Genomic DNA, 230686 nt, shown 5'->3' on the forward strand with positions numbered 1-230686 from the left:
GCTACGCCTTGTTGCCCGTAGCTGGTTTTCGGCCGCTGCCGGTGGCTAACCCTGCCCTTCGGGTTGATATTAAAGCCGGCGATACCGTGGTGTACTACAGGCCATGGAACAAACCGGCTACAACCCTGGCTGATCGGGGAATCGATGTGGGTGGTAAGCGCAACTATTCGGTGATCAACGGCGATGAATGGGGTGGGGCTTACAACCTCGTGAACGGAATCGCCGTGAGCGGGTTTCCGGCCGGGGAGCCGCATATGTGGAAATTCTGGCAGCCGGGAATTGCCTACGGCGATGCGTTCGGTACGTTCAATGAGTGCGTATTCCGGGCGGCAGAGGCGTATTTGATTGCAGCCGAAGCCATTGTGAAAGGTGCTAAAAATGGTAAACTGGGTGGGGCCGACGTGTACTACAACCGGGTTCTAGACCGGGCGCTGGGCACCAAAAAAGCCGCCGACCCGAAAGCGGCGAAGTTTCCCGAAGATCGTAAATCGCTGGAAGCCGTTTCGTATCGGGCTACAGCCGCCAACATCTCTGTTGACCTGATTCTGGACGAACGGGCGCGGGAACTGCTGGGGGAATATGACCGCTGGTTCGACCTGAAACGGACAGGTAAGCTGGTTGAGCGGGTGAAGAAGTATAACCCCTGGGCGGCCAAGAGCAACACGATCAAAGACATCCATTATTTACGCCCCATTCCGCAAGCTGAAATTGACCTTTCGTTCCCAAAAATGTCGCAGAACGAAGGGTATTAAGCTCTGACAAATGGGCTTATAGAAGGGGGGAGGGCAGGTACGTTCCTTCCCCTTTTTGCTCCTGCTGTTGCCAAAAAGTGTGGAAACCACCGTTTTAGAAAACCAATCATGCTGAAAATTTCTCTTTCGTGTTGCCTGATGTTGCTGGGTACGTTCCAATCGTATGGTCAGGCTAACTGGAAAGACCTCTTCAACGGCTCCGACCTGAAGGGCTGGGTGAAGCGCAATGGCAATGCCGACTACAAACTGGCCAACAAGACCATCATTGGCGTGTCGCAACTCAATACGCCCAATACCTTTTTGTGTACCGAAGAAAACTACGGCGACTTTGTGCTGGAGATGGACGTAAAGGTAGAGCCCGGTCTTAACTCAGGCATTCAGATCAGAAGCTTCAGCGACCCTGCCGATAATAACGGACGTGTACGCGGCTATCAGATCGAGATCGATCCTGGTGACCGGGCCTGGAGTGGCGGCATTTACGACGAGGCCCGAAATGGCTGGCTCTATCCGCTGTCGATCAATCCGAAAGGGCAGAAAGCGTTCAGGAATGGGCAATGGAATACGTATCACATTGAAGCCATTGGCCCGCGCCTGAAGACCTGGATCAACGGCATTCCGTGCGCCAACGTGCTCGATCCCCAAACGCCCCGTGGCTTTATCGCCTTACAGGTTCATCAGATTAAACGGGAGGAACAGAACGGACTGACGGTTCAATGGCGCAACATTCGCATCGCGACGGAGAATCTAAAAGAGGCCGTTTGGCCCGGTGGCTATGAGATACAGGAGGTGAATTACCTGCCCAACCAGTTGTCTGACAGTGAAAAACGAAAAGGCTGGCGCTTGCTGTGGGATGGTAAGACATCGGCTGGTTGGCGCGTGGCCAATGGCGATCAGTTCCCGTCGGCGGGCTGGGCCATGCAGGACGGCGTGCTGAAAGTGCTGGGTTCTAAAAAAGACAGCGTTCGCAAAGGGGGCGATATTGAAACCGTGGAGACCTTTGCCAACTTCGAACTGGAGCTGGACTTTAAACTGACAACGGGCGGCAACAGTGGCGTAAAATACTTTGTGGTCGAAGACCGGACAAAAAAGCCCGGCACTGGCTTAGGTCCGGAGTTTCAGCTACTGGACGATAAACTACATCCCGATGCCAAAGCAGGTGTGAACGGTAACCGCACAACCGGCTCGCTCTATGACCTCATCACGGCCGAAAATCTATCGGAAGGCAGTACGGAGAAGCGCATGAATCTGCCGGGGAAGTGGAATAAAATGCGCATAGTGTCGAAAGATGGCCACGTGGAGCATTGGCTCAATAACCTGAAAGTGGTGGAGTACGACCGCCGTTCGCAGATTTTTCGCAACCTCGTTGCCAAGAGCAAATACAGTACGTACCCCAACTTCGCGCAGGCAGCATCCGGCCATATCCTGTTCCAGGACCACGGCGACGAAGTACATTTCCGAAGTATCAAAATTCGGGAGTTGTAGGGGGGGGCGTAGCTGGCGCGAGGATTCCCTCGTGCCTTTTATGCCGCAAGCCGGGACGCCGGACCGATTCGCTTGCACAGCGCGAAAGCGCAAGGGTAGAGGCTGAGTTTTTGCCCTACCGTATTGCCCCGTTGGGGCAGCAAGCAAACGCTTGCGACATAAAAGGCACGAGGGAATCCTCGCGCCAGCGAGACGAGTAATCAAACGAATTAACCAACTCATGAACCGTCGACAATTCGTAGCCCTGAGCGCTACATCCATAACCCTTATTCCAACGGTGGGCTTTAGTGAATGGACCAGAGTAGCCCCCACCAAACCCGCCTGGTTGCTGGACTGGATCAGGATCAATGATCAGCAGTTGCCCAACTACGCCCCACTGAAAGTGACGGATGCGGCCAACAGGTACGTTGGTGGGTACGTTAACGACGTCGATATGCCGAACCCGCACAGCACAAGTGGTTTTCTGCTAAAAGCCAGTATGTTGTTCGCCACGCCCGAATCGACACATTACCGGTCAGAAACGGTGCTGGCCGACATTGTTGCTGCGGCTCGGGCCATGCTCAAATTTCAGCACGCCGACGGAACGATCGATCTGCTGGACACCAATTTTCACTCGACGCCCGACACCGCTTTTGTGCTGGAGAACATGGTGCCGGCTTATAAATTTCTGAAAGAATCGGGCGTCAAAGGCACTGAGTCGGCGTATCAGGCGCTGCAAACGTTTCTGAAAAATGCCGGTGAAGGGTTGATTGTGGGCGGCATTCACACGCCCAATCACCGTTGGGTGGTGTCGGCGGCCCTGACAAAATTGAACGAGCTGTTTCCTGACCCCCGCTATATAGGGCGTATTGACCAATGGCTGGCCGAACACATCGATCTTGACCCCGATGGACAATTCAACGAGAAAAGCACCAACAGCTATTCGCCCATCGTTGACCGGTCGCTGCTTATCATGGCGCGTGGCCTGAAAAAAAACGACCTGTTCGAACCCGTACGCCGGAATCTGATGATGACACTATACTACGTGCATCCAAACGGCGAGGTGGTCACAGAAGCGTCGAATCGGCAGGATAAGGGCACCATTGGCACGATGGCCAAGTATTATTATTGCTACCGCTACATGGCATTACTCGATAAGAACGGTGAAATGGCTGCCATGTGCCAACTCATCGAAAAGACGTGCCCGAAAGAGCAACTGGCGGGTTATCTTGACTATTTTCTGGAAGATCCCACGCTTTGGAAAGACCTACCCAGCCCAACCGCTTTGCCAACCAACTATGTAAAAACCTTCCCGTATTCGGGCCTGGTGCGCATTCGGCGCGGCAACTGGGATGCTACGATGCTCTCGAATAATGCCGGTTGGCTCACTTTCCATAAGGGTAACGCCGTTTTACAGGGCATGCGGCTGGCGGCTTCGTTTTTCGGAAAAGGTCAATTTCAAAGCGAGAAAATAGAGCAGCGCGGTAACGCGTGGGTACTGCAAAAGTCGTTAGAAGGGCCGTATTACCAGCCAATTGCCAGCGCCAAAATTGCCGCCGATGGTGACTGGGATAAAATGCCCCGAAGTCAGCGTCAGCAGAGCGAAGTGCAGAAACTGACCACAACCGTAACCATCCGTGAAGCCAACAACGGCCTGCAAATCGAAATCGATTTATCGGGTACCGAAGGCGTTCCCGTGACGCTGGAGCTGATTTTTCGCGATGGGGGAACGCTGGCCGGTGTGACAAAGCATCCGAAAAAAGACAAAGCATACTTGCTTACGAGCAACGCAGGTACGTATACCGTTGGCAATGATACCATCCGGTTTGCGTTGGGCAGTACTATGCCGCCTGCTGCGAGCCATAAAAACGTACAACTCCGGGGAGCGCTGCCCGCTATGGATACGCCATCAGTTTACCTGACGGGCTACACGCCGTTTAAACACAGTATTTTTCTGGGGTAAGCGCCCTCTTCTATTTATAGAGCATTGTTGTTTGTTGGTATGATGAAGCTATTGAGTAGCTTGTTCGGCGTTTTGTTGTTACTCCCTATTACGTGTTCACTGGCCCAAACACCGGCAATGACGCTATGGTACGACAAACCAGCGACGGTTTGGTCGGAAGCCCTGCCGTTGGGTAATGGCTACATGGGGGCGATGGTCTTTGGCGATCCGGCAAAAGAGCATCTGCAACTCAACGAAGGTACCCTGTATTCCGGCGATCCGACAGGTACGTTTAAGGCCATCAATGTGCGGAAAGATTTCAGGCAGGTAAGTGAATTGCTGGCCGCCAAAAAGTACCAGGATGCACAGGCTATCATTGCGAAAGAATGGCTGGGTCGGAATCATCAGCTTTACCAGCCCATGGGCGATTGCTGGATTGAACTTGACCACAAAAACGGTGTAATTTCCAATTACAAACGTCAACTCGATCTGGCCACAGCCACGGCGACAACGCAATACAAAGTAGGCGCTACCACGTATACCCGAACGTATTTTGCCAGCTATCCCGACCATGTCATTGTGGTAAAATTATCGGCGAGCGGCCCCGGCAAAATCAACGGTACAGTGCATTTCACGACGCCCCACCAACCCACGGCCAGGTACGTTGCGCAGGGCAACACGCTGACGATGCGGGCGAAACTTCCCGGCTTTGCCCTGAGACGTACGTTTGAACAGGTCGAAAAACTGGGCGATCAGTACAAATATCCCGAACTCTACGACAAGAGCGGCCAACGCAAATCGGGCGTTGACAATATGCTCTACAATCAGCAGATAAACGGTCTGGGCATGGCGTTTGAAACGCGGGTAAAAGCCATCAATACTGGCGGAAGGATAAGTAGTAGCAACGGGAAAGTGACCATTCAGGATGCCTCGGAGGTCGTTTTTGTGCTGTCGGCGGCCACCAGTTTCAATGGCTTCGATAAAAGCCCCGCCACTCAGGGACTCGACCCGAAGCCGCTTCTCGATCAGCGATTTAACGCCATCGTAAAGAAGCCATACGCGGAGTTGTACAGGACGCATCTGACCGATTATAAACGGTTATTCGATCGGGTTGATTTGCAATTAGCCGCCGAAACGGATCAGTCAACGCTCCCCACCGATCAGCGTGTTATGCTCTTTGCGAACGGAAAAGACCCGTCGTTTCCCGCATTGTATTTCCAGTATGGGCGTTATTTGATGATTGCCGGGTCGAGGCCGGGTGGTCAGCCGCTCAATTTGCAGGGGATCTGGAACGACCAGATGACACCCCCCTGGAATGGCGGTTATACCATCAACATCAACGCTCAGATGAACTACTGGCCCGCCGAGTTGACCAACTTGTCGGAGTGTCAGGAGCCGTTTTTTAAGGCGATACAGGAGTTGGCGGTTAACGGTCGCGAAACAGCCCGCAATATGTACGGCAACGACGGTTGGGTAGCCCACCACAACATGGACATCTGGCGTCACGCCGAACCCATCGACAATTGCAACTGCGCGTTCTGGCCCATGGCGGCTGGTTGGCTGACGAGTCATTTCTGGGAGAATTACCTGTTCAACGGCGACAAAGCCTTTCTCAAAAAAGACGTTTTTCCACTACTGAAAGGGGCTGTTCAGTTCTATCAGGGCTGGCTTATCAAAAACGAACAGGGCTATCTGGTGACGCCGGTGGGCCATTCGCCCGAGCAGAATTTCCTGTATGACGGGAAGAAGCAAGGGACGTTCAGCCCTGGCCCGACGATGGATATGGCCATTATTCGGGAGTCGTTTTCTCGCTATCTGGAAGCGTCTACCCTGTTGGGTGTCGACGATACGTTCACCGCCGGAGTGAAGCAAAATCTAGCGCAGTTGCTGCCGTACCAAATTGGTAAATACGGTCAGTTGCAGGAGTGGCAGGACGATTTCGAGGATGCCGACGTGCAACACCGCCACTTCTCGCACCTCTACGCCATGCACCCCAGCAACCAGATCAACATGCGGTCGACGCCCGAGTTGGCGGCTGCGGCCAAACGCGTGATGGAACGCCGGGGCGATGGCGCAACGGGCTGGTCGATGGGCTGGAAAGTGAACGTCTGGGCTCGCCTGCACGATGGCGACCACGCCCTTAAACTGATCACCAACCTGTTTAAGCTAATTCGGACTGATTCAACGCACATGTCGGGCGGGGGAACGTACCCCAACCTGTTTTGTGCGCATCCGCCGTTTCAGATAGACGGGAATTTCGGGGCAACGGCAGGCATTGCCGAGATGCTGGTACAAAGCCACGCGGGCGAAATTCATCTGCTGCCTGCCTTGCCTGAGGCCTGGCATACCGGCCGGGTAAAAGGCCTGAAAGCGCGGGGCGGCTTCACCGTCGACATGGAATGGAAAGCCGGTAAACTGACCAAAGCCGTGGTTCATTCGGCTCTGGGCGGTGTCTGCCGAATTAGAACAAACGAAAATCTGAGCGTGCAACCTGTCAGTAGCGCTGCCAATGGTGAGGTGAACCCCTTGTTTAGCTTCATCGATGCTGGAAAGCCAATTATTAAAGACCAGACGAAACTGGGGCCAATGCCTGCGGTGAACGGATTTACAATTGATTTGAATACGGAGAAGGGGAAAGTGTATGAAATCCGATAGAGCGTTTTTTTGTCATTCCTCCTTAGTAGCCTTGATTTATAACTATGAATAAACGCTTAACGTACCTACTCGCGCTCATCGCCACGCTGAACGCAATACAAACCGCCATTGCCCAAAAGCAACCCGTGGACCTCGTCAACCCGTTGGTCGATGCGGCTAATTCTCGGTGGTTCTTTTTCAACTCGGCATCGCGTCCGTTTGGCATGGTTAACCTCAGCCCCGACAATGGCGTCAATGCCGATTGGGGTGCGGGTTACCGGTATCATCTCGATAGCATCAAGTGCTTTAGCCACGTTCACGGCTGGCAGTTGTCGGGCGTGCCGGTGATGCCAACGACCGGCGAATTCAAGGGCCATTTGGGGGCAGAGCAGTACGGTTCGCGGTTTTCTCATCAGAAAGAAGTGATCAAAGCGGGCTATCATAAAGTGGTGCTGGATGCCTACAACATCACCGCCGAACTGACGTCGACCACGCGCGTGGGCTTCCACAAATACACCTACCCAGCCTCGGCCCAAAGCCATATTCTGTTTGATTTTTCCACCTTTCTCGGCCCATCGGATACGCAGAAGGGCTACGTGAAGAAGGTCAGTAATGAGGAGATTGAAGGCTACGCTGTGATGGCCCCGACTATTCGCCGACCTAAAACGGTAACGGTATTTTTCGTGGCTGTCTTCGACAAACCGTTCGACTCGTTCAGGGGCTGGCGGAATGGGGAACTGGAAGTGACCAACGGCACGATTGACGGCGAACGCGTGGGAACGTACCTGAGTTTCAAGACCAAAACAGGGGAGGTGCGGAAGATGAAAGTGGCCATTTCGTATGTTAGCGAAGAACAGGCCCGCATCAACCTCAAAACCGAACTGCCGCACTGGGATTTTGAGAAAACCGTGCAGGAAAGCCGAACCGACTGGAATAACTGGCTGAGCCGGATTGAGGTGCAAGGCGGCAGTGACACCACGCGAAGCCGATTTTACACTGACCTCTGGCACGCGTTGCAGGGGCGACGCATCATCTCGGACGTGAATGGCAAGTATAGCGATATGACTGGCCCCGAGCGTAAAATCAAACAGATTCCGCTCGATGTCAGTGGCAAACCGAAGTTTAACCACCACAACTCCGACTCGTTCTGGGGCGCGCAGTGGACCCTCAACACGCTCTGGCATCTGGTATACCCAGAGATCACCGAATCGTTTGTGAACTCGATGGTGATGATGTATCAGGATGGCGGGCTTATTCCGCGCGGACCGGCGGGCGGCAATTATACCTATGTGATGACCGGTGCCGCTACCACGCCGTTTATCGTGAGTGCGTATCTGAAAGGCATTCGGGGGTTCGATCTTGACAAAGCCTACGAGGGCTTGCGCAAGAACCATTTTCCCGGCGGCATGATGAGCAAGGCGGGCTATGAACACAACACGTTCAAGGGTGGGGGCGTGGAGTACTACATCGAGCGTGGGTACGTGCCGCATCCGCTGACCAACATTAAGTACGGCTTCCATCAGGACGGGTCAACCCAAACGCTCGAATACGCCTATCAGGACTATACCCTGGCGCAGATGGCCAAAAAGCTGGGTAAAACGGATGATTATGCCCTGTTCATGAAGCGGGCGCAGCAGTATAAAAACATCTGGAACCCTGAACTGGGCTGGATGTGGAACCGGACGCTGGATGGCAAATGGGCTGAGCCGGTCGATATTCTGCGCTACGACAACGGTTGGGAAGAAGGTAACGCAGCCCAATACACCTGGTTTGTGCCACACGACGTACAGGGGCTGATCAACCTGATGGGCGGTCGCGAAAAATTTACCACCAAACTGAACGACTCCTTCGAGAAAGCCCGGAAACACGATTTCGTGTCTGGTAAATCGCACGATAAAGAGACGCTGGAAGAGAATCGGCGGGTATTTCTCAATTACGGCAATCAACCCAGTATTCAAACGGCGCACCTCTTCAACTATGCGGGAGCACCCTGGCTAACGCAATACTGGACCCGGCAGGTGGTCGAAAAAGTGTATAGCGGCCTATCCCCCGATTACGGCTACAGTGGCGACGAAGATCAGGGGCTGATGGGAAGCCTGTCGGTACTGCTTAAAACGGGCTTGTTCTCGACCAACGGCGGCACCACGCCCGAGCCATTCTACGAAATCAGCAGCCCTATTTTCGATAAAATCACCATCAAGCTGAACCCGAAGTACTACAAAGGCAATCAGTTCGTGATCGATGCGAAGAACAACTCCGCCCAAAATCTCTATATCCAATCGGCGCAGTTGAATGGCAAACCCCTCGACCGGCCGTGGATGCTCCACGAAACAGTGGTCAACGGTGGTACGCTGACCCTGCAAATGGGCGCTCAACCAAACAAAGCTTGGGGCAGCAAACCTGAACAGGCACCTATGTCGATGTCATCAACGCCGAAATAATCCTCCCCGACCCATGTTCGGCAACCTTTTTCGCAACCAACCCATACTGCTCTTTGCCGGGTGTTGTCTGGCGCTCATGTCGGCCAATGCCCAAACAACCACCCCACTCTGGCTGGATGATCTGCCCATAAAATCCTTTTCGGAAGGCATTCCGGCCGTGCTGCCCAAAACCACGGCCGCCGGGGATTCCATGCGGATGAAGGGCACGTATTTCGGCCGGGGCGTTGGCGTGGGCTCCACTAGTATTCTGGCATTTTTTCTGGATGGAAAAGCAACGGAATTTTCGGCTGTGGTGGGTGTGGATGATAAAGGGAACCGTGACCTGCCCCATACGTTTTACGTCGTCGCCGACGGCAAGGTGCTGTTCGATAGCGGAGAGATGCGGCTGGGGGACGTACCCAAAGAAGTCAACGTGAAGCTGACTGGTGTGAAACGGCTGGGTCTGTTGGTAAAGGTCAACGACGAAGGCCGCACGAAAGTCTATTCCAACTGGGCCAACGCCCGGCTGACGATGTTGGACAATTACCAACCTCGGAACATCCCAAATTCGGACGAGAAATATATCTTGACGCCCCCACCAGCCAAAACGCCTCGCATCAATTCGGCCGCTGTATTCGGGGCCACGCCCGGCAACCCGGTGCTGTACACCATTGCCGCCACTGGCGAACGCCCAATGACGTTCGCCGCGAAAGGGCTTCCGAAAGGCCTGATGCTGGATCAGAAAACGGGGATAATCACCGGTCGGGTAGCTCAACGGGGAACGTACCTGACCACCCTGACTGCGACCAATTCGTTAGGAAAAGCCACTAAAAAATTGACCCTCAAAATCTGCGATACCATTGCCCTGACGCCCCCCATTGGCTGGAATGGCTGGAACTCATGGGCGCGAAACATCGACCAGGAAAAAGTGATGGCCTCGGCCGATGCGATGGTGAGGATGGGCCTGAGCCAGCACGGCTGGACCTACATCAATATCGACGATGCCTGGCAGGGAAAACGGGGCGGTCAATTCAACGGTATTCAGCCCAACGACAAGTTTCCAACCTTCCAGAAAATGGTCGATTACGTGCATGGCCTGGGCCTGAAAGTCGGTGTGTATTCAACGCCCATGATCACGAGTTACGCGGGCTACATCGGTGGCTCGTCGGACTTTGAAGACGGCCATATTACCGATGCCATCGTCGCCAACAAACGATCGTTCAGGTACGTTGGCAAGCATCACTTCGACACCAACGACGCCAAACAGCTTGCCGAGTGGGGTGTCGATTACCTAAAATACGACTGGCGCATCGACGTTTCGTCGGCCGAGCGCATGTCGGTGGCGTTGAAACAATCGGGCCGCGATATTCACTACAGCATTTCCAATTCGGCTCCGTTTGCCAACGTCAAGGATTGGGTACGTCTGACCAACAGTTACCGCACCGGCCCCGACATTCGCGACAGCTGGAACAGCCTGTTCGTGTCGGCCTTTACGCTCGACAAATGGGCCCCTTTCGGCGGTCCCGGCCACTGGAACGACCCCGATATGATGATCGTAGGCAACGTAACTACGGGCACGCAACTACACCCCACCCGCCTGACGCCCGACGAGCAATACAGCCACGTCAGCTTGTTCAGCCTGCTGGCCGCGCCCATGCTTATTGGGTGTCCCATTGAACAACTCGATGCCTTCACGCTGAATCTGCTCACCAACGACGAGGTGATCGAAATCGATCAGGACCCGCTTGGGAAATCGGCCCGGTTGGTGGTGAACGAGAACGGAATGCAGATTTGGCTGAAACCGCTGGCCGACGGTTCCTATGCTGTGGGCCTGTTCAACGTCGGCGATTTCGGGAAAACACCGGCATCTTATTTTCGCTGGGGTGATGAGAAACCTAAATCATTTACGTTTGATTTTAAGAACGTTGGTTTAACCGGAAAGTACCGGCTGCGCGATGTGTGGCGTCAGCAGGATTTGGGCATCTTTACAGGTTCATTCAAAACAGACATTCGATATCACGGTGTCGTGATGCTCCGGGCATTTCCGGGGAAGTAAATGAATAATGGACGTTAGATATTGGATGCTGGACGTTTTTTGTCATCCAACATCCATCGTCCAGTATCCAACCTCCAATATCCTTTTACCAAACATGGCTACGACAAAACGCTTTACGTTCGCAATTGCCTCCTTACTAGTGCTTTCGATTTTTACAGTTGGCTTTCAGAAAATGGCCGGCATGAAGCCCGTTTTTTCGCTCGCCGATTACAGGGTGGCCGACGGGTTTGATCTGAAATTGATTGCCTCCGAGTCACTGCTGAAAGCCCCCGTCAGTATCGATTTCGACAACAAAGGTCGAATCTGGGTGGTGGAAATGATTGGCTACATGCCCAATCTGGAAGGCATCGGTGAAGAAGAACCCACCGGCCGGATTTCTATTCTGGAAGACCGGAATAAAGATGGCGTAGCTGACTATGCCAAGGTATTTCTGGACAAACTCGTGCTGCCCCGAGCCCTGGCCCACGTGTATGGCGGCCTGCTGTACGTCGACGGACCCAAGCTCTGGTTTGTCGAAATCGTTGGTGACAAGCCCGGCAAAAAAACGCTGGTCGACCCGGTCTATGCCGAAGGTGGCAACGTGGAGCACTCGTCGAACGGATTGATGATGAACATTGATAACTGGATTTACAACGCCAATTACAATTTCAGGTATCAGTTGAAAAATGGTAAATGGGTGAAAGAGCCCACGTCGAATCGGGGTCAGTGGGGTATCACGAGAGATAATTTCGGGCGGCTGTATTACAACAACAACTCGACTAATTTACAGGGCGATGTTGTGCTGCCTAACAAGGTAATCCGCAACAGATATTTCAAACCGACCATCGCCGAGCATCAGCGCCTGGCCAGTAACCGGGTGTTCCCTACGCATCAGACATCCGTCAATCGGGGATATCAACCCGGCGTTCTGGATGAAAAAGGATTGCTGAAAGAAGTCACGGCTGCCTGTGGACCGTTGGTGTATCGGGGAGGGGCTTTCCCGGACGGTTACAATCAGAATGCGTTCGTCTGCGTGCCAGAAGCCAATTTGATCAAACGAAACAGGTTGCAGTTTGATGGATTCCAGACAACGGTTAGTGAGGCTGTGGAGGGGAACGAGTTCATCGAATCGACCGACGAAGGGTTTCGGCCAGTAAACCTGTTCGATGGGCCCGACGGGGCGATCTATGTGGTCGACATGCACCGGGGAATCATTCAGCACAAAGCGTACATTTCGCAATACCTGACCGAACAATTGGCTGGCAAAAAGCTGGACACGCTCCAGAACGCGGGTCGTATTCTGAAAATCACGAGCAAGGCGAAAAAGCCCGGCCCGACCCCCGATTTTACGAAAGCCACGACGGGTCAGTTGGTTGCCTTGCTCAGCAATGCCAACGGTTGGGTGAGAGATCGCGCCCAGCAGTTGCTGATTCAGCGGAAAGACCGTACGGTGGTGAATCAACTGCTGGCGTTGGCCAAATCGGGGAATGAGCTGTCGACGGCGATTCATGCGCTGTACGTGCTGGAAGGGCTGAACGCCCTGACGTTCGACAACCTGAGTGGCATCATCAAACAGTCGAAACAACCCGAAACCATTGCCCATGCGCTAGGCCTTCTGGAGCGCTTTGCCGCCCCGCAACGGGTAGCTGGCATGAAGGCTATGAGCACGGAATTGCTGGCCCGCAACAACGAAACGATCGACCTCTATCTGTCGGTGGCGTTGAATCCCTGGCTGAAGCTATCGGAGGCTACCTTCCTGCCTATGCTGTCGGAAATAGACAAGAGATATGCGACGCAGAAAGTAGTTCAGGAGGCGTTGATCAGCGGACTGGACGGAAAAGAAAACGTGTATCTGGCGTCGATGAATCCAGGAGATCTGCTGAAAAGCAACCTGACCCTGACCATCAACAACCGCCAGAAAAAGCAGTTGAATTCAATTTATGTAGCCGAGGTAAACGCCGTCGACGCCCGCACAAAAGGCCTGAAACTCTATCGCAGCATCTGCGCAACCTGCCACGGTGCCGACGGGAAAGGCATTCAGGATCTGGCCCCGCCCCTGAAAGGGTCCGAATACATAGACGGATCGATGAAGCGGTTGGCGTCGATCATTCTGCACGGCGTAAGCGGTCCCATTCATGTAAACGGCAAACGATATGAGTTGAATAACGAGATGCCTGCCCTGCTCAACAACAAGGATATCAGCGATCAGGATATTGTCGACATTATCCGGTTCACGCAGAATGCCTTTGCCAAAGAAGGGAAAGGTATTTCGGCCGCCGACGTCAAAAAAATGCGCGATCGTAAACCCACCGGCACCGGCGTGTTGACCGAAAAGCAGTTGCTTGAAGACGATTTCGAGAAGTGATGGCGTAGCTAATGCTTGACTAATTGATTGCTATCGTAGACCTTCTTGTCATCTCTCAACGGTGGATGCTCCTGCCCTCGGGATGACAGGTCGCTATACACTGCGCGATGTTTGGCGGCAAAAGCGCTGCACATTAAATTCTCGATATTAAAGTAACGTACTACGAGTCTATGGAAAAGTCAGTTCTCGTCAGGCTCAGTGTTCGGGCAGGGCTAATCACCCTTGCTATGCTGGCGATCTGGTTTGGGCTGGATTCGTTTTTCAACGGCTCCGTCTGGGAGGGGATGTTGGTGAGCAAGTCGGCGCTGGTGGTGGAATACTGCGAATTCAACAACGTGGCGCGCTTCTTTCATCAGCGCATGAACACGTATTCTAATCTAGCCTATTTCTTTTTCGGCGTGCTGATTTTGCTGATCGCTAACTATGATCAGTCCCGCCTGTCGTCGATAAACAGGCAGAATCGGCTGGAGGCGTTTCCGGCCCTGTCGGCGTTGATGGGGCTTTGTTTTATTTACCTCAGCTTCGGTAGCGCCTTTTTTCATGCGTCGCTGACGTGGATAGGGCAACGGGTCGATATGAACGGAACTTACGGCATCACGCTGGTGCTGGTCACGATTGCGCTCTATCACGTGCTGCACGGCATTCGGCTGACATCGCTGGCAAAAACAGTCTGGGTAGTGTCGCTAGTGGCGCTGATTATCGTGTTTTTGAAGGTCGCCCTGCTGGTGTCGAGCGCCATTTTACTGCCGTCGCTCATTCTGTCGCTCCTGGTTCTGATAGCCATTAACTACATTCAGTTCAGGCAAAAACGGTCGGGAATAGTAGCTGTGGCGAGTCTTGTTCTTATGGTCGTAGCGGTTAAATTCCGAACCCTCGACGTACAGAAAATTGGCTGTGATCCGCATTCGCTCGTTCAGGGGCATTCGATCTGGCATCTGCTCACGGCGCTTAGTAGCGTATGCAGTTATTCGTTCTTCCGGTTTGCTAAACAATAGCCTAACGTATCGTGCAAAATGAAACGTAACCAATTGATTGTAGGCACCTTTGCCTTGTCTTCGTTTATCTATGCGTGCAAGGTTCAGATGGCAACCAACACGCCCGCTAACACCCCGGTGCCCGTGGCTGTGGCCGCAACAGCTCCGGTCGATAGCAGCGGTGTTCCCCCGTTAGCGCCGTTTTCGATTACGCCGCTCACGCCCGAACAAAGCCAACAGGCGTTTGTGCTGCCGGCGGGGTACCACATGGAACTGGTGGCGAGCGAACCCATGATTACCGAACCCGTAGCCATTGCCTGGGACGGTAACGCCCGGATGTATGTGGCCCAAATGGAAACCTACACGCAGGACGCCGACGGCACCGGAACCAAGGATAAGAAAAGCCGGGTGATGTTGCTGGAAGACACGAACGGCGACGGCAAAATGGACAAGAGTACGGTGTTCATTAAAGACATGCTGTTGCCGCGTATGTTGCTGTGTGTCAATCACGAACTGCTGGTTAATGAGACGGATACCTACGATATTTTTAGCTACAAAGACACGAACGGCGATGGTGTAGCCGACGAAAAACGAGCCGTGTATACGCTGGGTAAAGTAGCCCCCGGTAACCTCGAACATCAGCGCAGTGGACTGGTCTGGAACCTCGACAATTACATCTACCAAACGGTTGATCCCATCCGGTTCAGGTACGTTGGTGGCATGCTCAAACCCGATTCGCTGCATAGCGGCTCGAACGGGCAGTGGGGCCTGACACACGATAACTACGGCCGGTTATTCTACAGCCGGGGCGGGGGAGAAAACGCCGGTTCTGGTTTTCAGATCAACCCGAAATATGGCGCGCTGGAGTTTGCCGATGCGTATAGCGAAGACGATTTCAGCCCTGTTTGGTCGCGCATCTCGAACCCCGAAGTGCAGGGCGGTCCGGCCCGGTTGCGGCCCGATAGTACGTTGAACCACTTCACATCGGGCAACGGGCAGTCTATTTTCCGGGGCGACCGCCTCCCGGCCGATCTGGTAGGCGATTACCTCATCAACGAACCCGTGGCCCGAATTATACGGCGGGCGAAGGTTGTGAACCGTGAAGGGAAGACGTACCTGGAAAAGGTATACGACCGTAAAGAGTTCATTGCCAGCACCGATTTCTTCTTCCGCCCCGTTAACACCTACACCGGCCCCGATGGTTTGCTATACATTATCGATATGAACCGGGGCGTCATTCAGGAATCGAACTGGACGAAGAAAGGAACGTTTCTGCGGGGTAAAATCGATCAGTATGGATTAGACAAAGTGAATCAGCGCGGCCGTATCTGGCGGTTGGTACACGATGGCTACAAACCCGGCCCTAAGCCAGCCATGCTCGATGTACCCGCCGCCGATCTGGTCAAGCACCTCGACCACGCCAACGGCTGGTGGCGCGATAACGCCCAAAAGCAGCTCATTCTACTAGGCGATAAATCGGTTATTCCGGCTTTGCAACAGATAGTAACCGGTCGGAAAGGGGCATCGGCTCTGGGTAGACTACACGCCTTGTGGACGCTTGAAGGTCTGGATGCCGTTGACAAAGAGCTACTGACCGCCACCCTGAAAGACAGTGATGCGCAGGTGCGGCGGGCCGGTATCTGGATCAGTGAGCGGTATCTGAAGCAGAACGATACCGACATGATTGCCCGCGTTGGTAGCCTGGCGAATGACGAAAATTACGACGTAAAAACGCAGATACTGTTGTCGCTGGGAGCCAATAAAAACGAACGTGCCCAACAGATTGTGCAGGATATGCTGGCTAAAAACCCCAATAATCAGATGCTGGCCAAGACTAAAAATAGCATCGACCGGAACGAGGATGCCAAAGTATACGGGATGAAAATGGGCGGTTTTACGGCCGCCGAACGCAAGCTGATTGTCAGTGGCAGTGAAATCTACAAAGGCATGTGTTCGCCCTGCCACGGTGGCGATGGCAACGGGTTACCCACCAATGCCGCACCCGCCCTGCGCGGAGCCAAACACATGAACCACGACCGTGATTTCGCTGTCCGGATTCTGCTACACGGATTGAAAGGTCCGATTGAGGGAAAGACGTACCCAAGCGAAATGGCGTCGATGAAGGACAATACCGATGAGTGGATTGCGTCGGTGGTCAGCTACATCCGCTATGAATTTGTGGGTACGTCGTCGCGGGCTATCAAAGGCCGGCAATCGGCGGTGGTGACACCCGATTACATCAAAAAGGTACGGGAATCGTATGCCCCTTCGCGCGAAGCCTGGACCATCGATGAGCTGGAAAAAACGCTGTTGCCCGTATCGGCTTCCAGGTAATACTCGGCTAATTTGATTACTGCTACACTACGTAATCACCCAATTAAGGTAGTTGATGTGAATTATGGATGAGTATAACGCATTGCTGAGCGGAGTCGAAGGGCCACGCGTCAGCAATGCGTTGACTATACGTTATCTAGGGGTGTGATTGTTCATGGCTTACATTTAGTTAAGCAATAGTCTCACCGAGCCTGATAAGCGCGAACAGCCTGTTGGTTGGTGCCGATCAGTAAGGTGTTGCCTATCGATACCACGCTGCGCACATCGCCCGTTAGGCCAAAGCCAGCCCGTGCGGGATCAACGGCCACAAATCCGCCCCGGCCGTTGCCCCGTAATAACGTACCACTGTTGGCATCGGACCGGCCAAACCGAAGGCGTGCCTGCGTGGTGTTGCCGCAAAGCAGCAAGTCTTTACGGCCGTCGTGATCATAGTCAACTGAGGTGATAGTGAATGTGGGCGCCAACTGTGCGGCAGTTGGCAGGGGTACGGCCGTATGTTTTCCGGTAGCTGTGCTGATGAACGACAGGGAGCGTAGTTCATTAGCAGTCAGTCGTTTGGCATCGCGAAGTTCGTCGGGGGTAAACACGTCGGTGAGAGTGGCGTTGCTGTAGGTGTCGTAGCTGGTGAAGCGTTGCCGAAGCATGCTCATCTGGTCGAGGAGTTCGTCGCGGGTGGCGTGGGGGTAGCTTTTGCCCTGCACGTAGAGGCACAGCACCGGATCCATTTTGCCGTTGTTATCGAAATCTTTGTAGACCAGTTCGGCGGGTTCGCGGTCGCTGGCGCGGCATTGGGTATTCAGGCCCTGATTGCCCACCACCAAATCGGGCCGACCATCGCCATTAAGGTCATCGACCAATAGTTTGTTCCACCAGCCCCGGTATTCTTTACCCAAAAAAGCCGTGGTCTGATCGGTCAATTTTCCGCCGTTGGCTACACTCAGCACCATAACGGGCATCCATTCGCCCACCACTACTAACTCCGGTTTTTTGTCGCCGTTGAGGTCTGTCCAGGCAGCGTCGGTCACCATGCCTGGCTGCGTCAGCATAGGGGCTAGCTGTGCCGTTTGGTCTGTGAATTTGGGTTGGCCACCCGGTCCGGTGCCTGTGTTGATGAGCAAATAACTGCGCGGCGATTCAGGATAGCGCCCCGGAATAACCCGCCCGCCCACGAAGAGGTCAGGCCTACCATCGCCGTTTATGTCAGTTGCCCGCACACAACTGGTACTGGTGCGCATGGTGGGCAGGGCAGCGGCACTTTTCGTAAAATGACCCTTGCCATCGTTCAGATACAGCCGATCTTGCAGGCGCGGGTCGTCGGGCTGGAAATTGCCGTAACCGCCGCTGCACACGTAGAGGTCAGGGAAGCCATCACCGTTGGCGTCGAAAAACGCCGCGTCGGTATCCTCAGAAGCTGTATCGGCCACAAACGCCGGTTGGGGCAGGCGGCTGAACTGACCCGATGCCTGTTGCATATAGAGGCTACCCGGCTGTCCGCTACTTCCGCCCACAAACACATCCTCGCGACCATCGGCGTTGACATCAGCTTTCACGAGACAAGGCCCGCCAAACGATAACGCATTGACCAGTAACGGCTGCCGCTTGAAATCGTTGATTGTCGTGGTCGGGTGCGTATAGGCCAAGGGCGACTTCGTGGGGCGGAAGAGAGTAGGGGCAGGAGCTGGAGCGCGGTAGATCGATTTGGCATCGGTTTCCCGCAAGGTGAGCAACTGATTGGCTTTTACGTTGGTGAGCAGTTGCTGTTTGCCCGTTGGCCACACGATTATCAGCGAGTCAACGACGGTATCGGTGCCTAGCCCGAAGTGCAACCGGGGCGATACGCTCGATTGGTAGCCCTGCGTGGGCATCTGTTCGGCATACTGTCGGTTACCCTTTCGCGAAATCGTTACTTTAGCCCCAACTCCCTGCGTATTAGCCCCGCTGCCAACCAGCTTAAGGCTAATGAAGCTGCGTTTTTTATCGGTCTCGTTCCGAAAGATATAAGCGGGTTGGTTGGTGTTGTTGACAATCAGGTCGAGGTCACCGTCATTATCCAGATCGGCGTAAGCGGCTCCCGTGCTGTTGGATACCTGTGTAAGTCCCCAGGCTTGCCCGGCGTTTTCGAAGGTAACGTTTCCGTCTCGCTCGCCCCGGTTACGGAAGGCGTAGTTGGGTACGTTCGACGAGGGCATTCGGTGGACTAGTTCAAGAATATCCTCGCGTTGTGGGTTGGCGGGCCGGTTTTGCATGAAATCGGCCATGTACTTCAGGAAATCCTGGTTGGTATAATCGCGAACGTACCCATTGGTCACATACAAATCTTTCCAGCCATCGTTGTCGTAATCGGCCAGGAGGGGCGCCCAACTCCAGTCGGTGTTTGAAATGCCCGCCAGTTGCCCGGTTTCGCGGAAAGTACCGTCGCCGTTGCTGATCTGAAGCATGTTGCGCATGATCTGGTGATGGAAACCCGATTCAACGCCAAGCGCATATTTCTCGTAGTTGTCGGGGGCCATCAACAGTTTCTGCCGCCGGTTATCTTCGGGCAACATATCCAGCGTGAGAATATCGGGGCGGGCGTCGTTGTTCACGTCGGCCACGGCGTTGCCCATCGAGAAGTTGGACGTATGGCCAACGCTGGTTTTGAGGGCATCGCGAAACGTGCCGTCGTGGTTATTGATGTACAGGTAGTCGGGAACGGCGTAATCGTTGGAAATGTACAGATCGGGCCAACCGTCGGCGTTCAGATCCGAGACGCCCACGCCCAGTCCGTAGCTCAGTACCGAACTGCTCAGCCCCGACCGACTGGTTACGTCGTCGAACCGGTTTCCATTGTTCCGAAACAGGCGCATGCCAATCTCCGGGTTCGTCTGTTTACGCAACGCCGCCGTACTGGTTTTGTCGAGTACCGGTAATGATTTGGGGTTGTGATTCAGCAGAAAGAGGTCGAGGTCGCCATCGCGGTCGTAATCGAAAAAGGTGCCCTGCGTGCTTTGCGCCGGGTTGTTCAGGCCATATTTGACGGTCTGGTCGGTGAAGTGAGGGATACCCTGGGCGTCGGGACCGTCGTTGATGAAGAGTTGCGGCGTACGGTTTTCGGGGCGTACGCTGCCCGAGTAACACAAAAAGAGATCGAGTCGACCATCGCCGTTTACATCGGCCATCGACACGCCAGTGCGCCAGGGACCTTCGCGCCCGGCTACCCCTGCTGCCGTGGTGACGTCGGTAAATGCCATCGGTTCGCCGCCGCGATTTCCTTTGTTGAGGTACAACTGGTTGGGTACCATGTTGCCACTAAAATAAATGTCGTCAAATCCATCGCCGTTCAGATCGCCCACAGCTACCCCGCCGCCGTTGTAGAAGTATTCATACATCAGTACGTTAGTATTCAGGCCTTCGGTGAGGTTATTGGCGAAGGTAATACCGGTCTGATCGGGCGAGAGCAGCGTAAATAACGGCGGTCCGGTGGGAGTGGTTGCTTCTGTTGCGGTGGCCGACTCGTCGGTAGTAGAGGAGTTCTGGCAGCTCAGCCCGGAGAAACAGGCCGCCACCAGTAATAAACCGGATAAGCGTTGGAAAGAGACTATCATGAAACGGGGAAACGGGAAATACACGGCAAAATTGGTGGATTTAGAGCAGATTGCTACAGAATATAAGTAGCCGTTGCAATTGATCTCCCTGGTTAAAATCGACGGGGTTACTTTCCAGGTACGTGTCAATCTGTCGGCGATAGTCGCTGAACAGCTTGACCACGCCAGCCCGATTTGCCGGGTGGAACCGGTTGTTTTTATCCACCAGAAAAAAAGTGGTCTCTTTTCTGAATAGCAGGTCGCCTTTCGAGTCGAGTTTGCTGACACTCATGTTGCCGCCCGAGTAATACTGGTAGGTGGTGATGGCCCCCGCGCCCGTCGATTGGCCGTAGGCGCTCATCTTCTCGCGGTTTGTGGTTTTGAGCCCCTGTTTGGCGGCCAGTTTAACTCCGTTGTAATCGGCTACCACTTCGCTGTAGCCCCGTTTTTGATCATACAAAAACAGCACTTTCCCGGCCGGGCTAGGCGTATTAACCTCAACCTGTCTTACAATGGGGTCGTCGGCCAGGGCCATGGTGTCGCCGCGCGCGGTGATGAAGTGCATCTCGCTCAGTATGACCTGGTAATTAAACCGGGCGTCGACCGTTGTGCCGTTTAGAAACGATACGGTGCCGTTCCGGAACTGGTCATACTGGTAACGATCGCGGTACGGAATGGCTTTTTCGCCGCCCTTCACCCGAACGATACCCGACGATTGTGCCTGACAGGCGGTGTGGGCCATAAGCCCGATTACTCCAAGAAACAGGACTACGTTCATAACGGAAAAACGGACTTCCTTTAAAAGACTGATGCCAGCGTAACTCACGCTGGCATCAGTTGAAGATAAGGAGTAAATTAGACTTTTCAGCCGATTTCTTCCCGCATTATGCACTAATTAATAACCCGGGTTCTGCACCAGGTTTTTATTCCGGTTCATCTCATCGCGGCTGATGGGCAGGAAGTACATCTTGTCCAGCCAGGCACGGTTCTCTTTACCCGGATCAATATTGACTACCCGGTAGGCATAGTCGTAGCTGGTGGGGTCGTAACGGTACAGACTCACCGTCTTGCCCGGCTTCAACGTACCGGTGATACTGATCGTGTTGGCCTGACGGCCCAGCGTGGCGGGGGCAATCATCCAGCGGCGGGCATCGTGGTAGCGTTGCTCTTCAAACACCATTTCGATGCGCCGTTCGTTGCGGTAGCGTTGCCGAAGGGCGTCGCCGGTTTCGGTAAGGGCAGGCATCCCGGCCCGGAAACGAATCCGGTTCAGCCACGTTTTGGCTTCCGCATCCTCACCCAGTTCAATGCAGGCCTCGGCATAGTTGAAGGCCGCCTCCGTGACCCGGAAGAACGGCCAGGGAACTTGCTGATACGTGTTCTGATCCACAATCGCCGGGCTCGGATCGGTAAACTTGCGCATGTAATAGCCCGTGTAGCTACCGTTCCAGTCTTCTACCGTGCTCTTGCGGGTGTCCAGACCAGCCACCGTTACTTTACCGCTGCCGCTGGTTACTTCATACTGTCCGGTCTGGATCTGGTTGGCCGGATCTTTGGCGGCTACGTCGGCCGTACGTGGTTTCCAGGGGGCACCGTCATAGAGGATCGAGGCATAGAAGCGGGGGTCACGGTTGGCGTAGGGCGTTGTGGCCTTGGCCGGATCGCTCCAGCTAAACTTGGAGCCATCCATCATTTCGTAGTCGTCCACCAGCAGCGATACCGGCGTGTTGCCCGCCCAGTTGTGGTACCCGTTTGGCCCGTTGAACAAGCCTTGCTGACCACCCGCTTCGGGCTTCTGGTTGACGAACGAACGCGAGAAAAGCACGTCCTGCTCTCCGCCGTTGCGCGAGAGGGCGATGTTGGAGTAGTTGGTCGATCCGGCATCTTTGGAAACCGGGGCCGACAGGTTCAGTTGATAGCCACCCGTCAGGTCGAGCACCGCTTTGGAGGCGGCCTTGGCTTTCTGCCAGCGGTCGGCCCGGCTTCCGCCTACGTGCCCAAGCAATTGGGGTTGGGCAAAGGTGGCGTGCGTGGTTGACTTGGCTTTGGCGGTGGTGGCATCGTAGAGGTCACTGGCGGCATAGGTCAGTATCCGTGACTTCAGGGCCAGGGCGGCCAGTTCGGTTGCCCGGCCTTTGGCCAGCGACTTGCCTTTCAGCAGGGCTGCTGCTGCGTCGCAGTCTTTGACGATGAAGTTGACACACTCCTCAATTGAATTCCGGGTTACCGCGTAATCAGCTTCCCCCAGCGAGTAGGCCTTGTCAACGATCGGTACGCCGCCGTGATAACGCACCAACTGATGGTAGTAGTAAGCCCGCAGAAACAGGGCTTCCCCTTTCAGACGATCGGCGATGCTGTTGGTGTTGGGAAAACCCGGCGTGGCCAGATTCTGAAGCGCCAGGTTGGTGGCCCGAATCCGCAGGTACATCTGGTTCCAGTTGATAGTCTCATTGATCCAGCCCGGATCGGCGGGGTTGGTACGGGCCTCGGTGATGGTGGTGATACCCCGGCCCGGGTGCGTAAAGATGGTTTCGTCGGTCAGCGAAGCCAGTTGCTGCTCATTGAAGCCGCCCTGCCCCAGGCCGGCGTAAATACCGGTGACGAATGCTTCGGCCAGGGCTGCATCAGACCAAACGGCGGTGCCGGATACCTGATCCAGGGGTTGTGTATTGACGAAATCGTCATTACAGCCCGTCACGGCGAAGGCCGTGATAAGCAGGCTTAAACTGATGGTTTTAACTTGTCGTAACATAATGGTTAGTGATTAGAAACGAAGCGCCAGGCCTGTGTTGATGATGCGCGACTGTGGATAGTACTGACCCGTAGAGTTACCAGATTCGGGATCGAACGAACCCAGTTTGTTTACAAGATTTAACAGGTTTAGTCCGTTGGCGTAAACCCGCAGGCTGCTGATACCGATCTTTTTGACAAACGTCTCTGGAATGGTGTAGCCCACTTCAAAGTTTTTCAGGCGGATATAATCCGCTGACCGTAGCCAGTAGGTGTTGCCGCCTGAGTAGTACTGATCACTCCGGTTGGCAATCCGTGGGTGTACGCTGCTTGGGTTTTGTACCGTCCAGCGGTCGGTGTAGAACTCTTTCAGGTAGTTACCGATGTTACCCGACTCGCCCAGGCTGATGTACTGCTGTGCTCCGGCGGCTCCCTGGAACAGGATCGTCAGGTCGAAGTTTTTGTACGAAGCTGTCAGGTTCAAACCGCCCTGGAACAGAGGCAGGTTGGTGCGGTTGTTACGTACCTGATCGTCCGGCGTGATCTTGCCATCTGGACCCGAACCGTTCGGACCACCAATGTCTTTGTACTTCATGTCGCCGGGACGAAGCGTTTTCACGACAGCCGAATAGTCGATGGGGTTCGATGAAATCTCTTCCTGGGTAGCAAATACGCCATCATACTCATAGGCTTGATAAGAGTTGATGGGTTTGCCTGTTGTCCGCTGCCACTCAGGTGCGCCGGGGGCTTCGTCCCAGAACAGAATCTTGTTCTGCGCGTAGCCACCGTTGATGCCCACGTTGAACCGCAGGCCACCCACCTGGCTGTTGTAGCTGATCTGACCGTCGAAACCGCTGTTACGTACCTTGCCAATGTTCTCCGGAGGCAGCGTCAGACCCGTGGTGCGGGGCACTGAGGCGTTGCGGGGATACAGAATCGAGGTACGCAGGTTGTTGAAGTAATCGAACTCGAAGCTAAGCTTGCCGTTGAAAAATTGACCTTCCAGGCCGATATCGGCGTTGTTGGCCACCTCCCAGGTAATGTTGGGATTCGGAATCCGGGCCTCGCCCAGCGTTTGCTGCGCCGCGTTGTTGATAATGTAGGTGTTGAACCCGTAGGTGGCCAGGTACTGATACGTAGCCAGTGTACTGGTTCCAGGCAGATAAATCTGGTCGTTACCCAACTGCCCGTAAGAGGCCCGAATCTTGAAGTAGTTCATCACCGGCGCGGCCCCTTTCCAGAAGTTTTCTTCTGAAATAACCCATCCCGCCATTACGCCGGGGAAGAAACCGTAACGAGTCGCCTCCGGGAAGATATCCGATCCGTCGTAGCGGCCCAGAAACTCAAAGAGGTACTTGTCTTTGTAGTTGTAGGCAACCCGACTGAAGTAGTTCAGACGGGCCCGGTTGAAGGCGCCTCCGTTGTTGTTCTGCTCCAGCGCACCCCCCGCAAACAGTTGGTCAATCGCGGGTGAAATGAAGAAACGACGGTAAGCGTTGAAATTATCGCCTTCGATGGTTTCGCGGTTAATACCAGCCAGTACGGTCAGGCCGTGGTCGCCGAATTTGCGCTCATACGTACCGATCGCACCCAGCAGGATGTTCAGTTGCGTGTTGTTACCCAGGGTCAGACGTGGTTCTGCGGGGCCACGTACACTGGCCGTCAGGTTGGGGTTGCCATTGGCGTCCAGGCCTGTTCCACGCTCATAGAGCGTCCAGGGGGTTTCCCAGCGCCGGTTGTTCTGGTTCAGCTTATCCACGGCCGCCGTTCCCGAAAACTTAAGTCCTTCGATACCCGGAACCTTGAAGTCGAGCTGCCCATTGGTTTGGATGTAATCGCGCTTGTCGCGGTCGTAGCCCGTTGCGTTGGTGGTGATGACCACGGGGTTTTCACCGTTCTCGATGTCAGGCCCCGGGCGACCATCTGGCCAGAAAGCGGGCTGGTTTGGTTTACCGCGCATCTGCATGCGGAAGATGGCTCCGGCGCCGCGTGTTGGGTAGTAGCGGAATTCTTCGCGCCCCAGAATGCCCAGGGAGAGGTGCAGGTTTTTGCTGATGTTGGCGTCGATGTTGAGCCGCAGATCATACTGTTGATAGCCGGTGGCCGAATTCTTGTAAAACGCATCCTGGTTCTGGTAGCCTATAGAAGCCAAATACTTAAAGTCTTCTGTACCGCCGTTCAGTTGCATGTTGTGACGCGTCTGCGGCGACCATGTTTTCAGCGTAGAGGCGTACCAGTCGGTGTTCGGGAAATTCCAGGGATCAGATCCGTCGGCATATTTAGCGATACTTTCTGGCGTGTAAGGAGCCTTTCTAACCGAACCATCCGGGCGCGTATATGAACCCGTAGTCTGGTACGCTTTGGTAGCTGCAGCCCACTCGGCTACTGGCAACTCATACACGTTCAGGTCATTCAGCATACTGGTATACTCGGCTGCATTAGCCAGGCTGGGAACTACCGTTGGCTGAGCATAGCCCTGATTGAACGAATAAGACAACTGTGGCTTGCCACTTTTGCCCCGCTTGGTGGTAATCAGAATAACGCCGTTGGCGGCCCGTGACCCGTAAATGGCGGCCGAGGCATCTTTCAACACCGAAATGGTCTCGATATCGGCTGGGTTGATGCGGTCCAGTCCACCTGCCCGGTCAGGAATACCGTCTACCACCACCAGGGCGCTGTTGTTGCCCAGGGTGTTGGTGCCCCGAATCCGGATGGTTGAGCCATCGTAACCTGGCTCGCCGCTACGGTTTACGGCCGTTACACCCGGCAGCCGACCGGCCAGTGAGTTAGATAAGTTGGTGGTTGGTGATTTGACCAGATCACCACCTTTTACGGCCACTACCGAACCGGTGATGGTCTCTTTGCGCTGGGTGCCGTAACCTACCACAATCACTTCATTGAGGGCTTTTGTGTCGGCAGCCAACGTAACATTAATGCTCGACTGGTTGTTGATCGGTATCTCCTGCGATACAAATCCGATGTAAGAAAAAACCAGTGAACTGTTTTTGGTTGGCGCATTTATTGAGAAGTTACCTGCAGCGTCGGTTACAGATCCTTGCGTTGTGCCTTTCAGGACTACACTGACACCAGGTAGTCCGGCCTGTTGCTCGTCGAGTACACGTCCCGTGATTTTCGTTTGAGCAAATGTACTGGCCATACAAAGCAGTACAAAAGCCAAGGATGCGCACAGACGGTTTCTGGTGAACCAGCCTGGTGATGAGTGCTCCGGACTGATAAAGGCCCTGAGTTTCCTCGTAGAAGTTGATCGCATAATTAGGTTATGTTTTGGTATTAATCCTATACAAAAGATATTTATTCCCCTATCTACTAGCTGTTATTTGAGTAAATATTGATCGTTACTATGAGTATTATTGCAAATAATGACTCAAATTGTGGTATATATACTTGATGTTAAATATTCTATACATTGCTTTTTTTAAGCGCGCGAGCAATTCTATTGTTAGTAAACCAGTAGCCTTAGACGGCTTATTGTAGCTCTTGCTTTCTCTAAAAAAAGAAGCCTGAATCTGTCTAGATTCAGGCTTCTTTTTTTAGAGAAAGCAACTATTTTCAGGTACGTTGCTAACAGCTGATGATGAATGTCTTTAAATGACGAATGCCAGCGTAATCTACGCTGGCATTCGTCGGCTGGTAGGAGTGAGCAAGCTGGATTAACCAGCAGGGAACTCCCGCTATTATAACATATGCTACGGCTTAATAGCCCGGATTCTGCACCAGGTTTTTATTCCGGTTCATCTCATCGCGGCTGATGGGCAGGAAGTACATCTTGTCCAGCCAGGTGCGGTTCTCTTTGCCCGGATCAATATTGACTACCCGGTAAGCATAGTCGTAGCTGGTGGGGTCGTAACGGTACAGACTCACCGTCTTGCCCGGCTTCAACGTACCGGTGATGCTGATCGTGTTAGCCTGACGGCCCAGCGTGGCGGGGGCAATCATCCAGCGGCGGGCATCGTGGTAGCGTTGCTCTTCAAACACCATTTCGATGCGCCGTTCGTTGCGGTAGCGTTGCCGAAGGGCGTCGCCGGTTTCGGTAAGGGCAGGCATCCCGGCCCGGAAACGAATCCGGTTCAGCCACGTTTTGGCTTCCGCATCCTCACCCAGTTCAATGCAGGCCTCGGCGTAGTTGAAGGCCGCCTCCGTGACCCGGAAGAACGGCCAGGGAACTTGCTGATACGTGTTCTGATCCACAATCGCCGGGCTCGGATCGGTAAACTTGCGCATGTAATAGCCCGTGTAGCTACCGTTCCAGTCTTCTACCGTGCTCTTGCGGGTGTCCAGACCAGCCACCGTTACTTTACCGCTGCCACTTGTTACTTCATACTGTCCGGTCTGGATCTGGTTGGCCGGATCTTTGGCGGCTACGTCGGCCGTCCGTGGTTTCCAGGGGGCACCGTCATAGAGGATCGAGGCATAGAAGCGGGGGTCACGGTTGGCGTAAGGCGTTGTGGCTTTGGCCGGATCGCTCCAGCTAAACTTGGAGCCATCCATCATTTCGTAGTCGTCCACCAGCAGCGATACCGGCGTGTTGCCCGCCCAGTTGTGGTAGCCGTTTGGCCCGTTGAACAAGCCCTGCTGACCACCCGCTTCGGGCTTCTGGTTGACGAACGAACGCGAGAATAATACGTCCTGCTCACCCCCGTTGCGCGAGAGGGCGATGTTGGAGTAGTTGGTCGATCCGGCATCTTTGGAAACCGGGGCCGACAGGTTCAGCTGATAGCCACCTGTCAGGTCGAGCACCGCTTTGGAGGCGGCCTTGGCTTTCTGCCAGCGGTCGGCCCGGCTTCCGCCTACGTACCCAAGAAACTGGGGTTGGGCAAAGGTGGCGTGCGTGGTTGACTTGGCTTTGGCGGTGGTGGCATCGTAGAGGTCACTGGCTGCATAGGTCAGTATCCGTGACTTCAGGGCCAGGGCGGCCAGTTCGGTTGCCCGACCTTTGGCCAGCGACTTACCTTTCAGCAGCGCTGCCGCCGCGTCGCAGTCTTTGACGATGAAGTTGACACACTCCTCAATTGAATTCCGGGTTACTGCATAATCAGCTTCTCCCAGCGAGTAGGCCTTGTCAACGATCGGTACGCCGCCGTAGTAGCGCACCAACTGATGGTAGTAGTAAGCCCGCAGAAATGTGGCCTCCCCTTTCAGGCGATCGGCGATGCTGTTGGTGTTGGGAAAACCCGGCGTGGCCAGATTCTGAAGCGCCAGGTTGGTGGCCCGAATCCGCAGGTACATCTGGTTCCACTCGATAGTCCCGTTGATCCAGCCCGCATCGGCAGGGTTAGTACGCGCCTCGGTGATGGTGGTGATACCCCGGCCCGGGTGCGTGAAGATGGTTTCGTCGGTCAACGAAGCCAGTTGCTGCTCGTCGAAGCCGCCCTGCCCCAGGCCGCTGTAAATACCGGTGACGAATGCTTCGGCCAGGGCTGCATCAGACCAAACGGCGGTGCCGGATACCTGATCCAGGGGTTGTGTATTGACGAAATCGTCATTACAGCCCGTCACGGCGAAGGCCGTGATAAGCAGGCTTAAACTGATGGTTTTAACTTGTCGTAACATAATGGTTAGTGATTAGAAACGAAGCGCCAGGCCTGTGTTGATGATGCGCGACTGTGGATAGTACTGACCCGTGGCGTTGTCGGCCTCAGGGTCAAACGAACCTAGTTTGTTTACGATGTTGAACAAGTTCAGTCCGTTGGCGTAAACCCGCAGGCTGCTGATGCCGATCTTTTTGACAAACGTCTCTGGAATGGTGTAGCCCACTTCAAAGTTTTTCAGGCGGATATAATCCGCTGACCGTAGCCAGTAGGTGTTGCCGCCTGAGTAGTACTGATCACTCCGGTTGGCAATCCGTGGGTGTACGCTGCTTGGGTTTTGTACCGTCCAGCGGTCGGTGTAGAACTCTTTCAGGTAGTTACCGATGTTACCCGACTCGCCCAGGCTGATGTACTGCTGTGCTCCGGCGGCTCCCTGGAACAGGATCGTCAGGTCGAAGTTTTTGTACGAAGCTGTCAGGTTCAAACCGCCCTGGAACAGAGGCAGGTTGGTGCGGTTGTTACGTACCTGATCGTCCGGCGTGATCTTGCCATCGGGTACGTTGGTCAGGTTCCCGTTGGCATCGCGTCCGCCAATGTCTTTGTACTTCATGTCGCCGGGACGAAGCGTTTTCACGATAGCCGAATAGTCGATCGGGTTCGATGAAATCTCTTCCTGGGTAGCAAACACGCCATCGTACTGGTAAGTCTGATAGGCATTGATGGGTTTGCCTGTTGTCCGCTGCCACTCAGGTGCGCCGGGGGCTTCATCCCAGAACAGAATCTTGTTCTGCGCGTAGCCACCATTGATGCCCACGTTGAACCGCAGGCCACCCACCTGGCTGTTGTAGCTGATCTGACCGTCGAAACCGCTGTTACGTACCTTGCCAATGTTCTCCGGAGGCAGCGTCAAGCCCGTGGTGCGGGGCACTGAGGCGTTGCGGGGATACAGAATCGAGGTACGCAGGTTGTTGAAGTAATCGAACTCGAAGCTAAGCTTGCCGTTGAAAAACTGACCTTCCAGGCCGATATCGGCGTTGTTGGCCACCTCCCAAGTAATGTTGGGATTCGGAATGCGGGCCTCGCCCAGCGTTTGCTGCGCCGCGTTGTTGATAATGTAGGTGTTGAACCCGTAGGTGGCCAGGTACTGATACGTAGCCAGTGTACTGGTTCCAGGCAGATAAATCTGGTCGTTACCCAACTGCCCGTAAGAGGCCCGAATCTTGAAGTAGTTCATCACCGGCGCGGCCCCTTTCCAGAAGTTTTCTTCTGAAATAACCCATCCCGCCATCACGCCGGGGAAGAAACCGTAACGCGTCGCTTCGGGGAAGATATCCGATCCATCATAGCGGCTCAGGAACTCGAAGAGGTACTTGTCTTTGTAGTTGTAGGCAACCCGACTGAAGTAGTTCAGACGGGCCCGGTTGAAGGCGCCTCCGTTGTTGTTCTGCTCCAGTGCACCCCCCGCAAACAGTTGGTCAATCGCGGGCGAGATAAAGTAGCGTCTGAATGCGTTGAAGTTATCGCCGCTGATGGTTTCGCGGTTAATACCAGCCAGTACGGTCAGGCCGTGGTCGCCGAATTTGCGCTCATACGTACCGATCGCACCCAGCAGGATGTTCAGTTGCGTGTTGTTACCCAGGGTCAGGCGAGGTTCTGCGGGGCCCCGTACGCTGGCCGTCAGGTTGGGGTTGCCATTGGCGTCCAGGCCTGTTCCACGCTCATAGAGCGTCCAGGGGGTTTCCCAGCGCCGGTTGTTCTGGTTCAGCTTATCCACGGCCGCCGTTCCCGAAAACTTAAGTCCTTCGATACCCGGCACCTTGAAATCAAGCTGCCCATTGGTTTGGATGTAGTCCCGCTTGTCGCGGTCGTAGCCCGTTGCGTTGGTGGTGATGACCACGGGGTTTTCACCGTTCTCGATGTCAGGCCCCGGGCGACCATCTGGCCAGAAAGCGGGCTGGTTTGGTTTACCGCGCATCTGCATGCGGAAGATGGCTCCGGCGCCGCGTGTTGGGTAGTAGCGGAATTCTTCGCGCCCCAGAATGCCCAGGGAGAGGTGCAGGTTTTTGCTGATGTTGGCGTCGATGTTGAGCCGCAGATCATACTGCTGATAGCCCGTGGCCGAATTCTTGTAAAACGCATCCTGGTTCTGATAACCGAGCGAAGCCAGATACTTGAAATCGTCGGAGCCGCCGTTCAGTTGCAGGTTATGGCGCGTCTGCGGCGACCATGTTTTCAGCGTAGAGGCGTACCAGTCGGTGTTTGGAAAATTCCAGGGATCAGATCCATCAGCATATTTGGCAATGCTCGCGGGCGAATAAGGAGCCGTTCTAACCGAACCATCTGGACGGGTATAGGTGCCATTCGTTTGGTATGCGGTGGTTGCCGCTGCCCATTCAGCTACTGGTAATTCATAAATGTTCAGGTCGTTGAGCATACTGGTATACTCAGCTGCGTTAGCCAGCTTAGGTACTACGGTTGGCTGAGCGAAGCCCTGATTAAGTGAATAAGACAACTGTGGCTTGCCACTTTTGCCCCGCTTGGTGGTAATCAGAATAACGCCGTTGGCGGCCCGTGACCCGTAAATGGCGGCCGAGGCATCTTTCAACACCGAAATGGTCTCGATATCGGCTGGGTTGATGCGGTCCAGTCCACCCGCCCGGTCAGGAATACCGTCTACCACCACCAGGGCGCTGTTGTTGCCCAGGGTGTTGGTGCCCCGAATCCGGATGGTTGAGCCATCGTAACCTGGCTCGCCGCTACGGTTTACGGCCGTTACACCCGGCAGCCGACCGGCCAGTGAGTTAGATAAGTTGGTGGTTGGTGATTTGACCAGATCCCCACCTTTTACGGCCACTACCGAACCGGTGATGGTCTCTTTGCGCTGGGTGCCGTAACCTACCACAATCACTTCGTTCAGTGACTTGGTGTCCGAAGCCATGTTGATGTTGATGGCATTCTGCCCATTGATCGGCACTTCCTGCGACACATAGCCGATGTAGGAGAACACGAGTGCAACAGACTTATCGGGGGCGTTTACTGTGTACTGCCCATTGGCGTCAGTTACCGATCCAATAGTAGTACCCTTCACCACCACACTCACACCCGGTAGCCCTTGCTGCTGATCATCGAGTACACGACCTGTAATGCGGGTTTGCGCGAATGTGCTTACGGCACACAGGAGCACGAATGCCCATGACAGAAAAAGGCGGCTACTCGCCTGCCAGCCCGGTGATGAGTGACCCGGCCGTAGTTGGTCGGGGACTCCTCTTGTAGAAAATGTTAGCATTGCTTGTATAGGTATGATTGGTACTAATTCAGCACGAAAATGGCTTTAACCTAGCCATCTACTAGCCATTTGTTAAAATATTTTAATTTATTGTTTTAAGAATTTGAAAAACGAATATTACAATTAAGTATTTATAGCTAACGGCAAAAAATAGTACAACTACTTCACTGTGTAGGGTATATAGATGAGAGTATGGTTGTTTATACGTTATTATGGAACAGAAAACGGCTACGGAATTACTTGTTGACATTTTTAGATAAAAAAGGTCGCTGGCGATGGCTTAACGCTCTTTACGAACGTAACCAACTGGTCGCGTAACGTTGCTTTATTTCTTGAAGGGAAAGTCATTAGAAGTGAGGTGTTGAATGACTTTTCACGAATACCATTTGTACAAAAAACCACCGTTTCGCCCGCTAAAAGATGACCAACACCCTAACATTGAGAATTGCTTTGAGTAGCATCGGTTGTCTGATTGCCTGTGTGGCAATGGTGACCAAATCAACAAAGCCGCAGCCGCCCAACATTGTCTATATCCTGGCCGACGATCTGGGCTACGGCGATGTATCGGTCTATAACCCGGCCGGAAAAATTGCAACACCGAATATCGATAAGCTGGCTGCGCAGGGAATGCGCTTCACCGATGCCCATTCGCCCTCCTCTGTTTGCACACCCACGCGCTACTCCCTGTTGACGGGGCGTTATCCGTGGCGTAGCCGGCTTCCCGTGGGGGTGCTGCGTGGCTACAGCCGCACCTTGATCGAAGCCGATCGACCCACGGTAGCTTCGTTGCTGAAAAGCAATGGTTACCAAACGGCGGTGATTGGCAAATGGCACCTGGGATTGGATTGGGCTGTGCAAAAAGGGCAGGAATCGGTACTGGCCACAGCCGATTACGGCATTAAAACAGAAATGAACCCCGATGTGATCGATTTCGCCCAACAGGTCGCCCAGGGCCCCAACACGGTTGGGTTCGATTATTCGTACGTGCTGCCTGCCTCGCTCGATATGCCGCCTTACTGTTATCTCGAAAATCAGCGACTGATCGAGCAACCCACCGCCCACACTACGGGCAATAAACTACAGTCGGGGTATACCGGGCCTTTCTGGCGTGAAGGCAAAATGAGCCCATCGTTCGATTTTTACGGCGTTTTACCCACGTTTATCGATAAAGCGCTCAGTTTCCTCCAGAAACAATCGAGCGCTGCCCCTTTCTTTCTGTACCTCCCGCTGGCGGCTCCCCACACGCCCTGGGTACCATCGCCAGACTACAAAGGCAAATCGAAAGTGGGGGAGTATGGCGATTTTGTGCAACAGGTCGATGCGGCCGTTGGTGAGGTGTTGGCTACGCTGGAACGCTCGGGGCTGGCCAGCAATACCCTTGTCATTTTTGCGAGTGATAACGGCCCCTACTGGCGCGAAAACTTTGTGAAGCAGTTCGATCACGCCGCAGCGGGTTCGTTTCGGGGAATGAAAGGCGACGCGTTTGAAGGGGGCCACCGAATTCCATTTATTGCTCGATGGCCCGGAAAAGTGAAAGCCGGTACGGTGAGTGGGGCCACCACAACACTGGCTAACCTGTTGGCAACCTGCGCCGATATTGTGGGCGACAAACGGCCTGCTTATCAAGCCGAAGACAGTTACAGTATCTTGCCCGTGCTGACCGGAAAAACGAAACACGTACCCAGCCAGCCAGCCGTTGTCCATAGCTCGTCGATCGGTTATTTCGCCATTCGGAAAGGGGATTGGAAATTGATCGAAGGCCTTGGTTCGGGTGGTTTTACGGAACCCAGAGACGTTGCGCCCAAACCCGGCGAAAGCCAGGGTCAGTTGTATAACCTGGCTTCCGACCAGTTGGAACGCACGAATCTGTATGCACAAAACCCCGAAAAAGTAGCCGAATTAGCGGCTTTGCTCACTAAAATCAGGCAGGGTAAAACGCGGTGAGCCTTACCGTGCCACTCGTGGATAGGGCGTATTGCCTTTTGCCCAGAACCACAGAATCTTGTTGTTCAACTCATCTTCGCCGGTGTCTATGCCTTCTTCTGCTTCCTCGACCGATTCTTTGGCGTAGCGCAGGGCTTTACCGCGCAGGGCCGAAAGCGGTTTGTTCATCTCGTTGAGCGGAATCCGGTTGGGCAGGGTGTTGTGCGTGCTAAAGTCGGGTTTGTCGGTGAAACAATCGAACATGGGCATGGCCGTGGCGTCGATGACGTTCATGGGTGGCAGACCCAAAATTTGCTCGATAGTCCGCAGCATCGACGTTTGGTTATAATTGGTGGTCACCGTGCGTTGCAGTCGCGAATACGGGCTCACCACGAAACCGGTTGTGCGATACGCCGACACATGATCCCACCCCGATTGCGAATCGTCTTCGGTAATGAAAATGACCGTGTTGGCCGCGAACCGGCTTTTCTGAATCGCCTCGACAATGCGCCCAACGGCCAGGTCATTATCGGCCACCATAGCGCGGGGCGTCGGAAATTTGGGACTCATGCCGGATGTGTGGTCATTCGGTAGCGACATTACCATCAGATTGGGCCACTGATCACCGGGTTTGGCGGCGTACTCGTTCAGTTCCCGAATAAAGGCGTCGGCCCGCATCTGATCGTTGATTTTCTCATCATCGCAGCCCGGAAAATTGGCCGAAAGAATGGGACGTACCCGTGAAATGGTGGTGGTGTTGGTAAACGAAAAAGGCTGTCCTGTTTCCCGCATATTGTAAAGTTTTGTCCAGTCATAAGTCGATTCGTCGAACTGGCAGGTGCAGGCTTCGCCGTAGATTCTGACGGTTTTGCCGTGGTCGAGGGCGTTGTTCCAGATCATGCCTTTCTGGTTATACACCAGCGCGTCGTACAGCACATGCGGATACGACCGGAACCAGCCCCGTACGCTTTTCTCGGTATAATCGGTTACAATACCGGCGTCGACCCAGGAGTGTCCTTCGGCCGATGATTTTCCCGACGCATAGTAATTATCCAGCAGCACATAATTCCGCGCCAGTTGGTGTTGGTTGGGCGTAATGCTGTCGCCGAAGATACACAGTTCGGGTTTTCCGCGCCCCTCGGGCATATCACCCAACACCTGATCGTACGTACGGTTTTCTTTAATGATGTAGACCACGTGCTGAAACACCGACGGTTCGCCAATGCGCTCGGGAACGGGCCGGGGTTTAGCGTCGGGGCGGGGCAATTTTTCGGCCAGCGCCAACCGGAATTGCATACTCAATTTCCTGACCCGTTCCGTATACCCGGTCAACGTTTTCTGGTCGGGCAGCGGAATGATCGATACCGACGCCAGTTGTCGGTGCGAGTTGTAAGCGGGTTCTTCCGGTTGACCGGAGCGCGACCCGCCGCCCGATTCGGCCGGGGTAAGCGACCGTGCGCCAACTGCCTCCAGATTGGTCACGTAGAGTGTGTTATCGAGCAATAAAACGCCACCCGGATAGGCCTGCGTAGGTACATACCCCCGAACCGATGTTCCACGTACCTGGCCCGTACCTGCTGTGGTGGCAAGGTCAACCACAGCAATGGCGTTGTCATGCCCATTTGCCACGTAGAGGGTAGTGCCCGCCGAATCGAGGGCGAGTGCGTTTGGTGTACTGCCAATGTATGGATTATTGGTTCCGAACAAACCCACCGCAATGGAGTCGGTCACCTGCCGGGTTTGCGCATCGATGACCGATACGTAATCACTGTTTCCGTTGGCCACATACAGCCGTTTCTGGTCTGTACTGGCCAAAATCGCGTTTGGGTGCAGTCCAACCGGTATCTCTGCGTCGACACGGCCCGTTGCCAGATCGATAACCGACACGCTGCCTTTAGAAACAGCCCCTGTCCGGGGATCAATGTAGGCTTGTCCCCAGGGTACCCCGGCCGTTTCGAGTTTACTAGTCGGGTCAGGTACGTTATTGGGGACTGGACCGGCCCAGTTGGTCACAAACGCACGGTCATTGGCCAGGGCAATGCCATATGGAGCCACGCCGGTCGGGGCTGTCCAAACGGTTGACCGGTCGGCGAAACGAATTTTCACCAGTTGGTTATTGCCGTTCAAGGCTACATACAAAAAAGGCTCGCCGCCTTCCAGCCGCATGGCCACATCGTTGGGTAAGGCAAGGGGCGACGGAGATACGGGTGCAAAAGTGAGCAGTTCCACGTTACCCACTTTCCCGTTTCCCCAACTGGCAATCACTACACCCGATTTGCCTCTTTCCCGCGCTGAAACGCCCCAGGTCAGGTATGTTTGTCCGTTAACGCTAAACGCTTCGATACCCGAAAATGTGCTCATCAGGCCTTTCGTTACGGCGGCATCACTCAGGCTCCAGCGGTAAACAATTTGCTGACTTGCCCGGTCCAGCACAGCAACACCATAACGATCTTCCACCACAAACTGAGTGCCGCCCGGCATTAAGGCTAAATCGAGGGCATGGTTTTCGAGTTTGGGGTCGCCAAAGAACACCGCCGTTCCTGCGGCGTCGATCAGCCGGTTATAGGGCATGGCAGTAGGTTGGCCCGCCACGGGGTCGGTCAACGTTTGTTTATCCGATTGGTGGCGGTGTTTCCGCAGTTGGGCCGGGCCGGCGCACGATAGAGTCAGCAGGAAAAGAGCAGCAGGCAGGTATCGGTTGAGCATAGTTGGTTAAGAGGGTATTAAATTAATGAGCAACTAAACAAAAAAAGAGTCATTCATTGTCATCGAAACAAAGAATGACAATGAATGACTACTTAATGACAACAAATGACGACGTACCTAGTACCCTGGATTCTGCACCAGATAGCCCGGTAAGTTAGACGCCCCGTCGATGGCCGTTTGCGGAATCGGGAAGAGACGTTTCTGTGGGTTAGAATCCGTTTTCTCGGTCCAGGTGCTTTCGTATTTGCCGAACCGGATCAGGTCGGTGCGGCGCACCATTTCCCAATACAGTTCAAAACCGCGTTCGCGCAACAGCAAATCCAGGTTCATGCTGGTTAGGGCCGGGGGAGGGGTAGTGGCCGTGCGCGAAGCTCGTACCCTGTTCACATCGGCGAGGGCACCGGCTGCATCATTGCTCTTGCGGAGTTTAGCTTCCGCCCGCATCAGGTACACATCGGCCAACCGAACAATCGAGATATCGGCGTCACCGAAGTTACGGCCCGATACTGATTTACGGCTGAATTCGTATTTCAGGACCCGGTAACCAGTATTGTAATCGCTACCCGCTACGGTGAAGTTTACCTGTTCGGTGAAGGTAACCGGTAGAGTGGGCCGGTTGCGCGATATGTTGAAGAGACGACCCACGCGGTAGTTAGCACCACAACGCACAAAGGCTCCGTTTACCCGCACCAGACCAAATTGTTGACCGCGCAAAATACCCCGGTTCATATTGAAGTTGGCTTCGGTAATGCATGAATCGGCAGGCATGGTCCAGTTTTGTTTGAAGAAACGTGGATCTGCGTTAGCCGGATCAGTTGCATAGGCGTTCACCCAACTACGGTAAAAATCGGGCGTGATGGCCGGGCCGTCGGTGCCGTTGGCTCCCGCAAAGGCAGGCAGCGGATACTGGTCGCCCGACAGCGAGAAATACGCAAGGCGGTTATGTCCGTTTAATTCAGCCCGTTGGTCAACGGCAAAAACCAATTCCTTGTTGGTGTTATTGTTGGAATTGAAAATAGAGAAATAGTCGGTTGACAACTGATACTGACCTGAGTTGATGATCTTGTCGCAATACTCCGTCACCTTGTCCATGTCTTCGGGTTTGAACGAAAATTGGGTGGCATAGCGGTCGCGATACACAGCAGCGTTCAGGTGCAGTCGAGCCAGTAATCCCCAGGCACCTCCTTTGGTCAGGCGGCCGGGGCCAACGGTGGTGAGCAGATCGGGTTCGGCGGTAATCAACTCCGATTTCAGGTACTCTATGGCCTCTTCGCCCCGCAGAATGGTTGAAATATCTTGTGGACTTTCTTTCTTGAATACTACACCATACAGGTCGAGCAGTACCATGTTGTAGTAGGCCCGCATACCCCGTGCTTCGGCCAGGTAGACTTTCACGTTGGGGTCGTTGATGGTCGGCAGTGCGCTGAGGGCCGTAATCGAACGTGATATACCCTGGGTAAGTAAATTCCAGGTATTGCGCAGGTTAGGGTCAGTGCTGGCCGACGTGTGCTGATGCAGGGCAATGTAGATGCCGTTATCACCCCAGTCGGTACCACCCCGGTAGGGCAGAATAGCTTCATCGCTCGAGATTTCCTGAATGGCGAAGTAGTTGGTGTGCAGGAAAATATCAGGCAAACGGGCATATACCGGCGCCAGGTTACCATCAACGGCCTGCTTATCGGTAAGGCCAGATGCCGACGATTCGTCCAGCACGTTTTCGGTAAGATCCGTACATCCGTTCAGCACCACCAGGCTGAGACAGGTCAGTGTGAGAATTAATGTCTTTTTCATTGGTTATGTGGGTGACCCCTCACCCCCAGCCCCTCTCCCCCTACAGGAGAGGGGAGCCGCTTTACAGTAGCTTCGCTTGCTTAATAGCGGAGCATTGCTCCCCTCTCCCGCAGGGGGAGAGGGGCCGGGGGTGAGGGGTACTGTTAAAACGTTAAATTGAGACCAAACAGGAATGAGCGCGCTTTCGGGTAACTCAGGTAGTCGATGCCGTACGACGAAATGCCGTTGACTGTGCGGTCGGTGTTTACTTCAGGGTCGTAGCCGTTGTATTTCGTGATCACAAACAGGTTTTGCCCTGTTGCCGACAGCCGGATGCCCTTAACCCACTTGTTGATGCCCAATCGTTGTACATCTACGTTGTAGCTAAGCGACAGGTTGTTGAGGCGGGTAAAGGCGCCATCTTTTAGGAATCGGGTCGATACCGGGGCCGCGTTGTTGATCGACTCGGTGGGTTCGCCTATGGCTTCCGATGGGCCGTTTAGTCCTTTTACCAGTCGTGCTTTGTAGAAGAATGCGTTGGCCGTGTTGTCGTATAGTTTGTTGCCCGCCACGCCGTTGATGTTGGCTATCAGATCGAAGCCTTTGTAACCAACGCCGAAATTCAGGTTGTACTGCCGGGTGGGCAGGGCGCTACCCGCTGCAATGCGGTCTTTGTCGCTACCACCAATACCGTCGCCGTTCAGATCACTGTATCTGCTCACGCCTTTATCATCGATGCCGAGATACTCGCGCAGGAAGAACGTACCGATAGGCTGGCCGTTTACGTAGCCGTTAACCGTAGCCGAGGTTAAGCCGGCTCCTGATGCTGACCCGGACGTGATGACCGAATACGGCGAATTTTGAACGATGTTTTTGATGAACGTCACATTACCGCCCACATCGAACCGGAATCCGTTGGTGCTGGCGTAGCGGTAGTTGAGGTCCAGTTCAACGCCCTGATTGGTAATGGTCATGTCAGGTACGTTGGTCCAGTAGGTAGACGCTGGCTGAATGGGGTCGGCCGGAATGACTTCGAGCAGAATTTTGCCCGACACCTTCCGGAAGTAATCGACTGTACCCGTCAGCGCACCGTTGAACAGACCAAAGTCGAGGCCCAGATCGGTTTGGGTCGACAGTTCCCACTGAATATCCGGGTTGGCCAGGCGCGTATAGGTAGTACCGGCTGGGAAGACGGTGGTGCCGTCGAGCGGGTAACTGGTTGCTGCCGAGGTGCTGGACGTAAACAGTGCCTGCGTGATCTTCGACGGGATTTCCTGGTTACCGGTTTGTCCCCAGCCTGCGCGCAGTTTCAGATCAGAGAATGGCCCCGACTGCATAAATGCCTCTTCGGATATACGCCATCCGGCTGAGAATGACGGGAAAATACCGTACTTGTTGTTGGCACCGAATTTACTCGATCCGTCGGCCCGTACGGTTCCTGTGAGGAGATACCGGTTGTTATACTGGTAATTTACCCGCCCAAAAAACGATTGTAACTCGTTCTCGATCGCGTAGCCGCCTGGCCGGTTATTGGCCAGCGTCAGTTCCTGACCCAAACCGGGGTTATTGGCGGGCTCAATGGGCGAGAGCGGGAATTTGTTAATGCTCCAGTTACGGCCTGTCAGCGAAAATGTCTGGTACGAGTGACCCGCCAACGCCGACAAGTTGTGTTTGTCCAGGTTGAGCGTGTAGGTGAAGTAGTTCTCAATCAGTACGTTACGGTTATTCAGGTACGTTGCATCCAAACGACCATCCTGTTGCGGAATGGCGCTGGCAAAACTCTGCTGATCGCGGGTCGAACTGGAGTTATCGACACCCAGATTGAGTTTGTAGGTCAGGGCTTTGGTGATCTTGAACGAAGGCGATACACTGGCTACAACCCGGTTGATGGTGGTCACGTCTTTCTGCAAATCCAGCGATAGCAGCGGGTTGGTAAACGCCTGATAACGGGCAGGCGTACCGTCTGCATTGCGGGCCGGATACGTTGGGTTGGCCGACAGTGCCGCGCCGATAATGCCTTCGATGGGTGGCCGGGTATTCTGCGTTTGCGACGCCGTTAGGTTTACATCGATCGATAGCCGGTCTTCCATAAACTTCTGCGAGGCATTGAAACGCCCCGTGTAGCGGTTCATCTGGCTATTTTTCAGAATGCCCTCCTGATTTTGCACGCCTACCGAGCCGTAGTAGGTCAGCTTTTCGGCCCCGCCACTGAACGACAGATTATGGTCCTGCGTAATGGCCTGGCGGCTGATTTCCTTCTGCCAGTCAGTCGAGGCTCCCAAATCTTCAACAACGCCGCCCACTGCCGCCACCTGCCGTTTGTACTCATCGGTCGAGAACAGGGGTAGTGGGTTGGCCATGTTCGAGATGCCCACATTGGTAGACAGGGTTAGATTGCCCGCACCGGCTTTGCCTTTTTTAGTCGTGATCAGAATAACGCCGTTGGCGCCACGAGCTCCGTAAATAGCCGTTGCCGAGGCATCTTTCAAAACGTCGATGGCCTCGATATCCTGTGGATTCAGGAAGTTGAGCGGATTGGTTGCCCCGCCCGTGCTCGAATTGTCGAGCGGTATACCGTCGAGCACAAACAGGGGTGTACTACCAGTTCTGACACCACCGGGCCCCCGAACGGTAATGTTCTGCCGACCGCCAGGTTCGCCACTAGCCGCCGTAACGTTTACGCCCGCCACTTTACCCTGCAAGAGTTGTTCCGGCGAGTTGATGATACCCCGGTTGAAGTCGGTGCTTTTCAATGATTTAACCGAGCCGGTAGCGTCTTTTTTAGTGGCGGTACCATAGCCGATAACCACGACTTGCGTCAGATCAGAGGCCGATGATTTAAGGGATACGTTAATAACAGTCTGATTACCAACGCTTATTTCCTGCGAGTCAAATCCAATAAAACCGAATACGAGGGTTGCCGGGCCATTTGGTACCACAATCCGATACTCGCCATTGGCATCGGTGGTAGCGCCCTTCTGTGTGCCTTTAATGACAACGGTACAGCCTGCCAGTGCTTCGTTGGTAGTGGCATCAGTAACGCGACCGCTGATGGTGACGTCGGCTTTGAGTTGTGTAGTTTGCTGTGATGAAGGAGTCACCGGATTTTTCCCTGCAACAGGCGCTGCAACCGCGAGCAGCGAACAAAGTAATACCTTGCGAAAGGGCAGGTATCGGCATGTCGTGCGAAAACGATAGAGATGGGTCATAAAAGTGATAGATTTTGGGTGCAAAGGTCTGTGTATGCGCAATGCTGAAAACGGGCAAAAACGTATTTAAAAAAATGATAATGTACGTCTCCATACAGCCTGGTTTTTTATCACTTGTTTCCCTAAAAACAAGCGAGTAGGGTACCTGGAACAAGTTGTACAGATAGCTTGTGTAAACTAAGTATTATTTTTTAGGATAATAAAGCAAATTGAGTATTATCCATATATGAACAAGCACGAATTCATCGGCCACTTTTTCTAAAAAAAGAGCTCTACACGTTCCACCAGTAAGTGAATTTCATGACCAGCGCGCGGGTTTTAACGGCGAAACTGTCGGGGAGATAGTTGTCGGTGTAGACGAGAAACAAATCTGAGGCGGGTTTGTAACGCCATTGGAGCCGGGTATTTAGGTTCACGTTTTTGGCCTGTTCGTTGTATTGCATGAAGGCCGTTAGAAACAACGTGTTGGTCATCGTTACATCGAGTCGGGGGCCAACGAGCCAGAATTGGGTGAGTCCCGACAAGGCTGGCAGGTCAATGCGGTTATAACTGGCTGTAACGGCCAAACTGGCGTAGGGTTGAATGCGATAGCCAACATCGGTGGTCAGGTTCAGGCGGCTGCCGTTGTCGTAGAAACCACCGTACCGCGAGGTAAATCCGTAGGTGAGCAGGGCCTGCGGACGTGAAATAAATTCGGTACCCCATGCCTGCCAGTTATGCAAGGTACCTGCTGCCAGCCTCGCCTTACCCGAATTGGTAGGGTCAAGGTCGGTCAGGAGGCGTACAAAATTGGTGGCTACCCAGCTACTGAAGGTACTGCGGTTGCGGAACGCGATGCCGTAACTCAGGTAATGTTCGTTGTCGAGTTGCCGTGATAGACTGGTATTCATAAACGTGGTACTGCCTATTGTTGGCCCATGACTCAGGATAGACGTACCGGTGGGAAAGAACAGATAACCAGCTTGCAGGTTCAGCTTCTGATAGCCCCGGCGCGGTACGTACCCAACTTCGGGGTTGTAGTTTTCGCCCACGTATTCGTGTTGCGCTCCCACAAGCCACCGCCGGTTGTTGAATTGTAAATTGCCCGCCAATACGTTGTTGTTTGGTGCACTGCCCGGCGAAAACGAATGCAGGTAGAGTAGCTTGCCCGTCCATAAATTATTGGCCGACAGTAAATTGTATTCAGCGCCGATATTGCGATTGTAAGGCGAATAGGCTGGTTTCCCTTCCGCAGGTACGTAGTCGAGCGATTGCTTATTGACGAACAACAGACCGATGTTGGACCGGACACCGATGCGCCGTTGCAGGGCCCCCACCGTGAAATTCTGACGGGGCAGGCCGGTTTCAGGTACGTCGCCAGTCTGCATCTGCATCAGGCCAATTCGCCAGTCCTTATTAAGCTTGCCACTGATCCGGGCTCCGTAGCGGATGGGGACACCCAAACCGATGCGGCGGCTGAAAAACGGGCGAATGGTGGCGTAGCCGAAGTTGGCAAATAGGTCTCCGTTTTCGAGGAAAAACTGCCGACGTTCGGGAAAGAACAGCTCGAACCGGTCGAGGTTGGTCACCTGCCGGTCTACCTCTACTTGTGAAAAATCGGGGTTGACCGTCAGGTCCATGTTGATCGACGAACTCAGGGCTACTTTGGCATCGCCGCCGTAATTGATCTCGTTCACCGGTTTTTCGGCACCAGAAAAGTTACGGCTGGTACTGGCTAACGCATAGGGAATAATCGATACGTTGGCCCCGGCGGCTGGCGGTGGCTGATCCCAGACCAGCATACCCGTGTAGGCGAGCGAGGCCGTAGGAAATTGGCGCGGTATAGGTGTCCACGACGATTTTTCGGTGCTGGTCAAATCCTGCCGGCTGAAGTTGAGCCCCCACCGGCTAACGCCTTTTTTGTAGCGGATTGTCTTGAACGGAATGGCGGCTTCAAACACGTACCGGTCGTCGTAGTTTTTTACGGCCGAAGTCCATTTGTTGTCCCAGCTCAGGTTGATCTTGTTGCCGTCATACATCAGGCCATCCCACTGGGCACCGGCAGCATTGGCTCCGAAAGCAAACCCGTTGGTTTGGTCGTCGAAGGTGTCGAGGATCAAAAAGAAGTTGTCGTTTTTCCCGAAGTTCCAGTCGCGCCGGAGCGATTCTACGACGTAGGGCTGGTTTTTGGGATGATAGCAGATGGCGACGATGTAGAGATTCTGATCGTCATAGCTCAGGCGTACATCGGTGGGTACGTTGGCCCGGCTAGTATCCATAGGCAACACCATCCGAAAATCGTTGGCTAGCTGCGTTTGTTGCCAGGCGGCTTCATCGGCTACACCGTCGACCCTTATGGGTGAGGTAGTCCGGCGTATATTGTATTGAAATGATTCATTTTTTTTCTGAGTAAACCCCGGTAGGGCTATCAGACAGATGCTAAACAGGAGCAGTAAACGATTCACAGGAAAATACTCAGGTTGATATGTATCAACGAAAGTACGTCTAGGAAGCGGTCTACCGGTGGTGTACTTGCTGAGCGAACAGACAAATTGCCTTTTACGGGCAGAATTGCGTTAGTGTGTCTTCGGAGGTTTCTAGATGTGTCGCTTCTGGTAACGCCAAGCTAACCTACCGTACTATTTCTGAGAAATTTGTGCGGGAATGTGTAGAGACGCAAAATCTTGCGTCTCTACGCGTGCGTCAGCAATACGCTTAGTCAAAATCAAATTCTCAATATAGCACCCAGGTATCTTTTCCGCCGCCGCCTTGCGATGAGTTTACTACCAGCGAGCCTTTGCGGAGCGCTACGCGGGTGAGGCCACCGGGAATAACGTTGATCTGGTCGCCGTAGAGAATGTAGGGGCGCAGGTCAACGTGCCGTCCTTCGGCTTGCCCGTCAATGAGGCAAGGCACGCGCGAGAGGGAGATTGTTGGCTGGGCAATGTAATTCCGGGGGTTCTCCTGAATCTTTTTGCGGAACAGGTCGTGGTCTTTTTTCGTGGCTTTGGGGCCAATCAGCATACCGTAGCCACCGGCTTCATTGGCTTCCTTCACCACCAGATCGGCAATGTTGTCGAGCACATATTGGCGGTCTTCATCTTCACCACAGATATACGTTTTTACGTTTTGAATCAGTGGTTTCTCACCGAGGTAATACTCGATGATTCTGGGTACGTAGGCGTACACCACCTTGTCGTCGGCTACACCGGTACCAGGCGCATTCGCCAACGCTACACGTCCTTTCTTGAATACTTCGAAGATACCCGGCACACCGATCATTGAATCGGGGTTAAAGGTTTTTGGGTCGAGGAAGGTATCGTCGATGCGGCGGTAAATCACGTCCACGATCTGAAAGCCTTTGGTAGTCCGCATCTTAACGTACCCACCCGATACGACCAGATCACGGGCATCCACCAGTTCAACACCCATTTGCTGGGCCAGGTACGAATGCTCGAAGTAAGCCGAGTTATATACGCCCGGCGTCAGCACCACCACCGTTGGGTTGGGGCGGTCAGCAATGTGTTGCAGCATTTGCAACAGGCGCGTGGGGTAGTCAGAAACGGGCCGAACGCCGGTATTAGCCAGCACTTCAGGGAAGGTTTGCTTGGTGAGCTCGCGGTTTTCGAGCATGTACGATACACCCGAAGGGCAGCGCAGGTTGTCTTCCAGCACCATAAATTCGCCATCATCGCCGCGAATCAGGTCGGTGCCGGTGATGTGGCACCAAATATCTTTCGGCGGACGAACGCCCAGGCAGGGTTGCAGAAAACATTTGCTCGACTCAATCAGGTCGCGGGGTACCACGCCGTCGTTCAGCACACGCTGCTCATTGTAGATGTCGTGGATGAACATGTTCAGGGCTTTGATGCGCTGAATCAGGCCTTTTTCCATCTGATCCCACTCGGCGGCTTCGATAATGCGCGGAATAATGTCGATCGGCATGATTCGTTCGGTGCCTTCGCCTTCTGAGTAGACGTTGAACGTAATACCCATACTCATCAGCGCTTTATCGGCCGCCTGCTGTCGACTGGTCATGTCGTGGCGGGTCAGTTGCTCTACACGCTTCCGGAAGGGAACGTACCCATGTCGAACCTTCCCGTTGTTGCCAAACATTTCGTCGAAGAAATTCTCGGTCTGGTAATCGTTGAATGAGAAGCCGGCCGAAGCGTTGCTCTGGGTTTGCTTCATGCCATTGAGCGACTGACGTTGTTTCATAGTAGTGGGGGTCGATTCTGTTATCTGGCAAACAAGATAAGGATTCAAGGTTTAAAGTCTAAAGTTCAACGTCTAAAGTTCAACGTCTAAAATTCAAAGGGCTCTGCCCATTAACCAACTGGTTAGTAAGCAGAGCCCTTTGAACTTTATACCTTGGACGTTGAACTTTCAAACCCCTACCTCGGTCTACGGCTACCACCGGCTGGAGCAGAGGTTGCTGGCGCAGCTTGTTGCTGACCACCTCCCGCGTTATCACCGCCGCCACCATCTTTCACGTCATCGTTATTAATCGACTTGCGCCGACGTGGTGCGTCGTCGAAGCTCAGTTTACCGAAGCGATAGCTGAAGTTGGCCCGAACACCCGCGTTGAATGAGTTCTGAATACTGTTTTGAGAGAAAACAGCCGACCTTGATTCTGACCGGACAGTGAAAGGGTGGTTGAACACGTTTTCGCCCGAGATACCGAAGCTACCACGCTTGTCGTTGAACTCTTTCCGGGCACCGAAGCTATAGAACATGAATCCGCCCTGCGTTCCCTGAAGTTGTACCTGCCGGCCCCGTGCAAACAGGTTGGCTTGGATACCCCAGTTGTTTTTGAGCTTAAGACTGGCAAAAAGCCGCCCTGAGACCACAAAGCCTGAGTTACTTGCCTGAAGCGCTGCGTTGGGGCTGTTGTTTGAAATAATGGCGTAGTAGACGTCGCCACCACCGCCAAGCTGCAGTTTAGAGAACAGCGTAGCATTACCAAACAGGTTGATACCGTATGAGTTTTGCTGACCCAGGTTTTGGTAAGTCGTCTGTAAAACGCGCTGTAATACCGGATTGGTAGGGTCGCCAAAGGGTTGCTCTACCGTATCGCGCACACTCTCGATAGAATTATTGGTTAGGCGGGCAAACACCGATGTGTTTATGTATACCGTTTTGATGGTCGTGCTGGTACTAAACTCAAAATTGTCGGTTAGTTCAGGGCTCAGCAGGGGGTTACCAACCACAATGTTCTGCGGATTGGCTGCGTTGATGTTTGGGTTCAGAAACTGAATGCCCGGACGTTGCAACCGGCGGTTATAGGCCAGCTTTATAGTTTTTCCTCCTTTCAGGCTCTTCGACAAATTGACGCTCGGAACCAGATTGCCGTAGTTTGGTATATCGGCTACCTGTGAGGTCAACGCATCGCCGGTAGCCGCCCGGAAACTGGCGTCGATGAACGTATATTCATAACGAGTGCCAACTTTAACCGTCATTTTGCTTTTCGAACTGTAGGTATATGAGAGGTAACCGGCCGTAACGTTCTGGCTGTAGTCCAGGCCATTGGGAGGGCGGTTGGCGTTATTGGTGAACTCGCCGTTTTCGCCATCGGCAACTAGATAGGCGAAGTTGCTGGTTACCTGACGCAGAATACCCTTACCCCCCATTTCCAGCAGTTGGTTATTTTTGATGGGTGTCTGATAGTCAAGCTGGAAGGTAGCCTCCTGGTTGGTGCTGTTGTTATCGTTCCGCTCACGGCTCAGGATACTTAATGTGCTGGGGCCATCGAAAATGTTGGCTACGAAGTTATTCGTCCGATTGTTTTGGCTGTACAGTGCCAAAACGCTTAGTTCCTGTTGCGGTTTGTACGTTTTGGTGAAGTCGAGGTTTACGTCTACTGTTCCCGACAGGTCTTTCACATCTACATCGCGCACCCCGATTCGGGTGGTGGTGGGCAGAAAAGTGGTCGTTGTCAGTTTATCCTGAAAGTTCATCTGATTGCGGGCACCATAACGCACACTGGCCGTTATAGCCGTTGTTTTGTTGATGTCGTAATCCCAGCCTAGTTGGTATTGCCCGAAAATACCTTGATTCAGCGTACTGGCCGATTGGATTGTCCGGGTGCTTCCGGTTGTCTGCTGGTTCTCGAAACTACCTCTCACGTTGTAGCTGGACCGTCCGTAACCATTCAGTGAGAAGCCCATTTTGCCCGTGCGCAGGTTGCCCTGCAGGCCCAGGTTAGCTCCCCGATTACCAACCCCCGAATCGAGATTAAGGGTGAAGCCCTGGAGGTTGTTTTTCTTGGTGATGATGTTAATGATACCCGCCGAGCCTTCTGCATCGTATTTGGCCGATGGGCTTGTAATCACTTCCACGCTCTTGATCATATCGGCCGGAATCTGCTTTAAGGCATCGGCTACGCTGCTGGCCACAATGGTACTGGGCTTGTTGTTGATCAATACACGCACGTTGCTGCTACCCCGTAGGCTGACGTTACCATCCAGATCAACGGTAAGCAGGGGTACTTTGCGCATCACATCGGTAGCGTCACCTCCTTTCGAGGTCAGGTCGCGTTCGGCGTTATAGACCAGACGGTCTACCTTTTCTTCAACCATGGCTGCTTGTCCGGTAACCACTACTTCTTTGAGATTACGCACTTCTGGAGCCAGCAAAATAGACCCCAGGTTTATATCGGTTCCCCGACCTTCTACCACCACTTTGGGTACAATCTGATTGCGGTAACCCACAAACGAGACCAGTAGCCGGAACGTACCTGACACTACCCGATTCATAGTAAACCGGCCCTGCGCATCGCAGACTGCGCCGTCGATAGGGCGGTTTGTTTCAAGATTGACCAGCGCTACAGAGGCAAATTCAACCGGCTGGTTGGTCATTGAATCCAGAACAACGCCGTACACTTTGCCGTTGCCGCGTGGAGCATCTTCCGGGCTGGCTACACCTTGTGGTGCTGCCGTAGGCTGGGCCTGACCGTTGCCAAAAGCCGGGCGGTTCGGAGTAGCCTGTGGTGTTCCGGTGGTCGGCACATCGGTGGTACTGGTTGGGGCCGATGTGGTAGCCTGACGACGCAGACTATCTACTTTGGTGGTATCCATACCGGGCAGCCCCGAAACCGGAGTACCAACGGGAGGAAGACCAATAGCTGATGGTGCAACAGTCGGAATAACAGTAGTGCTAGCCGGCGTTGATGAAGTTGGTTGCTGCGCGCTACCCGGAGTTGAGGTAGTTTGCGCCAGCACAGGTTGTAGATGAAGGAGACTAAAACAGACGCCGAGTAATACAGGGAGTATTCGCTTTTTCATGAAAGTTGGTTGTATTGCCAGAATAGGTGCAACAGGCTAGTAATCTTATAACTGAATAGAAGAAGAACCGGTTTGTGTGTTGCGCGGAAATGGCCTAAACTGCAAAGGTAAACCGGGTTTGTGCCGACGAACAGCCTGGTTGACGAATCATGGCTATTTATTTTTTTGCACCATTTGCTACTTCCTTTGTTATGGTAATATGGGTTGTGAGCAGAAACGCTCTCTCTTGAACACCCGCCCTTTTTTCGCATGTCTGAACTCATTCGTGACCTTACACCCCGGCAGATCGTTGCCGAACTCGATCAATACATTATCGGCCAACATGAGGCCAAGCGCAATGTGGCCATTGCCCTGCGCAATCGCTGGCGCCGGATGAATGCCCCGGTCGATATGCAACGCGAGATTACGCCCAACAATATTTTGATGATTGGCGCAACCGGCGTAGGTAAGACCGAAATTGCCCGCCGCCTGGCCAAACTGGCCGATGCACCCTTCGTGAAAGTCGAGGCCTCGAAGTTTACCGAAGTTGGGTACGTTGGTCGCGATGTAGAAAGCATGGTGCGCGACCTGGTCGAGCAAGCGGTGAATATGGTTAGAACAGCCAAAAAAGAGGCGGTTCAGGTACGTGCCCAGCAAATTGTAGAAGATCTGATTCTCGATATTCTGATTCCGCCAGTGAAAGGAGCTAACGGTGCTAATCAGCTTGGCTTCGGCGACGAAAAATCGGCTCAGACCGGCGAAACCATGCCGGATTCTGACAGTGAACTTAACGAACGTACCCGTGAACGGTTCCGGAAGAAGATTCAGTCGGGCGAACTGGATGACCGCAAGATCGACATTGACGTACATCAGCAGTCGACGCCGAATATTGGTGTCATGGGTGGTTCGATCGATGAATTGTCGATGATGAACATTCAGGAGATGATTGGCGGTATGATGCCCAAAAAAGGCAAAAAGCGCAAAGTAACCATTGCCGAAGCCCGTAAAGTCATGCTCGATGAAGAAGCTGCCAAACTGATCGATATGGACGAGGTGAAGGAAGAAGCCATTCAGAAGGCGCAGAACTCAGGCATCATCTTTATCGATGAGATCGACAAGATTGCCGCCAGCCGATCGGGTGGGTCGGGTGGCCCGGATGTGAGCCGCGAAGGCGTTCAGCGCGATCTGCTGCCGATTGTCGAAGGGTCGTCGGTGAACACTAAATATGGCGTGGTACAAACCGACCATATTCTGTTTGTGGCGGCCGGCGCTTTCCACGTAGCCAAACCGTCGGATCTGATTCCTGAATTACAAGGCCGTTTCCCGATTCGGGTGGAGTTGCAGAGCCTGTCGGAAGATGATTTTTACCAGATTCTGCGCGAACCGAAGAATGCGTTAACCAAGCAATACGAAGCCATGCTGGAGGCCGAAGGTGTCACGCTGACATTCTCTGATGAGTCGCTGCGCGAGATGGCCCGGATCGCCTTCGAGGTAAATGCCGAGGTAGAAAACATTGGCGCGCGCCGCCTGCAAACGGTGCTGAGCCAGTTACTCAACGAGTTCATGTTCGACATTCCCGACAGTATTCCATCGGGGTCAACCGTCGAGGTCACGAAAGAGTTGGTTCAGGAACGGCTGTCTGGTTTGGTAAAGAACCGCGATTTAAGCCAGTATATTTTGTAAGGCAGGGGGCAGGGCTGTTAAGCGTCTGGCGCGAGTGTTTACTCGTGCCTATAATGTCGCAAGCATCTGCTTGTACAGCGCGAAAGCGCGATATAGTAGCTAAAAAAAATGACTTTAATGAGTGACAGCTGCAGTGTTGCGCTTTCGCGCTGTACAAGCAGATGCTTGCGACATTATAGGCACGAGTAAACACTCGCGCCAGACGCTTAACAGCCCTGCCCTACGCCCCCTGCCCCAAGCTCTACACGCTGGCAAAATCGACGGTGAAAGTGGCCCCTTTACCGGCAACGCTTTGAATGTGTAGTTTGCCGTGGTTGAGCTTCACAAACTCCTGACACAGGTCTAATCCCAGACCCGTTCCTTTCTCGCCGTCGGTGCCATGCTGACTTTCCCGTAGTCCGTCTTTGGGTGCGATCAGGTGGGTCGGCATGCCCACACCCGAGTCCTGAATGGTGAGCAACGCCCGGTTGTTTCGTGTATTTGTTGTAATTAGGATTGTTCCTCCCTGTGGCGTGAATTTAACGGCGTTGTTCAGCAGATTGCGGACAACGATACCGAGTTGATGTTCATCTACGACTGCCTCGGCTGGGTCGAGGTAGGTTTTCACCGTTAATCGTTTATGTTCTATATCGGCGAGGTAGAGGGTGAGTACCGATTGGGTTACTACCGATAAATCGAGTTTTGAAGGCGTAGCCTTGATTCGGTTTCGCTGGAGTAAAGCCCATTGCAGCAGGTTGTCGAGCGTGTAGTAAACGCCATCGATCGTCTGCACCAGTTGTTCCGTTCGTTGGCCGAACTGAACGGGCGATGTATAACCAGCCTGAAGAGCATTAATCTGCATCTTTAAGCCGGCAATGGGGCTCCGAAGGTCATGGCCAATAATAGAAAACAGTGTGTCTTTCACTGAGTTCAGTTCGGCAAGGTTCTTGTTCTGGGCTTCAATCGATTGCTGTATCCGTAATGATACATTCTTTATCGTGTAGCCGAAGTAAATCAGGGCAATGAATAGGGCTCCTCCGTTCAGAAGCTGCCCGATTTCTATGGGTTGCTGTAAGTAATGAAAAACGAGTAGCCGGGCCACGATGTAGTTTGCCGCCAGGAAGAGGATGATATACAGCGTTTCCCCGGCCTTCAGTAAAAAGATGCAGAATAGTCCGATTAGAATGAAATTCAGTTCCAAATGCCCATCAACGCAGTCTTTCAACCGCAATGCCATAGCCCAGACTGTGTTTACATAAAAAGTACCCAGTAATGTTAGCGCCGCCGGTCGAACCTGATAGTAATAGAGTAGCGGTAACATTGGTATATACAGAAGCATGACAATCAGCGTGTAAAAAGACTGATCATACTGTTCGTAGAGTCCGTAGATGACGGCAACAAGCAGCAGGATAAGTGCGCCGGACCACACAATACTCACCATCGTTATAAACCGCAGCCTGTCGAAGGTGGGCAGGCTATCGAGGCGATCTTTTGAGAACAGTGTTGTTATAATCCAGTCTGTTCCTTTCAGCGTGTTTTTACTTGTCATACGATAAAAGCCCATTTCGGCACGAGCAGTACTGACCCTACCCAAGGCCACTTCATCACAGGTACGTTTTGCTTAGACGTACAATAGAACCGGAGGTCGCAAAAGAAGATGGAAATTTAGGTTAGTAGCTATCCCATGCCCCTCTGGAGACTTAGCAAGTTAAAGGGGTGTTTTCCAGGAAAACCGTCACGGTTGTTCCCTTTCCGAGCGCACTCTGAATGCGCAACTCTCCGTTGTTGAGTTTTACAAATTCGCGGCAGATGGTCAGGCCCAGTCCGGTGCCGCTGTTGGCCGAGTGGGGGCGACTATGGAGGTCAGCCGTTTCCGCATAATCTCCGCTACTCATGCCGATGCCCGAATCCTGAATGATCAGTACAGAACACCCCTGCTCTTGCCCGGTGCTCAGATGAACGTGGCCCCCCTCGGGGGTGAACTTGATAGCATTATGGAGCAGGTTGCGGGCCACAATCTGTAACTGATTCTCGTCGGCGGTGACGGGGGCGGGGGAGTAGGCGGTGGTGAGGGTTAATTGCTTTTGTTGCAATTGGTAGCTGAAGAGTTGATGCGCCGACTCGCCAATCTCCGATAAATCGAATGTGGTAGGCCATTTGTGCATACCTCCGCGCTGAAGCAACGACCAACTGAGCAGGTTATCGGTGGTGTTGTAGACCTTATCGGTCAGTTTCAGCATGCGCAGGTAGTCGGGCTGAGTAGGGGTAAGTATCACCTGCTTGTCGGCCAGATCAACAAGCTTCACTTTTAGGGCGGCCAATGGGCTGCGCAGGTCATGGCCGATAATGCTGAAGAGGTTGTCTTTTAATGAATTGAGTTGCTGGAGTTGTTCGGCTTTTTCCTGAATTTCCTCTTTCTGGTCGGTCAGCAACTGGCTGGTGATCTGCTGTCGGCGGTAGCTGATGTAGAGGCCCGCCAATCCCAGTATTAGCAGTACGGTAAACAGGGTCAGAAAGATCTGTCGCTGATGCTGGTTTGCTAGTTCACTCTGGTTTTTGGCCAGGCTGAGTTTGCGCAAAGCGGCATCTTTCTGCAGCAGGTCAATGGTCTGCTCTTTTTGCAAAACCTGATACTGGGTCTCTACATCAGCAATGGCTTTGGCTTTATCGATGGTGAAGATACTGTCGTTGATGGTGTTTAGCTGACGCAGGTGAGCCAGGGCGGTGGGGTATAGTTTCTGGTCTTCTTCCATCCTGACCAACGTACCCAGCGTAGACTGAATCTGTTTAAGTTGCCCTTTTTTTAGGGCCAGTTGATGGGCTTTTCGAGCATACACTACGGCTGAATCGGGATGTCCTAGCTGTTGGTGGGCCAGCGCATAGATTTCGTGCGTATCCGAAACGGGGTAGGGAATAAGCTTTTTGCGCAACGACTCACTGATGTGCTTAATGGCGGCCAGCGGTTGTTTTTGGTTTATTAAGTTGTTGCCGAGGTGTACAGCCGCTTCTGCTATCTGTGGCTCGTCATGCTGGGCAATATAGTAAGCAAGGGATTGTTTCAGGTATGGGTACGCCCGGCTATAATGGCCAGTTCGTTCATACAACTCAGCCATTGTTTCTTCGCCCATCAGCACCAGTCCTTGTTGGTCTGGATGCGTTACGGCGAGTTGCCTGGTTAGTTGATTTAGTTTTTTGGCATACAGAAAAGCCGCCGTTGAATTGTGGACATCCATGTGGGCAGCCGACAATAGTTGCATCGCATGAGACATTCGTACACTATCCTTAAGTTGTTCGGCCATTTGCAGCGAAGCCAATGCCGTTTCGATGGTTTTCTGATACATCCCCTGATCGCCGTATACGGCTGCCAGGCGGTGTAACAGCTTGCATCGTATGGTGCTTATGCCTGTTTTTTCTCCGATTTGCAATCCGGTTTGGTAGGCGGCCTGGGCTTTAGGGTATTGCGATAGCCGTTTATAGTAATAGCCTAAATACAGGTAAAGCTCGCTTTCCTGATGAACTTTGCCTTGTTGCCGAGCCAGGGCAATGCCCTTCATAGCCAGGGTATACACGCTGTCGGATACAGGGTCCGATTTACTGTACAGGCTGGCTAATTGTACGCAAAGCCGTATACGCGTGGTATCGTGCCGGGCGTTGGCCAGTTGGGTACGTAGCTGCGGAATGGTTGGAGGCTGGCCAAAGGAGGCGGTATAGCCCCACAAAAAGAGGAGGGTACTACAGAGTTTTTTCATTGGGAAGAATAGCCTGTCTATTTACCGGTATGACAGCATTTCTGTTGGCCAACAAAACCGTGTGGTGCAGTAACGCACCCAGCCTGTACTACCATTAGTTAAGGCTTGCCGTGATACCCAATGACTGCATTTTCTTATGAACGATGGGGTGGTAGGTAATACCAATGGGCAGTTTAATTGATTTCACCCAGATCTGTTTCGACTCCAGTCGTTTCAGGTGTTCAACGTTGATGATGTATGATTTATGAATACGCATAAACCGCTCTTTAGGAAGCTCTTCGGCTAAAACGGAGATGCGTTTGTTGACCGCAAACATGCCATCGGATGTGAAAATCTTGGTATACAACCCATAGGCTTCCATGTACTGAATGTCAGTAAACGCAAACCGTTCGAGCCGACGACCCGATTTGAAGTAAATCTCCTCTTTTTCCCGGCTTGGTAGTTTTGGTTCAATCACTGCCGCCGTCGCCGTCTGTTGGGTACGTTGCATCACACGGCTTAGCCCACGCAGGAACCGATTAAAATCGTAGGGCTTGGGCAGAAAATCGATAATGTCCAGGTCGAAGCAATCGATAGCGCGTTCGTGCATGGCAGAGGTAACAATCACTTTCTGCTTACCAGGTAATGCCTTCAGCAAGTCGATACCGCTCATATCGGGTAGCGACAGGTCAAGAAACAGAATATCTACTGGTGTAGTTGCCAATAGCTGCAGGGCCTCTATACCGCTCGTACAAATTGTGGGCGGAACAAGGAATTTTACTTGAGCAGTATACTGTCTTAGCTGTTCAGCAAAGATGGGTTCATCTTCAACGATTAAACAGCGGTAGGTCTCTTTGGCGGTAGGCTCAGTCATGGCGCTAGTATTGTTACGGAATAAAGGAGGGTCACAAAAACCATGTCAATTTACCTATAGCTTACAACAATTATCTTTTCATAAACATATAGAAATAGCTAATACGAGTACAGTAATAGGTTATTGGGCTAATAAAACGCCAAATAAGGGTACAGATAATAAATTATTATCATCTGTATTTTCTTCTTCATCCATTGGAGTAAGCAACGGCTCCATTTGAGTAATGATATCAATCATACAGCGCATAAATCTACCATTATAGCTGGTAAGTAATTCTCTGCAACAGATTGGCAAACTAATGGATACGAATGGCTATGTGAGAAGAGGGGGTACGCAACTCGTATAACTACTCAGTGCGTATCCTGTATCGCCTCCTTCAGACAACAGGCGCTCTCCCGGCAATACTATTTTCAGACCGCAATGAAGATGTGATAAATACATAAGTAATCGCACTCTTGATTAATATAAAGTAAGAAAACCTTAGTTTTTAGTGACTTACGGGGATAGTAGCTACGCACAAGACACAGCAAGTTAGTTATTGCTGGTTTTGTCGATGGCGTATATACTATACCGTTAGTCACTGCATGGCCTACAGTCCTACTATCACCTGATGCTGCAAAGCAACAGCCCAAGTAATTCATTTAGATCGTAACAGAATGGAGCATTTTACCTTCACAGCATACAGCAACCCACAGGCACGGACAGTCAACCGTGCCCTTTCTGCGTTGTTGGGTTCGTCAGTACGACCTACATTGAAAATTATTTCTGTTCGTTTGCTTGTTTCTCTGCTCCTGCTTTCAGAAATAGGCCAGCCCACGCAGGCTAGTCCGGCTATAGGTAGTGGTAGCCTTGCTTACAAACCCAAGACTACCGTAAACGCCCCTATAAGTACGGGTTCGCTTACGGCAAGCAACAATCGACCGGCAGGCAAAAGCCTGAATCGCCCATTGATGGTAGCTATTGTTGGGGGGCATGCTGCTGTACCAGGTGATGCTGATGATGACGGAATCCTCGATAGTATCGATATCGACGATGATAACGACGGGGTGTTGGATACCGTAGAAGGTACTGCCGACACGGACGGCGATGGTATTATCAACAGCCTCGACCTGGATAGTGATAACGACGGTATCACCGACGTGATCGAAAATGGCGGGACCGATGCCAACTGCGATGGTATGCAGGACGGTGTCATCAACGGGCAGGGGCTGGTGGGCTCGATCATACGCGGGGGAATGGTAGGTGGCGTTAGCCGGGCCATCACCTATCCGACCATTGCCAGCCTGACACCTGATGGACAGTCTTCCAGCTTGGACTCTCCCTTCCCATATACCGGTGAAACTGGCTGGTTTAGCTACAACGGTAGTATTTATCGCATATTTAGCGGATCTACGCCTAACCGTCTGGTAGAATACAAGAGCTATGTAAACTTGGCCGCCGACATACAGGCATCAAACGTAGCGGTAGCCGGTGACTTCTCTGGCTTTATCGGCTTGTTTGTAAAGGGTAGTACTATTTACGCAGTTACTCCAACTAATCTGTTAGCCTTTTCGAGCATTGCTAACTTGATTTCGAATACTGCTGCTTCAATTACGCCGATTTTGCCAAATACCACGGCCAATACCTGGGACTATTTCGATACCGCTGATAAGATCTACCGGGTTACGGGGGCTCCCCAGACGCTGATCGCCTATAATAACTTGGCCGATTTTGCTAACGATACTCGTGCCAGTCAGGTGAATATAGCAGGCATTGACGCGACCAATGCGGCCTATACCATATTCGGCTCGCTGGGTACGCCCGATATAGATGGCGATGGCATACCGAATTATCAGGATCTGGATAGCGACGGTGATGGCTGCCCGGATTCGATAGAAGGGGGCGCGGCCTTTACATCGGCTAATACAAACACGAATGGAAGTTTGTCAGGAGCTGTCAATACCAGCACGGGTATTCCGACTAGTGCCGGTGCCTGCGGGCAGGCTGTTGGCTCCAGCCAAAATTCATTTGTTCAGGACGCCAGTTGCCCGATAAAAGATTGCGACGGTGATGGCAAAGCCAATGCCAATGACTTTGACGATGATAATGATGGCATTCTGGATGTTACCGAAGCGGCAGCAGATAGTTATGTGTATGATTATATTCTTTCGGGTACACAATCAGCCATACAATCAAGAGCTGCCCTTACTGCCACCACGCAAGCCTGGCTAGACAACCGCTTATTAGGCGTAGGCTATACGGGTGCATCCAATGCCAGTTTTTATGTTACCCCAGGCGGAGGAAGCATATCGTATCAGGTATTGCCTCCTACGGCCGGTGCAGGTAATACGGTTGTTATCCCTGTGGCAAACACAGTCAATACCCTGGCGGCTGTTAATGCCGGCACATTCTTAGGAGTAGCGTCAAATTCAACTACGTCATTCGGGTTCTTCAAAACCGGATCAACCATTCAAGCAGAAAACTTAGGTGCTGGGGGAATAGTAGCCACTTACTTAGCCACCAATGTGGTGAATACCCTGGCGGCAAAAGCTGCGGGTACGTTACTCGGCATCACGGTTGACCCGACTACTTCGTTTGCCTACAGTATCTATAAATCAGGGAACACGCTTGTCTCAGAGTGTTTGAACAATGGAGCCATAGGTACGTATTCGGCTGCCTTCTCGGCCAATACCATTGCCGCCTTTAACAACAAAACGCTGATCGGTGTCGATCATGGTGGTGCTCTGAACGTAGCCTCCATGATTTATACCGGCGCAGATATCGATAACGATGGCATTCCAAATACCTGTGATACAGACAGCGACGGAGACGGTTGCCCCGATGCCGTAGAAGGTGGAGCAGCCTTTACCATTCCCGGCGGTCAGGTTAATGGAACGACCGGTCAATTAACCGGCTCTATTTCGTCAGTCGCTGCCACTAATGGCGTACCTACTCTGGCCGGAACGGGCCAAACCACGGGATATAGCCAGAGTTCAGCCATTGTCGCCTGTACCGATAGTGACGGTGATGGCGTTGTTGACATTGATGACCTCGACGACGACAACGACGGCATTCTGGATACGGTGGAGATGGCTTGTAATAAAATCACGAATGGTGATTTTGCGACAACTGCCAATTGGAGCTATACGAATCCGGCAGTTAATATTCAATCGGGTTTACATCAATTATGGTCTGATACAGATGGTAGTTTTAATGCCGCCAATAAGATAATCTCTGTAAATACAGTTCCGTTGACTTTAACTTCAGGTCAGACGTATTACTTTTCATTCGATGCGTATAATCCAACTCCAACACTTACCACAAGAGGAGTTGACTTTGCCTTTGTTTTAATTGATGGGTCAAATAATATTGTTCAGACCATTGAAACCTATAAAACGAGGGCATCTGGTACCGGTAATATATTGGTTTCAAATACCACGCTTGCAAATTTTGCTAAACAGTTTAATTCTACTGTTACCGGTCCTTATCGATTAGCGATAACATGGGATGTCAATGAACTTCAAGCGGCACCGGCGGATGATATTAATTTAGATAATGTAGCAATAAAGTATTGCGACACCGACAATGACGGTATTCCAGATAGCCTCGATTTAGACTCTGACGGCGACGGTTGCGCCGATGCCATTGAAGGTAGAGGGGCCTTTACTACTAGCAATCTGGTGAGCAGCACCCTGGCCGGTGGCAGCACCAACGTGCAAACCAACCTGGGCAACACGGTGGGTAACACCACCGCTACGATGGGCGTACCCACAATTGCCGGAACCGGTCAAGGCATTGGTTTTAGCCAAAATGCAAGTGTGAATGCCTGCTTAGATTGTGATAATGACGGCATCACCAATGAAGTTGACCTGGACGATGATAACGATGGCATTCTGGATGTTACCGAAGCGGCAGCAGATAATTTTGTTTATGAAAATATTGGACTTGGTACCCAGACTATACAACCAAGAACCTTAATTAATGCCACAACCCAAGCATGGTTAGACAACAGATTATTAGGTTTAGGCTTAGCCGGTGCTGCTAATTATGCTGTTTATCTTACACCAGGCGGAGGTAGTTTATCCTTTCAGTCTATACCATACGGCAATGCGGCGCATGGTAATACCGGTGTATTTCCTGCTGCTACAACTGTCAATACGTTGGCGGCAGTCAATGACGGTAGTTTTCTCGGTGTAGCACCAAGTGCAGGTACGTTTTATGGCTTTTATCAAAAAGGTTCTACTATTCAAGTTGAAAACATTTCAACGCTCGGAACACCATCTAATTTTTTAGAAGCCAATGTAGATAACACGTTAGCGGCAAAAGCCTCTGGCAATTTTATATCAATATCTGTTGATACGGATGCCATAGTCTACGGTATATACAAATCTGGCAATACCATAGCTTATGAGAATTTAAACACTGGAGCTACAGGTAATCTCAGTGCTGCACTGTCAGCAAATACGTTGGCTGCTCTTAGCAATAAATCATTGCTTGGAGTTGATCATACAGTTGGTAATATGTACGCCATGATTTACAGTGGTGTAGACATTGATAACGATGGTATTACGAATACGTGTGATACTGACAGCGACGGCGACGGTTGCCCCGATGCCGTAGAAGGCGGAGCAGCCTTCACCATTCCCGGCGGTCAGGTGAACGGAACGACGGGTCAATTAACGGGCTCGATCTCTTCAGCCACCGCGACCAATGGCGTACCCACCCTGGCCGGTACGGGTCAAAGCGTAGGCATCAGCCAGACCTCAGCGGTGAATGGCTGTACCGATACCGACGGTGATGGCGTCGTTGATCTTGATGATCTGGACGATGACAACGACGGGATTCTGGATACGGCAGAAATGACTTGTAATCTAGTTGCCAATCCAAGTTTTCAGACTACTGCTACTCCTTGGTTGGCACAAGCTGGTGAAGGTGTTGATTTATCTTTATCAGCTCAATTTTTGTTCTTAGGAAGTGATAGTGATGCTACGTTAATTCCTGCAAATAAAATTTCAGTGATTAACAATGCCCCAATTAATTTTATTGCCGGCGAAACGTATTACTTCTCTTTCGATGCGTCAAGATCATATACATGTTGCACTTTAGCAGGAGCTAATTTTAATTTTGTTTTAATCAATTCGTCTAATGAAATTGTTCAAACGATTGAAACCTATAGAACAAGAAATAGTGTAGCGGGTAATGTGTTGGTATCAAGTGAGACGTGGACAAATTTTGCCAAAAGTTTTGTACCAACCATAACAGGACCATTCCGACTTGCGATTACCTGGGATGTAAATGAAGCTGAACCAACTCCACGTGACGATGTACGATTAGACAATATTTCAATCAACTATTGTGATACCGATGGCGATGGTATTCCCGATAATCGTGACCTCGATTCGGACGCCGACGGTTGTGCCGATGCCATAGAAGGCGGAGCCAACTTCACGCTGGCTAATCTGGTCAGCAGCACCCTAGCTGGTGGCAGCACGAATGTAAAATTGAACCTCCCCACACCGGTGGGCAGCGGCACGGCCACCAATGGCGTACCCACCCTGGCCGGTACCGGCCAAACTACGGGCTACAGCCAGAACTCGGCCCTCGTCGCCTGTACGGATACGGACGGCGACGGTGTCGTTGATCTTGATGATCTGGACGATGACAACGATGGTATTCTGGATACGGTAGAATGTGCCGCACTGGCCCCCTACAAAGTTTATACGTATAATAGAGTGGATGGAGCGAATGCAACAAACTTACCATTCACAGTAACCGGGCAAACGTCTCAAACAACGGTTGTCAATCAAAATGTAGCGGGTACCGACCTGACTTACGGCGGTTTTGGCTGGAAACTGCTCGCCAGCAATGTATTCCCCGATGCCACAGGCAAGATTTCGGTGGTGATGCAGCCAACTGCCGCTTCGGGTGGTTCCTACGCCTTTGCCGATGCCGTCCTGATTACCAATGGCGTCAGCACTACCAGCATTATTGATAATAACACGACGGGCTTTACACAGACGGGAACCACCTGGATTGCGCAGACATTGGCCGGTAACTACAATACTACCTTAACGTATGTGCAGGCTGCCAATTATGCCACCTCCAGCGCTACCTGGGCGTTTACGGGCCTACCGACTGCCTGCGATCTGGATAATGACGGCATACCGAACAACCTCGATTTAGACTCCGACGGTGACGGTTGCGCCGATGCCATTGAAGGTGGCGGGCCATTTACCACAGCCAACGTGGTGAGTAGCACCCTGGCCGGTGGCAGCACGAATGTGAAATTGAATCTGCCCACCCCCGTAGGCAGCGGTACGGCTACGAATGGCGTACCCACCCTGGCGGGAACGGGCCAAACTACGGGCTACAGCCAGAACGCAGCCGTGAACGGTTGTACCGATACCGACGGTGATGGCGTACTTGACATTGATGATCTCGATGATGATAACGATGGTATTCTGGATACGGTAGAATGTCCTGGCCAATTTGCATGGGAAACACTACCAACCACCGTTGTCGCTACAGGTAATGTGATTAATGCCACTATACCAGTAAGTAGTAGCACCTTAACCACAACCTATACATTCCCGACGTACGCAAGTAGCGCCAGTAATTTGGCGGTCATTGCTACTGGAACAGGGAATGCAGGAAGCTATACAACTACGGCCTACAACACCGTAAACGTTGTTAATTCTGGCAGAAACGGAACGTACACGCATTGTTTCGGCAAAACGGTAAGCAATCCAGTATTGATGCTGAATTCGATAGGAGGAGCTGGAAATGTACGACAAGTCAATTTCACGAATCCGTTTATTGTACTTGAGAAGTATGATGGAGATAATACGCTTCAGATTACCTCGAATTCTGTAACGGGTAATGAAGATGGAGTCATTATTCAATTCCTGGGTAATTACGATTGTATTTCATTTACAACCCAGGTAATAGTAGCTCCCAATAGTCCAACCGAGATTTTCTACAGCGTTTGGGGCGCTCCAGTTGTATGTGATACCGATGGCGATGGTATTCCGAATGGTCTCGACAAAGATTCGGATAACGATGGTTGCCCCGATGCCGTAGAAGGCGGTGCGGCCTTTACTATCCCAGGCGGTCAGGTGAACGGCACCACGGGTCAATTAACGGGCTCTGTTTCGTCGGCCACGGCTACCTACGGCGTACCCACGATTGCCGGCACAGGACAGACCATCCTCTACAGTCAGAACGCTTCGGCAAACGCCTGTACCGATACGGATGGCGACGGCGTGGTGGACATTGACGATCTGGACGACGACAACGACGGTATTCTCGACACGGTGGAAGGCTTGAACTGTGTGTCAAACGTGCTCACCGGCGAGTTCAACGGCACATTCGGCACCATTTCGGCGGTTACTAAATACCGTAACCTACAGAATCCAATACCAGGGCCTTACGCCTACACCGTTCCGAACAATAGTGATGCGGGGCAGTACGCCATTACCAGTAATGCCTATCAGTGGTTCCCGGCTGCCATCCCCGCGCTGAGGGGCCATACAACGGGCCTCGACGATGATGCGTATCTGATGGTGAACGGCGCGACCTCGGTGGGTACGTTCTACCAGGAGACGGTTGCTGTCTCGCAAAACACCAACTATACGGCCAGTGTCTGGACAAGAAACTGGACAGGAGCCGGTAGTCCGGCTGGTGACCCAACCATTGCGTTGCGGGTATTTGACGCCACCGGCACCACCCTGCTTGGACAAGCTATTGTATCGGGCTTTACGATTGGTCAGGGCTGGATTAATGCCGCGGCCACGATCAATACGGGGACAAACACCCAGGTCGTGGTGAAGCTGCAAAACGTATCGGTGCAGTCGGGTGGTAATGACTTTGCCATCGATGACTTCTCGTTCGGACGGGCCGACGGATCAAGCCTATCCTGCACGAGCATCGATACCGATGGCGATGGTATACCGGATCATCTGGACCTCGACTCAGACGCCGACGGTTGCCCCGATGCCGTAGAAGGTGGAGCGGCTTTCACCACGAGCAATCTGGTGAGCAGCACCCTGGCCGGTGGCAGCACCAACGTGAAACTGAACCTGCCAACGCCGGTAGGCAGCGGCACGGCTACAATGGGTGTTCCCACCATTGCCGGAACAGGCCAGGCTATTGGTCTGAGCACGACATCGGCGGTGAATGCCTGTACCGATACCGACAACGATGGCATTGTCGACATCGACGATCTGGACGATGACAACGACGGTATTCTGGATACGGTAGAGTGTGTGCCAACCAACCTGGTTACCAACGGTGATTTCTCATCTGGCTTAACCGGCTGGACCAACGGAGGAAGCTGGTTTGCCGCATCGGGTGGAGCAGCGATTCAAGCCGATAATGTCCCGGCAGTTAGTCTGAAACGTTCCGTTACCGGACTCAACACAACCAATACGGGCGGGACTGTCAAGCTGTCGTTATTTGTGGCTGCTGGCAACATTGCCTCGACGGATGCCTATTTAAATATTCTGTTAGGCAACACTACCTACGGGCAGTTCAGAATAGTAAGTGGTGTACTGAGCTTTATTAGCTTCAATGGAGCCTCGGCAAACATTACCCCGGTGAATGTGCCGCTAGGTACGTCAGGATTCATATCGAATGCTGTGATTACGATTCCCTGGGTTGGCAGACCCAACACGGCTGATCTGGACTTCCAGTTCACCGCCAACCAGAGCGACTTCTCGATTGATAACGTCAAAATCCAGAACAACCCGCTCTGTGATACCGACAACGACGGCATCCCGAACGGTCTGGATAAAGACTCAGACGGCGACGATTGCCCCGATGCAGTGGAAGGTGGAGCGGCCTTTAGCATTCCCGGTGGTCAGGTCAACGGCACAACCGGCCAGTTAACCGGCGCGGTGTCGACCTCGGCGGCTACCTACGGGGTCCCGGTGATTGCCGGAGCAGGCCAGACTGTTGACATCAGCCAGAACTCAGCCATAAACGGCTGTACGGATACGGACGGTGATGGCGTACTTGACAGTTTCGATCTGGACGATGATAATGATGGCATTCTGGATTCAGACGAATGCGAATCATATACGGTTTATGTTCGTGAACCCGTCTTCCCAAATTACTCTACCAATGTGCCCGTTGTGATTGCAGGTGGAAATGGGGAAACCAGTTATGCGTGGAATCAAACAATTGCACCGGCCGATTTAACCTACAATAGTTTAGGCTGGACAAGGGCGGCTTCGAATGTAATTCCTGATGCTTCCGGTAAAATCAAGATTTCAATTGATTTGACAGCATCAGTACCCGGCTCTTTTGTAGGGCTTGATGGAGCGCTTATTTATAACAATAAAACGGGTGTTTACACTTTACTGGATGCTACTGCGGTTGCTTCGGCAAGCTTTAGCACAATAGGAACGTGGGTTAACACAACGAGCATTCCGGCAACTTTCGGGTCCTTTGTCAATGCAGACCAGTTAAGAGCCGACTTACCATTTGCCGGAAAAAGTGCAGCATGGACATTTAGCGGCCTCTCAACAAGTTGCGATACAGATGGCGATGGTATTCCGAACCGTCTGGACCTCGATTCGGACGCCGACGGTTGTGCCGATGCCATTGAAGGCGGAGCCAACTTCACTACGACCAATCTGGTGAGTAGCACCTTAGCTGGTGGCAGCACCAACGTGAAAACCAACCTGGGTAACATAGTGGGCAGCACGACCGCTACCATGGGTATACCCACGATTGCCGGAACCGGACAAACCGTTGGCATTAGCCAGAACTCGGCGGTGAACGGCTGTACTGATACGGATGGTGATGGTGTTGCCGACGCTGACGATCTGGACGACGATAACGACGGTATTCTGGATACGGTAGAGTGTGCTAACGTACTGACCAGCACAACTGTTGCAGCAGCTAATGGTACACCAGCTACCTTCAGTTTACCGGCTACGGATCAGGGCTATCAGTTCGATATTACGAGTCTGGATAACTCGTTCCAGTTGACTCTGAACGGACAGCCTATCGCCAATCAGGAAATTCAGTTTATTCCTACAGGTACGTTCGTATCAGGAACCCCGTGGACGCAGAACATCCGGTTTGCCGATGGTGATACATATGGCAATCAGGTGGCAAACATCTGGGTGCTGGGTACGTCAAACGCGGCCACTCCGCTGGTTCGGGTCGTTATTAGCCCGAGCGGAACCGTGTCGATGTTTGGCAGCAAGGTGTTGAATGGCCCGCTGTTCCCGCTCGTCATGGTAAATGGAGGGGCGTTCAGGACGATTAACCTGAATTCGACAGGTACCAACTCCCTAACCATCACCCAGGCTGTAGAGACCACAACATACATCAATGGTACGTTCTACGGCGTACAAACCGGCACCTGTGATACCGATGGCGATGGCATTGTAAACCGTCTGGACCTCGATTCAGATGGCGACGGTTGTGCCGATGCTATTGAAGGCGGTGCAGCCTTTACCACGAGCAATCTGGTGAGCAGCACGATGGCCGGTGGCAACAGCGGTGCGGGTTACACAGGTACGTCGACATCGCCCATTACGCAGAACCTGGGTAATACGGTTGGTAGCACCACGGCCACGATGGGTGTGCCCACCATTGCCGGAACGGGTCAGACCATTGGCACCAGTCAGGATAAGCTGACGCAGGACCCTGCCTGCTGCCCGGTTAACGGTATTGCGCCTACGCTGTCGGCGACGAGCAAGGGTAACAGCTGCCCGGTTACGACGGTTGACCTGAGCACGATCACCGCCACGAGTACGCCAGTCAGCGCGTCGCTCACCTGGCACACGGGCACACCAGCAACGGCCGCCAACCGCATCACCAACGTGACGAGCGTGTCGGCCGGTACGTACTACGCGGCCTTCTTCGACGCCACCAACAACTGCTTCAGTGGCACGGCGGTAACACCGGTCACGGCCACCACCGTAGCCTGCTGTAAAGTAGGTTCGCTGGCACCGGCCTTGTCGACCCAGCAGATAACGAACGCCTGCCCGGCCACGACCATCGACCTGAGCACGATCACGTCGAGCAATACGCCGGTAGGTACGTCGCTGACCTGGCACACGGCTAGCCCGGCCACGGTCACTAACCGGATCACGACCATCACGAGCGTGACGGCCGGCATCTACTACGCTGCCTTCTTCGACGCTGCGGCCAACTGCTACAGCAACTTCGCGGTGACGCCAGTTCAGGCTACAACGGTGGTTTGCTGTACGCTGGGTACGTTGGCTCCGACTCTGTCGACGCAGACGAAGACGAACACCTGTCCGGCTACGACGATCGACCTGAGTACGATCACGGTGAGTAACCTGCCAGCAGGTACGTCGCTAACGTGGCACACGGCTAGCCCTGCTACAGCCGCTAACCGGATCACGACCATCACGAGCGTAACGGCCGGCATCTACTACGCTGCCTTCTACGACCCGGCCGCCAACTGTTACAGCAACTTCGCCACCACGGCGGTGTTTGCCACAACGGTTGCCTGCTGTCAGTCGGGTACATTAGCTCCGGCCCTGTCGGCTACGAGCAAGACCAACGCTTGCCCGGCTACGACGATCGACCTGAGCACCATCACGGCCAGCAACACGCCGGTGGGTGCTGTCTTAAGCTGGCACACGGGAACGCCAGCTACGGCGGCTAACCGGATCACGGCCATTACGGCAGTGGCACCGGGTACGTACTACGCGGCCTTCTTCGACGCCACCAACAACTGCTTCAGCGGAACGGGTACGGCCGTAACGCCGGTAACGGCGAGTACGGTGGCCTGCTGCCCCAACCCATCGGTGGGTGGCTCGCTGACGCTGGTAGGTACGTTGCCGCTCTGCTCGGTAAGTAACCAGGGTGTACTCATCGTAACGGGTCAAACCGGCGCGGTGGTGAAATGGCAAACCTCGACCAACGGTGGCCTCACCTTCACCGACATTCCGGGAACGGCGGGCCTGACGCAGTACAGCTTCTCGAACGCGCAGAATAACCAGCTCTTCCGGGTGGTGGTGAATGCGGGCGGCAGTTGCTCCGACGCAACCTCGACAGCGTTTGCCACGCCAACCAGTGCCTCGGCCTGTTCGGCAGATTGCGACGTGAAACCGGGAGGAATTATAAAATAGGGTTTACCCGGCCCCCTCGGCTTTTACCCCCTTTAGGGGGCATAGGGGCAAAGGCAGGGGGTGAAAGCGTACCTCGTGATGTGAACAAAGAAATTACAGCAGTGAACAGAGCAAATCACTAACAGTACAAGAAAAAAATGTATCAACAAGTCCAATTAACCACCATGAACCGTATCTGGTCGGGCCGAGTAGTCGGTCGGGCCGGGTATGTGATCATGCGCCGTATCCGGGTAACTGGATTGGCCTGGTTGGTTGGCTGTATTGGCCTGTGGCTGGGATATGTTCCATCGGCGCAGGCCCAAACGAATATCCGCTGTAGCGGGGCGAACCTCGTCAACTGGACAACCGTAACGGCGACCTCGGCCATTGGTTCACTGACAGCCCTGGACGGCACACCCATCAGCGTGACCGGTACGGGTAGTATGCTCAATCTGGGTGGCACGATGTCATCGAAAACCACCTACGATCCGTATACCAACAAGGCTAATTCGGTCAACCTGGACAATGCGGCCGAGCCACAAGTGACGGGCACCGGTCCATTTATCTATACCTGGACATTTTCGCAACCGGTCTCGAACCCATTCATGAATATCTTCAGCCTGGGTAATTCCGGGGTGAAAATCCGGTATACGTTTAAAGATGCGTCGGGGAATCCCATCAATTTCATCGTTCGTAAAACTGACAATTCGTCGACGTTTTATGCGTCGGCGGCCAACCAGTTGGAAGGGAATGAGGGCGATGGTACCATTCAGTTTCTAGGCGACGTCAGCACGCTGCGGATCGAGGTGACGTACCTGAGCGGCAGTACGTCGGAAGTATATACCGGTGTTACGTTTGGTGTACGCTGCCCCGATGTCTCGTTTACGTCTTGCCCGGTGCCGACCATCGTGGACTGGCAGTCAAACACGGCTGGGCAGGCGTTGGGAACCGTTACCGATAATGTATCGGGTAATCCGGTGAGTGTAACCCTGACCGGCAGTATTATCAATTCCGGTTTCCCCGGCGAGTTCAACAACACCAATAACTGGGACATCAACAGCTCGACTGGTGAGCGAGTGGCGATCGACAATGCGGCCGAACCACAGGTGACGGGCACGGGGCCGTTTCTGTACACCTGGTCATTGTCGGCACCAATCCGGCAACCCATCTTCAACATCAACAGCATGGGCAATTCGTCGGTGCGGATTCGCTATACGTTCTTCGATGAGAACAACGAGCCCCTGACCTTCATTGTCCGCAAAACCAATGACTGGGAGGCTTTTCGGCAGATTTCGGGCAACGTGCTCGAAGGTGCCGAAGGTAACGGGACCATTCAGTTCGACGGAAGTCCGTCGCAAATCAACATGCAGGTGACCTACGTCACCGGCTCAACGAGCGAAAACTCGACCACTATTCAACTGATCGCATCCTGCCCGGCTCCTGAGCCACAGGACGGCCTAAACGGTAAATGCAATGGTGCCAATTTCGCCAAATGGACCAACGTGTCGCCCAACTCGGTGGCCGGTACCATCATGGACGTTACCGGTACCGGCTCGTCCATTGTCGGCACGGGCAGTATGATAAACATCAACTACACCGGCTATTTCGACAACGGAAACGCCTACTACCTCAAGTCGCGCTACGCCGACCGGGTGGCTATCGATAATGCCGCCGAACCACAGACAAGCGGGACGGGGCCATTCCTGTATACCTGGACTATCTCGAACCCCATCAGTAACCTGCTGATGTACTTCTATAGTCTGGGGCAGGCTGGCAAACGGATTCGGTACACATTCAAGGATGCTTTGGGCAACCCGATTCCGTTTACAATTCTCAAAACCGACAACGCCACCAACTTCGCCAAAGTAGGCAGCAACCAGCTCGAAGGCGAAGAGGGCAACGGCACCATCCGATTCGATATGCCCGTAACGGTCATCAAGATGGAAGCCACCTACACAACCGGCAGTACGTCTGAGTTCTGGACCGGGATCACCTTTGGCGTGCTCTGCCCCGAAGCACAGGTACAGGCCTGCCCAACGCCCCGCTTCGCCGACTGGAGTTCGACCGTTACGGCCAGTCAGGCAACGGCTACCATGCTCGACGTAGCGGGCAATACCGTCAACGTGACGCTGAAAGGCAGCATCATCAACGGCGGCTATCCAAACGAATTTACGAACACGGCCATCTGGAACCCCACTCTGGCTAACAGCACCCGCGTCGCTATCGACAATGCAGCCGAGCCGCAGACGAGCGGTACGGGACCATTCAGCTACAGTATGGCGTTTTCGTCGACGGTGAAAGACCCCATTCTCAATGTCTACAGTATGGGTTCGTCGGGAACGAAGCTCAAATATACCTTCACCGACGGGGCCGGTAGCCCCCTCCAGTTCTGTGTCAGAAAGACCGATAACTGGGAGACTTTCCACCAGATTGATGGCAACGTGCTGATCGGGCAGGAAGGGAACGGCTCCATCCAGTTGCTGGGTACGGTGTCCGACATTCGGATTGGGGTAACGTACCTGACCGGCTCGACCTCGGAGTATTACACGACCATTCAACTGTGCAACAACTGCGCTACGCCGAGTATTCCGCCCAGTCTGACGATCAGCAGCCCGTATAATGTCGTGGTCAATACCACCAATCCGCCCATCAGCGGGACGGCCACGCCAGGGGCTTCGGTAACGGTGCTGGGGCCGGGCAACCAATCGTGCGTAACGACGGCCAGCGCGGCTGGTAGCTGGACCTGCACGAGCCTGACCTTCACGCCCGGTTCGCAGACGGTAACAGCCATAGCCAGCAATACCGTGGGTACGAGCAACGTAGCGGTAACCAGCTTTACGGTCGCGACTGTCTGCGCTACCCCATCGGTAGGCGGAACAGCGACCTATTCGGGTGGGCTGTTGTGCAGCAGCAGCAATGCCGGTACCATCCAGCTAACGGGCCAAACCGGCGCGGTGGTAACCTGGCAAACCTCGACCAACGGCGGCAGTTCCTGGACCGCTATTGCAGGTTCGTCCGGCAAGAATTCTTACAACTTCCTGAATGCCGCCAACGGGCAGCAGTACCGGGCGGTGGTGAATACGAGTGGTAGCTGTTCAGATGCGTTTTCCAATCCGGCTACCATCAGTACCAGCAGCAGCGTGTGCAGCATCACCACCTGCGACAACTCGTCGGGGAAGGTGGCTATTACGGTAGCATCATCGCTCACGGGCATCAACTACAGCCATCAGGTGGTGGCAACCAACACGAGCGGCCAGATCCTGTATGTATCCGGCACAAGCAGCCAGACCATCACGAACGTGGCCACGGGAAGCTATCTGGTGTATATGTTGAGCTATGATAACACCCAGCCGCCCCTCCCTAACCTAACCGTAGGCACGAACCTGACGGCGGTGGGCGGAGCCTGTGCGGCTATTTCAAACCAGTTGGTGTACGGCGTTTGTAACTGCCCAGTTCCATCGGTGGGTGGTTCGCTGGCTCTGGTCGGTTCGTTGCCGCTCTGCTCGGTGAGCAACCAGGGTATACTCACGCTGACAGGTCAGACCGGGGCGGTGAAGAACTGGCAAACCTCAACCGATGGCGGCAGTACCTGGATCGATATTCCGGGAACGGCGGGCCTGATGCAATACAGCTTTACGAATGCACAAAATAACCAGCAATACCGGGCGGTGGTGAATAACAGCGGCAGTTGTGCCGATGCGTTCTCGTCACCGTTCACGGCGCTCACAAGTGCATCGGCCTGCTCGGTCGATTGCCTGGTAACGCCGGGAGAGATTAAAAAATAGCGAAGGGCACAGGGCCTGGGGTAACTCTTCGCCCCAAGTGCCTGGCCGCTCAAAAGTGATTGTACGAAGTCCGTGAATAGTCATTATCCAAAGCGTATGTATAACGTGTACTCATCTTCTCAGAAAGGCATCCGGCAGGTCGAACCAGCCTGGACAACCCGTTCTCAGTCAGTACCCAGTTCGGTGAACCCGGCCTGGCATTGGCTTGGCAACAGCCAGAAACGGTCAGCTTCGCTGTTTGCCCTTTGGGTGCTGCTCGGCTTGTTGGTCGGCGTACCGATGGCAACTAGCCTGGCGGGTTCTCCCCTGAAGCCGAAGGCCGGTATGGTTGCTGTTTCCATCGGAGAGAACGCCCGACTACCAAAAGCAAGCGATACAAAGGCGATCGGTTCATCAGCCGTTCATCTTGGCTTGCAACGCCAGCGCGAATCAGCTTCGGTGAGTAAGTCGCCTAATCGGTTGCTTGCCAATTTGGGTACCCAGAAAGCACTAAACGGTGCTGACCAGTCGGCTGCACGCGTATCCGCAGCGGGTCCGGACACCGACGGTGATGGCGTAGATGACGACGTTGACCTCGACGACGACAACGACGGGATTCTGGATACGGCCGAGATGACCTGCGAACTGGTGACGAACGGGACTTTCACCGGAAATACGTCTGGCTGGACACTCTCTGGAAACGTAGTGCTGAATGCCAACAATTCGTTGTTCTTCAATACTGGTGGCACCGCCCCCAATGGAACTGTTACGCAAATCATCAGTACCACGGCAACAAAACAGTACACACTCACTTATTCATACAATATAAGTGTATTAAGTGCTTCTGGCTTACGTTTAGACATGATTGATGTGGTTACCAACCAGGTCATAGCCACGCAAACAATCATTAAGACGAGCACCACGCCAACGATGGAATCGTTGACGTTTAATGCGATTGGTGCCAATACACGAATCCTGTTTACCGACATCAGTACGACGGCGGCAGCGGCAGTGGCCGATGTGCAGCTAGACCTGGTCTCGATTAAATACTGCGACACTGATAAAGACGGTATCCCAGATAGCCTTGACCTAGATTCAGACGGTGATGGTTGCCCCGACGCTGTCGAAGGGGGCGCGGCCTTTACCATTCCCGGCGGTCAGGTTAATGGAACGACCGGTCAGTTAACAGGGACGGTGTCGACCTCGGCGGCCACGATAGGCGTGCCAACCATTGCCGGGTCTGGTCAGACAGTTTTATATAGTCAGAATGCTACAATAAATGCCTGTACTGATTCAGATGGAGATGGCATCCCTGACATTGATGACTTGGACGATGACAATGACGGGATTCTGGATAGCGCTGAATCTGGTACGACTCCACTTGGCTATACAAACTCAGCCTTTACCGGAAATGCAACTGGGTGGAGCTTAGACGGTTCTGGCGTTGCCTATTCTACTTACAATGGTGGTGGAATTGCTGGTGCGGCTCAATGTATTACTGGCATCTCAAGTTTCAGTCAGGCGTTGGGTTGTACAGAACCCATCATCAATTCCTTCTCATTCAAGTTTGGATGGAGTAATGGAATTCCTGTTCCTGGAACCTGTACAGGCGATGCCAGTACGAATAAAGATATAAGCATTAAGGTTGGAGGTATAACCTACGCAACCATCCGTACTCCATCGGATGGTGGTGCCAACACGGACGATGCAACCGATCAGGGGGGGGATGCACTGGTTACGGCTGTCAATGGGGCGACATTAGTAGGTGGCTCACCATTAGCCGTGAATTTTAGCCCATTCCTTAACTGGACACTGAGCACGATCACCTTAAATCTTCCGAAAGGGATTTCTAACGGTGCTGTTGAAGTCACGATCTCAAATTATGGTGCAGACGATGTCTTTTTCGATGATTTTGGCCTAAACGGGGGATGTGCCGCTGATACAGACAACGATGGTATTCCTAATTATCTTGACCTGGATTCGGATGGTGACGGTTGCCCGGATGCTATTGAAGGTGGAGCGGCTTTCACCACGGCTAACCTGAGCGGTAGTGCCCTGGCGGGGGCGGTCTCGTCGGCCACGGCTACCTATGGCGTACCCGTCACTGCGAGCACAGGCCAGACCATTGGATACAGCCAGACCTCAGCGGTGAACGGCTGTACCGATACCGACGGTGACGGCGTGCCTGATCTGGACGATCTGGACGATGACAACGACGGAATTCTGGATACGGCCGAGATGACCTGCGAAATCGTGACGAACGGAGGTTTTGCTGGCAACACGTCAAGCTGGACGTTGACGGGGAACGTGGCGCTGAATGCCAACAATTCATTGTTCTTCAATACTGGTGGCACCGCCCCCAACGGAGCAGTTACGCAAATCATCAGTACCACGGCATCAAAAACCTACACCCTCAACTATGCGTACGGTCTGAGTGTATTGAGTGCTTCTGGTCTTCGTTTAGACCTGATCGATGTGGCCACCAACCAGGTTATAGCCACTCAGACAATCATCAAGACGAGCACCACGCCAACGATCGAATCGCTGACGTTTAGGGCCATTGGTGCCAGTACACGAATCCTGTTTACCGACATCAGTACGACAGCGGCAGCGGCCGTGGCCGATGTGCAGCTAGACTTCGTCTCGATTAAATATTGCGACACCGACAAGGACGGCATCCCGGATAGTCTTGACCTGGATTCGGATGGTGACGGTTGCCCGGATGCTATTGAAGGTGGAGCGGCTTTCACCACGGCTAACCTGAGCGGTAGTGCCCTGACGGGTACGGTCTCGTCGGCTACGGCTACCTACGGCGTACCCACGATTGCCGGAGGGGGCCAATCGATTGGCGACAGTCAAAACGCTACCGTGAACGGCTGTACAGATACTGATAATGATGGTATTGCTGACACTGACGATCTGGACGATGACAACGACGGGATTCTGGACACGGCCGAGATGACCTGCGAAATCGTGACCAACGGAAGCTTCACTGGCAACACCTCAGGCTGGACGCTGACGGGGAACGTGGTACAGAATGCAAACAACTCGTTGTTCTTCAATACTGGTGGTACCGCCCCTAACGGTACACTTACGCAAGTCATCAGTACCACGGCATCAAAAACCTACACCCTCAACTATGCGTACGGTCTGAGTGTGTTGAGTGCTTCCGGTTTGCGTTTAGACCTGATTGACGTGGCCACTAACCAGGTTATAGCCACTCAGACAATCATTAAGACGAACACCACGCCATCGCTTGAATCGTTGACGTTCAGGGCCATTGGTGCCAGTACCCGAATTCTATTTACCGACATCAGTACGACGGCGGCAGCGGCAGTGGCCGATGTGCAGCTAGACCTGGTCTCGATTAAATACTGCGACACTGACAAGGACGGTATTCCAGATAGTCTTGATCTGGATTCAGACGCCGACGGTTGCCCGGATGCTATTGAAGGTGGAGCCGCTTTCACTCCGGCCAATATCTCCCCTGCTGGTTCTCTGACGGGTACGGTGTCGTCGGCCACGGCTACCTATGGCGTACCTACGATTGCCGGAACGGGCCAGACGATTGGTATGAGCCAGAGCGCAACGGTTCAGGATGCAGCCTGTGCTCCGCCAATGGTAGCGATCACCTCGCCCAACAACGTAACAACGACTAATACCAATCCGCCCGTCAGCGGTACGGCTACGGCACTGGCCTCAGTAACGGTCAACGCACCAAACGGGCAGCAATGCATCACCACCGCCAATGCCAGTGGTAACTGGACCTGTACGAGCCTGACCTTCACGGTGGGTTCGCAGACTGTAACCGCTGTAGCCAGCAATACGGCGGGTACCAGCACCGTAGCGACATCGAGCTTCACGGTGGTGAGCCTATGCGCCGTTCCGACCGTGGGTGGTACGGCTGCCTATGCGGGTGGCACGCTCTGCGATGTATCCAACGCCGGTACCGTAACGCTGACCGGCCAGACGGGCACGGTGGTGAAATGGCAGACCTCGACCAACGGCGGTGCTAACTGGACCGACATTGCGGGTACGTTCGGTAAAAACCTTTACAACTTCGTCAACGCCGCCAACGGACAACAGTTCCGGGCGGTACTCAACAACGGCGGGGCCTGCGTGGATGCGGTCTCCAATCCGGCCACGATCAGCACCAGCCCCACGGCCTGCTCATCGGCTACCTGCGACAAGTCGAGCGGCAACGTGGCCTTCACGGTAACGCCCGCTACCGTGGGCAGCAACTACAGCCATGTCATCATCATGACCAACGGGTCGGGTGTGATTCAATACGCATCGGCACCGGGCAGCAGCACGGTAACCAACGTAGCCGTGGGCAACTACCTGACGTACCTGGTGAGCTACGACAACACGCAATTGCCGCTACCCACCCTGACCGTCGGCACCAGCCTGTCGGCCATTGGTGGTGCCTGCGTGGTGTTCTCAAGTCAATTGCCGATCAAGGTATGTCCAAGCGTGGTGTTCGATTGCGCCAACATCAGCGTGGCGGGTTCGTTCATTGCCGGTACACCTTCGTCGGGCACCATGACGGTTCCCATCACGGGAGCGCAGGCCGGCCCATTCAGCCTGACGCTGACCGGTACCGGTTTTGCGTCGGTGCCATCGCCTTTCGTCACTACGCTGACCGCCAGCCAAACGGCCATCAGCATTCCGTTTACGTATGACGGCAGCGGTGTGGCCAGCGTTCGGAGCCTGTCGCTCAGTTCGAGCCAGGCCAACAACAGCTGTACGCCAACCGTGACGGTACTGCCCGTTACGCCTTGTATTGCCCTGACTCCGGGTCAGGTAATTCCGGGCAAGCCGTCGGTGCTGACGGGCCAGGCCACGTCATTTAGTTATGTCGGTGCCTCGGCCGGTAGCAGCGTGCGCTGGTACGTGGCTCCGTCGATCACAGCCTCGCCCAGCAGCGGAACCGGTACGGTAACCCCGGCTATCACGTTCCTGAACGCGGGCTATTACCAGATCATTTTCGAAGAAACGAACAGCAGCAACCCCGTTGGTTGTAACGTACCGAACACGGTGCAGTCGACGCTGGATTACCTCGTAAACGCGCCGGTCAACCCCTGCGCCAGCCCGGGATCGAGCACCGTGGTAACGTCGCCATCGACGGCGGCCATTGTGGTGGGTGGCACGGGCACCTTCACGCTGTTGGGTGGTCAGCCGTACAATAACGTACAGTGGCAGATCATTCCGGCCACGGGTGCTTCGCCAAACACCGGTTCGGGTGCCATTACCCCGGCTATTACGTTTAGCCAGGAAGGCCTCTACCGGGTTGTGTTCACCATGACCAACGCGGGCGACCTGACCTGTACGCCGGTTCAGAAAGTAAGCTCGGGCCTCATCTCGGTTGGTCTGAATCCCTGCGCCGCCCCCTCGCCGATCAGTGTGATCAATGCCACTGGTCTGACAAGCGCGACGGTGGGTACCACCACGACCTTCAACGCCATTGGCGGGGTACCGGGCCTGATGACCTGGAAAGTGTACCCAACCACGGGCGTATCGAGCGTGAGTGGCACGGGTAGCTCGGCTACGCTGACCTTCACACAGGCGGGTAACTATATCGTGACGTTCATTTCGTCGAACAGCACGTTGCCGCTGGGTTGTACCAAACCCGTAGCCACGGCCGGTAGCACGAACATTACAATATCGGCGGCACCAGCGGTCGTTCCGGTACCGATCAATGTAGATCCGGGCAAATCGACCACGGTGTGTATGCCGATCACCGATGCCGATGCCGTCGACAGCTTCACGGCCAGCATCTGCAGCCCACCGGGTGTGGGAACGGCCACCGTTGTGGCCAGCAACAACCCCCGTCAGGTGTGCGTGACCTACACCGCTCCGGCTACAGGTCCGGCCTCGACCTCGGTGTGTATCCAGGTCTGCGACAGCTATGGCAACTGCAAACAGAGCATCATTCCGATCATTGTCAACCCACCAAGCCAGACGGCCATTACGCCAGAGCCACCATCGATCATTGTGGTGCCGATTGTGACGCCGAAGGATACCCCGACTCAGGTGTGTATGCCGATTAAGGACCCCAACGTGGGCGATACCCACTCGGTGAGTGTGTGTGGCAACCCAACCAAAGGCACGGCTACGGCAACGGTCAACAACACCACGCATGAATTGTGCGTGACCTACACGCCAAACTCAGGCAGCGTGGGTCAGGATCAGATCTGTTTAGTGGTCTGTGACCAGACGGGCTTGTGCAAGCAGGTGATCGTGCCGATTACGATTGTGGACCCAACCCCACCGGGCACCACGCCGGTAGCGCCAAAGGTGACGCCAGTGCCGATCGTAACCCCGGTTGATAAGCCAGTGATCGTGTGCACGCCGATTGTGGACAACACGGGTGATACGCATACGGCCACCATCTGCGGTCAGCCATCGAGCGGTACAGCGCTGGTAGGTGTGGACAACACCACGCATACCTTGTGTGTGACTTACACAGCGGGTAGCACGCCGACCAACACGAGTCTGTGCGTGACGGTCTGCGACCAGGGTGGTCTGTGTACCGACGTCATCTTCCCGATCTCGGTACTGCCCACCAACAAGCCACCGGTATTGACGCCGGATATTGCCAATACGAACATCAACACGCCAGTATCGGGCAAGGTATTGACCAACGATACCGATCCGCAGGGCGGTCCGCTGACGGCCAGTCTGATTAGTCAACCCGCCAACGGTACGGTCGTGTTTAATTCCGACGGGTCGTACACGTACACGCCGCCAACGGGCTTCACGGGCACGACCAGCTTCTGCTACTCGGCCACCAACACGGCCGGTCTGAGCGCGAGCACCTGCGTAACGATCAACGTGAATCCAACGCCAGATCCGTCGCCAACCGGTAACGACCGGCCAATTCCGAACAACGATGCTACGCAGACAACGGTGGGTGTGCCGGTAACGATCAACATCGTGGCCAACGATACCGATCCGAATAACGCCACCACGATCAACGGTCAGCTGAACAACCCAACGCTGGTGTCACAGCCAAGCGTCGGTACGGCGGTGCTGAACGGCAACGGTACGGTAACGTATACGCCACCGGCCGGCTTCACGGGTGTGGTCACCTTCCCGTATCAGATCTGTGATAAGGCCACAACGCCGTTGTGTGCTACGGCCCTGGTAACGGTGACGATTCTGCCGACGCCACCGGCCAACACCACGCTGGCACCGGTAGCCATCGACGATGCGGTGATCACCAGAAAGGATACGCCAGCAACGGGCACGGTCGCCACCAACGACTCAGACCCACAAGGTTTACCGTTGAATTATACGAGTGGTCAGCCAACGAGTGGTACAGTGGTGATGAGTCCGAACGGTTCATACACCTACACGCCTGCTCCTGGGTACGTTGGTCCGGCCAGCTTCACCTATTCGGTCTGCAACACGGCTGGAAAGTGTGACGTAGCCACCGTGAATGTACTGGTACAGGCACCGGCCGGGTTGATCCTGCTGCCGAAAGCCTGGCTACAGGGATCGCTCTTCGGGGTAACGGCGGCCAATGGTATCATGCGCGACGACCTGCGGTCGAAAGGCTACCTGCCGCTGATCACGCCTTACATTGGGTTCAATGCTCTGACGCCAACGCCTGTACTGAGCAGCAGTGCGGTGTTTGCCACGACGGGTAACGACGCCATTGTGGACTGGGTATTTGTCGAACTGCGTAGCCCGTCGAGTTCATCGGTTATCGTCGACAGCCGGTCGGCGCTGATTCAGCGCGATGGCGACATTGTGGAACTGGACGGCGTATCGCCGATGGTGTTTAGCAAAGCCACGCCGGGTAATTACTACGTGAGCGTGAAACACCGCAATCACCTGGGCACGATGACGTCGACGGCCATTCCGTTGAGTGCTACCGGCACCGTGGTTGACTTCCGGATTCCTGATCCGACGCTTTACTACCGGGCTACCACCAGCGCCATCAACCAGGCGCAGGTGACAGTAGCGCAGGGGGTAGCCTTGTGGGCGGGTAACGTGCTCTACGACAAGACGGTCATCTACCAAAGTACCAATAACGACGTATCGGCTATTTCGGTCCAGGTCAAAACGGCCCGCAAGCCAGACGGTACGCTGTTCAACGTAACCGGATCAGCCCTCTACACGCTGAAGGGCTACTACACGGGCGATGTGAATATGGATGGCAACACCATCTACCAGGGAACAGGAAACGATGTGAACTATATCTTCCTGAACGTGACGAAGAACCATAAGGGTAATGTAACTGGCTCTAACATCTTCATTATCAGGGAGCAATTGCCATAAAAACAGATCGGGGGCGGGCCTACAGTCTGCTCCCGATACCCAGGCATTACACCGACGGACTTATAGTTTATCTGACAAAAGGCATGAAAATTACCTATACCATGAATCGTTACCTGACGCTGCTGCTAAGTGTTGTCATGTTGTTGATTAGTAGCCAACTGGTCGCCCAACAATCGCCAAACACGGTGAAGTTTAGAGTGACCTACAACGTGGCTACCCAGACCTACACGGCCTGGGCACTCCCCGACTATGCCACGCCCAACAGCAACGGGTACAATACAGGAACCACCGAGTCGGTCTCCACGTCTCAGTTTTCGCTGAAAGTACCCTTCGACTTTGTGATTCAGAACATCGTCGATGTGAACGGCACCTGGGACAAGGCCCCGGCCAAGTACGGCCCCGGACTGCCCCTAACTGACGGGAGCGGCACGGTCGTTATTCCGGCACAGGACTACAGCCCGGCAGCGCTCGACCCCGCCTATGCGTATTACGCCATCGGTAAATCACCCACAACGACCAACATGGGCGTGTTTGTGGTTGGTCAGCCCGTGGCGCTTTTCACGTTCCAGGGCAATGGCTGTTTTGGCCCTATTCAGCCCTTACCGCCGGGTGATCCGTTCATACAGGCCGCCGCTGATACCTATTCGTTCAACGTACCCAACAACTTCAACTCCGCGTCTGGTCAGCCATCGAGTGGCAACCAGGATCCGCTGGAGCAATACCTGAGCAACACGGGCGCCCCAGCCAACTGCTCCATATTTCCTCCCATTGTTACCCCTGACATTGCCAACACCAGTAAAGACAAGCCGGTATCGGGCAAGGTGCTTACCAACGATAGTGACCCGCAGAGTGGCACACTAACCGCGTCGGTGATCAGCCAGCCCTCCGCAGGTACGGTGGTGATGACGCCCGACGGTTCCTATACCTACACGCCGCCAACGGGCTTCACAGGCACGACCAGTTTCTGCTACTCAGCGACTAATTCAGTCGGCCTGAGCGCGAGCACTTGTGTAACGATCAACGTGCTGCCTGATCCTTCGCCATCGGGCAATAACCCGCCCGTGGCCAATAACGACGCCACCCAGACAACGGCCGGTACCAGCGTGACCATCGCCGTAGCCGCCAACGATACCGACCCCGACAGCGCCACCAGCCTGAACGGACAACTGAACACGCCCACCATCGTCAGCCAGCCCACCACGGGTACGGCCTCGGTGAATCCGGACGGCACCTTCAAGTACACCCCACCAGCGGGCTTTACGGGTGTGGTCACTTTCCCCTACCAAATCTGCGACAAGGCGACACCAGCCCTGTGTGCCACGGCGGTGGTGACGGTAGACGTGCAGCCAACGCAACCTGCCAATACGACCCTGGCTCCGGTGGCGGTCGACGATGCGGTGATCACTAAGAAGGATACGCCAGCCACGGGTACCGTAGCCACCAACGACAGCGACCCACAAGGCTTACCATTGAACTACACGAGTGGTCAGCCGACCTCAGGCACGGTGGTGATGAGCCCGAACGGTTCATATACCTATACGCCAGCACCCGGTTATTCTGGTCCGGCTACCTTTACCTACGCGGTCTGCAACAGCGCCGGTAAGTGCGACGTAGCCACGGTCACGGTGACGGTGCAAGACCCAGGCGGCAACCCACCAAACGTCGTACCCGTACCCATCGATGTGGATCCGGGCAAATCGACGACGGTGTGTATGCCGATTGCCGATGCTGACCCAGTCGACAGCTTCACGGCCAGCATCTGTAGCCCACCGGGCGTGGGTACCGCTACCGTTACGGCCAGCAACAACCCCCGTCAGGTGTGTGTGACCTACACCGCGCCGGCTACAGGTCCAGCCTCGACGTCGGTGTGTATCCAGGTCTGCGACAGCTACGGCAACTGCAAACAGAGCATCATTCCGATCATCGTCAACCCACCGAGCCAGACCAGCGTGACGCCGCAGCCACCATCGATCGTGGTAGTGCCCGTTGTGACGCCCAAGGATACCCCGGCCACGGTGTGTATGCCCATCAAGGACCCCAACGTGGGCGATACCCACTCGGTGAGTGTGTGTGCTGACCCCACCAAGGGTACGGCTACGGCCAGCGTCAACAACACCACGCATGAAGTATGCGTAACCTACACGCCCAACTCGGGCAGCGTGGGTCAGGATCAGATCTGTATAGTGGTCTGCGACCAGACGGGCTTGTGCAAGCAGGTGATCGTGCCGATTACGATTGTGGACCCAACCCCACCGGGCACCACGCCAGTGGCTCCGAAGGTGACGCCTGTTCCGATCGTAACCCCAATCGATACGCCAGTGATCGTGTGCACGCCGATTGTGGACAACATGGGCGACACGCATACGGCGACGATTTGCGGTCAGCCCTCGAGCGGCACGGCTGTAGTGGCTGTGAACAACGTGACGCACACGTTGTGTGTGACTTATACGCCGGGCAGCACGCCGACCAACACGAGTGTATGCGTACAGGTGTGCGACCAGGGTGGCCTGTGTACCGACGTCATCTTCCCGATCTCGGTACTGCCAGACAACAAGCCACCGGTGGTGAAACCGGATATTGCCAATACGAACATCAACACGCCGGTATCGGGCAATGTGCTGACCAACGATAAAGACCCTCAGGGAGGTACGTTGACGGCCAGCGTTATCAGCCAGCCAACAGCGGGCACGGTGACCATGTCGCCCGATGGAACGTATATCTACACGCCGCCAACGGATTTCACAGGAGTGGCAACCTTCTGTTATGCCACCACCAATACGGCGGGTTTAAGCGCGAGCACCTGCGTAACGATCAACGTCAATCCGACGCCAGTTTCCGGCAATAACCGGCCTATTGCTAATAACGACGCCACGAAGACCACCAATGGTGTACCTGTTGTGGTTGCCGTGCTGGGTAATGACACGGATCCCGATTCAGCCACAAGCCTGAACGGTCAACTAAATAACCCAACCCTGATTAGCCAGCCGAGTGTGGGCACGGCCGTAGTGAATGCCAACGGTACAGTGACTTATACACCACCAGTCGGCTTCACGGGCGTGGTTACCTTCCCGTATCAGGTCTGCGACAAAGCCACGCCAGCGCTGTGTACCACGGCGGTCGTGAGTGTGGATGTGCAGCCAACACCACCATCGGGCACGACGCTTGCACCCGTAGCCATCGACGATGCCCTGCTGACGCAAGTGAACGTACCTAAAGCGGGTACAGTAGCGACCAATGACAGCGACCCACAAGGCTTACCATTGACCTATACGAGTGGTCAACCGACAAGTGGTACGGTGGTGATGAGCCCCAACGGTTCATACACCTACACGCCAGCCCCTGGATACGTTGGTCCAGCCAGCTTCATTTACCTGGCCTGTAATTCAGCGGGTCAATGTGATCCAGCCACGGTAACGATCGACGTACAACCTGCGCCAGCCAACCTGCCGCCGGTGGTAACGCCGGATATTGCCAATACAACACCGGGCAAACCAGTGTCAGGCAATGTACTCACGAACGACAAAGACCCACAGGGAGGCCCGCTGACGGTCAGCCTGATCAGTCAGCCGACCAATGGTACGGTGGTGATGAACCCGGATGGTACGTATACCTACACGCCGCCAACGGGCTTCACGGGCACGACCAGTTTCTGCTACTCGGCTACCAACACGGCGGGTCTGAGCGCCAGCACCTGTGTGACCATCAACGTCATTCCTGATCCGTCACCAGCGATCAACAATCGCCCTGTGGCCAACAACGACGCCACCCAGACAACGGCCGGTACCAGCGTGACCATCGCCGTAGCCGCCAACGATACCGATCCTGACAGCGCCACCAGCCTGAACGGACAACTGAACACGCCGACCATCGTCAGCCAGCCCACCACGGGTACGGCCTCGGTGAATCCGGACGGCACCTTCAAGTACACCCCACCAGCGGGCTTTACGGGTGTGGTCACCTTCCCCTACCAGATCTGCGACAAGGCGACACCAGCCTTGTGTGCCACGGCGGTGGTGACGGTAGACGTGCAGCCAACGCAACCTGCCAATACGACCCTGGCCCCGGTGGCGGTTGATGATGCGGTGATCACCAAGAAGGATACCCCAGCCACGGGTACCGTAGCCACCAACGACAGCGACCCACAAGGCTTACCATTGAACTACACGAGTGGTCAGCCGACCTCAGGCACGGTGGTGATGTCGCCCAACGGCAGCTACACCTACACGCCAGCACCCGGTTATTCTGGTCCGGCTACCTTTACCTACGCGGTCTGCAACAGCGCCGGTAAGTGCGACGTAGCCACGGTCACCGTGACGGTGCAGGAGCCCGCTAGCAGTAACCCACCCGCCGTGGTTCCTGTACCGATCGACGTAGATCCGGGCAAATCGACGACGGTGTGTATGCCGATTGCCGATGCCGACGCGGTCGACAGCTTCACGGCCAGCATCTGTAGCCCACCGGGCGTGGGTACGGCTACCGTTACGGCCAGCAACAACCCCCGTCAGGTGTGTGTGACCTACACCGCGCCGGCTACAGGTCCAGCCTCGACGTCGGTGTGTATCCAGGTCTGCGACAGCTACGGCAACTGCAAACAGAGCATCATTCCCATCATCGTCAACCCACCGAGCCAGACCAGCGTGACGCCGCAGCCACCATCGATCGTGGTGGTGCCCGTTGTGACGCCCAAGGATACCCCGGCCACGGTGTGCATGCCCATCAAAGACCCCAACGTGGGCGACACCCACTCGGTGAGTGTGTGTGCTGACCCCACCAAGGGTACGGCTACGGCCAGTGTGAACAACACCACGCACGAGGTATGCGTAACCTACACGCCCAAATCGGGCAGCGTGGGTCAGGATCAGATCTGTATCGTGGTCTGCGACCAGACGGGCTTGTGCAAGCAGGTGATCGTGCCGATTACGATTGTGGATCCAACCCCACCGGGCACCACGCCGGTAGCGCCGAAAGTAACGCCAGTGCCGATCGTAACCCCGGTCGACACGCCGGTGATCGTTTGCACGCCGATTACAGACAACGTGGGCGACACCCACACGGCCACCATCTGCGGTCAGCCATCAAGTGGCACGGCGCTGGTGGCTGTGAATAACGTGACGAACACCTTGTGTGTGACCTACACGCCGGGCAGCACGCCAACCAACACAAGTCTGTGTGTAACGGTGTGTGACCAGGGTGGCCTGTGTACCGATGTGATCTTCCCGATCTCGGTACTGCCGGGCAATAAGCCACCGGTGGCAACGCCTGACATCGCCAATACGAATATCAACACGCCGGTATCGGGCAAGGTGCTTACCAACGACACCGATCCGCAGGGCAGTACGTTAACGGCTAGCGTGACGACTCAGCCAACAGCGGGCACGGTGACCATGTCGCCTGATGGTAGCTATACGTACACGCCACCGACTGGCTTTACGGGTGTGGCAACCTTCTGCTACGCGGTCACCAATACGGTGGGTCTGAGCGCCAGCACCTGTGTAACGATCAACGTCAACCCGACGCCAGATCCATCACCAGCGGGCAATGATCGGCCCATTCCAAACAACGATGCCACGCAGACCACGGTGGGTGTACCGGTAACGATCAACATCGTGGCCAACGATACCGATCCGAACAGCGCTTCGACGCTAAACGGTCAGCTGAACGCGCCAACGCTGGTGTCTCAGCCCTCGATTGGTACAGCGGTGCTGAACGGCGATGGTACGGTAACGTATACGCCACCGGCCGGCTTCACGGGTGTGGTTACCTTCCCATACCAGATCTGCGATAAGGCCACGACACCGTTGTGTGCTACGGCGCTGGTGACGGTCACGATTCTGCCCACGCCACCAGCCAACACGACACTGGCTCCCGTAGCCATCGACGATGCCCTACTAACGAAGAAAGACACGCCAGCAACGGGTACGGTAGCGACTAACGACAGTGACCCACAAGGTCTGCCGCTCAACTACACGACTGGCCAGCCGACGAGCGGTACAGTGGTGATGAGTCCGAACGGTTCATACACCTACACGCCAGCTCCTGGGTACGTTGGTCCGGCCAGCTTCACCTATGCCGTGTGCAACAGCGCCGGTAAATGCGACGTGGCCACGGTGAGTATCCTGGTGCAAAACGGTTGTGATTTGCCAGCGTTCACCTTCACGGATGTGAACGCCTTTGATCCGCTCACGTGCGGAGGCTCAGATGGCTACATCACGCTAACCAGTCTGCCACTGAGTACGAACGTGACCATCACCTACCAGAAAAATGGCATTGCTCAGAGCTATAGCGGTACCAGTGACGCCAACGGCACACTGACGATTCCGAACCTGGGCCTGGGTACGTATGGCTTGTTTAGCTATCAGGCAGGAGGCTGCGTGTCTAGCCCTTATGCGGGTACAGTAGCCATCGGTAGTGGTCCAACCCTGCCAGCGCTACCTGCCAGCAAACTGACCAAAACGAATCCGACGGCCTGTGGTACGGCAACGGGTAGCATCGTGGTGGGTGGATTGACCGCTAACCAGAGCTATACAATTAGCTACAGCAAAGACGGCGGTGCACTCCAGACGGTAGCGGCAGTGGCCAATGCCAGCGGTCAAATCACGCTCGCTGGTCTGACGGCCGGAGCCTACAGTGGCTTCACCTACCAACAGACTACAGGCTGCGTGTCGAAACCATCGACGGTAACGCTGGTGCTGAGCGATCCTGCGGCGCCGACATTGGCAGCCAACCAGGTGACAGGTGCTAATCCGACCAGCTGTGGAACCAACACAGGTAGCATTACCCTGAATGGTCTGACGCCATCGACCAGCTACACGATTGTGTACAGCAAAAACGGTGGTGCAGCTCAAACTGTCGTATTGACCAGCAGTGCCAGTGGGGTTGCCGTACTGACCAACCTTGGTCAGGGTAGCTACCAACTGCTGAGCATTGGCACCGGTAACTGTACGTCGGCGCTGAGCCTGCCTGCCGTTATCCTGGCAGATCCTGCTGGGCCAACGCTGGCGCAAAACCAGGTGTCGGGCACGAACCCAACGAGCTGTGGAACCAGCACTGGTAGTGTTAATATCAGCGGTTTAGTGCCGTCAACAGCCTACACGGTTGTGTATAGCAAAAACGGTGGCGCCGCGCAAACAGTAGTCCTGACGAGCAGTGCCAGCGGTATTGCCTCGCTGACAGGCCTGAGCCAGGGTAGCTACAGTATCAGTAACCTGGGTACGAACAGTTGTACGGCGGTTCAAAGCCTGTCGGCTGTTGTCTTGAGCGATCCGGCAGCGCCTGTGTTGACGTCGGCCATGTTGGTTCCGACCAATCCGGCTACTTGCGGCTCGGCAACGGGTAGCTTCAGCCTGACGGGTCTGGCCGCGAATACAGCCTACACGATCAGCTATCAGAAAGATGGTGCGTTCCCGCAGGTGGTCAGTCTGACAAGCAATGCCAGTGGCGTTGCCTCGCTGACGGGCCTGAGTGTGGGTAGCTACACCAACTTCATATTGACAAACAGTGCCGGATGCGCCTCGACGCTATTGGCCGGGCCGTTTACGCTGAGCAATCCAACGTTGCCGACGCCAACGGTGTCTACACTGCGTGGATTCGATGCGACCTGCGCAGGTAATGATGGCCGACTGGTACTCGATAACCTGGCACCCGGTCAGACGTTTGTCTTCCATTACCAACTGGGTAGCTTGTCAAAAGCCATTGTGGCGACGACCAACTCAAGCGGGGTACTGAGCGTAACTGGTCTGGCACCAGGTACGTATACCGACTTCTTCATTACGCAGGGCGTGTGTAAGTCAGGTACGTACCCAGGTCCGATTGTGCTGAAGGTGAACTGTCTGCCGCCTGTTGCGACGCCAGACATTGCCAACACGAACATGAACACGCCGGTATCGGGTAATGTGCTCACGAACGACACCGATCCGCAAGGTGAACCGTTGACAGCCTCGCTGATCAGCCAGCCAATCAATGGCACCGTAGTGCTGAACCCGGATGGTACGTATACCTACACGCCACCAACGGGCTTTACGGGAACGACCAGCTTCTGCTATCTGGCCACCAGCGATACAGGGTTGAGCACCAGTGCCTGCGTGACGATCAACGTGAACCCGGTTCCGTCTCCAACGCCAGGCGCTAACGATCGGCCGATTCCGAACAACGACGCCACGCAGACCACGATTGGTGTGCCAGTAACGATCAACATCGTGGCCAACGACACCGATCCGAACAATGCCACCACGATCAACGGGCAGTTGAACAACCCAACGCTGGTGTCACAGCCAAGCGTCGGTACAGCGGTGCTGAATGGCAACGGTACGGTAACGTATACGCCACCAGCCGGCTTCACGGGTGTGGTCACCTTCCCGTATCAGATCTGTGATAAGGCTACGACACCATTGTGTGCCACAGCCCTGGTGACGGTGACGATTCTGCCCACGCCGCCAGCCAATACCACGCTGGCACCGGTAGCCGTCGATGATGCGCTGCTGACCCAGAAGGACACACCGAAAGCGGGCACGGTGGCTACCAACGACAGCGACCCACAAGGCTTACCATTGAACTACACCAGTGGTCAGCCGACGAGTGGTACGGTGGTGATGAGCCCGAACGGTAGCTACACCTACACGCCAGCGCCAGGCTATACTGGTCCGGCCAGCTTCACCTATTCGGTCTGCAACACGGCTGGCAAGTGTGATGTGGCCACGGTGAGTATCCTGGTGCAGCCAACGACGCCATACCTGCCGCCAGTGGCTACGCCTGACATTGCCAACACAAACATCAATACACCTGTATCGGGCAACGTGTTGACCAATGACAGCGATCCACAGGGAGGTACGCTGGCCGTAAGTTTAATCAGTCAGCCAGCCAACGGTACGGCGGTGCTGAACCCGGATGGTACCTACACGTACACGCCTCCGACTGGTTTCACGGGTACCACAAGCTTCTGCTATTCGATGACGAACTCCGTCGGATTGAGCAGCAGTGCCTGTGTAACGATCAATGTGAATCCGACTCCTGATCCGTCACCAACCGGTAATGACCGGCCGATTCCGAACAATGATGCCTCGCAGACCACGATTGGTGTGCCGGTAACGATCGCTATCCTGGCCAACGACACCGATCCGAACAGCGCTTCGACGATCAACGGTCAGTTGAATACGCCAACCTTACTGGGTCAGCCTCAGTCAGGTACAGCGGTGCTGAATGCCAATGGTACGGTAACATTTACGCCACCGGCAGGCTTCACGGGTGTGGTCACCTTCCCGTACCAGATCTGTGATAAAGCCACGACGCCGTTGTGTGCCACGGCCCTGGTGACGGTGACGATTTTGCCAACCCCACCGGCCAACACCACGCTGGCACCGGTAGCCATCGACGATGCCTTGCTAACGCAGAAAGACACGCCGAAGGCCGGGACGGTGGCCACCAACGACTCTGATCCGCAGGGTCTGCCGCTGAACTACACAACGGGTCAGCCCACCTCAGGTACGGTGGTGATGAGTCCGAATGGGTCGTACACCTACACGCCTGCTCCTGGGTACGTTGGTCCGGCCAGCTTCACCTATGCCGTGTGCAACAGCGCTGGTAAGTGTGACGTGGCCACGGTGAGCATCCTGGTACAACAGCCAGTTACGCCGACGGTTGTGTTGCGTCTGAAAGTGATGCTGCAAGGTGCGCTGGTTGGTGGAACGGGAGGCCTAATGCGCGACGACTTGCGCAGTAAAGGATTCCTACCCCTGACTGAGCCTTACTCGGCGATTGGTGGTACCCGCTTCACCCATGTGAATGGTGGCGGCGGCGAAACTATGCCAGCCGCTGTCACCGCGCTCAATGCGGGCACCGGCGATGCCGTTGTGGACTGGGTATTTGTGGAACTGCGTGATCCAAGTAACCTCTCGCTAGTAGTAGCCACCCGGTCGGCTATGGTGCAACGGGATGGCGATGTAGTGCTGGCTAGTGATGGTGTTTCGCCGTTAAGCTTCACCGGTTTGAGTGGTAGTAGTTTCTACTTAAGCGTGAAACACCGAAATCATTTAGGTGCAATGACCTCAACAGCAATTCCGCTGTCTGTAACTGGCACAATTGTTGATTTTACTACCATGACTGGCGCTGCTACATGGAATAAAGTAGTAGGTGTTTATGACTATGAGGGCTGGGAGCAAACCACAGTGAGTGGGAAGCAGGCACTCTGGGCGGGCGACGCTAATCACAACGGTAAGGTCAAGTATCAGGGAACAGCCAATGACCTGATTGTGATCTTCTCGGAGGTGATTGCGGCTCAGGCCGGAAGTACGAATCCGTTGTATAACTATGACAACGCAAGAGGCTACTATTTTGGTGATGTGAACATGGACGGTAAGGTGAAGTATCAGGGTACCGGCAACGATACCTCGCTGATCTTTACAAACGTGATCACCAATTTCCAGACGAGTACGCAGATGAACAGTGCTCAGCTCTACAACTTCGACTGGATGCTGGAGCAATTACCATAACTAGTTTGACAAGCTCGGGAAACCTGACGGGTAGTGGGGTTTCCCAGCTTCTTTTTTCACTTGATAACACCTTTACACGTACCTGCAATAACAATTATGAAAAAGATGCTACTTATTATGGGCTTGCTGTTTACGGCTTTCGTCGGCATTGCCCAAACAACCCAGTCGGTTGAATTTACCCTGCGTTACAACCTGACGCTCAGTAGATATGAAGTGTATGCCCGCCCCACTACCTCGGCAACTCAGTATAACTGGGGAAGCTCGCAGGTCACCGTTGTAACGCCTTCATCGTTGACCAATGTGGCTTTTGCAATCAACAGCACGGCTGCCGGTGGCTGGACAGACAACTCGCAGGCGTATGATGTGCAAGGGCTGGATTTTCACGGCGTGGGTTCTACTGGCTTGAAAGTAGACCTGACGGCCAATACAGAAACGTTGCTGTTTTGGTTTGTATTACCCGGTGGTGCCTGTTTACCGGGCCTTCGGCTATTCATAAATGGTACAGACCCTGATTCTAGTATTGCGGGTATGAATGGAGGCGACTTTGCCAACACCATGTATTCTGCCAACGATATATTGGGAGATAGCAACCTTTATGTACGCAATTATGCCAACACAGGTACGGTTTGTACATCCTGTAATCTAATAGCTCCCACCTTAAGTAAATAAGCGCTCATGTACACGAAGCAACGTTGTGCCTGGCTACTGGGCTTGTTTATTAGTTTTTGGCTGATGGCAGGGCAGGGTTTGGCAACTCCCATTTTTACAGAATCGAGTGATCTGGTGATTGGCTGGCTGGCTGATTCCGATCTGGACGGTATCGACGATGCGGCTGACCTTTGCCCCGGTACACCGACAGGCACAGTCGTCAATGCGTATGGCTGCCCACTGGAACTCGCCACCTGCGATTACACGACCTCTACGGTTACCCTCATGAGCAGTGGAGGAACCAGCGGCACAGCCGTAAACACCCGTTATGTATTGGCATCTAGCACGGGCAATATCCTACAGATTAGTCCTACAGCTAGTTTTTCGGGTCTTAGCGGTACGGCTACTTATATGGCTGTGGCTATTGCCTATGAAGCGCCCATTACGGGTCTGTCGGTAGGCAATGCGTTGAGTGCGGTATCAGCTACCTGTTTTGATTGGTCGAACGCGTTGGTTTTCAAAGCCTGTGTGACCTCGCCAACGCCACCACCTGCCAACTGCGACTATCAGATTGGACAGCTTATCACAGTGCAGAGTGCCGGTGGTAGTACGGGAGCGGGCATAAAAACCAGCTATGCGCTGACCGATGCGTCGGGGAAACTAGTTCGGGTGTCGGCTACGCCGTCATTCGTCTCTACGGGTCTGTCGGCGGGTACATACATGGCCTACGCGTTGACGTATACCGACGACAGTACCATCATGAATCTGGTAGTCAATGGGAGCAACACAGTAAGCAGTGTTACGGCGAGTTGTTTGGCCGTTTCGACGGGCTTGTCCGTTACTCTCTGTGGCGATTGTGTGCCTACTTGCTTGCCACTGTCCGTAGTACGTATTCGATGATCATACTAATTTTTTACCGTGATGAACAATCGTTTTAGTTTTCTGGTCAGTCTCTGCCTGTTGATAGGCTCTGTTTGCCTGGGTCAAAATTCGCCTCAGATAAGCGTACGGATTTCGTTCAACACGGAAACAAACCGTTACGAAGTGGTAGCTCGGCCCAACTTCTCGTCGCGCAATTTTGCCTGGGGCCCGTCGCAAGTGTCTGTTGTGCTACCCGCCGAAATTGCTGATCAGACCTTGTCGATACGGAGTGTCAATGCCGGTTCATGGTCTGATAACTCGGTGGTCTATGGACCCGCCGCCGCCAAAGACCGGGACTTTCATGGCATCACCAGTCAGGGAGAAAAATTGGATCTGGTTGCTGAGCAGGATTATGTGTTGTTCGACTTTGGGCTTAAACCCGGCTATGTAGAACAGGTAAGACTATTTGACAACGTCCGGGACCCTGGCTCTGAACAGGTAGGTATGAAAGGCGGCGACTTTAAAAATTACATGTCTGATGGGCGCGGTACAGATTATCTGAAAGTTGATAATCGGGCTGCCCTGTTGCTGGTGCTATCGGTTGATCTGCTTGCACAGGGAGCGCCTGAGACAACAGTCGATACTCGATTGGTAGCCTATCCTAATCCCAGCGCGGGCGGTACGTTTCGTCTGTTTCTGAAAGGCTTCGATCCACACGAGATAGTAACGGTTCTGTTGCTGAATACGAACGGGGTAAAGTTGCGTTCATTTACCGAAAAGGTTGAAACACTCGCCGGCCGGGAGATTAACGCAGGTAGTATTGCCGACGGGTATCTGCTATTGAATCTGGAACGCCAGCGCAATCAGCAACGCTTTTCGCAAAAAATCTGGTTTCGGTAAGCAGATTGCCGTTGGTAGAGAACCTGCTTCACATAGGGGAAAGGCCTTATGTGAAGCAGGTTCTTTTTTAATAAAAGCGAGTGCTCTATTGCCTGATGCCGTTGGCTAAGTTTCGATGCCGACCCTAAGTGGCTGTAGTTTCGTATGAATCACCCAGCCATACATGAACACTACGAAAACGATCGGTAAGTCGCCCAAAATCAGTCTTTTTGATACCTTTTGGTGGGCTGGCTATGAATGTACTGACCAACAAAATGCTTTCGGAAATCGCGTCGACTTCTTACCCCTTACCGGCCACCTCGACCGTCTTGATGATGATTACCGCGACATTGCCCATTTGAACATAAGAACGGTGCGTGAAGGAATTCGCTGGAGTCAGGTAGAGAAAAGAGCCTATGTATATGACTGGACGGTGGTGCGACAAATGCTTCAGAGGGGTAGAGCCCTGGGTATTCAACAGATCTGGGATATTTGCCATTTCGGTTATCCCGACGATCTGACGCCGCTACACCCCATGTTTGCCCGTCGGTTCGCCGCCATTTGCCGGGCTTTCGTACCTGTTTATCGGGAAACGTACCCAGATGGGGCACTCATTGTCACGCCAATCAACGAAGTAAGCTTCATTTCCTGGCTGGGTGGCGACGTATGCGGTACGTCGCCATACTGCACCAAACAGGGGTTTGAGGTGAAGACTGGTCTAATTCGGGCGTATCTGGAAGGCATCACGGCGATGCGCGAAGTAGACCCAAATATCGTGGTAATGACTACCGAACCGTTGGTAAATATGGTGCCGCCCCTCAACGCAACCCGCTCTGAAATAGACAATGCAAAACGAGCGCACGACAACCAGTATCAGGCCGTTGATATGTTGTTGGGTCGGCTACACCCCGAATTAGGTGGTAGATCCGACATGGTTAATATCGTAGGCGTAAATTTTTACTATAACAATCAGTGGGAGTTGCCCAGCTACCAGTTATTGCCTTGGGGAAATGAAGGGAATGACCCACGTTTTAGACCCCTGCATCAGCTTTTTTGGGAAGTATACAAACGTTACCGCAAGCCCATCGTACTTAGCGAGACCAGTCACCCCGGCATAGATAGGCCAAACTGGATACGCATGATTGCCCGCGAAAGTGTAAAAGCCCGACAGGCGGGCATACCGCTGGAAGGCGTTTGTCTTTATCCCATTATTGACCGGCCCGATTGGGATCAACTGACGCCCTGGCACCGGTCGGGGCTGTGGGATGCCGCCCCGGAAGGTGTCGATTTACCGATGGGCGACGTACCCGGACGGTATCTGTCACAACCATACGCTGAGGCGTTACTGGAAGCACAAGCGATGATTCAATAACCACCAAAAAAGCCCATCTGCTCAGATGGGCTTTTTTGGTGGCAGCGTGGTGAAATGTTACGCCTGTTCGTTCTCGATTTGGGTAATGTAGGCATGTACCTGGCCAACTGGTAAATCTAAGGCCGTTGCAATGAGGTTGGTTGTCATATTCAGCTTTAACATCGCTTTTATAGCCTTCCTGTTCGTCTGTTCAATACCCTGTTCGATGCCCTGCTCAATGCCCTGCTCAATACCTTTTTCTACACCTTCCTGAATGAGTTGTTCGTATAGCGACATATTGTAGTTTTCTGCTTGTTTAGAAACGTCACGAAAAATAGTCACTATTTCAACCTTTGTCAAGGATGTTACCCAGCTTAGGTAGATAAGTGAGGTTCGGAAAAATTGTTCACCTTGTTCAGATGATAAGAGCCGGTTGATACTGTCTGCAAGGGTAAGCAGTGATTTCTCCAACACGCGCCTTTCCCGGCTGGTTTGAAGTAATACACCCGTGAGTTGAGCGTAGTCAGATCGAAATCCTGGCAACCGGTCAAGTATGGTTGACAGATCAATAAGCACATAATCGAAAGCAGGTACGTAGGGTAAAGCAATATCTGGTAATTGATTGAAATAAGTATGGACTTCTTGTTTCTTCCAACGCCGTCTACCATGATATACAATTATGGGGATGATGGGTAGAATTGGTTTTTTCTGAGCAAGGGCATCATCCCATACATTAAGCATATATCGGTTAAGCTGAAAATGAATGTGAGGCTCAGTATAACTCTTGTGTTCGAGCAATACTGCCACCCGAACTGGCTTGCCGCCTAGATTGGCCGTAAAAAGCAGATCAGCAAAATGCTCGCTCAACGCTTCGTCCGTATACGAGTCGAATTCCCTTTCCAACGATGAAAAATCGAGCTGCTCGCGGAGTTGGTCGGGCAGGTATACGTTTAGAAAGTCGGCCAGGATATCCAGTTGCGAGAACGTTTCCTTAAAATACCGATCGTGCGGATTATCAGTGCTGTTGGTCATTACTTCATCGCGGCTTTGAACAGCCGTTCCCCACCAACCCAAGTTTGGCGAACTTTGACGTCGCGTAATTTTTCGTTGGGAGCAGTCATGATATCGCTCTCAAGAATGACAAAGTCTGCCTGTTTACCGGGAGCAATGCTACCACGCAGGCTATCTTCAAAACAGGCGTAAGCGGCCCAACGGGTCATTGCCAGCAGTGCGTCTTTACGCGATACGGCATTCTCAGGCTGGTACCCGCCTTTGGGAAAGTTTTTGGCGTCTTGCCGGGCTACCGCTGAGTGAAAACCAAACAGCGGATTGACGTATTCAACGGGAAAATCGCTGCCAAAGGTGATATAGCCGTTTTGCTTCATTAGATCGTTGAAGGCATAAGCGCCTTTTTCCCGAACGACTCCCAGCCGCTCACCAGCCCAGTACATGTCTGAGGTAGCGTGAGTAGGCTGTACCGATGGAATGACCGAATAGCGACCAAACTTTGCCACATCTTCGGGCGACACGACCTGCGCGTGTTCGATACGCCAGCGACGATCATTCTTCGTTTTCAGGTACGTTCCGTAGAGGTTCAGCATCAGGTGATTGGCCGAGTCGCCAATGCAATGGGTGTTCGCCTGAAAACCACTGTTGGCAATCAGTCCGGTTACCCGATCCAGTTCGGAAGGGCTAAGCAAGAGAAAACCTGTTGTTTCGGGTCGGTCTGCATAGGGTTTCCGCAGACAGGCACCCCGCGAACCCAGCGCCCCGTCGGCATATAGTTTAAACGATTTTACCGTGAGGCGATCGGTCTGGTAAGGCCCTTTTTTAAGGTAATACTCCATGTTTGCCTCCCCAAGGCTAATCATGGCGTAATCGCGGATTTTTAGCTTTTTCTCCTGATGCAATTTGTCGATCAGCTCAATATCAGTACGGTTTAGGCCCGCGTCGGAAACGGTAGTGAGCCCCAACTCGAGGCATACTTTTTCGGCGGCCTGCAACATCCGGGTTTTCGCTTCCTCATCGGGTTGCGGAATAACACGGCGGATTACCTGCATGGCATTGTCGACCAGTACGCCGGTAGGTTGTGTACCCGCCAAAACGACCTCGCCACCGGGCATAGCCGTTGAGCCCGTTACCCGGGCCAGTCTCAGGGCTTTGTCATTAACCAGCAACGCATGCCCGTCAATGCGGGTAAGGGCCACCGGAATGTTGGGAAAGGCGTCGTTGAGCAATTTATTGGTCGGAAAGCCGCGCACCGGTGAATCGCTTCCCGGCCAATCGTTCTGATCCCAACCACGACCGATGATCCAGAGAACATCCGGGTGTTTGGCCTGGTAGGCTTTCAGCCGATCAATGACCTCCTGATACGAAGTGGCACCGACCAGGTCAGCCTGATCGAGCATCTGACCCAGGCCCAGAAAGTGGGCGTGAGGATCGTAAAAGCCGGGGTAAACGGGTTGCCCTTGTAAATCAATAATGCTGTCGGATTTGAATTGATCCAGCAGCTCAGTGGTAGAGCCAGTGGCTACGAATTTACCTTCGTCGACGGCAAAGGCCTGGGCTACGGTGAACGTTGAATCGGCGGTGTAAACGGTGGCGTTGGTGAAAATATAGTCGACCGAACGGCGGGTTGAACAGGCGGCCAGCAGGAGGGTGGCTAACAGATAGAGGTAAATAGAAGGTCTAGGCATAGAGAGTTTGTTGACAGAGTAGCAAACTTACCAGATTCAGGTACGTTAGCCAATGCATAGAACAGCGGCAATCAATGCTTTTTGCTCTACTTTTACAGTAATTGTCATTTGTGGTCATTAGGCTACGCTGTCATTAAATGGTCATTGGTTGTTATTCATCGTTTTTACGAATAGTACAACCAATGACGCCGAAGGCTAATGACAATCAATGACAGCGTAGCCCAATGACATTTTTTTTTACTTTAACCAGTACCGCTCAATGCGCCTCCTAGTTACTCTCTTCTTTTCAGTACTGATTACAGAGTCGATAGCCCAGCAGCAGCCATTCCAGAACCCTGTGCAGCGGGCGTTACGAAATGCCTACATTACTCAACAAGGGGAGCAGTTGTTGTTACCCGATGCCATTGCTACAGCTTTGGCGCAGAACTACCAGATAAAGGGGCTGCAAACGCAGGAACAGATTGCCCGTAACGAGCGTATTCCGGCCAACGCGGGCTTTTACCCGCTCATTACCGGCAACCTGAACACCAACGGAAACCGGCAAACTATCGATCAGACTTTTGTCGATAACATCCGTCCACCGCAGGTGCTAAACGGTATTTTTAACCGTACCTCGCAGGCCGGAGTAAATATGAACTGGACGGTGTTTAATGGTTTTGCCAATTTTGCTACCTACGAACGGTTTGGTGAACTGATTCGCCTTAGTCAGGCCAACACGCGGGCTAGTGTTGAGCAAACCATTGCCAACGTGGCTACAGCCTACTATGATGTAGTGCGCCAGTTGCAGCAATTGCTCTCATTTCGGCAGGCCCTCGACATCTCGCGCGACCGGCTCGAACTGGCTAAGGCGACCTACGAAGTGGGTACGCGGTCGAAAGTGGATTACTTGACTGCTCAGGTCGATTACAACGCGGATAGCGTCACCCTACTGACGCAGGAGCAAAATTTACGTTCAGCCAAAATATTGCTCAATACGCTGCTTGTACGTGACCCGCTCACTGATTTTGCCATTCGCGACACGATTCTGGTGAATCCGACTATGAATATCGATCAAATTCGGCAGGGAATGCAGGCAAACAACCCATTACTGGTAGCGGCAGTACTCAACAGGCGGGTAGCCGACATTGGTATTCGGCTGGCCCGGGCACAGCGGCAGCCTGTGGTCAATTTACAGACGGGCTACAACTTTACGTTTATCGATAATGAAGGCGGCTTTGGGGTGGCGCAGGGCCGTAACCGGGGGTTAACCTACGGAGTAACGGCCGTGGTTCCCATATTCAATGGTGGTAACCTGCGGAGGCTCGAAGCCAATGCCCGGGCCAACGCGCTTGCCGCCGAGTATCAGCAGGCGGACCAGAAAGTAGTACTCGATCAGGCAATTGCCCAAACGTTTACACAGTATCAAAATAGCCTGGCGTTGCTGAATGTGGAGGTTCAGAACTACAAAATCGCTCTTGAAAACATCGACATTGCCTATGACCGGTATCGGGTAGGTAACTCAACACCCGTTGAATTCCGGGATGTTCAGCGCAATTCCGTAGCCGCCCAAGCCCGCCTCTTCGATGCTGAGTTCAACGCCAAGGCCGCCGAAATCGAACTCCTCCGCCTAAGCAGCAACATTAGTCAGGTTTTTTTGGGAAGTAAGAATTAAGATGTGAGAGACAAGATGTGAGAAACAAGAGACAAGAATAGCTTCGCTTGTAGACGTATCGTGCTGAATTGAGGCTATTCTTGTCTCTTGTTTCTCACATCTTGTCTCTCACATCTTAATTCTCATTTCCCCTTCCAAAAACGCCAGCAGTAGCTTCTCGGTGCCGTCGAGGCCGTGGGGGCTGGTTTGGCGATAGCGATTGCGCTTGGCAATGTAGGGGTTCAGATCCTGACACTCGTATGCTTCCAAAATCTGGGGGTGAACGTAATGTTTACGGCAAACGGTACGTGTGTTACCCAGCCGATGGGCTACTTCATCGAGAATGGTATTGACGTTCTTTTTAGCGTCTTTCTCCGTCTCGCAAGGCTCCAATTCCACCAGCAAACGCAGAGCATTGGTGGTGCCTGCCCAGGTTCGGAAGTCTTTGGCCGAAAATTCGTCGCCCATCGTTTCCTGCAGGTACGTGTTTACCATGCCCGAATCGATGCCGTGGCGATTGCCGTCATCATCGAGATACTGAAACAACTCTTTTCCGGGAATATCACGGCACGCTTTTACCAGTTTGGCCAGTCGCTTGTCGCGTAGCGTAATATCGTGGTATATGCCTTTTTTGCCTTTGAAGCTAAACCGCACATCGCTGGTACTGGTGGTTACGTGGCGATTTTTGAGCGTGGTGAGGCCATACGAACCATATTCTTTTTCGTAAGCCGCATTGCCCACCCGAATCAATGTTTGCTCCATCACGCTCAAAGCAATGGCAATGACTTTGTCGTGGTCTAGCTGTCGGCGGTTCAGATCTTTGTGAATGCGCTCGCGGAGTAAGGGGAGTTTTTCGCCAAAAGCGATCATCCGGTAAAATTTTGTCTCGCTGCGAATGGCGTTCCAGTTGGCATGATAGCGGTACTGTTTCCGCCCTTTCACATCAATACCCGTAGCTTGCAGGTGACCATTTGGTTTGGGGCAGATCCAGACGTTCTGGTAAGCAGGAGGGAGGGCCATTTTCCGAATTCGCTCCAGCGTAGCTTCATCATCGACCGTATTACCTTTTGGGTCGGTATAGGCATACCGATCGCCATGTGTTTGCCGTTTGATACCGGGCATGGTATCGCTGACGTAAATTAGTTTTGCTGCCTTTGCCACGCTGGCCGGGTCCTGCGCTATTTCCAGAAGATTCATACCGTTTTGTTGAGTAGCCTTGACCTGCTTTCCATTCACTCATTTAACAGAAAGAGCCAGGTAGGTAACTAGTAACCCGAAAGCGTTTACTGTGGTTTTGGTAAGCTGCTCTATAGGCTACTCCGGCGGCTAATCACGCAACAGCAGGGGTAAATTCGGTTAGACTTGCCTTTGAATGGCAGAATAGTGTACAAAGGAGAACGTAATAAACAGACGTTATCTCACCTATTCACTTATTTTTGACCCTCCTTGTTCTACTTCTAATTGGATAATCTTCCGAAATAATTTCCATGAACCAACTTGTTACAATTGATTACGTTATTTTTCTCCTCTATTTCGTCGGCGTATCGGCCTACGGATACTGGATTTATAACCAGAAAAAAACGGACTCCCTAGACACGAAAGGCTTTTTCCTGGCCGAAGGGTCATTGACCTGGTGGGCCATCGGTGCCTCGCTGATCGCGTCTAATATTTCGGCCGAACAGTTTATTGGTATGTCGGGTAGTGGCTTTACCCTGGGTGTGGCTATTGCCGCCTACGAATGGCTGGCGGCCATTGCCCTGATTATTGTGGCCGTTTGGTTCATTCCCATTTACCTCAAGAACCACATCTTCACGATGCCGCAGTTCCTGAGTCAGCGCTACAACGAAACCGTTAGTATGATCATGGCCGTTTTCTGGCTGTTTCTCTACGTATTCGTTAACCTGACATCTATCCTGTTCCTCGGTGCGCTGGCCCTTTCTAATCTTGTGGGTGGCGAGTCGTTCCACATGATCATTGTCAGCCTCAGCATCTTTGCTATTGTGATTACGCTCGGTGGCATGAAAGTAATTGGCTATACCGACGTAATTCAGGTGTTGGTGCTGATCGTGGGTGGTCTGGTGACAACGTACCTGGCGCTTGATAAAGTAGCTGAGGTGCTGGGCGTAGGTAGTGGTGCTATCGACGGGTTCAAGGGAATGATGGCTAATGCGGATGATCACTTTCACATGATTTTCGAGAAACCGGGTCCAAACACCTCGCAGGTAGATGTGAATAAGTACCTGACTCTGCCCGGTATCTCGATGTATCTGGCTGGTCAGTGGATTGTGAACCTCAACTATTGGGGTTGTAACCAGTACATTACCCAACGCGCCCTTGGTGCCGACTTGAAAACAGCCCGTACCGGTATTCTCTTCGCCGCTATTCTGAAACTATTTATGCCGCTGGTTGTGATGGTGCCGGGTATTGCCGCCTACGTAATTTACAAAAACGGGGGCTTACAGGCAGAAATGACAACCAACGGAAAAGTAATGGCCGATAACGCCTACTCGGCCGTGCTGACCTTCTTGCCAAGTGGACTGAAAGGTCTGTCGGTAGCTGCACTGACGGCTGCTATTGTGGCCTCGCTGGCTGGTAAAGCAAACTCGATCTCGACCATCTTTACGCTCGATATCTTCCATAAGTATGTAGACAAAGACGCGTCGGAGAAGAAACTCGTTTGGGTTGGCCGACTCACCATTGTAGCCGCCATGCTGATCTCGATCATGCTGGCCTGGGGCGATGCGCTGGGAATTGGCGGCGAAGGCGGGTTTACCTTCATTCAGAAATACACCGGCTACGTAAGCCCAGGTATTTTCGCCTTGTTCATTCTGGGTTTCTTCTGGAAACGCACCACTGGCACTGCAGCGATCGTGGGCGTACTGCTTGGTTTCGCGCTGGCGGTATTGTTCAACAACTTCGCCCCAAGCCTGTTTGGCAACGAAACCATTCTGTACACGGCTTTCTACAACAGCGATTCGGGCAACATGGAAATTCCATTCCTGATTTGCATGGGTTGGTCGTTTGTGTTCACGGTGCTGGCTATGGTACTTATTAGCCTGGCTGGTCCGAAAATCAACCCAAGAGGTTTGGAAATCGATTCGTCGATGTTCAAACTGGAGCGGTCGAATATTGTACTCGTGGTCATTATTTTCATGCTCCTGTCAGTGCTGTATATCCGGTTCTGGTAAGAGAAAGAGAAAACAGTTTGTGGTTTGATGTTTGTAGTTTGACGTTGCTCTGCTGAGGTGTAGTACTTTACCTGGCAGAGCAACGTCAAACTACAAACATCAAACCACAAACTGTTTTTGGCTTAACTTGCCGCCCTAATTGCCTCTTTCCGTGAACGAAATACGTGTATTTGCGCCTGCCACCGTGGCCAATGTAGCCTGTGGCTTCGATATATTTGGTTTTGCCGTCGACCAGCCTGGCGACGAAGTATTGCTGCGGATGTCTGACGAGCCGGGTGTTCGTATCCTCGACATTATTGGCGATGACGGTCGCTTACCCCGCGAAGCATCCCGTAATACGGCGGGTATTGCTATTCAGTCTTTTCTGGCGAAACTAGGCCGTGCCGATGTTGGCTTCGAGATGGTACTGACCAAAAATATGCCCCTCGGCAGCGGATTGGGCTCAAGCGCGGCGAGTGCTGTGGCTGGTGTGTACGCCGCCAACGAGTTGCTGGGTCGCCCGATGACTACGATCGAACTCCTGCCGTTTGCCATGGAAGGCGAACGTATTGCCTGTGGCTCGGCCCACGCCGACAATGTTGGCCCGGCTCTGCTGGGTGGGTTTGTGGTGGTGCGCTGCTACTCGCCGCTCGATGTAATCAAGATCGAGACGCCCGCTAGTTTGTTTGCTACGCTGGTTCACCCCGATGTGGAAGTGAATACGAAAGATGCCCGCTTTATTCTGAAAAACGAGGTGTCGCTGAAAAACGCCATCACGCAGATGGGCAACGTGGCCGGTTTGATTGCTGGTCTGACTAAGCCCGATTATGACCTCATTGGCCGGTCGATGGTCGACGTGATCATTGAGCCGGTACGCTCCATTCTGATTCCTGAATTCAACGAAGTAAAACAAGCCGCGCTCGACAACGGGGCGTTGGGCTGTAGTATTTCAGGCTCAGGCCCGTCGATGTTTGCCCTTAGCCGCGATGTTGAAACAGCGCAACGCGTTGGTCAGGCTATGCAGCAGGCTTTCCTATCAGTGGGAATCACCGGTGAAGTATATGTATCGGCTATAAACACCGTTGGCCCAAGAATTTTAGAGAACTAGCCTATTACTCCTGGTTGACATTGGACGCTGGATATTGGACAAAAAAACGGGGCTGACCAGAGGAATTTTTTATCCAATATCCAGCGTCCAATCCAATATCCAGTAACTACCCTGTCGCCCCATTTCTGGTGGTTGGCAACGTACCTGCGTTACATTGTTTCGCCAGCCCGGAAGATGTCTTCCTGATCGGGAAGTGATGGATTCAGAAACACATCGGCTCCATTGAGCGAATAGCGTTGCGGTTCGTCTGCCGCCCGCAACCGGTGGTGTTTATAGGCACTGACCGACGAATAATGGCAAACGTATGACTTACGGGTCATTTCCGGATTGCGGATCGGATCACCACCGTGAGCCAGCGAGGCGTGCCAGATCAACACATCGCCTTTCTTGATAAGCAACGTTTCTCGCTTCATACCAGTATCCTGGCATGTTTTGTCGAGGTAACGGGCAAAGTCATTGGGATCGTAGGTCGATTCGCCGTTGAAGAAAATACCGTTGCCAAAATCGAATTTCTTGATCTTGTGCGAACCGGGGTAGTAGTAAAGCGGCCCGGCGTCGTAAGACACATCTTCCAGCGCAATCCAGGCGGCGGCCAGGTGGCTGGGTATTTCAGAAACTACATAGGCAAAATCCTGGTGGGTAGACTGCTGACTCCCGAATTTGAACAGCAGACTCTGCATGGCCACTACCCGCTCGCCGAATACGGCTTCCAGGAACGTAACGATGTTCCGGTGCAGCATGATCTTCTTGCCCATGATCGACGAATTATGAAAATCCATGAACTTGATGAATTTGCCCCCCAACACCGATTGAGGCAGTGCCCGCGCCTCCTGCACAGGTGCCGCCTGATACTCAGGTAAATCGACCCGTACGTTGAGTTTATACTGCTCGTTATGGGCAATCAGTTCTTCGGTTTCCCGCCAGAGTTGATCAGCCCATGCCGGGTCAATGGCTTGTTCGAGCACAACGTACCCATTCGTTTGCCAGAAGTGCAGTTTCTCGGCCATGTTATACGACAACCCCGTATGGCTACTGGCAAACTGTTGAGCAAACCCATCGATATCTGCATTGGGCCTATCGATCCAAGGCAGGGTTTTGGGGTCAAAGTCACGAATAATCTTGGGCGAAGGCTGAATAACCTTCTTGACAAATGATTTCAGAGTGGAGGAAAGGCTCATGCGTCAAATGGAGGGTTTGTTAGATATGTATCCACGTAAACAAGTTGCTACTGCTGATAATCAGTTCGTTAAGAGAATAGTTACGTAACCGCAAATTTTCAATATACAGCCCGAATTTCCAATACCTGATTGTACGTAAGGCGCTGGTACCTGTTGTCAGTTACGCGTAGTACATTAACCCGGTAGTTCCCCGGTTTCAGGCGGCTGGAGAGGAAAGAGACCGAAAAACCCGGCCTGAAGGGCCCTTTTCCCGTAACAAAATCACGAATGCTTCCCTTGTTGGGGCCCGCCGGAAACAGGTACGTCCGGTTATCTGCACTTTCTACCGCTAAATAAATACCCTGGTCGGTGCCATCGCTCAGGTGATGAGCTATAAGTTGATCGTCGACGGTTATGTAGCAGGGGTGCTCACCCAGAAACGAGTTTTGTACCAGATCATCCTGGTAACTGCTGATCAACAAAGAGTCGGCAGGCTGTGCAATCGACCAGGTTGCCGCTGATTGCAGCGCCTTTGGAAACAGATAAATACCTTGCCGGTGAACACTAGTGAGCAGGCTATCGGCATGTTGGCGCAGATAAGGAATATGAAGGGTAGTATTGTTTTGCTGGAAGTTGAAAACATCGGCTTGTCGCTGCTGAAAGTCGGCCACAATACGGGGAAGGCAGGCGTGAAAAGCACCCGCATTCATGATCGCAGCCAGCAACGTGCTGCCTATCACCCAAGTCGTTTTCAGGCGGGAACCCGTCACAGCCAGCACCAGCAGATAAACCAGACTAAGCATGAGGTGAGCGTAGAGTTTATACCGGTCGCGGAGAATTTCGTCGGGCAACCGATGCATGGCGAGTAACAGCGCTGTGGTCATAATGAATAAGCCAAAAGCCAGCCACTCGGCCGAAACCGGCAGTCGACGTAACCGGTGGCCCAATGCCCCAAACTGAGTTATCCAACTTAGAATAGCCAGCCCCATAACAACGGTCAGCACTACGCCACCCACCAAAGGCAGCGTGGTGCTTGTTTGGTTGGTAAACGCGCCACCCGTTGCCAGAAACAGGTTTGGAATCCAGGTGAGCAGCGGGGTACGTTCATGCGCTACCCCCGACAATCCCAGCATGATGAACAGGGTCACAGCACTGGTGCCCAGCCAGATCCAGACCGACCGGTCGCGGCGTTGTTGACTGATCAGTAACAGCGCCCCGATCAGAAAAGCCAACAGTCCGTTGCCGCTGGTGAGGGTAGCCGCCACGCTCAGAAGTAGTGGCCAGATAAGGGGCGTACGGCGATGTAACTGATGCAGCGCTTCCTGCACAAACCAGATAACGGTGAAGTTTTGCAGCGCGGCCATGCCCCAAAACATATTCTCGTGTGATTGAAGACTGAACAGCCAGAACGGAACAGGCAAAAAATACCAGACCGGTAACGCCAACTGCCTGAAGCCGCGCCACAATTGCCAGCCAATGCCCGCCAGCGCCAGATTACCCAGTGCAATCATAACGCTGAAGCGGAGTTGCCCGGTCAGATAGTACGTACCCAAACTAACCAACCGGTCATAGATGATGCGGTGCGTGTTGTGCAGGGCAACCAGATCGGTTAGGCGCGTTGCCCACGACTGTGCCGGATCGTGCCAGCGGGCAATGAAAATCAGCAACGCATAATCATCGTTATACACAATGTTGGTGGCGTACCGGATCAATACCCACAGCCAAACAGCAATGGGCACGAAGAGGAGCAAACCGGCAATCGATTGAAGACGAGCCGACGTGGTTTTAGTGAGCAGAGACAACAGCGAAGCAAAGCAGGATGAGCGGGCAAAGATAGGGGTTTGACCTGCTTGCCCGTTTGCTCTTATTTTAAGCGTATCGGCCAGCAGGGGTGTTGCCTAGCTATACGCCCACAACGATGCTTACGGACGAACACACTTCATTTACGCACTGGCAAGACCATCCTGATGCCCTCAACAGAGTACTTCAGTTAATTGCCGATTTGGCACCCGACACCGACGCCGAAGGCCAGTTTCCCGAACAGGCCTTTCTGGAATTGGGGAGCGCGGGCCTGTTGGCCGTTACCCTACCTGATCAACCGCTTGACGGGGAACAAGCTAATACGCCTGCTCTACTGAACCTGTTGAAGCAGATTGGTGCGGCTAACCTCGCTGTGGGTCGTGTTTATGAAGGGCATATTAACGCCCTGTTGCTGGCTCAGGTATATGGTACACCTCAACAACAGCAGCGCTGGTTTAGCGATGTGTTACGCCGACAAACGCTGTTCAGCGTCTGGAACACACAGGCAGCCGACGGGGTACAAATTCATGTACTCGGTGATGGACAATACGAACTGCGTGGCTGTAAAACGTTCTGCTCCGGTGCCAGTTGGATAGACCGTCCGCTCATAACGGGTGAATTGATGGTCGACAACCAGCCACGTGGGTGGCAGATGTGTATTTTGCCCACCGCCGCCGTTGATGAAACGACCATCGACGACCAGTTCTGGACCCCGTTGGGCATGCGCGCATCGGCCAGTTTCAAGATCGATTTCACCGGCCTGCGCATCACCGACGATGATTTGCTGGGCAAACCCGGCGATTATTTTCGACAGCCCTATTTTAGTGGTGGAGCCATTCGGTTTGCAGCCGTTCAACTGGGTGGGGCTGAAGCCATGCTCGATGCTACCCGGGACATGCTTCGTTCAATGGGGCGTACCGACGATGTTTTTCAGAAAACACGCCTGGCCGAGATGGCCATACGCGTGGAGACGGGCAATTTATGGCTGGCGCAGGCTGGGGCTAACAACGATGCCTGGATCCAAACGGGTATCAGACAACCCGAACTGGCTGCCAGCATGGCTACTAAAACGGTGGCTTATGCCAACATGACCCGAACAGCCATCGAAGCCATTTGCCTTGACGTGCTGCGGCTGGCCGAACGGTCGATAGGGGCAAGAGGACTGCTGCGGCCGCTGCCCTTTGAGCGTATTCACCGCGACTTAACCATGTACCTCCGTCAACCCGCTCCCGATGCTACTCAGGCCGATATTGGTCAGTACGTAAGTCAGCAAACAACCCGCACTAATGACCTCTGGATCTGAAACGCCACCTGTGGTAAATGGGATAGCAACCCTGCCACCAAGCCTGGCCAATGTATTGCGCGATGGCCCTGCGCCCATAGATGCCCGTTCGCTGGGCCGAACATTGGTGCTGGCACCGCACCCCGATGATGAATCGCTGGGGTGTGGCGGTACACTGGCCTTACTCCGGCGGGCGGGCTTTGCTGTGCATGTCGTGTTTGTCAGCGATGGAACGTTGTCGCATCCCAAATCGGCAACGTACCCAGCGCCCCGCCTGCGCGATTTGCGCGAAGTCGAAGCCCTGGAAGCTATGCGTGAACTGGGCATTGTGGAAAAAGAAGCTACGTTTTTTCGTTTGCCTGATCGGCACGTACCTGCTACCGGTGCGCCGGGCTTTGCAGAAGCGGTTGATCGGTTGCTGGATGTCATTGAGCAGTTTGCCCCTACAACTATACTAGTGCCCTTCGAGCGTGACCCGCATCCCGACCATCGGGCTACCTACCAAATGCTGGAGGCAACACTGTCTCATCTGGAAGAGCCCCCCCGCGTGCTCGAATACCTGATTTGGCTATGGGAACTGGGACGGCCCGACGATTTGCCGCGTGCCAACGAACGCCTGGCAGTAAGCGTGTCCATCAGCCCCGTGGTAGATGACAAGAAACGGGCCATTGCTGCTCATCGGTCGCAGGTGACCCGCCTGATTGATGATGATCCTACTGCCTTTTTTTTGTCGCCCGAACTGCTCCGCCATTTCGATACGCCTTATGAAATCTTTCTGGAAAAACCTCTGGCATGAACTCACCTAAAAACACCTTACCGCCTCGCTATTTTGACGATGTATATGGGGCCAACGAAGATCCCTGGCAATTCACAACCAGTCCTTACGAACGCGATAAGTACGCCGTTACGGTTGCGGCCCTTCCCCGGCCAATCTATGAATCGGCTTTCGAAATCGGCTGCTCTATTGGCGTATTGACCCATTTGCTCGCCACGCGTTGCCGCCGGTTATTGTCGGTCGATGTCAGTGAGGTAGCGCTAAGGCAGGCCCGCCAGCGATTGGCAGGTTCTCCGCAGGTACGTCTCGAAAACCGGGTGATCCCTGCCAACTTTCCAGACGAACAATTCGACCTGATCATCATGTCGGAAGTTGGGTATTACTGGTCGCTCGATGACCTGAAAAAGACCCGGCGACTGATGCTCGATCACCTTGAGCCAGGTGGGCAGTTACTCCTTGTTCACTGGACTCCTGTTGTGCCAGACTACCCGCTAACGGGCGATCAGGTACACGAGGCGTTTCTGGAAATAACCGGCGACAAAGAACCGCTTCGCCACCTGCATGGTCAGCGCGAAGAAAAATACCGGCTCGATCTGTTTGAAAAAGCGTAGGGTGTGGGGCAAGGGATGCTCTGCTAAGTGTAGAAACCGGTCCTTAGCAGAGCACCCCATGCCCTAAGCCCCTTGCCCTACGCCCCCCGCTCCCCAGGTACGTAGCCACGAAATGGCCTCGGTAATGGGAACATGAGCTGGTTCAGTGGCTTGCAGCATAGTCGTGAACTGATGGTCGATAGCTTCCCAACATGTACCGAAATACGCACTTCCTGTGAGCTGCACGAACAGCCAGTCTGTTGACGTACCCAACTGGCGGGCTAACGGACTAAGCCGGGCCATGTTGCCCGGTTCGTTACGCTGTAGCCAGGCCTGGCGTAATGCGTGGCGAAGCTGGAATCGAGCCAACGACACCGACGGGTCTTCTACTTGCTGACAGCATCCTTCCTGGCTTTGGTTGGCCCACTGTTGTAATTGCCACGATAGGCCCACCTCAACCCGACCCTGCAAACGCGCCGAAGTGTGCACCCGTACCGATGGACTCTTGCGCACGCGGGCATCAATACGTTGCAGGGCTTTCACAAACGCATCATCTTCCAAATACCGCACTACCGGCAACCGACCGGCCTGCAAATAAGCCTGACAGGTAACGGCCAAACTTGCCCCAAAATGCTGGTAATGATTTGGCCACGGATCGTGGGGGCGCGGATCGATCACCGACTCGGCCCGGGCCAGCAAATGACGGTACGTGGTATCGCGCAGGTGGGGCAGGCGGGCCGGACCAGGTTCCGGGTACGTTAAAATGCGACCGCCAACGGCATCATTCCCCGCATCTATTTCGCGCAAAATGTGACTAATCCAGTAAGGATCAACCAGGGTGTCGCCGTCGGTAGAAGCAATAATTCCCTGCGGGTGGCCCGATTCTTGAAGCCGTCGGCAGGCTTCGTCCATAAGCAGTCGCCGTACTGTGCCAATGTGAGCCGCTTCGGGAGACAACGTAATGTCGGCTACGCACAAGGCAAAAGACGGATGTTGCCGTTGGTAACGACGTACCTGATTGTAAGAGGTATCGGTGCAATTATTGGTCAGAACCAGTACCTCGTACAGGGTATGCGAAAGGTGTTTATCGCTGAGGGTAAGCTGATTGCGCAGGGCATCGAGTGTTTGCCAGATTCCATCGACTTCATTACGAACGGGAACAACTACGGATACACGCCGATCACGGGTGGGCGGACATTCTGTAAACAGGAAAGAAGTAGCTGGTAACTGGTCCGAAAAAGTCGGTAGCGCAACGGGCATAGTCGAAAAAATGCCGGCTGGTTGAGTAGGCATCCGGACAGTATAAACCGAACCGGGTGATTAGAGGAATGTTAGAAAAGATGAGGCTAAGGGTGAAGGGTGAAGGGTGAAGGGTGAAGGGTGAAGGGTGAAGGGTGAGGGGTGAAGGGTGAAGGGTGAGGAAAGAAGGGTGAGAGGCGAAGAAGGAAGGGCGGAGCTTTGACCCCACGCCTTTCTTTCCTCACCTCTCACCCTTCGCCTTTCACCCCTCACCCTTCACCTCTCACCCTACTGCGCGCGCATGGCGGCGAAATAGCGGATAGAATAGCTGAAGGTGAGCATGAAATACCGGCGCAATACCAGACTTTGCGTGTCTTCGATGTAAGTCTCCGTGGTGTTACGGACAATGCTCCGGTTCTGATTCAGCAGGTCATACCCCGTTAACCGCCACTCGCCTTGCTTCTGCTTGAAGAGAAACTGCCCGATGCTGCCATTCAACAACACAAACTGCTGGTTGAACCCCGCCGCCCGGCCGGTATAGGCGGTGTAGTCCACATCCGTCGATACAAAGAAGCGGCTGCCAAAACGATGATAGGCCCGTAGGTTAGCCTTATTGGTAAAAAAACGCGTATTCTGCTGTGGCTGAATAGAATACGTTGCCGTTGAATAAGTGATATTGCCCGACAGGTTCAGGTCTGTTTTCTCATTGATGTTCGTATTTAGGCTTAATCCCTGGCCAATATTCAGGTTCAATGATCTGTTTTCCTGACCATTTACAAAACCAATTCCGCGCGATCCATTTACACTGCTGGTCCAGTTCAGGTTTACCTTCTGCTCGCCCCAGTTGATGGTTTTCCCGAAGCTGGTAAAAGCAAAGAGCGAGTAGTAGCCATCTACGTTGATGGGCTGACTGATCTGCGCTCCGGCCGGGGTGATGGTCGTGGAATTGACAATGCGGTTAGCTGTACCGGTCAGGCCTAACCTGGCATCGAAGCTTCTGAACGTTGTCATATCGTAGGTTCGGTAATTGAGATTCACCGAGTGGCTGTATTCGGGCCGAAGGTTCGGATTTCCCGATTGGATATACAACGGATTACTGTTATCAATAACGGGCTGTAACTGCGTTACTGAAGGGGCATTGACCCGCGTCCGGTAGTCGGCAGTGAAAACACGGCCGCGCGCAATGGTGTACTGAAAACGGGCGTTGGGCAGAATGTTCTGAAACGTTTTGGCAATAGTGGTATCACGCGACAGGTTCTCAGACTCGAGGCTGGCATTCTGCATGTCGAAGCCCAGCGTATACTGGTATTTCAACCGACGATACTGATACGACGACCCCAGCCGGTTGGTGATGAAGGTGTTCAGAAAGTTGTTAGATAACAGTATATTGACACGATCATATTCACCGGTTTCAGGGTTAAAATCAGTGGTCCGGCGGTCTGACTCGTTATTCGACATGCTCAGGCTATACCGGAATTCAAGGGTCTTGGCCAGCGAGAGAGGTTCGGTATACGAAAGCGTCAGGTTATTGGTCAGGCCGTTGGTCAACTGGCGGTTTTGCTGATTGATATTGTTGGCAAAAACGCCGGTGTTGCTGCCAGTACCTGTTGCTGTGCCGCTGCCGGGCTGCGTGAGTGTGCTGCTGCCCGGCGCTGAAACCGAACGGAAGAACTGGTTCTGCGACTGGTTCAGGCTGTTGGTGGTGTTGTTATTCACCGACGTGAGCAGATTGGCCGAAAACGTACGGCCCCGACGCTTGAATTTATGCATCCAAAGCAGGTTGTTACTGCCCGATAAACTGTTTCCGTCGCTGTTAAACAGACTGACACTCGTATTCAGCGGTTGTCCAAGTCCATCTGTTGTACGAGAGTCACTGTTGGTATAGCTATTTCTGAGGCTATAGGTGAAATTGGGAATAACCCGAATTGAGTTCATCGAATCGAGGCGGTAATTCAGTTGCATATTGAAGCGGTGTGAGTTGTTCTCATTCATGCTTCCGTTGCTGCGATCAGTGAAGTTCTGAATACGCTCACCGCCCACGGTGCTGGAGGGTAAAGAGGTTTCCCGGCGGCTGGTCTGCTGGTTCAGCGCTCTGGTCTGGTTGAAAAAGTAGCTGCTGCTGAGGTCAATTTTGCTGCCCAAAGCATCGGAAAAGTTGAGTCCCGCTGCCCCTGCTCTGGTTATGCCGGTTGGTCCTGCCAGACTACCTGTCTGCTGCTGACCGCCACCGCCTCCCCGGTTTCCGCCGCCACCACCACCAATGCTGACGGCTCCTCCGCCTCCTTCACCGGTGAAGCCTTGCTGATTGATGTTGTTCAACTGACCAATAGCCGAGAGCTGTTGCCCGTTGTTGAACCGGTTCACGCTGATTCGGCCCTGATACCGATCGTCGGTACCGTATCCACCCGATTCCTGTCCGAAAACACCCCGCCGCCGATCACGTTTGGTCACCAGGTTGATGGTCCGGTCGCGTTCGCCATCATCGACCCCCGAAAATTGCGATTGATCAGACTGACGGTCGAATACCTGAACGCGCTCAATCATATCGGCGGGGAGGTTACGGGTTGCCATTTTGGGGTCGTTGCCAAAGAAAGGCTTTCCATCCAGCAGCACGCGTCGCACATCCTGACCCTGCGATTTCAGATTCCCGTCGCGGTCTACTTCCATACCGGGCAATTTCTTAATCAGGTCTTCAACCTGGGCGTTGGGCTGCGTTTTAAACGAACTGGCGTTAAATTCCACCGTATCGCCTTTTACCGTTACCGGCGGGCGTTCCTGCACAATCACCACCTCGCCCAGCGTTTGTGTTTGTGGCTGAACAAGCAACGTACCCAGCACTACTTCCGGACGTTCGGGCGTAATGGTCACGCGGACGGTTTTGGTCTGATAACCCACAAACGAAACCAAAAGCCGATATGTACCCGGCGCAATGTCGGTAAGCGTGAAATCACCCTCGCCGCCAGTCGATTGCACCTGTACAAAAGACGAATCTTTGGCGCTTAACAACGAGATGTTGGCTTCCAGCAGGGCTTTCTGCGTAGTAGAGTCGATGACCAGACCTTTAATAACACCAACTTTCGAGGGAGCGCGCTGAGCCAGCAGACTTATAGGAATCAGGAAAAAGAAAAGCAGTAAATATTTGAGCATGTAGCTGTGACGTGAACCGTGTTGAGAAGTGGACAGATGATGATAGTATAAAAAGCAGGTACGTTGCCACGGCCTGAGGAAGAGCAACGTACCTGAGAATCGGTTTAATTACGCATCTGCATTTGCATGCCGCTCTGTTGCCGGAACGTTGCCATTGCTTTCTTCCGAATCTCGGCTAGTTCTTCTTTCGTGACTGCTTTAGCCAGGGTATTAGGTTTTAGACTGGCTTCGTCAACGGCGCCGGCACTTACTTTGGTGGCCCGGTACAGCAGGTCGTCGCTTTCAATCAATAACACTACCCCTTTGTCGGGTGTGAAATTGGCCGCCGGCGAAAACGTGAAGGGCAGGTCGGTAGTGAACCAGATGGTGCAGGGCTGATCTTTCACCGTGCAGGTCGCTTTCTGACAGGTATAGCCCAGAATTTTCTTTGTTTTGTTGGTCACCTCCCAATCAGCAGGACGCGTTGCGGGTTGCTCTGATTGATAATATTCTTTTTTGGTCGAATCGGCGGTTAAGGCCGTGATGGTGTAGGCTTTGCCTGTAGCCAGGTCTGTGTGCACCGTTTCCTCCATCGGGAACCGCATATTTCGAAAGCGCTCCATCCGTTGACGTTGCTCGGTCGCCGAAGGCTGTTGGCCGCCATTTCCGCCTCCGCCGCCATTACCACCATTTCCGCCGCCCCCCATACCACCGCCGCCACCAGGTCCACCCTGAAAGCGCATCTGCATCATGTTGCGCCGGTCAATCGGTTCGCGCATGGCCCACTGACCGGCAAACCGGTAGCTTTCTGCACCTTCTACTGTTTCTGGTATATTCAGCGTTTGGCCATTGGGTAAGGTACCCCCCGGCCTGATTTCCTGACCATTTATATTGACCCGCATGGCCGACAGATCTACCCGGCGCATGGTTTCGTAAGTAATTGTACCCGATGTAGGGGCTGATGTTTGCGCAAAAGCGGCTACCGACAGGAGCGAAGCAGCGGTAACTGTGATGATGTGATGTAATTTCATAGTGTAAAGTAGTATATTCGGTAAGAACGTTGCACAACGAGGCGCAAATAGCTGGTTGTCTGTCGATGAGCAGTATGTATGTGTAGACGACCCATTTTATTTTAGACCATGCAACTTCCATTTGCTTCTTCACTGCGCATTGTTTCACTGGTTCCTTCGCAAACAGAGTTACTTTTTGATCTTGGTCTGACCGACGAGGTTGTGGGGCTGACCAGCTACTGCATTCACCCTGCCGGGAAGGTGGCAGGCAAAGCCATTGTTGGTGGCACCAAGAAGGTAAACATCAGTGCGGTTGCCACTCTGAAACCAACGCTGATTCTGGCGAATTATGAAGAGAATACCGAAGCCGACGTGGTGGCCCTGAGGGCGATTGCCCCTGTACATGTCACTGATATAAAAACGTTGCCCGATGCCCTGACTATGATTCGGGAGGTAGGGGAACTGGTTGGCCGCGAAGCTGAAGCCGAAGCATTAATCCGGCAGATCGCCGCGTCTTTTGCTGCGAACTGCCCGGTGGCTGGTTCAGACCGCCCGTCGGTAGCTTACCTCATCTGGCGAAAACCCTGGATGGTAGCAGCCCGCGACACATTCATCGATGCCATGCTGACCGAAGGTGGTTTTCGTAACGCCTTCGCCGATCCACGGTGGGTACGTTACCCCGTTGTTTCCGAGGCCGATTTGAGAGAGGTAGCCCCTAACTTCATTTTTCTGTCGTCGGAACCGTATCCGTTCCGGCAGAAACACGTGGCTGAACTGGCGTCTATATGCCCCGCCGCTCAGATAAGGTTAGTAGACGGAGAACTGTTCTGCTGGTATGGAAGTCGCCTCTGTTATTCAGCAACTTACCTAGCCGGGTTACGTCATGACCTGATTCGAGAATTAGGCCGTTGAAAAAATAGTAGTCAATTTAATCACCTGACTTACCAGATTAATCGAAGGTGTTTGTACTTTTCGATTATGATAAAATTAGTATTACCTTTTCTTGCGTTCTCGGCGCTTTTGCTGGGGCAGGGGTGCCAGTCGAAAGCTGACAAAAACACTGCCACTACAGACAGCACCGTCACTACCGAATCAACAGTATTGGATTCGGCTACTACCACCACCACACCCACGGCCACATCGGCGGCTCCCGACACATCTGTTGCCGCCGGGAAAGAGCTGTCACCCCTTGATTCACTGGCGCTGATTGGTCCAAAAATCACGGGTCCTATTTTGCCTGGTAAACGCATTCTGGCGTTCTATGGCAATCCGCACTCAAAAAAAATGGGTATTCTGGGCGAGTATCCTAAAGATGAAATGCTCCGTAAGCTCGATCAGCAGGCGATACCCTGGGTTGAGCAGGATTCGGCCAAAACACCCATCCAGAAAGCCCTTCACCTGGTAGCTATTTCGGCGCAGGGGGCTCCCGGTAAAAATGGTCATTACAGCATGCGTATGTCGGATAAGACCATTCGGAAAGTGATTCGGTGGGCAGCCGAGCACAACGCTATCTGCTTTCTGGATATTCAGGTTGGATTGGCGCCGCTTGGTCCCGAGATGGCGTTTTTGGAGCCGTACCTCAAATTGCCCTACGTTCATCTGGGTATCGATCCTGAGTTCTCGATGAAAACAGGGGCTCGTCCGGGCTCGAAAATCGGGACCTACGATGCCGCTGATATCAATCAGGCTGTGCAGTTGTTGAGCCGGGTGGTTCGCGAAAACAAGCTACCTCCTAAAGTACTGGTGGTACACCGCTTTACACGTCGGATGGTGACGAATTATAAAAACATCAAGCTCGATCCGAACGTGCAGATTGTGATGCACATGGACGGATGGGGCCCGCCTTCGCTCAAACGTGATACCTACCACGACTACATTCAGACCGAGCCGGTACAATACACAGGCTTTAAAATTTTCTACAAGAACGATTTGAAGAAAGTAGACTTACGGTCGAAACACAAAGTGCCGCACCTGATGACACCATCGGAAGTGTTGTCGCTGACTCCGAAACCAATGTACATTCAGTACCAGTAAGCGTACTGGCGGATAAACGTAAAAACGGGTTGGCTATTAAACCAACCCGTTTTTGAAAGCATAGGCTACCATGCCGGCGGTATTTTTAGTGCCGGTTTTTTCCAGAATCCGAAGGCGATGCCCTTCTACGGTACGGGGGCTCAGGAATATTTTGTCGCTGATTTCAGCAGTAGACATGCCTTCGCAGATGAGTTTAAGTACCTCCTTCTCCCGCTCAGACAAGAGAATTTTACTATTGTACAGAGCCGACTGTTTCACCACGGTTGTTTTGTTGGTCATTTTGCGCAACATGGCCCGCGACACAAATTCGTTGAGGTACACGCCTTCGTCCATCACTTTCCGAATAGCCCGTTCCACCTCGTCGGGGTCCGAATCTTTCAGCAGATAACCGCTCACCCCTTTTTCCAGCAAATGCAACACCATCCGGTCTTCGTCGTGCATGGTTAGCACAATGATCTTGATAAGAGGATGATGCTCGCGCAGGTAATCGGCCGTAGCGGTACCGTCGAGTACGGGCATTTGTAGGTCTAGCAACACTACATCGGGAACCCGCCGGGGAATTTTGTCGATAAATTCCTGCCCATTACTGGCTTCCAGCACTAACTCAAAATCGGCCACCTGACCAAGAATGGAGGCAATACCCCGCCGGAACAGGTTATGGTCGTCTACCAGTGCTAACTTAATCTTTGCCATGATTTTATGCAATTGCCGGAGCCGCGTCCTGCTGAGTGATTGTGTGAAGGCGAGTTTGAACGTGAATCCGGGAGCCGCGACCCGGTGCTACGTCAAAGGTAACATGCCCATCTACTACGGAGAGGCGACTTTCAATATTACGTAGCCCCAAGCCACTACGTCGGTCTTTTACGGCTTCATCATAATCAAACCCTTTGCCATTGTCGAGTACCGACATTCGCACCGAGTCATCGAGGTACACAAATTGAATCTCTACCTGTGTAGCGGCGGCATGTTTAATGGCGTTGTTGATCAATTCCTGCGCAATGCGGTAGTACATCAGTTCCTCCGCTGGCGTGATGCGTTCGAGCGAATTGGGTGATTCGAGCATCACTGCCACTTCCGGGCTTGTCGCTTTCTCGGTTAACTCTTCAATGGCGGCCAGTAAACCAAACCGTTCGAGGGTAGTGGGAACCAGATTACGGCTTATTCGTCGTACGTTACTCATCGTTTCGTCGAGCAAGGCGCGCGTTTTCTGAATCTGAAGGCTGTTCTCTGGTGCGTTGGTCAGTTTCCGCTCCAGTTGGTTAAGGCTGAGTTTGGTAACCGAGAGCATCGTGCCAATCTCGTCGTGCAAGTCTCGGGCAAGGCGGCGGCGCTCAACCTCCTGCCCGTTGAAGGTGGCCTCCATCAACTCTTTACGATACGCTTCGCGCAATTCATTCAGATCAAGCTGATGACGTACCTGACGATTTTGATAATACGCCACGAAGAGGATGATGAACATAGTCATCACCAACAACATCGCCGATCCCACGGCTATGTACAACGTCATCTGCGGATCCAAGACCGATCGAAAATAGTAGTAGGCTGCTAAAAATAAATGACCGCCCCTCGTATTACAACTTTAGGGCGGTCACTTCACGCATTCGGTATGAAAAACAGTGTAAACGGTCTGGTTTACACCGCAAAACTCTCGCCGCAGCCACAAGTGCGCGAGGCATTAGGGTTCTTGAACTGGAATCCCTTGCCGTTCAGGCCATCCGAGAAATCAAGCTCAGTACCAGCCAGATAGAGTAAACTTTTGCGGTCTACATAAATCTTGATGCCTTTATCTTCCACAATATGGTCGGTTGGCTGCTGAGCAGTGTCGAACTGAAGTTCGTACATTAGTCCCGAACAGCCGCCACCCTGCACCGCTACCCGGATGGCAAAGTCATCGGTAAGGCCGTCTTTCCGGCGCAATTCAACAATCTTATCTTTGGCTTGTTCCGTTACCGTTACCATGGCATCAATTGAGTAATGTATGAAAGTCGTGTGCGGAACAACCACATTGTATCGTTCCTTGCCACAAAAACGGTCTGGCGTTCGTGAAAAGTTCATAAAGCGGGACCGAATGCGTGATTCAATTAATCTCTTACGTTTCTTTCTCCCCCCGAAGATGTTTACCAACGTTGAACATATTGGCATTGCCGTTCGTGATCTGGCTGCCTCAAACCTGCTGTTTGCCAGCCTGCTTAACGCACAGCCCTATAAATCAGAAGAAGTAGCTTCGGAAGGGGTGTTGACCTCGTTTTTCAGAACGGGCCCGCCCCACGAAAAACAGACTAAGATTGAGTTGCTGGCACCTACCCGACCTGATAGCCCTATTGCCACGTACCTGGAAAAGAGGGGGGAAGGCATTCACCATCTGGCGTTCGAGGTTACCGATATTGTGGCCGAGATGGCCCGCCTAAAAGCAGAAGGTTTTACGCTGTTGAACGAAACACCGAAACGTGGCGCCGATAACAAGTTGGTGTGCTTCCTGCACCCCAAAACAACCAACGGTGTGTTGATTGAACTATGTCAGGAGCAGCCCTTGTGAGCGGTCTGATGAACGGGTAGTTACCCGACCCGTTTAGACACAAAAAAGCCAAGCGAGATTCCCCCTTGGCTTTCTGATTTACTCAACGTTATGAAAAACTTTTCTTTTCGCTACAAGTATAAAGCAGAAATCTCATTATTCGGTTAAAGATGTAATAAAAATTTTATATGCTTTGCGTAAATAGCTAGTTATCAAAGTAATACTCATAAAATAAATTTGAAAATTATCAGGCGCCAAATAGTTAATTACCCTTAACTTAAATTTCGTTAACTAAGCATAGCTACTTAACGGCTGTCAGAAAAGTACGGATAAGTAGGTATTCTTTACAAAACAACTTGCCCATCGCGCAGGGTAATGGTGCGATCAGCAAGGGCGGCGAGGGGTTCGTTGTGGGTGACAATGATGAATGTTTGTCCAAACTCATCGCGCAGGTCGAAGAAGAGTTGATGGAGCTCTTCGGCATTGCGCGAGTCTAAGTTGCCGCTTGGTTCATCGGCAAACACTACGGCGGGTTGGTTAATGAGCGCCCTGGCTACTGCTACGCGTTGTTGCTCGCCACCCGATAGCTGTGATGGGAAATGACCTTCCCGGCTGGATAATCCCAATTTGGCCAGTAGCTGCTGTGCCCGTTGCCGCACCTCACGCTCATCGCGGTTGGCAATGAAGCCGGGGATAGATACGTTTTCGAGGGCGGTGAACTCGGGCAGCAGGTTATGAAATTGGAAAATGAACCCTATTTTTTCATTCCGAAAACGAGCAAGTTGGGTATCATTCAGCGAAAACACGTCTTGCCCTGCCAGCATTACCGTACCTGAATCGGGCCGGTCGAGGGTGCCGAGAATATGGAGGAGCGTACTTTTTCCTGCTCCGGAAGCGCCCACAATAGAAACAACTTCACCAGCCGCCACCGACAGGCTCACTTCATTCAGTACAGGTAACGGCCCGTAGGCACGACGTAAATTGGAGGCAGTTAACAGCGACATCACTGCAAAAATAACACGGATTACATGGGTGCGCGGATTTTTGTAATGGATACGCGGATTGTGATGGATACGCGGATATATGGGTACGCTGATTAAAGGGATTTAAAAGAATCAACGCAGATTTTTTGATTTAAATGGATTTCGAGCCGAGGCAGAGCAAATCCGCTTAAATCAAAAAATCTGCGTCAATCCGTTTAATCCCTTAAATCCGCGTATCCATCACAATCCGCGTACCCATATCACTTAGCAAACCGGGCGGCTTCCTTGTTCAATGCTTCGTCTGATTGGGTAGATGGCGTGATGAGTAACCGGTGACGAAGGGTAACCGATTGGCCGGCTTTCAACGTGTAGTTCATTGGCGCTTCTTTCCCGCTCGACATTACACTCGGTGCCAGCGGATTGGCGGCGAAAAGGCCGTAGCCTCGGGCGTGCCAGTAGGTGGGGTAACCGGGATTCACAGGATGGTCGATGATGGTGACCGCAACGGCTTCGTTGTTGGGCAACGTACCTGTGAGGGTAACCCAGGGGGCGCGGGTACCCCAGACGGCATCGCCTTCAATGCCGGTTGCACTACGATATTTTCCGGTTACACCGCTATTATCCAACTTGGCTACGGCTGTTGCTTTGCCAGAAGCATCGGTAAATAGTTCTGCTTTGTTCGACGGGTGTTCCAGTTGACGGGCCAGACGCAAACCAAGCATACCTTCTTTATTGTCTTTAAAAACAACATCGTTTCCTGCGGCCTTGAGGGTCGTTTGCCGGTCGATACGGCGCGTATTTCCGTCTGCTTCAAACGTAAACAGCGTAGTTTCGTGCAACATGGTTTTGCCATCCCGATCTTGCCAATCGGCTTCAACGGTTAATTCCGCCTTGTTTCCTTTTTCGTTAAGCCGTGCAATGTTGGTGTTCACAATGGTGCCGTAGATGCCTTTCGGGTCAACCGACGACGAATTATTCCAAAGATCATACCCGTTTACATCGCCATAGTTGAACCACAGGCCAACGTGGTGCGGATGGTCGACCCGTTCGCCGGGACGAGGGTCCATTGGCCAGCCTCGGGTGATGGGGTTGCCTGTGGCGGTCAGAATGGGGTAAAGCACCGGTTTTTTCAGTACGTCGGGGCCGGGATATATATAGGCGGTGAAAAGTTGCCCATCGACCAGAACGGCTACCCGGCCGTTTTCGCGCTTCAGCGTAACACGTTGTTTTTTGGGAGGTGCGGCCGCTACGGAAACGATCAGCAGCGAAACAACAAAAAGACGTAACAGACGCATTGATTTTGGTTGGTTATTTGTGCCATAGAAACAGGAAACGATGTTTGTTCTACTTTTTAAGTTTAGCGTTTGACGTGCTTCGCTGATGAGATAGTTGTTGATCAGCGAAGCACGTCAAACACGAAACGTCAAACACGAAACCCAAACCTTATGCTTATAGAAGTCTGTGCTTATTCTGTTGATGATTGTTTGGCGGCGGAAGGGGCCGGGGCCAATCGGATTGAACTCTGTGCCGGTCGGGCAGAAGGCGGTATAACACCTGGTCTGGGACTGATTCGTCAGGCTCGGGCTGCTACATCGTTGCCGCTGTTCGTCATGATTCGGCCACGGGGCGGTGATTTTGTGTATTCAGCCTACGAACTGGCCGCAATGGAGGCCGATATTGAAGCAGCCCGCCTGGCCGGTGCCGATGGGGTTGTGCTGGGTACGTTGCTGCCCGATGGACGTGTAGACCGTGAAACAACCCGCCGGTTAGTGGCCTGTGCCAGTCCATTACCGGTCACCTTTCACCGTGCTTTTGACCTGACCGTTGATGCCCACACCGCCCTCGACGTGCTGATCGAACTGAGGATACAAACTGTGTTAACATCCGGTCAGCAACCCCGGGCTATCGACGCACTGCCTTTACTGGAAGCGCTTGCCAAACAGGCTAATGGGAAAATTTCTATTATGGCGGGGTCGGGTGTAAACGCGCAAAATGCGGTTCTACTAGCCCAAACGGGGGTATCTGCCCTACATATGAGTGGTAGTGTGACGACCGAAAGTCCCATGCAGTTTCGACGTAGTAACGTACCTATGGCTAGCAGTGTACCCGGCGAGTATGAGCGGTTTCAAGGCAGCGAAGCGGCGATTCGAGCGGTAAGAGAGTTAGTGTAGTGCTTCGGCGAGTGAGGTAGCCGAAGCTTTGCCGATACATCGAATGGTTAGTTTGTTGAGTTGCTGAATCAACATGCTGAATTCGGTGTCGGTCAGGTTGTTGAAAAACACCGCCGCCGCTACCCGATTGCCTTTGATCGTCTCGGCATAGAATGCATTGGTAAGAACAAACGCTGTTGAACCGCCTTTCATACCGATGTGCTTATACACTTCTTTGTTGCCTGGATTGACAGCCAACGGCCACTCCATAACAGCGTCGAGGATGGTTTGTACGGCAGGGGAGAAGTAGGTGCGCGCATTTATTTTCTGCATCACCGACGCATATTCCTGAACCGTTGAAGCTGGCAAACGATCTGACCATACTTTTTGCAGGGCCATGCTCGGGAAGATGAACGTTTGCTTTAGTGTACCGCTCTTGTCCTGCTTCAGCCGAGTATGGATGGTGTTGCATTGGGCCGCATACGCTTTCGCCGATAGCTGTTGTGTTTCCCGGCGCGTTTTGGCGGAATCGGATGGCGGGATAGAATATAGAAACAGGGCTGATACAATGGGATAAATCGGGTCGTGGTTGGGCAGGTTCAGCGTTTTTAAATTGGCGTTGATCGCATCTAGCCCTAAACGATCCATGAGGTATTCGGTGTTGGCGTTTGAACTGAACTGAATCATGCCTTTGGCCACTTCCAGCAGCGCCACGGTTTGGCCGCTGATGAGTTGCTGTGCGGTGAGCTGCTGTTTCCAGCCGGGATGGGCGCCCCCGTCGGTGTTGGGTAAGTAATACAGGTCGAGGTCGGCAAGCGGGATGCGCTCGGTAACATCTATTTTACCGGCGGCGGCCTGTTTAGCAAATTCAATGGCGATAATGGTCTTTACCGCACTCGCGAGCGGCATCTTCTGATTGGGCCGCTGGCTCACCAGTACCGTATCATTCCGAACAACATACAGAGCCGAACGGGTTGGGTTATTACGAATGAAGTCGACAACCGGGTCGGTGTTGGCGGTTTGAGCCTGAGTTGGGTACGTTACTGACAGAAGCAGACAGGCAAGCAGTAGTGATCGCATAAGTAGCGTAGTTGATGTTTCGAAGATCACTCGTGTAACTATAGCTTTCCGCTTTCTTTTGATAAATGGCGATACAGACCCATCAATGGGGTTAAGGTTTAACTTGAGAACGGAAAGTCGCTTGCCATCTATTACCCGCTACTATGCAATACCAACTAACGATAAAAAAGCCCCTTCATCAAAACCCGTACCCGTTCTTACCAACTCCATTTGCCGTTTAACCTCAACCCGGTACGTTTGACTCATTACTTCACCAGAAGATATCGACTACCATGGAAAAACGTTTGGAACGCCACCTCGACGAAGCACAGATCGGGGGCGTTGCGGCCGGACTGGCCCATTACTTCAACATAGATCGCACGCTGATCAGGGTACTATTTGTTGCGGGCATTTTTATTCCTTCGGCACCAGCACTCATTCTATACATTATCTTGTGGATTGTGCTGCCTGAGCGTCGGTTTGGGTTCTCACCGCAAACACAATCAACCGTTTTCTCAAATCCTGCTTTTTCTATGGCTTCTTCTGACCCAAAACGTGGCAACCTCATAGGCGGTGCCATCCTGATTATCATTGGCGTATTCGCGCTGCTCGAACGCTACACCGATATCGACATTAGCGACGTATGGCCGTTGGGGCTGATTGGCTTCGGTGCCTGGCTTATCCTGAAAGATCGTGACCGTAAGGCGATTGACAATTCGTCGACGAGCTACCTCGACAGTGATCCTACACCACCCACGCCCCCCACACCGCCAACCAACGATCCCTACGACCCTAACCGGCCTATTAATCAGGTTTAACGGTGAGGAGTGAAGGGTGAGGGGTGTTGCTTTCGCGACTGTATTACTCTTGCGAAAACAACACCCTTCACCCTTCACTCCTCACCCCTCACTCATGAATACACAACGCAACCTTTTCTGGGGCCTTACCTGCATCACGCTAGGCGTGCTGTTTCTGGCCCGAAACTGGAATCTGTTTCCAATGCCTGACTGGCACTTTGTTCGTACATTATGGCCAGTGTTGCTCATTTTGGGTGGTATTGCGCTCATTCTGAAAAACTCGACTCCAGTTATGTCAGTACTGGCAACGGGTGTTCTGGCCGTGGCGCTGCCTTTCTGGTTGTTCAGCTACCTGGGTCGAAATCGTCATTACAATAGAGACCGGGATATATCAATGCACTTCAATATGCCTGATCCTCCCAGTCCCCCTGGCCCGCCCAGTCCACCAGACGCGCCGAATCCTCCGTCTATGGATATGGATTTTGATGATGATGACGATAACGATGATGATAACGACCACTCATACAGCCGTAACCTGACTACAGGTTCGTTTTCTGAAGATATGGCACCTGCACCTGCCGAAGCGCGGTTTGTGCTGGAAGGTGGGGCCGCCAAATTCAAAATGAAGGAGACTACCTCGCGCCTTATCGATGCCCGCACCAAGGCCGTGAACGTCTACAGCATGAGCATCGACAAGGCGGGAAGCAAGCCGGGCGTGCAGGTGCCTACCATCCGTTTGTCGCCCGCCAAAGGCAGTGACAGCAACATAAACCTCTTCGACGATGACAATCACTCAAACTTCGGAGAAGTGGTTGTGAAGTTGAATGAAACGCCGCTCTGGGATATGCAAATGGACTTTGGTGCTGGTGCTGCTGATTTTGATCTGAGCCGTTACGCAGTGAAAACGCTCAAAATCGAAGCCGGTGCTGCTAGTCTCGATCTCAAACTAGGCGAAAAAGCGGCTCAGTCAGACGTTAGAATCTCATCGGGAATGGCCGCAGTTAAAATTCGGGTGCCAAAAGATGCGGGAGTCAAACTCACAACCGATGGTGGCCTGAACTCAACCGATATCGATGATGATTTCGAAAAAGTCGGCAACAGCACGTACCTGAGCCCTAACTATAATACGTCGACCAAAAAGATTACCATCCGTTACGACGGTGGTTTATCCAGCCTGAGAGTGTCGCGCTATTAACCAACCGTATTCCACCTTTCCTGCCAAGCCGCTCAGCCAACCAGCCGAGCGGCTTTTTTGTTGGCCCCCAACCCCCTGAAGGGGGCTAAAGCTCCGCTATTCAATCTTGCGGAGCTTTAGCCTGGGGGTTACGCCGAACACACACTTCAGCGCTTGCTTAGCAGGTGGTCGATTTTTTATAGTGAAATCGTTGTTTCTTTGGCGCGACCTGCAACACCACAGCTTGTTTGGTGTTTTTAGATCAATATACTACCAGCTGATGAAAGAGATTACCAATATCCTGACCGCTTATCAAAACATGAATCCGGCCACGACCAAAGCGGCACTAGCCACGGTTGTTCGGGTCGAAGGATCGTCGTACCGGCGAACGGGCGCTCGTATGCTTATTATGGACAACGGGGCGTGGGTAGGTGGTATTAGCGGAGGCTGTTTGGAAGGCGACGCTTTGAAACGCGCTCGCCTGGCTATGGCGCAGGCTAAACCTACGCTGGTCACCTACGATACTACTAACGACGATGCGTACCAAATTGGCGTAGGGCTGGGCTGTAACGGCATCATCGACGTGCTGATTTCGCCGATCGACCCGGCCCAGCCCGTTGCTATCGACCTGCTGAAAAGCTGTGTGGAGAGCGGCCGAAAAAAACATATACTGTTAACCATTACCCAGTTAGAAGGCCATTTCAATGCGTTGAGTATGGGTGATATGTACGCTTATACAGATGTTGAAAGTTTGTCTTTCGTTGGTGACGAAACCGGCAGCGCCACGCTGGATGAGGCTATTCGCAGGTACGTTGTCAAAGGGAAGTCGGCACCCGTACGTGTCGATCTGTCCGACGGTCGATTGATCGAAGTATTTGTGGAGGTTATACTGCCCGTACCGCATGTAGTGGTGATGGGGCAGCAGTACGACGTGTATCCGTTGGTTCGGCTGATCAACGAATTAGGCTGGCAGGCAACTGTGGTGGCCAATCCGCAGAAAGTAACGAAGGCCTTTTTCGCCCAGGCAAACGCACTGGTTCCACCCGCTGAGTTTGATCAGATTCCCGTTGATGACCAAACTGCTTTTGTGTTGATGGCTCACGATTTCAACACCGACCGCGCCAACCTACCCAAAGCCATGGCCACTGATGCCCCGTTTATCGGTGTGTTGGGCCCTCGCGTACGCACCGAACGAATGGTATCGGAACTGGCGGAGGAGGGTATTACGGTAAGCCTGAACGAACGCGTTCATGCGCCGATTGGCCTCGATATTGGTGCCACATCGCCTGAAGAGATTGCCCTTTCGATGCTGGCCGAAATCAAAGCCGTCCTGTCAGGTCGTGACGGTTCATCGCTTCGGCTACGGCAGGCTCCCATTCACGAACGCGACTAACCGGCACCGATGAACTACCCTATTTATCTGGATTATAATGCCACCACACCCGTTGATCAGCGTGTGCTGGAGTCCATGCTACCGTACCTGACCCAGCATTTTGGCAACGCCGCTTCGCGCACCCACGTGTATGGGTTGAAAGCCGAAGAAGCGGTCGACAAGGCGCGAAAACAGATAGCTGCGCTGATTGGTGCCCTGCCCAACGAACTCGTGTTTACGAGCGGAGCTACCGAATCGATCAATCTGGCGTTGAAAGGGGTATTTGAAGCCAATAGTCACCGGGGGAATCATATTATCACGGTAGCCACCGAGCACAAAGCCGGTCTGGATGCCTGCCTGCATTTAGAGCAACTTGGGGCCCAGGTAACATACCTGATTCCCGATGCCGATGGACTGGTATCGTCTGAGCAGGTAGATGCTGCTATCCAGCCAGGTACCTTGCTGGTGTCGGTGATGCTGGCCAACAACGAAACGGGCGTTATTCAGCCACTCGCTGATATTGCCGCGCTCGTTAAACGCCGTAACATACTTCTGCATACTGACGCGACGCAGGCAGTGGGGAAAATTCCCGTGAACATGGCCCAGTTGCCGGTTGATCTGCTCAGCTTTTCGGGTCATAAACTTTACGCGCCAAAGGGTGTAGGAGCCTTATTCGTTCGTCAGAAAACAGCACTTATTGCCCAGCAAGACGGTGGTCGGCACGAGCGGGGCCGCCGGTCGGGAACGCTGAACGTACCTGGCATTGTAGCGCTTGGGCAAGCTGCTGAACTGGCCCGCACCGACATGGCCGATGAAGCCGTTCGCCTTGCCTCCCTGCGCGATGCACTCGAAAAAGGCATTCGGGCACAACTGTCCGGTGTGAAGGTGAACGGCGCTATCGATCACCGGTTGCCCAATACAGCGAACCTCGCCTTTGCACACGTAGACGGAGAGGCGTTGCTGATGAGTTTGAGCGATATTGCCGTTTCCAATGGGTCTGCCTGTACGGCGGCGTCTACTGATCCGTCGCACGTACTAAAGGCTATGGGGTTGTCTGATGATCTGGCTTACAGTTCAGTACGTTTCAGCCTGGGCCGTTTTACTACCGAAGCCGATATTGACCAGGCCATTGACCATGTTGTGAAGGTAGTGAACCGGCTACGTGACACAGTTTTCGCTGCTGACTAATCGGCGTTATTGCAACCCGAGTAGGTTACGCCTGCTTTTACCGACCAACTACACAAAAGCCCAACTTGCCACTATGGCCGGTTGGGCTTTTTGCGTGGTTAGATCCCAGATGATTAATCGACATAGTATTAACTGACTATAGTATAAGAAAAATCCTATAATTTTTCTGTGATTCGTTCTAATGATGTACTAAATAAGTAGTGGTCAGAATTATAAGTTACCAAAAATAATATATTTCTATAAAATGCTATTTGACAAACAATTATTTTGAATTATCTAATAATTAACGAATTTAATAGATGTTAATTGAAACAATATAGTAGTTTTATCTGCGAACATTTTTAAGTGAGAGTTTGGGCAAATCATACCTGCACCGGTAAGTGACCTACTCTTAGCGTCTCTGAAACTGTCTTGCGGCTCTTTAAGATTTGAATTTTTATTGAAATAGTTATACTCTTTTTATCATCTCCAAATACAACCCCACATGAATAGAATACTATCTGCTATGTGCTGTTTAGCTATGCTAGTAGGCTACAGCTTCTCGGGCTACGCACAGGATCGGGCTTTATCTGGCCGGGTGCTCTCCAAATCAGACGGAACGGGTTTACCCGGTGCCAACGTAATTATTAAGGGTACTGATCGGGGCAGTACCACCAACGCCAACGGGGAATTTACTCTCAATGCGCCCCCTAATGCCACGCTGGTTGTGTCGTATATCGGCTATAAACCCACCGAATTGCCCGTTGGAAACAATACAACGCTTTCGGTAACGCTCGAAGAAGATGCCTCTATTTTGGGCGAAGTAGTAGTGACTGCTCTGGGTATTACCCGCGAGAAAAAGGCGCTGGGTTACTCGGTGCAGGAGGTCAGCGGTAAGCAATTGACACAGGCCCGCGAAACCAATCTGGCCAACTCCCTGTCGGGCCGGATTGCAGGTGTGCAGGTGACCGGCTCCAACGGCGCCCCCGGCGCATCGTCGCGGGTACTTATTCGGGGCTCTAACTCGATCGGGAGTAATAACCAGCCGTTGTTTGTGGTCGATGGTGTGCCGATCGATAATAGTAATATTGGCTCGGGCACGGCCGTCGATTATGGCAACGGAGCCGCGTCGATCAACCCCGATGATATCGAAAATATTAACGTACTAAAAGGCCCAAGTGCTGCCGCCCTATACGGCTCGCGGGGTGCCAACGGCGTTATCCTGATTACCCTGAAAAGTGGAAGAGGGTCGAAAGGCATCGGCGTAGCGGTTAACTCTAATACAACCTTCGACACCCCTTTTCGGCAGCCTGAGTGGCAAAATGAATACGGTCAAGGTGGAAAAGGAACCTTTAAGTTCGTAGATGGCAGAGGGGCTGGTATCAACGATGGGGTTGACGAAAGCTGGGGGCCTAAACTGGATGGTCGCCTGATCGAGCAGTTCGATTCACCCATTGTCAATGGTGTTCGGCAAGCCACACCCTGGATTGCTCATCCCGATAACGTGAATCAGTTTTATCAGACAGGTCGTACGCTGACCAACAACGTATCGTTGACGGGTGGGAGTGAAAAGGGCGATTTTCGGTTGTCGTATACCGAACTGAGTCAGAACGGAATTCTGCCCAATACTGATTACCGTCGCCGTACGGTTGCCCTCAACGCGGGTTGGAACCTGACCGACAAACTGAGCATTCGGGCCACCGGAAACTACGTTAAAGATGGCAGTGATAACCGCACTAACTGGGGCCTGTACTTCATCTGGTTTGGCCGTCAGGTCGATATGGAGAGCCTGAAAAACTACCAGGCTCCCGGCAGCATCTACCAGAACAACTGGAACTACAATTACTGGACAAACCCGTATTACCAGTTGAATGTAAGCGCCCGCGAAAATGCTAAAGACCGCTTGTTTGGCAACCTGGCCGCTACCTACAAATTCACGCCCTGGCTGACCTTAACGGCTCGTTCGGGCACTGATTTTTACCAGGATCGCCGCAAAACAAAAAATGCAGGCCGCACATCTAATTTGTTCGACAGCTACAACGAAGACCTGGTTTTTGTGCAGGAGTCTAACTCTGATTTCCTGCTGAATGCAACCCGTAAGTTTGGCGAGTTCGACGTAACGGCCAACGTAGGTGGTAACAACCGGACCAACTTCATTCAGCGTAACTACACCGGTGCTACTGAACTGGCTATTCCGCGCGTCTGGAACATTGGTAACTCCCGTCAGCGTCCGGTAACAGACGGCACCATGTACTCGCGCAAAGTGATCAACAGCCTGTATGCCTCATCGAACATCGGCTTCCGTAACTACTTGTTTCTCGATCTGACCGTTCGGAACGACTGGTCGAGCACATTGCCGGCCGATAACCTGTCGTACTTCTATCCGTCGGCGGCGGTAAGTGCTATCCTGACCGATATTTTCAAGGTAAATTCAGACGTTTTATCATTCGCGAAATTGCGCGCTGGCGTGGCCCGTGTTGGTAACGATACCGATCCATACAATCTGCTTCAAACGTACAACTACGCCAACGCATGGGGATCAACGCCTTCACTCGCCGAAAGCAACGCCATGCTAAACGCGGCTCTCAAGCCTGAGTTGACCGATTCGTATGAGATTGGAGCCGAACTGAAACTGTGGAACAACCGAGTGGGGGTCGATGTGACGTACTACGACAAGCAGTCGTACAACCAGATTCTGAACGTCAATATATCGAGTGCTACCGGCTTCAACTCAAAACTGCTCAACGCCGGTCGTCTGCAAAACAAAGGGCTTGAAATTCAACTGACGGGTTCTCCGGTGAAAACAGCCAATTTTCAGTGGGATATGGCCGTGAACTGGGCACGTAACCAGAACAAAGTTGTTTCACTGGCCGACGGGCTCGACACATACACCCTGGGCAGCGTTCGCGGCATGACTGTCGAAGCACGCATTGGTCAGCCATATGGCACGTTCTTCGGGCAAGGTTTCCTGCGCGACCCGTCGGGTAATATCGTGTACGACAACAGTGGCTATCCCCGCGTTGATCCGGTACGTCGGATACTGGGTAACTTCACCCCTCGCTGGATAGGTGGTTTCCAGAACACGTTTACCTACAAGACGCTGTCGCTCAGCACGCTGATCGATGCTAAAGCGGGCGGCGATATTTTCTCGCAATCGATCAACATTGGTCGGTATACGGGCGTGTTAGCCGAAACAACGCTCGGCCGCGAAACAGGTATCATTGGCGAAGGGGTCGTTAATACCGGTACCGCCGAGAACCCGACCTACGTACCCAACACCAAACTGATTTCGTCGGAAGAGTGGCACCACAAATACTACCTGCTGACCAATAACGAAAACACCATTTTCGACGGTAGCTACGTGAAACTGCGTGAAGTTCGGCTAACCTACCGCCTGCCGGGCAAAGTGTTCAGCCGCCTGCCCTTCCGCGATATTACGATTTCGGCCGTGGGTCGTAACCTGGCTTTGCTCTACAGCAACCTGCCGCACATCGACCCGGAAACCAGCTACTACAACGACGGTAACCTACAGGGTATTGAAAACGGGCAAACGCCATCAACGCGCTCCATCGGTTTCAACGTCAGCTTCAACCTATAAACCGGCTCAACCGTCGACGTCAGGCAATGCCTGTACAAGTTCAGACGTCGGCGGTATACCAACTTAAAATCATGAAACGAATCGTTTATTCGCTCCGCTATAAAGCCGCTCTGGCCAGCCTGTTTCTGGGTATGTCTGCCTGCACCGGCGATTTTGCCGACATCAACACCAACCCCAACACGCCGACTAACGCCACAGCCGATTTGTTTATGCCGCACGGCATACAAACCGCCGTTGATGCCTATTCTGGCGGCTCGCTGGGTATGGACGTGGGCGCGGGGTTCTCGCAGCAGTGGGCCCGCATTCAGTACACCGATATTGACCAGTATACCGTAACCAACGATGTGGCCAACACCGGTTGGCAAACGCTGTACATTGAGGCAATGGCCGATTATCAGCGTATTTACAAGATTGGGCAGCAAACGGGCAACACCAATTACCAGGCGGTGGCCGTCATCATGCGCTCATGGGCTTTCTCGGTACTTACTGATGTGTACGGTGATATTCCGTACAAACAGGCCATTCAGGGGTTGGAAGGGACATTGCAACCCAAATACGATGCTCAGAAAGAGGTGTATGCTGGTTTAGTTGCCGAGTTGAAAGCCGCTGGTGAACAGATCGACGTGGCCGATCGGAGTAAGGCGATTGGCGGTGATATTCTGCTCAACGGCGATCTAACGAAGTGGCGCAAGTTTGCCAATACGCTGAGCCTGCGTATTCTGAACCGGATGCTGGGCAAAGCCGATTCACCGATCGACGCTAAATCCGAGATTGAGCGAATCCTGAAAGACCCGGCGAAATACCCCACGTTGGCCTCTAACAGCGATAACATTCAACTCGTGTATCTGGCGGCAGCACCGAGCAACAACCCCATCAACGAAAACCGAAAAACCCGCGATGACCATCGTATCGGAGCTACACTGGTCAACAAGATGAAAACCCTGGGCGATAGCCGACTGGCTATTTACGCCAATGCTCCCGCTGATGGGGGCGATTACAAAGGCGTACCAAACGGACTGGCTGCCTCGGATGCCAACGCACTGGGCCTTTCAAAAACGTCTAAAGTGGGTAATTACTTCGTGGCCGCTACGGCACCGGGTGTACTGCTCAGCTACGCCGAATCGCTGTTTATCAAAGCCGAATTTGCGCATAAGGGAATTGTCGCCGCCGGTGATGCCGCCACTTTGTATACCGATGCCATCAAAGCGTCGCACGGTCAATACGGCCTGACGGCGTCGCCAACGTACCTGACCGCCAATGCGTATGCGGGTGGTACGGCAGGGTATACCCAACTGATGGAACAGAAATGGATTGCCTTGTACGGACAAGGTGTGGAAGCGTGGACCGAATTCCGCCGCACCGGAATCCCTGCGCTCGCGCCGCCCACACTAAACACGAACCTGAACGTGATTCCAACTCGCCTGCCTTATCCGGGTTCGGAAGAATCGCTGAACCGCGCTAATTATAACGAGGCATTGACTCGTCAGGGAGGTCAGAACACGATGCGGATGAAGTTGTGGTTCGCTAAATAATTGATAGATAGAGTTTTAAGTGTAATGTGTTGTATTGCTTCGCGCTACGTGCCCTTCGACAGGCTCAGGGTGACACGCCCACTCAAGATCGTCATGTACATGCTTGAGTGAGTTGTCACCCTGAGCCTGTCGAAGGGCACGTAGCGTGAAGTATCCAGCCATACAACCTCTACCCAACCCATACAACTATGAAAAACCAGTTATATACAGCCGCTTGTCTGGCGTTCCTATCCCTATCTGCCTCAGCGCAAAACGAGAAAGCGTTACTGAAGAAAGCGCACAAAATTCACGAGAAGGCGTTTACCGTTGATACCCACGCCGATACACCCATGCTTTTGTCGCGGGGTGGGTTCGACGTGACCAAAGACAACGACGCCCACAAAACGAACAGTAAAGTCGATTATCCCCGTATGAAGCGCGGTGGCCTCGACGCTATTTTCTGGGCCGTTTATCTGGGGCAGGGGCCTCGCACAACCGAAGGGCACGAAATCGCAAAATCGAAAGCGCTGGGCATTTTTGAAGCCGTACATACGACTTTGAAAAATACGTCATCGGAGGCGGCGCTTGCCACCACACCCGACGAGGCATACCAGATTGGCAAGACGGGCAAACGGGTTATTTTTATTGGCGTCGAAAACGGCTACCCGATGGGGCACGATATTACCATGCTGAAGCGCTTTTACGACCTCGGTGCCCGTTACATGACCCTCTGCCACTCCAGCAACAACGACATTTGCGACTCTTCGACTGACCCAAAAGGAGCCGAATACCAGGGCTTGAGCCTACTGGGCGAGCAGGTGGTGACAGAAATGAACCGCCTGGGCATGATGGTCGATGTGTCGCACGTGTCAGATTCAACGTTTTACGATGTCATACGCCTGTCGAACGTACCCATCATTGCGTCGCATTCGGGGGCCAAAGCGATCTGTGATCACCCGCGTAATCTGACCGATGATATGCTGCGGACACTGGCCAAAAATGGCGGTGTAGTTCAGCTTAATCTACTAAGTGATTATATCAAAACCATCCCGCCCAGCCCGGCGCGCGAGGCCGCTCTGAAAACGGTGCTCGACAAATGGGGGGCCAAAGATCGGCGTGGCTTGATGGGCGCAATGAGCAAACTGTCGGAAGACGATCAGAAAAAGGCCCGCGCGGAGTTGATGGCGGTCAACCAGAAATTTCCGGTACAGTTGGCCACCGTGAAAGATGCCGTAGATCACATCGACCACATCGTGAAAGTAATTGGTATTGACCATGTAGGTATGGGAGCCGACTTCGACGGCGGCGGTGCCTTGGCTGATTGTTTCGATGTTGGCGAGTACGAGAACATAACTATTGAACTGGTGCGGCGCGGTTATTCGAAGAAAGACATCGAAAAAATCTGGAGTGGTAACTTCTTCCGTGTCATGAAATCAGTGGAGAAGGGGAAGAGCAGCACGAAAGAATTAGCCAGTAAATAAGGTGACTCATGAGGGCAAGGCGCTGAGTCACACGTTAGAAATGCGCTAATAGCCCAAAGAGGAATATACATACAAAGGCCCCCGTTTCAGCGGATGAAACGGGGGCCTTTTTTATTGATTCAGTGCGTAACTAGTCCTGATTGCTGTTTAGCTTTTCCAGCAACATTCGGTTGAAGTTACGTTCGGCTTTATACAATTCCTGCAACTGAGTGGGACTTACAACCTTCAGAAAACGGGGCATGTACTCTTCGTCGAGATCGCCTAGTTTTTGCTTAGCTGCGTTCAACTCTTTTAGGTGCGACAATACAGCGGCATCGTTGGCGGTAATGCCCTGTCGTGAATTCTCGCCCGTTAGTTGCCGAATTTTACGGTTGAGGTCTTTTTTCTTGCCGTTGTACTCGTTATAAATAGCCCAGAACGGGGGAGCCTGTTCGGTAGTCAAGTTGAGGCGGTTGGTAATGTAACCAATCTTCTGCGACTCAATCTTCTGAATGTCACTCTGCGCCATCACGCGTCCCAGTGATACGGTAGTCAGCAGCAGAAGGGCCAATACTAGGTGTTTCATAGGTGTGTTCTATAGCGAATGGTTAAGAGTCGGGGTTCGTAAGTTCATCGCTGATATCCTGCGATTCGAGGTGTTGCCGAATGGCGTCGGATTTAATGTCGAGGTATTGAAGTGATGATGAGACGTCATCATCCGGGGCGTTGTCACGCTGAAGCGCGGTCACTTCGTCGGGGTTAAGGCCCTGTTCGTCGAAATAGGCAACAATAGCGGCATCACTAACGCCACTTAATGTTTCCTGACCGATCGAGTCCTGGCGTTGCGGCCATGTCAGCCACACCAGCGTGGCCACAAGTCCGGCACCTGCCAGTGAGGTCATCGTACGTCCCCACGACCAGCTGATGAGCGGGCCGGTTGTTTGTGGGCGTGTAAGGGCTGCCCGGGCTTGCACCCGCGAAGCCAGCGTGTCGAAATATCCGTCAGGAACCCCAGCACCTACCGCTTCAAACGGATGCTGGCGCAGGGGATGCCCCGCGTCGATCTCCTCAAGCCGTATTGGTTCTTTACTGTTCATACTCCTTTGATGCTCAGCCCGCGCCGGGGTTTAACGGTTGGTTAAAAAATCCTCAATCTTCTTTACGGCCAAATGGTAAGACGCTTTCAAAGCACCGACCGACGTACCTGTAATTTCCGAAATTTCTTCGTATTTCATGTCGTCGAAGTATTTCATGTTGAACACAAGTCGTTGTTTATCAGGTAGCTTAAGTAATGCCTTCTGTAAAGCTAACTGCACTTCTTCGCCACTAGGATCAAGGCCCGACGTCACGTAATCAGCGTTGCTTTCCAGTTTCTCCATCAATTCGCCTTCCACATCGCCAATGGGCAGAAAAAACCGGCGACGTTTCTTGTTTAGGAAGTTAAGGCATTCATTGGTAGCAATGCGGTAGATCCAGGTATATAACTGACTGTCGCCCCGAAACTGTTCCAGGCTGGCCCATACCTTCACAAACGTGTCCTGAACAAGATCGTCGGCGTCATCATGGTCGATTACCATCTTCCGTATATGCCAATAAATCTTCTGCTGGTATTTTTTTACCATCAGATTAAAGGCATAGTTCCGGCTCGACGGATCGCGGTATTTCTCGAGTAGTTCCTGGTCAGTCATTTGTAAGAATTAAGAATTGAGAATTAAGAATTAAGAGTGGCTCTGCTCAGGTACGTTATTCAGCAGAGCCATTCTTGATTCTTAATTCTCAATTCTTAATTATTTCCTTGCTATTGCCCGCTTAACGGCGTCGGCGATGTTGGCGGCTTTGAGACCGTATTTCTCTAACAGTTGGTCGGGCGTTCCGCTTTCACCAAAGGTATCTTTTGTACCAACAAACTCCTGAGGGCTTGGCAAGTTTTGAGACAATACGTGCGCGATGCTCTCGCCCAGACCACCCCAGATGTTGTGTTCTTCAACCGATACGGCACAACCAGTTTTCTTCACCGAATTTAAAATCGCTTCCTGGTCAAGTGGCTTGATCGTGTGAATATTGATCAGGTCGATCTCGATGCCCTCTGCCGATAGCATCTCGCCCGCCAGTACCGCTTCCCACACCAGGTTACCCGTTACAAACACCGAACAGGCGTCGCCTTCATTCATGTGCCATGCTTTGCCAATCACGAATTTCTCATCGGCAGGCGTAAACACGGGCAACACCGGACGGCCAAAACGCAGGTATACCGGCCCTTCGTGCTCGGCAATGGCGATAGTGGCGGCTTTTGTCTGGTTGTAATCGCAGGTGTTGATAACTGTCATGTTTGGCAGCATCTTCATCATGCCCAGATCTTCCAGAATCTGGTGCGTAGCGCCATCTTCGCCCAACGTCAGGCCCGAGTGCGACGCGCAGATTTTTACGTTCTTCTCCGAATACGCCACCGACTGCCGGATCTGGTCATATACGCGACCCGTAGCGAAGTTAGCAAACGTAGTAGCAAACGGAATGTGCCCACCGATGGTCAGACCAGCCGATACGCCGATCATGTTTGCTTCGGCAATGCCACACTGGATAAACCGATCCGGAAAATCCTTGATGAAGGCGTCGAGCTTGAGTGAGCCGGCCAAATCGGCGGTGAGGGCTACCACATTCGGGTTTGTTTTGCCCAGTTCGTAAATCCCCGCGCCGAAGCCAGACCGGGTGTCTTTTTTGTCTGTGTATTCGAATTTTTTCATGTTATTCTCAATTCGCCGAAGCGATCGTTTGCAATTTATTCAAAAAATACCGCGCCGACGGACAGTTCGGATGTTCAGCCGCGCGTTCAATAGAGAAGCCACAACGTTTCATATTGTTGGCCAACTTAGGTTTACTCTTCGGAAAGCGTTTGCCAAGCAGACGGATAATCTCATCTAGTGGCTCAACGTACCCTTCTGGTCTTTCGACCGGTTGATCACTACCTGTGAACGTACCTAGCGCTATTGTATCGGCGAGATACCAGTTCTCAAATTCTTTAACAGCTACTACCACAGTTTGGTCGTCAAACGACGGGACTGTTCGTTTAGTCAACGTGATACACTGATCGTCATCCAAGTCAACTAGTGCAATAACTCGCTCCACGCCTTTATCCAGCAGAATCTGTCGGTGCTTTGGCAGAAAGTCTGCCCGGTATTGCGTCTTACTACCTGCAACAACCACATCTACTAATTCTATTTGGTAGCTGTTCATCAATGCCTTGAAATCGGATGAATCGAAGATTATCTTCTCTGATTCACCCTCGCATATGATACCCAGCTTCACCACGGAATACCACCGCCAAGAGCGTTTGACAACCAGGCTTCGTCCATCGGTAACCCATGCAGATTCATTCCCGCTACCTGCTTCGTCTTTGTTGCACCATCCACTTTATCCACCAAAATAATCTCTTCAGGTGTCAGCACCGAAACCAACGATTGTGAATGCGTATTCAGCCAGATATAATGGCCATACTCTTCACAGGCAAACCGAAATAGGTGAACTAACTCCCGCGTTACTTTTGGGTTGAGACCATTTTCGGGTTCTTCGATACAAAGGAATTGTGGTTCTTCACTTTGAAAAACGGCTGTTAACAAAGCAAGAATATTATACGTACCGTCAGAGATCAGATCTTTAGTGAAATACTTTCTATGAGCAGTTTCAAACCAATGTAATTCGTCTCGATCATCTATTTCGACAGCTTTGAAGCTGGGCACAAAAATCTCAAGCCACTCAAAAATTTCACGTTTCAGTACATCGTTGCTCAGAATGCGCTTAAGAACCTTCTCAAGATTACTAGCCGCAAGAGATAGCCGCTTGTTATTATTAAGAGAAAGTTTTTGTAGTGGTGTGTTCTTGATAAAAAGGCGAGAAAAATTTTCTAGAAATTTGTCAAGTGCCTTGAAGTTACCAGAAAAGGTAGCGTTAGAATCAACCTTGCCGCCTATCTCAATCTCTTCGTTTTTAGTGTCATAAACAAATCGAGCTGTAACGCCGCCAAGATCAACACCTACTGCAACAGAATTACTTATACTTCTCCTGTTTAGAAAACCCTCCTGTCCGCCAAATAAATCTTCTACAAGATCATTAGTAGCGTTGGCTAAGTACATAAACTCCAGCGCCTCGAAAATATTGGATTTGCCGGAGCCGTTAGGGCCGACAAAGACCGTAAACGGGTTGGGCTCAATGAGCTCGATCCGTTCAATGGACTTGAAATTTTCGATGACGAGGCGTTTTATCTGCATTGGTGCTGTTTCAGATTTGCAATCTGGAACTGGCTAACAGCGCGTTTGCAACGCGCATTAATGAACACTTTTTTAGTAAATGCGCGTTGCAAACGCGCTGTTAGTCAGTTCCAGATTGCAAATCTGAAACAGCAAAGCAGCAAAGACTCTTTTTTAATAGTCTTCCATGCCCGCGTACACAGGCAGTTGGCCGAGGGCGTTGGCCATTTGTTCGGGGTTGAGGGCCGTGCCGTGCCACTTGTAGTTACCAGCCATGAAATCGACGCCGTAGCCCATCAGGGTGTGCATCAGAATCAGCGTGGGAACCTCGGGGTCGTGCTTGGCGTCTTTCAGGGTTTTGATGATATCACCCATGTCGTTGCCCTGCATTTCGGTCACGTTCCAGCCGAAGGCTTTGTATTTCGCCGCCAGGTCACGGTTGTCATTGACGCCCATCGTGGTGCCGTCGATCTGCGCCAGGTTGTAGTCGATGATCGCGGTGAGGTTGCCCAGCTTTTTGTTCGGCGCAAACTGAGCCGCTTCCCAAACCTGACCTTCCTGCTGTTCGCCGTCGCCCATCAGCACATACACGTGCTTGTCGTCTTTGTTTAGCTTCTTGGCAAAGGCTGCTCCGGCAGCTACCGACAGACCCTGTCCCAATGAACCAGAGGCTATACGCACGCCCGGTAGGTGCTCGGCCGTGGTAGGGTGCCCCTGCAACCGGCTGTCGAGCTTACGGAACGTAGCCAGTTCTGATACCGGGAAGTAACCCGTTCGGGCCAATACCGAATAGAATACCGGCGAAATGTGGCCATTCGAGAGGAAGAACAGATCTTCGTCTTTACCGTCCATGTCGAAAACCGGCTTGCCGTCGGCATCGAGCTTCTTGCGAAGCACGTCGAAATAAAGGGCCACAAACAGGTCGGTGCAGCCTAGTGAACCACCTGGGTGGCCTGAATTAACGGCAGATACCATCCGCAAAATGTCGCGACGTACCTGTGAAGCAATGTGCTCGAGTTGTTGTATTTCCATAGTCATAAGAATTAAGAATTAAGAGCGGTCCGCCGCTGCGGTTAAGAATTAAGAATTAAGAATTGCTAATGAGTGTAGACTGGCTCTGGCAGCGCAACTCTTAATTCTTAACCGCAGCGGCGGACCGCTCTTAATTCATTTCAAGATTTGCGTTGCGTGATTTTTTGTGTCTACTTTTTCAATGATGTCGGCGATTAGGCCGTTCTCGTCGATGATGAAGGTCTTGCGAACAGTGCCCATGTATGTTTTACCATACATCGACTTCTCTTGCCAGACACCATACGCTTCCACAACCGCCTTGTCAGTGTCGGCAATCAGTGAAAACGGAAGGTCGTACTTACTTATAAACCTATTATGCGCTTTTTGTGGATCGATACTCACTCCTAAAACTTCGTAACCGGCCTTTTTCAGTTCAGTATAGTTGTCGCGCAGGCTACAGGCCTGCGCGGTGCAGCCGGGGGTATCGTCTTTCGGATAAAAGTACAAAACTATTTTTCGGCCCCGGTAATCGGAGAGTGTCAGTGGGTTACCATGCTGATCAGTAGTGGTGAAATCGGGGGCTAAGTCGCCAATAGCTAGAGACATAATCAGGAATTTAGTACAAACATATTCACCCTAGCGTTTCCGTCCGCGTTTTTTTGCAGGAGCTTTCTTTACGGCTTTGGGTTTCGGAGCCGGAGCCGTTGCAATGCTGGTTACCACCTCGCCGATGTTACCCGCCCGGTCACGTACCTGAAGAATTACTTCTGAACCGGGTTCAAACGGAACGGTTGCGTCGAGCTTGTCCGACCAGATCAGGGCACGTTTGTAGTCATACTGCATCAGCGTCCATTCGCCATTGACAAACACCCGGAATTGATCAATTCCCGACAGGTCGTCGCTGATGCGGGCAATGATATTTTTACCGGTGGCGCTTACTACCCGAATGGCGGGCGGAGTCATATCGGTCAATAACCCAAACTTACCCAGTTCACGGGTTCGAAACTCAATACGGTTGTTCGTCCATTTACCACCAATAAAGCGTTGACGGCCCGCTGATAACGCATACATTTTCGTGCGCATGGTGTCGATGCTCATCGGCGTTACTGGCGTAAAACGGACGTCGATGAAGTCATTGAGTGGAGTTGTGTATTCATTGATCTCCAGTATGTTGCTTCGCGAGGTTCGGGTCGACAAATAAAGTGTGTCGAACAATGATTCGGCGTTGAAGCGGATATTGACGTTACCCGCGTCGATGACCTGGTTACGTCCCGGAAGAATGGCCTGGCGGAAGTTGAGCGGAAGACGTCCCCGGCCAATCTGCACCGAATCGGGTAGCGTTTTGCTGAGGTCGATCAGGTAAATGGCTTTGCTGTCGCGGGTGTAGGCAACGGGGAGTTCGGTGGTTTTTTTGCCGGAGAACAAAAGGGCATTGGGTGGTACACCGGGCAGTTCCCGTACCGACAGTTTCAGCACGTTATTATCTGAGGTCAGAGTTACGTTGGGCACCGAGAGCCTGATGGGCGAGGCATCTTCATCCAGATCGGTACTGTCGGTAACGAGCGTCTGAATTGGCTGTGCCAGAATAGGCGTGGTTACCGGTTCGGGCTGTACAATGAATCGGAGCGTGGTGGCGTGCTCATAATTATCGAACAGGGTAATGCTTACTTCATGCGGTTTTCCGTCGAGCAGGGGCAGTTTTCCCCGATAGGCGTTGGTACGGTACAAAGCCAGTTTATTGCCGTCGGCCAGGTAACCCCGGTGGTAACGCTGACCACTCAATTGCTCGGCCTCGTAGTTCATGTGTACGTTGATGAACCGCGTTTGCTCGTGCGGAAATGAGTTCATACTGTAGGCAAAGACCTCATTGCCGTCGAGCCGAATCTCCACGCAGTTCAGTCCGTTGCGATAGGGCGAGCCATTTGTTTTGTCGTAAGCCAGCAATTCCAGCCCCAGTAGCCCCGATCCCGAAATGGGTTGACTAATGGTGTAAGAACCGTCGGCCCGACGAACGGGCGTGAACGTTTGCCGCTGAAACTCGCCGTTCAGCCGCGAATCCGGGGTAAGCGTTCGGATAGCGATGCGCTCAAAATAGGGGGGTACATCGTCGGTCAGTTCCGAAAAACCATACAGCAATGGATTGATGAGGTTGTCGTTGGGGTCGCGCACCTCGAAATGCAAGTGGGGCCCACCCGATCCGCCGGTATTACCAGACAAGGCAATAACGTCGCCCTTTTTGACCGGAAACTCGTTAGGTTGGGGCCTCAGATCGATTTCAAACGTTTTTTTAGCGTACTGGTTTTCGCGCAGGTACGTACCCAGCGTGTCGTTCAACGTTTTCAGGTGGCCGTAAACGGTGGTAAGTCCGTTGGGATGTTTCAGGAAAATGACGTTTCCGTAGCCACCCGTAAACACGGCAATGCGGGAGACGTATCCATCGGCGGCGGCGTGTACCGGTACGCCTTCAACACCGCCCGTTCGGATGTCTAAACCAGCATGAAAGTGGTTGCCCCGTAAATCGCCCATCCCGCCCGACAGTGATCCTGCCTGACCGGGATTGATGGGAAACAACAGATAGCCGGGTTGCACCAGCGAAGGCAGTGGCTTGCGTGCCTGTCCAAACAGGAAAGCGGGCAGCAGGGTTAGCAGGAGAAAGCAGGGGTATTTCAAATCGTCAATCAATAATGGTATTTACAGGCAAGAACAACAATTGTCTGGTCGGTTACTTCATAGACCAGGCGATGCTCTTGCGTAATCCTCCTTGACCAGCAGCCACGAAGGTTATACTTAAGGGGTTCTGGCTTTCCGATACCGGTGAAAAGCGTTTCGGTAGCATCATCAATTAGCTCGATTATCTTCCTGACGATTTTCAGGTCAGCTCGTGCCCACTCTGTGAAGTCTTCCCAGGCTTCAGGCGTAAAAACAGGTTTACGCATCAGGATTCACTCCACGAAAGGCTGCTAGATCGGGCGAAACTAGATTCCCCTGACGCGCATTGTCCATAGAACGGAGGAGGCGTTCCCTATTGGCTGATGATTGAAGCAGGTAGTCTGTTTCGTCAGGCTCGTCATCAACAATGATAGTCACGCGTTTTTGGCGAGAGTTACTAAACATCTCTTTCAGATGCTGAATCAGTCCGCTGTTTAGTTCGTCTAATTCTAATGAGATCGTGTGTTTCATAACTAACCTGTTGTTGTTCTTATGAAGGTAACGTATTCAAAAAATATTCAGTTTTTACGCATTTACTTTACCCCGAAATTCAGCATTTCGCGGCCTTCAAGGGTCGCCACCAGCCGGTCGCCAATCTGTACGGGGCCAACGCCTTTAGGGGTTCCGGTAAATAGAATATCGCCTTTCTGAAGCAGGAAGTAGCGCGACACGTACGCGATCAGAAAATCGATTTTGAAGAGCATCAGACTGGTATTGCTTTCCTGCCGGGTTTCGCCGTTGATGGTCAGCCCGAAGTTCAGGTTTTGCAGATCGTCAAATTCTGTTTTCGGGATAAACTCCGATACGGGGGCCGAGCCATTAAACGCTTTAGCCAACTCCCAGGGTAAGCCTTTTGCTTTCAATTTACTCTGCACATCGCGGGCCGTAAAGTCGATGCCCAGCCCGATTTCGTCGTAATACTTGTGGGCAAAGCGTTCTTCGATGTTTTTACCCACGCGGTTGATCTTCACCAGCACCTCTACTTCGTGATGCACGTCGGTGGAAAAGTCGGGGTAAAAGAACGGTGCATTACGGTATAAAATGGCCGTTTCAGGTTTCAGGAAAATAACCGGATCGCCCGATTGTTCGTTGTTTAACTCCTGAATGTGCTCTACGTAATTGCGGCCGACGGCAATGATTTTCATGGTGATACGGGCGTTTCGAAATTGGACAGCCCCTGGTTCTTCAGGGCATTTTAAGGCAGGGAACGCTCACAAAACTAAACCATAACCCCGCCCGCTCGTCAAAACTGATAAACAAAAGGGCAAGCAGACGGGTACGTATACTCTAGGATGCAACGCCTTAGCGAATTGTCCAACGAACGTAATTCACGAACACGATGAAAAAGTTGATTATAGGAATGCTGGCCTTAGGGTTTCTGATTGGCTGTCAGACAGTACCACTATCGGGCCGTAAGCAACTGGTAGTGGTTTCTAATGCTGAGCTATTGCCAATGAGTTTTCAGAGCTATCAGGGCGTTTTAGACACGAGCCGGGTGGTTCGGAGTAGTAGTCAGGCCGAGATGGTACAGCGCGTGGGTAACAAACTGCGGCAGGCGATGGAAAGCTATATGAACAGCAATGGTTTTAGCGAACGCCTGGCAGGCTATCAGTGGGAGTTTGCACTCATTGAAAGTCCGCAGATTAATGCCTGGTGTATGCCGGGTGGTAAAGTGGCTTTCTATACGGGCATTTTACCCTACACACAAAATGAAGCGGGTGCGGCGGCCGTGATGGGCCACGAAATTTCGCACGCCATTGCCGAGCATGGCCGCGAGCGAATGAGCGAAGGATTACTGTCGAGTGGGCTTATTCAGGCGGGTCAGGCTTTTGCGGGTTCACGAGCTCAGCAAAACCCAAGTGCTACTAAAGCCATTTTATATCAGGCAGTTGGTGTTGCCCTGCCTGCGGCATATCAGGTAGGGCGTGAACTGCCTCACAGCCGAGCGCAGGAATCAGAAGCCGATAAACTTGGCCTAATTTTCATGGCTATGGCCGGTTATGACCCTGCTGAAGCGATCAATTTCTGGGGTCGCATGGCCAAAGCCGGTGGCGGTAACAAACCTCCCGAGTTTCTGTCAACGCACCCATCCGATTCCCGCCGCATTTCTGACCTGCAAAAGCTGCTTCCCGAAGCACGGAAGTATTACAAAGGATAAGAGTCAAGAATTGAGAGGCAAGAAATAAGAATGGCTCTGCCGGGGCACCAGACGGTACTCGAGCAGAGCCACTCTTGTTTCTTGCCTCTCAATTCTTTCTTCTAACCTATAACTTCCTTAAATCGCGTAGATTTCGTTCAACGATCTCCACAACGACAATGTCTGGCCTTTCCCGGTCAATGCGCTTCCAGTCGAGAGTTGGCTGATGTACGGCAGTCGATCGACTGAAGTAACTGGGTATGTAAGCTAACATGCCTTCGCTGAATGAGTCTCCAAAGAAAATCATCGACGGTTGACTTGGGTCTTTTCCCTGAAAATGTGACGCTTGTTTATCCGTTGCTTGCTGAGTGGCAACAGCTCTGACGGCGGGTTTAATGACTATGCTACAAAAGGTCTGATCTTTAACCTGTCCCTGAAGCATCATGAGCGCGGCTAAATCGCCACTGCCACCCCGCATGATCTGCATGTCGTACTCACTCCACCGTATTGGACGAATGGTTGGGAATTTCTGTCGAATTCGATTGACAAGCGAGGCAGTACCAATGAATGCTCCGTAGCTACTCCAATGGGTGTCTGTTTCCTTGTAAACATCTATTCTTTGTTTTGCCTTGCGTAAGGCATCTCGAATGTCGAGGAAAGGTACTGCCGGTTGTTTTTGCATTGCTCGACTAAGCACGTCATGGGGCGTTTCGGGCTCTTTGCAAAGGCCGTCTGCCTGAACTTGCGGACAAGGCGATAAGTGATCGGGCAGATATTCCGGATAGATCGAGTGCGAGTCAGGAGCGATCAGTATATATAACTGTATTCCCTTATTGGCCAATTTTTGATGAACATCTGCTATATATTGCGCAATAGCCTTCGCGGAATCAAGTGGTAAAGGCCATAATCCCTGATGCTGTTGCATTACCCGATTGTACTGATCACCAACGTATAGCCACCCCTTTTTGCCGAGGATAACCTGCTGAGGGACGGGAGAATCGTTTAAAACGTAGTAGTGTAGTGTACTGTGTAAGAATACCAGTCCGTTACGGCCACCAAAATTAGTTTTGTAGTAAGTATCAAATTTCCGAACGGCTTTTTTTAGTGACTGAATGGAGTGTAGAGAGCCCGCTTCTGGCAAAGAAGATGACTTCTTTTCCATTGTGCGAAAGGACGAAATACCCAATACCTGATCGATTACTGGCAGACAAATAAGTAAGAAAAAGCACGCAACCAGGCTTTTATTTTTAAGATTTTTCATCCGTTAAAATCGAAAATAAATAAACGGGTTGTACGTGCTCGCAGCCAAACTCATCATCGACAGAAAGAATAAACTGAGCAGGCCAACTACGTAGCCAATATTCCGAAACATACCGATCGGGACTTGATCTTGGTGGCGTTGAGCCATGAAATACACGGGTGTTGTGAAAATAACCCCAAGTATGAACGTGCCCACTATGGTCGTAGACGTGAAGCTGTTGATGGTATACGCATAGGACGTTTCGGAACCGTTGAGGCCTATCAACCGGCCCATGTAGGCACTGGCAGCGCTAAAATCGTTGGCTCGAAATAATACCCAGCCAATCATCACGACCAGCAACGTGTAAACATGACCAATTACGGCAGGCCACTGCTTTAGCCGATTAGCCAACCCGGCTCGCTCTACCAGTAAAAAAGCACCATGAAACAATCCCCAGATAATAAAATTCCAGCTAGCTCCGTGCCAAAGTCCGGTGATAAAAAAGACAATCAGCAAGTTTCGATATGTCTTTGCCTTCGATCCCTTGCTTCCGCCCAGAGGTATATACACATAGTCACGAAACCAGCTTGAGAGTGAGATGTGCCAGCGCCGCCAGAAATCCTGTATTGAACGAGCAGTGTAAGGGTAGTTGAAATTTTCTTTAAAATTGAACCCAATGAGACGACCCAAGCCGATAGCCATATCGGAGTAGCCTGAAAAATCGAAATAGATCTGTAACGTATAAGCTATTACGCCAAGCCAGGCTGCAGCCACCGAAATGCTGTTGACAGGTACGTTGAATAGCGTGTCGGCTACTTCGGCAAATGTATTGGCCAACAACATCTTCTTGGCCAATCCGAGAATAAATCGCTCAACACCAGCTGCCCGCATGTCTACAGAGGTTTCCCGTCCCGACAGTTCAGGGGCAATGTCTGCATAACGAACGATTGGACCGGCGATCTGATGGGGAAACATAGCCGTGTAGGTGCCGTAATCGATGAAATTCTTATTGACATTAATGCGGCCCCAGTACACATCAAGGGCGTATGATATGCCCTGGAACGTGTAAAAGCTAATACCAATAGGCAGTAATATAAGCCCTGGATTGACCCACGAGTTAGCATCTATGGTTGGCCAGCCTGTTAGTTGTTGTACAGTCTCTACCGCAAAATTGGCGTATTTGTAGTAAAAGAGTAATGACAAACTACCCGCTAGTGATAGGCCCAGTCCAAAACGGCGATGACCGCCGGCTATCAATATGCCGGCTACGTAATTGATCGTTATCGATACCAGCAGCACAATAACTATGGGCCCCTCGCCCCAGGCGTAGAAGAGGAGGCTCGTGGCAAAAAGCCAGGCATTGCGCCAATTTAAGGTAATAGGTATATTTTTATAATCTAATGGGATTAAATAGTATAATAATAAAAAAAAGGGCAGAAAGAGGAAAAGGAAAATAGGCGAGTTAAATAACATACATAAAGAAGAAGTGGGTGCCTCAAATATAGGTACCGTTTCCTTCTGTAAGTAATTACCTATGTTTAAATTATATACACAAGCATATGAAGATTTATAGATATTGCTTGATATGGTCATTTGCCTGAATGACAGGCGTGTGGGGCAAGCTACCCGCTTAATCTGGAAAAAGATCAATAAGCAAGTAGCAGAAACTAACTCGTTTACTTCTTTGTCATCCGGTTAGGAATGTGCTTCATGCACACGTTGGCTGTAATTATGAAAACAAAGTGGTTCTACTCAGTCTTTCTTGTGTCGTGTTTAGCCACTTGCGGATTTTCCTTAGTTGGCTTACAAAGTTGTAGTTCAAGCGGTCGGGCGGTAGTTTCTCCAGTGGTTCCCGGTACGGGCGGCCCGTCATCCACAACAACAATTGTTTCGTCGACTACTTGCTCCTGTTCTTCACCAGAGGTAACGACAGTAGTAAATCCAGTTACAAAAAATGACAGCTTATCTGTCCCTCTGCCAAGGTTCGATCCTGACAAGGGGACCTTGCCGATTGGAACACTTATTCGGCTGTCAGCCGACTCAATACCCAGCCAGGGTACGCTTGAATATTCAACAGATGGGGGTGCCCGTTGGATGGCGGCGACTCAGTTTGTGCTGAAAAACGGAGGGACGTACCTGACTCGTATACGAGCGGGTAATCGTGTGTCTCGTGCCACATCAACCACATTCAATCTGAGCTATAGTAATGTGGTCATTCTGGGTAATAGCATCATGAAGCTAGGCCCTGATCCGGCAGTGGGGTGGCCGTATAATCACGGCATGGCGGCGTCGGCTCCAGAAAAAGACTTTGTTCATATCCTGACTCGCCAGCTACAGCAGCGACTTCCTACCGTGAAGGTCACTTTGTCGGGAGGCTTTCTTTTCGAGAGCAGCTACTGGAAAATTGGTCTCAATGAATATGACCCCTCTTTTTCCGTAAAGCCTGATTTAACCGTTGTGCGGATTGCCGAAAACATTGATGATACACAGGCAAATACCCGCAATTTCGAATTGTATTATCGCCAACTGCTAGACTATATAGCTGATCATTCGGCCACTACGCACAAGATTGTCTGTACAACCAGTTTCTGGGACCAGCCCCATGTAGATGCCGTGATACGCAAGGTCGCGGCTGAAAAAGGGTACCCGTTGGCCTGTCTGTGTGATCTTGTCAACAAGCCTGAATACAGAGCTTTACAGTTTAAAGACCCCGGTGTAGCAGCGCACCCAAATGATAAGGGAATGGCCGAAATTGCCCGCCTGATCTGGGAAAAAGCGCAATAGGGCTTCCTCATTTCGCCACCATTGGTCCGATGATTTTCCAAACAGTTTCGGTAACGATGCGGTGGCCTTCCACATTGGGGTGAATGCCGTCGGGCTGATTGAGCTTAGGATCACCACCCACGGTTTCGAGCAAAAACGGAATAAGCACGGCCTTGTTCTTCGTGGCCAGTTCCTTAAAGATTTCCCGAAACTCGTTGGTATATGCCCGACCCAGATTGGGCGGAATCTGCATACCGGCAATGACGATTCGAGCCTCCGGGTTTTTCAACCGGACCGTATCGATAATCGCCTGCAAATTCTCGCGCGATGATTTCAGCGGAATTCCCCGAAGCCCATCATTACCACCCAACTCAAGCACGAAAATATCGGCCGGCTGACGTAGTACCCAACCTACGCGACTTCGTCCACCGGCGGTTGTTTCGCCACTTAGACCGGCATTGACCACGCGGTAGGGAAGGCCCAATGAATCGATGCGGGCACCGATCCGGTTCGGAAACGCATCGGCCGTATTCTCCAGACCGTAGCCGGCAGCCAGGCTATTTCCGAAGAAAACGATGACTTTCTTTTTCGATGTTGCAGCGGCCGTTGCTATTGAATCCGAACCTTTTTTTTCGGTAGTTGAGGTATCGGTTTTTGAATTGCAACTCAGGCAAATAATGAGTCCCAACAGGGGAGCAAAGCGGGCAATCGGATGCATAGTGAAGATGACTAATGGTCGTTGCTTTGTCAAACCCCGAAAGTGTGCTTAACGTTTACAACCTGATATTGGATGCTGGATATTGGACGTTGGACAAGCCTGTATTTGGTCTAACATCCAATATCCAACGTCCAATGTCTACAATACGTTGCCCCGTTCATTCTTACCGATAAGCCGCCCATTGCGACCGATCCCCCTAATTTCGCTCCACAACGTGACGAAAACCGGGCCGGCGTGGTTATGGCTAGGTACGTGACAACAGAGGCAACGTACCTGATACAACCTGATTTATGAGTTTACGCGTCGAAAACCTGACGAAGACATACCAAAGTGCCGGTCAGTCACTCACTGTACTCCACCATGTTTCGTTTGACCTGCAACCCGGCGATAGTTTCGCCATTGTTGGCCCGAGCGGCAGCGGTAAAACCACGCTGTTGGGCCTGTGTGCAGGCCTCGACCGGGCTTCGTCGGGCAGTGTGTGGCTCAACGGCGTACAACTCGACAATCTGAATGAAGATCAGCGGGCGGCGGTACGTAACCAGCATGTCGGCTTCATCTTCCAGAACTTCCAGCTATTGCCTACCCTTACCGCCCTTGAAAACGTGATGGTGCCGCTCGAATTGCGGGGCACCCGCGGGGCCGAGCGTATTGCCCGTGACTTGCTTGGCCGCGTTGGCCTGGCCGACCGGGGGCATCACTACCCCTTGCAACTGAGTGGTGGCGAACAGCAACGCGTTTCGTTGGCCCGGGCATTCTCGAACCGACCAGCCATTTTGTTTGCCGATGAACCAACCGGCAACCTCGACGAAGATACCAGCCAAACGGTTGAAAGTCTGCTGTTCGACCTGAACCGCGAAGCGGGCACTACGCTCGTCATTGTTACCCACGACCTCGAATTGGCCGCCAAAACCCAGCGCATGATCCGCATCCGAGGTGGGCATGTGGTGGAAGACACAGCCCAGACGCGAACTGTTTAATTGTTTGTAGTCTGTTGTTTGTGGTTGCGCTGCTACTCAACCAACTCTCAGGGCTGGCGCGAGTATGTACTCGTGCCTTTCATGTGGCAAGCATCTGCTTGCACAGCGCGAAAGCGCAATACGGTAATGCAAGAATGAATAGCTAGCTAGATGAGTCACCAGCTACAATTGCCCATTCGCGCTGTGCAAGCGAATGCTTGCGACATTATAGGCACGAGCACATGCTCGCGCTAGCCCTTCAGTCACTATTCTGTTAATGAGCAGCGCAACCATAAACCACAGACTACAAACCACAAACTTCTCCCTTCCTATGAACTTTATTCTAAATACCGCCTGGCGGGATAGTCGGCGGAGCCGGTCGCGGCTGTTGCTGTTTATGTCGGCCATTGTGCTGGGGATTGCCGCGTTGGTTGCCATTAATTCGTTTGGCGATAATCTGGCTCGCAGCATCGATGAACAGGCGCAGGAACTGTTGGGCGCCGACCTGACCGTGACGGCGTCGAAAGCCCCTTCACAGAAAACAAAAAATCTGCTCGAAGGCATTGGTAACGAACGTAGCAGCGAAACGGCCTTTGCGTCGATGGTGCTGTTTCCGCGCACAAGCGGCGTAAGATTGGCGCAGGTGAAAGCGCTGGAAGGGCGTTTTCCGTACTATGGCACGTGGGACGTTGAGCCCGCCTCGGCTATTGCTCAATTCAGGACAAACAACGTACCTGTGGCCCTCGTCGATGATGCGTTATTGGTGCAGTTTGGCGCTAATGTGGGTGATTCGGTGCGCGTTGGCGAAGTGACGTTTCTGGTGGCGGGGCGAGTGCTGAAAACGCCCGGCGCTACCGCTGCTACTGCCGCCGTGGCACCCACCGTATTTGTACCGGCAACGTACCTGAACCAAACGGGTCTGGTGCAAAAAGGAAGCCGCGTCAATTACAAATACTACTACAAATTTGCGAAGACAACCGACGTACCTGCGCTGATAAAACGCCTTGAACCCACGCTCGACAAAGCAGGTCTGAATTCAGATACCGTGGAGGAGCGAAAACGACAGACGGGCCGCGCCTTCGCCGACCTTACCCGTTTCCTGAATTTGGTTTCTTTTGTGGCGCTGCTGTTAGGATGCGTAGGCGTAGCTAGTGCTGTGCAACTGTATGTAAAGGAGAAAATTACGTCGGTGGCGGTGTTGCGCACGTTAGGGGCCAGCGGCTGGCAGGCATTCCTGATCTTCCTCGTCCAAACGGCTATTATGGGGCTGGGCGGTGCCATACTGGGTGCTGCCCTGGGGTCGGTATTACAATGGCTGATGCCGATCGTTTTTGGCTCATTTCTGCCTGTCGACGTCAGTGTCAATCTCTCGTGGCCCGCTATTGGTCAGGGTATCATCACGGGCCTGATTATTGCGTTACTGTTTGCCGCCCTGCCACTGTTACTCATCCGCAAAGTGTCGCCGCTGCGCACGTTACGAGCCTCGCTCGAAGATGACGTATCGGGCCGCGATCCGTTACGGTGGCTGGTTTTCGGGCTCATTGCCTTGTTCGTGTTTGGCTTTGCCTATTGGCAAACCCGCGACTGGAAACTGGCTGGTGGTTTCACCGCCGGTATGGCCGTCAGCTTTCTGGTGCTGACGAGTATGGGCTTGCTGCTCATGGCCGTAGTGCGCCGATTCTTCCCGCGCTCGTGGAGTTTTGTGTGGCGGCAAAGTCTGGCCAATCTGTATCGTCCCCAGAATCAGACGCTTATCCTATTAGTGTCAATCGGATTAGGTGCTTTTCTGATCACGACCCTGTACCTCACTCAAACGCTGCTGCTGGGCCGGGTGCAGTTCTCGGCCAGTGGTGAGCAACCCAACATGGTGCTGTTCGATATTCAGCGCGAGCAAACGACGGGCGTGCGCGACCTGGTTAAACAGTCAGGCCTGCCGGTGATGCAACAGGTGCCCATCGTGACTATGCGACTGGAAACCATTAACGGACGCGGGTTGGCGGCTATTCGTAAGGACACGTCGCTCCATATTCCCGAGTGGGCGTTGAACCGCGAATACCGGGTTACCTACCGCGACTCGCTTATCTCGTCGGAGAAACTCAGTTCAGGTAAAGCACAGGCAATGACCGACGGTCGGTCCGGCGATCCGGTGCCGGCAGTGACCTTTGAAGATGATTTTATGAAGCGTTTACACCTGAAACTCGGCGACAAACTGACGTTTAACGTGCAGGGTGCCCTTATTGAAACTACTGTTGGCGGCACCCGGACCGTGGACTGGAACCGCGTGCAAACCAACTTCCTGGTCGTTTTCCCGAATGGCGTGCTCGAACAGGCTCCGCAGTTTAGCGTGCTGATGACGCGTGTGCCTAATACTGAGAAATCGGCCACGTTTCAGCGGGCACTGGTCAATAAATTCCCAAACGTGTCGGCCATCGATCTGGGTCTGATCCTGAAAACGCTCGACGATATTCTGAGCAAAATCTCGTTCGTGATCCGGTTCATGGCTTTGTTCAGTATCCTGACGGGCTTGCTCGTGCTGAGCAGCTCGGTAGTTATCAGCAAGTACCAACGTATGCAGGAAAGCGTGTTGCTGCGTACGCTGGGGGCCAGTCGCCGTCAGATCCTGCGCATCACGCTGGTTGAATACAGTCTGTTGGGTTTGCTGGCATCGCTATCGGGTATTTTGTTATCCGTGCTGGGTACGTGGGTGCTGGCCCATTATGTATTCGAGATGCCCTACGCGCCGAGCGTGTGGCCGTTGCTGATTGTGATTGGCACCGTCACCGGATTAACCATGTTGATCGGCTTGCTCAATAGCCGCGACGTACTGAATCGCCCACCACTGGAGGTGTTACGTTCCGAGTGATTTATTTTGATGGAATTCCGGGATGAACAGCGTTTATTTAGGCAACTTAGCATTGCAAATCCTGTTCATCCCGTCATCTTCTCGACTTAATCATCTATGCCATCTCACTCATTTACCAACAAAAGGACAAACCTCTATATTTTCCTCAGTGCGGTCTTTCTGGTCAATGCGATCATTGCCGAAATTATTGGCGTTAAGATCTTTTCGGGCGAAGCTACGCTAGGGTTAAAACCCGCTCAGATTCACCTGTTTGGGGACTTTATCCTCGATTTTAACCTTACTGCCGGGGCCGTTATCTGGCCGTTTGTGTTCATTACATCCGACATTATCAACGAGTATTTTGGCAAGGCGGGCGTTCGGCGCATCTCGTTTCTGACCGCCGGCTTCGTGGCCTACAGCTTCATCATTATTTATGCCGTAACCACCCTGCCACCGGCTCAATTCTGGCTCGATGTGAACGCGCAGGACGGGGCCGGTAATCCAATCAATATCAACAATGCCTTCCAGATGATTTTCCGGCAGGGGTTGGGCATTATCATTGGGTCGCTCACCGCTTTTCTGATCGGGCAAATTCTGGATGCGTCGGTGTTTCAATACCTGCGGAGTATTACGGGCAGTCGTAAAATCTGGTTGCGGGCTACGGGCTCAACGCTGGTGTCGCAACTGATCGATTCGTTTGTGGTGTTGGGCATCGCCTTCTATGTTTTCGGCAACTGGTCTATCGGGCAGGTTATTGCTGTAGGCATTATCAATTACCTCTACAAAGCAACCACCGCCATTCTGCTGACGCCCGTGCTGTATCTGGCTCATAACCTGATCGACAAGTACTTAGGAAAAGAGCACGCCGAAGAACTGGCCAACGAATCGGCCATGAGTTCGTTTATGTAGGCAGGTTGTCGGCCTGCCATCCAATCGAATTTAACAACTTCGTAACGTACCTGAGTTTTGGTTTTTGTAGGTTTGAGCCCGATTGATCCTAACTCAATCGAGCAACCCTTTCCTACTATGAAACCATACCAGTTAGTTGTTTTCGACATGGCGGGCACCACCGTGACCGATCAGCATGAGGTGGAGCAATGCTTTGCTCAGGCCGCTGTCGAAACAGGTTTATCGGTTAGCGCCGAGCGTATTCTGGCCATGCAGGGCCTGTCGAAACGGTTTGTGTTTGAAACACTCTGGGGTGAACTATTGGGAGCCGATTCGCCCGAACTGACAGCCCACGTTGATACGTCGTACCAGCGTTTTACGGAGGTGCTGGAAAACCACTACCTGACGCACGACATCACGCCAACAGAAGGTTGTCTGGAAACCTTTGCTTTTCTTCGCGAGCAGGGAATTGCCATTGCGCTGACTACGGGTTTCTACCGAAAAGTAACCGACATTATTCTAGGCAAGCTTGGCTGGCTCGAAGGCCTGAACGCCGGGTATGTTGGCACACCGCAAACGATTATTCAGGCGTCAATCGCATCAGACGAAGTGCCCAAGGGCCGTCCTGAGCCGCTAATGATTCAAAAAGCCATGCAGTTGCTGGGCATCACCAATCTCGAAGCGGTCGTTAATGTGGGCGATACGCCCTCCGATCTGTTGAGCGGTCAGGCGGCAGGTGTGGGGCTCAATCTAGGCGTCACCAACGGCACTCATTCCCGCGACCAACTGATTACGTACCCCCACCACCAACTCATCGGCTCACTGGCTGAAATACGGGACGTTATGTAATGTAGCACCGAAGCTCCAGCTTCGGTAGTCAAATGAAGCTAACTATCCCCCACTACCGAAGCTGGAGCTTCGGTGCTACAGCATCATGCCTTTCTACGACCTCATCATTATTGGCTCCGGTGCGTTGGGTACGTTTCATGCGTATCATGCGGCGCGGACGGGCAAACGAGTATTATTGCTCGAAAAAGATAACCGGCCACAGAGTGCCACCGTCCGTAATTTCGGGCAAGTGGTGCCTTCCGGCCTGTCGGGCAGGTGGTTCGAATATGGCCGACGAAGCCTGGAACTGTACCGCGAAATTCAGGCGGAGCACGAGATTACGGTCCGGCAAAACGGATCGATTTATGTGGCGTCTGATGACGATGAATGGACGCTCGCTAACGAACTTTTTGACCGTCGACGGGCCGAAAACTATCCGTGTGAGTTGCTTACGAAAGCCCAAACGTTGGCCCGTTATCCGATGCTTCGGCCCGATTACGTGCGCGGCGCGTTGCTTTTTCACGACGAGGTCAGCGTGGAACCCGACCGGATGATTCACCAGCTTATCGGGTACGTTCAACAAAAGTATGGGGTAACGTACCTGGCCAACGCCGCCGTAGTCGATTGCCAGTCAAATTACAACGGGGCGATTGTTACGCTTGCCAACAAAACCCGGTTTCAGGCAGAACAGGTGTTTATTTGTAGTGGTAGCGAGTTTCGGATGCTGTATCCCGATATTTTCGCCGACAGTGGTTTGATCGTGAGTAAGCTACAGATGCTGCAAACCGCGCCTATGCCTGCCCTCTCGATGCCTGGCAACATCCTGACCGGCCTGACCATTCGGCGCTACGAAGCCTTCGCGGAGTGCCCGTCTTTTGCGGCTATTCAAACGCCCGACCATCTGGCCGAGCTGAAAAAGTGGGGTATTCACGTGCTGTTCAAGCAAGCCGCCGACGGTTCGATTATTATTGGTGATTCGCACGAATACGCCCCCGCCACGCAGGTCGACGATCTTGGTTTTGACACCCACGATGCCATCGATGATCTGATTCTGGCCGAAGCTCGCCGCATCGTTACGTTCCCCGTCGATAAAATCGATCGGCGCTGGGCTGGTTTTTACGCGCAAACGCCCGCCGATATTTTCGAGTATTCAGTCAGCGACTACATTCATATCATCACGGGTATCGGTGGAAAAGGCATGACATCCAGCGCGGGCTATGCTGAAGCATCTGTGCAAACGAAGTTAAACCTCTAAATCAGGTGTTTCTAAGTCTATAATTTCCTGACCAACGGTTCTGCGTTCGCCGATTTGTTGCCGCCACATAGCGTAGTACAGGCCTTTCTGCGCCACCAGTTCGTTGTGGTTTCCTGTTTCAACGATCTTACCTTTTTCGAGCACAAAAATGGTGTTGGCGTGCAGAATGGTCGACAGGCGGTGGGCGATAAGAACGGTAATTTGCTCATTCAACGCCGATACGCTCCGTACTGTACGGGTAATTTCTTCTTCGGTCAGCGAATCGAGCGCAGAAGTAGCCTCGTCGAAAATCAACAGCCGCGGGCGGCGTACCAGGGCACGGGCAATAGACAGGCGCTGTTTTTCGCCGCCCGACATTTTAAGCCCTCCCTCGCCAATCTGGGTGTCGATGCCTTTTTCGGAACGGTTAATCAGATTGGTGCAGGCGGCTTTGTTGAGGGCATCGTACAACTCGGCGTCGGTGGCATCGGGTTTCACCAGCAACAGATTTTCTCGGATCGTACCTGCGAACAGATGCGTATCCTGCGTAACGAAGCCTATCTGCCGACGCATGGGGTTGAACCGAAGATCCTGTGTCGAAATGTCGTTGTAGTAAATTTCGCCGCCAACCGGTCGGTACAGACCCACCAGCAGTTTCACCATTGTGGATTTACCCGAGCCCGACGGACCAACAAAAGCAATGGTGTCGCCCAGCGACGCTTCGAACGAAACGCCATCAATGGCATTTTGCCCCGCGCCTTTATGCCGAAAAACCACGTCGGTAAACCGTAAATGCTCGATCGGGCCAACTTCGACAGACGATTCCGGATTGCGTTCGATTGGCTTTTCCATCAGTTGCGCAAAGTTGTTTAGCCCGGCTTCGGCTTCGCGATAGGCCAGAATAATGTTACCCAACTCCTGCAACGGATTGAAAATAGCCACTGAAATAAACTGCATGGAAATCAGCTCGCCGGTACTGAGCACGTTGCGAAAAATCAGCCAGAGCAGCGTAAAAAGTACCGACTGTTTTAATAGGTTGAGCGTGGTACTTTGCCAGAACGTGAGCAGACGTACCCGCTTCACTTTAGTCATTTCGAGCTCAAAAATGCGCGCCGTTTGGGTCTTAAGCCTTCGGATTTCAGAGAACGTCAGGCCGAGGCTTTTGATGAGTTCAACATTACGGAGCGATTCGGTGATGACGCCCGATAAAAGGGCTGTTTCGCGGTTAATAAACCGCTGCGTTGTTTTAATCTGTTTGCTGAGCATGCCGGTGAGGCCACCCAACAGAAGCACACCGATCAGAAAAACGGGAATCAGTGCCCAGTGTTTGGTCACGGCATACCAGATCAGAAAACCCATACCCACCACCGACGAAAAAAGGACGTTGACAAACGAGTTGACAAACTTTTCGGTGTCGGTACGCACTTTCTGGAGTACAGACAGGGTAACGCCGCTGCTTTGATCGCCAAATTCCTGATACGATAGCCGAAGCGTTTGCCGGAGACCATCGTTGAAAATGTCGATGCCAAACCTCTGTACGACCAGTCTGGTAAAATACTCCTGAAATGCCTTCGTGATGTTGGACAAAATCGCCACGCCAACGGCCAGTCCCAGCAGCCATAATACGCCATTGATCTTGTCCGAATCTGTTTTCTGACCGGGGTTTGTGGCGTATTCATCAATGAGTTTGCCGAAGATAATCGGGTCTATCAGGGCCAAGATTTGGGCTATACCTGCCAACGAAAGGGCTAAAGCTGCCAGCCAGCGATAGGGGTAGAGGTATTTCCAGAGAATGGGCACAGGTATTAGAAAACAGTTAAGTGAGACCGGTAATTAACCGGGTATGCGAATATTGAAGGTTGCTCCTTCGCCGGGTTTACTGGTGGCCGTGATGGTGCCGCCGTGGCTATCCACAACGCGTTTGCAGATGGCCAGCCCAACACCCGTACCGGCATACGATTTTTTGCCGTGTAAGCGCTGGAAGACCTGAAAGATACGATCGGCATATTTGGGTTCGAATCCAATACCGTTATCACTTATAGAAATGTAGTACCACATCCGCCCGTCTATCAGTTCCTGCTGACAGTCGATCTGAACATGAGGTTTGTAATTGACTTCGTTGGTGGCTGCCTGAAATTTCAGGGCGTTACTGAGCAGGTTTTGAAAGAGTTGCCGAAGCAAGGTAGGGTCGCCTGCTATAACGGGTAGCGGCGTTCGGTCAATGATGGCCTGTGTTTCCTGAATGCGTACCTCCAAATCCCCAAGTACATCGGTGAGTATCTGGTCCAGATCGACCGGTTGAAAAGGCTTACGGTTGGTGCTGATGCGAGAATAGGTGAGTAAGTCAGTAATCAGCAACGACATCCGGGTAGCGGCCGACTGCATCCGGGAAACGGCATCCTGCCCGAACTGATCCAGTTGTGCGCCGTATTGTTCACCGAGCAGGTCGCCAAAAGCCTGAATTTTTCGCAGGGGTTCCTGAAGATCATGGCTGGCCACGTAGGCGAATTGTTGCAGGCTGTCGTTCGAACGAAGCAATTCCTGATTCATCGCTTCGAGTTGCTGGCGATATAGTCGACTTTCGGTTACATCGACAAAAGAGGCAATGAACCCCTCGTTGAATTTAACCACCGATATCTGATACCACTGATCTCCATGTTGCCGCTCAAACTGAGTGGGCTCACCGGTCTCATAAACCCGAACGTACTCGGCATACATCGGGCCATTCTTGATGGTCGGGGTGATGCTAGTCAGTCGTTTTCCTACTAATTCGCTGAGCGGAAAGCCTAAACTGTCGGCCGCTGCCTGATTAGCCTGAAGAACTTCAAAATCGATCAGTTCCTCATTCTGATCGCGTACGGCTGTGAACAGAACAAACATGACCGGTAAATTAGACAGTAGGCTGTCTACAAGGTCTTTTTGTTGTTGCCGGTCTAGTTCGGCTTTTTTAATAGGCGTTATGTCCAGAAAAGACAACACGATATGGTCGTTTTCCCGAACGCCCTGCACTTCATACCAAATATCGAAATTATGCAGTGTGTAATGGTTATGCAAACGCAGGGTTTCGCCCGTTTCGGCGAGGTGAAGGTATGCCTTCCAAATAGCGGTCTGATCAATTCCGGGAAAGGCTTGCCGCATGGTCTTGCCAATCAACTCGTCGGCGCTTTTATTGACCATTCGTTCAGCCATTCGGTTCACGAACTCGTACCGAAAGTCAACCACAGCATGAGAAACCGGGTCGCGAACAATCGAATATAAGGCGATGGCAGTGAGGGCGTTATCGGTCACAAAGCGTAGACGATCAGTTTGTAACTGACTACTTTTCTCGGCCTGATAACGGTCTGTAACGTCGTTGTACGATACCAGTACCAGATCGCCAATTAAGGTTAGTGCGGTATCAAACTGCCGTAGACCACCTACGCCGGGTGTTTTGAGGGGCAGGATGAACCGGTCAGGAATGCCCGTATCTAAAACCCGAACTACCCGATCGAAAAGAGGAGACGCAATCAGATTGGGTGATAACGCGGTCAAGGATTTTCCTACCAGATCAGACAGAGACCTTTGGGCGTCGTCGGCCGCTACCCGGTTCAGCAGCATCACCCGCAGATCAGTAATGACTCCATCGGTCCGAATAGCCCCGTAAGCGGCCATGCCATTTAGCGATGCATCTAATACGTTCTGAATCAATGCCAATGAGGAAGACACTGACTCGCCGATAGAGTCGGGTGGCAACGGGGCCAATGGGTTCATAACGTTGGTTAAAACGCGGGGCTACAGATTTGCGTAACTGTAAATATACAAATTAACATGCAATCATAGTAAGCGAGTGTCCTCCAGTGTGTAGTCGGCTGTTTTAACCCGACGGGTTGCCTGTCTGTACCCAACAGTAAGGCCCGGCCACAGCGTTGTATTTTTTCCCCGGCTGTTCATATACCAGCTTCTACATCCCGACGCCCAAACGGTGCCAGCCAACTGTTGCTGAAGTTCTTCGTTATGGGTACGTTGCCGGTCGGGCTTTACATCCAAAGAAAATGTTGGGCCCGCTTTTTCCAACTTCTTAAGGTAATCGAGCAGGTAGTTGATCTGCGATTCGATCATGTGCACCACCGAGTTATGCCCCAGTCCGGTATTGGGTCCAAGCATAAACAGCAGGTTCGGAAAACCCGACACGGTGAGTCCATATAGCGCCTCAGCTCCGGTTGCTGCCCATTCGTCGAGCAGGTTTCGCCCGTTTCGCCCCACAATAGACTGGTTGAGATATACATCGGCAACCAGAAAACCGGTACCAAAAATGAGCGCATCGAACGGGTGTTCAGTGTCTTCCCGGCTTGCCGAACGGGTCCGAATACCGGTAGGCGTTACCGCCTCGATGGGGTCGGTGACGAGTGCTACGTTGGGCCGGTTAAGGGCGGGGTAATACGCGTTGGAAACCAGAATGCGTTTGCAGCCCAGTTTATAATTCGGCCAGACTTTACGCCGTAGTTCGGGGTCTTTGATGTGGTATTTGAGGTTGCTGAGCGCTGCTTTTGTGGCTAGTTTATTCAGTGTTTCGTTGCCTAAAAAAGCCAGGCCAAACAGTTCGTTCAGCCAGTAGTAGGCCGTTCTATGCAGTCGTTGTAGCCCCGGAATAGCGGTGAAAAAACTACGTTGACGAGCCGAATACGTTCGATTTCGGCGGGGGGTGACATACGGCGCTGTACGCTGGAAAATCGTTAGTTGTGCAGTTATTTTGGCAAGTTGGGGCACAATCTGAATGGCCGATGCGCCCGTTCCGATTACGGCTACGCGCTTGTCCTGAAGGTCATACTTGTGGTTCCATCGGGCCGAGTGAAACGTGGTGCCAGCAAACCTATCAAGGCCCGGTAGCTTTGGTATACTGGGCCGACTAAGTGGGCCGGTGGCGGCCACCACCACGCGGGCGGTCAGGGTAGTTCCCTGCCGGTCGGTCAGTTGCCAGTGGGCGTCTGCCTCCATCCAGCGCATATCTACTACTTCTGTATTGAACCGAATGTGATTACGCAAGGCAAACTGGTCTACACATCGCTGCAGATACTGCTGAATTTCGGGCTGTGATGCATACGCTTTCGACCAGTCGGGATTAGGTGCAAACGAGTACGAATACAAGTGTGAAGGTATATCGCAGGCACAGCCCGGGTACGTGTTCTCCCGCCAGGTGCCGCCCACGTCACTCGCCCGTTCGTAAACCACAAACGAAGTCCGGCCACTCGTTTTCAGCCGGATAGCAGCGCCCAAACCAGCAAAACCAGCGCCAATAATGGCTACTTGAACATCAGGATTAGATGGATACACAGATTAAAGTGGATTCTTAACGGGTACGCGGATTGAATGGGTACGCGGATGATGATGCTACGCGGATTAAGGGGATTTAAAAGGATTGACACGGATTTTTGGATTTAAGCGGATTCGTAGATATAGCAGAGCCAATCCCTTTAAATCCAAAAATCCGTGTCAATCCTTTTAAATCCCTTTAATCTGCGTACCCAAAAGAATCCGCGTACCATCATTACTCGAACAGGCCGGATGACAGGTAGCGATCGCCCCGGTCGCAGATGATACAGACAACAACAGCACCGTCGGCTTGTCCGGTTTCTTCCAGTTCGTCGATCAGGCGCAAGGCAGCATGTACACCGCCGCCACTGCTCATACCAGCAAAAACACCTTCTACACGGGCGAGATCGCGGGTCATCTGCGTGGCCTGCTCCTGAGAGACCTCCATGGTCCGGTCAACGCGTTTCGGATCGAAAATTTTGGGCAGGTATTCCGTTGGCCATTTCCGAATGCCGGGAATCGAAGAGCCGTCGGTGGGTTGGCAACCAATGATCTGCACGTTTGGGTTTTGTTCCTTCAGGAAACGCGACGTACCCATAATGGTGCCTGTAGTCCCCATCGACGCTACGAAGTGGGTAATCGTTCCGGCCGTGTCGCGCCAGATTTCGGGACCAGTGGTACGGTAATGAGCCAAGTAGTTGTCGGGGTTGGCAAACTGGTTCACCAGCAAAAATTCACCAGTAGCCGCTTTTGCTTCCACGTAATCGCGGCCCGCTTCAATGGTTTCCGTCAGGGTTACTTTGGCACCAAACGCTTCCATTGTCTGCACCCGTTCTTTTGTTGAATTGGCCGGTAAAGCCAGTTCAATTTCGATGTCGAAGAGGCGGGCAATCATGGCCAGGGCAATGCCTGTGTTACCACTTGTGGCTTCAATCAGCTTCATCCCTGGCTTCCACTCGCCCCGATCAATGTAGCCCCGAATCATGCTGTAAGCCGCCCGATCTTTCACGCTACCCCCCGGATTATTGCCTTCGAGCTTTCCGTATAGTTTGACTTTGGTGCTGGTATTCAGTCGATTGAGTTCAACCAGTGGCGTATTGCCAACCAGTTCAAGAAGAGTTGCCATGATCAGTTGTCAGTTATCAGTAAACAGTTATCAGTGATCAATTATCAGCGTTGCTACTGAAAAGCTCTCCTTGCGGGCAGGCTATACTTAAGCAACGCTGATAACTGATCATTGATAACTGTTTACTGATAACTGACAACTGTCAATTGATAATTCCCTCCCACCAGCGGGTATTGGGCAAGGGTTGGTTTAAGATCACCGGTTCGCCGATGCGGGGCGTGGTCAGGGTGAAGGCGTCGGTGGGGGTGACAGACTGGGTTAGCTGCTGTATGGGTTCGCGCCAGGGATGGAAAGCGAGCGCGAATTTAGCCCAGTGAACAGGCAGCAATACCCTGGTTTTCAGGTCGCGGGCCGCCACAGCTACTTCGTTCGGAAACATATGAATCGTTGGCCAGTCGCGTCCGTACTGTCCACATTCGAGCATCGCCAGATCGAACGGGCCGTATTGTTCACCAATGGTTTTGAAGTGCGGGCCATACCCCGAATCGCCACCCAGGAAAATACGTTTTGCGTTGATATCCAGCACATAGGCACTCCAAAGTGAACCGCCCCGTTTAAGGCCCCGACCCGAAAAATGGCGGGCTGGAACGGCCGTCAGTGCTAGTCCTTCGGTAATGGTCACGTTCTCGCTCCAGTCGAGTTCGCTGATGCGGGTGGGATCGTAGCCCCAGCGCTCCAGATGGGCACCTACGCCCAGCGGAACCACCACACGCGTAACCCGGTCGCGTAGGGCGATTAGCGTGCTGTAGTCGAGGTGATCGTAGTGATCGTGGGTGATCACCAATACATCGATCCTGGGCATTTGAGCGGCGGTATAGACGTTGGAACCGGGAAATGATTTGCCGAAAAAAGAAACCGGCGACGCATAGCCGCTCAGCACCGGATCGACCAGGACGGTAATGCCATCCGATTTGATCAGGTACGACGAATGGCCGAACCAGACCACCGACGTACCTGTGGCAGGCAACGTGTTGAGGTCGGTTTGAACCGAAGGCAACGCATTGGTTGGTTCCACATCGGCGGGCTTGCTGAAATTATCTTTTAACATGACCAGATACGACGCGTCTCGGCGCATGACATCGGTTTGTTCAATGTTCTGAAAAGAACCATCCCGGTAATTTTTTGACTGCTGAATCCGGGCTAGTCGGTTACCTGATGCTGATGTGCCAAAGGGAGCCGTTTGCAGGAAAGCCCAGGCACCGGCTGCTATAAGAAGAAGTAGTATAACGAAGTAGAAGAACATTTTTTTCAGGCGTTTCATGAATGCGAAGGTAGGCAGGATTGGTTTGTGCACGGTGAGGTCTAATCCCCTCTAATTTTTGTGTAAATTTGTTTTTGCGCGCTTTGTCAGCCCTTCATCATCAATAATCAAACTATTCTATTGGAATAATTAAGTTTTACAAAATTATGTCACACGTCATCAACCGTCGTACCTGGATTCGGTCAGCAGGTTTGCTCAGTGCTGGTCTGGGTTTAAGCCGTTGGCAGGAAGCCCGCGCAGATTTTATACCTGAATCGGTAGCCGCCGAGCAACGTTTGTTTGGGGAATTTGCCCAGTTGAACAACTTGCCGCCCGATACCATGCCCACCCTGAAAGCGCGGTTGTTTGCCAACGAAAACCCTTACGGAATTTCGACCACAGCGAAGGAGGCGCTTAACAAAGCCACCGCGCTGGGTAATCGGTATGCCTGGATGGAGTTTGCGCAGCTGAAAGCGTTGATTGCCAAAGAAGAAGGCGTAGCGGCAAAAAACATTCTAATAACCCCCGGCTCGTCAGACGTGTTGATGGCAGGAGCTGCTTATTACTCGCAGAAAGGGCCCATTCTGACTTGCCGCCCCACCTATGATGATTTGCTGGAGCGCGCCACGGCCATGAAAGGGCAAATACTTACTGTACCCGCCACGGCTGGCATGGGCTATGACCTGGCCGCGCTGAAAGCGAAAGCCCTCAGCACGCCGGGCCTCTCGATGGTATACATCGTGAATCCCAATAACCCCACCGGAACCATTGTACCACCCGCCGAACTGGCACAGTTTTGCCGCGATGTGGCTCCCACCGTGCCCGTTTTTATCGATGAAGCGTATATCGATTTCCTGGAACCGGCCGACCGGCCCATGCTGGGTAAACTGATTGCCGATGGCCTCGATGTGATACTGGCGCGGACCTTCTCAAAAATTCATGGCTTTGCCGGGTTGCGCCTTGGGTACGTGATGGCCCAGCCCAAAACGCTGCAACTGCTGAAACCTTTTACCAATGGTGAATTTGCGGTCAGCATCACCACCCTCATGAGTGGTATTGCCAGTTACCAGGATCAGGCGTGGCAAACATACTGCCGGACCGAAAATACCAAAGCCCGTGACTATACCATGAAGGCGCTGAAAGGCCTTGGCTACGAGCCCATCCCGTCATTCGCCAACTTTATTCTGTTTCCGATAAAGATGAAAACCAAGGCGTTTGAAGGGCAAATGTTTGCGCAGGGAGTAGGGATACAAACGCGCGAAATAGACAAACAGCCCTATTGCCGCGTCAGCATCGGTACGCAGGCCGAAATGGAGATTTTCGTTGGTGCATTTAAAAAAGTTGTGGGATAAAGGAGGAAGGGGAGGAGGGAGGAAAGGGAGAAGGGGGGCGCTCTGCTTGACACGGTTGAACATCAGCGAAGCTCCCTTCTCCCTTTCCTCCCTTTCCTCCTTTATACTTTCCCCCACTCCTCTCTGATTCCTCTTCATTATGACCAGACGTGACTTCATCAATTCAACATCAGCCAGTTATGCATCGTTATTGGCCTGGGGCCTGTTGGCTCCCGCCCCGGCCGAATCCTTTAACCTACCCGCCAATGGTGCGCTAACCGACCCAGCCACCGGTAACGTGGCGGGGCGAAAAGTAGTGGTGCTGGGCGCTGGACTAGCCGGGCTGGCCACCGCCTGGGAATTGGGCAAACTTGGCTACGATTGCACGGTGCTCGAAGCCCGTAACCGGTCGGGTGGGCGTGTGTGGACCGTTCGCGGAGGTACGTCGGAGACCGAGATTGATGGAGCGCCCCAAACCTGCCGTTTCGACGATGGGTATTACTTCAACGGTGGTGCTGCCCGGATTCCGCACCATCATCAGCTCACGTTGCAGTATTGCCGGGAACTGGGTGTACCGCTCGAAATTTTCAACGGCAATAACGAAGCGGCTTACCTCTTCAACGACGGCGGTACGGGGCCCTTCGCCAACCGCCGCATCCGGATAAAGGAATATCACAACGACATGCGCGGCTACACAGCCGAACTGCTGGCCAAATCGCTCGATCAGGGCTCGTTAGATCAGCAGTTGACGAAAGAAGACATTGAGAAGCTGGTCGACTACCTGAAAAACGAAGGCGACCTCAACACGGCCCATTTGTATAAAGGCACTAACCGGCGCGGCTATAAGATGGAGCCCGGTGCGGGTACGATGGCCGGTACGGTGAACGACCCTTATGGATTAACCGATATACTTCGGTCGGGATTCATGCAACCCGTTTTTTATAACGTCGGCGATTACATCTATGAACAACAAACTACGCTGCTTCAGCCCGTTGGGGGCATGGATGCTATTCCAAAAGCGTTTGAAAAGAAACTGGCGGGCAAAATCCAGTTCAATGCCCCTGTGACCGAACTCCGCAAAACAGAGAATGGCGTACGGGTGGTGTACCAGAAAAACGGCAAGCCAACTGAATTGCTCGCCGAATTTTGTGTGTGTACGTTACCACTTCCGGTCCTAAAAAACATTCAGTCTGATCTGGCCGGATCTGTACAACGCGCGGCTGACTTTGTGCCCTACATCAAAACGGGTAAGATCGGGTTGCAATTCAAGCGGCGGTTTTGGGAAGAAGAAGACGGTATCTACGGGGGCATTTCGCGGACTAATCAGGATATCAACCAGATCTGGTATCCGTCGTTTGGTTTTCAGAAGCCTAAGGGGGTATTGATCGGTTACTATAATTTCTACAGTCGTGCTGAAGTGGTAGGTACGTTACCTGTTGCCGAACGGCAGAAACTGGCACTGGAGCAGGGTCGAAAAATACATCCGCAATACGATACCGAGTTCGAAAACTCGTTCTCGCTCGCCTGGCATCGTATTCCGTATTCGGGAGGTGGATGGGCAGTGTATGACGATGCTATCCGGCGCAAACAATATGCAGCCCTACTTGAACCTGATGGCCCTATTTACTTTGCCGGCGAACACACCACGTACCTGACAGCCTGGATGGCCGGGGCCCTCACCTCGGCCCGCCGCGCCGTAACCGCCATTCATGACCGCGTCGGAAAAGCGTAAACAGAAGACAAAATTTTCAACCAGAATAAACCAACTTTTATGAAACGTACATTGCCTTACTTATTCTTCCTGGCTTCGGCCTTCCTGACTAGTTTTTTTGCCCAGCGCGTGATGGCGCAAACAGCCGCTCCGGGCGTGCTGACCGCTGAACAGGCAACCGCGTTGAAGGCGCTGAAAATTAGTAATCTGGAGAAAGATACGTATGTGAAATCGGGCGGCTTCATTCTGGAGCGTTACGAAGACAAACCTGCTTACGTGTTTAATTACAGCGACGGCATTACCCGGAAAATTTACCTGTATAAAGTATACGCCGCTGCCGATACGAAAGACCTGGGCTTGCTCGCCATTTACCAGAACGCCAAAACCAATGACCTGAAATCGTTTGTGGTGCCCGGTGCCGCTGCCGACCGCAAAGCGTGGGACCTTTACCTGGACGATATGAAATACGTGGGCGAAAAAGAGCCGGGTCTGATGCCTGCGCTGACGTTTGTGTTGAGTCGTGAGATGGCTAATATCATGGCTGGCGGCGCCGGAAAAACCGAAGAGGGCGGGGAGAAAAAGAAAGAAGAATACAACTTCTGCTTTGGCCCTGAATCTCTGGTTACCATGCTCGACGGTAGTTCGAAAGCCATTGCCGAGGTGCGCGAAGGTGATCTGGTGATGAGTTATGACGCAATGGCACAAACGGTGGTTGCCAACGCGGTTACGGCGCTGATGGCCCATCCACTACCCGCCGAAACCACGTTGGTCGGCATCTGGACGGTGCCTACCCACGAACTGACCGCCAGCATATCGATGATGCCTGCTCCGGCTCAATTGCTTGAAGCCACCGCCAATCACCCCATTTTAACGGCCACCGGTCGAAAAGCACTGAGCGATGTGGCCGTTGGTGAGCTGGTATACCGCTGCGAAAACGGGGTAACGTACCCAGCCCGCGTGGTTCGTACGGGTAGCACCGGCCGCGCCGCAACGGTATATAGCCTGAATACCGAAAAAGGGAACTACGTCGTGGCTGGCACCGTAGTGCTCGATAAGTAACACGGGCTTCAGCCCGTACCCGACGCATAAAACCTCGCTGTTGACCCACTAGATTGGGCAAACAGCGGGGTTTTTGCGTTGAAAACGGGCTGAAGCCCGTGGTACGGTCAGCCGAGTCGGGTAGTTTTGGCTAACTTGCCGCCTCTTCCGCCACTTGTTCTTTCATGATCTGGACCCGTATTTCTCTCTACATACTTGCTAACCGGCGGCTGTTGCTGGGGCTTATTTTACTGGCAACCGTATTCATGGGCTATCAGGCCTCAAGAGTAAAACTCTCCTACGAATTTGCCAAAATTTTGCCCACCAGCGATCCTGACTATGCCACTTACGAGTCGTTTAAAGCCCGCTTTGGCGAAGATGGCAATGTCATGGTTATCGGGGCCGAAACCGATTCGATGTACCAACTCGCCTATTTCCGCGATTGGCAGGCACTCAACAAACAGATCAAACAGATTGATGGCATTCGGGATGTGGTGTCGAACGCGGGGCTCTATGCGATTAAGCTCAACGACAGTACCGACAAGTTTGCCTTTCAGCCACTCGTTGCGGGTACGGTTCAAACACAGTCGCAGGCAGATAGCCTGAAACTGGCCATTGGTCGCCTGCCTTTTTATCAGGGTTTGGTGACCGATTCATCGGGCCGCTCGCATTTAATGGCCGTTTCGTTCGACCAGAAAAAGCTGAACACCAGAGGGCGTATTGTTACTGTTCGCGAGATTGAGAAACTGGTGAATACGTTTGGCGAACAGCATAACACGGTGATGCACCTGTCGGGGTTGCCCTATATCCGTACGGCATTTACGGCGAAGGTTAGCAATGAAATGGCCTTGTTTATCGGGCTGGCCTTTGCAGTCACGGCACTGATTCTGCTTTTCTTTTTCCGTTCGCCAACGGTGGTGGGTATTGCTATGTCGGTGGTGATGGTGGGTGTGGTGTGGGCTGTGGGCTACATCTTCCTGTTTGGCTATACCATCACTATTCTGTCGGGACTGATTCCGCCGCTGATTATTGTGATTGGGGTGCCAAACGCTATTTTCCTGCTCAATCGCTACCACGATGAACTGAATAAACCCGGCCGATCGCAAAAAGAAGCATTGGCCGTGGCTACGGCTAAGGTGGGGGAGACCACGTTCTTTGCCAACGTGACTACGTCGATCGGCTTTTTCGTTTTTTACTTCACCAACAGCCCGCTCTTACTCGAATTTGGTTTGGTGGCGGCGTTGGGTGTCATGACCACCTACGCTACTTCGCTCATCCTGATTCCGATCGCGTTCAGCTACCTGCCTGTTCCGTCGGTGAAGCAGCGAGGTCACCTGGATAGTCCGTTGCTAACGCGTTTTCTGGCCTGGGTCGATCGACTGGTTCATACACGGCGAACGGCTATTTACACCTTCGTTGGGCTTTTTGCGCTGGCCGGCATTGTAGGCATGAGCCTGATCAAAGCAGTTGGGTACGTGGTAGATGATCTGCCCAAAAACGATCCGATCTACACCGATCTTAAGTATTTCGAGAAAGCATACCGGGGTGTGTTGCCCTTCGAGGTGAGCATCGATGCCGGTCGGCCGGGACGGGTATTATCTCCGCAAACACTGACCAAGATCCGGTTGTTGCAGCGAGAGTTTGCGCAATACCCGGAATTTGCCCGGCCCTTATCGGTGGTTGAGGCGGTGAAGTTTTTCTATCAGGCCTACCGGGGTGGCGAGCCGAGCTACTACATTCTGCCCCCTGCGCTCGAAATGGCCAAACTGCAACGCTATACCGGGCAAATGGGCAGTGGAACGTCGCGCAAAGGGTCAGTCAGTCTGGCCGCCTACGTCGATTCGACCCGTCAGTTTACGCGGGTGAGTTTTCAGGTGGCCGATGTAGGTACGGCCCGCCTCCGCGAACTAATCGGAACGCTGCAACCCCGCGCCGATTCGCTTTTTAATTTCGACCGTGAAAGTGGTCAATTCGTGCCCCCCGCCGATAGGTACGTGGTGAAGCTAACGGGCAACAGCGTGGTATTTACGCGCGGTAACGAGTACCTGCTCAGGAACCTGGCCGAGAGTACGTTGCTGGCGTTTGTGCTGGTGTCGGCTATCCTTATTCTGTTGCTTCGCGATGTCAGATTGAGTCTTGTTGCCATTCTGCCCAGCGCGGTGCCGCTGCTGGTTACGGCGGGGTTAATGGGCTATTTCGGCATCAACCTAAAACCGTCGACGATCCTGATTTTCAGCATTGCCTTTGGTATTTCGTCGGACGGGACCATCTATTTTGTCAGCAAATACCGGGATGAACTGCGGCACGGAGCAAGCGTATCTGAGGCCATTTCGCGCACCATTCGGCAAACGGGAGTCAGTATGGTGTATACGGCGTTTATTTTGTTTGCCGGTTTTGCCATTTTCGCAGCTTCCACGTTTCAGGGCACGGTTTCGCTCGGTATTCTGGTTTCCATCACGCTGCTGATGGGCATGACCTCTAATCTGGTGCTGCTCCCCGCCTTTCTGATGACCGTCTACGAGCGCCGTAAAAAGAAAGCAGTAGCCTAGCTCGCCTACTCGCCAACACTGTTATGGTATGTTTGGGGCAGTTCTACCTGAATAGAGGTGCCTTCACCGGGTTGACTTTCTACCGTGATGGTGGCGTTGAGCAGATTACACAACCGTTTGACGATGAACAGCCCGATGCCTTCACCTGACGAAGACGTTGAAGCGCCGTTCTGGTTGGTCAGTTGGTCAATGTCGGCGTCGGGAGTAGCAACAAGCATGGCCACTAATGGCATAGGTAGACCCGGCCCGGTGTCTTGCACACTAAAGATCCAGGAATTAGTCTCATTATGCTGTTTCCAGCTTACATTCACACCGCCCTCTCTGGTATACTTCAACGCATTCAAAAGCAGATTCTGGGCAATACGGCCAATCTTGACTACATCGCCCTGCACGGGTAATGTGTCTGGGCCAACGCCCCGTAGAAAAAGTTGTTTTTCGCCAGCCATTGGTTGCAGACCGGCTACTAGTTCGCGCAACAGATCGGAGGCATCGAACGCGCCGTCAATAAATTGCTCCTGACCAGACTCCAGCCGTGAATAATCGAGCAGTTGGGTCAGTATTTGGGTTACCTGCCGCAGGTTACGTTGAAGCATAGACAGCATTTCGGTCCGTTCTTCCTGCGTGTCCATCTCGTTGAGCAACGATGCTGCGCCTTCAATGACGCCGAAACTACCCCTTAGGTCGTGGGAGGTAGCTCGTAAAAATTCACCCCGCTGCTGAATATGTTCGCGCATACCTTCCAGCGATTGCAGCATCTTATCAGACCGTTCCAGCTCGCGTAGCCACGACACATGCTGTTGTTCTGCCTGTTTCAGGGCGGTAATATCCAGGCCGGTCACCACTACGCCGTCGTCATGTTTGCTGAGCGAGAGAGCTAGCCAATGATCGGTTCCGTTCTGAACGGTGTGGCGTTCTTCGTAGACGGTTTCTTTGGTTATCAGTACGTGCAGGAGATTGTTGAAGGTGTTGTTGAACCAGAAAAAATTGCTGACCAACGTGACCGAAGTGCCAATTAGTTCAGCCGATGAATGCCCTGTTAGCTCCACAAATTTCTGGTTGCAGGCCGATAGCGTGAAATCAACGACTTCGTTTTTCTCGTTCCGTCTTGCTTTCAACAAACCAATGGAGGCGGGAGAACTGTCGAGAACAGCTTGCAGACTGTCGACCGTTTTTCGTACCTGCTTTTCGGCATCTTTGCGGTCGGTGATATCCAGTACCGTCACCACGAGGCCGTTTGCGTCTATCTGCCGGGTTATAAAAAAGGCGTAGCATCCTGGCGAAGGGCGGTCGAGGTTCCGTTCCTGATAAACGGATTTACCGGTAGTAAGCACCTCCAGATACTGATCGAAAAGGCCACTGGTGAGCGACTCAGGATGAGCTTCCAGCAAGGTACGGTTGATAATATCGCCCGAGGTTTGCCCAGTCATGCTTAGCGCCGATGCATTGAAGACCGATGTGCTGAAATCGATTGGCTGACCGTCGGCGTTGCGAATCACATCCATCATGGTGATACTGGCCGGAATGCCATTGATCACGCTCTGAAGCCGATCGGCGGTTTGTTGTAGTTCCCGGTTGGCCTGTTCTAACCGGGCGTTGGCTTCGGCCCATTGCCGGGTACGTTGCTGCACCCGCAGGTCTAGTTCCTGGTTCAGGGTTTTTTGAAGGTGTACTTCCAGGCTGGTACCGATGTAGCCAACAAAATGGCCCTCGGTGCTGTATTGTGGCCGTGCGTTGACCAGCATCCAACGGTATTCGCCATCCTGCCGTTGCATGCGAAGTTCGGTACTAAACGGCTGTCGGCGCATGAAATGGGTGGCATACGTAGACAGGTACGTGTCTTTATCGTCGTCGTGTACGTTCACCGCAAGTGACTGACCAATCACAAATTCGGGCTGGTTGCCCGTGAACTCGAGCCAGGCACGGTTGACGAAGCTAAAGGTAGCATCGATTGTAGACACCCAAACGAGCGTGGGCGCATTGTCCATCAATTCGCGGAACCAGGCTTGTCGTTCTTCCAGCAGGCGCTGAGCCCGTCGGTGGTCGGTAATGTCTTCAATGGCCAGTAACACTACTTCGCGCTGATGTTGCACCACTTTGCGGGCATTGAGTCGCATTACCTTTTCGCCAATCTCCGGAAACGTATGCGTTACCTCATAGGCCTGTACATGGGCATTCTGCGTAATCACACTTTCCAGCAGTTGCCGTAGTTGTGGAATATTCCATTGCCGATTACCCAGTTCGTAAATAAGGCGGCTCTCGGTATCTTCCTGACGGACTCGAAAAATGGTGTAAAAAGCCTTATTCGCTGATTTAACGCTTAAATCCTTATCCAGAATAATAGTGGCTTCGCTGATGGTATCGAAAATGGCTTCGGCGTATCCGTAGGCTTCGGTCAGTTGATCATTGCGTTGCTGTAATTCCTGGTTGATCGTCAGCAGTTCTTCATTGGTCGATTCAATTTCTTCTTTGCTGGTTTCGAGCTCTTCATTAATGCTTTGCAGTTCTTCATTACTACTCACAATTTCTTCGTTGGCCGATTGTAGCTCTTCGTTCGAGGCTTCTTTCTCCTCAATGATCGAGTGCATGTCTTCGCGCAGGCTGGCCAGTTCCTCTTCCAGTTGCTGGATTCGGGCGTTGCGCATGGTCTCTGTTCCGCTTTCGGGTATAACGGTCGCTACTTCTTCTGAAAAAAGAATCAGAAAGAGTCTGGTTTCGCCTTCACCAGACAGCGGTACGGCCTCAATGGCAATCTGATGGGGCCTGCCGCTGACTGAGACCATTAACCCGCCTTTCTGTACAGTCAGGCCCGTTTTTTGGGCTTTGTGTACGGCATTACGCAACTCAAACGCCAGTGGCGGCCTGGCCATCTTGAGCAAATTAAGACTGGCTTTGCCCGGAGCTGGTTCCAGAAAAAGACCGGTCGACCCTCTGAACTGAAGTATTTCAAGGTCCTGATCAACCACCACAGAGGCCGGGACGTATTGGGTTAGCAATACGTTTTCAACGACTTTGTTTAAATCGTTACTAGTCGATTTTAGCGAATATCCTTTCTTTTCCATGTCGTCTATTCGCTCTGTCTGAAGGCGATGCGTACTGATCCGGCTGCCATGCCGATCAAATGAGTTTATACCAAAGGGAACACTATTATCATCATTTCTGCGAGCATATACCCGGTAGTTTTTATCTATTGCCGTAAATAGGGTTGGTGCGGCACTAACCGTCTCTGACTTTCCCAGCAGTAAAAACCCGTTAGGCTTCAGGGCATAATGGAAGGTAGAAAACGCTTTTCGCTGAAGAACACCATCCAGATAAATCAGCAGATTACGACAACTAATGAGGTCGAGCCGGGAAAAAGGCGGGTCTTTAAACAGGTTGTGGGGTGCAAATACGCACAGATCACGAATCGATTTATGAATGCGATACTGATCATCTATTTTGGTGAAGAAACGGTGAAGGCGCTTGGGTGACAGATCCAGTACCTCGCTTTTGGTATAGATACCCTGCCGGGCTTTGGTGATAGCTGGCTCGCTGAGGTCGGTAGCAAAGATATGAATAGGTGGATTTGCCGTGTTTTCGCCAATCAGTTCCAGCAGCATAATAGCCAATGTATAAGCCTCCTGTCCGGTAGAACAAGCCGGAATCCAGATTCGTAACGGTTCACGCGCCGACATGGCCTTCACCAGTTGCGGCAGCACTTCCTTGGCCATATATTTCATAGCCTCGGTATCCCGGAAAAAAGCCGTTACGTTGATCAGAAGGTCATTATACAGGATGTTGGCCTCGGTGGGGTGTTCCTGCAAATACCGGGTATACTCGGCCAGGGTAGCCAGTTTGTAGAGTAGCATACGCCGAATGATGCGCCGCCGTATGGTCGTAATTTTATACTGGGTAAAGTCAACGCCAACGGTTTTTCGTACAAACTGAATGATGGTTTGAATCTCCTTGTCTGTATCAGGGTCGTCGGGTTTAGAATCTGCCCTTGCCAGTGCTAACGCTAGTGCCAGTGCATCCTCGTCTTCATTTTCGTTGGCGGCTTCGGCGGTTTGCTTGAAAACATCGGTCCGCTGGCTTAAACGCAACAACTCATCGGCCATCTCTTTGGGCGACAGCACCAGATCAACTGCTCCTTCGGCAATGGCTGCCTTGGGCATTGTTTGAAACATGGCCGTTTCGTCCTGCGCAATGGCAATGCCTCCGGCTACTTTAATCGCTGTTAGTCCAAGCGTGCCGTCAGTGGCCATTCCCGACAGAAGAATAGCAATGGCACCCGCTTTCTGCCGTTCAGACAGGGATATGAAAAACCGGTCGATGGGCATATGAATAGCCCGTTGTCGTGGCATGAGCAGCAATTTCCCGTCCATGACCTCCATCTCCTGATTAGGTGGAATGATGTAGACATGGTTGGGCTCAATGGCCATCAGATTAGCCGCTCTGACTACGGTCATGCTGGTTGCTGTGCTCAGAATAGTGTCGAGCTTACTGTCATGATCGGGGTTTAGGTGTTGCACATACACGTAGGCAAAACCCGTTGTGGGCGATAGGTGCCCCAATAAATCAGTAATGGCTTCCTGCCCCCCGGCCGACCCGCCAATGGCTACAACAGGCGTGTAAGTGGATGGTGAAACGGTAACTTCAGACGGTAGACTAGGCGGCATTACACGAAATTATGAGGCTCAGACGGATTGTCATTTCAGTAAAAATAGTAACACGTATACTAAATTTTAATAATTGTTGGGCAACAGCACTCAAAAAGCGTTTAGCTATTGTTTAGTCTTTTGAAACTGTAGATTAAGTGCTTTCTACTAAAAGGTGTAACAATAAGGTATTTTAACTGTATGTCTAAACGAGATATAGTAGTTATTGGCTCATCGGCAGGCGGAGTTTATGCCCTTCAGGAGCTGGTTGGCCGATTGCCCGATACGTTTTCTGGTTCAATATTCATTGTACAGCACGTAGCTGCCTACGCGCGGAGTTTACTCCCTGCTATTCTGAGCCGGTGTGGCCCGCTCAATGTACGGCATCCGCACGATGGCGAGGCCATTCGGGCGGGTCACATCTACATTGCCCCGCCCGACCACCATTTGCTGATCGAACAATGCGGAACAAACGGAGATAACCATGTAGACGAAGAAGGGTGTATCGGCCATGTTCTGGTGCGTAAAGGACCGAAAGAGAACCGGTTCCGCCCTTCGATAGATGCCCTCTTCCGGTCGGCGGCCTACAGTTTTGGCCCACGCGTAATTGGTGTGGTACTAACGGGCCTGCTCAACGATGGCACCTCCGGCATGTGGACTATCAAGCGATTGGGGGGAATCGGAATTGTGCAGGAACCCGACGATGCGCTCTACGCCAGTATGCCCGAAAGTGTGCTTGAATATGTGGAGGTAGACCATGTGTTGCCGCTTGCCAAAATTCCCATGTTGATCAGTGAATTGACTCAGGAGGTATTGCCCGAAATAGTCATTGACAAGTTGACCAACGTACCTGACCCAACTGACGTGGATAATGAACTAAACCGGATAAAGACGGAGGTTGATGTGGCCGCTCAGGCCAGAGCCTTCGACCGGGGCATTCTCTCTGTGGGAGAGTTAACGCCCCTGACCTGCCCCGAGTGCAGTGGTACGCTCGTCAGTTTCCGGGAAGGGCAACTGATTCGGTACCGTTGCCATACAGGTCATTCATACACCGCCAGTACCCTTTTGGCCGATGTGACCAAAGCCATTGAAGACACGATGTGGCAATCGATAAGGGGGTTGGAAGAAAGTATTATGTTGCTGAATCAGGCGGCCGAGCAGTTGGCTGATGGCGGTCAAATCGAAGCGGCTCAACAGTACCGCATCCACTCTGCAAAGGCGCTGGAGCGTGCCCACCGCATCCGCGAACTCATCTACCAAAATGATCAGCTTTCGGGTGATGGGGGGACTAGGTAAATGGGTTGAATAGTCACACAGGGCTGTGCCCTGTGTGACTATTCAACCCATTTACCTAGTCTAGCAAGACGAGCACGTCTTCTTTGGTCAACGACTTCATAAAACCTTCTTCGGTGGTGACTAACTCATTAGCCAGGCGTTGCTTGTTGCGTTGTAGGGCCAGAATCTTCTCTTCTACGCTGTTTTTGGTGATGAACTTGTACGTAAATACGGGTTTCTGCTGACCGATCCGGTGGGCCCGGTCAACGGCCTGCGCTTCAATGGCGGGGTTCCACCAGGGGTCGAGCAAAAAGACGTAGTCGGCGGCGGTGAGGTTATGGCCAAGCCCGCCCGCTTTCAGCGAAATCAGGAAAAGCTGTACCGTGTCGTCGGTCTGGAAACGGGCCACCTGTTCGGGGCGGTCGGTGCTCGATCCGTCGAGGTACGCGTAGGTGATGTTTTTCTCTTTCAGATACTGCTTAATAACGGCCAGGTGCTTAATGAATTGGCTGAATATAAGGATTTTATGACCTTCCTGTAGCGCAATTTCCAGGCGCATCCGTACGTCGTCGAGCTTACCCGAATCGCCTTCATAGGTAGTATCTACAAGGCGGGGGTGATTGGCAATTTGCCGTAGCTTGGTCAGGCCCTGCAACACCACCATCTGCGATTTGGCCAAGCCATCTTTTTCAATGTGATCCAGAATCAGGTTGCGGTAATACGATTTGGCTTCCTCGTAGGTTTTGGCCTGTTCCGGGGTCATTTCGCAATACAGCACCGTCTCGGTTTTCTGGGGTAAATCGGTGGCTACCTGTTTCTTGTTACGCCTGAGCATAAAAGGCTTGATCAGGCTATACAGCTTCTGCATTTTCTGGTCATCGCCCCGCTTTTCAATCGGAATCTGGTAGGTACTCCTGAAAAACGACTGGCTACCCAGCAAACCGGGGTTAATAAACGTCATCTGCGTCCAGAGATCCATGGTGCTGTTTTCCAGCGGTGTACCGGTCAGCAGCAGCCGATGCGCCGAATTCAACTGCATCACCGCCCGTGTAATGTGCGAATTCGGATTCTTGATCGCCTGCGATTCGTCCATGATCACATAATCGAACCGGTAGTTTTTGAGCAGCTCAATGTCGATTCTGACAATGCCATACGACGTCAGAATCAGGTCATAATCATCAAATTGAGCCGTGTTTTTATCGCGATACGTACCTGTGTAAGTCATCACGCGCAGGTTGGGAGTGAAGCGCCGAGCCTCTAGTTCCCAGTTATAAATCAGCGAGGTAGGCATCACCAGCAGGCTGGGGCCGGGCCGCGATGGGCCGGGTATTTCGAGGTTGGCTTCCTTGCGTCCCTGCAAGAGGGCCAGGGTCATCACGGTTTTTCCCAGCCCCATATCATCGGCAAGGCAACCACCAAAATGATACTGCCGCAAGAAGTTCATCCAGTCGTAGCCCGCTTTCTGGTAGGGGCGTAACGTACCCACAAAACCGGTGGGCATCGGCACTTCGTCAATTTGTTCAAATTCACGCAGCCCTTCCAGTCGGCGGCTGATAACCGTTTCAACCAGCGATTCATGGTCTAGCTGTTGCACCAGCGCCAGATGATGCTTTTGCAATACCAGCCGTTTACCAGCCTCAACGTCTGTGTGTTCGTCCCCGTCAGATGGGTGTTCCATGAAGCCAACCAACTCGGCATATTTGACAAACCAGGCTTCAGGAATAACCGCGATCTCGCCGTTGGGAAGTGTAAATTCCCGCTTTTGGGCCAAAATCAGCGAGCGTAACCGAAGAAATGGAATCTCGAAGTCGCCAAAGCGCACCTTGGCGTGAATATCGAACCAGTCGCGGGTTTCGCGGATCGAGATGGCCAGGCTGGAATAGCCGAGAAAATAGCGCCGGGTATCACTGGCATTTTGCCGTATCTGAAAACCCGCTTTGTCGAGCGCAGTCCGATGGTCGTTGAGCCAGGTGAAGGCCTCTGCTTTCGTAAGGGTCAATCGTCCATTTCTCAAGTCGAGTCCCTCTTCGCGCAGTTGGGAAAAGTAATGACGTTCCGTTTTTAGCTCGCGCCTTACCTTATGAAACAGGTAGTCGTTGCCTATTTTCTGGAGGCTGACGTTGGCCGAATTGGCAAAGCTGTTGAACTGAAACGTGAAGTCGCCGTATTGAAACGACAGATCGAGTATTACCTCATTGCTACTCGTGGTATCGTCGTCGGCAACCAATGTATCACCAAACAGCGTTGGCGACGCAACCACCTGTTGCAGACTGTTGGTCTGTTCCGAGAGCGTCAGTACCGGAACGGGTTGAAGAGAGGTAGTTCGTATTTCAAATCCTTTGGCAAACACATCGTATTGGGCAATAAGCGGCACAATGAACCGCTCATAATACTGCGCCTCCATACTTTTGGGCACCACAATGTGTTGCTTGTTCAAAAACGGTCGTAGCTTTTTGCCGTCCACATCGATCCCCGCCGATAATTCGTTTTTCGAGAGTTTAGCAAAATGATATAACTTGTTTTTTACCAGTAGCCAGGCCGGATCATCGCACAGCAACATGGCGTTGCGGTGTTGAAATTCGACCCGTTCCGTGGCTGATCCGCCGGGTTGAATTTCTCGTTCGGCGAGTGGGTAACGAATGATGGGAAAGTAATGCGTTGCCTCTTCGTTGCGAACAAAATGAAAGTAAACCCGGGCCGGTTCGGGCATAAAGGTGACCGCTTCGCCCACGGGATCGCCGTCGTGGGTCATCAGAAAAATGGGTTTCTCTGCCAGCAGCGGCAAAATTTGCGCTTTCGTCTGTTCCACGTAGTCGGCAATAGCCTCCTGCATTACTTTGTCGCCTTTCTGTGGGTCGTACACGCGCAGAAAAAAATCGACTACCGACCATTTTTTGGTGTTGAATCGCCGCAACAGCGTATCCTGACAGATATAATCGGTGAGTTTAACCAGTTCAAAATCGCGCTCGTCGAGCCCGTCTGCAAACTCACGAACGTTTTGCGGCGACAGGCTTTGGGTTTGTAGTGTCAGTTCTCCTTTGGCGTTTAACCGAACAACAAAGGCTTCGATCAGATAGCCGAGGTATTCGTGTTGGAGTAGTGAGTAAACGACCTGAAATGGCTCTGACGGGGATACTTTCATGGGAAAAGAGGAGGGGCCTACGCATAACTAACAGCCTACTAAACAGTCGAGTAATGGTGTTATTTATGATAGACTAACTAACTGATAATTGGCTCATTGACTGGTTTTCAGGCAAACCGCCATTTATCGCATAATAACTAAAACAAAAACAGGGAATGCAAACATATCGAGGTAGTGGTCTCAAATATACAGTTTGCAGGCAGAGAGCCAAATCAAGAAACTGTTAAGCATATTTATAACCTGTTTATATATAGAAAAAATAGACTAATTGATTTTCAAAACTGCGGGAACGTACCTGAAATTTTGTTTTGTACTTACCTAATTGATCCGTCACCGATAAAGAACTATCCGCGATGGTTGCCAGTCGATTACTGCGGGGATTGTCACTCTGGTAGCAAAACGCCCTCTGATATTCGGAGGGCGTTTTTTGAGAATAGGATTGCCTATTGAGCGTAATCTAACGGGGTGACTGGTATTTTCAGAAGGAACTCGCCGTTACGGTCGCGGTAGTTATACACCATTGTAATGCTGTTATCACGAAGGTCGGCCATAGCTGTGTTGGTTTTGACCGATTCAATCAGCCCCGGTTTGGTAGTGGCTTCAAGCGCCGCTACATCGAAATCGGCCCGACTTGCCGTGAGTAGCGTATAATTGAACTGCAACTCTGTTCCTGAAAGTACCTGTGCGCTATCAAGCCGCGTGGCTGGATCAATCTGTACCGGGCAGGCGCTGTTAATCTCGCGGGCCGCATTGTTCAGCTGATTTATCACCGCCGCTGACTCTTCAGACACTTTTTCATACGTAACCGCTGGCTCATTGTCGGTTGTCTCTTCCGGCTTTTTCTCTCCCGAACAGGCAAGTACCACCAGGCAAAGGGCAACTAAAGCGATTTTCATAGGATGGGGGTTTGGGAAGGTTTAATGTCCAAAGTTCAACGTCTAATGTCTAAAGTTGCTCCGCTTTGCTTCAAACGCGGAGCAACTTTAGACATTAGACGTTGAACTTTAAACCTCTTTATTTCAAAGCATCGCCGCGCCGAAAACGCCTGCGCTGTCGCCGAGTTTAGGGCGGATGATGGGCGTTTTCACCACGCCGTTGTTGAAGATGTATTTCTTGATGCGTTCGTAGCCTTCGGTGTACAATTCATCGATGTTACCCACGCCGCCACCGAGCACGATCACGTCGGGATCGAGGACGTTGATGAGCGTTGAAATAGACCGACCATAGTATTCCAGCATCCGTTCTATCGTGAGTGAAGCGATTGGGTCAATGCCCGCCCGGTGGCGCTCGACGATCTCTTTCATGGTGCGTTTTTCGCCGCACTGCTCCAGATAGAACCGTTGCAGCGCCGGGCCGGCCAGTACTTGCTCATTGCAACCGCTCTTGCCGCAATAACAGGCATGTCCGTTCTCTTCCAGAATGTTATGACCCCACTCGCCGCCAATGCCGTGCATGCCGTTGATCACAAAAGGGCGCCCGTCGAGGCCGCGCACCACCACGCCGCCACCCACGCCGGTGCCCATGATGACGCCAAACATCATCTGAAAATTAGGCGCCACGCCGGGAACAGCCCCCAGTGTAGCCTCGGCCAGGGCAAAGCAATTGGCGTCATTGGCCAGCGACACCCGAACCCCAAGTTGCTCGGTCAGGGCCTGTTTCAGCGGTTTTCCGTTCAGGCAGGTCGTGTTGCAGTTCTTCATCGTCTGCGTTCCCGGATCGAGTGTACCGGGTGTGGCAAAACCGATGTGGTCAGGTACGTACCCGGTCTCGGTTTTTAGCTGATCGACCAGCAGTTTGATGCGGCTTACGATGTGTTCGTAGCCCAGATGCGCTTCGGTGTCGATCCGTTTGCGAATGACAACCGCCTCGGGCGAAGGCGAGGAGAGAATGACACCTTCTATTTTGGTGCCGCCAAGGTCAATGCCCCAATATGTTTGCATATCGACTAGTGGTGCTGCTGAATCAGCTTTTCAGATGTTCAGGAATAAGGGTACAAACATACACAACGTCAGTAGGCTTCTTTGCGCTTACCTTTGCGTAGTCAAACTAAACGTATCAACCGACACCCATCATGGCTTTAGAAGTTGGGCAATCTGCCCCCACATTCACGCTTTTTTCGTCAGAAAATCAACCTGTTTCGCTCACCGACTACTCGGGCAAGAACGTTGTGCTGTTATTTTTTCCGATGGCATTCACTAGTGTCTGCACCGCCGAACTGTGCGAAATGCGCGATAACCTGCACACTTACACCAACCTGAATGCCGAAATTCTGGCTGTTTCGGTCGATTCGCCGTTCACATTGGCCAAGTTTAAGGAAGAACAAAATTTGCCTTTTCCGTTGTTGTCAGACTTCAACAAGGAAGTGTCGGAAGCCTACGGTGCGCTGTACGAGAACTTTGTGATGAACATGAAGGGCGTCAGCAAGCGCGCCGCATTTGTGATCGACGAAGCCGGACATATCAAATACGCCGAAGTACTCGAAAACGCCGGCAACGTACCTGATTTCAACGCTGTTAAAGCTTCGTTGAATTAAGAATTAAGAATGCTGCGCTGCTATGGCCAGATACAATCCGTTAGCAGCGCCATTCTTAATTCTTAATTCTTAATTAATCATTCCCTTGTCCTGGTATTCTAACTTTTTTACCGGCCTTCCCCAAGAGGCGTGGAAGGCGGCGCAGACCGACGAACAGACGCAGCTCGAACTTGAGCGAATTGTGGAATCGCTCGAATTTGGGCCCGACGATCGGGTGCTCGATGTGTTCTGCGGCTACGGTCGTCATGCGTTACCGCTCGCGAAGATGGGCGCACAGGTCGTTGGCGTTGATATTTCAGACGAATCGGTGGCCGAGTTGAAAGCCGCCGTGGGTCGCAAGAAGCTGGCACTGACCGCCATTGCTGCCGATTTTATGACCATCGATACGGCCCTGTTGGGTGAGTCCGAATCGTTTCAAGCGGCGTATTGTCTGGGCAACAGCCTGTGCTTCTTCCCCCGTGCCGAGATGCAGACTTTCCTGCAACGAATTGCGGACTTGCTGGAACCGGGTGGCCGTTTTCTGGCGCAGTCGGGCATGGTGGCCGAAAGCTTTCTACCCGATTTTCAGGAACGTGCCTGGCTACCCGTTGGCGACGATATGCAGGTATTGGTCGAAAATCGCTATGATCCGCTTACGGCCTGTGTTGATCAGCAACTTACGTATTACCAACGTACCCAGTCTGGAGTCGATGTGGTTGACCGGCTGGCCCAGTACTATATCTACACCCTAGCCGATTTACTGACCTTGTTTAGTGAGGCAGGTCTGGAACCGATAGCCTGTTATGGTACTGTTGAGGGTGATCCGTATCAGGTGGGTGACGAAGGGGTATGGGTTTTGGCTATGAAAAGGACAAGTTAATGTTTTTATTGTCATATGATTGATATAAAATCATCATTGTCCACTTTACTTTATTGTGTATTTACCATAAAAAGTAGGTAAATAAATTTGAGTACTTAGATAAGTCGGCATAAACGGCTAACTTTCAGCCAGATTAACACCGTTAACAAATCTGACCTATCATGGAAGTAGTCGAGCGCAAACAGCGCACCCGCGAACAAACGCGGGCGGGTATTCTCCACACCGCCAAAGACATTGCCCGCCGGGAAGGCTGGCAGGCGGTCTCGATCCGAAAAATTGCCGACGCTATAGATTATAGTGCCCCCGTTGTTTACGATTATTTCGACAGCAAAGACAGCCTGCTCGATGAGATTCGTAACGAGGGTTTTCGTCACTTACGTACCGAGTACGAACGACTGGTAAAGCTTTATCGTGATCCGGAGAAATTACTCTACGAAATATCACTGGTACAGTGGCAGTTTGCTACCAAGCAGGTTGAACTGTATCAGGTTATGTATAATCTGGAAGGTGCCAATTGCACAGCTCCATTAGCCGATTCGGAAGAGATTAAGGCGGTGAACGAAATCGTTTGCCGCATCATTTTCTCGTTTATTCCGAAATCAGCCGAAGCCATTCGTCGCCTCTATTTCGAGTGGTGGGCCACCTCGCACGGTATTATTATGTTGGGTGCCCTGCTTCGGCACCAACAGCCGCTCGACGCTACCGAACAGATTTACCGCGAAACCATGCGGCGCTTTGTTAGAAACCTGCGGTAAGCCGGGTTGATTAGCAAACGCGCCTATCCGTTCTTCGACAAGCCGCACCAGTTCATCCTGCGTGCGGCTTTTTATTGATGGCTTTAGCCAACAGAACCGCAACGTACCTGACCTAACCCTTCTCCATAATGAACTCCTCGGTTACCCGGATTAGCTACGCTGGCTTCCTGCTGTTTTCCCTGGTTGTTGCCTGTCAACGGCCTGTTACAACCTCGTCGAAACCGTATTTTCCGCCAAAAGGAAATAACTGGACGCGAATAGCCCCTGACAAAGCAGACATGAACCCGGCCCTGCTCGACTCGGCGGTGGCGTGGGCCAAAAGGCAGGAAACGACGCAGATGAAACCCGATTTTTCGACGCAGGAAGAGATCTTTGGCAAACTGCTTGGTCCTATGCCCACGAGTCGGGCGGCCACCAACGGCATCATACTTCGTCATGGCTATATCGTGGCCGAATGGGGCGACACCCGTGCCGTTGACCCTACCTATAGCGTAGCCAAAAGTGTACTGTCGACGCTGGTGGGTATTACGCATGAACGCGGACTGATACCGGATATCAACGAGCCGGTGGCTAAACTGATTCAGGACGGTGGGTACGATTCGGAACAGAACCGGGCGGTAACCTGGGAGCAGCACTTGCGCCAGACTAGTGAATGGCAAGGCGAGTTATGGGGCAAAAACAGCGATTTTGTGGGTAAAGAAGCGTTTGGCCGCGGCGAACGCAAGCCGCGCACCCTGCAAAAGCCAGGTACGTTCTACGAGTATAACGACGTCAGAATCAACCGCATGGCACTTTCTCTACTTCGACTCTGGAAAAAGCCACTGCCCGACGTAGTGCGCGATGAACTGATGAACCCCATCGGCGCGTCGGATAGCTGGCAGTATATTCCGTACCCGAACGCACTGGCTGACGTTGACGGCAAAAAGATGCCTTCGGTAAGCGGCGGCACCCGGTGGGGGGGAGGCCTGCGCATCAGCGCCCGCGATCTGGCCCGGTTCGGCTACCTGATTGAACAGCAAGGGCGCTGGCAAAACAAACAGATCGTCTCGGCCGATTGGGTAAAACAGGCCACCACCGGTAATGCGGTTGGCCCCGATTATGGCTACCTGTGGTGGCTCAACACGGGTAACGCAGCAAACGGTAAAAAGCCCTGGCCCGATGCGCCATCGACCAGTTTTGCCGCTCTCGGTGCAGGGTCAAACACCGTCTGGATTGATCCTGAGCACGATATTGTCATTGTGTGGCGGTGGCACAATGGCAGCCCGAACGAACTGGCAAAACGAGTAGTAGCTGCGCTGAAACACTAGAGTAAACTGCCGAATACTACTTAACTCTTGTATATTGTCGTCATGATACGGCTACTCGCACTGCTTTGTTTTCTGGCTACGGCTACATTCTCTCACGGACAAACGGATACGTCGAATAAAGGCCTTCGGGTTACTCTATCAGTCAATGGCAGGGGAATGACTGTCGATAGTACCAAGGATGCGTATAACAAGCCGTTCCAGCTACGAGGTGATGCCAAAGCCAATAACGCCAACTGGCGGTTCAAAGCCGGCGATAGCATTCAGTGGGCCAATCCAGCGTACATAGATCGCCACTGGACGGATGAAATCACGCCGGATGGCGCTATCCGAACAAATAAAACACTCTGGGAAAAAGAGAAAGGCTGGTTTCGATTGTGGGTGAGATCGCCAACACCAATCGCCGATAAATCACTGACCCTGATTATCCGTCAGTTTGGACGCTCTGAGGTGTACCTCGATGGCCGTTTATTGACCCGCCTGGTGCCGCCGCTGATTGATTCAGGCGGGTCGCAGCGAATAGTGCAGTTTATACCGCTGCCGATTGCCGACACCAACCGGCACTTGCTGGCTATTCGGTATGCGTTCCGTAAAGACCCGACCTTTTTTGCCAACTTAGGGGAAAACCCATTGGATCTGGAGATTGAACGCAGCGATGAAGCGGGCAGCGATTATTACATGTCAGAATCAGCGGGCGTGGGCCTCGATTCTGTGCTGGGAGGCATTTTCGGTATACTCAGCTTACTCCATTTTTTATTTTTCCGGGCCAATAAAGCGCAGCGTATTAACCGAACGCTATGCTGGGCAATGCTGGCTTTTTCCGTTGCGTTTATTTTTGATTCGCTGAGTGGTATCACGCCTAATCTGACGCTCGACTCGTTTGTTGAGCTGAGCGAGAATATCAGCTCTCGTGTGGGCTGCATCTTGTTGCTGTGGGGGGTATATCAATATTTGGGTATCAGAGCGGGTTGGTTTTTTTACAGCATACTGGGTTTGTTAGCGTTTGATATGTTGTATCGGACTTTTCTCGGTCCCTCTCCTTATTATGCACGCGCTATCGCCTTCACACTTGTTTTTGTCGACTATATCCGGTTGAGTTGGATAGGTCGGAAACGAAAAGAGGCTGATTCACGCCTCCCCTGGAATTCGGTAAAAATGGCGTTTTTGTGTTTGGTGGGCATACTGTTGGTCATCATTATCGGCGCTATAGTCAGTAATTTGATCGGGATTAGGTTTGATTCTAATCTGATACTTGCTCCTGTTTTCGTATTGGTCCTGATCGCCTTGCTTAGTATACCGGTTGGCTTATCACTTTCGCTGGTACAGGATTACACACGTACCTACCGATCACTGGCCGCTAAACTGTATGAAGTGGAGCAACTTTCGGCGCAGACCGTAGCGCAGGAGCAGGAAAAACAGCAGATTCTGGCCCGCCAAAACGAAACGCTTGAACACCTGGTCACCGAACGAACCGCCGCCCTCGACCAATCACTGACCGAACTAAAGGCCACGCAGGATCAGCTGATTCAGCGCGAAAAACTGGCTTCGCTGGGTGAACTGACCGCCGGTGTGGCCCATGAAATTCAAAACCCGCTCAACTTCGTCAATAACTTCTCGGAAGTATCGGTCGATTTGCTGACCGAACTGGAAGAAGAACAAGCCCGGCCAACCGACGAGCGTGATTTAGGTCTTGAACAGGAAATTCTGAGCGACATTAAACAGAACATTGGTAAGATTAGCCATCACGGGCAACGGGCAGCCAGTATTGTGAAGGGCATGCTGCAACACAGCCGCGCCAGTACCGGCCAACGTGAACCCACCGACCTGAACGCCCTGACCGACGAGTACCTGCGGCTGGCTTACCACGGTATTCGAGCTAAAGAGAAGACGTTCGAGGTTAGCTTCGTTACCAATTTTGAGACCGATTTACCATTGGTGCCTACTGCGTCGCAGGATATTGGCCGGGTGCTGATGAACCTGTTTACCAATGCGTTCTACGCCGTTCAGGAACGTACGCAGCGGGATGCCGCCCAACTGTCTACTTCAGAATCGGGGACGTACAGGCCCACGGTAACTGTCACTACCGAACGGATAGGCGGCAAAGTACAGATTCGGGTGCGCGATAACGGCATGGGCATTCCCGACGAGATACGCGCTAAAATTTTCCAGCCCTTCTTCACTACTAAACCCACCGGTAAAGGCACCGGCCTCGGCCTCAGCCTCAGCTACGACATCATCACCAAAGGCCACGGCGGAACCATATCGGTGCAATCAGAGCCAGGTGCGTTCACTGAGTTTACTATATCCATTCCGATCGTATGACCATCGCCATCATCGGCGCTACCGGAATGTTGGGTCAACCGGTTACCCGTGAATTGCTGTCGGCCGGATATACCGTGCGCATTGTTGCCCGGAATCTAACAGCGGCTAAACGACTTTTCCCCGCCGCCGATGTCGTTTTTGGCGACCTTAGAAAGCCAGACTCGTTACCCGCTGCCTTGGCAGGATGCGAGGCAATGTACCTGAGCCTGTCCGTAAAACAAACCGAAAAATCCATAGATTTCCATACCGAAAGTGATGGCCTGCGAACCCTGCTGGCAGCCGCGAAAGTGGCAGGCGTGAAACGGATAGCCTATCTCTCATCAATCGTGATGCGCTATCAGGGTATGAACGGCTTCGACTGGTGGGTATTTCGAATTAAGCAGGAAGCGGTGTCGCTCATCAAGGTATCGGGTCTGGACTACAGCATTTTCTATCCCTCGAATTTTATGGAAACGATGCTGACCACGCAACGAGTGGGGCCACTGGTACTGGTATTGGGAAGTTCGAAGGTAAAACCGTGGTTCATTTCGGCACAGGACTATGGAAAGCAGGTAGCGCGTGCATTGCAGATTGCTCAGGTCGGTCAGCCGCAGGAATACGTCATTCAGGGTCCCGAACCTGTAAACCAGCTGGTAGCCGCCAAACGGCTGGCGGCGAACTACACCAACTCAAAACTTCGTGTGATGGAAATGCCGTTGGCAATGCTCCGTCTCGGTCGGTTATTCTCTCAACAGGCCGATTACGGTGTTCATATTGCTGAAGCGCTAAACAATTATCCCGAACAGTTTGAAGCCGAACGTACCTGGCTGGATTTGGGTAAACCTTACATTAGTATTGATAGATTTGCAACTGGAGTAGGGCAAGGCGGTTAGCCCTGTAGCGCCGAAGCTCCAGCTTCGGTAGTATAGAGATAGTTACTCTCACTACCGAAGCTGGAGCTTCGGCGCTACAGAGCCACTTGTGTAGCAATGGGAAAAGTAGTGCCTCCTCCTTCTTTACACCAGTAGTATACGCCTCGATAGGCCGTTTTTCGTTAGTATAATATGTCGTTACAATTCTGGAAACTCTGGACGAAGCCCGAACGCGCTGTGTACGTGATCGGGCTTGTTCTTGTTGGTATATCGCTTGGCTGGCTGGCGTTGGCCGGTTATCGCGGACTCGAAAACGTGGTACGCTGGGAGGTGCTCAACGAACTCGTTGGCTTCCCTACGACGCTCTATCAATTCACCGATGGTCTACTCACCTACCCGGTACAGGGGCAGGTGCAAACGGTGGCCGGGCAGTTCCTGGCCTCACCCATGCGGGTTTATCCGCTGGTGGCTACGGGCACAGTAGCGGGCTTGTGCGTAGCCCTGGCCTTCGCGCTGGCGGGCATCTGCCGACTGCCGACATTGCGGTATCGGCTGGCGATGGGCGCGTTTATTTTGCTGTTGGCCGTTTGCCGGTTCGAAACGCTGGGCCTGCCCGGTGGCTCGGGTAAGTGGCTGTTTCTGGGCGTGGCGGCTTTGTTTGGTGGCTTCAGTTTCTACTTCCACGCGTTCCGTACCGACGTTGGCTTTACACCACGCTTGCTGGTCTTTCTCGGTTTATTCGCCGGGTTGGCAGTAGCGGTTGCGCTGGGTAGCTCGGTGGTCAATCCGGCGATGGTTTTGCTTGGCTACACGCTGCCGGGTCTGGTGTTGTTGAGTGTTGGTACCATCGCCTTCGTCGCCATCGAAATTCCCGCCGCTATGGTCTGGCTCACTAGTGTTAGTCGTCCTTCGGCGCGGCCGTTGGGGATGATTAACTTCCTGTTCATCAGCCTACTGTACCTGCTGAACCTGTTGATTATCTGGCTTCGCAACACCAACGTCATTGACTGGGATGGGCTGACCATCAGCCCATTTCTGATTGTTGGTGTATCGCTTGTGCTGGGCGTTTGGGGCTTTCGTCGGTTGGTCGAGCAGCGGGAACTGCTGTCATTTCGCGAGGCGGGAGCGGGGCTTTACCTGGGTATGGCTTCGTTGGCGGCGCTGACCATGGCCTATGCGTTTGCCACCGCCAACGATCCGCTGGTCGAGCTGTTTGAAGACATTATCGTGTATAGCCATTTCGGAATGGGCGTGGCCTTTGTGCTGTATATCGGGCTCAACTTCTGGCCCATCTACCAGCAGCAACTGCCGGTACACAGGGTGATGTACAAAGCCCGTATTGCTGACTTGCCGTTGTTCCGGCTGGCGGGGTTAGTGGCCATGGTTGGTATGATTGCCGGGGGCAATTACTTCACCGTTAGGCAGGGGTACGCCGCTACGCTGTCGGCGCTGGGCGATGCGTACCTGGCCGAAAATCAGGTCGATCTGGCGCAGACGTACTACCAGGAATCAGTAGCTGAAGAACACCAGCAACACAAAGGCAATTATGCCCTGGCGTCGATCGCGCTTTCGCGAAACGATCAGGCCGCCGCCGCTTTGTTCTTTTCGAAAGCCTTGTTGAAACAGCCGTCGCCGCAGGCCTTTGCGGGCTTAAGCGATACGTACCGGCAAACGAACCTGTTTTTTGAGTCGATCAAGACGTTGCAGCGGGGTATTCAGACGTTTCCGAACAATGGTGAATTGCGCACGAATCTGGGTTATCTCTACGGCAAAACAGCCATCGCCGATTCGGCCTACTATTACTTACAGTCGGCTGTGGCCCACACCCAGCGCGATGAAGTACCGCTGGCGAATCTGCTTGGTTTGTATGCCCGCAACCCCAACATAATGGCGGCCGATTCGGCGCTTATCGATCAGGTAGAAACGCGCGATGACCCGGCGTTCGAAGCCAACCGAATGGCGCTGCATCTGGTGTCGCCCCGCGATACTACCGCACCTGTTGCCCCCGCCTGGCTGAGCAGAGCTGCTTCCGACCCCCTGCTCGATGCCGGTCGGTTTGCCTCGCTCTATAACTACGCTTTTGTGGCCGCTAATCCCGACAGCACGTTGCTGAATCGATTACAACGGGCCGCTCAAAACCCTGCCAATCAGGAACTGGTCGATGATCTGGTGTTGGCGCAGGCGTTAGGTCGGTACCGGGCCAATCAGCATCTGGAAGCCTTTGATCTGTTGACGCAACTGGCCGAAAACGACCCCAAACGAGCCAACTCTTACCGTACTACCCTCGGTTTGCTACAAGCCGATCAGGGGTTATACCGACAGGCGAACAAAACGCTGGCGCTTAATTCCGACACACTCTCCTCGTTCTACCGGGCCGTGCTGTTGACCAAACTCGGTGATCTGCCCGCAGCCCGTCCATTCTGGCTCACGGCCATGCGGCAGGATAGTTTGTTACAGGGTGTTCGGCAGGCGTTGTACAGCGAAAAACAACCCGCAACGGACCTTGAAAAAGCGTTCTATGTCAGTTATCGCCTCGACGATGCCAACCGGGGACGTACCTGGGAAACCATCCGCGACGTTAGCCTGAAAACCGTTTCCGGAGCCAGCCTTATCGATACGTACCTGGCTACCCGGCAATATTTCTACGCGCAGATGATTCTGAGTCAGATGGGCAAACCTGCCGAGCTAACGTCCTTTGCCCGATCAATGGAAAACCTGTCGGCGGTGAAAATTGCGTCGTTCCGCAAAAAAGCAACGGCTACTGATTCGCTGGCCAAAACGTTTTTCATTCCGCAACACCGGGCCCTGGTTGCCGCTTTGCGCGGAAGCGCGTTTGCCGCTTCGAAACAACCGGACAACGCCCGAAAAGCCTACGAACAGGTGTTACTGACTGGTTCGGCTCAGGGCCAACTGGTGGCCGAAGCCAGTTTGTTTCTACGAAGTCAGCGGCAAGTGAAACCAGCCTACGAAGCGGTGCGACGAGCCTTACCGTATAACGAGTCTGAGCCCTCTCTGTTGAAAAGTTACGTGCTACTTTGTCTCGATCAAAGCCTGTTCGATTATGCCGAAGAAGGAATGGTGCAATTGCAGGTGATTGCTCCACCCGCCGACTATCAGGCGTTTGCCGTAGCCTATCAGCAAAAAGTATCGGCTATCGAAAACGCCCGTAATGCGTTTGTACAGTGACGTACTTTAGCTTTGGTTCGTAAAATCAACGACACAGGCAACCCGGAATATGAATATCATTGAGACCAGCGAAGTAGCCAAACGGTATGTAATGGGCAGCGAAATCATCGACGCCCTTAAGTCGATCACTATTTCGGTGCACAAAGGCGAGTATGTCGCGTTTATGGGTCCGTCAGGGTCGGGTAAATCCACGCTTATGAACATTGTTGGCTGTCTGGATTCGCCGACTTCGGGGCAGTATATTCTGAACGGGCAGGATGTCAGTAACATGACCGAAAATGCGCTTGCTGAGGTTCGGAACAAAGAAATTGGCTTCGTTTTCCAGACGTTCAACCTGTTGCCCCGCCAAACATCGCTCGAAAACGTAGCCTTGCCTCTGATTTACGCGGGCTATAGCAAGGCCGACCGGACCGAAAAAGCGATGCTGGCGCTGAAAAACGTAGGTCTTGAAAATCGGGCCGGACACCGCCCCAACGAACTGTCGGGCGGTCAGCGGCAACGGGTGGCTGTAGCGCGTGCCCTCGTTAACGACCCTAGTATCTTGCTCGCCGATGAACCAACGGGTAACCTCGATTCCAAAACGTCGTACGAAATCATGGACCTCTTCGATCAGATTCACGCCAAAGGCAATACCGTGATTATGGTGACGCACGAAGAAGACATTGCCGAATACGCCCACCGCATCATCCGCCTCCGCGATGGCCTCATCGAAACTGACCGCGCCAACCAGAATATCCGGAAAGCCAAAGCGTTCATGCAGGCGTAGAGGGTGTTTTGCATTTGTAGTTTGGGGTTTGACGTTTACTACAGTCCAATTCTGATTCTACCAGCCGATTAGCCTATTTTCGGGTTTCGTAACGAATCCCACCGAATGGAGCAGGCCAATCTGGTTTTTTTAGTCACATTATGCATTGTTGGCCTTGGTTTCTCTCTGAAACACTGGGACATTGTTAGTGAGCAGAACGGAAAGGTGATATCGCGTCTGCTGATGCACACTACCTTTCCGGCGCTGATGGTTGTTTCGACCCTACGCGTACCGCTGACGTCGACCCTGCTGGCTATTCCTTTTGTAAGCATTGCACTCGGCGTTGTATTACTATGGCTAGCCTGGTTTGCATTTGCCCAACAACCCATTCGCGTGCGGGGGGTACTCACCATTGGCGTGGGAGCCTTCAATATTGGCCTATTCGGTTTTCCTATCATCGAAGGTATTTGGGGGCGCGATGCCCTGGTCTACGCCGTGCTGTACGACATTGGCAACACTGTCGTCATTTTTGGTATCGTTTACCCTATTGGGTATTACCTCGCCTCGGGTGGCGCGAAAAAGCCGCCTGTGGGGGCTATTCTTCGGCGTATGTTGCGTCTGCCGCCGTTGCTGGGTATGTTGTTAGGCCTCACGCTCAATGTGCTTTCCATTGACCTGCCTCCCATATTGTTCGATGCGCTGGATACGCTGGCAAAAGCCAACAAACCGTTAGTGCTGTTGTTGTTGGGGATCTACCTGAGTTTCCGCCTCGAAAAAACGCAGCAGTCCGCCATTTTTCGGCTTCTGTTCCTGCGCTACGCGTGTTGTCTGGGCGCCATTGCCCTGCTTCATGTGGTATTGCCCGATCCAACGTTGTTGCGTACCACGCTTATCGTGTGCATGCTGCTGCCGGTGGGAATGACTATTCTGCCTTTCTCCGACGAGTTCAACTTCGATTCGCGGGTGGCAGGTACGTTGGCTAACCTGTCGCTCGTGATCAGCTTTGGCTTGTTGTGGCTGTTGGTTTACTGCTTAGGCCTTGTCTAGGTAACGTACCTGAAAACGAAAATGCCCACCTGAACAAACAGGTGGGCATTTTCATGGAAAGTAAGTTCGGTTAAACTAGGGGCGCAGGGCCGACTGTGAATTGCCGGGAGCAGCAACAGGTGCGGCTGGAGCCTGCGCCGGAGCTGGACGATTCTGGGCTGGAGCCACCGCTGCACCTGGCAACGCTTTTGTAGCGGCCCGCTCAACGTTGGCACTGTTGATTACGCTGGCGCCTGTTTTGTCAACGAGGGCATACGTAGAGAGTACCAACACCATCACGCCGATGCCGAGGCCCCAGGTAATTTGCTCAACAACGTCGGTCGTTTTTTTTACGCCCATCAACTGATTGGAGCCAAGGCCACCGAGTTCGCCCGATAGGCCGCCGCCTTTTGAATTCTGAATCAATACGACCAGAATCAGAAGAACGGTCAGGATGCAAATAAGAACAATAATTGTGGTTACCATGAACTTGGTTAATTCGGTTAACTATAAGAGGGGTGATGTCTTTTTCAGCTATCGGCAATGGGTTGTGCCTCTTTAATTTCACTGATTTTGGCCGCAAAGTACGCTGATTTATCTGGGTTTTTCAAGGCCAGCTTCTCGTAAATCTCAATGGCCTTGCTATACTTGCCCTGTTTGCACAAAATCTTGGCAAAACTTTCGGTTACCAGCCCCCCGGCAATCGGTGCCGGCTGGCTTCGAAGGGCTAAATCCTCCTGCAAGGCGGGTTCGCCCAATCGGCCCCGTACGGGCGCAATACGCGGTTCGTTGCGAATAAAATTTTCGATGATTTCCAGTTGCCGTTTGCGCTCTTCGTCCATCACGCGCTGCCGGGCTTCCAGTGTATCCTCATCAGCAATGACTTGCTCTTCCAGCGCCAGCTCGGTACGAATGGCTTCTTCGGCTAGCGTTGGGTCGTCAACCGGCGGCGTCGACTCGGCTAAACCAAGCGAACCCGGGCTGTTGAAAGCCATTTTTGGAATCGATAATAACGACATCGGCATGCTGCCCGCTACGCCCGGTTTGGTACGGTACAGCGCATAACTTTCGTGCTGATAATCATCGGGAATCGGTACCTGCCGGGAAGCCAGTTCGTTTAACTTCAACAGCAAATTGTCTGACCACTGAAATTCATTATCGATCAGTTTGCGCAACGCATTACGACTCAATGCATGCGCCGCGGCTCGCCGAACGTGAGGAACCGTATTCCCTTTCTGGTGTATAGAGGCTGCTTTAGCCGTTAAGGTATACAGCGACTGGCAATACGGATAGTCTGCCAGACTATCCTGCAACTGTTGAAAGTCGGCAGCGGTCAGGTCGTTGGGATGGGTAACCCAATACGAAAAGGTTTCTTTATCAATTGGCGGCATGAACGAGGCTTGGTGTCACTGGGTTGGGCGAATCTACAAAGAAGTGGGCAGTTTTCACAGTTGCCAACCGGTTGGTTAGGCCAGGTTACCAATCGGCAGCGGTCTTATTGAAAACGTCGAGGACAAGCTGATCCAGAATCAGGGGAACCAACTGCCCTTCGTTTTGGCTCAGAGTCTGATTTTGCGGGAAATCTTTATAAAATGAGAACGCCTGATCAAAGCTTTTGGTGTCGTCTTTGGTGTTGGTGAAACGTACCTGAATCGTAATCTGTAGTCGGTTCAACCCAGCCTGATCATTGGCGCTCGGGGCCACCGCAATCAGGTCGTAACCCGTTACAGTCCCTTCCAGCGCCATATCACCCCCGGTAGGTAATACTTTCAAGTTTGTATACCGCTGATAATATTCTTTCAGCTTCTCGGTCAGCGTCAACGGCAAGTTCGCCGGCCCCCCCGCCGTTTGCAATGTGAAGTTGTTAATCGTCACCGTCTTGATATCCGGCGAGAGCGTAGTTCCCGAAAAGGAATAAACGCCACAGGAGACAGTTATCAGTGAACAGTAAACAGTTATCAGTAAGCCAATCCAACGATGTCTGACCATAAGGTGATCACTGATAACTGATAACTGTTTACTGATAACTGATAACTGCCTACTCTTCATCGATCTCATACTGCTTGATTTTACGGTACAATGTGCGTTCGGAGATGCCGAGGGCCTGAGCGGCGTATTTGCGTTTATTGTTGTTGCGGCGCAGGGCCTTCACAATCATCTCTTTCTCTTTCTTTTCCAGCGAGAGCGAATCGTCTTCCTCGGTTTCGTGGCTGACGTCTTCAACAGTAGCTTCGTTTAACTCGCCGTCGGTATCGTCATAAACCTCAACGGCTGGATGGCCATAATCTGCTTCGTAGGCGGGTTGAACCGGGCGTTGAGTTAGGTTATTGGGCCGACTGCCATCGGGTAGCATACGGGCGTAGTTGGGCTCGCGCGTAGCCGCTTCGGCGTAATCGTTGGTGCCTTCGCCACCTACCGACTCAAATAAATCGCGGTGATTGTTGAGTACCTGAGGGCCATACGCTTCGTTGTTCAGTACGTCGCGAACGAGTTTTTTCAGGTCATTCATGTCGCGCCGCATATCGAATAGCACTTTATAAAGCAGCTCACGCTCTGAAAACGAATCGGTTGGTCCCGAGCCAAGGGCGGTAAGCGCCATCGATACGCTGCCCGGTGCTTTGGGGCGGGGCAGGTACTTACCTAATACCTCGGCGTCAATCGGTCGGTTCTGTTCCGATTCGAGGATCGAGATTTGTTCGGCGAAATTCTTCAGCTGACGAATATTTCCCGGAAACGGATAAGCCAGCAGCACTCGCTTTGCATCGTCGGTCAACTGAATGGGTTTGATCCGGTAGCGCTCGGCAAAGTCGGTGGTGAATTTGCGGAAGAGCAGATCGATGTCGGTACCGCGCTCGCGGAGGGGCGGCACAAAAATAGGAACGGTGTTTAGCCGGTAATACAGATCTTCGCGAAAACGACCTTTTTCAACGGCAGCCAGTAAGTTCACGTTGGTAGCCGCCACTACGCGCACGTCGGTTTTCTGCACTTTCGATGAACCCACGCGGATAAACTCCCCGTTTTCGAGCACACGCAGTAGCCGTGCCTGGGTGCCGAGGGGCATTTCGCCAATTTCATCCAGAAAAATGGTACCGCCGCTGGTTGTCTCAAAATAGCCTTTCCGCTGATCGACAGCCCCGGTAAATGACCCTTTTTCGTGACCAAATAGCTCAGAATCAATGGTTCCCTCGGGGATGGCACCGCAGTTGATGGCGATGAACTGCCCGTGTTTGCGGGCGCTCAGGCTATGGATGATCTTGGAAAATGATTCTTTACCGCTGCCACTTTCGCCCGTAATCAGCACCGTCAGGTCAGTAGCCGCCACTTGCGTAGCCACACTGATGGCGTAGTTCAGCGCGGCCGCATTGCCGATGATGCCGAAACGATTCTTGGCAGCCTGAATTTCCTGTGTGTTCATAAAAAAATGTCATTGAGTGGTCATTTGTAGTCATTAGATGGTCATTAGTTGAACTAACTACAGATAGCTCTTAATGACTATAAATGACAATCAATGATCACTTAATGACCAATTACTGTTCCTAAAAGCGTGGCCGATGAGCATTCGGTGATGAGCACATTGACGTAATCACCTTTCTGAAATGTACCGCGTGGAAACACCACGACTTTGTTCTGATCATTACGACCCGAGAGGTCGGCATCCGAGCGTTTCGATGGTCCTTCAACCAACACGCGGTGTACTTGACCAATATGCCGCAGATTGCGTTCCAGCGATAATCGTTGCTGGAGGGCAATGATCTCGGCTAGTCGCCGTTTTTTTACGTCCTCAGGTACATCGTCTTTGTATTTCTTAGCTGCCAACGTACCTGGCCGTTCCGAGTAGGCAAACATGTAGCCGTAGTCGTAACGGGCATATTCCATCAGCGACAGCGTATCCTGATGTTCCTCTTCCGTTTCCGAGCAAAAGCCCGAAATCATGTCGTGCGAAATGCCACAATCGTCGCCCAGAATAGCCCGTATCCGGTCGATCTTTTCCATATACCACTCGCGGGTATAGGTCCGGTTCATCAACTCCAAAATCCGGGTGTTACCGCTTTGCGCAGGCAGGTGGATGTAACTGCAAATATTGTCGAACCGGGCAATGGTGTGCAACACATCATCGGTGATGTCCTTGGGGTGTGACGTCGAGAAACGTACCCGCAAATCGGGATGAATACTCGCCACGCGAGCCAGCAAATCAGCGAAGGTGACAGGGCTCGACCCCACCCCTAGCCCCTCCCCGTTAGGGAGGGGAGCATCCTCGGAGTATGCTGAAGCAGTTCCCCTCCCTAAAGGGGAGGGGCTAGGGGTGGGGTTCCACTTATATGAATCTACGTTCTGACCCAGCAGGGTTACCTCTTTGTAGCCATCGGCAAAAAGTTGCTCTGCTTCGCGAACAATGCTATCAGCGTCGCGGCTACGTTCGCGGCCACGGGTGAACGGTACCACGCAGAAGCTGCACATATTGTCGCAGCCCCGCATGATGGAGATGAAAGCGGTGATTCCGTTCGAGTTAAGGCGAATGGGAGCAATATCGGCGTAGGTTTCTTCGCGCGACAGAAACACGTTTACTGCTTTCTGTCCTGTTTCGGCTTCCTCGACGAGCCGGGGAATATCGCGGTAGGCATCGGGCCCTGCCACGATGTCAACAATTTGCTCTTCCTCCAGCAGGTTGGTTTTCAGGCGTTCGGCCATGCAGCCGAGCATACCTACCATCAGCGAGGGCTTTTTCTTTTTGTACGTATTAAGCTGCTTGAGCCGGTGCCGTACTTTCTGCTCGGCATTGTCGCGGATGGCGCAGGTATTGAGGAAGATGAGGTCGGCCTCCTCGACCAACGAGGTAGTGGCGAAACCGGCATTGCGCATCACGGCCGCCACAATTTCTGAATCCGCAAAGTTCATCTGGCAGCCGTAGCTCTCGATGTACAGCCTTTTTTTGCCTACTGCCAACTCATCAACGGAGGTACGTGGCAGGTCGGCCGCTTCTTTGTCGGTGGGTGAAAGTATCGTTAATTCAGCAATGCGTTCCATGGTATATAGTTAAGACAGCGGGTTTCTGTCTGCTTGTATTCGATAAGCAAAGGTAAGAAGATTCAAGAGACTTGTCTGACAGATTGTCAGGTAGGGCGGGGACTCAGTCCGTTAAAAAAATCAAATATTTTAAACCTATAGGTATAATGGTTATATATGCTTAGCTTTTTTATGTAAACTTTTTTAATAGTGTAAACTTGCAGGGCAACAGGAAGCCGCATAGATTTGAGAGCCTAACAAAATAAGTGTGAACTATTTAAACAGTCTCAATGAAAAAAATCTATGTATCTCTTTGTACAGTGAGCCTTGGTGTGCTCCTGTCAGCTACTGCTTTCGGGCAGCAAACCGCCGTTGACTTTTTCAACGAGGGTGTTCAGAAAAGCAACGCCAAAGATTTTACGGGTGCGCTACAAGCCTTTACAACGGCTATCATTATGAACCCTGAAAACGCGCCCAGTTATTATAACCGGGCGCTGGCAAAAAGTAGCCTGAACGATCTTCAGGGGGCTATTGCTGACCTTGACCAGACCATTGAACTAAACTCGCAGGACGCTAACGCCTACCTATACCGGGGTATCAGCCGGTCGAAACTCGAAGATTACCGGGGAGCGATGCAGGACTTTAACCGGTCGATCGAGCTAAGCCCCAACGATGCGTTTCTGTATTATAACCGGGGTTTGTGCCGCTCGCAAATGAACTACGTGGCCAGTGCCCTTACCGATTACAACAAGGCGGCCTCGCTGGCACCCAACGACGCCAATATTCTGACCGCCCGGGGCAACTGCAAAAACAGCCTTACCGATTATAAAGGGGCGCTGGCTGATTTCGGTCTGGCGTTGGAAAAAGCCCCGAACAGAACCAATGCGCTGTCGGGACGGGGGTATTCGCGGTTCAAGTTGGAAGATTATAAAGGGTCGCTGGCCGATTTTTCGCGGGCCATTGAGCTCAGCCCGCAGGATGCAGAACTGTTCTACAAGCGTGGCCTGGTAAAAACCCGGTTGGGCGAATACGACAACGCCATTGCCGATTACAACAAAACGCTGACGTTAAGCCCCAACCATTATCAGGCGTTTTTCAGCCGGGGATTTTGCCGGAGCCGCTCAGGCAATACCAAACTCGCCCTGAACGACCTTGACAAGTCGATCGAAATGGATAACCGGAGCCTTCAGACCAAGTCATATTACAGCGATTTTATCACCCAGAACGTGTTACCCCTATTTGCCACGGTGGTGCAGGAGCGCTATAAAGTAGCCGAATTAAGCGACGACCGGGCCGATGCGTACATGGTGCGAGGTATCCTGAAAAATTCGGCGGGCGATAGTAAACCAGCCTTGCTTGACCTGAACCGTGCCGTTGAACTAAATCCAACCAATTCAGAAGCCTATTTCATTCGGGGTATTGTCCGGTCATCATTGGGAGACCAGAAAGGCGCTGTCATTGACTGTAACAGTACCGTAAAACTGAATCCCCGCCATGCAGAGGCCTATTACCTGCGCGGTATCATCCGCTACGATGGGGGGGACGAAGTAGCCGGTTGCGCTGATCTGAGCCGCTCGGGTGAACTGGGTTACACGCAATCATACAAACTCATTACCGAACGCTGCAACAAAGTAGCTCGTCAGTAAATCGCCCTGTTTCTTATATAAAATGCCCTTCTTCGCATCTTGGCGGAGAAGGGCGTTTTGTGTTTCAGGTTGTATTTAACGCGAGTTATGGATAATTTCATTCTTAACCAGTTGACTATTAGCGTATTGCTGTCGAAGGGCTATGCGACAGCAATACGCTAAGACTTATCCATAATTCACGTTATCCTCTGTCTAGAACAACGAATCGGGCTGGAGTTGATCGGGGGAAATGCCCAGATCGGCGCAAAAGACCTGTTTGATGTTGTCGACAAGTTCGCGTTTGTTCACTGTACACGCCTCTCGCCGCACTTTGGTGTAGTGTTCGCGGGCTAGCTTTTCGGCAAGCTCACCGATGGTTTTCAGGGCAAACTGATTGCCTAGTTTCTGTGAAATGACTAGCGTGGCGATGGCAGCAATCAGTCCGATTGAGCCGTAAAAAACGCTGCTGAATAGGGTGAGTCCGGAAATTAGCAGGAGTATCACTACCGGAATGATGATGATTGGGCCGGGAGTCAGCACGTTAAAGCTAAACCCAAGGGCATTTTCCAGCTTCTGTACACTGGCTCTGCGGGTTCTTCCCGGAAACAGGGTAGCTAATTCAGTGGTGGGGCGGATGGTCTGTCGGTCGAGCTGTAATACGTCGACCATACCCTGCCGGAGCTTGTAAAAGGCCTGCTGCGATGTGCAGTCACCTACTTCGGCTAATTGAATCTTCTCTATGATCGCCTCACAAAGCTGACCGAATGTTTCAACCTGACGAAGGTCGTTGGTACCGAAGGTGATGGAGTAAGACTGTTCAATCTTCGTCAGTACATCATCTAACTCTCCGGGATCAATTCGCAGATACGTTGTTGTTTCCATTCAATTTATAACTCCTGCGATTGGGTGAAACGCAGTATGATTTTTGACGCAACAAGGCCAATCAAGACACCTATTCCGTCCACTATGAAATCAAGCCAATCGCCCGAACGGTTAAGGTTGGGAAACGATGCCTGTACTAATTCAATGGCCCCGGCATAGAGCAAACCTACTATCAGCGTACGGGTTGCCGACCAACCTACTAATCGCCACAAAATGGTGAAGAGAAAGAAGATAACAGCATGCAGGTATTTGTCGCGGTTTTGGCTCAGGTCGGGCAGGCCGCTACTGGGCCAGAAACAGCCGATGCTGATGGTAATTGTCCAGCCAATAGCGGCTAGCTTGAGCAAAGCGGGGTTGAGCAATAAACGGATCATGATTAGCTGGCTGACCGGGTTAGCGACGAGCGAGGCGTAGCGTGGTCAGGTACAGAAAAATAGCCGTGAGGCTGAGCAGATAAATCACGTTGCGGGAGTCGAGCAGGCCGCGGCCAAGGGCGCTGTATTGCTGGTCGAGGCTGAGGTAGTCGAGCCAGTAAGCGGCGTCGGACGTACCCAGCAAACTGCTCAGCGTACTTAGGCCTGCGTAGAGCACTAGACAGGTCAACGTACCCACCACAAACGCAACCACCTGATTGTCGTTGAGTGAAGAAGCCCAGATGCCAATGGCTACAAATACACCCGCCAGCAGTAACAGACCCACGTAAGACCCCGCCACCATAGCCGAGTCGATGTTGCCGGGAGGATTGCCCAGTTGGTATAGGCTGACGTAGTAAACGAGTGTGGGCAGCAGAGTTAGGGCCACGAGTAGCCACCCAGCGCCGAATTTGCCCAGCACCACCCCCCAACGGCCAACGGGTTTAGTCAGCAACCACTCCAGCGTGCCACCCCGTACTTCGTCGGCAATGGCGCGCATGGTGATGGCGGGGGCCAGAAACAGCAACACAAAGGGAGTCAGCGAAAAGAACTGCCCCATGTCGGCATAGCCATAATCAAGCAGGTTGGTGTTGGGGAATACCCACAGCAACAGCCCGATCACGGCCAGAAACACGCCCATGATGATGTAGGCGATGGGCGAGGAAAAAAACTGATTGAGTTCTTTACGAAAAATAGCCAGCACGAGGAGGATTTACGAATTACGAGTTACGATGTACGATTCGATCGGCTTCGCGCCTAGCCTGTCGAAGGGCTATGCGAAAGCAACACGCGAAACAATTAGTCAGGAGTCACTTCACGAAAACGGATTGTCTTTTTTACGACGCATGATAGCCGAGATAATCAGCGAAAAGAGAGCTCCCATCAGGATTGACCCTAGAACGCCGAAGATGAACAGCATGCCCGGCGACTGGAATTTTTGCATGATCTCCAACGATTGTTCAATCTGTTCGTCAGTCAAATTACCCTGTTCTTCCAGTTTTACCCGGGCCTGATTCTGCATTTGTTCCATAACGCCTGGGTCGATCAACGTGGTATAAATGGCATTGTAGGCCGATGATAGTATGCCAGAAACGGCCGTCATGAGCGCGCCCAGGCTTACTCCTTCACCAATTGCCAGATAGCCACCGTTGAGTGTCCGATACTCGCGGATGCCAAGAAATAGACCGGCAATAATAATGACATAAACAATTGCGCTAAGAGCCGCATTGGCCATGCCACCGAGGGTGTATAGCAACGTCGAGTAAACGATCAGGGCTATGCCGGTGATGCCGCCCCATTTAAGGGCCAGACTGGTGGTAGAGGGTCTTTCTTCCATGATATTGGTTTGATTAGGGGTTCATAATGCTGTAATCCTGCTTGCGAAAGAGCAGCGAAATAATCAGAATCGGAAGAATACCCAGCAATGTTTTCTTGCCCAACATACTCAGCGGCAACACATCGGGCGTGGTAGCGGCCGTTTTGGCCAATTGCGCATTGAACGCCTCTTCGCCGAATGTTTTCACGTAGTTGGCTTTGTCGCTGATCTGAAACCGTTGCAGGTCGCTGATGTAGCGGGTAAATTCGGTGGGGTCAACCAGCGTTACGAAGCCGTAGATGAGCCAACCGGCCAATAATGCCCCCATTGTGTTGACGATGTAACAGATGGTGAGGCCTTCCCACATGTGCAACAATCCGTTGCCCACTTTCCGCCGATAATACCAGACGGCAGCAACCATCAGAATGAGGTGAATGCCAAAATCGAACGGGTATTTTTCGTTCACATAAAGTGCCGAGATACCCAGTGCGTGCATGCCCAGAAAATAGAGAAAGACAGCTAGTCCCGCTGCAACGCCAAATAGGAGAGGAATCTTTAACAGGGGGTGATTAAAATAGGTCATGGTCGGCAGAGCTGCGCGCTGAAGTTACGCGGTATGGTGGAGTGTTGCTCCATGCAATAGAACAGTACCCAAGACTTTTCCGGTCAATGTTTTACCCAGAAAAGGTGAATTTTTAGCGGGCGATACCGAACGGGCAAAGGTCCATTGGGCAGTTGGCTCAAACAAGGTCAGGGCGGCAGGCTGTCCTTCGGCAACGGTCGCGACCGGCAACCGCAATACCCGACGCGGCCCCAGGGTAAGGCATTCGATCAGCGTGCTGAGCGGAAGCCGGTCGTTATTATGCGACATCACTGCCGAGAAGACGGTTTCGAGGGTGCTGATACCAAATTCAGCCACATCGAACTCCAGATTCTTGCTTTCTTCGTCGTGCGGGTGATGATCCGACACAATCATGTCGATGGTGCCGTCGGCCAGTCCGGCCCAGAGTGCGTCAACATCGGCCTGCGAACGGAACGGCGGATTCACTTTCAGGTACGTATCGAAACCAGCCAGATCGGTATCGGTGAAGACAAGCTGATGCGCGGCCACATCGCAGCTAACAGGCAGGCCCTTGGCTTTCGCTTCCCGGATCAGCGCCACTGATTCGGCCGCTGACAGACAGGCGAAGTGCAACACCGGTATGCTACTGTCTATATCGGTTTCCTGCTCCAGTACGTAGGCCAACAGCCTCAGGTCGCGCTCGATCATCATTACCTCGGCCATGGCGGGTATGCCTTTCAGACCGAGCATAGTACTTTGAACACCTTCGTGCATCTGCCCGAATTGAGTCAGCAATTGATCTTCGGCGCGGTTCACAAGCAGGCCGTTCATGGGCCGCAGATACTGTAATGTTTTTAGCAGTAAGTCAGGGTTTTGCAACGGATGATCGCCATCGGTGAAGGCAATGGCCCCCGCTCGGTGCAGGTCGATCATGTCAGTGAAATCAACGCCTTTAGCCCCTTTGGTGATGGCCGCCATCGGATGCAGGCGGGCGGGTTGCCCCTCGGCCATGCGGCGAACGTACCCAAGTGTGTCTTTGGCATCCACAACGGGGCTGGTATTGGGCAATAGGGCCACATCGGTAAACCCACCAGCCGCTGCCGTGCGAGCCAGATCGGTCAGGGTTTCGCGGTGTTCGTGGCCGGGGTCATTGGCCGAGGCGCGTCCATCTACCCACCCGGCCGATACGTGCAGGTTGTGTACGTCGATGACCTGTGCACCATCAGGAGCGGCAATATGAGTACCTATCTGACGGATGATTCCGTTTTCGATCAGCAGATCAACGATCTGATCATGATTGGAAGAAGCGCTATCGACCACACGGGCCGAACGAATCAGGAGATGCATAGGCATAAAAAAGGCTCCATAAACGGGATGTTCGCTGGAGCCTGAAGGAAGTTTGTGGTTTATGGTTTGAGGTTTGTGGTTGCGCTGCTCACCCAACCAATCGTTAACTGGCAGCGCAACCACAAACCTCAAACCATAAACCACAAACCTGTTAGTTATTGTCCAATCAATTCCTGGTAGGCGCTGGCAGAGAGGAGGTCGTCGGCTTCGTTGCCTTCGGTCAGTTTGATGCGAACGATCCAGCCACGGCCGTAAGGGTCGGTGTTGACTAGTTCAGGGCTTTTTTCGGCTTCGTCGTTCATTTCCAGAATTTCACCGGCAATAGGAATGAAAAGATCCGATACCGTTTTAACGGCTTCAACCGATCCGAAAATTTCGCCTTTCGCCAGCGTTTGGCCAATGGTGTTGATGTCTACATATACGATGTCGCCGAGTTCGTGCTGGGCAAAATCGGTGATGCCTACAACGGCCGTGCCGTCAGATTCAAAGCGAATCCATTCGTGATCGGGGGTGTACTGGAGTTCGTCGGGGAACGTCATTCGAGTTCGGAGTTAAGATGCACAAAATACGGTACACCGCCCCGCAATTGCAAATCGACAGTAGGCATTGAGCCATGACGAACAGCGTTGAATCTCGTACCTTTGCTGCTATGTACAAGCGTATTCTGCTACCCATTCTCTTTCGCTTCAACGCCGAGTCTGTCCACTATTTCGCCATGTCGGTGCTGCAAACGGCTCATCGTATTCCGGGAATGCCGGGATTATTGCGATGGCTATACACCTACAAACACCCCAGCCTTGAACGCACGGTGTTCGGGCTGCACTTTCCTAATCCCGTTGGATTGGCGGCGGGTTTCGACAAAAACGGCGAATGGGTGGCTGAACTGAGTAGTCTGGGCTTTGGCTTCATCGAAATTGGGACGGTCACGCCGCGTCCACAGGCAGGAAATGATAAACCCCGGCTGTTCAGACTCAAGGCCGATAGTGGCTTGATTAACCGAATGGGTTTCAACAACAAAGGCTCAGGACCAGCGGCGGGGCGGTTGGGGCATTACCGCACCAGCGCAGGTACAGCCGGCCCAGCTTCAGCGGGGTCGCGTATTCTGATTGGCGGCAACATCGGTAAGAATAAACTGACCGCCAACGAATCGGCACTCGACGATTACCTGCTGTGTTTCCGCGATCTGTTCAACGACGTTGATTATTTCGTGGTCAACGTGTCGTCGCCTAATACACCGGGCTTGCGCGATTTGCAGGAAAAGGGCCCACTGACGGCCATTCTGGGCCGATTGCAGGGAGAGAATGTGCTGAAAAACAAGCCAAAGCCCATCCTGCTGAAAATTGCCCCCGACCTCACTGACAGCCAACTCGATGACATCATAGATATTGTTCGGGAAACCGGCATCGCGGGAGTTATTGCCACTAACACTACAATTAGCCGCGACGGATTAGCTACGCCAGAAGCCGTTGTGACGGAGATGGGAGCGGGGGGCGTGAGTGGTAAACCAGTAAAGGCGCGGTCGACAGAGGTAATTCGCTATCTGCACACAAAATCGAACGGAGCATTTCCGATCATTGGGGTAGGGGGCATACAAACCGCCGCCGACGCGCAGGAAAAACTCGATGCCGGCGCCAGCCTTGTCCAGGTTTACACCGGTTTTATCTACGAAGGCCCTGCTCTGGCCAGTAAAATCTGCCGGGGACTGGTGAAGTAGGCGGCTCCGTTGGCTTCAGCCAACGGCCGAGCCAAAAATGAAGCCAGTTTACTCTGGTGCCTTACTAGCGCGAGCATGTGCTCGTGCTTTCTATGTAGCAAACATTCGCTTGCACAGCGCGGAAGCGCAAGGGTATAGGCTGACAATTGATAACGCTGGAAAACCTACCCTTAACCTGCCGTATTGCGCTTTCGCGCTGTGCAAGCGAAAGCTTGCTACATAGAAAGCACGAGCACATGCTCGCGCTAGAATCAGACAAAGCCAGTTTACTCTAATGACCACCATTCGACCCGCCACTACCGCCGATCACGATGCGATCTGGGGTATTATTGAACCTGTGATAAAAGCGGGCGATACGTACATGTATGCACCCGACGCAACGCGAGACGAGATGCTGGCCATCTGGTTTATGTCGGGCAAGTTTACGTACGTGGCCGAAATTAACGGGCAGGTGGTAGGTACGTTCTTCATGGTTGCCAATCAGCCAGGACTTGGTTCGCATGTGGCCAATGCGGGCTACATGGTGCACCCCGATTACAGGGGGCGAGGTATTGCACAGGAAATGTGTCGTTTTTCACTCGAAGAAGCCCGCCGGTTGGGTTTCAAGGCCATGCAGTTCAACGCCGTGGTTTCGACCAATACAGTGGCCGTGAAACTATGGGAGCGCCTGGGTTTTACCATCATCGGTACCGTTCCCAACGCATACCAACACCAAATGCTCGGCTTGGTGGATACGTATGTGATGTACCAATGGCTTGGAAATTAAGAGAGGTAAGAAATAAGAGTCAAGAGACAAGATTGGCGCTGCCTATTTACCATTCGGTTAATGAGCAGCGCCAGTCTTGTCTCTTGACTCTTATTTCTTACCTCTCTGACTTCACTTGATGTTCTTCCTCCGATTCCGCTGAAAATCTTCAAACATCATGTTGCCGAGGCCTTGCAGACCGCTGTAGTAGGCGCGGCCGTTGTTCACCTTCGTGAACTCCTGCACGAATTGCTTCAGGTACGTGTCGGTGGCAATCATGAAGGTCGTAACCGGAATGTCGAGGCGGCGGCATTGTGCGGCTAGTGTTAGGGTTTTACTAACCACCTTGCGGTCAAGGCCAAACGAATTTTTGTAATACCGGATGCCTTCCTTCAAACAGGTTGGTTTGCCATCGGTGATCATGAAAATCTGCTTGTTCTTGTTTTTTCGGCGTCGTAGCAAATCCATCGCCAGTTCCAGACCGGCTACAGTATTGGTGTGATAGGGTCCCACCTCCAGATAGGGCAGGTCTTTGGCCTGAATTTGCCAGGCGTCGTTGCCAAACACCACAATATCGAGCGTGTCTTTGGGGTACTTCTGCTTGATCAGCTCCACCAGAGCCAGCGCTACTTTTTTGGCGGGTGTAATCCGGTCTTCGCCGTACAGGATCATCGAGTGGCTGATGTCAATCATCAGGACCGTGCTCGTCTGCGTTTTCTGCTCTTTCTCGGTTACTTCCAGATCGCGTTCCATCAACTTGAAGTCATCGACTCCGCTGTTGATCTGCGCGTTCTTGATCGACTCGGTCATCGAAATCTGCTCGAGTGTGTCGCCAAACTGGTAGGTACGTAGGTCGCTACTCAACTCGTCGCCCGAACCGGTAAACGGCGTTTTATGATTGCCGCCCGACTTCGATCGTTTCAGTTTGCCAAAAATTTCGTCGAGGGCCGACCGGCGGATTGTTTGCTCGGTTTTGGGCGTGATCGAAATTTTTCCTTCCTGATTTTCTTCCGTCAGGTATCCTTTTTCTTTCAGCTCATCGAAGAAATTACCCATCCCGTACTTATCATCGGTGAGGCTATACTGGCGGTCGAGCTGGTTCATCCAGGCCATCGCCTGCTCTACATCGCCCGAGGTGATGAGCAGTAATTGCTGAAAGATGTTGAGCAGTTGGTCGAATTTATTGCCTCCATTCTGTTCTGGTGGCACAAATTCAGAGAAGTTAAAGCCTTTCATGAAGAGAGTTTGACGTTTGTAGTTTGACGTTTGTCGTTGCGCTGCTTTGCCTGACTTACGTGCCTTTGCAACGCAACGACAAACCACAAACGACAAACGTCAAACTGTAACTCGAAAACGCCCCCCTGTCTGAATTTGTTCGCCTTCGTCCTATTTGGCGAATTATTCGTAATTTCGCCATTCGTTTTTTGATCCGTCAACAGGGGGTTGCTCTGTTTTTTCAGTTAACGGCGCTTTGCTCCGTTAGACAATATGCATGATATTGAGGCCATTGGCGATTTGCTGCGGCACCCCCATCGTATTTTAATTACCACCCATCAAAACCCCGATGCCGACGCCATGGGCTCGTCGCTGGGGCTGGCGGGCTATTTAAAGCAAAAAGGCCATGCGGTTACGGTGGTTACGCCGACCGATTATCCGTTCAATCTGACCTGGATGCCCGGCAACGATACCGTTGTTGCCTATGATGGTAAAAACCGGACGCTGGTAGAAGGGCTGATGGCCGATGCCGACACTATTTTCTGCCTCGATTTTTCGGGCCTCGACCGCATCAAAGACCTCGGGCCAATGGTACGTGCCGCCAGAGGCTGCAAAGTGATGATTGACCATCATCTGGAGCCCGAATCGTTTGCTGATCTGGCTTACTGGGATCCTAAAGCGGCCTCGACCACACAACTCGTTTTCAAACTGATCGATAAACTCGGCGAAGGAAACCTGATCAATGCCGATGTGGCCGCCTGTCTGTATGCCGGGCTGATGACCGACACCGGTTCATTCCGCCACCCAAGCACCACGCCCGAAGTACATGAGATTGCGGCGAAACTGCTGGAGCGGGGTATTGACGTGAGCAGCATTCACCGTCGTATTTTTGATGGCGTTTCTATAGACAAGCTTCGGCTGCTTGGGTACGTTCTGAATGAAAAACTACGCGTGTTGCCCGACTTTAACTTTGCCTACATTACCCTGACTGCCGACGAATTGCGGCGGTACCGCTCAAAAACGGGCGATACCGAGGGGTTGGTCAACTACGCGCTTTCAGTGGAAGGCGTTCGGGCAGCGGCTATTCTTATTGATCGAGTCGACGAGATTCGGTTGTCATTCCGGTCTGTAGGCGATTTTTCGGTGCGCGATCTGGTGAATACGCATTTCAACGGTGGCGGCCATAAAAACGCGGCCGGTGGACGTATGAAGCTGTCGCTGGCCGAAACAGAGCAAAAACTGCTGGCTATTTTACCCGATTACCAGGAAAAACTCATGGCTGTCTGACCCAACGTCAACGGCTTAACCAAAAACATTCAACCGAATACATTTAACATGCAGATTAAGACGCTTACCAAAGCAACCCTGCTGGCAGCCGTGATGATGGCCTGCGGCAAAGACCGTGTGCAGACCACCGAGACGGGTCTGAAATACCAGATGCACGAGCAAAACAAAGACGCCCGTAAGGCGAAGATTGGCGATATTCTATCGTTGCATCTGACCCTGAAAAACGCCAAAGATTCTGTTATCCGCGATACCCACAAGGAAGGTACGCCCCTGAAACTGATGTTGCAGGTGCCACCGTTCAAAGGATCATTTGAAGAAGGTCTGGCTATGCTGGGCAAAGGGGATAGCGCCACATTCTATGTGAAAGCCGATTCGCTCTTCACGCGTGCTGGTCAGCCATTTCCTCCCGGTATCACGAAGGGATCTGACATTGTCTTCAACGTGAAACTGCTGAACACGCAGAACGAAGAAGAATATAACAAATCGCAACAGGAAGAATCAGCGAAGCAAAAGTCGGTCGACGAGAAAATTCTGACCGATTATCTGGCGAAGAACGGCCTGGCCGGTAAAGCGCAGAAAACAGCCAACGGTGTTTACTACGTGATTACTCAGCCGGGTACAGGTGTGAAGCCAAACAAAGGCGACAATGTACAAGTGCAGTACACCGGCAAACTGATGAACGGTAAAGTGTTCGACAGTTCGTTGACCAACCAGCAGAACGGTGGCAAGCCCATTCAGTTCCAGGTGGGTGTAGGTATGATTATTCCGGGTTGGGAAGAAGGCATTATGCAGTTTGCCAAAGGCACGAAAGGGACGTTATACATTCCATCGGGTATGGCTTATGGTCAGCAGGGTGCACCGCCAACTATTCCGGCCAACTCGCCGCTTATTTTCGATATTGAACTGGTGGATGTAACAAAAGGACAGCCACAACAAATGCCACAAATGCCGGGTCAGCCTCAGGCGGGTGGTCGTTAAGAAAATTTAACGGGTAAGCGGGTGGCATTCTAGCCGCCCGCTGTCGTTATATCAGGAGACTATTCAAACCTTTTGGTTTGCTTTGGGGTCATACCTGGTCTACTGGTTATTTTACAGCATTACAACCGACGGGTAACGTACTATGCGTAGCGTATTTCAACGATATTTTCTCTTGGCTACGGCCTTACTTTCCGGCTTTTGGCTGGTAAGTTGCCAGCAAACGGGCGAGGCTCTTTCTGACCGGAAACAGCGCGAAAACGCAGTGGAAATTCAGGAGTATATCACAGCCAACAACCTGCAGGCCACTCAGCTCGGAAACACAGGTACGTTCTACATAAAAACGGTATCGGCCCCAACCAGCCAATCGGCTCAGGTGGGCGACGAAATTCGGTTTTTCGTTACGTCGCGCCGTTTAGATGGTACTGTTCTTGATAGCACTGACGGCATTCATCCGGCTACCTATACGTACGGAACCACGCCCAACCGCACCGGTACGCTCGCTTATGGATCGTACTTGTACAATACGCTTACCAACGGTGTTTTTTTGGGGCTTACCGTAGCTCGGGAGGGGGAGCAACTGTCGGTTCTGGTGCCTTCATCGCTGGATGCCGGTCGTCAGGGTACGTTGCTACTGCCTCAGTACTCGCCTATTCGCTACGACATTCGGGTAATCTCTATTCGTACAGAACGGGAGCAGATCGATGAGTATATCGCGGCCAACAAAATTACGGTAACCGATACACTTGGGGGAGGGATTCGTATTGCCAAAACGTTAGCCAGGCCCGATTCTGCTTTGCTCAAAGTAGGCGAAACGGCCTCTATCCAATATACAGGCAAGTTGTTGAACGGTACCGTATTTGACACGAACGTACCTACGGCCTCAGCCATAGCTACAGACCCCACAAGTGCAACGGCAGCTTATGACGTAACTATCGGTCAAACGTCGGTTATCTCAGGCTGGACATTAGCGCTACAAAAGGTCCGGCGAGGAGAGCGCTTCCTGCTCTTAATCCCCTCAGCTCAGGCATACGGAGCTAGTAGCTCTGGGGCTGTTATAACGCCCTACTCTCCCTTACTTTTCGAAATGAATATTTTGCGGGTGAAGTAAGCCGGGTATTGACACTTATTTTTGTGAAGCCATTGGGTACGTACCCAATGGCTTTTTTATGTTTATGGAACTCTGCTTTGCCACCAATAACGCCCACAAACTGGAAGAAGTAGCCGCCGCCCTTGGCAATGCTTTCCCGTTGCGCACCTTGCAGGAAATCGGCTGCACCGACGAACTCCCCGAAACAACCGGCACCATTCCGGGCAATTCACACCAGAAAGCCAGGTACGTGTTCAATCATTTCGGCGTAGCCTGTTTCGCCGATGATACCGGTCTGGAAGTCGAAGCCCTGAACGGTGAACCCGGCGTTGATTCGGCCTATTACGCGGGCGAACCCCGTGACAACGAACGCAACAAGGCGTTACTGCTTAAGAATCTAGACGGTGAAACCGATCGCCGGGCGCAGTTCCGGTCGGTATTTACGCTGATTTATAAAGACGAGTCTGGGGAGGTCATCGAGCGTCAGTTCGAGGGCATTGTAACCGGGACTATGCTGACGGCCCCGCGCGGTGAAGGTGGTTTCGGCTATGACCCGCTGTTTTTGCCCGACGGCTACACGCAAACCTTCGGCGAGCTACCCTTATCCGAAAAAAACAAAATCAGCCACCGCGCCCGGGCGCTGGAGGGGTTGGTGGATTTTTTGAGGTCCAATGTTTAATGTCTAAGGTCTAACGTTGCTCCGCCATACAGCAGAGGCCCGAAATATAGCGGAGCAACTTTAGACGTTAGACATTAAACATTGGACCTCCACCTTAACAAAATGCATCTTCGATGTGCTTGATCTTGACTTCGCCTTTGGGTGAAATGCTCACGGCAACTACATCAAAGCGGATGTCGTGGTGCCAGTCGCGGGCGTAGATGTAGTGGTCGGCGGCGCGCATGACCAGGTTGGCTTTGGTGAAGGTGACGAACGTTTCAGGCTCGCCGAAACTTAAGTTCGTTCGTGTCTTTACCTCCACGAAAATGACCATCTTCCCTTTCTGCACAATCATGTCGATTTCGGCATGTTGGTAGCGGTAGTTGGTCTCCAGAATCTGGTAGCCCTGCCCTTGCAAATACTGCATCGCCGCCGCCTCACCCTGTTTACCGGTATCGTTGTGCTGAGCCATTTTTTAGGTTTTAGGTTTGTGGTTTGAAGTTTGTGGTTGCGCTGCTGAAGGACAGAATTTGTACGTTAGCAGCGCAACCACAAACCTCAAACCACAAACCCGTTAAAGTATAATCGTCCGGTTCTGATGAATGAATACCCGGTCGTTGAAGACTAGTTTGAGTGCTTGAGACAGCACAATCTTCTCTACGTCACGGCCCATCGTGCTCATGTCTGACGCCGTGTGGCGATGGTCGACTTCCTGGGTATTCTGCGCAATGATGGGTCCTTCGTCGAGGTCGTTGTTGACGAAGTGTGCGGTGGCACCAATAATTTTCACGCCCCGTTCGTAGGCCTGCCGGTAGGGGCTGGCCCCTACGAAAGCGGGCAAAAACGAGTGGTGAATATTGACGATCCGGTTGTTGTAGTGGCTGACAAAGCCGGGTGTGAGTACGCGCATGTATTTGGCTAGCACCAGGTAATCGGGCTGGTAAATGGTGAGTGTACGTAACACGGCTTCTTCGTGTTCTTCGCGCGTTTTGTTCTCGTGAGAGATGTAATGAAACGGAATACCGAACTTACTTACCAGCGGTTGCAGCGTGTTATAATTGCTCACCACCGCTAGAATATCGGCGTCGAGTTCATCGAATCCGTACCGGATCAGCAACTCACCGAGGCAATGATGTTCTTTGGTTACGAAAACGACAATGCTTTTCTTGGCTTTCGGATTCAGTCGTAGCGTTACATCGGCTGGCAGCAGAGCCCGAAGATCGGTTAATACGGCCTGTGCGTCGGGTTCGCCTTCAAATTCGGTACGCATGAAAAAGCGCCCATCCGGGCTGACATATTCATCATTTCGAATAATATTGAGTCCGTAGCGAAACAGAACGCTGGTCACGTGATAGATGAGTCCCGGCCCGTCGGGACCGTCCATCAGCAAAATATGTTTGGTCATGCTATAAATTGACCTAAGCGGTCTAACAGAATACATAAACTGCCAGTTAGTAGGTCAGTCAACGGCGGTAAGTTAACCAGTTTAGAGTAAATCTTACAGGCTGGTCCATTTTGATACCCGTAAACTGCTTACTTAGCGGTGATTTTAATTTACTGACAAAACCACATTAACCCTTGCCCGCCGTGGAACGATTAGGCTCAACGACAAAACGCAAGCTTTTGCTTGAAATCGCCTGGGAGGTCTGTAATCAGGTCGGCGGTATTTACACCGTCATCCGATCGAAAGTACCCGCGATGGTCGAAAAGTGGGACGATAATTACGTCTTGCTCGGCCCTTATTTTGCGCAGAAAGCTGCCGCTGAATATGAACCCATTACCGATTCTGATGAAACCGAGATAGGACAAACGGTGCGTAAGATGCGCCAGATGGGCTACGACGTTGAATACGGTTATTGGCTTGTAACAGGTCGGCCACGCGTGGTGATGTTCAATTTCCAGAGCATGATGGGGCAACTCAATCCGCTTAAAGCAGGGCTCTGGGAACGATACCAATTACCCACATTGGGGGTTGAAGAACTGGTAGACCAAACGCTTGCTTTCGGCGAAATGGTACGTGTGTTCATCAAGTTGCTCGCCGAAGACCACTCACGCCGCATTGATCTGGCTGCTCATTTTCACGAATGGATGGCCGCATCGGGTTTACCAGACCTGCGCCGCGAAAACGTACGGGTAGCCACCACGTTCACTACCCACGCCACGATGCTGGGGCGTTACCTGGCGCAGAACGAAGAAGGGTTTTATGCCCGACTGAATACGTTCGACTGGCAACGCGAAGCCCGTAAATATGGCATCGAAGCCCAAGCGACCATTGAACGCCTAGCCGCGCTACAAAGCCATGTGTTCACTACCGTCAGTGATGTTACAGCGCGTGAATGTGAGGTTTTTCTGGGTCGAAATCCTGATTTGGTGTTACCGAATGGTCTGAACGTGACTCGGTTTGCCGCAGCTCATGAGTTTCAGAACCTACACGTGAAGTTCAAAGAGCGCATTCACGAATTTGTGATGGGCCACTTCTTCCAGAACTACTCCTTCGACCTCGACAAGACGCTGTACTTCTTTACGTCAGGGCGTTTTGAATTCACCAACAAGGGGTATGATCTTACCCTGGAAGCCCTTGCCCGGCTGAACTGGCGGATGCGCGAAGCCAACATGGACACGACCGTGGTGATGTTCATGGTGACCAAGCAACCTTACCGGTCCATCAACCCCGAAGTGTTGCACACCCGCGCTTTGCTCGATGAGATTCGCGAAACGAGCGAAGCCATTGAAAAGCAGGTGGGTGAACGACTCTTTTTGGCTTCGGCGTCTGGAAAAAGCACCAACCTGCCCGATCTCAATAGCTTTGTCGATGAATATTGGCGGCTCCGGCTCCGGCGAACCATTCAAAGCTGGAAAACTAAGCAACTGCCCCGGTTCGTGACGCACGACCTGTTGCAGGAAGACGATATGACGCGGTTTATTCGGCAGGCAAATCTGGTGAATAACGAATATGACCGCGTGAAAATCGTATACCACCCCGATTTCATTGCCTCTACGAATCCGCTGTTCGGCCTCGATTACAGTCAGTTTGTGCGGGGTTGCCATCTGGGTGTGTTCCCGAGTTATTACGAACCCTGGGGTTATACGCCGCTGGAATGTGTAGTACGCGGTATTCCGACCGTGACAAGCGATCAGTCGGGTTTTGGCGATTTCATCATGCAGATTATGCGCGACTACGAAAACCGGGGTATTTACGTGGTGAACAGACGTACCCAGAATTTCAACGAAGCCGCCGACCAACTGGCCGATATCCTGTTCCGTTTCGTTCGTATGAGCATGCGTGACCGGATTCAGCAGCGTAACCGTGTTGAAAGCATCTCTGATGTGTTTGATTGGACAAACCTTCGTTCGTACTACGATACGGCTCACGACCTGTCGCTAAAGCGCTGGAAACCTGCGTGACCTCACCCTAACCCTCTCCTTAACAAGGAGAGGGAATAGCTTTTGCGTCGCTTGGCTACTCAGGCGCATTAGCGATCTCAACGTTTTTCTGGAATGTATTGATGACCAGTAAACTACGTTGATCTATGTTACCCGCTTATCCAATCGTTCAGGAAGAGTTTTTGTATTTCATCTGGCAGTTTCAGTACGCCGCTACTGAAACGTTGCGAACTACGGATGGAGAAACCGTAGAGATCATTCATCCTGGTTTCAGAAACCATAATGCGGGCCCTGATTTTCTGAATGCCCGTTTACTCATCGCAGGTGTAGAATGGGTAGGCACGGTTGAGGCACACACAAAGACCTCTGATTGGCTTGTTCACCAACATCAGGGCGACCGTGCTTACGATAACGTGATTCTGCACATTGTCTGGCAACACGACCGCCCTGTGCCCCGCCCCGACGGTTCTGTACTGCCCACGCTCGAACTAGCTCCGCTTACGCCGGGTACGTTGCTGACTAAATATCTGGCGCTCACGCAACGTGCAGATGGCATTCCGTGTGCCGGTCAGTTTAGAATGGTGAAGCCGCTCCGACAAACGGCTATGCTCGATACGGCGTTGATGCAGCGCCTCGAACGAAAAGCCGATCTGGTCAAATCACTGTACGAAGCCACCGGGCAGGATTGGGAAGAAACTGCTTACCGGCTATTGGCAACGTACCTGGGTTCGAAAGTAAACGCCGAACCGATGGAGCAATTGGCTCGCATGATTCCGCTGAAAGTGTTGCAAAAGCACCGAAATAGTCTGGTACAACTCGAAGCGTTATTACTCGGAACAGCAGGACTGATTCCGGATGAGGCCGACGAAAACGACGATTACACGGTTGTTCTTCGGCGCGAGTATCAGTTTTTAGCCGCCAAGTATGGCCTCAACGATAAGCAGTTGCCCAACCACAACTGGAAATGGGGTAAGCTTCGTCCGGCTGGTTTTCCAACCATGCGATTGGCTCAACTAGCCGCGCTTATTCAGGAACACGGGAGTTTGTTTTCGGTTTTTGTCAATACCAGCGAGGCCACCGTATTGCTAAAGGCGTTACAGATTTTGCCCGGAGCCTACTGGCAAACGCATTACCGGTTTGGAAAAGCGGGGGGCAAAGTATCGGCGTCGCTGGGCCAAACCACGGCCGAGGCACTCATTGTTAACACCGCTGCCCCGTTGTTGGCTGCCTACGCCAAACACAGAGACGTACCTGATTTGCTCGATCGCGCTATAGTCCTGCTTGAGCAACTCCCTGCCGAAGACAACCGCATCACCCGCCTCTGGGATGACATTGGCCTCTCGGTCAGAAACGCTTTCGATTCACAGGCAGCTATCGAACTCTACAATGAATTCTGCATCCCCAAACGCTGCCTAAACTGCCAGATCGGCATAGCTTTAGTCAGTTATCAATGAACAGTTATCAGTTATCAGCGCTGCTCAGGTACGTTCCCAAGCGGAGCCACTGATAACTGATAACTGATAACTGATAACTGATAACTGTTTACTTTTCTGTCAAATTCTGTTGGGTGACACGGACTTCGCTGATGCGTTTGTCGTCGGCGGCCAGAACGTAGAAGGTGAAATCGTCGAACGTGATTTCGTCACCTGTTTTGGGTAGTCGGTTGAAGAGTTCAAGCAGTAAACCACCAAGTGATTCGCTATCGCCCCGTACTTCATCGAAGGCCGTGGGATCAACATCGAGCACCCGGCAAACGTCGGGAAGCGGGGTACGTCCTTCGAAGATGACGGTTTGCTCATCAATGCGACGGTACCCGGTGGGCGTTTCTTCGTCGAACTCGTCGTTGATGTCTCCGAATATTTCCTCGATAATATCTTCCAGGGTTACCAGTCCGCGTGTTCCACCGTATTCATCGACAACGATGGCCATATGAACCCGTTTGCGCTGAAAATCCTGAAGCAGGTCGTCTACTTTCTTGGTTTCGGGAATGAAAAATACGGGTCGCAGTAAGGCAGTCCAGGCAAATGCATCATCGTTTGCCAGGTGAGGAAGCAAATCTTTCAGGTACAGAATTCCTTCAATTTGGTCGATCGTTTCGTTGTAGATCGGCACTCGTGAATAGCCTGCATCGTTGAGTTGTTCGAGCAATTCGGGAAAGGGAAGGTCGTTGGGAAACGCAGTAATATCCATCCGGGCCCGCATCACCTGACGAGCGGTGAGGTTACCAAAATTGACAATGCCTTTAAGTAATTCTTTCTCTTCGTTGCTCGACGACGTACCTGTGAGTTCAACGGCTTCGTTCAACTCTTCGGCCGATAGTTTATAGCCCCGTCGGTGAATTCGTTTATCGATCTGATTGCTCATGGATACCAGCAGGCTGGAAATAGGCATGAAAACAACCATGGCCGAACGAGCTACCCATAGCGTACGGTTGGCTACCGCCAAAGCGTATTGAGCGGCATAAATTTTGGGCACCATCTCGCCAAAAACCACGATCACAACCGTAGTGACCAAGGTTATTGCGGCTAATAACCAGCCCGATCCGTGTGAGATGCCCGTAACAACCCAGGCCACATAGGTGACGATGAGTACAATCGCGATATTCAGAAGATTGTTGAGGATGACCAGCGAAGCTAGCAGACGCCGTGGGCGCTCGAGTATCTCAGCGATTCGCTGATAGGCTAGGATGTCACTATCGCGGCATTGAGCTCGATCTTGAGGGGTGAGTGTAAAAAAAGCGGCTTCGGCGGCAGAGGCCAAAGCGGCAAGCAAGAGCAACAACAACACTACGGCCGCGTAGGGGCCGTAAAAACTAAGATAGGTGCTCCAGTCGTTGCCAACCGAAAGCACCTGTGTGGAAGACGGGTCGCCTGGATCCATAGGGGAAGGTAGTTTGTGGTTTGTAGTTTGTGGTTTGTGGTTGCGCTGCTAACGTACAAATTCTGTCCCTGAGCAGCGCAACCACAAACCACAAACTACAAACCACAAACCATGTTAAAACGGTAGATCGTCGTCGCCATTGTTATCGAATGCGGCCGGGGCGGGGGCTGCTTTTGGAGCAGCGGGGCGAGCGGGAGCTGCCTGCGGTGCGGGAGCGGCCTGTGCTTGCGGGCGTGGCGCAGGGGCAGCCTGTTGCTGGCGTGGTGCCGACTCGGGCTGACCTCCGTCTTCGGGGCGGTTGCTACCGATGAACTGGAACGTTTGAGCGCGAACGCCTAACGAAAAACGCTCTTTACCTTCTTTATCAGTGTAGGTTTCGGTGCGTAGACGGCCCTCTACATACAACTGATTTCCTTTCTTAAGGTACTTTTCAATGGTTTTGGCTTGCTCATTCCAGAACTCTACGCGGAACCATTCGGTCTGCTCAACGCGCTCATTATTCCGGTTGGTGTAGGTTTCGTTGGTAGCCAAGCTCACGCGAGCCACTACGCTACCACCGTCGAAATACTTTACTTCGGGGTCGTTTCCGACATTACCAATTAGAATGACTTTGTTTAAACTTGCCATGTTTTGCGATGCGTTAAAACTGTTTTTAGATGGGGTTTAGCGATACTAAAGATACTGAATAGTACCGACTTATCAAAACTGATTGTCTACATAAGAGGCGATCAGAACCGGCTTTGGCAACTGCCTGACTTGCTCGATAGAATACCAGTTTAATCCGTCGGGCAGCACTGTCTGGCTGCTTTCCGGTACACTGATCTGGTAGAAAACCGCCCTGATTCGCTGGTGCGATAGTAGCTGCTGCTCATTGATAGCCGGGCCAACAAAAACGCCCTCGTGCGTCAATTCGTTCACCTCGTCAGGTACGTTCACCATCTGCCATTCTGTGATGGGTTCGTCGGTTTCAAGACCGTAAAACTCGTACAGATTTTGCCAGACATCGCGGCCTGTTCGTTCGCGAAAAGCCAGTTTCAAGGTGCTTCCCGACCCCTTTCTGAACACGAAGTAGGTTAGATACCGGTCCCGTACAGGCGCTTTTTTCTTTTTTACAGGCAAAAATTGCTGACGTCCGGTCAGGTAAGCGCGGCATTGTTGCTGTAGCGGACAGAACAAACAATCGGGGGCTACGGGTGTGCACTGAATAGCCCCGAACTCCATAATCGATTGGTTATAGGTGGCCGGGTCATCGGCGTAAGCGATGAGGCGCGTGGCTAGCGCGGCAAAGGTTTTTTTTGCCCTTGTACTGGTGATATCTTCTTCAATTCCGAACACCCGTGCCAGCACCCGATATACGTTGCCATCAACTACCGGCACGCGTTCTCCGAAAGCGAAGGAAGCAATCGCTGCGGCCGTGTAGGTGCCAATTCCTTTCAGCGATAAGAGGTCGTAATAAGTAGCCGGAAAGTGCCCATCCAGCGTACTAACGATGAATTTCGCCGTTTGATGCAGATTTCGAGCCCGCGAATAATAACCGAGTCCCTGCCAGAGGCGGAGCAGTTCCCGTTCGTCGGCGCGGGCGAGTTCGGGCAGGGTTGGGTAGGTCTCCGTAAAGCGGTAATAATAGGGGAGTCCCTGAGCCACGCGGGTCTGTTGCAGAATCACTTCCGAGAGCCAGATTCGATACGGATCGGTGGTGTTTCGCCAGGGCAAATCGCGCCGGTGCTGGAGATACCAGGTATTGAGTAATGCGGGAAACGAGGTGACCTCAGGGCCGTCCAATTCGTCGTTGTAGTCTGATTGCCAGTTCAAAATAAAGAAGGAGATTTCACCGTTGAGAGGGAATAAAGAAGCAAGGGGTTTCATTATCAAGCGAAAAACCTTACCTTTGTACTCCTTTTTTCAGTGCCAGAAAATCAACATACAAGTAATCGCTAAAGTTTAGTAAAGTCGTGACGAAAGCAGACGTAATCGCTGAGATTTCAGATAAAACAGGAATCGAAAAAGCAGATGTAACGCATACCCTGGAGACATTCTTCTCGGTGATCAAGAATTCGCTGGCCGAAGGTGAAAATATTTACGTTCGCGGGTTTGGTAGCTTCATCAATAAGAAGCGTGCAAAGAAGGTGGCTCGTAACATTTCAAAGAATACGGCCATGGTAATCGACGAGCATTTTATCCCGAGCTTTAAGCCGGCTAAAATCTTCGTTGAGCAGGTAAAAACAAGCGACAAAGCCAAAGTATCGGCTGAGTAAGCACATCGATCCAGCCCTGCGTTTTGCCATCAGGCCAATCGCAGGGCTGTTTCTAAACATGGCTCGACCCGCCTTTGGGCATGAAAGCATCAACCGTACTTGTCATCGCATCAACCCTGGTTCTGAGCGCAGGCCTTTATAGTCTGCCCAGAGTAGTGGTACAAAATGCAACGAAACAACTGAGTAACGCCTCAGGAGGTCGGGTTTCCGATACACCTGTTGCCGATTCTCTTAATGTAGTTGCCAATACGGGAGAGAAAACGGAGGCTGACGTTCAGCATAACGAACCTCTCACGCCCGATCAGCAGAAACAGGCAGAAGGTTTGCAAAAGCGTTATGCCGAAGCCAAATCAACCGATCGTAAACAAGTGGCCGAGCAATTGATCACGTTTTTCCGTTCGGTAAGTCGGTTCGACAGTGCTGCCCATTACGCAGGAGAAATCGCCAAGATCGATCCTTCACCACAGGCAAATCTTCGGGCTGGCGATCAGTATTTTGAGGCGTATGGTTTTGCCATTGCCGAACAGAAAGCCGCTTATTTGGGCGAACAGACACGAGCTTACTACCAGAAAGCCCTGGCTAAAAATCCAAATCTGTTGGCCGCCAAAGCAAACATGGCAATGACGTATGTAAACACGCCAACGCCTATGAATGGGATTATGCTGCTGCGCGAAGTGCTTGAGCAAGATCCAACTAATGAATTGGCCCTCTTTAATTTGGGTATGTTGTCGATGCGGTCGGGGCAGTATAGTAAAGCTGTTGACCGGTTTAGGCAGATTTTAGTGAATGATCCTACTAACCGAAAGGTGCAGTTTTATCTGGGTGTGAGCCTGGTAGAGACTAATCAAAAGGAGGAGGCCAAAAAAGTTCTGGCAGAAGTAAAAGCCAACGAAACGGATCCGCAGGTTCAGGCCGCGATCAAGGAGTTGGAAGAACGTATTCAATGAACAGTTATCAGTGAACCGCGCGGCGGACCGCAATGATCATGTTTGAGTTGGAGTAATCTGATAATTGATCACTGTTCATTGATCATTGAGAAAATAGGATCTGTCGGATGGTAGATCGTCAGTTAGTGTAACACATCAAAAAAACCTTTGTACTATGCCTTGCGGTAAGAAACGGAAGCGGCACAAGATTGCCACCCATAAGCGGAAAAAACGGCTAAGAAAGAATCGGCACAAGAAAAAGTAGTTTGAGGTTTGTGGTTTGAAGTTTGTGGTTGCCCTGCCATGTAGCCAACTGGTTGGTCAGCAGCGCAACGACAAACTCCAAACCACAAACTGTAAACTTATTTTGAAGAAGCCCCGCCGTTTTCGCGTGCGTGGCTTCTTTGTTTTATATATGCCATTCTAACCGTGCCATCAGCTTGTGAGCAACGAAATTGTAATCAGCTCCACTCAGAAAGGGGATCGGATTGCTCTATTGCAGGACAAACGCCTGCTGGAGTACCACCTCGATGAGTCGGAAAGCAGCTTTACGGTTGGCGATCTCTATTTAGGTACTGTTAAGAAGTTGTCATCAGGTCTCAATGCGGCGTTTGTCGATGTAGGCCATGAGAAAGACGGATTCCTGCATTATCAGGATCTCGGTCAACACATCAACTCCCTAAACAAGTTAACTAAAGATGTAATCGCCAAGCGAGTCAACACGGGTCGATTGTCGGGTTTCGAACTCGAACCAGACATTGACAAGATCGGAAAGATCGATAAAGTGCTGACTAAAGGGCAGTCTATTTTGGTACAGGTGGTGAAAGAACCCATCTCAACCAAAGGGCCGCGCCTTTCATGTGATATTTCTATTGCGGGCCGCTATCTTGTGCTCGTACCCTTCTCAAACGGGGTTAATCTGTCGAAAAAAATTACGGATCGTGGCGAACGTAACCGGCTGATCCGGTTGATGTCGTCGATCAAACCTCAGAATTTTGGGGTCATTGTCAGAACCGTTGCTCAGGGAAAAGAGGTCGAAGAACTCGACCGCGATTTACAGGAATCGATCGATAAGTGGGACCGTACCATGCAAACTCTGCGTGATGCCAAACCCCGCGATCGGGTACTGAGCGAGATGAACCGGGCGTCGTCTATTCTGCGCGACATGCTCAACGAATCGTTCGATAGCATCACGGTTGATACCCAAGAGAGCTACGACGAAACCCGCCGTTTCATCCACACGATTGCTCCTGAGAAGGAGAAAATCGTGAAACTACACACCGGAAAAACGAAGATGTTTGAAGCCCTGGGGCTAGAAAAACAGATTAAATCGTTGTTTGGCCGGTCGGTGAGTTTACCCGGAGGCGGTTATCTGATCATCGAGCATACTGAAGCTCTGCACGTCATTGATGTAAACAGCGGTAATAAGTCTAATTCTGAAGAGGATCAGGAAGCTACGGCCATTAGCGTGAACCGTGAGGCCGCGCGCGAGATTGCCCGTCAGCTTCGTCTGCGCGACATGGGCGGCATTATTGTCATCGACTTCATCGATATGAAGAAGGCTGATAACAAGAAGCTGATCTTCGATATCATGCGCGAGGAGATGCAAACCGAACGCTCGAAGTACACCATTCTGCCGCTGACCAAGTTTGGACTGATGCAGATTACCCGGCAACGGGTACGTCCCGAAATGAATATTGTTACGCGGGAAGTGTGCCCCACCTGTAACGGTACGGGTAGCATTCAGGCGAGCGTATTGATTACCGATGTTATTGAGGGTAACCTGGAGTACATTCTGACCAAGCAAAATGAGCGTGGTATTCAGATTGTGTTGCATCCGTTTCTGCATGCTTTCTTCACAAAAGGAATTATGTCTAAACAGCGTCAGTGGTTCTTTAAGTATAAGTCTTGGGTTAATCTAGTGAAAGACAGCTCACTGGGAATTACTGAGTTCCGGTTCCTGAACAAACAGGGCGACGAAATTGAACTGACATCAGCAACCCTGCCATCATCAGCCGTGACAGCCACTCCGGTAGAGGCGTAGTGAGGGGTGAGAAATGAGAGACAAGAGGTAAGATAGACGGGTCAGATGCAAATCTTATCTCTTGTTTCTCACCTCTTGTCTCTCCCTTCACCTTTACCCGTTGTCTGGTTGGTGATCTCTTAACTATTTTTTACTTTTGTAAACAAGTTCGTGTAAACGGCTTGCAGGCTTGACTACAGTACATACGTTCGCGTGTGTTTGTAAATAGCTTCAACTTTCCCCACTTGTAAAGGAAAACCCTGGTATCTCCGATATCAGGGTTATTTTTTTGTCGCTATAGATAGGCTACTTTTGAGGTATGGAACAACAAAATTTCAACAACGACGGCTCGATCGACGTCGAGCTGAGTGAAGAAATCGCCGAAGGGATTTATGCCAATCTGGCTATGATCGCTCATTCAAACAGTGAGTTTATCGTCGACTTTATTCGCCTGATGCCTGGTGTGCCCAAAGCCAAAGTTAAATCGCGTATCATTCTGACGCCCGAACACGCCAAACGGTTGTTACAGGCTTTGAAAGAAAACATCCGTAAATACGAAGAAAATTTCGGTGCTATCAACCAGCCCGACGACACGTTCCGTTTTCCCAGTGGTGGTTTTGGCGGACCCGTGGGCGAAGCCTGAAAAACAATAAAGTGACAGGGGCGTTGAGTTAACAACCGCTTGGCCATGGGTTTTAATCCATAGGACTGGCAGTTGCTAACTCAACGTTTCTTTTATGCTGCAACTTCGTTCGAGCGGTTTACTGCTCCATATAACATCATTACCTTCAGCCCATGGCGTGGGTGACCTGGGACCCGCCGCCTACCAGTTTGCCGATTTTCTGGTTCGTTCCGGGCAAACATACTGGCAAATTCTGCCATTGACTCCCCTCGATCCGGGTGCCGGATTCTCTCCCTACAGCAGCCCGTCTGCTTTTGCCGGCAATACGTTGATGATCAGTTTAGATCGGCTGGCAGAACAGGGACTTTTACCTGCCAGCGACGTGGCCGTACTAGCCGCCGAATGGCAGGCCACAGACGCATCGATGTCTACGGCCTGGGTTAAAAAACAGCCCCTATTGCGCAAAGCAGCCGAAACGTTTATCGAGCAGGGACTCACTGTTGAAGGGCTTGGCTTCGATACATTCTGCTACCGTCAGACTGAATGGCTCGATGACTACGCGCTTTTTGTGGCTTTACAGCAAGATCTGAATATTCCAACCTGGACCAACTGGCCCGATGCGCTGGTGCGCCGGGATGCCGACGAACTGGCGCAGCAAACAGAACGCCTCGCCCACGATATTCTGGTGGTGAAAGTATTGCAGTACCTATTCTACCAGCAGTGGAGCGACCTAATCTCGTACTGTTATAGTCGGAAAATTCACCTCATCGGCGATATTCCGATTTATGTTCAGCAAAACAGTGCCGACGTTTGGGCTAACAAAGAGTTGTTTAAGCTCGATGAAAACGGTATGCCCAGGTACGTTGCCGGGTCACCACCCGATTATTTCTCGGCCGACGGTCAACGTTGGGGTAACCCCATTTACGATTGGCCCGAACATGAGCGCACTGAATTTGTCTGGTGGATTCGTCGCATGCGGCACCAGATGTCGCTCTATAGCCTAACCCGTCTGGATCACTTTTTAGGCTTCGACATGTACTGGGAGATTCCGGCCAGTGAGCCAACGGCCAAAGTAGGTACGTGGGTTCAGGCACCGACAGAAGCGTTTATTCACGCGATGTACCGCCAGTTTGTGCAGTTACCGCTTATCGCCGAAGATCTGGGTGCTCGTTCGGCCGAAATTCAGCCTTTTCTGCGGCACTACGCTATTCCGGGTATGCGCGTTATTCAATTCGGTTTTGGAGATGATCTGCCAACTTCGTCACATTGCCCACATAACCACACGCTGAATAACGTGGTGTATACAGGCACTCACGACAACAACACATCGCTTGGGTGGTTCAGGCAGGAGGAAGAGGCGCTTCACGAACGCCTGAGCGACTATGTTGGGGTACCGGTTACAGAAGACAATGTGGTGCCGCTCATGACACGCATGGCCATGCAATCGGTGGCTCGACTGGCTATTTTACCGGTGCAGGATCTGTTATCGCTTAACGAAGCACACCGCATGAATACCCCCGGAGCGGGCGGTTCCAGCTGGCAGTGGCGACTCCAGCCCGGCCAGTTGACTGACGAAGTAAGTGATCAGTTATTGGCTCTGACTAAAATGACAGGCCGCGTTTAGACCGTTGAGCGCATTTTTGACGGGTAAAGCAAAGGTTTGGCGGGCTTTTCCTGCCAAACCTTTTTCACTGTTTCACTATGACACACTTAGCCAGCCAGTCGCGCCGCCGTTTTCTGATGAATGCCGGCGTCTCGGCTCTTGCCATCCCTACGTTGACCGATGTATTCGGTAAACCTATCCAGTCTCAATTAACTGAGCCGGGACGCAAGCTGGGCATCGCTCTGGTAGGGCTGGGTTATTACAGCAAAAACTTACTGGCCCCGGCTTTGCAGCAAACCACCAATTGTCGACTGGCAGGGATTGTAACCGGTACACCCGCCAAAGCGGAAGAGTGGATGAAGAAATACAACCTTCCGAAAGAAAGCGTTTACGACTACAAGAATTTCGACCGAATCATCGACAATAAAGACATTGATGTGGTGTATGTAGTGCTGCCAAATTCCATGCACCGTGAATTTGTGGTGCGGGCGGCTAAGGCGGGTAAGCATGTCATCTGCGAAAAACCGATGGCCATTACGCCAGCCGACTGCCAGGCCATGATTGATGCCTGTAAAAAGGCCGATCGGCAATTGGCTATTGGTTATCGGTTGCATTACGAACCGTTTACACAGGAAGTAATGCGGTTAGGGCAGCAGAAGGTTTTTGGTCCGGTACGCTTCGTAGAGGCAAGCGACGCGTTCAAAATTGGTGATCCGACCCAGTGGCGGTTAAAGAAAGAAATGGCCGGTGGGGGAGCCTTGATGGACGTTGGGATTTACGCCATTCAGGGAGCCAGGTACGTCACGGGCGAAGAGCCGGTTTCGGTCACTGCGCAATTCTCGCCGAAAACAGACCCGAAAAAATTCAAGGATGTTGAAGAGACCTTGTTCTGGCAGTTTCAATTTCCGAGCGGGGCTGTATCGAACTCAACAACCAGCTACACGGCGGGTGTCGAACGGTTATATGCTTCTTGTCAGGACGGGTGGTTTGAACTGTCGCCCGCTTTTGGGTATGGTCCGTTGAAAGGCCGAACCAGCAAAGGGCCGATTGAGATGCCGGTTGTCAACCATCAGGCTGCGCACATGGATGGCGTCTGTAAAGATCTGATCGACGGTAAGAAACTGCCAGATCATGTTACCGGCGAGGAAGGTTTGCGGGATGTTAAACTGCTACAGGCTATTTACCGAGCCGCCGAAACGGGCCGCAAGATTGATCTGAAGGGGTAGTCGAAGGACATTGGAAAGTAGATGACTACTTAGTCCAATAGCTACTATGCAGCAAACTATACACCAAACTGCCGTAGGTGATGATCCAGGTGAATGGCGGTGAGCTTAAGCGCCTGTGATTTGGTCATGGTCCCGAAAACGGGATGAGTGGCTTTTAAATCATCTGGTGCAGTGATCAGTTTTGATAGAGCCGCCAGCAAGTTTTCGCGATCGAGCGTAAAATCGCCTGGCTTGGTCATGATGGATAGACTTGGATCGAGTTCGGGAAATGTTTTTATATTTTTGGGCAGTGGCAGAGGCATCAGCAGAACAAACCATTTGGTCAACCAGCGAGTGGCGGCAAAGCCGGTGCTCTTTGCAGGTTTTTCGCCCAAAACAATCCTTATTTGATCGGTACAATGAGTAAGCATTTGGCCCGCACTCATCTTTCCCCATAACCTGTTGCTAGTAGGGGTCAGGGCATTGATGCGAGGCTGGAGGGTAACCAAAGTCATAGATGGTTGCTGAATTAAGGTACAAACATAGTGAGGGGCTTGCCAACTGACATTTTAGTCGATCGGCAAGCCCCTCATTATGTGTTGGCTCTGTATGTCGTTTTAGTACAATTACGTCGCTCGATTAAGGCTGTAATACTTGATCGATCACGTGGATAACAGCATTCTTGCTAGCCACATCGGCGCCTTTTATGGTAGCTGGTGTGGTATTTCTGTTCCCCTTTACTGTGGGGCCTGAGGCTGGAACCGCAATGGTGAGTCTGTTGGTCGCCGATGAGTTGAGCGTAGCAACCTGACCAGCCTGTAGTTGGTTCGAAAACAGCCTGCCCTGTATGGCGTGGTAGCTGATCAGATTGGCAAGTGTAGGTAAAGAGGCATTGTTGATATCGGCAACCGTACGGAAGCCTGCTGCCGCAAATGCTGCATCGGATGGGGCAAACAGGGTAATTTGTTTTAGCGACTGATTGGTTGTGGTGCCATCCAGAATAGCTAACAAATCGGGGCGGAAGGTGGCAATTCGGGTGATAGCGGCTACCAATATGCTCACATCAGCCCGGCTTTTCAAAGCAGTCAATGCGTCGTTTGCCGGGGGCCAAAGCAGGTTGTCGATCGTATGCACAATACCATTGGCGGCAAGCTGATCGGATTTGGTCACTCTACTGCCGTTCACGAACAAGCCGGTTGAGGCATTAGTGAGGAATAAAGCCGATGCATTCGATGTCTCAACGGGCAGATTAACGGCTGATGCCAGTTCGGGCGTTTGTGTTGTAACCACACCACTGATCAGATGATAACGGAGTACGTTTCGTAACGTTTCGTCAGAGATATTTTTGAATGATTCAGGCGATGAAAACCCTCTGGCCTTGAAGGCATCGTCGGTTGGAGCAAAAACGGTCAGATTTGTTGCTTTAAGGGCATCGTTCAATCCGGCCTCCTGTAAGGCTGCTTTCAGGAGTGAGAACGTGGGTGTCTCGGCTACTAGATCGCTCACCGTTTTGGGTTGAGCATCAACGAGATCGTTTGTCTTCTTACAGCCAATGATCAGGGTAAGTAGAACCAGAAAAGAGAGGGCAATCCGTTTCATTACGTGTAGGCGATTCTGGATAAAGTTTACCAACGGCTGATTATATCCCGTTATCTGAACCCGTTTGTGTGTTAACGTTGGAGCGACTGAAAAATGGTATATCACCGTATGAATGAGGGCAAAGATAGGCTTTAGCGGGCTTTCTGGCTATCTTTCTACTGATTAAGTAGATTTTGAAACGGGTAACGGGTTGCGTACCTTCGCAGTCCGGTAAAAAGGGCTAGTCACAAACCTGCTTTACCTTTAAAAGTTGTTAAAAACCAATTGGTTGAATGAAAGACCATATTGATCCTGGCAATCTCCCCAAGCACATCGCCGTTATCATGGACGGGAACGGACGATGGGCTAAGCAGCAGGGAGCTGCCCGGGTATTCGGGCATCGAAGCGCGATCAAAGCCGTTCGGGAAGTAACCGAAGGATGTGCTGAGTTAGGTATTGACTACCTGACTCTTTATGCCTTTTCTACCGAGAACTGGAACCGGCCAAAGTTTGAAGTCGACGCGCTGATGACGCTTCTGGTACATACGATTCGCGGGGAAATTAAAACCCTGATGAAGAACAACGTACGCTTATCAACGATTGGCCACACCGAAAGTTTACCCGCCGACTGCCAACGTGAGTTGCATGAGGCAATGCGGGCTACCGAAGGCAACACCGGTCTGACGCTGATTCTGGCTTTGAGTTATAGTGGGCGTTGGGAAATACTGGAAGCGGTTCGGCAATTGACAGCCGATATTCAGGAAGGTAAATTCCAACCAAACGATATCAATGAGGGTCTGTTTAGCAGCTACCTGAATACGGGCGGAGTTCCGGATCCAGAACTGATGATCCGTACCAGTGGCGAAATGCGTATCAGCAATTTTATGCTGTGGCAATTAGCGTATTCTGAATTTTATATGCCCGATGTACTTTGGCCCGATTTCCGCAAACCGCACCTTTGGGAGGCTATCTTGACCTACCAGAAACGAGAACGCCGGTTCGGAAAAACATCTGAACAAGTTGTAAAATGAGTTTATCGTTTTCAGTTAGCCACGTTTCTCACGAGCTTTCTGAAAAGCAACGCAACAGTAAACGGTAAACAGTAAACTGAAAACACCTTCTTTGTGAAACAATTTCTTTTTGCCAGCCTGCTTATAACAGTCCTGATGGCCAACACCAAGGCTTGGGCGCAGGTACGTGTCGGCTACGGGGCTCCGCAGGCAGAAGCGCCTGCACCTGCTACCAATGCAATTACCGATTATGCTAACCCCAAAGAATATGTGATCGGAGGGTTGACACTAACGGGAACCCGCTTTCTGGATCCTAACTCGTTGATCTCGTTAACGGGCCTCAAAAAAGGTGATAAAATTCGGCTACCTGGCGAAGCTCAGGGGAGCGCCATTCGCAAACTGATGGACTCGGGACTCCTGTTCGATGTGGTCATGTCGGCCTCTAAAGTGGAGGGCTCCAGTGTTTGGCTGCTTTTCAAAGTCGTTGAACGGCCCCGCTTGTTCCAGATAACCTACACCGGCGTTCGTAAAGGTGAATCAGAGTCGCTAAAAGAAAAGGTGAAGCTGACCCGGGGTAAGATCATCACCAATACCGACATCAAAAATGCTCAGTTGGCGGTGCGGAAGTATTACGTGGAAAAAGGTTATCTGAACGCCAAAGTGAAGGTGACTACTATTCCCGACAGCACCCGGAACAACGCTACTATGCGTGTTCAGATTACCAAAGGTGAGAAGGTGAAAATCGATAACATCGAGTTTGCCGGGCGGGAAGAAGTGTCGGAAAGTGCCCTGCGAGGTAAAATGAAAGGTACTAAACAGATGCGCTTTGGGCGGGTGTTCTCTCCCTCGAAGTTCATTCCGAAGAAATTTGAGGAAGATCAGGGTAAGCTCGTTGAGTATTACAACAAACTTGGCTATCGCGATGCCGTTGTTGAAAAAGACAGCGTGATCAACAGCGGTGGAGCAACGGTTGGCCTTAAACTGACACTGGCCGAAGGCAAGAAATACTATTACAGAAATGTAAATTTCGAAGGCAACTACCTGCATACCAGCGACCAGCTGCGCGAGGTGCTGAACGTTCGGAAAGGTGATATCTACAGTCCTGAAGAGCTGGAGAAGAAAATGGTCGGTAACCCCGGTCAGGACCTAAGCTCACTCTATATGGACGATGGTTACCTGTATTACCGCGCCGAACCCGTTGAACGGGCCGTTGTGGGTGATAGTATCGATCTGGATATTCGGATTTTTGAAGGTAAACAAGCCACTATCAACCGGATTATTCTGAATGGAAATACCAAAACGTCCGACCACGTGGTGATGCGTCAGATACGTACGCTTCCCGGTCAGAAGTTCTCGAAGACAAACATCATACGTACCCAACGTGAGCTATCGACGCTCGGTTATTTCGACCCTGAGAAAATTGGCATCAATCCAGTGCCTCAGCCAGATGGTACGGTTGATATTGAATACAACGTTGAAGAAAAACCAAACGACCAGATCGAACTGTCGGGCGGTTGGGGTGGTTTCATCGGTTTTGTAGGTACGTTGGGCCTCACGTTCAATAACTTCTCGGCCCGCAACATCACCAACCTGAGCGCGTGGCGTCCGTTACCAGCCGGTGATGGCCAGCGGTTGTCGCTTCGTTTTCAGGCCAACGGTCGCCAGTACCAGACCTACTCGGCTACGTTCACAGAACCCTGGCTTGGCGGCCGTAAACCCAACGCGTTATCGGTTAGCCTAAGCCACACAGTATTCCGGCAGTTTGGTCTCGATTTTTATTCACGGGCTGGTGGTAGTGCACAACCGATTGGTGCGTACACCAACACGGGGGTTACGCTGGGTCTGGGTCGGCAGTTGAAAGTGCCCGATGACTATTTCTCGTTGAGCAACTCGATTTCGTATCAACAGTATGACCTGGATAACATTGCCATTTTTGGTAACGGCTATAATAACGGGGTATCGAACAACTTCACGTTCAATACAACGCTGTCGCGCAACAGCATTGATAACCCACAGTTTCCACGCTTAGGCTCATCGTTTACGCTGAGCGGTTCATTTACGCCTCCTTACTCGGTATTCCGCTCGAAAAACTACCGAATAGATCAGTCGAACCCGTTCAAGTGGGTAGAATATCACAAATGGATGTTCGACGCCAGCTGGTTCCAGACGGCGGTGGGCAAATTTGTCCTGAACGCGCGGGCGCACATGGGCTTTCTGGGCAGCTACAACTCCCGGACCGCGATTGGGCCATTTGAACGTTTCGTGTTAGGTGGTTCGGGCCTTGCCGGTCAGGGACAGTTCGCCTTGGCACAGGATATTGTTGGCCTGCGTGGTTATCCTGATCGCCGCGTAATTACGCTTGACAATAACCGGGTAGCGGTTGGTAACGAAACAAGTCAGGGTGGGGTAGTATACAGCAAGTATGTAGCTGAATTGCGTTACCCGGTTTCACTGAATCCGTCGGCAACCATCTTTGTTCTTGGCTTTGTTGAAGCAGGTAACAACTGGGCTAGCTACAAGCAGTACAACCCGTTTGATCTGCGCCGCTCGGCGGGTGCGGGTGCCCGTATCTTCATGCCTGCCTTCGGGTTGATCGGTATCGACTACGGTTGGGGCTTCGACACTATTCCAGGTGTTCAGAATGCCGGCACCGGTCAATTCCACTTCACCATCGGGCAACAGTTCAGATAGACACAGTTATCAATTATCAGTTAACAGTTATCAACGTATCCAGCTAGCTGATAACTGTTTCAGTCTCGGTAACTGGGTACGTTGATAACTGTTAACTGATAATTGTTTACTGAATTAAACGTTCTCTTTGTAAATACATCTAACCATCAGACAACCACCGGGGGACAGTATGAAAAGGGGTTTGTTATTAGTAGCTTTGTGGCTTTTAATCGGAAGCATTCCGGGATGGGCACAGAAGTTCGGGTACGTTGATAGTGACTTTATTTTCAGCAAGTTACCCGAATATAAA

Annotated in this window: 148 protein-coding genes (2 of these 148 cut by a window edge); 75 read left to right on the forward strand and 73 right to left on the reverse strand. The window is 52.4% G+C overall.

Features of this window, described 5'->3' with window-relative positions; genetic code table 11:
• The 9 genes from ACAW87_RS08830 to ACAW87_RS08870 all read left to right on the forward strand — a co-directional run.
• Nucleotides 1–752 carry the final stretch of a RagB/SusD family nutrient uptake outer membrane protein gene (locus tag ACAW87_RS08830; RefSeq protein ID WP_370723008.1) on the forward strand. 1120 nt of this gene lie to the left of the window's left edge, so only the last 752 of its 1872 coding nucleotides appear in the window; its start codon lies beyond the left edge, outside the window; the stop codon is at nt 750–752.
• A 108-nt stretch (nt 753–860) separates the two neighbouring features.
• A complete protein-coding gene (locus ACAW87_RS08835; RefSeq protein ID WP_370723009.1) occupies nt 861–2234 on the forward strand; it encodes a 3-keto-disaccharide hydrolase in 1374 nt (457 codons plus the stop codon).
• Between the two features lie 220 nt (nt 2235–2454).
• Nucleotides 2455–4176, forward strand: a complete 1722-nt coding sequence (locus tag ACAW87_RS08840; RefSeq protein WP_370723010.1) for a hypothetical protein — start codon at nt 2455–2457, stop codon at nt 4174–4176.
• A gap of 39 nt (nt 4177–4215) precedes the next feature.
• Complete coding sequence (locus ACAW87_RS08845; protein WP_370723011.1) at nt 4216–6810, forward strand: glycoside hydrolase family 95 protein; 2595 nt, start codon at nt 4216–4218, stop codon at nt 6808–6810.
• Nucleotides 6811–6854: 44 nt separating this feature from the next.
• Nucleotides 6855–9230 (forward strand): GH92 family glycosyl hydrolase, encoded by a 2376-nt coding sequence (locus tag ACAW87_RS08850; protein WP_370723012.1) that lies wholly within the window; start codon nt 6855–6857, stop codon nt 9228–9230.
• A 13-nt stretch (nt 9231–9243) separates the two neighbouring features.
• Nucleotides 9244–11265 (forward strand): NPCBM/NEW2 domain-containing protein, encoded by a 2022-nt coding sequence (locus ACAW87_RS08855; RefSeq protein ID WP_370723013.1) that lies wholly within the window; start codon nt 9244–9246, stop codon nt 11263–11265.
• A 94-nt stretch (nt 11266–11359) separates the two neighbouring features.
• A complete protein-coding gene (locus tag ACAW87_RS08860) occupies nt 11360–13609 on the forward strand; it encodes a DUF7133 domain-containing protein (protein ID WP_370723014.1) in 2250 nt (749 codons plus the stop codon).
• Between the two features lie 170 nt (nt 13610–13779).
• Nucleotides 13780–14604, forward strand: coding sequence for a ceramidase domain-containing protein (locus ACAW87_RS08865; RefSeq protein ID WP_370723015.1), 825 nt, complete (start codon nt 13780–13782; stop codon nt 14602–14604).
• Between the two features lie 18 nt (nt 14605–14622).
• Nucleotides 14623–16917: a DUF7133 domain-containing protein gene (locus ACAW87_RS08870; RefSeq protein WP_370723016.1), complete on the forward strand. Its 2295-nt coding sequence runs from the start codon at nt 14623–14625 to the stop codon at nt 16915–16917.
• A 182-nt stretch (nt 16918–17099) separates the two neighbouring features.
• Here ACAW87_RS08870 and ACAW87_RS08875 read toward each other — a convergent pair whose 3' ends face one another.
• The 6 genes from ACAW87_RS08875 to ACAW87_RS08900 form a co-directional block, all read right to left on the reverse strand.
• Nucleotides 17100–20501, reverse strand: a complete 3402-nt coding sequence (locus ACAW87_RS08875; protein WP_370723017.1) for a VCBS repeat-containing protein — start codon at nt 20499–20501, stop codon at nt 17100–17102.
• Nucleotides 20502–20541: 40 nt separating this feature from the next.
• A complete protein-coding gene (locus ACAW87_RS08880) occupies nt 20542–21258 on the reverse strand; it encodes a hypothetical protein (protein ID WP_370723018.1) in 717 nt (238 codons plus the stop codon).
• Between the two features lie 117 nt (nt 21259–21375).
• Nucleotides 21376–23232 (reverse strand): RagB/SusD family nutrient uptake outer membrane protein, encoded by a 1857-nt coding sequence (locus ACAW87_RS08885; RefSeq protein WP_370723019.1) that lies wholly within the window; start codon nt 23230–23232, stop codon nt 21376–21378.
• 12 nt (nt 23233–23244) lie between these two features.
• The gene (locus ACAW87_RS08890; RefSeq protein ID WP_370723020.1) at nt 23245–26367 is read right to left on the reverse strand and encodes a SusC/RagA family TonB-linked outer membrane protein; all 3123 of its coding nucleotides are present in this window, start codon (nt 26365–26367) and stop codon (nt 23245–23247) included.
• 557 nt (nt 26368–26924) lie between these two features.
• On the reverse strand, nt 26925–28781 hold the full coding sequence (locus ACAW87_RS08895; protein WP_370723021.1) for a RagB/SusD family nutrient uptake outer membrane protein: 1857 nt from the start codon (nt 28779–28781) through the stop codon (nt 26925–26927).
• A gap of 12 nt (nt 28782–28793) precedes the next feature.
• Complete coding sequence (locus tag ACAW87_RS08900) at nt 28794–32045, reverse strand: SusC/RagA family TonB-linked outer membrane protein (RefSeq protein WP_370723022.1); 3252 nt, start codon at nt 32043–32045, stop codon at nt 28794–28796.
• Between the two features lie 420 nt (nt 32046–32465).
• Here ACAW87_RS08900 and ACAW87_RS08905 point away from each other — a divergent pair, with 420 nt between their 5' ends.
• Nucleotides 32466–33989 carry a sulfatase family protein gene (locus tag ACAW87_RS08905; protein WP_370723023.1) on the forward strand — a complete coding sequence of 508 codons (1524 nt, stop codon included), beginning with the start codon at nt 32466–32468 and terminating at the stop codon, nt 33987–33989.
• Between the two features lie 3 nt (nt 33990–33992).
• On the opposite strand, the gene ACAW87_RS08910 is transcribed toward ACAW87_RS08905, so the two are convergent.
• From ACAW87_RS08910 to ACAW87_RS08935, 6 genes are all read right to left on the reverse strand, one after another.
• Nucleotides 33993–36674: a bifunctional YncE family protein/alkaline phosphatase family protein gene (locus ACAW87_RS08910; protein WP_370723024.1), complete on the reverse strand. Its 2682-nt coding sequence runs from the start codon at nt 36672–36674 to the stop codon at nt 33993–33995.
• Nucleotides 36675–36791: 117 nt separating this feature from the next.
• Nucleotides 36792–38465 (reverse strand): RagB/SusD family nutrient uptake outer membrane protein, encoded by a 1674-nt coding sequence (locus tag ACAW87_RS08915; protein WP_370723025.1) that lies wholly within the window; start codon nt 38463–38465, stop codon nt 36792–36794.
• A 143-nt stretch (nt 38466–38608) separates the two neighbouring features.
• Nucleotides 38609–41653, reverse strand: coding sequence for a SusC/RagA family TonB-linked outer membrane protein (locus tag ACAW87_RS08920; RefSeq protein WP_370723026.1), 3045 nt, complete (start codon nt 41651–41653; stop codon nt 38609–38611).
• A gap of 272 nt (nt 41654–41925) precedes the next feature.
• On the reverse strand, nt 41926–44097 hold the full coding sequence (locus ACAW87_RS08925; protein ID WP_370723027.1) for a carbohydrate binding family 9 domain-containing protein: 2172 nt from the start codon (nt 44095–44097) through the stop codon (nt 41926–41928).
• 268 nt (nt 44098–44365) lie between these two features.
• Nucleotides 44366–45850: a circularly permuted type 2 ATP-grasp protein gene (locus tag ACAW87_RS08930; RefSeq protein ID WP_370723028.1), complete on the reverse strand. Its 1485-nt coding sequence runs from the start codon at nt 45848–45850 to the stop codon at nt 44366–44368.
• A gap of 176 nt (nt 45851–46026) precedes the next feature.
• Nucleotides 46027–48915: a TonB-dependent receptor gene (locus ACAW87_RS08935; protein WP_370723029.1), complete on the reverse strand. Its 2889-nt coding sequence runs from the start codon at nt 48913–48915 to the stop codon at nt 46027–46029.
• A 249-nt stretch (nt 48916–49164) separates the two neighbouring features.
• Between ACAW87_RS08935 and hslU the strand changes: the two genes are divergently transcribed.
• The gene (gene hslU / locus ACAW87_RS08940; RefSeq protein ID WP_370723030.1) at nt 49165–50577 is read left to right on the forward strand and encodes an ATP-dependent protease ATPase subunit HslU; all 1413 of its coding nucleotides are present in this window, start codon (nt 49165–49167) and stop codon (nt 50575–50577) included.
• Between the two features lie 241 nt (nt 50578–50818).
• Here hslU and ACAW87_RS08945 read toward each other — a convergent pair whose 3' ends face one another.
• The 3 genes from ACAW87_RS08945 to ACAW87_RS08955 all read right to left on the reverse strand — a co-directional run bounded on the left by ACAW87_RS08945 (nt 50819) and on the right by ACAW87_RS08955 (nt 55158).
• A complete protein-coding gene (locus ACAW87_RS08945) occupies nt 50819–52105 on the reverse strand; it encodes a sensor histidine kinase (protein WP_370723031.1) in 1287 nt (428 codons plus the stop codon).
• Nucleotides 52106–52256: 151 nt separating this feature from the next.
• Nucleotides 52257–54305: an ATP-binding protein gene (locus tag ACAW87_RS08950; RefSeq protein ID WP_370723032.1), complete on the reverse strand. Its 2049-nt coding sequence runs from the start codon at nt 54303–54305 to the stop codon at nt 52257–52259.
• Between the two features lie 94 nt (nt 54306–54399).
• Nucleotides 54400–55158, reverse strand: a complete 759-nt coding sequence (locus tag ACAW87_RS08955; protein ID WP_370723033.1) for a LytR/AlgR family response regulator transcription factor — start codon at nt 55156–55158, stop codon at nt 54400–54402.
• Nucleotides 55159–55814: 656 nt separating this feature from the next.
• Here ACAW87_RS08955 and ACAW87_RS08960 point away from each other — a divergent pair.
• The 8 genes from ACAW87_RS08960 (at nt 55815) to ACAW87_RS08995 (ending at nt 93526) form a co-directional block, all read left to right on the forward strand.
• Nucleotides 55815–67253 (forward strand): hypothetical protein, encoded by an 11439-nt coding sequence (locus ACAW87_RS08960; RefSeq protein ID WP_370723034.1) that lies wholly within the window; start codon nt 55815–55817, stop codon nt 67251–67253.
• A gap of 164 nt (nt 67254–67417) precedes the next feature.
• Entirely contained in the window at nt 67418–71017 is a 3600-nt protein-coding gene (locus ACAW87_RS08965) for a hypothetical protein (RefSeq protein WP_370723035.1), read from the forward strand.
• 105 nt (nt 71018–71122) lie between these two features.
• A complete protein-coding gene (locus tag ACAW87_RS08970) occupies nt 71123–79282 on the forward strand; it encodes an Ig-like domain-containing protein (protein WP_370723036.1) in 8160 nt (2719 codons plus the stop codon).
• Between the two features lie 83 nt (nt 79283–79365).
• Nucleotides 79366–89766: an Ig-like domain-containing protein gene (locus tag ACAW87_RS08975; protein ID WP_370723037.1), complete on the forward strand. Its 10401-nt coding sequence runs from the start codon at nt 79366–79368 to the stop codon at nt 89764–89766.
• Between the two features lie 96 nt (nt 89767–89862).
• The gene (locus ACAW87_RS08980; RefSeq protein ID WP_370723038.1) at nt 89863–90435 is read left to right on the forward strand and encodes a hypothetical protein; all 573 of its coding nucleotides are present in this window, start codon (nt 89863–89865) and stop codon (nt 90433–90435) included.
• Between the two features lie 6 nt (nt 90436–90441).
• Nucleotides 90442–91314: a hypothetical protein gene (locus ACAW87_RS08985; RefSeq protein WP_370723039.1), complete on the forward strand. Its 873-nt coding sequence runs from the start codon at nt 90442–90444 to the stop codon at nt 91312–91314.
• 21 nt (nt 91315–91335) lie between these two features.
• Nucleotides 91336–92175, forward strand: a complete 840-nt coding sequence (locus ACAW87_RS08990; protein WP_370723040.1) for a hypothetical protein — start codon at nt 91336–91338, stop codon at nt 92173–92175.
• 163 nt (nt 92176–92338) lie between these two features.
• Nucleotides 92339–93526, forward strand: a complete 1188-nt coding sequence (locus ACAW87_RS08995; RefSeq protein ID WP_370723041.1) for an amine oxidase — start codon at nt 92339–92341, stop codon at nt 93524–93526.
• Between the two features lie 57 nt (nt 93527–93583).
• Here the strand turns inward: ACAW87_RS08995 and ACAW87_RS09000 are convergent, their stop codons facing one another.
• Nucleotides 93584–94537, reverse strand: a complete 954-nt coding sequence (locus ACAW87_RS09000) for an Rpn family recombination-promoting nuclease/putative transposase (protein ID WP_370723042.1) — start codon at nt 94535–94537, stop codon at nt 93584–93586.
• Nucleotides 94537–96201 carry an amidohydrolase gene (locus ACAW87_RS09005; protein WP_370723043.1) on the reverse strand — a complete coding sequence of 555 codons (1665 nt, stop codon included), beginning with the start codon at nt 96199–96201 and terminating at the stop codon, nt 94537–94539. The genes ACAW87_RS09000 and ACAW87_RS09005 overlap by 1 nt, the downstream gene beginning before the upstream one ends.
• A 259-nt stretch (nt 96202–96460) precedes the next feature.
• Between ACAW87_RS09005 and ACAW87_RS09010 the strand changes: the two genes are divergently transcribed.
• Nucleotides 96461–97852 carry a TolC family protein gene (locus ACAW87_RS09010; protein WP_370723044.1) on the forward strand — a complete coding sequence of 464 codons (1392 nt, stop codon included), beginning with the start codon at nt 96461–96463 and terminating at the stop codon, nt 97850–97852.
• Between the two features lie 108 nt (nt 97853–97960).
• Here the strand turns inward: ACAW87_RS09010 and ACAW87_RS09015 are convergent, their stop codons facing one another.
• Entirely contained in the window at nt 97961–99028 is a 1068-nt protein-coding gene (locus tag ACAW87_RS09015; protein ID WP_370723045.1) for a DNA topoisomerase IB, read from the reverse strand.
• Nucleotides 99029–99318: 290 nt separating this feature from the next.
• Between ACAW87_RS09015 and ACAW87_RS09020 the strand changes: the two genes are divergently transcribed.
• Both ACAW87_RS09020 and ACAW87_RS09025 read left to right on the forward strand, forming a co-directional pair.
• Nucleotides 99319–101019, forward strand: coding sequence for a sodium:solute symporter family transporter (locus ACAW87_RS09020; protein WP_370723046.1), 1701 nt, complete (start codon nt 99319–99321; stop codon nt 101017–101019).
• Nucleotides 101020–101170: 151 nt separating this feature from the next.
• Entirely contained in the window at nt 101171–102106 is a 936-nt protein-coding gene (locus ACAW87_RS09025; RefSeq protein WP_370723047.1) for a homoserine kinase, read from the forward strand.
• Nucleotides 102107–102255: 149 nt separating this feature from the next.
• On the opposite strand, the gene ACAW87_RS09030 is transcribed toward ACAW87_RS09025, so the two are convergent.
• Nucleotides 102256–103284: a phytanoyl-CoA dioxygenase family protein gene (locus tag ACAW87_RS09030; RefSeq protein WP_370723048.1), complete on the reverse strand. Its 1029-nt coding sequence runs from the start codon at nt 103282–103284 to the stop codon at nt 102256–102258.
• Nucleotides 103285–103382: 98 nt separating this feature from the next.
• Entirely contained in the window at nt 103383–105065 is a 1683-nt protein-coding gene (locus ACAW87_RS09035) for a hypothetical protein (RefSeq protein WP_370723049.1), read from the reverse strand.
• Between the two features lie 116 nt (nt 105066–105181).
• On the opposite strand from ACAW87_RS09035, the gene ACAW87_RS09040 reads away from it, so the two are divergent.
• The 3 genes from ACAW87_RS09040 to ACAW87_RS09050 are packed head-to-tail and all read left to right on the forward strand — an operon-like array spanning nt 105182 to nt 107731.
• Nucleotides 105182–106366: an acyl-CoA dehydrogenase family protein gene (locus ACAW87_RS09040; protein WP_370723050.1), complete on the forward strand. Its 1185-nt coding sequence runs from the start codon at nt 105182–105184 to the stop codon at nt 106364–106366.
• Nucleotides 106350–107141, forward strand: a complete 792-nt coding sequence (locus tag ACAW87_RS09045) for a PIG-L deacetylase family protein (RefSeq protein ID WP_370723051.1) — start codon at nt 106350–106352, stop codon at nt 107139–107141. The genes ACAW87_RS09040 and ACAW87_RS09045 overlap by 17 nt, the downstream gene beginning before the upstream one ends.
• On the forward strand, nt 107138–107731 hold the full coding sequence (locus ACAW87_RS09050) for a class I SAM-dependent methyltransferase (RefSeq protein WP_370723052.1): 594 nt from the start codon (nt 107138–107140) through the stop codon (nt 107729–107731). The genes ACAW87_RS09045 and ACAW87_RS09050 overlap by 4 nt, the downstream gene beginning before the upstream one ends.
• 63 nt (nt 107732–107794) lie before the next feature.
• On the opposite strand, the gene ACAW87_RS09055 is transcribed toward ACAW87_RS09050, so the two are convergent.
• The 3 genes from ACAW87_RS09055 to ACAW87_RS09065 form a co-directional block, all read right to left on the reverse strand.
• Entirely contained in the window at nt 107795–109003 is a 1209-nt protein-coding gene (locus ACAW87_RS09055; RefSeq protein WP_370723053.1) for a glycosyltransferase family A protein, read from the reverse strand.
• A 234-nt stretch (nt 109004–109237) separates the two neighbouring features.
• The gene (locus ACAW87_RS09060) at nt 109238–112096 is read right to left on the reverse strand and encodes an outer membrane beta-barrel protein (RefSeq protein ID WP_370723054.1); all 2859 of its coding nucleotides are present in this window, start codon (nt 112094–112096) and stop codon (nt 109238–109240) included.
• Nucleotides 112097–112200: 104 nt separating this feature from the next.
• A complete protein-coding gene (locus tag ACAW87_RS09065) occupies nt 112201–113106 on the reverse strand; it encodes a GLPGLI family protein (RefSeq protein ID WP_370723055.1) in 906 nt (301 codons plus the stop codon).
• Nucleotides 113107–113214: 108 nt separating this feature from the next.
• Between ACAW87_RS09065 and ACAW87_RS09070 the strand changes: the two genes are divergently transcribed.
• Nucleotides 113215–113997 (forward strand): ABC transporter substrate-binding protein, encoded by a 783-nt coding sequence (locus tag ACAW87_RS09070; protein ID WP_370723056.1) that lies wholly within the window; start codon nt 113215–113217, stop codon nt 113995–113997.
• A 66-nt stretch (nt 113998–114063) separates the two neighbouring features.
• On the forward strand, nt 114064–115119 hold the full coding sequence (locus ACAW87_RS09075; RefSeq protein ID WP_370723057.1) for a hypothetical protein: 1056 nt from the start codon (nt 114064–114066) through the stop codon (nt 115117–115119).
• 36 nt (nt 115120–115155) lie between these two features.
• On the opposite strand, the gene ACAW87_RS09080 is transcribed toward ACAW87_RS09075, so the two are convergent.
• From ACAW87_RS09080 to ACAW87_RS09090, 3 genes are all read right to left on the reverse strand, one after another.
• A complete protein-coding gene (locus ACAW87_RS09080; protein ID WP_370723058.1) occupies nt 115156–115812 on the reverse strand; it encodes a response regulator transcription factor in 657 nt (218 codons plus the stop codon).
• A 4-nt stretch (nt 115813–115816) separates the two neighbouring features.
• Complete coding sequence (locus ACAW87_RS09085; RefSeq protein WP_370723059.1) at nt 115817–116626, reverse strand: sensor histidine kinase; 810 nt, start codon at nt 116624–116626, stop codon at nt 115817–115819.
• Nucleotides 116627–116751: 125 nt separating this feature from the next.
• Nucleotides 116752–117078 carry a HesB/IscA family protein gene (locus ACAW87_RS09090; protein WP_207328484.1) on the reverse strand — a complete coding sequence of 109 codons (327 nt, stop codon included), beginning with the start codon at nt 117076–117078 and terminating at the stop codon, nt 116752–116754.
• A gap of 154 nt (nt 117079–117232) precedes the next feature.
• Here ACAW87_RS09090 and mce point away from each other — a divergent pair, with 154 nt between their 5' ends.
• Nucleotides 117233–117655 (forward strand): methylmalonyl-CoA epimerase, encoded by a 423-nt coding sequence (gene mce, locus ACAW87_RS09095; RefSeq protein WP_370723060.1) that lies wholly within the window; start codon nt 117233–117235, stop codon nt 117653–117655.
• Between the two features lie 323 nt (nt 117656–117978).
• Here mce and ACAW87_RS09100 read toward each other — a convergent pair whose 3' ends face one another.
• Complete coding sequence (locus ACAW87_RS09100) at nt 117979–118638, reverse strand: ABC transporter ATP-binding protein (protein WP_370723061.1); 660 nt, start codon at nt 118636–118638, stop codon at nt 117979–117981.
• Nucleotides 118639–118877: 239 nt separating this feature from the next.
• Nucleotides 118878–119912: a DUF6807 domain-containing protein gene (locus ACAW87_RS09105; protein WP_370723062.1), complete on the reverse strand. Its 1035-nt coding sequence runs from the start codon at nt 119910–119912 to the stop codon at nt 118878–118880.
• 150 nt (nt 119913–120062) lie between these two features.
• Here ACAW87_RS09105 and ACAW87_RS09110 point away from each other — a divergent pair, with 150 nt between their 5' ends.
• On the forward strand, nt 120063–120788 hold the full coding sequence (locus ACAW87_RS09110; RefSeq protein WP_370723063.1) for a copper homeostasis protein CutC: 726 nt from the start codon (nt 120063–120065) through the stop codon (nt 120786–120788).
• On the opposite strand, the gene ACAW87_RS09115 is transcribed toward ACAW87_RS09110, so the two are convergent.
• Entirely contained in the window at nt 120780–121847 is a 1068-nt protein-coding gene (locus ACAW87_RS09115; protein WP_370723064.1) for a serine hydrolase, read from the reverse strand. The two genes, ACAW87_RS09110 and ACAW87_RS09115, sit on opposite strands and share 9 nt — an antisense overlap.
• Nucleotides 121848–122119: 272 nt before the next feature.
• Between ACAW87_RS09115 and ACAW87_RS09120 the strand changes: the two genes are divergently transcribed.
• From ACAW87_RS09120 to ACAW87_RS09150, 7 genes are all read left to right on the forward strand, one after another.
• Nucleotides 122120–122644, forward strand: coding sequence for a PspC domain-containing protein (locus ACAW87_RS09120; protein WP_370723065.1), 525 nt, complete (start codon nt 122120–122122; stop codon nt 122642–122644).
• A 94-nt stretch (nt 122645–122738) separates the two neighbouring features.
• Complete coding sequence (locus ACAW87_RS09125; protein ID WP_370723066.1) at nt 122739–123818, forward strand: toast rack family protein; 1080 nt, start codon at nt 122739–122741, stop codon at nt 123816–123818.
• A gap of 259 nt (nt 123819–124077) precedes the next feature.
• Nucleotides 124078–125190 carry an XdhC family protein gene (locus ACAW87_RS09130; RefSeq protein WP_370723067.1) on the forward strand — a complete coding sequence of 371 codons (1113 nt, stop codon included), beginning with the start codon at nt 124078–124080 and terminating at the stop codon, nt 125188–125190.
• A 9-nt stretch (nt 125191–125199) separates the two neighbouring features.
• Nucleotides 125200–126357 carry a cysteine desulfurase family protein gene (locus tag ACAW87_RS09135; RefSeq protein WP_370723068.1) on the forward strand — a complete coding sequence of 386 codons (1158 nt, stop codon included), beginning with the start codon at nt 125200–125202 and terminating at the stop codon, nt 126355–126357.
• Nucleotides 126358–126841: 484 nt separating this feature from the next.
• Nucleotides 126842–129934, forward strand: coding sequence for a SusC/RagA family TonB-linked outer membrane protein (locus ACAW87_RS09140; RefSeq protein WP_370723069.1), 3093 nt, complete (start codon nt 126842–126844; stop codon nt 129932–129934).
• 71 nt (nt 129935–130005) lie between these two features.
• Complete coding sequence (locus tag ACAW87_RS09145; RefSeq protein ID WP_370723070.1) at nt 130006–131466, forward strand: SusD/RagB family nutrient-binding outer membrane lipoprotein; 1461 nt, start codon at nt 130006–130008, stop codon at nt 131464–131466.
• A 188-nt stretch (nt 131467–131654) separates the two neighbouring features.
• Complete coding sequence (locus ACAW87_RS09150) at nt 131655–132926, forward strand: dipeptidase (RefSeq protein ID WP_370723071.1); 1272 nt, start codon at nt 131655–131657, stop codon at nt 132924–132926.
• Nucleotides 132927–133056: 130 nt separating this feature from the next.
• Here ACAW87_RS09150 and ACAW87_RS09155 read toward each other — a convergent pair whose 3' ends face one another.
• From ACAW87_RS09155 to ACAW87_RS09210, 12 genes are all read right to left on the reverse strand, one after another.
• Nucleotides 133057–133491, reverse strand: coding sequence for a hypothetical protein (locus tag ACAW87_RS09155; protein ID WP_370723072.1), 435 nt, complete (start codon nt 133489–133491; stop codon nt 133057–133059).
• 22 nt (nt 133492–133513) lie between these two features.
• Complete coding sequence (locus tag ACAW87_RS09160; protein ID WP_370723073.1) at nt 133514–134002, reverse strand: hypothetical protein; 489 nt, start codon at nt 134000–134002, stop codon at nt 133514–133516.
• Nucleotides 134003–134032: 30 nt separating this feature from the next.
• A complete protein-coding gene (locus tag ACAW87_RS09165; protein ID WP_370723074.1) occupies nt 134033–134593 on the reverse strand; it encodes an RNA polymerase sigma factor in 561 nt (186 codons plus the stop codon).
• A 99-nt stretch (nt 134594–134692) separates the two neighbouring features.
• Nucleotides 134693–135646, reverse strand: a complete 954-nt coding sequence (locus tag ACAW87_RS09170; protein ID WP_370723075.1) for a transketolase family protein — start codon at nt 135644–135646, stop codon at nt 134693–134695.
• Nucleotides 135647–135653: 7 nt separating this feature from the next.
• Complete coding sequence (locus ACAW87_RS09175) at nt 135654–136136, reverse strand: hypothetical protein (protein WP_370723076.1); 483 nt, start codon at nt 136134–136136, stop codon at nt 135654–135656.
• A 68-nt stretch (nt 136137–136204) separates the two neighbouring features.
• Nucleotides 136205–137167 (reverse strand): AAA family ATPase, encoded by a 963-nt coding sequence (locus ACAW87_RS09180; protein ID WP_370723077.1) that lies wholly within the window; start codon nt 137165–137167, stop codon nt 136205–136207.
• A 153-nt stretch (nt 137168–137320) separates the two neighbouring features.
• Entirely contained in the window at nt 137321–138178 is an 858-nt protein-coding gene (locus ACAW87_RS09185; protein ID WP_370723078.1) for a transketolase, read from the reverse strand.
• Between the two features lie 135 nt (nt 138179–138313).
• A complete protein-coding gene (bcp, locus tag ACAW87_RS09190) occupies nt 138314–138763 on the reverse strand; it encodes a thioredoxin-dependent thiol peroxidase (protein ID WP_370723079.1) in 450 nt (149 codons plus the stop codon).
• 30 nt (nt 138764–138793) lie between these two features.
• Complete coding sequence (locus tag ACAW87_RS09195; RefSeq protein WP_370723414.1) at nt 138794–140683, reverse strand: M23 family metallopeptidase; 1890 nt, start codon at nt 140681–140683, stop codon at nt 138794–138796.
• Between the two features lie 152 nt (nt 140684–140835).
• The gene (locus tag ACAW87_RS09200) at nt 140836–141093 is read right to left on the reverse strand and encodes a Txe/YoeB family addiction module toxin (RefSeq protein WP_370723080.1); all 258 of its coding nucleotides are present in this window, start codon (nt 141091–141093) and stop codon (nt 140836–140838) included.
• Entirely contained in the window at nt 141086–141337 is a 252-nt protein-coding gene (locus ACAW87_RS09205; RefSeq protein ID WP_370723081.1) for a type II toxin-antitoxin system Phd/YefM family antitoxin, read from the reverse strand. The genes ACAW87_RS09200 and ACAW87_RS09205 overlap by 8 nt, the downstream gene beginning before the upstream one ends.
• 62 nt (nt 141338–141399) lie before the next feature.
• Nucleotides 141400–142011: a fumarylacetoacetate hydrolase family protein gene (locus ACAW87_RS09210; RefSeq protein WP_370723082.1), complete on the reverse strand. Its 612-nt coding sequence runs from the start codon at nt 142009–142011 to the stop codon at nt 141400–141402.
• Between the two features lie 194 nt (nt 142012–142205).
• Between ACAW87_RS09210 and ACAW87_RS09215 the strand changes: the two genes are divergently transcribed.
• Complete coding sequence (locus ACAW87_RS09215; protein WP_370723083.1) at nt 142206–143024, forward strand: M48 family metallopeptidase; 819 nt, start codon at nt 142206–142208, stop codon at nt 143022–143024.
• Between the two features lie 106 nt (nt 143025–143130).
• Here the strand turns inward: ACAW87_RS09215 and ACAW87_RS09220 are convergent, their stop codons facing one another.
• Nucleotides 143131–144264 (reverse strand): alginate O-acetyltransferase AlgX-related protein, encoded by a 1134-nt coding sequence (locus ACAW87_RS09220; RefSeq protein WP_370723084.1) that lies wholly within the window; start codon nt 144262–144264, stop codon nt 143131–143133.
• 3 nt (nt 144265–144267) lie between these two features.
• Nucleotides 144268–145542: an MBOAT family O-acyltransferase gene (locus ACAW87_RS09225; protein ID WP_370723085.1), complete on the reverse strand. Its 1275-nt coding sequence runs from the start codon at nt 145540–145542 to the stop codon at nt 144268–144270.
• Between the two features lie 705 nt (nt 145543–146247).
• Here ACAW87_RS09225 and ACAW87_RS09230 point away from each other — a divergent pair.
• Complete coding sequence (locus tag ACAW87_RS09230; protein ID WP_370723086.1) at nt 146248–147027, forward strand: SGNH/GDSL hydrolase family protein; 780 nt, start codon at nt 146248–146250, stop codon at nt 147025–147027.
• 7 nt (nt 147028–147034) lie between these two features.
• Here ACAW87_RS09230 and ACAW87_RS09235 read toward each other — a convergent pair whose 3' ends face one another.
• Nucleotides 147035–147724, reverse strand: coding sequence for an arylesterase (locus tag ACAW87_RS09235; protein WP_370723087.1), 690 nt, complete (start codon nt 147722–147724; stop codon nt 147035–147037).
• A 290-nt stretch (nt 147725–148014) separates the two neighbouring features.
• Between ACAW87_RS09235 and ACAW87_RS09240 the strand changes: the two genes are divergently transcribed.
• From ACAW87_RS09240 to ACAW87_RS09260, 5 genes are all read left to right on the forward strand, one after another.
• Entirely contained in the window at nt 148015–148701 is a 687-nt protein-coding gene (locus tag ACAW87_RS09240; RefSeq protein WP_370723088.1) for an ABC transporter ATP-binding protein, read from the forward strand.
• Nucleotides 148702–149011: 310 nt separating this feature from the next.
• Nucleotides 149012–151543, forward strand: a complete 2532-nt coding sequence (locus ACAW87_RS09245) for an ABC transporter permease (protein ID WP_370723089.1) — start codon at nt 149012–149014, stop codon at nt 151541–151543.
• A 96-nt stretch (nt 151544–151639) separates the two neighbouring features.
• Nucleotides 151640–152431, forward strand: coding sequence for a queuosine precursor transporter (locus tag ACAW87_RS09250; RefSeq protein ID WP_370723090.1), 792 nt, complete (start codon nt 151640–151642; stop codon nt 152429–152431).
• A gap of 117 nt (nt 152432–152548) precedes the next feature.
• Nucleotides 152549–153259, forward strand: a complete 711-nt coding sequence (locus ACAW87_RS09255; protein WP_370723091.1) for an HAD family hydrolase — start codon at nt 152549–152551, stop codon at nt 153257–153259.
• Between the two features lie 85 nt (nt 153260–153344).
• Nucleotides 153345–154493 carry a TIGR03364 family FAD-dependent oxidoreductase gene (locus ACAW87_RS09260; RefSeq protein ID WP_370723092.1) on the forward strand — a complete coding sequence of 383 codons (1149 nt, stop codon included), beginning with the start codon at nt 153345–153347 and terminating at the stop codon, nt 154491–154493.
• On the opposite strand, the gene ACAW87_RS09265 is transcribed toward ACAW87_RS09260, so the two are convergent.
• The 5 genes from ACAW87_RS09265 to ACAW87_RS09285 all read right to left on the reverse strand — a co-directional run bounded on the left by ACAW87_RS09265 (nt 154482) and on the right by ACAW87_RS09285 (nt 162148).
• Nucleotides 154482–156272 (reverse strand): ABC transporter ATP-binding protein, encoded by a 1791-nt coding sequence (locus tag ACAW87_RS09265; RefSeq protein WP_370723093.1) that lies wholly within the window; start codon nt 156270–156272, stop codon nt 154482–154484. The genes ACAW87_RS09260 and ACAW87_RS09265 overlap by 12 nt on opposite strands.
• 33 nt (nt 156273–156305) lie before the next feature.
• Nucleotides 156306–158222 carry a PAS domain-containing sensor histidine kinase gene (locus tag ACAW87_RS09270; protein ID WP_370723094.1) on the reverse strand — a complete coding sequence of 639 codons (1917 nt, stop codon included), beginning with the start codon at nt 158220–158222 and terminating at the stop codon, nt 156306–156308.
• A gap of 63 nt (nt 158223–158285) precedes the next feature.
• Complete coding sequence (locus ACAW87_RS09275) at nt 158286–159782, reverse strand: flavin-containing monooxygenase (protein WP_370723095.1); 1497 nt, start codon at nt 159780–159782, stop codon at nt 158286–158288.
• A gap of 214 nt (nt 159783–159996) precedes the next feature.
• The gene (gene cysM / locus ACAW87_RS09280) at nt 159997–160887 is read right to left on the reverse strand and encodes a cysteine synthase CysM (RefSeq protein WP_370723096.1); all 891 of its coding nucleotides are present in this window, start codon (nt 160885–160887) and stop codon (nt 159997–159999) included.
• Nucleotides 160888–161029: 142 nt separating this feature from the next.
• On the reverse strand, nt 161030–162148 hold the full coding sequence (locus tag ACAW87_RS09285) for an MBL fold metallo-hydrolase (RefSeq protein WP_370723097.1): 1119 nt from the start codon (nt 162146–162148) through the stop codon (nt 161030–161032).
• A gap of 146 nt (nt 162149–162294) precedes the next feature.
• Between ACAW87_RS09285 and ACAW87_RS09290 the strand changes: the two genes are divergently transcribed.
• The 4 genes from ACAW87_RS09290 to ACAW87_RS09305 all read left to right on the forward strand — a co-directional run bounded on the left by ACAW87_RS09290 (nt 162295) and on the right by ACAW87_RS09305 (nt 168756).
• Complete coding sequence (locus ACAW87_RS09290) at nt 162295–163479, forward strand: pyridoxal phosphate-dependent aminotransferase (protein ID WP_370723098.1); 1185 nt, start codon at nt 162295–162297, stop codon at nt 163477–163479.
• Between the two features lie 139 nt (nt 163480–163618).
• Nucleotides 163619–165190 (forward strand): flavin monoamine oxidase family protein, encoded by a 1572-nt coding sequence (locus ACAW87_RS09295; protein WP_370723099.1) that lies wholly within the window; start codon nt 163619–163621, stop codon nt 165188–165190.
• A gap of 39 nt (nt 165191–165229) precedes the next feature.
• Nucleotides 165230–166228 carry a Hint domain-containing protein gene (locus tag ACAW87_RS09300; RefSeq protein WP_370723100.1) on the forward strand — a complete coding sequence of 333 codons (999 nt, stop codon included), beginning with the start codon at nt 165230–165232 and terminating at the stop codon, nt 166226–166228.
• Between the two features lie 164 nt (nt 166229–166392).
• Entirely contained in the window at nt 166393–168756 is a 2364-nt protein-coding gene (locus ACAW87_RS09305; RefSeq protein WP_370723101.1) for an efflux RND transporter permease subunit, read from the forward strand.
• 5 nt (nt 168757–168761) lie between these two features.
• Here ACAW87_RS09305 and ACAW87_RS09310 read toward each other — a convergent pair whose 3' ends face one another.
• Complete coding sequence (locus tag ACAW87_RS09310) at nt 168762–173411, reverse strand: CheR family methyltransferase (protein ID WP_370723102.1); 4650 nt, start codon at nt 173409–173411, stop codon at nt 168762–168764.
• A 180-nt stretch (nt 173412–173591) separates the two neighbouring features.
• Between ACAW87_RS09310 and ACAW87_RS09315 the strand changes: the two genes are divergently transcribed.
• Entirely contained in the window at nt 173592–174686 is a 1095-nt protein-coding gene (locus ACAW87_RS09315) for a chemotaxis protein CheB (protein ID WP_370723103.1), read from the forward strand.
• A 55-nt stretch (nt 174687–174741) separates the two neighbouring features.
• Here ACAW87_RS09315 and ACAW87_RS09320 read toward each other — a convergent pair whose 3' ends face one another.
• The 3 genes from ACAW87_RS09320 to ACAW87_RS09330 form a co-directional block, all read right to left on the reverse strand.
• On the reverse strand, nt 174742–177807 hold the full coding sequence (locus ACAW87_RS09320) for a DEAD/DEAH box helicase (protein ID WP_370723104.1): 3066 nt from the start codon (nt 177805–177807) through the stop codon (nt 174742–174744).
• Between the two features lie 443 nt (nt 177808–178250).
• Entirely contained in the window at nt 178251–178703 is a 453-nt protein-coding gene (locus ACAW87_RS09325) for a DUF8479 domain-containing protein (RefSeq protein ID WP_370723105.1), read from the reverse strand.
• 123 nt (nt 178704–178826) lie between these two features.
• Nucleotides 178827–179747, reverse strand: coding sequence for an ROK family protein (locus tag ACAW87_RS09330; RefSeq protein ID WP_370723106.1), 921 nt, complete (start codon nt 179745–179747; stop codon nt 178827–178829).
• Between the two features lie 131 nt (nt 179748–179878).
• Here ACAW87_RS09330 and ACAW87_RS09335 point away from each other — a divergent pair, with 131 nt between their 5' ends.
• The 9 genes from ACAW87_RS09335 (at nt 179879) to ACAW87_RS09375 (ending at nt 191409) form a co-directional block, all read left to right on the forward strand.
• The gene (locus ACAW87_RS09335) at nt 179879–180340 is read left to right on the forward strand and encodes a redoxin domain-containing protein (protein ID WP_370723107.1); all 462 of its coding nucleotides are present in this window, start codon (nt 179879–179881) and stop codon (nt 180338–180340) included.
• An 85-nt stretch (nt 180341–180425) separates the two neighbouring features.
• On the forward strand, nt 180426–181199 hold the full coding sequence (locus tag ACAW87_RS09340; protein ID WP_370723108.1) for an SAM-dependent methyltransferase: 774 nt from the start codon (nt 180426–180428) through the stop codon (nt 181197–181199).
• 161 nt (nt 181200–181360) lie between these two features.
• Nucleotides 181361–181954 carry a TetR/AcrR family transcriptional regulator gene (locus tag ACAW87_RS09345; RefSeq protein ID WP_370723109.1) on the forward strand — a complete coding sequence of 198 codons (594 nt, stop codon included), beginning with the start codon at nt 181361–181363 and terminating at the stop codon, nt 181952–181954.
• A 128-nt stretch (nt 181955–182082) separates the two neighbouring features.
• Complete coding sequence (locus ACAW87_RS09350; protein ID WP_370723110.1) at nt 182083–183261, forward strand: serine hydrolase domain-containing protein; 1179 nt, start codon at nt 182083–182085, stop codon at nt 183259–183261.
• A gap of 42 nt (nt 183262–183303) precedes the next feature.
• A complete protein-coding gene (locus tag ACAW87_RS09355; protein WP_370723111.1) occupies nt 183304–185580 on the forward strand; it encodes a sensor histidine kinase in 2277 nt (758 codons plus the stop codon).
• Entirely contained in the window at nt 185577–186452 is an 876-nt protein-coding gene (locus ACAW87_RS09360; protein WP_370723112.1) for an SDR family oxidoreductase, read from the forward strand. Before ACAW87_RS09355 ends, ACAW87_RS09360 begins: the two co-directional genes overlap by 4 nt.
• Nucleotides 186453–186623: 171 nt before the next feature.
• Nucleotides 186624–189617, forward strand: coding sequence for a tetratricopeptide repeat protein (locus tag ACAW87_RS09365; protein WP_370723113.1), 2994 nt, complete (start codon nt 186624–186626; stop codon nt 189615–189617).
• Between the two features lie 49 nt (nt 189618–189666).
• Nucleotides 189667–190383, forward strand: coding sequence for an ABC transporter ATP-binding protein (locus tag ACAW87_RS09370; protein WP_370723114.1), 717 nt, complete (start codon nt 189667–189669; stop codon nt 190381–190383).
• Nucleotides 190384–190488: 105 nt separating this feature from the next.
• The gene (locus ACAW87_RS09375) at nt 190489–191409 is read left to right on the forward strand and encodes an AEC family transporter (RefSeq protein ID WP_370723115.1); all 921 of its coding nucleotides are present in this window, start codon (nt 190489–190491) and stop codon (nt 191407–191409) included.
• A 75-nt stretch (nt 191410–191484) separates the two neighbouring features.
• Here ACAW87_RS09375 and secG read toward each other — a convergent pair whose 3' ends face one another.
• The 5 genes from secG to ACAW87_RS09400 form a co-directional block, all read right to left on the reverse strand.
• Nucleotides 191485–191874, reverse strand: a complete 390-nt coding sequence (gene secG / locus ACAW87_RS09380; protein WP_370723116.1) for a preprotein translocase subunit SecG — start codon at nt 191872–191874, stop codon at nt 191485–191487.
• Nucleotides 191875–191918: 44 nt separating this feature from the next.
• Nucleotides 191919–192779 (reverse strand): DUF8458 domain-containing protein, encoded by an 861-nt coding sequence (locus ACAW87_RS09385; RefSeq protein WP_370723117.1) that lies wholly within the window; start codon nt 192777–192779, stop codon nt 191919–191921.
• A gap of 85 nt (nt 192780–192864) precedes the next feature.
• A complete protein-coding gene (gene lptE, locus ACAW87_RS09390; protein ID WP_370723118.1) occupies nt 192865–193377 on the reverse strand; it encodes an LPS assembly lipoprotein LptE in 513 nt (170 codons plus the stop codon).
• A gap of 49 nt (nt 193378–193426) precedes the next feature.
• Nucleotides 193427–194803, reverse strand: coding sequence for a sigma-54 interaction domain-containing protein (locus ACAW87_RS09395; protein ID WP_370723119.1), 1377 nt, complete (start codon nt 194801–194803; stop codon nt 193427–193429).
• Between the two features lie 101 nt (nt 194804–194904).
• Nucleotides 194905–196413: a MiaB/RimO family radical SAM methylthiotransferase gene (locus ACAW87_RS09400; protein ID WP_370723120.1), complete on the reverse strand. Its 1509-nt coding sequence runs from the start codon at nt 196411–196413 to the stop codon at nt 194905–194907.
• A gap of 269 nt (nt 196414–196682) precedes the next feature.
• On the opposite strand from ACAW87_RS09400, the gene ACAW87_RS09405 reads away from it, so the two are divergent.
• Nucleotides 196683–198038 carry a tetratricopeptide repeat protein gene (locus ACAW87_RS09405; protein ID WP_370723121.1) on the forward strand — a complete coding sequence of 452 codons (1356 nt, stop codon included), beginning with the start codon at nt 196683–196685 and terminating at the stop codon, nt 198036–198038.
• 192 nt (nt 198039–198230) lie between these two features.
• Here ACAW87_RS09405 and ACAW87_RS09410 read toward each other — a convergent pair whose 3' ends face one another.
• From ACAW87_RS09410 to gcvH, 7 genes are all read right to left on the reverse strand, one after another.
• Nucleotides 198231–198899 carry a hypothetical protein gene (locus ACAW87_RS09410; protein WP_370723122.1) on the reverse strand — a complete coding sequence of 223 codons (669 nt, stop codon included), beginning with the start codon at nt 198897–198899 and terminating at the stop codon, nt 198231–198233.
• A 5-nt stretch (nt 198900–198904) separates the two neighbouring features.
• A complete protein-coding gene (locus ACAW87_RS09415) occupies nt 198905–199273 on the reverse strand; it encodes a VanZ family protein (RefSeq protein ID WP_370723123.1) in 369 nt (122 codons plus the stop codon).
• A 19-nt stretch (nt 199274–199292) separates the two neighbouring features.
• Nucleotides 199293–200015 (reverse strand): gliding motility-associated ABC transporter permease subunit GldF, encoded by a 723-nt coding sequence (gene gldF / locus ACAW87_RS09420; protein WP_370723124.1) that lies wholly within the window; start codon nt 200013–200015, stop codon nt 199293–199295.
• Between the two features lie 111 nt (nt 200016–200126).
• Entirely contained in the window at nt 200127–200648 is a 522-nt protein-coding gene (locus ACAW87_RS09425) for a DUF4199 domain-containing protein (protein WP_370723125.1), read from the reverse strand.
• Nucleotides 200649–200661: 13 nt separating this feature from the next.
• Nucleotides 200662–201210, reverse strand: coding sequence for a DUF4199 domain-containing protein (locus ACAW87_RS09430; protein WP_370723126.1), 549 nt, complete (start codon nt 201208–201210; stop codon nt 200662–200664).
• Between the two features lie 24 nt (nt 201211–201234).
• Complete coding sequence (locus ACAW87_RS09435; RefSeq protein ID WP_370723415.1) at nt 201235–202536, reverse strand: dihydroorotase; 1302 nt, start codon at nt 202534–202536, stop codon at nt 201235–201237.
• 155 nt (nt 202537–202691) lie between these two features.
• Nucleotides 202692–203075 (reverse strand): glycine cleavage system protein GcvH, encoded by a 384-nt coding sequence (gene gcvH / locus ACAW87_RS09440; protein WP_370723127.1) that lies wholly within the window; start codon nt 203073–203075, stop codon nt 202692–202694.
• A 110-nt stretch (nt 203076–203185) separates the two neighbouring features.
• Here gcvH and ACAW87_RS09445 point away from each other — a divergent pair, with 110 nt between their 5' ends.
• Together ACAW87_RS09445 and ACAW87_RS09450 are read left to right on the forward strand one after the other, a co-directional pair.
• Nucleotides 203186–204250, forward strand: a complete 1065-nt coding sequence (locus ACAW87_RS09445) for a quinone-dependent dihydroorotate dehydrogenase (protein ID WP_370723128.1) — start codon at nt 203186–203188, stop codon at nt 204248–204250.
• 274 nt (nt 204251–204524) lie between these two features.
• A complete protein-coding gene (locus tag ACAW87_RS09450; protein ID WP_370723129.1) occupies nt 204525–205016 on the forward strand; it encodes a GNAT family N-acetyltransferase in 492 nt (163 codons plus the stop codon).
• Nucleotides 205017–205127: 111 nt separating this feature from the next.
• On the opposite strand, the gene ACAW87_RS09455 is transcribed toward ACAW87_RS09450, so the two are convergent.
• Nucleotides 205128–206231 (reverse strand): vWA domain-containing protein, encoded by a 1104-nt coding sequence (locus ACAW87_RS09455; protein WP_370723130.1) that lies wholly within the window; start codon nt 206229–206231, stop codon nt 205128–205130.
• Nucleotides 206232–206483: 252 nt separating this feature from the next.
• Here ACAW87_RS09455 and ACAW87_RS09460 point away from each other — a divergent pair, with 252 nt between their 5' ends.
• The 4 genes from ACAW87_RS09460 to rdgB all read left to right on the forward strand — a co-directional run bounded on the left by ACAW87_RS09460 (nt 206484) and on the right by rdgB (nt 210241).
• Nucleotides 206484–207497, forward strand: coding sequence for a DHH family phosphoesterase (locus ACAW87_RS09460; RefSeq protein ID WP_370723131.1), 1014 nt, complete (start codon nt 206484–206486; stop codon nt 207495–207497).
• A gap of 48 nt (nt 207498–207545) precedes the next feature.
• Nucleotides 207546–208475: an FKBP-type peptidyl-prolyl cis-trans isomerase gene (locus ACAW87_RS09465; protein ID WP_370723132.1), complete on the forward strand. Its 930-nt coding sequence runs from the start codon at nt 207546–207548 to the stop codon at nt 208473–208475.
• Nucleotides 208476–208617: 142 nt separating this feature from the next.
• Complete coding sequence (locus tag ACAW87_RS09470; RefSeq protein WP_370723133.1) at nt 208618–209583, forward strand: FKBP-type peptidyl-prolyl cis-trans isomerase; 966 nt, start codon at nt 208618–208620, stop codon at nt 209581–209583.
• Between the two features lie 64 nt (nt 209584–209647).
• Entirely contained in the window at nt 209648–210241 is a 594-nt protein-coding gene (gene rdgB / locus ACAW87_RS09475; protein ID WP_370723134.1) for an RdgB/HAM1 family non-canonical purine NTP pyrophosphatase, read from the forward strand.
• 94 nt (nt 210242–210335) lie between these two features.
• On the opposite strand, the gene ACAW87_RS09480 is transcribed toward rdgB, so the two are convergent.
• On the reverse strand, nt 210336–210692 hold the full coding sequence (locus ACAW87_RS09480; protein WP_370723135.1) for a YraN family protein: 357 nt from the start codon (nt 210690–210692) through the stop codon (nt 210336–210338).
• A 102-nt stretch (nt 210693–210794) separates the two neighbouring features.
• Nucleotides 210795–211625 carry a formyltetrahydrofolate deformylase gene (gene purU / locus ACAW87_RS09485; RefSeq protein WP_370723136.1) on the reverse strand — a complete coding sequence of 277 codons (831 nt, stop codon included), beginning with the start codon at nt 211623–211625 and terminating at the stop codon, nt 210795–210797.
• A gap of 182 nt (nt 211626–211807) precedes the next feature.
• Here purU and ACAW87_RS09490 point away from each other — a divergent pair, with 182 nt between their 5' ends.
• Nucleotides 211808–213625, forward strand: a complete 1818-nt coding sequence (locus ACAW87_RS09490; RefSeq protein WP_370723137.1) for a glycosyltransferase — start codon at nt 211808–211810, stop codon at nt 213623–213625.
• Nucleotides 213626–213750: 125 nt separating this feature from the next.
• A complete protein-coding gene (locus tag ACAW87_RS09495; protein WP_370723138.1) occupies nt 213751–215058 on the forward strand; it encodes a DUF2851 family protein in 1308 nt (435 codons plus the stop codon).
• A gap of 88 nt (nt 215059–215146) precedes the next feature.
• On the opposite strand, the gene gldE is transcribed toward ACAW87_RS09495, so the two are convergent.
• The 3 genes from gldE to mutY form a co-directional block, all read right to left on the reverse strand.
• Complete coding sequence (gldE, locus tag ACAW87_RS09500) at nt 215147–216484, reverse strand: gliding motility-associated protein GldE (protein ID WP_370723139.1); 1338 nt, start codon at nt 216482–216484, stop codon at nt 215147–215149.
• A 114-nt stretch (nt 216485–216598) separates the two neighbouring features.
• Nucleotides 216599–217111: a single-stranded DNA-binding protein gene (locus ACAW87_RS09505; RefSeq protein ID WP_370723140.1), complete on the reverse strand. Its 513-nt coding sequence runs from the start codon at nt 217109–217111 to the stop codon at nt 216599–216601.
• Nucleotides 217112–217183: 72 nt separating this feature from the next.
• Nucleotides 217184–218296: an A/G-specific adenine glycosylase gene (gene mutY / locus ACAW87_RS09510; protein WP_370723141.1), complete on the reverse strand. Its 1113-nt coding sequence runs from the start codon at nt 218294–218296 to the stop codon at nt 217184–217186.
• Nucleotides 218297–218436: 140 nt separating this feature from the next.
• Here mutY and ACAW87_RS09515 point away from each other — a divergent pair, with 140 nt between their 5' ends.
• The 6 genes from ACAW87_RS09515 to ACAW87_RS09540 all read left to right on the forward strand — a co-directional run bounded on the left by ACAW87_RS09515 (nt 218437) and on the right by ACAW87_RS09540 (nt 225139).
• Nucleotides 218437–218739, forward strand: coding sequence for an HU family DNA-binding protein (locus ACAW87_RS09515; protein ID WP_085412611.1), 303 nt, complete (start codon nt 218437–218439; stop codon nt 218737–218739).
• Between the two features lie 80 nt (nt 218740–218819).
• The gene (locus tag ACAW87_RS09520) at nt 218820–219686 is read left to right on the forward strand and encodes a tetratricopeptide repeat protein (RefSeq protein ID WP_370723142.1); all 867 of its coding nucleotides are present in this window, start codon (nt 218820–218822) and stop codon (nt 219684–219686) included.
• A 421-nt stretch (nt 219687–220107) separates the two neighbouring features.
• Entirely contained in the window at nt 220108–221709 is a 1602-nt protein-coding gene (locus ACAW87_RS09525; RefSeq protein WP_370723143.1) for an Rne/Rng family ribonuclease, read from the forward strand.
• A 298-nt stretch (nt 221710–222007) separates the two neighbouring features.
• On the forward strand, nt 222008–222331 hold the full coding sequence (locus ACAW87_RS09530) for a DUF3467 domain-containing protein (protein WP_370723144.1): 324 nt from the start codon (nt 222008–222010) through the stop codon (nt 222329–222331).
• A 94-nt stretch (nt 222332–222425) separates the two neighbouring features.
• The gene (malQ, locus tag ACAW87_RS09535) at nt 222426–223934 is read left to right on the forward strand and encodes a 4-alpha-glucanotransferase (RefSeq protein WP_370723145.1); all 1509 of its coding nucleotides are present in this window, start codon (nt 222426–222428) and stop codon (nt 223932–223934) included.
• Between the two features lie 77 nt (nt 223935–224011).
• Nucleotides 224012–225139 (forward strand): Gfo/Idh/MocA family protein, encoded by a 1128-nt coding sequence (locus ACAW87_RS09540; RefSeq protein WP_370723146.1) that lies wholly within the window; start codon nt 224012–224014, stop codon nt 225137–225139.
• A 56-nt stretch (nt 225140–225195) separates the two neighbouring features.
• Here the strand turns inward: ACAW87_RS09540 and ACAW87_RS09545 are convergent, their stop codons facing one another.
• Together ACAW87_RS09545 and ACAW87_RS09550 are read right to left on the reverse strand one after the other, a co-directional pair.
• Entirely contained in the window at nt 225196–225633 is a 438-nt protein-coding gene (locus tag ACAW87_RS09545; RefSeq protein WP_370723147.1) for a DUF1569 domain-containing protein, read from the reverse strand.
• A 124-nt stretch (nt 225634–225757) separates the two neighbouring features.
• On the reverse strand, nt 225758–226717 hold the full coding sequence (locus ACAW87_RS09550) for a fasciclin domain-containing protein (RefSeq protein ID WP_370723148.1): 960 nt from the start codon (nt 226715–226717) through the stop codon (nt 225758–225760).
• A gap of 272 nt (nt 226718–226989) precedes the next feature.
• Between ACAW87_RS09550 and uppS the strand changes: the two genes are divergently transcribed.
• From uppS to ACAW87_RS09565, 3 genes are all read left to right on the forward strand, one after another.
• Nucleotides 226990–227727, forward strand: a complete 738-nt coding sequence (gene uppS, locus ACAW87_RS09555; RefSeq protein ID WP_370723149.1) for an undecaprenyl pyrophosphate synthase — start codon at nt 226990–226992, stop codon at nt 227725–227727.
• A 135-nt stretch (nt 227728–227862) separates the two neighbouring features.
• Nucleotides 227863–230397: an outer membrane protein assembly factor BamA gene (gene bamA / locus ACAW87_RS09560; protein WP_370723416.1), complete on the forward strand. Its 2535-nt coding sequence runs from the start codon at nt 227863–227865 to the stop codon at nt 230395–230397.
• Nucleotides 230398–230566: 169 nt separating this feature from the next.
• A protein-coding gene (locus tag ACAW87_RS09565) for an OmpH/Skp family outer membrane protein (RefSeq protein ID WP_370723150.1) crosses the window boundary here: on the forward strand, nt 230567–230686 show its 5' end (the start). Its footprint extends 462 nt past the window's final position; the window shows 120 of its 582 coding nt (coding positions 1–120); its start codon is at nt 230567–230569; the stop codon falls past the right edge of the window.

The sequence above is a fragment of the Fibrella aquatica genome (assembly GCF_041321135.1).
Lineage (GTDB): Bacteria > Bacteroidota > Bacteroidia > Cytophagales > Spirosomataceae > Fibrella > Fibrella aquatica.

Excerpts from the sequence above, each read along its gene's own strand:
- ACAW87_RS08835 (WP_370723009.1), top strand. The coding sequence starts at position 861 with ATGCTGAAAATTTCTCTTTCGTGTTGCCTGATGTTGCTGGGTACGTTC.
- ACAW87_RS08840 (WP_370723010.1), top strand. The coding sequence starts at position 2,455 with ATGAACCGTCGACAATTCGTAGCCCTGAGCGCTACATCCATAACCCTT.
- ACAW87_RS08845 (WP_370723011.1), top strand. The coding sequence starts at position 4,216 with ATGATGAAGCTATTGAGTAGCTTGTTCGGCGTTTTGTTGTTACTCCCT.
- ACAW87_RS08850 (WP_370723012.1), top strand. The coding sequence starts at position 6,855 with ATGAATAAACGCTTAACGTACCTACTCGCGCTCATCGCCACGCTGAAC.
- ACAW87_RS08855 (WP_370723013.1), top strand. The coding sequence starts at position 9,244 with ATGTTCGGCAACCTTTTTCGCAACCAACCCATACTGCTCTTTGCCGGG.
- ACAW87_RS08860 (WP_370723014.1), top strand. The coding sequence starts at position 11,360 with ATGGCTACGACAAAACGCTTTACGTTCGCAATTGCCTCCTTACTAGTG.
- ACAW87_RS08865 (WP_370723015.1), top strand. The coding sequence starts at position 13,780 with ATGGAAAAGTCAGTTCTCGTCAGGCTCAGTGTTCGGGCAGGGCTAATC.
- ACAW87_RS08870 (WP_370723016.1), top strand. The coding sequence starts at position 14,623 with ATGAAACGTAACCAATTGATTGTAGGCACCTTTGCCTTGTCTTCGTTT.
- ACAW87_RS08875 (WP_370723017.1), bottom strand. The coding sequence starts at position 20,501 with ATGATAGTCTCTTTCCAACGCTTATCCGGTTTATTACTGGTGGCGGCC.
- ACAW87_RS08880 (WP_370723018.1), bottom strand. The coding sequence starts at position 21,258 with ATGAACGTAGTCCTGTTTCTTGGAGTAATCGGGCTTATGGCCCACACC.
- ACAW87_RS08885 (WP_370723019.1), bottom strand. The coding sequence starts at position 23,232 with ATGTTACGACAAGTTAAAACCATCAGTTTAAGCCTGCTTATCACGGCC.
- ACAW87_RS08890 (WP_370723020.1), bottom strand. The coding sequence starts at position 26,367 with ATGGCCAGTACATTTGCTCAAACGAAAATCACGGGACGTGTACTCGAC.
- ACAW87_RS08895 (WP_370723021.1), bottom strand. The coding sequence starts at position 28,781 with ATGTTACGACAAGTTAAAACCATCAGTTTAAGCCTGCTTATCACGGCC.
- ACAW87_RS08900 (WP_370723022.1), bottom strand. The coding sequence starts at position 32,045 with ATGCTAACATTTTCTACAAGAGGAGTCCCCGACCAACTACGGCCGGGT.
- ACAW87_RS08905 (WP_370723023.1), top strand. The coding sequence starts at position 32,466 with ATGACCAACACCCTAACATTGAGAATTGCTTTGAGTAGCATCGGTTGT.
- ACAW87_RS08910 (WP_370723024.1), bottom strand. The coding sequence starts at position 36,674 with ATGCTCAACCGATACCTGCCTGCTGCTCTTTTCCTGCTGACTCTATCG.
- ACAW87_RS08915 (WP_370723025.1), bottom strand. The coding sequence starts at position 38,465 with ATGAAAAAGACATTAATTCTCACACTGACCTGTCTCAGCCTGGTGGTG.
- ACAW87_RS08920 (WP_370723026.1), bottom strand. The coding sequence starts at position 41,653 with ATGACCCATCTCTATCGTTTTCGCACGACATGCCGATACCTGCCCTTT.
- ACAW87_RS08930 (WP_370723028.1), bottom strand. The coding sequence starts at position 45,850 with ATGAAACAACGTCAGTCGCTCAATGGCATGAAGCAAACCCAGAGCAAC.
- ACAW87_RS08935 (WP_370723029.1), bottom strand. The coding sequence starts at position 48,915 with ATGAAAAAGCGAATACTCCCTGTATTACTCGGCGTCTGTTTTAGTCTC.
- hslU (WP_370723030.1), top strand. The coding sequence starts at position 49,165 with ATGTCTGAACTCATTCGTGACCTTACACCCCGGCAGATCGTTGCCGAA.
- ACAW87_RS08945 (WP_370723031.1), bottom strand. The coding sequence starts at position 52,105 with ATGACAAGTAAAAACACGCTGAAAGGAACAGACTGGATTATAACAACA.
- ACAW87_RS08950 (WP_370723032.1), bottom strand. The coding sequence starts at position 54,305 with ATGAAAAAACTCTGTAGTACCCTCCTCTTTTTGTGGGGCTATACCGCC.
- ACAW87_RS08955 (WP_370723033.1), bottom strand. The coding sequence starts at position 55,158 with ATGACTGAGCCTACCGCCAAAGAGACCTACCGCTGTTTAATCGTTGAA.
- ACAW87_RS08960 (WP_370723034.1), top strand. The coding sequence starts at position 55,815 with ATGGAGCATTTTACCTTCACAGCATACAGCAACCCACAGGCACGGACA.
- ACAW87_RS08965 (WP_370723035.1), top strand. The coding sequence starts at position 67,418 with ATGAACCGTATCTGGTCGGGCCGAGTAGTCGGTCGGGCCGGGTATGTG.
- ACAW87_RS08975 (WP_370723037.1), top strand. The coding sequence starts at position 79,366 with ATGAAAATTACCTATACCATGAATCGTTACCTGACGCTGCTGCTAAGT.
- ACAW87_RS08980 (WP_370723038.1), top strand. The coding sequence starts at position 89,863 with ATGAAAAAGATGCTACTTATTATGGGCTTGCTGTTTACGGCTTTCGTC.
- ACAW87_RS08985 (WP_370723039.1), top strand. The coding sequence starts at position 90,442 with ATGTACACGAAGCAACGTTGTGCCTGGCTACTGGGCTTGTTTATTAGT.
- ACAW87_RS08990 (WP_370723040.1), top strand. The coding sequence starts at position 91,336 with ATGAACAATCGTTTTAGTTTTCTGGTCAGTCTCTGCCTGTTGATAGGC.
- ACAW87_RS08995 (WP_370723041.1), top strand. The coding sequence starts at position 92,339 with ATGAACACTACGAAAACGATCGGTAAGTCGCCCAAAATCAGTCTTTTT.
- ACAW87_RS09000 (WP_370723042.1), bottom strand. The coding sequence starts at position 94,537 with ATGACCAACAGCACTGATAATCCGCACGATCGGTATTTTAAGGAAACG.
- ACAW87_RS09005 (WP_370723043.1), bottom strand. The coding sequence starts at position 96,201 with ATGCCTAGACCTTCTATTTACCTCTATCTGTTAGCCACCCTCCTGCTG.
- ACAW87_RS09010 (WP_370723044.1), top strand. The coding sequence starts at position 96,461 with ATGCGCCTCCTAGTTACTCTCTTCTTTTCAGTACTGATTACAGAGTCG.
- ACAW87_RS09015 (WP_370723045.1), bottom strand. The coding sequence starts at position 99,028 with ATGAATCTTCTGGAAATAGCGCAGGACCCGGCCAGCGTGGCAAAGGCA.
- ACAW87_RS09020 (WP_370723046.1), top strand. The coding sequence starts at position 99,319 with ATGAACCAACTTGTTACAATTGATTACGTTATTTTTCTCCTCTATTTC.
- ACAW87_RS09030 (WP_370723048.1), bottom strand. The coding sequence starts at position 103,284 with ATGAGCCTTTCCTCCACTCTGAAATCATTTGTCAAGAAGGTTATTCAG.
- ACAW87_RS09040 (WP_370723050.1), top strand. The coding sequence starts at position 105,182 with ATGCTTACGGACGAACACACTTCATTTACGCACTGGCAAGACCATCCT.
- ACAW87_RS09045 (WP_370723051.1), top strand. The coding sequence starts at position 106,350 with ATGACCTCTGGATCTGAAACGCCACCTGTGGTAAATGGGATAGCAACC.
- ACAW87_RS09050 (WP_370723052.1), top strand. The coding sequence starts at position 107,138 with ATGAACTCACCTAAAAACACCTTACCGCCTCGCTATTTTGACGATGTA.
- ACAW87_RS09055 (WP_370723053.1), bottom strand. The coding sequence starts at position 109,003 with ATGCCTACTCAACCAGCCGGCATTTTTTCGACTATGCCCGTTGCGCTA.
- ACAW87_RS09060 (WP_370723054.1), bottom strand. The coding sequence starts at position 112,096 with ATGCTCAAATATTTACTGCTTTTCTTTTTCCTGATTCCTATAAGTCTG.
- ACAW87_RS09065 (WP_370723055.1), bottom strand. The coding sequence starts at position 113,106 with ATGAAATTACATCACATCATCACAGTTACCGCTGCTTCGCTCCTGTCG.
- ACAW87_RS09070 (WP_370723056.1), top strand. The coding sequence starts at position 113,215 with ATGCAACTTCCATTTGCTTCTTCACTGCGCATTGTTTCACTGGTTCCT.
- ACAW87_RS09075 (WP_370723057.1), top strand. The coding sequence starts at position 114,064 with ATGATAAAATTAGTATTACCTTTTCTTGCGTTCTCGGCGCTTTTGCTG.
- ACAW87_RS09080 (WP_370723058.1), bottom strand. The coding sequence starts at position 115,812 with ATGGCAAAGATTAAGTTAGCACTGGTAGACGACCATAACCTGTTCCGG.
- ACAW87_RS09085 (WP_370723059.1), bottom strand. The coding sequence starts at position 116,626 with ATGACGTTGTACATAGCCGTGGGATCGGCGATGTTGTTGGTGATGACT.
- ACAW87_RS09090 (WP_207328484.1), bottom strand. The coding sequence starts at position 117,078 with ATGGTAACGGTAACGGAACAAGCCAAAGATAAGATTGTTGAATTGCGC.
- mce (WP_370723060.1), top strand. The coding sequence starts at position 117,233 with ATGTTTACCAACGTTGAACATATTGGCATTGCCGTTCGTGATCTGGCT.
- ACAW87_RS09100 (WP_370723061.1), bottom strand. The coding sequence starts at position 118,638 with ATGTCGCTGTTAACTGCCTCCAATTTACGTCGTGCCTACGGGCCGTTA.
- ACAW87_RS09105 (WP_370723062.1), bottom strand. The coding sequence starts at position 119,912 with ATGCGTCTGTTACGTCTTTTTGTTGTTTCGCTGCTGATCGTTTCCGTA.
- ACAW87_RS09110 (WP_370723063.1), top strand. The coding sequence starts at position 120,063 with ATGCTTATAGAAGTCTGTGCTTATTCTGTTGATGATTGTTTGGCGGCG.
- ACAW87_RS09115 (WP_370723064.1), bottom strand. The coding sequence starts at position 121,847 with ATGCGATCACTACTGCTTGCCTGTCTGCTTCTGTCAGTAACGTACCCA.
- ACAW87_RS09120 (WP_370723065.1), top strand. The coding sequence starts at position 122,120 with ATGGAAAAACGTTTGGAACGCCACCTCGACGAAGCACAGATCGGGGGC.
- ACAW87_RS09125 (WP_370723066.1), top strand. The coding sequence starts at position 122,739 with ATGAATACACAACGCAACCTTTTCTGGGGCCTTACCTGCATCACGCTA.
- ACAW87_RS09130 (WP_370723067.1), top strand. The coding sequence starts at position 124,078 with ATGAAAGAGATTACCAATATCCTGACCGCTTATCAAAACATGAATCCG.
- ACAW87_RS09135 (WP_370723068.1), top strand. The coding sequence starts at position 125,200 with ATGAACTACCCTATTTATCTGGATTATAATGCCACCACACCCGTTGAT.
- ACAW87_RS09140 (WP_370723069.1), top strand. The coding sequence starts at position 126,842 with ATGAATAGAATACTATCTGCTATGTGCTGTTTAGCTATGCTAGTAGGC.
- ACAW87_RS09145 (WP_370723070.1), top strand. The coding sequence starts at position 130,006 with ATGAAACGAATCGTTTATTCGCTCCGCTATAAAGCCGCTCTGGCCAGC.
- ACAW87_RS09150 (WP_370723071.1), top strand. The coding sequence starts at position 131,655 with ATGAAAAACCAGTTATATACAGCCGCTTGTCTGGCGTTCCTATCCCTA.
- ACAW87_RS09155 (WP_370723072.1), bottom strand. The coding sequence starts at position 133,491 with ATGAAACACCTAGTATTGGCCCTTCTGCTGCTGACTACCGTATCACTG.
- ACAW87_RS09160 (WP_370723073.1), bottom strand. The coding sequence starts at position 134,002 with ATGAACAGTAAAGAACCAATACGGCTTGAGGAGATCGACGCGGGGCAT.
- ACAW87_RS09165 (WP_370723074.1), bottom strand. The coding sequence starts at position 134,593 with ATGACTGACCAGGAACTACTCGAGAAATACCGCGATCCGTCGAGCCGG.
- ACAW87_RS09170 (WP_370723075.1), bottom strand. The coding sequence starts at position 135,646 with ATGAAAAAATTCGAATACACAGACAAAAAAGACACCCGGTCTGGCTTC.
- ACAW87_RS09175 (WP_370723076.1), bottom strand. The coding sequence starts at position 136,136 with ATGAACAGCTACCAAATAGAATTAGTAGATGTGGTTGTTGCAGGTAGT.
- ACAW87_RS09180 (WP_370723077.1), bottom strand. The coding sequence starts at position 137,167 with ATGCAGATAAAACGCCTCGTCATCGAAAATTTCAAGTCCATTGAACGG.
- ACAW87_RS09185 (WP_370723078.1), bottom strand. The coding sequence starts at position 138,178 with ATGGAAATACAACAACTCGAGCACATTGCTTCACAGGTACGTCGCGAC.
- bcp (WP_370723079.1), bottom strand. The coding sequence starts at position 138,763 with ATGTCTCTAGCTATTGGCGACTTAGCCCCCGATTTCACCACTACTGAT.
- ACAW87_RS09195 (WP_370723414.1), bottom strand. The coding sequence starts at position 140,683 with ATGGGCGATTTACGGGGCAACCACTTTCATGCTGGTTTAGACATCCGA.
- ACAW87_RS09200 (WP_370723080.1), bottom strand. The coding sequence starts at position 141,093 with ATGCGTAAACCTGTTTTTACGCCTGAAGCCTGGGAAGACTTCACAGAG.
- ACAW87_RS09205 (WP_370723081.1), bottom strand. The coding sequence starts at position 141,337 with ATGAAACACACGATCTCATTAGAATTAGACGAACTAAACAGCGGACTG.
- ACAW87_RS09210 (WP_370723082.1), bottom strand. The coding sequence starts at position 142,011 with ATGAAAATCATTGCCGTCGGCCGCAATTACGTAGAGCACATTCAGGAG.
- ACAW87_RS09215 (WP_370723083.1), top strand. The coding sequence starts at position 142,206 with ATGAAAAAGTTGATTATAGGAATGCTGGCCTTAGGGTTTCTGATTGGC.
- ACAW87_RS09220 (WP_370723084.1), bottom strand. The coding sequence starts at position 144,264 with ATGAAAAATCTTAAAAATAAAAGCCTGGTTGCGTGCTTTTTCTTACTT.
- ACAW87_RS09235 (WP_370723087.1), bottom strand. The coding sequence starts at position 147,724 with ATGCATCCGATTGCCCGCTTTGCTCCCCTGTTGGGACTCATTATTTGC.
- ACAW87_RS09240 (WP_370723088.1), top strand. The coding sequence starts at position 148,015 with ATGAGTTTACGCGTCGAAAACCTGACGAAGACATACCAAAGTGCCGGT.
- ACAW87_RS09245 (WP_370723089.1), top strand. The coding sequence starts at position 149,012 with ATGAACTTTATTCTAAATACCGCCTGGCGGGATAGTCGGCGGAGCCGG.
- ACAW87_RS09250 (WP_370723090.1), top strand. The coding sequence starts at position 151,640 with ATGCCATCTCACTCATTTACCAACAAAAGGACAAACCTCTATATTTTC.
- ACAW87_RS09255 (WP_370723091.1), top strand. The coding sequence starts at position 152,549 with ATGAAACCATACCAGTTAGTTGTTTTCGACATGGCGGGCACCACCGTG.
- ACAW87_RS09260 (WP_370723092.1), top strand. The coding sequence starts at position 153,345 with ATGCCTTTCTACGACCTCATCATTATTGGCTCCGGTGCGTTGGGTACG.
- ACAW87_RS09270 (WP_370723094.1), bottom strand. The coding sequence starts at position 158,222 with ATGAACCCATTGGCCCCGTTGCCACCCGACTCTATCGGCGAGTCAGTG.
- cysM (WP_370723096.1), bottom strand. The coding sequence starts at position 160,887 with ATGGCAACTCTTCTTGAACTGGTTGGCAATACGCCACTGGTTGAACTC.
- ACAW87_RS09285 (WP_370723097.1), bottom strand. The coding sequence starts at position 162,148 with ATGAAACGCCTGAAAAAAATGTTCTTCTACTTCGTTATACTACTTCTT.
- ACAW87_RS09290 (WP_370723098.1), top strand. The coding sequence starts at position 162,295 with ATGTCACACGTCATCAACCGTCGTACCTGGATTCGGTCAGCAGGTTTG.
- ACAW87_RS09295 (WP_370723099.1), top strand. The coding sequence starts at position 163,619 with ATGACCAGACGTGACTTCATCAATTCAACATCAGCCAGTTATGCATCG.
- ACAW87_RS09300 (WP_370723100.1), top strand. The coding sequence starts at position 165,230 with ATGAAACGTACATTGCCTTACTTATTCTTCCTGGCTTCGGCCTTCCTG.
- ACAW87_RS09305 (WP_370723101.1), top strand. The coding sequence starts at position 166,393 with ATGATCTGGACCCGTATTTCTCTCTACATACTTGCTAACCGGCGGCTG.
- ACAW87_RS09310 (WP_370723102.1), bottom strand. The coding sequence starts at position 173,411 with ATGCCGCCTAGTCTACCGTCTGAAGTTACCGTTTCACCATCCACTTAC.
- ACAW87_RS09315 (WP_370723103.1), top strand. The coding sequence starts at position 173,592 with ATGTCTAAACGAGATATAGTAGTTATTGGCTCATCGGCAGGCGGAGTT.
- ACAW87_RS09320 (WP_370723104.1), bottom strand. The coding sequence starts at position 177,807 with ATGAAAGTATCCCCGTCAGAGCCATTTCAGGTCGTTTACTCACTACTC.
- ACAW87_RS09325 (WP_370723105.1), bottom strand. The coding sequence starts at position 178,703 with ATGAAAATCGCTTTAGTTGCCCTTTGCCTGGTGGTACTTGCCTGTTCG.
- ACAW87_RS09330 (WP_370723106.1), bottom strand. The coding sequence starts at position 179,747 with ATGCAAACATATTGGGGCATTGACCTTGGCGGCACCAAAATAGAAGGT.
- ACAW87_RS09335 (WP_370723107.1), top strand. The coding sequence starts at position 179,879 with ATGGCTTTAGAAGTTGGGCAATCTGCCCCCACATTCACGCTTTTTTCG.
- ACAW87_RS09345 (WP_370723109.1), top strand. The coding sequence starts at position 181,361 with ATGGAAGTAGTCGAGCGCAAACAGCGCACCCGCGAACAAACGCGGGCG.
- ACAW87_RS09350 (WP_370723110.1), top strand. The coding sequence starts at position 182,083 with ATGAACTCCTCGGTTACCCGGATTAGCTACGCTGGCTTCCTGCTGTTT.
- ACAW87_RS09355 (WP_370723111.1), top strand. The coding sequence starts at position 183,304 with ATGATACGGCTACTCGCACTGCTTTGTTTTCTGGCTACGGCTACATTC.
- ACAW87_RS09360 (WP_370723112.1), top strand. The coding sequence starts at position 185,577 with ATGACCATCGCCATCATCGGCGCTACCGGAATGTTGGGTCAACCGGTT.
- ACAW87_RS09365 (WP_370723113.1), top strand. The coding sequence starts at position 186,624 with ATGTCGTTACAATTCTGGAAACTCTGGACGAAGCCCGAACGCGCTGTG.
- ACAW87_RS09370 (WP_370723114.1), top strand. The coding sequence starts at position 189,667 with ATGAATATCATTGAGACCAGCGAAGTAGCCAAACGGTATGTAATGGGC.
- ACAW87_RS09375 (WP_370723115.1), top strand. The coding sequence starts at position 190,489 with ATGGAGCAGGCCAATCTGGTTTTTTTAGTCACATTATGCATTGTTGGC.
- secG (WP_370723116.1), bottom strand. The coding sequence starts at position 191,874 with ATGGTAACCACAATTATTGTTCTTATTTGCATCCTGACCGTTCTTCTG.
- ACAW87_RS09385 (WP_370723117.1), bottom strand. The coding sequence starts at position 192,779 with ATGCCGCCAATTGATAAAGAAACCTTTTCGTATTGGGTTACCCATCCC.
- lptE (WP_370723118.1), bottom strand. The coding sequence starts at position 193,377 with ATGGTCAGACATCGTTGGATTGGCTTACTGATAACTGTTTACTGTTCA.
- ACAW87_RS09395 (WP_370723119.1), bottom strand. The coding sequence starts at position 194,803 with ATGAACACACAGGAAATTCAGGCTGCCAAGAATCGTTTCGGCATCATC.
- ACAW87_RS09400 (WP_370723120.1), bottom strand. The coding sequence starts at position 196,413 with ATGGAACGCATTGCTGAATTAACGATACTTTCACCCACCGACAAAGAA.
- ACAW87_RS09405 (WP_370723121.1), top strand. The coding sequence starts at position 196,683 with ATGAAAAAAATCTATGTATCTCTTTGTACAGTGAGCCTTGGTGTGCTC.
- ACAW87_RS09410 (WP_370723122.1), bottom strand. The coding sequence starts at position 198,899 with ATGGAAACAACAACGTATCTGCGAATTGATCCCGGAGAGTTAGATGAT.
- ACAW87_RS09415 (WP_370723123.1), bottom strand. The coding sequence starts at position 199,273 with ATGATCCGTTTATTGCTCAACCCCGCTTTGCTCAAGCTAGCCGCTATT.
- ACAW87_RS09425 (WP_370723125.1), bottom strand. The coding sequence starts at position 200,648 with ATGGAAGAAAGACCCTCTACCACCAGTCTGGCCCTTAAATGGGGCGGC.
- ACAW87_RS09430 (WP_370723126.1), bottom strand. The coding sequence starts at position 201,210 with ATGACCTATTTTAATCACCCCCTGTTAAAGATTCCTCTCCTATTTGGC.
- ACAW87_RS09435 (WP_370723415.1), bottom strand. The coding sequence starts at position 202,536 with ATGCATCTCCTGATTCGTTCGGCCCGTGTGGTCGATAGCGCTTCTTCC.
- gcvH (WP_370723127.1), bottom strand. The coding sequence starts at position 203,075 with ATGACGTTCCCCGACGAACTCCAGTACACCCCCGATCACGAATGGATT.
- ACAW87_RS09445 (WP_370723128.1), top strand. The coding sequence starts at position 203,186 with ATGTACAAGCGTATTCTGCTACCCATTCTCTTTCGCTTCAACGCCGAG.
- ACAW87_RS09450 (WP_370723129.1), top strand. The coding sequence starts at position 204,525 with ATGACCACCATTCGACCCGCCACTACCGCCGATCACGATGCGATCTGG.
- ACAW87_RS09455 (WP_370723130.1), bottom strand. The coding sequence starts at position 206,231 with ATGAAAGGCTTTAACTTCTCTGAATTTGTGCCACCAGAACAGAATGGA.
- ACAW87_RS09460 (WP_370723131.1), top strand. The coding sequence starts at position 206,484 with ATGCATGATATTGAGGCCATTGGCGATTTGCTGCGGCACCCCCATCGT.
- ACAW87_RS09465 (WP_370723132.1), top strand. The coding sequence starts at position 207,546 with ATGCAGATTAAGACGCTTACCAAAGCAACCCTGCTGGCAGCCGTGATG.
- ACAW87_RS09470 (WP_370723133.1), top strand. The coding sequence starts at position 208,618 with ATGCGTAGCGTATTTCAACGATATTTTCTCTTGGCTACGGCCTTACTT.
- rdgB (WP_370723134.1), top strand. The coding sequence starts at position 209,648 with ATGGAACTCTGCTTTGCCACCAATAACGCCCACAAACTGGAAGAAGTA.
- ACAW87_RS09480 (WP_370723135.1), bottom strand. The coding sequence starts at position 210,692 with ATGGCTCAGCACAACGATACCGGTAAACAGGGTGAGGCGGCGGCGATG.
- purU (WP_370723136.1), bottom strand. The coding sequence starts at position 211,625 with ATGACCAAACATATTTTGCTGATGGACGGTCCCGACGGGCCGGGACTC.
- ACAW87_RS09495 (WP_370723138.1), top strand. The coding sequence starts at position 213,751 with ATGTTACCCGCTTATCCAATCGTTCAGGAAGAGTTTTTGTATTTCATC.
- gldE (WP_370723139.1), bottom strand. The coding sequence starts at position 216,484 with ATGGATCCAGGCGACCCGTCTTCCACACAGGTGCTTTCGGTTGGCAAC.
- ACAW87_RS09505 (WP_370723140.1), bottom strand. The coding sequence starts at position 217,111 with ATGGCAAGTTTAAACAAAGTCATTCTAATTGGTAATGTCGGAAACGAC.
- ACAW87_RS09520 (WP_370723142.1), top strand. The coding sequence starts at position 218,820 with ATGAAAGCATCAACCGTACTTGTCATCGCATCAACCCTGGTTCTGAGC.
- ACAW87_RS09530 (WP_370723144.1), top strand. The coding sequence starts at position 222,008 with ATGGAACAACAAAATTTCAACAACGACGGCTCGATCGACGTCGAGCTG.
- malQ (WP_370723145.1), top strand. The coding sequence starts at position 222,426 with ATGCTGCAACTTCGTTCGAGCGGTTTACTGCTCCATATAACATCATTA.
- ACAW87_RS09540 (WP_370723146.1), top strand. The coding sequence starts at position 224,012 with ATGACACACTTAGCCAGCCAGTCGCGCCGCCGTTTTCTGATGAATGCC.
- ACAW87_RS09545 (WP_370723147.1), bottom strand. The coding sequence starts at position 225,633 with ATGACTTTGGTTACCCTCCAGCCTCGCATCAATGCCCTGACCCCTACT.
- ACAW87_RS09550 (WP_370723148.1), bottom strand. The coding sequence starts at position 226,717 with ATGAAACGGATTGCCCTCTCTTTTCTGGTTCTACTTACCCTGATCATT.
- uppS (WP_370723149.1), top strand. The coding sequence starts at position 226,990 with ATGAAAGACCATATTGATCCTGGCAATCTCCCCAAGCACATCGCCGTT.
- bamA (WP_370723416.1), top strand. The coding sequence starts at position 227,863 with ATGGCCAACACCAAGGCTTGGGCGCAGGTACGTGTCGGCTACGGGGCT.